214 protein-coding genes, 3 tRNA genes, 3 pseudogenes and 1 riboswitch (2 of these 221 running past the window's edge) are annotated in these 223,423 nt (G+C 68.4%); of the genes and pseudogenes, 102 read left to right on the top strand and 118 right to left on the bottom strand.

What is annotated here, in order from left to right; all coding sequences use genetic code 11:
• Positions 1-208, top strand: partial view of a methylated-DNA--[protein]-cysteine S-methyltransferase gene (locus tag ACFPJ1_RS07140; RefSeq protein WP_380102238.1) — the 3' end only. It extends 359 nt beyond the left edge of the window; only the last 208 of its 567 coding nucleotides appear in the window; the start codon falls outside the window, past its left edge; its stop codon occupies positions 206-208.
• A gap of 210 nt (positions 209-418) precedes the next feature.
• On the opposite strand, the gene ACFPJ1_RS07135 is transcribed toward ACFPJ1_RS07140, so the two are convergent.
• The 6 genes from ACFPJ1_RS07135 to ACFPJ1_RS07110 all read right to left on the bottom strand — a co-directional run bounded on the left by ACFPJ1_RS07135 (position 419) and on the right by ACFPJ1_RS07110 (position 6,603).
• Positions 419-1,099 (bottom strand): class I SAM-dependent methyltransferase, encoded by a 681-nt coding sequence (locus tag ACFPJ1_RS07135; RefSeq protein ID WP_380102236.1) that lies wholly within the window; start codon positions 1,097-1,099, stop codon positions 419-421.
• Positions 1,100-1,163: 64 nt separating this feature from the next.
• On the bottom strand, positions 1,164-2,492 hold the full coding sequence (locus ACFPJ1_RS07130; RefSeq protein WP_380102235.1) for a purine-cytosine permease family protein: 1,329 nt from the start codon (positions 2,490-2,492) through the stop codon (positions 1,164-1,166).
• Positions 2,487-2,614: riboswitch (TPP riboswitch) on the bottom strand. Its footprint overlaps the gene before it by 6 nt.
• Before the next feature lie 20 nt (positions 2,615-2,634).
• The gene (locus ACFPJ1_RS07125) at positions 2,635-3,297 is read right to left on the bottom strand and encodes an alpha/beta fold hydrolase (protein ID WP_380102234.1); all 663 of its coding nucleotides are present in this window, start codon (positions 3,295-3,297) and stop codon (positions 2,635-2,637) included.
• Positions 3,294-4,187: a hypothetical protein gene (locus ACFPJ1_RS07120; protein WP_380102233.1), complete on the bottom strand. Its 894-nt coding sequence runs from the start codon at positions 4,185-4,187 to the stop codon at positions 3,294-3,296. Before ACFPJ1_RS07120 ends, ACFPJ1_RS07125 begins: the two co-directional genes overlap by 4 nt.
• A 59-nt stretch (positions 4,188-4,246) precedes the next feature.
• Positions 4,247-5,104 (bottom strand): DUF3152 domain-containing protein, encoded by an 858-nt coding sequence (locus ACFPJ1_RS07115; protein ID WP_380102232.1) that lies wholly within the window; start codon positions 5,102-5,104, stop codon positions 4,247-4,249.
• A gap of 305 nt (positions 5,105-5,409) precedes the next feature.
• The gene (locus ACFPJ1_RS07110; protein ID WP_380102231.1) at positions 5,410-6,603 is read right to left on the bottom strand and encodes an ATP-binding protein; all 1,194 of its coding nucleotides are present in this window, start codon (positions 6,601-6,603) and stop codon (positions 5,410-5,412) included.
• 301 nt (positions 6,604-6,904) lie between these two features.
• Here ACFPJ1_RS07110 and ACFPJ1_RS07105 point away from each other — a divergent pair, with 301 nt between their 5' ends.
• Positions 6,905-7,936, top strand: coding sequence for a GTP pyrophosphokinase (locus ACFPJ1_RS07105; RefSeq protein WP_380102229.1), 1,032 nt, complete (start codon positions 6,905-6,907; stop codon positions 7,934-7,936).
• 34 nt (positions 7,937-7,970) lie between these two features.
• On the opposite strand, the gene ACFPJ1_RS07100 is transcribed toward ACFPJ1_RS07105, so the two are convergent.
• A complete protein-coding gene (locus tag ACFPJ1_RS07100; RefSeq protein WP_380102227.1) occupies positions 7,971-9,407 on the bottom strand; it encodes an MFS transporter in 1,437 nt (478 codons plus the stop codon).
• Positions 9,408-9,577: 170 nt separating this feature from the next.
• On the opposite strand from ACFPJ1_RS07100, the gene ACFPJ1_RS07095 reads away from it, so the two are divergent.
• The 3 genes from ACFPJ1_RS07095 (at position 9,578) to ACFPJ1_RS07085 (ending at position 15,011) form a co-directional block, all read left to right on the top strand.
• Positions 9,578-11,341: an ABC transporter transmembrane domain-containing protein gene (locus tag ACFPJ1_RS07095; RefSeq protein ID WP_380102225.1), complete on the top strand. Its 1,764-nt coding sequence runs from the start codon at positions 9,578-9,580 to the stop codon at positions 11,339-11,341.
• Complete coding sequence (locus tag ACFPJ1_RS07090; protein WP_380102224.1) at positions 11,338-13,116, top strand: ABC transporter ATP-binding protein; 1,779 nt, start codon at positions 11,338-11,340, stop codon at positions 13,114-13,116. Before ACFPJ1_RS07095 ends, ACFPJ1_RS07090 begins: the two co-directional genes overlap by 4 nt.
• 92 nt (positions 13,117-13,208) lie before the next feature.
• Positions 13,209-15,011 (top strand): S9 family peptidase, encoded by a 1,803-nt coding sequence (locus tag ACFPJ1_RS07085; protein WP_380102222.1) that lies wholly within the window; start codon positions 13,209-13,211, stop codon positions 15,009-15,011.
• Here ACFPJ1_RS07085 and ACFPJ1_RS07080 read toward each other — a convergent pair.
• Positions 15,004-15,921 carry a S66 peptidase family protein gene (locus ACFPJ1_RS07080; protein WP_380102221.1) on the bottom strand — a complete coding sequence of 306 codons (918 nt, stop codon included), beginning with the start codon at positions 15,919-15,921 and terminating at the stop codon, positions 15,004-15,006. The two genes, ACFPJ1_RS07085 and ACFPJ1_RS07080, sit on opposite strands and share 8 nt — an antisense overlap.
• Before the next feature lie 79 nt (positions 15,922-16,000).
• Between ACFPJ1_RS07080 and ACFPJ1_RS07075 the strand changes: the two genes are divergently transcribed.
• Positions 16,001-16,285 carry an antibiotic biosynthesis monooxygenase family protein gene (locus ACFPJ1_RS07075; protein ID WP_380102220.1) on the top strand — a complete coding sequence of 95 codons (285 nt, stop codon included), beginning with the start codon at positions 16,001-16,003 and terminating at the stop codon, positions 16,283-16,285.
• 12 nt (positions 16,286-16,297) lie between these two features.
• On the opposite strand, the gene ACFPJ1_RS07070 is transcribed toward ACFPJ1_RS07075, so the two are convergent.
• From ACFPJ1_RS07070 to ACFPJ1_RS07055, 4 genes are all read right to left on the bottom strand, one after another.
• Positions 16,298-16,819: a GrpB family protein gene (locus ACFPJ1_RS07070; RefSeq protein WP_380102219.1), complete on the bottom strand. Its 522-nt coding sequence runs from the start codon at positions 16,817-16,819 to the stop codon at positions 16,298-16,300.
• A 108-nt stretch (positions 16,820-16,927) separates the two neighbouring features.
• Complete coding sequence (locus ACFPJ1_RS07065; RefSeq protein ID WP_380102218.1) at positions 16,928-20,449, bottom strand: phosphodiester glycosidase family protein; 3,522 nt, start codon at positions 20,447-20,449, stop codon at positions 16,928-16,930.
• A gap of 148 nt (positions 20,450-20,597) precedes the next feature.
• Positions 20,598-20,921 (bottom strand): rhodanese-like domain-containing protein, encoded by a 324-nt coding sequence (locus ACFPJ1_RS07060; RefSeq protein ID WP_241995325.1) that lies wholly within the window; start codon positions 20,919-20,921, stop codon positions 20,598-20,600.
• Between the two features lie 198 nt (positions 20,922-21,119).
• Complete coding sequence (locus tag ACFPJ1_RS07055) at positions 21,120-21,977, bottom strand: DNA-formamidopyrimidine glycosylase family protein (protein WP_380102217.1); 858 nt, start codon at positions 21,975-21,977, stop codon at positions 21,120-21,122.
• A 78-nt stretch (positions 21,978-22,055) separates the two neighbouring features.
• Between ACFPJ1_RS07055 and ACFPJ1_RS07050 the strand changes: the two genes are divergently transcribed.
• Positions 22,056-22,592, top strand: coding sequence for a CbrC family protein (locus tag ACFPJ1_RS07050; protein WP_380102216.1), 537 nt, complete (start codon positions 22,056-22,058; stop codon positions 22,590-22,592).
• Positions 22,593-22,704: 112 nt separating this feature from the next.
• A complete protein-coding gene (locus ACFPJ1_RS07045; RefSeq protein ID WP_380102215.1) occupies positions 22,705-22,848 on the top strand; it encodes a hypothetical protein in 144 nt (47 codons plus the stop codon).
• Between the two features lie 58 nt (positions 22,849-22,906).
• Here the strand turns inward: ACFPJ1_RS07045 and ACFPJ1_RS07040 are convergent, their stop codons facing one another.
• The 3 genes from ACFPJ1_RS07040 to ACFPJ1_RS07030 all read right to left on the bottom strand — a co-directional run bounded on the left by ACFPJ1_RS07040 (position 22,907) and on the right by ACFPJ1_RS07030 (position 25,028).
• Positions 22,907-23,734, bottom strand: coding sequence for a class I SAM-dependent methyltransferase (locus ACFPJ1_RS07040; protein WP_380102214.1), 828 nt, complete (start codon positions 23,732-23,734; stop codon positions 22,907-22,909).
• Between the two features lie 131 nt (positions 23,735-23,865).
• Entirely contained in the window at positions 23,866-24,501 is a 636-nt protein-coding gene (locus ACFPJ1_RS07035; protein ID WP_380102213.1) for a hypothetical protein, read from the bottom strand.
• Positions 24,498-25,028 carry an RNA polymerase sigma factor gene (locus ACFPJ1_RS07030; protein ID WP_380102212.1) on the bottom strand — a complete coding sequence of 177 codons (531 nt, stop codon included), beginning with the start codon at positions 25,026-25,028 and terminating at the stop codon, positions 24,498-24,500. Before ACFPJ1_RS07030 ends, ACFPJ1_RS07035 begins: the two co-directional genes overlap by 4 nt.
• 142 nt (positions 25,029-25,170) lie before the next feature.
• Between ACFPJ1_RS07030 and ACFPJ1_RS07025 the strand changes: the two genes are divergently transcribed.
• Together ACFPJ1_RS07025 and ACFPJ1_RS07020 are read left to right on the top strand one after the other, a co-directional pair.
• A complete protein-coding gene (locus ACFPJ1_RS07025) occupies positions 25,171-25,716 on the top strand; it encodes a hypothetical protein (RefSeq protein ID WP_380102211.1) in 546 nt (181 codons plus the stop codon).
• Positions 25,713-26,222, top strand: coding sequence for a hypothetical protein (locus ACFPJ1_RS07020; RefSeq protein ID WP_380102209.1), 510 nt, complete (start codon positions 25,713-25,715; stop codon positions 26,220-26,222). The genes ACFPJ1_RS07025 and ACFPJ1_RS07020 overlap by 4 nt, the downstream gene beginning before the upstream one ends.
• Before the next feature lie 48 nt (positions 26,223-26,270).
• On the opposite strand, the gene ACFPJ1_RS07015 is transcribed toward ACFPJ1_RS07020, so the two are convergent.
• Complete coding sequence (locus ACFPJ1_RS07015; protein ID WP_380102208.1) at positions 26,271-26,540, bottom strand: hypothetical protein; 270 nt, start codon at positions 26,538-26,540, stop codon at positions 26,271-26,273.
• Between the two features lie 83 nt (positions 26,541-26,623).
• Here ACFPJ1_RS07015 and ACFPJ1_RS07010 point away from each other — a divergent pair, with 83 nt between their 5' ends.
• Positions 26,624-27,577, top strand: a complete 954-nt coding sequence (locus tag ACFPJ1_RS07010; protein ID WP_380102206.1) for a helix-turn-helix domain-containing protein — start codon at positions 26,624-26,626, stop codon at positions 27,575-27,577.
• A complete protein-coding gene (locus ACFPJ1_RS07005; protein WP_380102205.1) occupies positions 27,577-28,095 on the top strand; it encodes a GNAT family N-acetyltransferase in 519 nt (172 codons plus the stop codon). The genes ACFPJ1_RS07010 and ACFPJ1_RS07005 overlap by 1 nt, the downstream gene beginning before the upstream one ends.
• 745 nt (positions 28,096-28,840) lie before the next feature.
• Here ACFPJ1_RS07005 and ACFPJ1_RS07000 read toward each other — a convergent pair.
• From ACFPJ1_RS07000 to ACFPJ1_RS06975, 6 genes are all read right to left on the bottom strand, one after another.
• On the bottom strand, positions 28,841-29,665 hold the full coding sequence (locus ACFPJ1_RS07000; RefSeq protein ID WP_380102204.1) for an ABC transporter permease: 825 nt from the start codon (positions 29,663-29,665) through the stop codon (positions 28,841-28,843).
• Positions 29,665-30,675 (bottom strand): ATP-binding cassette domain-containing protein, encoded by a 1,011-nt coding sequence (locus tag ACFPJ1_RS06995; RefSeq protein ID WP_380102203.1) that lies wholly within the window; start codon positions 30,673-30,675, stop codon positions 29,665-29,667. Before ACFPJ1_RS06995 ends, ACFPJ1_RS07000 begins: the two co-directional genes overlap by 1 nt.
• A gap of 151 nt (positions 30,676-30,826) precedes the next feature.
• Complete coding sequence (locus tag ACFPJ1_RS06990) at positions 30,827-31,558, bottom strand: PadR family transcriptional regulator (RefSeq protein ID WP_380102202.1); 732 nt, start codon at positions 31,556-31,558, stop codon at positions 30,827-30,829.
• Positions 31,559-31,652: 94 nt separating this feature from the next.
• Positions 31,653-32,165, bottom strand: coding sequence for a GNAT family N-acetyltransferase (locus ACFPJ1_RS06985; RefSeq protein WP_380102201.1), 513 nt, complete (start codon positions 32,163-32,165; stop codon positions 31,653-31,655).
• A gap of 61 nt (positions 32,166-32,226) precedes the next feature.
• Entirely contained in the window at positions 32,227-33,318 is a 1,092-nt protein-coding gene (locus ACFPJ1_RS06980; protein ID WP_380102199.1) for an adenosine deaminase, read from the bottom strand.
• Positions 33,319-33,782: 464 nt separating this feature from the next.
• Entirely contained in the window at positions 33,783-34,244 is a 462-nt protein-coding gene (locus ACFPJ1_RS06975) for a nitroreductase family deazaflavin-dependent oxidoreductase (RefSeq protein WP_380102198.1), read from the bottom strand.
• 122 nt (positions 34,245-34,366) lie between these two features.
• Between ACFPJ1_RS06975 and ACFPJ1_RS06970 the strand changes: the two genes are divergently transcribed.
• Positions 34,367-35,068, top strand: a complete 702-nt coding sequence (locus ACFPJ1_RS06970) for a TetR/AcrR family transcriptional regulator (protein WP_380102197.1) — start codon at positions 34,367-34,369, stop codon at positions 35,066-35,068.
• Positions 35,069-35,078: 10 nt separating this feature from the next.
• Here the strand turns inward: ACFPJ1_RS06970 and aat are convergent, their stop codons facing one another.
• Complete coding sequence (gene aat / locus ACFPJ1_RS06965; protein WP_380102196.1) at positions 35,079-35,744, bottom strand: leucyl/phenylalanyl-tRNA--protein transferase; 666 nt, start codon at positions 35,742-35,744, stop codon at positions 35,079-35,081.
• Between the two features lie 224 nt (positions 35,745-35,968).
• Between aat and ACFPJ1_RS06960 the strand changes: the two genes are divergently transcribed.
• Genes ACFPJ1_RS06960 through ACFPJ1_RS06950 form a run of 3 tightly spaced genes read left to right on the top strand, consistent with a single transcriptional unit; the run spans position 35,969 to position 37,919 of the window.
• Positions 35,969-36,664: an EcsC family protein gene (locus tag ACFPJ1_RS06960; RefSeq protein ID WP_380102195.1), complete on the top strand. Its 696-nt coding sequence runs from the start codon at positions 35,969-35,971 to the stop codon at positions 36,662-36,664.
• Positions 36,665-37,051, top strand: coding sequence for a VOC family protein (locus tag ACFPJ1_RS06955; protein ID WP_380102194.1), 387 nt, complete (start codon positions 36,665-36,667; stop codon positions 37,049-37,051).
• Between the two features lie 31 nt (positions 37,052-37,082).
• Positions 37,083-37,919 carry a helix-turn-helix transcriptional regulator gene (locus tag ACFPJ1_RS06950; RefSeq protein ID WP_380102193.1) on the top strand — a complete coding sequence of 279 codons (837 nt, stop codon included), beginning with the start codon at positions 37,083-37,085 and terminating at the stop codon, positions 37,917-37,919.
• A 179-nt stretch (positions 37,920-38,098) separates the two neighbouring features.
• On the opposite strand, the gene ACFPJ1_RS06945 is transcribed toward ACFPJ1_RS06950, so the two are convergent.
• Positions 38,099-39,742 (bottom strand): 13E12 repeat family protein, encoded by a 1,644-nt coding sequence (locus ACFPJ1_RS06945; protein WP_380102191.1) that lies wholly within the window; start codon positions 39,740-39,742, stop codon positions 38,099-38,101.
• 142 nt (positions 39,743-39,884) lie between these two features.
• On the bottom strand, positions 39,885-40,811 hold the full coding sequence (locus ACFPJ1_RS06940) for a hydroxymethylglutaryl-CoA lyase (RefSeq protein ID WP_380102189.1): 927 nt from the start codon (positions 40,809-40,811) through the stop codon (positions 39,885-39,887).
• A 95-nt stretch (positions 40,812-40,906) separates the two neighbouring features.
• Between ACFPJ1_RS06940 and ACFPJ1_RS06935 the strand changes: the two genes are divergently transcribed.
• Positions 40,907-41,551 carry a GNAT family N-acetyltransferase gene (locus ACFPJ1_RS06935; protein ID WP_380102188.1) on the top strand — a complete coding sequence of 215 codons (645 nt, stop codon included), beginning with the start codon at positions 40,907-40,909 and terminating at the stop codon, positions 41,549-41,551.
• Positions 41,552-41,675: 124 nt separating this feature from the next.
• Here the strand turns inward: ACFPJ1_RS06935 and ACFPJ1_RS06930 are convergent, their stop codons facing one another.
• The 3 genes from ACFPJ1_RS06930 to ACFPJ1_RS06920 all read right to left on the bottom strand — a co-directional run bounded on the left by ACFPJ1_RS06930 (position 41,676) and on the right by ACFPJ1_RS06920 (position 44,662).
• Positions 41,676-42,461 carry a metallophosphoesterase family protein gene (locus ACFPJ1_RS06930; protein ID WP_380102186.1) on the bottom strand — a complete coding sequence of 262 codons (786 nt, stop codon included), beginning with the start codon at positions 42,459-42,461 and terminating at the stop codon, positions 41,676-41,678.
• Positions 42,462-42,581: 120 nt separating this feature from the next.
• Positions 42,582-43,850, bottom strand: a complete 1,269-nt coding sequence (locus ACFPJ1_RS06925; protein ID WP_380102184.1) for a type IV secretion system protein — start codon at positions 43,848-43,850, stop codon at positions 42,582-42,584.
• Positions 43,850-44,662: a DUF8175 domain-containg protein gene (locus ACFPJ1_RS06920; RefSeq protein WP_380102182.1), complete on the bottom strand. Its 813-nt coding sequence runs from the start codon at positions 44,660-44,662 to the stop codon at positions 43,850-43,852. Before ACFPJ1_RS06920 ends, ACFPJ1_RS06925 begins: the two co-directional genes overlap by 1 nt.
• Positions 44,663-44,848: 186 nt before the next feature.
• Here ACFPJ1_RS06920 and ACFPJ1_RS06915 point away from each other — a divergent pair, with 186 nt between their 5' ends.
• On the top strand, positions 44,849-45,391 hold the full coding sequence (locus tag ACFPJ1_RS06915) for a MarR family winged helix-turn-helix transcriptional regulator (protein WP_380102179.1): 543 nt from the start codon (positions 44,849-44,851) through the stop codon (positions 45,389-45,391).
• Between the two features lie 137 nt (positions 45,392-45,528).
• Positions 45,529-47,049 carry a molybdopterin-dependent oxidoreductase gene (locus ACFPJ1_RS06910; protein ID WP_380102177.1) on the top strand — a complete coding sequence of 507 codons (1,521 nt, stop codon included), beginning with the start codon at positions 45,529-45,531 and terminating at the stop codon, positions 47,047-47,049.
• A gap of 4 nt (positions 47,050-47,053) precedes the next feature.
• Here the strand turns inward: ACFPJ1_RS06910 and ACFPJ1_RS06905 are convergent, their stop codons facing one another.
• Entirely contained in the window at positions 47,054-47,560 is a 507-nt protein-coding gene (locus ACFPJ1_RS06905) for a TetR/AcrR family transcriptional regulator (protein ID WP_380102175.1), read from the bottom strand.
• A gap of 161 nt (positions 47,561-47,721) precedes the next feature.
• Here ACFPJ1_RS06905 and ACFPJ1_RS06900 point away from each other — a divergent pair, with 161 nt between their 5' ends.
• Positions 47,722-48,132 (top strand): hypothetical protein, encoded by a 411-nt coding sequence (locus ACFPJ1_RS06900; RefSeq protein ID WP_380102173.1) that lies wholly within the window; start codon positions 47,722-47,724, stop codon positions 48,130-48,132.
• Between the two features lie 349 nt (positions 48,133-48,481).
• Here ACFPJ1_RS06900 and ACFPJ1_RS06895 read toward each other — a convergent pair whose 3' ends face one another.
• The 3 genes from ACFPJ1_RS06895 to ACFPJ1_RS06885 are packed head-to-tail and all read right to left on the bottom strand — an operon-like array spanning position 48,482 to position 51,413.
• Positions 48,482-49,738, bottom strand: coding sequence for a neutral/alkaline non-lysosomal ceramidase N-terminal domain-containing protein (locus tag ACFPJ1_RS06895; protein WP_380102171.1), 1,257 nt, complete (start codon positions 49,736-49,738; stop codon positions 48,482-48,484).
• 42 nt (positions 49,739-49,780) lie between these two features.
• The gene (locus tag ACFPJ1_RS06890) at positions 49,781-50,491 is read right to left on the bottom strand and encodes an N-acetylmannosamine-6-phosphate 2-epimerase (protein WP_380102169.1); all 711 of its coding nucleotides are present in this window, start codon (positions 50,489-50,491) and stop codon (positions 49,781-49,783) included.
• Positions 50,484-51,413 (bottom strand): N-acetylglucosamine kinase, encoded by a 930-nt coding sequence (locus tag ACFPJ1_RS06885; protein WP_380102167.1) that lies wholly within the window; start codon positions 51,411-51,413, stop codon positions 50,484-50,486. The genes ACFPJ1_RS06890 and ACFPJ1_RS06885 overlap by 8 nt, the downstream gene beginning before the upstream one ends.
• A 168-nt stretch (positions 51,414-51,581) precedes the next feature.
• Between ACFPJ1_RS06885 and ACFPJ1_RS06880 the strand changes: the two genes are divergently transcribed.
• The 3 genes from ACFPJ1_RS06880 (at position 51,582) to ACFPJ1_RS06870 (ending at position 53,591) form a co-directional block, all read left to right on the top strand.
• Positions 51,582-52,412 (top strand): LLM class flavin-dependent oxidoreductase, encoded by an 831-nt coding sequence (locus tag ACFPJ1_RS06880; RefSeq protein WP_380102165.1) that lies wholly within the window; start codon positions 51,582-51,584, stop codon positions 52,410-52,412.
• 53 nt (positions 52,413-52,465) lie between these two features.
• Entirely contained in the window at positions 52,466-52,915 is a 450-nt protein-coding gene (locus tag ACFPJ1_RS06875) for an SRPBCC family protein (protein WP_380102163.1), read from the top strand.
• A 223-nt stretch (positions 52,916-53,138) separates the two neighbouring features.
• A complete protein-coding gene (locus tag ACFPJ1_RS06870) occupies positions 53,139-53,591 on the top strand; it encodes a MarR family winged helix-turn-helix transcriptional regulator (RefSeq protein WP_380102161.1) in 453 nt (150 codons plus the stop codon).
• Positions 53,592-53,610: 19 nt separating this feature from the next.
• On the opposite strand, the gene ACFPJ1_RS06865 is transcribed toward ACFPJ1_RS06870, so the two are convergent.
• Positions 53,611-54,351 (bottom strand): GntR family transcriptional regulator, encoded by a 741-nt coding sequence (locus ACFPJ1_RS06865; protein WP_380102159.1) that lies wholly within the window; start codon positions 54,349-54,351, stop codon positions 53,611-53,613.
• Between the two features lie 110 nt (positions 54,352-54,461).
• Between ACFPJ1_RS06865 and ACFPJ1_RS06860 the strand changes: the two genes are divergently transcribed.
• The 10 genes from ACFPJ1_RS06860 to ACFPJ1_RS06815 all read left to right on the top strand — a co-directional run bounded on the left by ACFPJ1_RS06860 (position 54,462) and on the right by ACFPJ1_RS06815 (position 67,363).
• Positions 54,462-55,613, top strand: coding sequence for an FAD-dependent monooxygenase (locus ACFPJ1_RS06860; protein ID WP_380102157.1), 1,152 nt, complete (start codon positions 54,462-54,464; stop codon positions 55,611-55,613).
• 116 nt (positions 55,614-55,729) lie between these two features.
• A complete protein-coding gene (locus tag ACFPJ1_RS06855; RefSeq protein ID WP_380102155.1) occupies positions 55,730-56,518 on the top strand; it encodes a TIGR03084 family metal-binding protein in 789 nt (262 codons plus the stop codon).
• A 22-nt stretch (positions 56,519-56,540) separates the two neighbouring features.
• The gene (locus ACFPJ1_RS06850; protein ID WP_380102153.1) at positions 56,541-58,406 is read left to right on the top strand and encodes an acyclic terpene utilization AtuA family protein; all 1,866 of its coding nucleotides are present in this window, start codon (positions 56,541-56,543) and stop codon (positions 58,404-58,406) included.
• Complete coding sequence (locus ACFPJ1_RS06845; protein ID WP_380102151.1) at positions 58,403-59,536, top strand: acyl-CoA dehydrogenase family protein; 1,134 nt, start codon at positions 58,403-58,405, stop codon at positions 59,534-59,536. The genes ACFPJ1_RS06850 and ACFPJ1_RS06845 overlap by 4 nt, the downstream gene beginning before the upstream one ends.
• The gene (locus ACFPJ1_RS06840; RefSeq protein ID WP_380102149.1) at positions 59,533-61,164 is read left to right on the top strand and encodes an acyl-CoA carboxylase subunit beta; all 1,632 of its coding nucleotides are present in this window, start codon (positions 59,533-59,535) and stop codon (positions 61,162-61,164) included. Before ACFPJ1_RS06845 ends, ACFPJ1_RS06840 begins: the two co-directional genes overlap by 4 nt.
• A 5-nt stretch (positions 61,165-61,169) precedes the next feature.
• The gene (locus tag ACFPJ1_RS06835) at positions 61,170-63,149 is read left to right on the top strand and encodes an acetyl/propionyl/methylcrotonyl-CoA carboxylase subunit alpha (RefSeq protein ID WP_380102147.1); all 1,980 of its coding nucleotides are present in this window, start codon (positions 61,170-61,172) and stop codon (positions 63,147-63,149) included.
• The gene (locus ACFPJ1_RS06830) at positions 63,146-64,303 is read left to right on the top strand and encodes an acyl-CoA dehydrogenase family protein (RefSeq protein ID WP_380102145.1); all 1,158 of its coding nucleotides are present in this window, start codon (positions 63,146-63,148) and stop codon (positions 64,301-64,303) included. The genes ACFPJ1_RS06835 and ACFPJ1_RS06830 overlap by 4 nt, the downstream gene beginning before the upstream one ends.
• A 48-nt stretch (positions 64,304-64,351) precedes the next feature.
• The gene (locus ACFPJ1_RS06825) at positions 64,352-65,917 is read left to right on the top strand and encodes an AMP-binding protein (protein ID WP_380102143.1); all 1,566 of its coding nucleotides are present in this window, start codon (positions 64,352-64,354) and stop codon (positions 65,915-65,917) included.
• Positions 65,910-66,758, top strand: coding sequence for an SDR family oxidoreductase (locus tag ACFPJ1_RS06820; protein WP_380102141.1), 849 nt, complete (start codon positions 65,910-65,912; stop codon positions 66,756-66,758). Before ACFPJ1_RS06825 ends, ACFPJ1_RS06820 begins: the two co-directional genes overlap by 8 nt.
• Positions 66,755-67,363, top strand: a complete 609-nt coding sequence (locus tag ACFPJ1_RS06815) for a TetR/AcrR family transcriptional regulator (RefSeq protein WP_380102139.1) — start codon at positions 66,755-66,757, stop codon at positions 67,361-67,363. The genes ACFPJ1_RS06820 and ACFPJ1_RS06815 overlap by 4 nt, the downstream gene beginning before the upstream one ends.
• On the opposite strand, the gene ACFPJ1_RS06810 is transcribed toward ACFPJ1_RS06815, so the two are convergent.
• Entirely contained in the window at positions 67,350-69,641 is a 2,292-nt protein-coding gene (locus tag ACFPJ1_RS06810) for an NACHT domain-containing protein (protein ID WP_380102137.1), read from the bottom strand. The genes ACFPJ1_RS06815 and ACFPJ1_RS06810 overlap by 14 nt on opposite strands.
• Positions 69,642-69,810: 169 nt before the next feature.
• On the opposite strand from ACFPJ1_RS06810, the gene ACFPJ1_RS06805 reads away from it, so the two are divergent.
• Positions 69,811-71,259 carry an MDR family MFS transporter gene (locus ACFPJ1_RS06805; RefSeq protein ID WP_380102135.1) on the top strand — a complete coding sequence of 483 codons (1,449 nt, stop codon included), beginning with the start codon at positions 69,811-69,813 and terminating at the stop codon, positions 71,257-71,259.
• Positions 71,260-71,320: 61 nt separating this feature from the next.
• Here ACFPJ1_RS06805 and ACFPJ1_RS06800 read toward each other — a convergent pair whose 3' ends face one another.
• On the bottom strand, positions 71,321-72,196 hold the full coding sequence (locus ACFPJ1_RS06800) for a proline dehydrogenase family protein (protein WP_380102133.1): 876 nt from the start codon (positions 72,194-72,196) through the stop codon (positions 71,321-71,323).
• A gap of 55 nt (positions 72,197-72,251) precedes the next feature.
• On the opposite strand from ACFPJ1_RS06800, the gene ACFPJ1_RS06795 reads away from it, so the two are divergent.
• On the top strand, positions 72,252-73,292 hold the full coding sequence (locus ACFPJ1_RS06795; protein ID WP_380102131.1) for a GNAT family N-acetyltransferase: 1,041 nt from the start codon (positions 72,252-72,254) through the stop codon (positions 73,290-73,292).
• A 345-nt stretch (positions 73,293-73,637) separates the two neighbouring features.
• Here ACFPJ1_RS06795 and ACFPJ1_RS06790 read toward each other — a convergent pair whose 3' ends face one another.
• On the bottom strand, positions 73,638-73,817 hold the full coding sequence (locus ACFPJ1_RS06790) for a hypothetical protein (protein ID WP_132190026.1): 180 nt from the start codon (positions 73,815-73,817) through the stop codon (positions 73,638-73,640).
• A gap of 230 nt (positions 73,818-74,047) precedes the next feature.
• Between ACFPJ1_RS06790 and ACFPJ1_RS06785 the strand changes: the two genes are divergently transcribed.
• The 4 genes from ACFPJ1_RS06785 (at position 74,048) to ACFPJ1_RS06770 (ending at position 78,116) form a co-directional block, all read left to right on the top strand.
• Positions 74,048-75,343, top strand: a complete 1,296-nt coding sequence (locus ACFPJ1_RS06785) for an XRE family transcriptional regulator (RefSeq protein ID WP_380102128.1) — start codon at positions 74,048-74,050, stop codon at positions 75,341-75,343.
• Between the two features lie 8 nt (positions 75,344-75,351).
• A complete protein-coding gene (locus ACFPJ1_RS06780; protein WP_380102126.1) occupies positions 75,352-75,885 on the top strand; it encodes a GNAT family N-acetyltransferase in 534 nt (177 codons plus the stop codon).
• A gap of 52 nt (positions 75,886-75,937) precedes the next feature.
• Positions 75,938-76,837 carry an oxygenase MpaB family protein gene (locus ACFPJ1_RS06775; RefSeq protein ID WP_380102124.1) on the top strand — a complete coding sequence of 300 codons (900 nt, stop codon included), beginning with the start codon at positions 75,938-75,940 and terminating at the stop codon, positions 76,835-76,837.
• Between the two features lie 124 nt (positions 76,838-76,961).
• On the top strand, positions 76,962-78,116 hold the full coding sequence (locus ACFPJ1_RS06770) for an ROK family transcriptional regulator (RefSeq protein ID WP_380102122.1): 1,155 nt from the start codon (positions 76,962-76,964) through the stop codon (positions 78,114-78,116).
• A 150-nt stretch (positions 78,117-78,266) separates the two neighbouring features.
• Here the strand turns inward: ACFPJ1_RS06770 and ACFPJ1_RS06765 are convergent, their stop codons facing one another.
• A complete protein-coding gene (locus ACFPJ1_RS06765) occupies positions 78,267-78,863 on the bottom strand; it encodes a ParA family protein (protein ID WP_380102119.1) in 597 nt (198 codons plus the stop codon).
• 145 nt (positions 78,864-79,008) lie between these two features.
• Positions 79,009-80,001 (bottom strand): GlxA family transcriptional regulator, encoded by a 993-nt coding sequence (locus ACFPJ1_RS06760; protein ID WP_380102117.1) that lies wholly within the window; start codon positions 79,999-80,001, stop codon positions 79,009-79,011.
• Between the two features lie 117 nt (positions 80,002-80,118).
• Between ACFPJ1_RS06760 and ACFPJ1_RS06755 the strand changes: the two genes are divergently transcribed.
• Entirely contained in the window at positions 80,119-80,757 is a 639-nt protein-coding gene (locus tag ACFPJ1_RS06755) for an HD domain-containing protein (RefSeq protein WP_380102115.1), read from the top strand.
• A 71-nt stretch (positions 80,758-80,828) separates the two neighbouring features.
• Here ACFPJ1_RS06755 and ACFPJ1_RS06750 read toward each other — a convergent pair whose 3' ends face one another.
• The 5 genes from ACFPJ1_RS06750 to ACFPJ1_RS06730 all read right to left on the bottom strand — a co-directional run bounded on the left by ACFPJ1_RS06750 (position 80,829) and on the right by ACFPJ1_RS06730 (position 86,358).
• Positions 80,829-81,788 (bottom strand): ABC transporter substrate-binding protein, encoded by a 960-nt coding sequence (locus ACFPJ1_RS06750; protein WP_380102113.1) that lies wholly within the window; start codon positions 81,786-81,788, stop codon positions 80,829-80,831.
• Complete coding sequence (locus ACFPJ1_RS06745; protein WP_380102111.1) at positions 81,785-83,746, bottom strand: ABC transporter permease subunit; 1,962 nt, start codon at positions 83,744-83,746, stop codon at positions 81,785-81,787. The genes ACFPJ1_RS06750 and ACFPJ1_RS06745 overlap by 4 nt, the downstream gene beginning before the upstream one ends.
• Positions 83,746-84,801 carry a quaternary amine ABC transporter ATP-binding protein gene (locus ACFPJ1_RS06740; protein WP_380102109.1) on the bottom strand — a complete coding sequence of 352 codons (1,056 nt, stop codon included), beginning with the start codon at positions 84,799-84,801 and terminating at the stop codon, positions 83,746-83,748. Before ACFPJ1_RS06740 ends, ACFPJ1_RS06745 begins: the two co-directional genes overlap by 1 nt.
• Positions 84,802-84,954: 153 nt before the next feature.
• The gene (locus tag ACFPJ1_RS06735) at positions 84,955-85,413 is read right to left on the bottom strand and encodes a group II truncated hemoglobin (RefSeq protein ID WP_380102107.1); all 459 of its coding nucleotides are present in this window, start codon (positions 85,411-85,413) and stop codon (positions 84,955-84,957) included.
• Positions 85,414-85,449: 36 nt separating this feature from the next.
• On the bottom strand, positions 85,450-86,358 hold the full coding sequence (locus ACFPJ1_RS06730; protein ID WP_380102105.1) for an aminoglycoside phosphotransferase family protein: 909 nt from the start codon (positions 86,356-86,358) through the stop codon (positions 85,450-85,452).
• 47 nt (positions 86,359-86,405) lie between these two features.
• On the opposite strand from ACFPJ1_RS06730, the gene ACFPJ1_RS06725 reads away from it, so the two are divergent.
• Positions 86,406-87,188: a hypothetical protein gene (locus tag ACFPJ1_RS06725; RefSeq protein ID WP_380102103.1), complete on the top strand. Its 783-nt coding sequence runs from the start codon at positions 86,406-86,408 to the stop codon at positions 87,186-87,188.
• A gap of 3 nt (positions 87,189-87,191) precedes the next feature.
• Here ACFPJ1_RS06725 and ACFPJ1_RS06720 read toward each other — a convergent pair whose 3' ends face one another.
• The 3 genes from ACFPJ1_RS06720 to ACFPJ1_RS06710 form a co-directional block, all read right to left on the bottom strand.
• Positions 87,192-87,851, bottom strand: a complete 660-nt coding sequence (locus tag ACFPJ1_RS06720; RefSeq protein WP_380102101.1) for an NADPH-dependent F420 reductase — start codon at positions 87,849-87,851, stop codon at positions 87,192-87,194.
• Between the two features lie 57 nt (positions 87,852-87,908).
• Complete coding sequence (locus ACFPJ1_RS06715) at positions 87,909-88,463, bottom strand: class I SAM-dependent methyltransferase (protein ID WP_380102099.1); 555 nt, start codon at positions 88,461-88,463, stop codon at positions 87,909-87,911.
• Positions 88,464-88,553: 90 nt separating this feature from the next.
• Entirely contained in the window at positions 88,554-89,405 is an 852-nt protein-coding gene (locus tag ACFPJ1_RS06710) for a siderophore-interacting protein (protein ID WP_380102097.1), read from the bottom strand.
• Positions 89,406-89,586: 181 nt separating this feature from the next.
• Here ACFPJ1_RS06710 and ACFPJ1_RS06705 point away from each other — a divergent pair, with 181 nt between their 5' ends.
• Together ACFPJ1_RS06705 and ACFPJ1_RS06700 are read left to right on the top strand one after the other, a co-directional pair.
• Positions 89,587-90,948, top strand: coding sequence for an ATP-binding protein (locus ACFPJ1_RS06705; RefSeq protein WP_380102095.1), 1,362 nt, complete (start codon positions 89,587-89,589; stop codon positions 90,946-90,948).
• 140 nt (positions 90,949-91,088) lie between these two features.
• Entirely contained in the window at positions 91,089-91,445 is a 357-nt protein-coding gene (locus ACFPJ1_RS06700; protein ID WP_380102093.1) for a VOC family protein, read from the top strand.
• A 42-nt stretch (positions 91,446-91,487) separates the two neighbouring features.
• Here ACFPJ1_RS06700 and ACFPJ1_RS06695 read toward each other — a convergent pair whose 3' ends face one another.
• The 6 genes from ACFPJ1_RS06695 to ACFPJ1_RS06670 are packed head-to-tail and all read right to left on the bottom strand — an operon-like array spanning position 91,488 to position 94,229.
• Positions 91,488-92,198, bottom strand: a complete 711-nt coding sequence (locus tag ACFPJ1_RS06695; RefSeq protein WP_380102091.1) for a cation diffusion facilitator family transporter — start codon at positions 92,196-92,198, stop codon at positions 91,488-91,490.
• On the bottom strand, positions 92,198-92,539 hold the full coding sequence (locus ACFPJ1_RS06690) for an ArsR/SmtB family transcription factor (protein ID WP_417498487.1): 342 nt from the start codon (positions 92,537-92,539) through the stop codon (positions 92,198-92,200). Before ACFPJ1_RS06690 ends, ACFPJ1_RS06695 begins: the two co-directional genes overlap by 1 nt.
• 12 nt (positions 92,540-92,551) lie before the next feature.
• The gene (locus ACFPJ1_RS06685; protein WP_380102087.1) at positions 92,552-92,692 is read right to left on the bottom strand and encodes a hypothetical protein; all 141 of its coding nucleotides are present in this window, start codon (positions 92,690-92,692) and stop codon (positions 92,552-92,554) included.
• Positions 92,689-92,961, bottom strand: a complete 273-nt coding sequence (locus ACFPJ1_RS06680) for a type II toxin-antitoxin system Phd/YefM family antitoxin (protein ID WP_380102085.1) — start codon at positions 92,959-92,961, stop codon at positions 92,689-92,691. The genes ACFPJ1_RS06685 and ACFPJ1_RS06680 overlap by 4 nt, the downstream gene beginning before the upstream one ends.
• A 29-nt stretch (positions 92,962-92,990) precedes the next feature.
• Entirely contained in the window at positions 92,991-93,416 is a 426-nt protein-coding gene (locus ACFPJ1_RS06675) for a VOC family protein (RefSeq protein ID WP_380102083.1), read from the bottom strand.
• A gap of 9 nt (positions 93,417-93,425) precedes the next feature.
• Positions 93,426-94,229 carry a class I SAM-dependent methyltransferase gene (locus tag ACFPJ1_RS06670; protein ID WP_380102081.1) on the bottom strand — a complete coding sequence of 268 codons (804 nt, stop codon included), beginning with the start codon at positions 94,227-94,229 and terminating at the stop codon, positions 93,426-93,428.
• 112 nt (positions 94,230-94,341) lie between these two features.
• Between ACFPJ1_RS06670 and ACFPJ1_RS06665 the strand changes: the two genes are divergently transcribed.
• On the top strand, positions 94,342-95,577 hold the full coding sequence (locus tag ACFPJ1_RS06665; protein WP_380102079.1) for a tetratricopeptide repeat protein: 1,236 nt from the start codon (positions 94,342-94,344) through the stop codon (positions 95,575-95,577).
• A 17-nt stretch (positions 95,578-95,594) separates the two neighbouring features.
• A complete protein-coding gene (locus ACFPJ1_RS06660; protein WP_380102077.1) occupies positions 95,595-95,753 on the top strand; it encodes a response regulator transcription factor in 159 nt (52 codons plus the stop codon).
• Positions 95,754-95,757: 4 nt separating this feature from the next.
• On the opposite strand, the gene ACFPJ1_RS06655 is transcribed toward ACFPJ1_RS06660, so the two are convergent.
• The 7 genes from ACFPJ1_RS06655 to ACFPJ1_RS06625 form a co-directional block, all read right to left on the bottom strand.
• A complete protein-coding gene (locus ACFPJ1_RS06655; RefSeq protein ID WP_380102075.1) occupies positions 95,758-96,906 on the bottom strand; it encodes an endonuclease in 1,149 nt (382 codons plus the stop codon).
• A gap of 134 nt (positions 96,907-97,040) precedes the next feature.
• Positions 97,041-97,727, bottom strand: coding sequence for a hypothetical protein (locus ACFPJ1_RS06650; RefSeq protein ID WP_380102072.1), 687 nt, complete (start codon positions 97,725-97,727; stop codon positions 97,041-97,043).
• Positions 97,724-98,221 (bottom strand): sigma-70 family RNA polymerase sigma factor, encoded by a 498-nt coding sequence (locus ACFPJ1_RS06645; protein WP_380102070.1) that lies wholly within the window; start codon positions 98,219-98,221, stop codon positions 97,724-97,726. Before ACFPJ1_RS06645 ends, ACFPJ1_RS06650 begins: the two co-directional genes overlap by 4 nt.
• A 450-nt stretch (positions 98,222-98,671) precedes the next feature.
• A complete protein-coding gene (locus ACFPJ1_RS06640; RefSeq protein WP_380102068.1) occupies positions 98,672-99,586 on the bottom strand; it encodes an ornithine cyclodeaminase family protein in 915 nt (304 codons plus the stop codon).
• Positions 99,583-100,710 (bottom strand): aminotransferase class I/II-fold pyridoxal phosphate-dependent enzyme, encoded by a 1,128-nt coding sequence (locus tag ACFPJ1_RS06635; protein ID WP_380102066.1) that lies wholly within the window; start codon positions 100,708-100,710, stop codon positions 99,583-99,585. The genes ACFPJ1_RS06640 and ACFPJ1_RS06635 overlap by 4 nt, the downstream gene beginning before the upstream one ends.
• Positions 100,694-101,329, bottom strand: a complete 636-nt coding sequence (locus ACFPJ1_RS06630; protein WP_380102064.1) for a helix-turn-helix transcriptional regulator — start codon at positions 101,327-101,329, stop codon at positions 100,694-100,696. Before ACFPJ1_RS06630 ends, ACFPJ1_RS06635 begins: the two co-directional genes overlap by 17 nt.
• A 58-nt stretch (positions 101,330-101,387) precedes the next feature.
• Positions 101,388-102,188, bottom strand: coding sequence for a PrsW family intramembrane metalloprotease (locus ACFPJ1_RS06625; protein WP_380102062.1), 801 nt, complete (start codon positions 102,186-102,188; stop codon positions 101,388-101,390).
• Between the two features lie 351 nt (positions 102,189-102,539).
• Here ACFPJ1_RS06625 and ACFPJ1_RS06620 point away from each other — a divergent pair, with 351 nt between their 5' ends.
• Entirely contained in the window at positions 102,540-106,253 is a 3,714-nt protein-coding gene (locus ACFPJ1_RS06620; protein WP_380102060.1) for a S8 family serine peptidase, read from the top strand.
• A 55-nt stretch (positions 106,254-106,308) separates the two neighbouring features.
• On the opposite strand, the gene ACFPJ1_RS06615 is transcribed toward ACFPJ1_RS06620, so the two are convergent.
• From ACFPJ1_RS06615 to ACFPJ1_RS06595, 5 genes are all read right to left on the bottom strand, one after another.
• Positions 106,309-107,286, bottom strand: a complete 978-nt coding sequence (locus ACFPJ1_RS06615) for a helix-turn-helix domain-containing protein (protein WP_380102058.1) — start codon at positions 107,284-107,286, stop codon at positions 106,309-106,311.
• A gap of 309 nt (positions 107,287-107,595) precedes the next feature.
• Positions 107,596-109,107, bottom strand: a complete 1,512-nt coding sequence (locus ACFPJ1_RS06610) for a hypothetical protein (protein ID WP_380102056.1) — start codon at positions 109,105-109,107, stop codon at positions 107,596-107,598.
• Between the two features lie 330 nt (positions 109,108-109,437).
• Positions 109,438-110,190 carry an ABC transporter ATP-binding protein gene (locus ACFPJ1_RS06605; protein WP_380102054.1) on the bottom strand — a complete coding sequence of 251 codons (753 nt, stop codon included), beginning with the start codon at positions 110,188-110,190 and terminating at the stop codon, positions 109,438-109,440.
• A 1-nt stretch (position 110,191) separates the two neighbouring features.
• Positions 110,192-110,788 carry a TetR/AcrR family transcriptional regulator gene (locus ACFPJ1_RS06600; RefSeq protein WP_380102052.1) on the bottom strand — a complete coding sequence of 199 codons (597 nt, stop codon included), beginning with the start codon at positions 110,786-110,788 and terminating at the stop codon, positions 110,192-110,194.
• Between the two features lie 326 nt (positions 110,789-111,114).
• Positions 111,115-111,555, bottom strand: a complete 441-nt coding sequence (locus ACFPJ1_RS06595; RefSeq protein ID WP_380102050.1) for an SRPBCC domain-containing protein — start codon at positions 111,553-111,555, stop codon at positions 111,115-111,117.
• A gap of 112 nt (positions 111,556-111,667) precedes the next feature.
• Between ACFPJ1_RS06595 and ACFPJ1_RS06590 the strand changes: the two genes are divergently transcribed.
• Complete coding sequence (locus ACFPJ1_RS06590) at positions 111,668-112,165, top strand: hypothetical protein (protein WP_380102047.1); 498 nt, start codon at positions 111,668-111,670, stop codon at positions 112,163-112,165.
• A gap of 155 nt (positions 112,166-112,320) precedes the next feature.
• On the opposite strand, the gene ACFPJ1_RS06585 is transcribed toward ACFPJ1_RS06590, so the two are convergent.
• A tRNA-Leu gene (locus ACFPJ1_RS06585) sits at positions 112,321-112,404 on the bottom strand.
• Positions 112,405-112,640: 236 nt separating this feature from the next.
• On the opposite strand from ACFPJ1_RS06585, the gene ACFPJ1_RS06580 reads away from it, so the two are divergent.
• The 6 genes from ACFPJ1_RS06580 to pknB all read left to right on the top strand — a co-directional run bounded on the left by ACFPJ1_RS06580 (position 112,641) and on the right by pknB (position 120,255).
• Positions 112,641-113,453 (top strand): FhaA domain-containing protein, encoded by an 813-nt coding sequence (locus ACFPJ1_RS06580; protein WP_380102045.1) that lies wholly within the window; start codon positions 112,641-112,643, stop codon positions 113,451-113,453.
• 10 nt (positions 113,454-113,463) lie between these two features.
• Positions 113,464-113,949: an FHA domain-containing protein FhaB/FipA gene (locus ACFPJ1_RS06575; RefSeq protein WP_380102043.1), complete on the top strand. Its 486-nt coding sequence runs from the start codon at positions 113,464-113,466 to the stop codon at positions 113,947-113,949.
• A 10-nt stretch (positions 113,950-113,959) separates the two neighbouring features.
• Entirely contained in the window at positions 113,960-115,357 is a 1,398-nt protein-coding gene (locus tag ACFPJ1_RS06570; protein ID WP_380102040.1) for a PP2C family protein-serine/threonine phosphatase, read from the top strand.
• Positions 115,354-116,757 (top strand): FtsW/RodA/SpoVE family cell cycle protein, encoded by a 1,404-nt coding sequence (locus ACFPJ1_RS06565; protein ID WP_380102038.1) that lies wholly within the window; start codon positions 115,354-115,356, stop codon positions 116,755-116,757. Before ACFPJ1_RS06570 ends, ACFPJ1_RS06565 begins: the two co-directional genes overlap by 4 nt.
• Entirely contained in the window at positions 116,754-118,205 is a 1,452-nt protein-coding gene (locus ACFPJ1_RS06560) for a peptidoglycan D,D-transpeptidase FtsI family protein (RefSeq protein WP_380102036.1), read from the top strand. Before ACFPJ1_RS06565 ends, ACFPJ1_RS06560 begins: the two co-directional genes overlap by 4 nt.
• Positions 118,206-118,368: 163 nt before the next feature.
• A complete protein-coding gene (gene pknB / locus ACFPJ1_RS06555) occupies positions 118,369-120,255 on the top strand; it encodes a Stk1 family PASTA domain-containing Ser/Thr kinase (RefSeq protein ID WP_380102034.1) in 1,887 nt (628 codons plus the stop codon).
• Positions 120,256-120,324: 69 nt separating this feature from the next.
• Here the strand turns inward: pknB and ACFPJ1_RS06550 are convergent, their stop codons facing one another.
• Complete coding sequence (locus ACFPJ1_RS06550; protein ID WP_380102032.1) at positions 120,325-120,942, bottom strand: aminodeoxychorismate/anthranilate synthase component II; 618 nt, start codon at positions 120,940-120,942, stop codon at positions 120,325-120,327.
• Positions 120,943-120,976: 34 nt separating this feature from the next.
• Positions 120,977-121,747, bottom strand: coding sequence for a DUF881 domain-containing protein (locus ACFPJ1_RS06545; RefSeq protein ID WP_380102030.1), 771 nt, complete (start codon positions 121,745-121,747; stop codon positions 120,977-120,979).
• A 106-nt stretch (positions 121,748-121,853) separates the two neighbouring features.
• Here ACFPJ1_RS06545 and ACFPJ1_RS06540 point away from each other — a divergent pair, with 106 nt between their 5' ends.
• Entirely contained in the window at positions 121,854-122,120 is a 267-nt protein-coding gene (locus tag ACFPJ1_RS06540; protein ID WP_132189989.1) for a cell division protein CrgA, read from the top strand.
• Positions 122,121-122,412: 292 nt separating this feature from the next.
• Positions 122,413-123,021, top strand: a complete 609-nt coding sequence (locus ACFPJ1_RS06535) for a hypothetical protein (RefSeq protein WP_380102027.1) — start codon at positions 122,413-122,415, stop codon at positions 123,019-123,021.
• Here the strand turns inward: ACFPJ1_RS06535 and ACFPJ1_RS06530 are convergent.
• Complete coding sequence (locus ACFPJ1_RS06530; RefSeq protein WP_380102025.1) at positions 122,990-123,907, bottom strand: alpha/beta hydrolase; 918 nt, start codon at positions 123,905-123,907, stop codon at positions 122,990-122,992. The genes ACFPJ1_RS06535 and ACFPJ1_RS06530 overlap by 32 nt on opposite strands.
• A gap of 95 nt (positions 123,908-124,002) precedes the next feature.
• Here ACFPJ1_RS06530 and ACFPJ1_RS06525 point away from each other — a divergent pair, with 95 nt between their 5' ends.
• The 3 genes from ACFPJ1_RS06525 to ACFPJ1_RS06515 all read left to right on the top strand — a co-directional run bounded on the left by ACFPJ1_RS06525 (position 124,003) and on the right by ACFPJ1_RS06515 (position 126,449).
• Positions 124,003-124,536, top strand: coding sequence for an EXLDI protein (locus tag ACFPJ1_RS06525; RefSeq protein ID WP_380102023.1), 534 nt, complete (start codon positions 124,003-124,005; stop codon positions 124,534-124,536).
• Positions 124,537-124,692: 156 nt separating this feature from the next.
• Complete coding sequence (locus tag ACFPJ1_RS06520; RefSeq protein ID WP_380102021.1) at positions 124,693-125,661, top strand: ATP-binding cassette domain-containing protein; 969 nt, start codon at positions 124,693-124,695, stop codon at positions 125,659-125,661.
• Positions 125,658-126,449, top strand: coding sequence for an ABC transporter permease (locus ACFPJ1_RS06515; RefSeq protein ID WP_380102019.1), 792 nt, complete (start codon positions 125,658-125,660; stop codon positions 126,447-126,449). Before ACFPJ1_RS06520 ends, ACFPJ1_RS06515 begins: the two co-directional genes overlap by 4 nt.
• Here the strand turns inward: ACFPJ1_RS06515 and ACFPJ1_RS06510 are convergent.
• Positions 126,446-127,153: a pyridoxamine 5'-phosphate oxidase family protein gene (locus ACFPJ1_RS06510; RefSeq protein ID WP_380102017.1), complete on the bottom strand. Its 708-nt coding sequence runs from the start codon at positions 127,151-127,153 to the stop codon at positions 126,446-126,448. The two genes, ACFPJ1_RS06515 and ACFPJ1_RS06510, sit on opposite strands and share 4 nt — an antisense overlap.
• Positions 127,154-127,220: 67 nt before the next feature.
• On the opposite strand from ACFPJ1_RS06510, the gene pdxR reads away from it, so the two are divergent.
• Positions 127,221-128,582, top strand: a complete 1,362-nt coding sequence (gene pdxR, locus ACFPJ1_RS06505) for a MocR-like pyridoxine biosynthesis transcription factor PdxR (protein ID WP_380102015.1) — start codon at positions 127,221-127,223, stop codon at positions 128,580-128,582.
• Position 128,583: 1 nt separating this feature from the next.
• On the opposite strand, the gene ACFPJ1_RS06500 is transcribed toward pdxR, so the two are convergent.
• From ACFPJ1_RS06500 to arfA, 6 genes are all read right to left on the bottom strand, one after another.
• Positions 128,584-129,486, bottom strand: a complete 903-nt coding sequence (locus ACFPJ1_RS06500; RefSeq protein ID WP_380102013.1) for a glycoside hydrolase family 43 protein — start codon at positions 129,484-129,486, stop codon at positions 128,584-128,586.
• Between the two features lie 83 nt (positions 129,487-129,569).
• Positions 129,570-131,810 (bottom strand): family 43 glycosylhydrolase, encoded by a 2,241-nt coding sequence (locus ACFPJ1_RS06495; RefSeq protein ID WP_380102011.1) that lies wholly within the window; start codon positions 131,808-131,810, stop codon positions 129,570-129,572.
• Positions 131,811-131,836: 26 nt separating this feature from the next.
• Entirely contained in the window at positions 131,837-132,664 is an 828-nt protein-coding gene (locus tag ACFPJ1_RS06490) for a carbohydrate ABC transporter permease (RefSeq protein WP_380102008.1), read from the bottom strand.
• Positions 132,661-133,542, bottom strand: coding sequence for a carbohydrate ABC transporter permease (locus ACFPJ1_RS06485; protein WP_380102006.1), 882 nt, complete (start codon positions 133,540-133,542; stop codon positions 132,661-132,663). Before ACFPJ1_RS06485 ends, ACFPJ1_RS06490 begins: the two co-directional genes overlap by 4 nt.
• A gap of 59 nt (positions 133,543-133,601) precedes the next feature.
• Positions 133,602-134,930, bottom strand: coding sequence for an ABC transporter substrate-binding protein (locus ACFPJ1_RS06480; RefSeq protein ID WP_380102003.1), 1,329 nt, complete (start codon positions 134,928-134,930; stop codon positions 133,602-133,604).
• Positions 134,927-136,429, bottom strand: a complete 1,503-nt coding sequence (arfA, locus tag ACFPJ1_RS06475; RefSeq protein WP_380102001.1) for an arabinosylfuranosidase ArfA — start codon at positions 136,427-136,429, stop codon at positions 134,927-134,929. The genes ACFPJ1_RS06480 and arfA overlap by 4 nt, the downstream gene beginning before the upstream one ends.
• A 173-nt stretch (positions 136,430-136,602) precedes the next feature.
• Here arfA and ACFPJ1_RS06470 point away from each other — a divergent pair, with 173 nt between their 5' ends.
• On the top strand, positions 136,603-137,604 hold the full coding sequence (locus ACFPJ1_RS06470) for a LacI family DNA-binding transcriptional regulator (RefSeq protein WP_380101999.1): 1,002 nt from the start codon (positions 136,603-136,605) through the stop codon (positions 137,602-137,604).
• A gap of 9 nt (positions 137,605-137,613) precedes the next feature.
• On the opposite strand, the gene ACFPJ1_RS06465 is transcribed toward ACFPJ1_RS06470, so the two are convergent.
• Positions 137,614-138,765, bottom strand: a complete 1,152-nt coding sequence (locus tag ACFPJ1_RS06465) for an FAD-dependent oxidoreductase (RefSeq protein WP_380101997.1) — start codon at positions 138,763-138,765, stop codon at positions 137,614-137,616.
• Between the two features lie 107 nt (positions 138,766-138,872).
• Here ACFPJ1_RS06465 and ACFPJ1_RS06460 point away from each other — a divergent pair, with 107 nt between their 5' ends.
• Positions 138,873-139,484: a TetR/AcrR family transcriptional regulator gene (locus tag ACFPJ1_RS06460; RefSeq protein ID WP_380101995.1), complete on the top strand. Its 612-nt coding sequence runs from the start codon at positions 138,873-138,875 to the stop codon at positions 139,482-139,484.
• A 58-nt stretch (positions 139,485-139,542) separates the two neighbouring features.
• Here ACFPJ1_RS06460 and ACFPJ1_RS06455 read toward each other — a convergent pair whose 3' ends face one another.
• Positions 139,543-140,304, bottom strand: coding sequence for a rhomboid family intramembrane serine protease (locus ACFPJ1_RS06455; RefSeq protein WP_380101993.1), 762 nt, complete (start codon positions 140,302-140,304; stop codon positions 139,543-139,545).
• A 46-nt stretch (positions 140,305-140,350) separates the two neighbouring features.
• Positions 140,351-140,893, bottom strand: coding sequence for a peptidylprolyl isomerase (locus ACFPJ1_RS06450; protein ID WP_380101991.1), 543 nt, complete (start codon positions 140,891-140,893; stop codon positions 140,351-140,353).
• A 242-nt stretch (positions 140,894-141,135) separates the two neighbouring features.
• On the opposite strand from ACFPJ1_RS06450, the gene ACFPJ1_RS06445 reads away from it, so the two are divergent.
• Positions 141,136-141,972 carry a hypothetical protein gene (locus ACFPJ1_RS06445; protein WP_380101989.1) on the top strand — a complete coding sequence of 279 codons (837 nt, stop codon included), beginning with the start codon at positions 141,136-141,138 and terminating at the stop codon, positions 141,970-141,972.
• A 149-nt stretch (positions 141,973-142,121) separates the two neighbouring features.
• On the opposite strand, the gene ACFPJ1_RS06440 is transcribed toward ACFPJ1_RS06445, so the two are convergent.
• Both ACFPJ1_RS06440 and ACFPJ1_RS06435 read right to left on the bottom strand, forming a co-directional pair.
• Complete coding sequence (locus ACFPJ1_RS06440; protein WP_380101987.1) at positions 142,122-142,442, bottom strand: hypothetical protein; 321 nt, start codon at positions 142,440-142,442, stop codon at positions 142,122-142,124.
• A 344-nt stretch (positions 142,443-142,786) separates the two neighbouring features.
• Positions 142,787-143,266 (bottom strand): methylated-DNA--[protein]-cysteine S-methyltransferase, encoded by a 480-nt coding sequence (locus tag ACFPJ1_RS06435; RefSeq protein ID WP_380101985.1) that lies wholly within the window; start codon positions 143,264-143,266, stop codon positions 142,787-142,789.
• A gap of 238 nt (positions 143,267-143,504) precedes the next feature.
• Between ACFPJ1_RS06435 and ACFPJ1_RS06430 the strand changes: the two genes are divergently transcribed.
• Together ACFPJ1_RS06430 and ACFPJ1_RS06425 are read left to right on the top strand one after the other, a co-directional pair.
• The gene (locus tag ACFPJ1_RS06430) at positions 143,505-144,281 is read left to right on the top strand and encodes a DUF4328 domain-containing protein (protein ID WP_380101983.1); all 777 of its coding nucleotides are present in this window, start codon (positions 143,505-143,507) and stop codon (positions 144,279-144,281) included.
• A gap of 226 nt (positions 144,282-144,507) precedes the next feature.
• Positions 144,508-146,592, top strand: coding sequence for a DUF4328 domain-containing protein (locus tag ACFPJ1_RS06425; protein ID WP_380101981.1), 2,085 nt, complete (start codon positions 144,508-144,510; stop codon positions 146,590-146,592).
• 34 nt (positions 146,593-146,626) lie between these two features.
• On the opposite strand, the gene ACFPJ1_RS06420 is transcribed toward ACFPJ1_RS06425, so the two are convergent.
• Positions 146,627-147,598 carry a hydroxyacid dehydrogenase gene (locus tag ACFPJ1_RS06420; protein WP_380101979.1) on the bottom strand — a complete coding sequence of 324 codons (972 nt, stop codon included), beginning with the start codon at positions 147,596-147,598 and terminating at the stop codon, positions 146,627-146,629.
• Between the two features lie 153 nt (positions 147,599-147,751).
• Here ACFPJ1_RS06420 and ACFPJ1_RS06415 point away from each other — a divergent pair, with 153 nt between their 5' ends.
• Genes ACFPJ1_RS06415 through ACFPJ1_RS06380 form a run of 8 tightly spaced genes read left to right on the top strand, consistent with a single transcriptional unit; the run spans position 147,752 to position 155,309 of the window.
• Positions 147,752-148,513 (top strand): extracellular solute-binding protein, encoded by a 762-nt coding sequence (locus ACFPJ1_RS06415; protein ID WP_380101977.1) that lies wholly within the window; start codon positions 147,752-147,754, stop codon positions 148,511-148,513.
• Complete coding sequence (locus ACFPJ1_RS06410; protein ID WP_380101975.1) at positions 148,507-149,037, top strand: extracellular solute-binding protein; 531 nt, start codon at positions 148,507-148,509, stop codon at positions 149,035-149,037. The genes ACFPJ1_RS06415 and ACFPJ1_RS06410 overlap by 7 nt, the downstream gene beginning before the upstream one ends.
• Positions 149,034-149,969: a carbohydrate ABC transporter permease gene (locus ACFPJ1_RS06405; protein WP_380101973.1), complete on the top strand. Its 936-nt coding sequence runs from the start codon at positions 149,034-149,036 to the stop codon at positions 149,967-149,969. Before ACFPJ1_RS06410 ends, ACFPJ1_RS06405 begins: the two co-directional genes overlap by 4 nt.
• On the top strand, positions 149,966-150,883 hold the full coding sequence (locus ACFPJ1_RS06400) for a carbohydrate ABC transporter permease (RefSeq protein ID WP_380101971.1): 918 nt from the start codon (positions 149,966-149,968) through the stop codon (positions 150,881-150,883). The genes ACFPJ1_RS06405 and ACFPJ1_RS06400 overlap by 4 nt, the downstream gene beginning before the upstream one ends.
• Positions 150,880-151,671, top strand: coding sequence for a sugar phosphate isomerase/epimerase family protein (locus tag ACFPJ1_RS06395; protein WP_380101969.1), 792 nt, complete (start codon positions 150,880-150,882; stop codon positions 151,669-151,671). The genes ACFPJ1_RS06400 and ACFPJ1_RS06395 overlap by 4 nt, the downstream gene beginning before the upstream one ends.
• 3 nt (positions 151,672-151,674) lie before the next feature.
• Positions 151,675-153,645 carry a DUF2264 domain-containing protein gene (locus tag ACFPJ1_RS06390; RefSeq protein WP_380101967.1) on the top strand — a complete coding sequence of 657 codons (1,971 nt, stop codon included), beginning with the start codon at positions 151,675-151,677 and terminating at the stop codon, positions 153,643-153,645.
• Positions 153,646-153,654: 9 nt separating this feature from the next.
• Positions 153,655-154,731 (top strand): LacI family DNA-binding transcriptional regulator, encoded by a 1,077-nt coding sequence (locus ACFPJ1_RS06385; RefSeq protein ID WP_380101965.1) that lies wholly within the window; start codon positions 153,655-153,657, stop codon positions 154,729-154,731.
• Positions 154,728-155,309: a cysteine hydrolase family protein gene (locus ACFPJ1_RS06380; protein ID WP_380101963.1), complete on the top strand. Its 582-nt coding sequence runs from the start codon at positions 154,728-154,730 to the stop codon at positions 155,307-155,309. The genes ACFPJ1_RS06385 and ACFPJ1_RS06380 overlap by 4 nt, the downstream gene beginning before the upstream one ends.
• Here the strand turns inward: ACFPJ1_RS06380 and ACFPJ1_RS06375 are convergent.
• Positions 155,272-155,592: pseudogene (locus ACFPJ1_RS06375) on the bottom strand (PPOX class F420-dependent oxidoreductase); the annotation flags it as partial. The gene ACFPJ1_RS06380 and the pseudogene ACFPJ1_RS06375 overlap by 38 nt on opposite strands.
• A 208-nt stretch (positions 155,593-155,800) precedes the next feature.
• Here ACFPJ1_RS06375 and ACFPJ1_RS06370 point away from each other — a divergent pair.
• From ACFPJ1_RS06370 to ACFPJ1_RS06360, 3 genes are all read left to right on the top strand, one after another.
• Positions 155,801-156,394, top strand: coding sequence for a TetR/AcrR family transcriptional regulator (locus ACFPJ1_RS06370; protein WP_380101961.1), 594 nt, complete (start codon positions 155,801-155,803; stop codon positions 156,392-156,394).
• Complete coding sequence (locus tag ACFPJ1_RS06365; RefSeq protein WP_380101959.1) at positions 156,394-157,329, top strand: aldo/keto reductase; 936 nt, start codon at positions 156,394-156,396, stop codon at positions 157,327-157,329. Before ACFPJ1_RS06370 ends, ACFPJ1_RS06365 begins: the two co-directional genes overlap by 1 nt.
• Before the next feature lie 216 nt (positions 157,330-157,545).
• Complete coding sequence (locus ACFPJ1_RS06360) at positions 157,546-157,740, top strand: hypothetical protein (RefSeq protein ID WP_380101956.1); 195 nt, start codon at positions 157,546-157,548, stop codon at positions 157,738-157,740.
• A 10-nt stretch (positions 157,741-157,750) separates the two neighbouring features.
• Here ACFPJ1_RS06360 and ACFPJ1_RS06355 read toward each other — a convergent pair whose 3' ends face one another.
• Both ACFPJ1_RS06355 and ACFPJ1_RS06350 read right to left on the bottom strand, forming a co-directional pair.
• Positions 157,751-158,785 (bottom strand): S-adenosylmethionine:tRNA ribosyltransferase-isomerase, encoded by a 1,035-nt coding sequence (locus tag ACFPJ1_RS06355; protein WP_380101954.1) that lies wholly within the window; start codon positions 158,783-158,785, stop codon positions 157,751-157,753.
• The gene (locus ACFPJ1_RS06350) at positions 158,782-159,501 is read right to left on the bottom strand and encodes an SDR family NAD(P)-dependent oxidoreductase (RefSeq protein WP_380101952.1); all 720 of its coding nucleotides are present in this window, start codon (positions 159,499-159,501) and stop codon (positions 158,782-158,784) included. Before ACFPJ1_RS06350 ends, ACFPJ1_RS06355 begins: the two co-directional genes overlap by 4 nt.
• 104 nt (positions 159,502-159,605) lie before the next feature.
• On the opposite strand from ACFPJ1_RS06350, the gene ACFPJ1_RS06345 reads away from it, so the two are divergent.
• Entirely contained in the window at positions 159,606-160,403 is a 798-nt protein-coding gene (locus ACFPJ1_RS06345) for an alpha/beta hydrolase (protein ID WP_380101950.1), read from the top strand.
• 105 nt (positions 160,404-160,508) lie between these two features.
• Here ACFPJ1_RS06345 and ACFPJ1_RS06340 read toward each other — a convergent pair whose 3' ends face one another.
• The 4 genes from ACFPJ1_RS06340 to ACFPJ1_RS06325 all read right to left on the bottom strand — a co-directional run bounded on the left by ACFPJ1_RS06340 (position 160,509) and on the right by ACFPJ1_RS06325 (position 166,958).
• Positions 160,509-163,154, bottom strand: a complete 2,646-nt coding sequence (locus tag ACFPJ1_RS06340) for a hypothetical protein (protein ID WP_380101948.1) — start codon at positions 163,152-163,154, stop codon at positions 160,509-160,511.
• Positions 163,147-164,700, bottom strand: coding sequence for a hypothetical protein (locus ACFPJ1_RS06335; protein WP_380101946.1), 1,554 nt, complete (start codon positions 164,698-164,700; stop codon positions 163,147-163,149). Before ACFPJ1_RS06335 ends, ACFPJ1_RS06340 begins: the two co-directional genes overlap by 8 nt.
• A 71-nt stretch (positions 164,701-164,771) precedes the next feature.
• Entirely contained in the window at positions 164,772-165,179 is a 408-nt protein-coding gene (locus tag ACFPJ1_RS06330) for a discoidin domain-containing protein (protein ID WP_380101944.1), read from the bottom strand.
• Between the two features lie 195 nt (positions 165,180-165,374).
• The gene (locus ACFPJ1_RS06325) at positions 165,375-166,958 is read right to left on the bottom strand and encodes an FAD-binding oxidoreductase (RefSeq protein WP_380101942.1); all 1,584 of its coding nucleotides are present in this window, start codon (positions 166,956-166,958) and stop codon (positions 165,375-165,377) included.
• Between the two features lie 118 nt (positions 166,959-167,076).
• Between ACFPJ1_RS06325 and ACFPJ1_RS06320 the strand changes: the two genes are divergently transcribed.
• The 3 genes from ACFPJ1_RS06320 to ACFPJ1_RS06310 all read left to right on the top strand — a co-directional run bounded on the left by ACFPJ1_RS06320 (position 167,077) and on the right by ACFPJ1_RS06310 (position 170,504).
• Positions 167,077-167,799 (top strand): TetR/AcrR family transcriptional regulator, encoded by a 723-nt coding sequence (locus tag ACFPJ1_RS06320; protein WP_380102375.1) that lies wholly within the window; start codon positions 167,077-167,079, stop codon positions 167,797-167,799.
• A complete protein-coding gene (locus ACFPJ1_RS06315) occupies positions 167,796-169,337 on the top strand; it encodes a glycerol-3-phosphate dehydrogenase/oxidase (protein ID WP_380101940.1) in 1,542 nt (513 codons plus the stop codon). Before ACFPJ1_RS06320 ends, ACFPJ1_RS06315 begins: the two co-directional genes overlap by 4 nt.
• 108 nt (positions 169,338-169,445) lie before the next feature.
• Positions 169,446-170,504 carry a DUF4328 domain-containing protein gene (locus ACFPJ1_RS06310; RefSeq protein ID WP_380101938.1) on the top strand — a complete coding sequence of 353 codons (1,059 nt, stop codon included), beginning with the start codon at positions 169,446-169,448 and terminating at the stop codon, positions 170,502-170,504.
• Here ACFPJ1_RS06310 and ACFPJ1_RS06305 read toward each other — a convergent pair.
• Positions 170,478-171,191: a protein phosphatase 2C domain-containing protein gene (locus ACFPJ1_RS06305; RefSeq protein WP_380101936.1), complete on the bottom strand. Its 714-nt coding sequence runs from the start codon at positions 171,189-171,191 to the stop codon at positions 170,478-170,480. The two genes, ACFPJ1_RS06310 and ACFPJ1_RS06305, sit on opposite strands and share 27 nt — an antisense overlap.
• Positions 171,192-171,401: 210 nt before the next feature.
• The gene (locus tag ACFPJ1_RS06300) at positions 171,402-171,560 is read right to left on the bottom strand and encodes a hypothetical protein (protein WP_380101934.1); all 159 of its coding nucleotides are present in this window, start codon (positions 171,558-171,560) and stop codon (positions 171,402-171,404) included.
• Between the two features lie 119 nt (positions 171,561-171,679).
• Between ACFPJ1_RS06300 and ACFPJ1_RS06295 the strand changes: the two genes are divergently transcribed.
• Entirely contained in the window at positions 171,680-172,291 is a 612-nt protein-coding gene (locus tag ACFPJ1_RS06295) for a pentapeptide repeat-containing protein (RefSeq protein ID WP_380101932.1), read from the top strand.
• 87 nt (positions 172,292-172,378) lie between these two features.
• On the opposite strand, the gene ACFPJ1_RS06290 is transcribed toward ACFPJ1_RS06295, so the two are convergent.
• The gene (locus ACFPJ1_RS06290) at positions 172,379-172,729 is read right to left on the bottom strand and encodes a VanZ family protein (protein ID WP_380101930.1); all 351 of its coding nucleotides are present in this window, start codon (positions 172,727-172,729) and stop codon (positions 172,379-172,381) included.
• Positions 172,730-172,961: 232 nt separating this feature from the next.
• Between ACFPJ1_RS06290 and ACFPJ1_RS06285 the strand changes: the two genes are divergently transcribed.
• Entirely contained in the window at positions 172,962-173,360 is a 399-nt protein-coding gene (locus ACFPJ1_RS06285) for a GNAT family N-acetyltransferase (RefSeq protein WP_380101928.1), read from the top strand.
• Between the two features lie 94 nt (positions 173,361-173,454).
• Here ACFPJ1_RS06285 and ACFPJ1_RS06280 read toward each other — a convergent pair whose 3' ends face one another.
• Positions 173,455-173,928, bottom strand: a complete 474-nt coding sequence (locus ACFPJ1_RS06280) for a carboxymuconolactone decarboxylase family protein (RefSeq protein ID WP_380101926.1) — start codon at positions 173,926-173,928, stop codon at positions 173,455-173,457.
• 182 nt (positions 173,929-174,110) lie between these two features.
• Between ACFPJ1_RS06280 and ACFPJ1_RS06275 the strand changes: the two genes are divergently transcribed.
• From ACFPJ1_RS06275 to ACFPJ1_RS06265, 3 genes are all read left to right on the top strand, one after another.
• Positions 174,111-175,046: a PrsW family intramembrane metalloprotease gene (locus tag ACFPJ1_RS06275; protein ID WP_380101924.1), complete on the top strand. Its 936-nt coding sequence runs from the start codon at positions 174,111-174,113 to the stop codon at positions 175,044-175,046.
• A gap of 162 nt (positions 175,047-175,208) precedes the next feature.
• Positions 175,209-175,481, top strand: coding sequence for a hypothetical protein (locus tag ACFPJ1_RS06270; RefSeq protein WP_380101921.1), 273 nt, complete (start codon positions 175,209-175,211; stop codon positions 175,479-175,481).
• A gap of 463 nt (positions 175,482-175,944) precedes the next feature.
• Complete coding sequence (locus ACFPJ1_RS06265; protein WP_380101919.1) at positions 175,945-176,136, top strand: hypothetical protein; 192 nt, start codon at positions 175,945-175,947, stop codon at positions 176,134-176,136.
• Positions 176,137-176,449: 313 nt separating this feature from the next.
• On the opposite strand, the gene ACFPJ1_RS06260 is transcribed toward ACFPJ1_RS06265, so the two are convergent.
• The 7 genes from ACFPJ1_RS06260 to gyrB form a co-directional block, all read right to left on the bottom strand.
• Positions 176,450-176,854, bottom strand: coding sequence for a hypothetical protein (locus ACFPJ1_RS06260; protein ID WP_380101917.1), 405 nt, complete (start codon positions 176,852-176,854; stop codon positions 176,450-176,452).
• An 806-nt stretch (positions 176,855-177,660) separates the two neighbouring features.
• A tRNA-Ala gene (locus tag ACFPJ1_RS06255) sits at positions 177,661-177,733 on the bottom strand.
• Between the two features lie 10 nt (positions 177,734-177,743).
• Positions 177,744-177,875: a DLW-39 family protein gene (locus ACFPJ1_RS06250; protein WP_241995359.1), complete on the bottom strand. Its 132-nt coding sequence runs from the start codon at positions 177,873-177,875 to the stop codon at positions 177,744-177,746.
• 32 nt (positions 177,876-177,907) lie between these two features.
• Positions 177,908-177,981 (bottom strand) — tRNA-Ile (locus ACFPJ1_RS06245).
• 105 nt (positions 177,982-178,086) lie between these two features.
• Complete coding sequence (locus ACFPJ1_RS06240; protein WP_380101915.1) at positions 178,087-179,232, bottom strand: DUF3566 domain-containing protein; 1,146 nt, start codon at positions 179,230-179,232, stop codon at positions 178,087-178,089.
• Complete coding sequence (gene gyrA, locus ACFPJ1_RS06235; protein ID WP_380102374.1) at positions 179,232-181,814, bottom strand: DNA gyrase subunit A; 2,583 nt, start codon at positions 181,812-181,814, stop codon at positions 179,232-179,234. The genes ACFPJ1_RS06240 and gyrA overlap by 1 nt, the downstream gene beginning before the upstream one ends.
• 171 nt (positions 181,815-181,985) lie before the next feature.
• Positions 181,986-184,061, bottom strand: a complete 2,076-nt coding sequence (gene gyrB, locus ACFPJ1_RS06230; protein ID WP_380101913.1) for a DNA topoisomerase (ATP-hydrolyzing) subunit B — start codon at positions 184,059-184,061, stop codon at positions 181,986-181,988.
• A gap of 280 nt (positions 184,062-184,341) precedes the next feature.
• Between gyrB and ACFPJ1_RS06225 the strand changes: the two genes are divergently transcribed.
• Genes ACFPJ1_RS06225 through ACFPJ1_RS06215 form a run of 3 tightly spaced genes read left to right on the top strand, consistent with a single transcriptional unit; the run spans position 184,342 to position 186,106 of the window.
• Complete coding sequence (locus tag ACFPJ1_RS06225; protein WP_380101911.1) at positions 184,342-184,968, top strand: hypothetical protein; 627 nt, start codon at positions 184,342-184,344, stop codon at positions 184,966-184,968.
• Positions 184,965-185,549: a DUF4352 domain-containing protein gene (locus tag ACFPJ1_RS06220; protein WP_380101909.1), complete on the top strand. Its 585-nt coding sequence runs from the start codon at positions 184,965-184,967 to the stop codon at positions 185,547-185,549. Before ACFPJ1_RS06225 ends, ACFPJ1_RS06220 begins: the two co-directional genes overlap by 4 nt.
• Positions 185,549-186,106 (top strand): hypothetical protein, encoded by a 558-nt coding sequence (locus tag ACFPJ1_RS06215; protein WP_380101907.1) that lies wholly within the window; start codon positions 185,549-185,551, stop codon positions 186,104-186,106. The genes ACFPJ1_RS06220 and ACFPJ1_RS06215 overlap by 1 nt, the downstream gene beginning before the upstream one ends.
• Positions 186,107-186,142: 36 nt before the next feature.
• Here the strand turns inward: ACFPJ1_RS06215 and ACFPJ1_RS06210 are convergent, their stop codons facing one another.
• The 6 genes from ACFPJ1_RS06210 to dnaA all read right to left on the bottom strand — a co-directional run bounded on the left by ACFPJ1_RS06210 (position 186,143) and on the right by dnaA (position 193,567).
• A complete protein-coding gene (locus ACFPJ1_RS06210) occupies positions 186,143-187,489 on the bottom strand; it encodes a hypothetical protein (protein WP_380101905.1) in 1,347 nt (448 codons plus the stop codon).
• A 55-nt stretch (positions 187,490-187,544) separates the two neighbouring features.
• On the bottom strand, positions 187,545-188,240 hold the full coding sequence (locus ACFPJ1_RS06205) for a DciA family protein (protein WP_380101903.1): 696 nt from the start codon (positions 188,238-188,240) through the stop codon (positions 187,545-187,547).
• Positions 188,233-189,375 (bottom strand): DNA replication/repair protein RecF, encoded by a 1,143-nt coding sequence (gene recF, locus ACFPJ1_RS06200; protein ID WP_380101901.1) that lies wholly within the window; start codon positions 189,373-189,375, stop codon positions 188,233-188,235. Before recF ends, ACFPJ1_RS06205 begins: the two co-directional genes overlap by 8 nt.
• 1 nt (position 189,376) lies before the next feature.
• Positions 189,377-190,294 carry a phosphogluconate dehydrogenase (NAD(+)-dependent, decarboxylating) gene (gene gnd / locus ACFPJ1_RS06195; RefSeq protein ID WP_380101899.1) on the bottom strand — a complete coding sequence of 306 codons (918 nt, stop codon included), beginning with the start codon at positions 190,292-190,294 and terminating at the stop codon, positions 189,377-189,379.
• Positions 190,295-190,329: 35 nt separating this feature from the next.
• Complete coding sequence (gene dnaN, locus ACFPJ1_RS06190; protein ID WP_380101897.1) at positions 190,330-191,475, bottom strand: DNA polymerase III subunit beta; 1,146 nt, start codon at positions 191,473-191,475, stop codon at positions 190,330-190,332.
• 511 nt (positions 191,476-191,986) lie between these two features.
• Complete coding sequence (gene dnaA, locus ACFPJ1_RS06185) at positions 191,987-193,567, bottom strand: chromosomal replication initiator protein DnaA (RefSeq protein ID WP_380102373.1); 1,581 nt, start codon at positions 193,565-193,567, stop codon at positions 191,987-191,989.
• Between the two features lie 678 nt (positions 193,568-194,245).
• Between dnaA and rpmH the strand changes: the two genes are divergently transcribed.
• From rpmH to ACFPJ1_RS06140, 9 genes and pseudogenes are all read left to right on the top strand, one after another.
• Positions 194,246-194,383, top strand: a complete 138-nt coding sequence (gene rpmH, locus ACFPJ1_RS06180; RefSeq protein WP_077018336.1) for a 50S ribosomal protein L34 — start codon at positions 194,246-194,248, stop codon at positions 194,381-194,383.
• A gap of 29 nt (positions 194,384-194,412) precedes the next feature.
• Entirely contained in the window at positions 194,413-194,757 is a 345-nt protein-coding gene (gene rnpA / locus ACFPJ1_RS06175; RefSeq protein ID WP_380101896.1) for a ribonuclease P protein component, read from the top strand.
• Positions 194,754-195,065 carry a membrane protein insertion efficiency factor YidD gene (gene yidD / locus ACFPJ1_RS06170; RefSeq protein ID WP_132292984.1) on the top strand — a complete coding sequence of 104 codons (312 nt, stop codon included), beginning with the start codon at positions 194,754-194,756 and terminating at the stop codon, positions 195,063-195,065. Before rnpA ends, yidD begins: the two co-directional genes overlap by 4 nt.
• Before the next feature lie 66 nt (positions 195,066-195,131).
• Positions 195,132-196,055 (top strand): annotated as a pseudogene (yidC, locus tag ACFPJ1_RS06165) (membrane protein insertase YidC); the annotation flags it as partial.
• A gap of 333 nt (positions 196,056-196,388) precedes the next feature.
• Entirely contained in the window at positions 196,389-196,916 is a 528-nt protein-coding gene (locus ACFPJ1_RS06160; RefSeq protein WP_465261064.1) for a Jag family protein, read from the top strand.
• A 52-nt stretch (positions 196,917-196,968) separates the two neighbouring features.
• On the top strand, positions 196,969-197,604 hold the full coding sequence (gene rsmG, locus ACFPJ1_RS06155) for a 16S rRNA (guanine(527)-N(7))-methyltransferase RsmG (RefSeq protein WP_380101894.1): 636 nt from the start codon (positions 196,969-196,971) through the stop codon (positions 197,602-197,604).
• 758 nt (positions 197,605-198,362) lie between these two features.
• Positions 198,363-199,298, top strand: a complete 936-nt coding sequence (locus tag ACFPJ1_RS06150) for a ParA family protein (protein WP_380101892.1) — start codon at positions 198,363-198,365, stop codon at positions 199,296-199,298.
• A 440-nt stretch (positions 199,299-199,738) separates the two neighbouring features.
• Entirely contained in the window at positions 199,739-200,692 is a 954-nt protein-coding gene (locus ACFPJ1_RS06145) for a ParB/RepB/Spo0J family partition protein (RefSeq protein ID WP_380101890.1), read from the top strand.
• Positions 200,693-203,419: 2,727 nt separating this feature from the next.
• A pseudogene (locus tag ACFPJ1_RS06140) lies at positions 203,420-203,518 on the top strand (IS21-like element ISAau2 family helper ATPase IstB); the annotation flags it as partial.
• An 890-nt stretch (positions 203,519-204,408) separates the two neighbouring features.
• On the opposite strand, the gene ACFPJ1_RS06135 reads toward ACFPJ1_RS06140, so the two are convergent.
• The 4 genes from ACFPJ1_RS06135 to ACFPJ1_RS06120 form a co-directional block, all read right to left on the bottom strand.
• The gene (locus ACFPJ1_RS06135) at positions 204,409-204,777 is read right to left on the bottom strand and encodes a DUF3817 domain-containing protein (protein WP_380101889.1); all 369 of its coding nucleotides are present in this window, start codon (positions 204,775-204,777) and stop codon (positions 204,409-204,411) included.
• On the bottom strand, positions 204,774-205,595 hold the full coding sequence (locus ACFPJ1_RS06130) for an SURF1 family protein (protein WP_380101888.1): 822 nt from the start codon (positions 205,593-205,595) through the stop codon (positions 204,774-204,776). The genes ACFPJ1_RS06135 and ACFPJ1_RS06130 overlap by 4 nt, the downstream gene beginning before the upstream one ends.
• A gap of 35 nt (positions 205,596-205,630) precedes the next feature.
• Positions 205,631-206,578, bottom strand: a complete 948-nt coding sequence (locus ACFPJ1_RS06125; protein ID WP_380101886.1) for a D-alanine--D-alanine ligase family protein — start codon at positions 206,576-206,578, stop codon at positions 205,631-205,633.
• A gap of 120 nt (positions 206,579-206,698) precedes the next feature.
• A complete protein-coding gene (locus tag ACFPJ1_RS06120) occupies positions 206,699-208,009 on the bottom strand; it encodes an aminotransferase-like domain-containing protein (RefSeq protein ID WP_380101885.1) in 1,311 nt (436 codons plus the stop codon).
• Between the two features lie 232 nt (positions 208,010-208,241).
• Here ACFPJ1_RS06120 and ACFPJ1_RS06115 point away from each other — a divergent pair, with 232 nt between their 5' ends.
• From ACFPJ1_RS06115 to ACFPJ1_RS06100, 4 genes are all read left to right on the top strand, one after another.
• On the top strand, positions 208,242-208,418 hold the full coding sequence (locus ACFPJ1_RS06115) for a hypothetical protein (RefSeq protein ID WP_380101884.1): 177 nt from the start codon (positions 208,242-208,244) through the stop codon (positions 208,416-208,418).
• A 105-nt stretch (positions 208,419-208,523) separates the two neighbouring features.
• Positions 208,524-209,180 (top strand): GNAT family N-acetyltransferase, encoded by a 657-nt coding sequence (locus ACFPJ1_RS06110; RefSeq protein WP_380101883.1) that lies wholly within the window; start codon positions 208,524-208,526, stop codon positions 209,178-209,180.
• A gap of 19 nt (positions 209,181-209,199) precedes the next feature.
• The gene (locus ACFPJ1_RS06105) at positions 209,200-209,577 is read left to right on the top strand and encodes a DUF2784 domain-containing protein (protein ID WP_380101882.1); all 378 of its coding nucleotides are present in this window, start codon (positions 209,200-209,202) and stop codon (positions 209,575-209,577) included.
• A gap of 69 nt (positions 209,578-209,646) precedes the next feature.
• Positions 209,647-210,324 carry a permease prefix domain 1-containing protein gene (locus ACFPJ1_RS06100; RefSeq protein WP_380101881.1) on the top strand — a complete coding sequence of 226 codons (678 nt, stop codon included), beginning with the start codon at positions 209,647-209,649 and terminating at the stop codon, positions 210,322-210,324.
• Between the two features lie 22 nt (positions 210,325-210,346).
• On the opposite strand, the gene ACFPJ1_RS06095 is transcribed toward ACFPJ1_RS06100, so the two are convergent.
• Positions 210,347-210,673 carry a PadR family transcriptional regulator gene (locus ACFPJ1_RS06095; protein WP_380101880.1) on the bottom strand — a complete coding sequence of 109 codons (327 nt, stop codon included), beginning with the start codon at positions 210,671-210,673 and terminating at the stop codon, positions 210,347-210,349.
• 86 nt (positions 210,674-210,759) lie between these two features.
• On the opposite strand from ACFPJ1_RS06095, the gene ACFPJ1_RS06090 reads away from it, so the two are divergent.
• The gene (locus ACFPJ1_RS06090; RefSeq protein ID WP_380101879.1) at positions 210,760-212,946 is read left to right on the top strand and encodes an MMPL family transporter; all 2,187 of its coding nucleotides are present in this window, start codon (positions 210,760-210,762) and stop codon (positions 212,944-212,946) included.
• Here ACFPJ1_RS06090 and ACFPJ1_RS06085 read toward each other — a convergent pair.
• The 8 genes from ACFPJ1_RS06085 to ACFPJ1_RS06050 form a co-directional block, all read right to left on the bottom strand.
• Positions 212,936-214,078, bottom strand: a complete 1,143-nt coding sequence (locus ACFPJ1_RS06085) for an N-acetylmuramoyl-L-alanine amidase (protein WP_380101878.1) — start codon at positions 214,076-214,078, stop codon at positions 212,936-212,938. The two genes, ACFPJ1_RS06090 and ACFPJ1_RS06085, sit on opposite strands and share 11 nt — an antisense overlap.
• A 53-nt stretch (positions 214,079-214,131) precedes the next feature.
• Positions 214,132-214,449: a thioredoxin gene (gene trxA / locus ACFPJ1_RS06080; RefSeq protein ID WP_199234715.1), complete on the bottom strand. Its 318-nt coding sequence runs from the start codon at positions 214,447-214,449 to the stop codon at positions 214,132-214,134.
• Positions 214,450-214,493: 44 nt separating this feature from the next.
• Positions 214,494-215,480 (bottom strand): thioredoxin-disulfide reductase, encoded by a 987-nt coding sequence (trxB, locus tag ACFPJ1_RS06075; protein WP_380101877.1) that lies wholly within the window; start codon positions 215,478-215,480, stop codon positions 214,494-214,496.
• A gap of 121 nt (positions 215,481-215,601) precedes the next feature.
• Positions 215,602-216,363, bottom strand: coding sequence for an anti-sigma factor family protein (locus tag ACFPJ1_RS06070; protein ID WP_380101876.1), 762 nt, complete (start codon positions 216,361-216,363; stop codon positions 215,602-215,604).
• Between the two features lie 112 nt (positions 216,364-216,475).
• Positions 216,476-217,159 (bottom strand): RNA polymerase sigma factor SigM, encoded by a 684-nt coding sequence (sigM, locus tag ACFPJ1_RS06065; protein ID WP_380101875.1) that lies wholly within the window; start codon positions 217,157-217,159, stop codon positions 216,476-216,478.
• Positions 217,156-218,829, bottom strand: coding sequence for a protein kinase family protein (locus ACFPJ1_RS06060; RefSeq protein ID WP_380101873.1), 1,674 nt, complete (start codon positions 218,827-218,829; stop codon positions 217,156-217,158). Before ACFPJ1_RS06060 ends, sigM begins: the two co-directional genes overlap by 4 nt.
• A 158-nt stretch (positions 218,830-218,987) precedes the next feature.
• Positions 218,988-220,643 (bottom strand): murein biosynthesis integral membrane protein MurJ, encoded by a 1,656-nt coding sequence (gene murJ / locus ACFPJ1_RS06055; protein WP_380101871.1) that lies wholly within the window; start codon positions 220,641-220,643, stop codon positions 218,988-218,990.
• The gene (locus ACFPJ1_RS06050; RefSeq protein WP_380101870.1) at positions 220,636-223,068 is read right to left on the bottom strand and encodes a hypothetical protein; all 2,433 of its coding nucleotides are present in this window, start codon (positions 223,066-223,068) and stop codon (positions 220,636-220,638) included. The genes murJ and ACFPJ1_RS06050 overlap by 8 nt, the downstream gene beginning before the upstream one ends.
• A gap of 24 nt (positions 223,069-223,092) precedes the next feature.
• Between ACFPJ1_RS06050 and ACFPJ1_RS06045 the strand changes: the two genes are divergently transcribed.
• Positions 223,093-223,423 carry the beginning of a CCA tRNA nucleotidyltransferase gene (locus ACFPJ1_RS06045; RefSeq protein WP_380101869.1) on the top strand. It continues 1,130 nt past the right edge of the window, so the window shows 331 of its 1,461 coding nt (coding positions 1-331); its start codon is at positions 223,093-223,095; the stop codon falls past the right edge of the window.

Below are 223,423 nucleotides of genomic sequence, written 5' to 3'. Positions count from 1 at the left end.
CTACGGCCGTACTACGACGTACGGGCGACTGGCAGGTGAGATCGACCGGCCGAAGGCGGCCCGCGCGGTCGGTACCGCGCTGGGCGCGAACCCACTGTGCGTCGTACTGCCCTGCCACCGGGTGATCGGGGCGAGCGGGGCACTCACCGGGTACGCGGGTGGACTCGACGCGAAACGCTTTCTGCTGAATCTTGAATCGAAAAGCTGAGTTTTCCGCTGGTCGCAGTCGAGCATTTACACTGAAGCCAAGAAGGAGCAGGTCCCCATTGTGGAGTGGGGACCTGCTTCTTGTTTTCTCCTTGCCAGCAAGGGAGATCCGGCGCCGGCGAATAGCGCGACTCACCAATGGTGAGCGAATTGCGGCGAATCGTTTCCAGGGAAATCTGGTCAGCCGCGGTAGCGCACGTAGTACAAGCAATCAATCCCCAGCAGGGACACGAATCTCGAGGATCAGCCGGCGACGGCCGCCCCACTGTCGTTTGTAGACCTTGTAGTCCTTGATGCCCGCCGCGGTACAGAGACGCCCGTAGCTGGCTTCGTCGTGGATGAAGTGGACGCTGCTGGTGCCGAACTGCTCGGTGGTGACGATCCGGTGCTCCGGCCCCTGCCGCAGCCCGTTCGCGATCTCGGAGGCCGTCGCGGGACCCCAGATCGGACCCTCGATCACCGCCAGACCGCCCGGCTTCAGGACCCGGGAGATCTCCCAGATCGTCGACATCTGCTCGTCCTCGGAGAACAACTCGTGGAACGCCGTCCACAGGCAGATCACCGCGTCGAACGAGTCCGACTTGTACGGCAGATCCGTCATCGAGCCGATCGCCCAGTCGATCGACAGTTCTTCCTCGAGCGCCTTCGCGCGGCCGGCCTCGACCAGGTTCGGGGAGATGTCGAGCGCACGCACGACCTTGCCCGCGCGCCGCAGCGGCAGGCTGATCCTGCCGTACCCACAGCACAGGTCGAGCACGGACTCCCGGCCTTCCAGGAGTTCCTCGACGGCCTCGACGGTGGCGGCGTCACGTTCAGGCGTGGTGCGACTGGCGAGCCCCTCGACCCCGAGTTCTTCGTACTCGGCCCGGCTGCGCAGTGCAGAATTCAGCATTGCGCAAGTATCCCGGCCGCGAGGTGTCACTGTCAGTACCGGGTGCCAGACAACTGCGAAGGCGTTATCTGGCGCGCGACTTACCCAGGCGGCCGAAGAGAATTGCCGCCAGCATCGAAATGACGATCGACGTGTACGTCGCGCCGAGCCAGCCGGGGACGGGTTGACCGTTGAACAAGCGCTGCTGGAGATCCAGCCAGAACGGCGACCAGCCCTCGACCGTGCCGGGATTCACCAACTGGTAGGCGACGAACCCACAGACCCAGGCCAGCGTGGGCGGCCAACGGAACCGGGCGGTGTCGGAAACATCCCAGCGCATCTTGCTGACGAGGAAGAAGTCCGCGATCGCGGCCGCGAACAGCGGGATGAACACAGAACCGATCAGGTAGAGGAACTGCGTGTAGTTGCCCAGGTCAACCAGCAGTGCGAGCCCGGTAGCGAGCACGCCGATCACCAAGGAGATCCAGCGGCGGTCCACGTGACCGATCAGGTTGTGCGCGGCCATGGTGGTCGAGTAGACGTTCGCGTAGGCCTCGTCGACCTCGTCCACCAGCAGCACGAACAGCGCGATCGCGCCCGCGGGCAAGGTGACCAGTGCGGTGATGACATCGGTGCTGTTGGTCTGCAGGGTCGCGACCGCCAGCACGCCGAGTGCGTAGTACAGGATCGCGGCGAGGCCGTAGCCGAGGGCGGAACCGGCGAAGGCGGCCTTGTTCGTCCGCGAGTGCCGGGTGTAGTCGGCGGCCAGCGGGGCGAATGAGACGACCCCGGCGGCGGCCAGGTCGACGGCCGGCCAGAAGCCGAACACGCTGTCCTGCGGTATGTCGTGGACTGGCTTGCTGAGCACCGCGACGAACAAGTAGACCGACGCGATCAGCACCAGCCAGACCATGAACTTCCGGAGCAGCTTGACGCTGCCCAGCGGCCGCACGGCCATCGCAGTGGCGATCACACCGGCGATGATCACGAACAGCCAGCGCCAGCGCTCACTCGTCACCGCCACGGCCGCCTGGGAGATGACGATGATCTCCATCGTGGCCCAGCCGATGTTCTGCGCGATGTTGAGCACGGTCGGCGCCACCGAGCCGCGGCGGCCGAACAACCCCCGCAGGCTGGCCATCGCCGGCGCACCCGTCTGCGAGCCGAACACGGCCGCGCCGCCGAGCACCAGCGCGCCGATCCCGCAGCCGACGACGACCGCGAGCAGACCCTTCACCAGCGAGCCCGTGTACGCCGCGACGAGGGCTCCGGTGACCGGGCCGAACAAGGAGATCCCGAAGTTGCCCCAGAGGGTGAACTGGTCGAGGAAGCCGAGCGTGCGCGGTGCGTCCGTGGTGAGGACGAGCGGCGCCTCGGTGTCGGTACTGGTCGTGCGTGCAGCAGTCGTGGTCATGGCTGACCTGCTCCCTACGCCGGCATTACCCGGTCAGGTTCAGGCGGTCGGCGACCCGGCTGGTTCTCAGCTCGTCGCCCTCTCAGCCCGCTCTATCGGCGCGAGCTCCCGCGGAGGTGGTTACCGCATCAACGATACCGCGCTACCCGGCTTTGTATACACCCGTGTACCGGTGGATGAACGCCGCGAGCTCCGGGCCGTTCGTGAGCACGGGCATGTGTGACCCGGTCGGCAGCGTCCAAGACTCGCCGTGGGACAGCTCTGCTACCTCCTGGGTCCACCGCTGCGGGGCGATCCGGTCGTGCCTCGAGCGGACGACCAGTGTCGGTATCTGGACCCGGCGGACAGCCGCGGCGAGGTCGTAGTGCCGCGCGGCCTCCATGGCCCGGGCCATCGACGGGAAGCTCGTCCGGAAGTACTGCCGGCTCAGGGTTGGCACTAGCCGCAGGTCGTCCCAGACAGCCGAGCGGGCCCACCTGGCGGCCAGTGTCGGCCAGCCGGACGCCCGGAGGTCGCCGCTCGGCGCCACGAGCACCAGCGCTTTGGCGAGGCCCGGGTGGGCGAGGGCGGCCGCCACGACGATCTGGCAGCTCGCCGAGTGCCCGACCAGTACTGCGCGCTCCGGTAGCCGTTGCGCCAGCCGCTCGGCCAGTGCCTCGGTGTGGAGGTCGTCGCCACCGTGTGCCTTGCAGCCGTACCCGGGGAGCGTCACTACCTCGTATGGGGCCTCGACGTGCTGCAGGGTGGGCGCGTACGACTCCGGCCCGAGTCCGAGCCCGGGAACCAGGACGACCGGCGTCGTCATTCCCAGGGCGGATGGTCGGGAGCCGCCTTGACCACGGGGTTCGACACCTCCGGCTTGAGCTCGCGGTAGCCGAGGCCGAACCCGACGGCCAGGAGCAGCAGACCGGTACCGCCCCACCCGTACGCCGTGGGCAGCCGGTGCAGGGAGTCGTCGATGGCACCCATGCCGGTGGTGAGCACTATCACCATCCAGATCAGCAGCGGGATCAGCGACAACGCGACCAGGCCGAGTCCGCCGAGCTCGACGGGATCCGGTTGCTGTCCGGCCTTCCGGCGGCTCATCACGTCACGGAGCCACATCACGATGGCCGCGACGCCGACGACGAGGATGAGGAGTTGGCCGATCGTGTCGATGACGTCCGTGCGGAGCGGGTGGTTCAGGGACGAGCCCGGAGCCTGGGAGATCTCCCGCAGGGACACCCGCTGTACCGAGAGCACCAGGAGGCCGTAGACCGCCGCGATGATCGTGGCGAGTAGCAGAACTCGCGCTGCGCGGGGATCACGGGGCGCGGAGTCTCTGCCGTACGACGGGAGTTCGTGCTGCTGGGGGTGCGCCGCAGGGCCGTACGGGTGACCCGGGCGGTAGGTCGGCGGCTGGTTGTACGCGGACTGCGGGTCGCCGTACTGGCCCGGTGCGGGTGCTCCTGGTCCGCCCGGTGCTCCTGGTGCCCCGTACTGGCCGGGTTGGGGTTCGCCGTACGGGCCGGGTTGGCCCTGGTAGGCGCCGGGCTGGGGTGGGGCGACGTACGAGCCGGGCGGGGGCTGGTCGTGGTACGGGCTGGAGCCGTAGGTGTTGCCGCCGTACGGGGCCGGCTTGGCGTAGTGGTCCTGTTCGCCGGACTCGTCGGGGTCGTCGCCCCGGCCGTAGGTGGGGAACTGAGGTGACGACATCGCTGCTCCCTCGGCTCGATCGGACCTTCTCGAGCCTAGGTTCTCACGAGCGGGAGGTACTAGGTGGCCTTGATCGTGGGCCAGGCGTTCGGGAGGCAGCCGCCGAGGCCTTTGGTCTGCTGCATCATCACGGGCGCCGGCGTCTTCGCCTTGGCGCAGGTGGAGTGGCCGTGGCCGAGCGCATGGCCGACCTCGTGGTTGACGAGGTAGCTGCGGTAGAGGTCGACCTTGCCGGAGTACGCGGGGACGGCGTACATCCAGCGCTTGGCGTTGAGCACGACGCGGTCGTCCACGCGGCAGGAGACCTCGCCGCCGGTGTCGAGCGGCAGGCAGAGCTTGTCGGTCAGGGTCGGCGTGGCGACGATGATGCGGAGGTCGACGTCGGCCTTGTCGGTCCGCTCGAAGCTCACCGGGTGGATCGCCTGCCAGCCGCGCGCGTCCGTCAGCGTCTTGTGGATGGTCGCGGCGACGACCGCTCCGTTGAAGGACAGCCCTTCCTCGATCTCGACCCGGTACGTGAGCTTGTCCCGCTCACCGGTCGACTTCGCGAAGCCCGGGACCACCGCCAGCCGCCCGGTCGAGACGAGCACGTTCGGCTTGGACCCCTTGGGCTGCCGGGTCAAGGTAGGTGCCGGGCGCAACGGCGTGGTCAACGTTGCCGTCGGCGTCGGAGCAGGCGTCGGCGTCACCACCGGAGGCAGCGACGGCTCACTCGCCGCGACGTCGCCGCCACTGAACTGAGCGGCCAGACTGTTCTGCTTGGTGGCATCCGGATGCACCACCATCACGACCCCCAGCACAGCCAACGCGCTCACCGAGAACCACTGCGCCTTGTACGACTTCCGCCGGCTATGCCGCCCACCCCGGGAACGACGAGCACGCGCGCTGGCACGCTGCCCATTCCGCCCGGTGGTCATGACGATTCACCCTAGCGACTCCCTGGTAATTCCCGAAAGGCCCCTCCATCGCCGAACCCACCCATGTCTGTGTCAAGCCGTGGGGACGGGCGTGTCCCGGGCGAGTGGAGCGGCGTTCGAAGGCGGGCGCGCGTGCCCGGCAAGAGCTGAGGACGGGTTGCGGCGTACGGACCGACAGGTAGTACTGCGTTCTGTCTGCGCCGCAACCGCATTGCTGCGCGAGGAGGTTGACGTCGACACCGACATCTTCCTGTCGTTGGGTACGTCCGTGCCTAAGGCCGGCCAGCGACGGTGGAGGGCGTGGGTTAGGCGGTGCGGGTGCGGAGGAACTTGCCGAAGTGGGGGACTGTGAAGGCTACGGTGCCTCGTTCGGCGGAGAAGACGAGGCCTTTTTTGATGAGGCCGTCCCGGGCAGGGGAGAGGGACTGGGGTTTGCGGTTGAGGGTGCTGGCGACCTCGGCGGTGGGGACGGAGCCGTCGTCGACGCCGATGCCCAGTTCGGCCATGGCTCGCATGTATTCGCGTTCGGCGGGGGTGGCTCGTTCGTAGCGGGAGCCGAAGAAGCCGACAGTGAGTTCGGCGGAGGCTTCGGGGCCGGCGACTGCGACGTCCTTGATGGTGATGGGGCTGGCTGGGGCGTGGTCCCAGGTGGCATGGGCGAAGGCCTGGACGAAGTACGGGTAGCCGTCGGTCTGGGCGTAGAGCTCGTCGAGGGCTTCCTCGTCGTAGCGGACGTCCTCGGTCTCAGCGGGCACCATGAGAGCTCGGTCACACGCCTCGCGAGCCAGACGGTCCACCCGGATGTAGCGGAACAGGCGCTCGGAGTACGACTTGCTGGCGGACAGTACTGCGGGGAGGTGCGGCAGGCCGGCGCCGACGACGACAAGGGGTGCGCTCTGCTGGGAGATCTCGTGGCAGGCGGCGCAGAGGGCGGAGAGGTCATCCGCGCTGATGTCCTGCATCTCGTCGATGAACACGCCGACCCCGACGGACAGGTCGCCGGCGAGGTCCGCCGCGTCGGCGAAGAGTTCGATCAGGTCCATCTCGAGGTCGCCCGAGTCGGCGCGGCCCTTCGCGGCGACCACGTCGACGGGTGGGTGCCAGCGGATGCCCTTGCGGTCGTTCTGCGCAGTCCGGAGCGCGAAGGCCTTCAGTACTGCGCTGAACTGGTCGACGCGTTCCTCGTCGCGGTGCCGGTGGCCGAGTTCGCGCATCGCGGTGTGCAGCGCCTGGGCGATCGGCAGCCGGATGCTCTGGTCGGGCCGGGCCTCGATCTTGCCGGTGCCCCAAGCGCGCTTGATCGCCTGGCTCCGGAGGGTGTTCAGCAACACGGTCTTGCCGACGCCGCGGAGTCCCGAAAGCACCAGGCTCCGCTCCGGCCTGCCTGCGGCAACGCGCTCGAGGACCACCTCGAACTGCCGCACCTCGATGTCGCGACCAGCCAGCTCAGGCGGGCGCTGACCGGCGCCGGGCGCATAGGGATTCCGGATCGGATCCATGCATTTCACTCTATGAGCGTGTCTAGCGTTTTCCTTAGATTTAGCTAGCCAACCCCATCGCGTGTCGCTGCCCTATCAACTTCTTCCCTTGTCTACCCTTTTCGCTAGAAACCACTAGACAGTGTTAGCACTCGCTAGCAGCGGTCGGTCCGGTGGGGTTCAGGCATCGCGGGCCGGTTGCACTCGGCGGGGTTGGCTCCTGCGGACGGGGTTCGCCCACTGCCCGCCCGATGGGCGAACCCCGCGCCCGGGGGCGAAGTACTCCGACTCGGCGGGTAACTCCGCCCGCTAAAGTCTGCGCATGGGTGGGGTTGAGTTGCGGGAGTGGACGGTGCAGGCCGCGGGGCAGTATGAGCGGACGCATCAGCAGTACGTCGGGGGTGCCCGCAAGCTGGAAGCTCTGATCAACGAGTTGATCGGCGAGGAAGAAGGCATCAACTACCTGAGTGCGACGGCGCGGGCGAAGGAACCCGAGTCGTTCCTGGCGAAAGCGTCGAAACCGCACCCGGACGATCCCAGCAAGCCGAAGTACGACGATCCGCTGAACCAGATCACGGACCTCGTCGCCGCCCGGGTGATCACGTTCCTGGTGGAAGCGGTGGACCGGGTCTGCGAGGTGATCGAGTCGGAGTTCGAGATCGTCGAGCACACCGACATGGGCGCGCACACCCGGGCGCAGGGCGCGTTCGGCTATGCCAGCAAGCACTACCTGGTCCGGCTGAACGCGCACCGCCGCGAGCTTCCGGAGTACGCGGTGCTCAAGAACCTGACGATGGAGATCCAGGTCCGTACCGCGGTCCAGCACGCGTGGGCGGAGTTCGAGCACGACATCCGGTACAAGCTGGACATCCCGCCGGACCGCAAACCCGAATTCGACCGGCGGTTCCTGCTCGCAGCGGCGCTGATGGAACTCGCGGACAACGAGTTCGCCGAGATCGACAAGCTGTACCGCGAACTGGCCGCCGCCGAGCCCGACGCGGCCCCGATGGACCTGACCACGGCGACGCTGACCACCTACCTGACCAGGCGGTACCCCGACGCGCCGCACGCGAAGACGAACCACTACACCTGGATCCTCGGCATCCTCGCGCAACTGGGCGTCACCACCGAGGAGCAGTTGACCGAGCTGCTGCGGGGCATCGACAGCGCGGCCGTGCAGGCGGCGATGACGCACCGCTTCCCGGCCGGGACCGTCCGGCGGCTCGACGACGACCTGCTCGCAGCGCGCGGTTCGGCGTACGTGGAGCTCTTCCCGGAAGAGGAGCGCCGGCAGAAGATCCTCCGCGGCCGCCTCAAGGCCCTAGCCCGCGCCGGCCTCGTCGACCTCCCCTGACGACTACAAAGGTCGACGCCGCTAAGCACAGCGCTCAGGCAGAGACGGTCGCCCTATCGGCCTCCAGGTCGGCGGCCACAGCCTCAGCAGTACTGCGGGCCCAGCGCCCGGTGGTGATCAGCCCGAGCACCAGCACGAGTGCTCCGCAACCGGCGATGATGAACCACCCGAGCCGAGCGGCCGAGACGAACCCGGTCTCGAGTGGTCCAACGAGCTGGGTGGTCAGCACGGTCCCCACGATCGCGACACCCAGCGAAGCGCCGACCTGACGACTGGTCGAGGCGATCGCGGCCGCGACGCCCGCCTGGGAGCGAGGCATGCCCGACACCGCCGCGTTCGTGATCGGCGCGTTCAGCATGCCGAAGCCCAGACCGAAGATCAGGTAGCCGCCGAGCAGCACCGGGGTCGCCGTACTGTCGGTGAGCCGCGAGAGAACCAAACCACTGATGGCCAGCATCGTGCCGGCGACTACCAGGGGAAGCCGTGGTCCGCGATTGCCGACGAGCCAGCCGGACAACGGCGCGAAGATCACCGTCATCGCCGCCATCGGCAACGTCAGCAGCCCGGCGTGCAGCGCCGAAAAGCCCCGAACCTCCTGCAGATAAAGGGAATTCAGGAACAGGAAGCCCGACAGCGCGGCAAATCCGCAGACCGCGATCAGCGTCGCCCCGGAGAACGGCGCACTCCGGAAGAACCGCGGCTCGAGCAACGGCTGCTCCCGTCGCCGCTCGTACAGCACGAGGAAGACGAGCGAGAGCACGACCACCACGAAGCAACCGACGATCAGCGGCGAACCCCACCCAGCGGACCGGCCCTCGATGATCCCGTACGTCAGCCCGACCAGGAACAGCATCACCAGGATCTGCCCGACCGGGTCGATCCGCCGCGCGACGGCGGCCCGGGACTCCGGCACGAACAGCGCGGTGAGCACGAAGGCGACCAGCACCACCGGCACGTTGATCCAGAAGATGTACCGCCAGCCCGCGGTGTCGACCAGGGCGCCGCCGACGACCGGGCCGACCGACAAGCTCAGGCCGACCACGCCGCCCCAGACACCGATCGCCTGGGCGCGTTCGCGCGGGTCGGTGAAGGTGTTGGTGATGATCGACATCGCGACCGGGTTGAGCATCGAGCCGCCGATCGCCTGCAGCATCCGGAACACGATCAGCAGGTCGACGGTCGGCGCGATACCGCAGAGCAGCGAGCCGATCCCGAAGATCACCAGCCCGGCCTGGAAGGTCCGGCGGCGGCCGATCCGGTCCGCGGTGGAACCGGACAGCATCAGCAGGCTGGCAATCACCAGGGTGTAGGCGTCGATCGTCCACTGCAGCTTGGAGACCGAGGCGTCGAGGTCACTGCGGATGGCCGGCAGGGCCAGGTTCACGATGGTCGAGTCGAGCCCGACGATGAACAGGCTCAGGCAGCAGATGCCGAGCACCAGCAACCGCCGCCGCCGGCTCAACTCCCGCACCCCATCCGCCTCCAAATCACCTGTCGACAACCCGTTGAAGACTGTACTACCGGCTGCCCAGGCCACCGCTCGAAACTCGGTTGAGGGCCCTCACCAGGGAGCCTAGGCTTGATCCATTCGCCTGGTCAGGTGTTCAAAACCCCCCCTCCTATGTCTTCTTTTGGGACGTCATGTCGCTGCGCCTCATTCCGTTCGCCGACCCGGGTGTACCAGATACCCGGTCCGGCCTCCGACTCATTCTCTGGCTGGAGCACCAGCAACTGCGCGGGCAAGTCGTCGCGATCGGCTGGGGCCTGCTGTACTTCGGCGGCATCGCGGCCGCCCCGGTCGCGGTCGGTCTCGCCGTCCAGGCTGTGATCGACAAATCCTGGCCGAAGCTCCTGCTGGCCGGCCTCCTGCTGCTCGTGATGGGCGCGGCGAAGGCCGGTTCGGACGCGTTCTTCCACCGTGCCGTGGTGACCAACTGGATCAGTACCGCGTCCCGGATCCAGCAGCTCATCTCCCGCAAGGCCGCCGAGCTCGGTTCGATGCTGACCCGCCGGATAGCCGCGGGTGAGGTGGTCGCCGTGAGCAGCGGCGACGTCGAGAAGATCGGCTGGTTCGTCGAGGTCCTCGGGCGGTTCGCGGCTGCCCTGCTGACCTGCTTCGCAGTCGTCATCGGCCTGCTCTTCTACGAGCCCCTGCTCGGCCTGGTGGTGCTGATCGCGGTACCGATCCTGGCGTTCTCGATCGTGCCGCTGATGGGTCCGGCCGAGCGCCGGGCCGACGTCCAGCGCGCCAAGGGCGGCCGGGCCACCGAGCTCGCCGCGGACACCGTCGCCGGTCTGCGCGTACTGCGGGGCATCGGCGGCGAGCAGCTCTTCCTGGAGCGATACCGCTCGGCCTCGCAGGAGTTCCGGGCCAGCGCGGTCCGCAGCGCGAAGATGTGGTCGCTGATCGCGGCGATCCAGGTGCTGCTGTTCGGATTGTTCCTGGTGCTGATCGTCTGGCTCGGGGTCGGCCTCGTCACCCAAGGCCGGATCAGCGTCGGCGAGCTCGTCACGACGTACGGGTTCATCACCTTCATGCTGGTGCCGCTGCACACGTTCGAGGAGACGGCGAGCGCGTTCATCTTCTCGAAGGTGTCCGCCCGGCGCGCTGCTCGCGTGCTAGCGCTGCAGCGGATGGACGACGCGAAGGGGACGTCAGAGGCACAGGTGCCGACCGGCGACCTGGTCGACCCGCTCTCCGGCCTGGAGGTACCGGCCGGCTCCTTCACGGCAGTGGTCTGCGGCAACCCCGACGCGGGTGGCCTGCTGGCGAACCGCCTGGGCGGGCACAGCCCCGAGGCAGAGGCCGACGACCCGTCTGTACTGCTGGGCGGGATCGCGCTGGACGACCTGCCGCTGGACTCCGCCCGCACGGCCGTTCTCGTGCAGGACAAGGACCCGGTACTCCTGTCGGGCACGGTGCGCGACCTGTTCGACGTACCGGCCAGTGGAGCCGTCCCGGTCGAGGCAGCACTCGAGGCTGCCCAGTGCGCAGACATCCTGGACGTACTGCGCCAGACCCTGCCCGCGGGTGTCACCGATGCCACGCAGGCGGTTCTGACCGAGCGTGGCCGCTCCCTGTCCGGCGGACAGCGCCAGCGGGTGGCTCTTGCCCGTTCGCTGTACGTCGACCCGGCGGTGCTGGTGCTCGACGAGCCCACCAGCGCGGTGGACGCCCACACCGAGGCGCGGATCGCCGACAGCCTGCGGCTCCTGCGGTCCGGGCGGACCACTGTGGTGTTCACATCCAGCCCGTTGGTGCTGGACCGCGCCCAGCAGGTCGTGTTCGTGCCGGACGGCCGGGTGGATGCCGTCGGCACCCATCACGACCTGCTGCACACCAACCCCCGCTACCGCGCGGTGGTCACCCGTGAAGAAGAAGCAACCCTCGAGGAGTCGGCGTGAAGCGCCCGGAGTACGACCCGGCAGCCCCGCAAGAGGCGGCTCGCCTGCCGGTCGCCGGGACCGCCACTGTGCGGGCCTATCTGAAGACGCTGTTCAAGCGGCACCGTCGCGCCTTCGGCTGGCTGACTCTGGTCAACGCGATAGCGGCCCTGAGCGGCATGGTCGGGCCCTGGCTGCTCGGCAACGTCGTGGAGAAGCTGTCGCTCGGGGAGACGGACGTCGACCTTCCCTACGTCGTGCTCGGCTTCCTCTGTGCTCTCGTGGTGCAGACGGTGTTCGTCCGGCTCACCCGCCTTCGCGGCGCGGTGATGGGCGAGGAAATGCTTGCCGACCTGCGGGAGGACTTCCTGGTCCGCGCCGTCGCGCTGCCGCCGGGTGTACTGGAGCGCGCCGGCACAGGTGACCTGCTGTCCCGGATCACCACCGACGTGGACCGGCTCTCGCACGCCATGCGGGACGCCGTACCGCAGTTGACCATCGCGGTGATCTGGGCCGCGCTGCTGATCGGCGCATTGATCGTCACAGCGCCGGAGTTGGCCGTCGCGATCGTGATCGCCGCGCCGATCCTGATCATCGGCGGCCGCTGGTACTTCCGCCGCGCGCCCTCGGCGTACCGGTCCGAGGCCGCGGGCTATGCGGCGGTGGCTTCGGCGCTGGCCGAGACCGTCGACGCCGGCCGGACCGTCGAGGCGCACCGCCTCGGCAACCGCCGGATCAAGCTCGGTGACACCCGGATCGGCCAATGGGTCGCCTGGGAGCGGTACACGCTCTACCTGCGGATGGTCCTGTTCCCGGTCATCAACATGACCCACACGGTCTCCCTGGCCGCGGTGCTGGTGATCGGCGGCGGTCTCGCGATCGAGGGCTGGATCACCGTGGGCGCGCTCACCACCGGCGCCCTCTACATCCAGATGCTGGTCGAGCCGGTCAACATGATGATCCGCTGGTACGACGAACTGCAGGTGGCCCAGGTCTCCCTGGCCCGGCTCGTCGGCGTGCGGGAGATCGAGGCCGAAGCGGCCGGCAAGCAGGACGAGCCGGAAGGGCGGACCGTACTCGCGGACGAGGTGCGCTTCGGGTACCTCGAAGGCCGCGACGTGCTCCACGGCGTCACCTTGACGGTGGAGCCGGGAGCCAGGGTCGCGCTCGTAGGCCCTTCTGGAGCGGGGAAATCGACGCTCGGCCGGCTGCTGGCGGGCATCTACTCGCCGAGGGTGGGCGACATCACCCTGGGCGGTGCCGCCCTGGACAAGATGTCGGCCGAGCAGGTGCGCAGCCACGTGGCGCTGGTGAACCAGGAGCACCACGTGTTCGTCGGCAGCGTCCGCGACAACCTGCGGCTGGCTCGGCCGGCAGCAGCGGACGCGGAGCTGTGGACGGCTCTTCGTGCGGTCGACGCGCATGCTTGGGTGGCCGGGTTCGAGCACGGCCTCGACACTGAGGTCGGCTCGGGCGGGGTCTCGCTGACCCCTGCGCAGGCCCAGCAGGTTGCCCTGGCCCGGCTGGTCCTGGCCGACCCGCACACGCTGGTCCTCGACGAGGCGACCTCGCTGATGGACCCGCGAGCGGCTCGTCACCTGGAGAGGTCCCTGGCCGGCGTGCTGGAGGGCAGGACGGTCGTGGCGATCGCGCACCGGCTGCACACCGCGCACGACGCGGACGTGATCGCCGTGGTCGAGGACGGCCGCATCGTCGAGCTCGGCGGCCACGACGAGCTGGTGGATGCCGAGGGCCCCTACGCGGCGCTCTGGCACTCCTGGCACGGCGAGCGCTAGAAGAGCCCGCTAGACGAACAGTAGGAGAAGAAGGGAGGGGCAGCCTTGGCCGCCCCTCCCTTGCTTTGTTCCCGCATGTGAGACTGAGCGCCGTGCTGAAAACGCTGCTCTCACTGCCGACCGTGATGGCCTTCGACGTCGACAGCGAAGGGCGGTTGCTCGTCGGGTACGACGGGAGCGGGATCCGGCAGATCCACGAGGTCGAGCCGGACGGGCAGTGGCGGGCGTTGACGGCGCTCGACGACACCGTCCGGGCGGCGCGGTTCGTCCCGGACAGCAGCAAGGTGGTCGTCGAGCACGACAGCGGCGGTGACGAACGCGGCCAGCTGTCGATCCTAAACCTGGAAGACCGCAGCGGGCCCGACGGTCTGCCCGGACTGACCCCGCTGGTGCACGACCCGGAGTACTTCCACCACTTGGCGGACGCGACGCCGACCCGGATCCTCTTCCTCACCAACCGGCGAAACAACGTCGACTTCGACCTGATCGCACGGGACCTGGAGACCGGTGCCGAGACCGTGCTGTACGACGGCGGCGGCTACGTGGCCTCGGTGCACGCGTCGCCGGACGAGCGCCTAGTGGTGATCATTCTCGCCGGCGGCCCGGGGAACTCCACCCAACTGCTGCTGGTCGACGTGACCACCCGCGCGGTCACGGAGCTCACGGCGTACGACGCTCCGAACTATCAGGACGGGCCTTCCTGGCTGCCGGACTCATCCGCCTTCGTCGTCGCGAGCGATGCCGGGCGGGACCGGATGGCGCTGCGGCGGTACGACCTCGGCACGGCGACCTGGACGGATCTCCTGGTCGACGACGAGCACGATCTGGCCGGCTGGGTCTGCCCGGACGGCGAGCACCTGCTGATCGGGACCACCGACGACGGTGGGGTATCGATGGCCCTGCACAAACTGGCGGATGCCTCACTGGTCGCGCCGCTCGACCTGCCCACCGGTGGTTGCGCCGCCCGCTTGATGATGGCGCCGGATCCGTTGTGGTCACCGGACGGCACCTTCGCGCTGCTCAACCACAGCTCGCCTGTCGAACCACTGTCGGTGTTCCGCTACCACCGGGAGACCGGCGAGGTCGTCGCGATCCACGTGCCCGACATGCCCGTACTGCCGGAGGGTCTGGCGCATCCAGAGAGCCACCGGGTCACCTCGTTCGACGACGAGCGGGTGCCGGTCTTCGTGTACCGCCCGGCCGACGGGGGTGACGGGTCAGCCGTGGTGCTAGTGCACGGAGGTCCCGAGGGGGCGTCCTTGCGGATCTGGAATCCCCTCATCCCGGCGCTCGCGGCCCAGGGCCACACGGTCGTCGTACCGAACGTGCGTGGCTCGGCTGCCTTCGGCAAGCGTTGGTACTCCCTGGACGACAAGCACCTGCGGCTCGACTCGGTGAAGGACCTCGGCGCGATCCACAAGTGGTTGCCGTCCATCGGCGTCGACCCCGGCCGTACTGCGCTCTGGGGCGGCTCGTACGGCGGGTACATGGTGCTCGCCGGTCTCGCTTTCCAGTCGGACCTCTGGGCGGCAGGTGTCGACATCGTCGGGATCGCCTCGCTGGTGACGTTCCTGGAGAACACCTCGGAGTACCGGAAGGTGGCCAGGGAACGCGAGTACGGCGTACTGGCCGAGGACCGGGACTTCCTCGAGCAGGCCAGTCCGCTCAACCGGGTGGACGACATCCGCGCGCCGTTGTTCGTCATCCACGGTGCGAACGACCCGCGGGTGCCGTTGTCCGAGGCCGAGCAGATCGCCAAGGCGCTCGAGAAGCGGGGTGTGCCGTGTCAGCTGCTGGTCTACCCGGACGAAGGCCACGGGCTCGCGAAGCGGGTGAACCGCCTCGACGCCTACCCGCAGGCCTTCGCGTTCCTTCGCGTACACCTGGCTAACTGAGCGGTTCCAGCAGTGGGGTGAGGGTGGCGTCGTTCGCGTCCAGGCGGACCGGCAGGCCGAGCGGGATCGCCAGGTTGAGGTCCTCGTGCCCGATCGCGGCACCCTCGACCATCGGCAGGCCGAGCGGTTCGAGCCGCTCGCGGACGACGTGCGCCACCAGGCCCTGGTCGTCCGACTCGCTGAAGTCGCCGATCACCAACCCGGTGACCTGGTCGAACCACCCGGCCCTGAGCAGTTGGGTGAGCAGCCGATCAACCCGGTATCCGTCCTCGCTCACGTCCTCCATCACGACGATGCCGTCCGGCTGGGCGAAGGTCGGAGTACCGAGGCTGGCGGCCAGGAGCGCGAGGTTGCCACCGAGCAAGCGGCCTTCCGCAGTACCGGGGATGACGGTCCGCGCGCCGGCGGGGTCGAGCAGGTCCTTGACCGAGCCCGGCTCGAACAGCAGGTCCCGGAGCCGGTCGTGGGATGCGGGCACTTGCAGCTGACCGACAGACGCGGCCATCGGGCTGTGGATCGTGACGAGGCCGCGAGCGTTGAAGACCTCGTGCAGCGCGGTGAGGTCGCTGAACCCGACGAGGATCTTGTCGATCGGCGCGAGCTCGTCCAGGTCGAGGTGCTGCAGGGTCCGCTGTACGCCGTACCCGCCACGACCGGCGAACACCGCCTTGTACTGCGGATCCAGCCAGGCGGCCCGGAAGTCGGCGGCCCGGGCTTTGTCGTCACCAGCCAGGTACGGCAGCTCGTCGTGCTTCGCCAGCGCGGACGGCATCAGCTCGACCTCGAGCCCCCACGCCCGCAAGTACTCCGACCCGTCCGCCAACCGCTCAGCCGACAACGGCCCAGCCGGCGCCACCACAGCCACCCGATCCCCGCGCTCGAGCCGCCGCGGTCTCCTCACCTCAGTCATGCCGCAGACGCTACTTCACCCGTCCCACCAGCCGGGCTGGCGGAGTACGCGGTACGGATGGCGTGAAAGAGTGGCCGGCATGGTGCTCGAGGTTGCGTTGATCGATGTCACGGCCGGTCGGGAAGACGCCTTCGCGGCGGCGTACCAGGAGGCTCGGCAGCAGATCGAGCAGGCTGAGGGCAGCCGCAGCATCCGGATGACCCGGGGCATCGAGACGCCGACGAGGTTCGTGCTGATGGTCGAGTGGGACTCGGTCGAGGCGCACAACGCGTTCCGCGCGAGTGACGCCTTCGGTGTCTGGCGCGGCCTGATCGGCCCTCACTTCGCCAACCCGCCGCACGTCGAGCACTTCACCGACATCTGATCTCTGCCAGGCTCAGCGGTCTTCGAGCTGCTGCAGAACTCGCTTGATGAACGGGGCCTTGCCTGCGCGGTAGGCCGGGCGATCCTCGTCATCCGCAGCGGCCAGTTCGCGTTTGATCCGGGCGTATTCGTCCCGGTCGGCAGGCGTGGTCCGTAGGTGATCGCGGAAGGCGAGCCAGGTCTGCCAGCCCGCGGAGTTCTCCTCGACGATGTGCAGGTGGTGTGACCGCCGCTCGATGATCGGGAAGCACAGCGACCATTTACGCGCTTCGGCATCCCCTGGTTCCGGGGCTGTGATCCAGCCGAGTGCGGCCAACTCGTCGAACGCGGCCGGGACTTTGTCGTAGTCGGCGACCACCGCCGCCATGTCGATGATCGCCTTCGCCGGCAGACCCGGTACCGCAGTACTGCCGATGTGCTCAATAGGGCGGACCAGCCAGTCGCGCAGTACCGGCTCCACCAGGTCGCGCTGCTTCTCGAACGACATTGGCCAGCGGGCGTCGTACTCGACGATTGCGATCCGGTCCAGGCGCATGACGCCTATGGTCGCGGACCGCCGGCACTCACCAAACCCCGACCCGGGAGGGCGGGCACGCTCGGCGGCTTGGCGGCCGAGGGTTGGTGAGTGCCGGCGGTTCGCTGCTTACCAGTCGACCTTCACGGTGGCGCTCTTGCTGACGCCGTTGACCGTCACGCCGAGCTGCACCGAGCCCGGGCGGATGCCCGTCAGCTGGCCCGTCGCCGGGTCATAGGCCGCGACCGCCCAGAACGGCGCGGTGCGGGCCGGACCGATGTGCAGCAGGCTCGAGCCCCACCAGTCCGCCGACACAGGGAACGACACCGGCACCCGCCGGTACTCCTGTACGACGGTCGCCGCGGCCGAGGCACTCGTACCCCGGCGGAGCGAGGTGGGCGCCGCGAGCTCGAGCGAGTCGACGTGCGGCCGGAGCTCGACCTGGAACCACGACCGCTCGGGAGCGGACCAGTGCCGCTCGCCGGCGGCGGCCTCGCGCGCCGACGGGTCGATCCCGACCAGCGCCCAGCCGGTGAACCCGCCGGCGTCAGGTGCGGCGGCCGGGCCCTTGCCCGAGTTGCCCGTCAGCGGCAGCAGGACGCCGTCGGTACGAGTCGCCGCGAAGGTGCCCGCGTGAGCTGCCATGTACGCCGCACCCTTGCCCGTGGACGCGCGGAAGTCCGCGAGCCACCGGACCAGCAGGTCGGCCTCCTTGCGATCACCGAGCTGCGAGTTCTGCGTCGGCGACGGATCGTCGATCGGGTGGTGCGCCATCACCACGACGTTGCGGATCTTCGGGTTCCGCGCCGCGTCGTCCAGCTGCTTGCGCAGGTCGAGGATCTGGTCGAAGCCACCCGCCCGGAGCGACCCGAGCGACGAGTCCCGCAGGACGAACCGGGTGCCCTTGTGGTCGAAGGTGCTGGTCGGCTCGCCGAAGACCTTCTTCCACTCGGACAGGTCACCCGGCCCGTAGCTCTCGTGGTTGCCCGGCACGTAGTGCACCGGCACCTTGCCGGCGACCTCCTCGTCGATGATCTTCTTCGCCAGTGCGATGTCGTTGGCGAAGCCGCGGTCGACGAAGTCGCCGTTGATCACCAGGAACTCGGGCTCCTGCGCCAGCGCCTCGCGGATCGTCCGCCGCGCCTGCTTCACGAAGTCGGACTCGGGGTCGTCGGCGGTGAACTGCGCGTCCGACATCACCGCGAACTTCCACCGGCCACCACCCGTGGCGGTGCCATCCGTCACCACCATCGGGTCGACCACCTTGGCCGGCGGCGTCACCGTTACCGGCGGCGCGCCCCGCACGGTCAGGTCGTCGATGACGATGCGGCCGGAGTACTGCCGAGTCGGCACCGTCTCCACCACGTAGATCCGCCAGAACCTCAACGGCATCGTGAGCCCCGGCGGGATGTCCGCCTCGACGTACTTCCAGCCGGTCCAGTCCACCGCCGACGCGAGGTTCAGTGTCTGCGCAGCACCACCGGCGGCGTCGTACGCGTTGGCCCGCAGCCAGGCGCCCTTGCCATCGCCATACACCCAGGCGCCGAGCTTCTGCGGCTGACCGGGCAGCGTCTGCTGCGGAGTCTGCGACAGGTACGCCGCCCGGGTGGCGGTGCTCCCCGTCAGCGAGTAGTCCAGCGCGATCGCCTGCCCGCCGTCGTGCCCCTCCGCGGCCGACCGGGATGCCGTCGCGGCACCCACCGGTACTGCGTTCGCCTGCCAGCGGGTGGTGTCGTCGACTTCGTCGACCACCTCGCTGCTCAAGCCGGCGGTGACACTGAGCTGGGTGGTGAGGTCTCCCACCTTCGCGGTGACCACGGTGGACACCGCGTCCGTGCCGATCGCGCTCACGTCGAACCCATTGCCCTTGGCAACAACCTTGACGAGCGCCGGGTCGAAGGTGAGCTTGACGTCCCGCGGTTCCACCCAGGTGGAGAAGCCGTCGGCGTCGAACCCGTTGACCGTGAAGAAGCCCTTCGCCGTTGCGTCGGGCAACGACACCTGCTTGCTCGAGGGCGCCAGCCGAACCGGCGTACCGAGCACCGTCATCGGGAAGCGGCCGCGTGCGGATCCCTTGGCAGCCGTCACGATGACGTCACCCGCGCGGCGACCGGTGACGATCCCCTGGCTGGTGACCTTGGCGTTGCTGCCGACCGACCAGTTCGGCGTACCGGGGGCCGGGGCGTACGTCTCGTCGTGGCCGCGAGCGGCGAGGACGCGGCTGAGGCCGGTGAAGACCCGCGAGCTGCGGGTGATGTCGGTGTCGGCGAGTTCGGTCGCGGTGCCGGTGGCCTCGATCCGGAAGCCCTTAAGATTGCCGGATCCCTTGACCGGAAGGAGTCCCAGGCCGTTCGGGGTCAGCCGCTCTGAACCGTCGGAGGGCTTGTTCACAACCTCCGGGGTGGCTTCGCCAGGCGAGCGCTTCAGCATCGTCGAGGAGCCGCCGCCGTCCAGGTTGAGCACGTCATCGGAGCCCAGGTCCAGCATCAGCCGGGCCAGCTCCTTCTCGGTCAGGCCGCGGGAGTCGACCATCCGGCCGTCCACCGTGAGCAGCACCATCCGGCGGCCGTCGGCGGAGAAGCCGATCGCGGTCCGCGGGTGCAGGGCGGTGTCGTCGACGTTCAGGACCTGGCCGTCGCGGGCCAGCTGGATGTTGCCACTGAGACCGACGGCGACATCCGCCGCGTCGGCACGCGGGCCGTACTTCACCTCGACCCTCTCGCCCGGCTCGAACGCCGTGAGCGCGGTCGCTCCGGCCTCGCGGCCGATCAGCGCGAGCTCGTTCGCGGCCAGCGGGGTGGTCGCGGGCGTGGTCGCCGAGGAGACCACGACACCGTCGCGGAGGATAACCTCGCGAACCGTCGGCAGGCCGTCGACCGTGCGGGTCCGGGCCGCCTCACCCCACTGCGGGGTGTAGAGACCGATGCCACCGCTGTTGACCGAGGGCGAGTTCAGGTTGGTCAGGTCGACCTTGCTCGCGTCGTCGTCGGTCGCAGTGCCCTCGAGGAACACCTGGGCGATCCGGCCGAGGCCGTTCTTGTCGATGACCGCAGTGTCGTTGTGGCCGGCGGCCGGGCCGTTGACGAACCGGCCGGCGCCACCGTCGGCGTCCCGCTCGATCCCGATACCCAGCGGTGCGCCGGTGTCGTTGATGTCGAAGAAGTCGCCGTTCACGCCGGCGATCGCACCCTTGCGCGCGACCTGCTGGCTGAGCACCTCGCGGCCGGAGACAGTACCGGGGTTCAGGTAGTCGACGGTCACACCACCCGCGTCGAGGTCCGCGACCAGGATGTCGCCGCGTAACCAGCCGCGGGCGTCGAGCCGGTCGAAGCTGGTGTAGCTCACGCCAGGCGCGACCGGGGTGTCCTCCCGCCTGGTGATGATTCCTTCGCCGGGCGGGGCGATGGCGACGTCGGGGATATCCGAGGCCGCGGACGAGCCGCGATGGGCCTCGACCGCCGTGGTCTGCCGGAGCTGGTCGGGCGAGGGCTGGGCGGCCGCGGCAGGGTTCACCGCGGCGGTAGCCAGCAGGCCGCCGAGCACGAGGCTCACTGCCGCTGTCCGGCGGCGCGGCTTGGTCCCTGTGGCTGGCGTACGGGCTGGCGTCTCGGGTGGTTCCGGGCGGAAGGCGGGCGGGGCAGGCGTGGACACGGGGCCTCCTGGGCTGGGCGGACGCGGCCATCCGACGCCGTGGGACCTACCGCCGTGTGAGGCGCAGGTGTACGCCGGTCAACCGACCGGTGACAAAGTAACGTCCCCAGCGACCAACCGGAAGCTTTCTGTCATGAACCCGCCGGGATCAGTCGACGGCGACGGGGCGGCCCGCGACCTGCCAGGCGTGCATGCCGCCGTCCAGGTTGATCGCGTCGCGCCCCTCAGAGGCGAGGTACTGGGTCGCCATCGACGACCGGCCGCCGACCGCGCACACGCAGAGCACCTTCTGCCCGAGCGGTACTTCGCCGACCCGTTCCTGCAACTGGCCGAGCGGGATGTGGACGGCGCTCTCGATGTGACCACGAGCCCACTCGTCGGGTTCGCGCACGTCGAGCACGAACGCCTCGCCCAGCAGGTCGTCATCGACATCGGCAACCACGACGGCAGGAATCTCCGGAGTCTGGAACATGCCTCAGATCATCGCAGCCCCACCCAATTTCCGCTCTCGGGGCCGGGTGGAATGCGGCTGCCCGAGTGCTGGATCGAGCGTTGACAGTCGCGGGCCCGGACGCAGAAGGTCGAGGCAGGACTCGCCGGCCGGAGAGGCTCGTGACGAACTTCGGGCGTACTGCGGGGCGTCGCTCGGCCTCTCTGTCACACCGGCTGACTACTTGAGCAGCTTGGAGAGGCGGCGGTCGGCGAGTGGCTTGCCGCCTGTCTGGCAGGTCGCGCAGTACTGCAGGGACGAGTCCGCGAAGCTCACCTCGCGGACGATGTCGCCGCAGACCGGGCACTTCAGACCCTTGCGGCCGTGCACCCGCATCCCACTCTTCTTCTCCGACTTCAGATCCTGTACCTCGAGGCCGGACGACCTGGTGACCGCGTCGCGGAGCGTCTCCTGCATCGCGTCGTACAACTGCTGGAGCTCGTCGGGGGTCAGGTTCGAGGCCGGCTTGAAAGGGCTCATCTTCGCGACGTGCAGGATCTCGTCGGAGTACGCGTTCCCGATGCCGGCGATCACCGACTGGTTCCGAAGTACGCCCTTCAGCTGGACCCGGCCCTCCCGCTTCAGGATGTCGCCGAAGTCCTCGAGGGACAGGCTGAACGGATCAGGCCCGAGCCGCGCGATCCCGGGAACCTCCGCGGGGTCGCGCACGACGTACACGGCGAGCTTCTTCTGCGTGCCCGCCTCGGTCAGGTCGAACCCTGACCCGTCGTCCAGCACCACCCGCAGCGCGATCGGCCCCTTGCCCGGTCGGACCAGCCCGGTTGACTGCTCCTCCCGCCACCGCAACCATCCGGCCCGCGCCAGGTGGATCACCAGGTGGATCCCCTGCGCCGAGATGTCCAGGAACTTCCCGTGCCGCTGCACGTCGTCGATCAGCAACCCCACCAGCGACGAGATCGGCGGGTCATACGTCTTCAGCGCGCTGATCGCGGTGATGTCCGCGCGCACGAAAGCCCGCTCAACGGCACGCTCCCGCAGGAACCCCGCCAACGACTCAACCTCCGGCAGCTCAGGCACCCACCCATTGTGCCCACAACCCGAGGACATGCCCCGGAATAGTTGCGATCCGTCACTGTCTGCAGCAGGCTCAGCCGCGTGAGCGAGCTGCCGACGTTCCGCTACCACCCGGCCCCGCTGGCGACCGGCGAGATAATCCCGAGCGAGAACAGCTGCCGCTGTTGCGGCGAGCAGCGGGGCTACTTGTACGGCGGTCCGGTCTACTGCGTTGAACCGGTGCGGGGGGAGATCTGCCCCTGGTGCGTGGCTGACGGATCCGCGGCGGCGCGGTACGACGCACACTTCACCGACACCATTCGCGCGCCCACCGAAGTACCGGAACCGGTCCTCACCGAACTTCTCACCAGGACTCCGGGGTTCACGGCCTGGCAGCAGCACTACTGGCTCTACCACTGCGCCGACGCCGCAGCGTTCCTCGGCCGCGTCGGTTATCCAGAGTTGGAAGCCGTGCCGGAGGCACTGGAGATGGTGTTGCACGAGAACGACGAGTTCCACTGGTCTGCCGAGCAGAGCGAACGCTACGTCCGTTCGCTGGATCCGGACGGCGACGCGACCGGGTACCTCTTCCGCTGCCTGCACTGCGGACGCCACCTGGCCTACACCGACATGTCCTGAACCGGTCCAGGGTCTCGGGCCGCCGGGCACTGGGGCACGGACAGGGGGATCACCTATGGGGAATGGTTGTGGGTACCGCTACCTTCGTAGGAAGTAGAGAAGGAGGCCCCCGATGGGTTTCGTGAAGACACTGGTCAAGGGCGCTGTCGTCGCCAAGCTGGTGCAGGTCTTGCAGCGCGAAATGAGCAAGCCGGAGAACCAGCGCAAGGCCAAGGAGATGTTCCAGAAGGTCCAGCAGCGCCGGAACGCGCACTAAGCCTCCACACTCGGCCGCACCCGCGTACGTCGTACGGGGTGCGGCTTGTGCTGGGTGGTCAGCGGCGGCGGGCCTGGAGGGTGTAGCTGGCAGGCAGGCGCTCGGGGTGCTCGGTGAGGCGCCACTCGCCTGATTCGGGGTCCAGGGTCATGTAGCCCGGGAGTGCTTCCCAGGGGACGCTGTCATGCTCCTCGAACGCGGTGATTTCCATGCCCGCGTTCATCAGCGCGTTCATGATCTCCGCGATGCCGTGGTTCCACTCGTGCGTGACGTTGTGCTGGAACTCGACGTCTGTCGCGACATACGTGCCGCCCTCGTCCCAGACCATCGGTTCCTCGGTCTCGAAGTACGGATAACCGAGGGTGATCAGACCCGGATGCTTCGAGCCTTCCAGCGCCCAGAGCATCGGATGACCCTCGCGGATGAAGAGGCGGCCGCCCGGCTTGAGCAGCCCGGCGACCGTGTTCGCCCAGCGCTCGATGCTCGGCAGCCAGCCGATTGCCCCGATCCCCGTGAACACCAGGTCGTACGACGCGGCGCCCAGCACCTCGACGGCGTCGTACACGTCTGCCTGGTGGAAGTCGACCTCGAGCCCGAGCCGGTCGGCGAATCCCTGCGCCTGCTCGATCGCCGGCGTCGAGAAGTCCAGCCCGCTCATCCGTGCTCCCAGCCGCGCGAGCGAGACCGTGTCCGTGCCGATGTGGCACTGCAGGTGGACACCGCGCAGTCCGGAGATGTCCCCGAGTCGCGGTACGTCGAAGCGCACCACACCGCTGAGGAAAGCCGGGTCTTCCACGAACCGCTCGAGCATGTAGTCGGGCGACGCGGCATGCGCCGGAACCCGCTCGTCCCAGCTCGCCCGATTCAGCACGCGATAGTCATCCACGAAGCGACTCTGACACACACCGGCCAACACTGCGCGCGGATTTCCTCGAGCTGTGGATCAGGACTTTCGCCCGGAGCATCTACCTTTTCAACGCCAGAGGGTCACCCTCCGATCCGACCGAAGATCACCGGCTAGTGGCCCGAGAGTTTGCGGTTGAGGGAGAACAGACGGCCGAGGACCGGCATCAGGACAATGTTGAGGCCGTGCAGCACCCCGATGATCAGCAGGATGCCGCCGAGTCGGGCGGCTTCGAACGTCACTTGAGCCGGCAGTACGCGCAGTCCCCAGGTCGGCCGCGGCTCGAAGTTGACGGTGAACAGGATGTACGCCGTGAAGATCAGGTAGTACACGATGTCGGTCAGCACGATGTAGCTCTTGCCGGTCTGCGGGTTGTCGTGGAAGACGTCCGCCGCATAGGCCCGGCCGAAGCGTTTGATGAACGGCCCGAGCCAGAGCGCGAGTCCGATCAGCAGGCCCGTGGTGATCAGCTCGAGAACCCACCAGTCCATCAGCAGATGTCCGTTCTTCGTCGGAGTGAGTAACAATACGATTGCTGTGAGCAACAAAAGACCGGCGACCGCCGCCAGTACCCCGCGCCGGTTCCGCCGCCGACGGATCCGGTCGTCCGCGATGCTTCCGAGCACCCGGTCGAACAGATCAGGCGAGGTACTGCGGGGTTGTCCCGGCCCGAGTGCCTCGAGCAGTCGGCGCTCCACCGGTGTCGGGTCGCTGGACGGCAGGTCGCCGGCGGGCGGATGTGTTGTCATCGGGGTTCCTCCAGTTCCGCCTTGAGCGACCTCAGGCCGCGTTGCAAGTGGGTCTTCACCGAGTTCGGGGACAGACCGAGGGTCGCCGCGATCTCCGCGACGGGCAGCTCGACGTAGTACCGCAGGACGACGCAGTCGCGTTGCCGCCGCGGCAGACCGCGCAACGCCTCGATCACCTCGCGGCGGCTCTCCCCATCGGCCACGTGGTCCTCGGCGGAGCGGTCGTCCACCTCGGCGGGTGGCCGGTGCCGCAGGGAGACCAGACCACGCCGGTTGTGGTCGCGGGCCAGGTTGATCACGATCGAGCGCAGGTACGCCGCGGCCCGGTCCGGGTCGTTGATCCGGTGCTGGTTGCGGGCCAGCCGCAGGAATGCTTCCTGCACCAGGTCCTCAGCGGCCGTTCGGTCGTCGACGAACCACCGGGCGAGCTGGACCAGCCGTGCGCCCTCGGCCTGGAACAGCGCGACGACCAGCGCGTCGGCGTCCCGCCGTACGCCGGCGCCGGACAGTTCCGCAGCAGCATCCATAGCCCCCATCACCTTGACGGACGAGCGAAATTGCCAGCCGGGTGACAGCGCCGAGATCTTCTTTTCCCTGTCACCCAGGCAGCGTCCAGGCCCGTCTGTTGCAGTGATCCTTGCACCCAGCATGGACCCGATTGGGGGAGTCATGACAGGAACGAAGCTTGCCGCCGCGGGAACAGCGATCCTCTTGAGCACGGCCATCTTCGCGCCGGCCACAGCCGACGCCCATACCGACCGTGGCGCAACCCAAGTGGTGAGTGCTCACGGCAATCTCCGCGATCTCCAGCTCGGTGCGGCCGGACCCTTCGACCACGCCAGAGCCACGCTCGTGATGGTCCAGCACCGCGGCCGCAGTCTGGTGGTCTTCCAGGTCCGCGGAATCGACCGATCGGTGGCCGGCCGGGACTTCGGCGCTCACCTTCACGTGGGGCCTTGTGTGACCGGCGACGGCGCCGCGGCCGGGCCGCACTACAACGCGGACGCTGTGGCCGGGAACATCCCACCGCGGGTCGATGCGACCACGGAGGTATGGCTCGACTTCACGGCAACCCGGGCCGGGACCGGGTTTGCGCTCACCCAGGTGGCGTTCGCGCCGCTGCCGGGCCGGCGGGCGATCGTGATCCACCAGGAACCCACTGATCCGCAGGGCGCCGCCGGTCCACGGCTCGCCTGTCTGCCGGTGGAATGGTGAGCATCCCGCGGGCTACCGGCGCAGGCTTCGCGCTCGGGCTGATGTGGGGAACTGCTGCTCGGGTGTGGATGCGGCTGATCTCCACCGATCCCGAGTTCAGCTGGAGCGGGACGGGCATGATCCTCGGCTCGACTGCCGTCTGCGGTGCGGCGCTCGGATTCCTGTACGGCGCCCGCCGGGCCGGTCGGTCCCGCTGGTGGCGGCTGCTCGGACTGTGCTGGTTGTTCGTCTTCGCAGGCCCGGGGATGGTCTTCCTGCCCGCGTTCCTGTTGGGCGGACTGCTTCATCTCCGGCAGATCTGGTGGAAGGTGATCGGTGCCGCGGCGGTCGCCTGCGGAGTACTCCTGCTGTGGATTCTCAATCAGCAGGAGCCGGCATCGGTCAACCCCGCAACGATGTACGGCGGTTTCCTCCTGCTGTCGGTGGCTCTGACTGCGGGGGCAGCCGAGCTCTACCTTCCCCGCCCAGCACGCCACCGAGAGCCTGCGGAAGCGCTCGCAAAGTAGCCGAAGGCCGGCGGAAGGTGGTTCTTCCGCCGGCTTCAAAGGGGTGGATCAGGCCGCGTGGCGGCCGTGGTGCTGGAGGATACGGGCCCGGCGGATGGTGACGACGCTGCCGGAAGTGGTTGCGGGCTTGTGGGAGAAGGGCTCGGCTGCGCCACCAAGGGCGAGCAGGTCGAGCTTGGACCTGGCGAGATCGCGATCGTCGGCAACCCAGGCGCCTTCGGGCCCGTGTCCGAGCCCGGTTGCGTGCTTCCTGTTGCTGCTTTCGAGGGCCGCGATCACGACCAGCGCGAGTACTGCGAGGACGATGATTCCGGTCATGGCAGTAACTATGCTACAAACTAGATCCCGCCACAATTGGCACTATTGACATCCTTCCACAAATTCCTGCCATACTGGTTCGCATGTTGCGGAAGATCGCTGTCGTCCTGATGGAGGACGTCGCCGTGTTCGAGTTCGGGGTGCTGTCGGAGGTGTTCGGCATCGACCGGACCGACGACGGTGTGCCGCCGTTCGACTTCAAGGTGTGTTCGACCCGCCCGGGTGAGCCGCTGCGAACCAGCAGCCACTCCGCGGTGATCGCGCCGTACGGGCTGGAGGAACTGGAGGACGCCGACCTGGTCGCGCTGCCGGCCACCACCTGGCGCGGCGAGTACGACGAACGCATCCTCTCGGCGCTCCGCAAGGCCTCCGAGCGCGGCGCGATCCTGCTGACGGTCTGCTCGGGCGCCTTCGTACTGGGTGCCGCCGGGCTCCTCGACGGGCGCTCTTGCGCGACCCACTGGCGCTACGCGGACAAGTTCCGCGAGCAGTTCCCCTTGGCCCGGCTGGACGCGGACGTGCTCTTCGTCGACGACGGCAACATCATCACCAGCGCCGGCACCGCCGCGGGCATCGACGCCTGCCTGCACCTCGTACGCCGGGAACTCGGCAGCGCCGTGGCGACGCGGATCGCCCGCCGGATGGTGGTTCCGCCGCAGCGCGACGGCGGCCAGCGGCAGTACGTCGAGGTGCCCGTGCCCGAGTCGTCCGGCGAGAGCCTGCAGCCGGTGCTCGACTGGATGGTCGGCAACCTCACCGTCGAGCACACCGTCCCGGACCTCGCCCGGCGCGCGCGGATGTCGGACCGCACCTTCGCCCGCCGCTTCGTCGCCGAGACAGGCACGACCCCGTTGAAGTGGGTGACCACCCAGCGAGTCCTGCACGCCAGAACCCTGCTGGAGCAGACGAGACTCGGCATCGAACAGATCGCCTCCGAGGCCGGCTTCGGCACCGCGGCCCTGCTCCGCCACCACTTCCGCCGAGTAGTCGGCGTCCCACCCCAGGACTACCGCCGAACCTTCCAAACCACCAGCTGATGGGATCTGAGGACTACCGCGAACTGATGGGATCCAAGGACAAAAGCTTGGCGGCCGAGCCTTCCGCGCCACCCGAGCTCCAGGCCGCCGGGCGTGACGACCTCAGCTACCGGTTCGCAGTACCGGCCGACGCGGATGCTGTGATGACCTTCTGGGCGACAGCGGCCGAAGACTCACACCGCCCACCGGACTCGCCAGAAGCCGTCCTGCGCCTGATCGCGCGGGACCCGTCGGCGTTGATCCTCGCTGTCGACGACGGGGCGATCGTCGGCTCGATCATCGTCGGCTGGGACGGCTGGCGCTGCCACCTCTACCGCCTGGCTGTCGCGCCCACCCACCGCCGCCGCGGCATCGCCCGAACCCTCGTCTCCCTCGCCGAGACCCGGTTCACCACCTACGGCGGCACCCGAGCCGACGCCATGGTTCTCGACGACAACACCGACGCCCACCCGACCTGGAGCGCCGCCGGCTACACCCCGCAACCCAACTGGACCCGCTGGGTGAAATCGTTAGCCTGACGCGACAGCTTTCTGGGTTTTGGGAAGCCCTGACTTCCCTTCTATTGTTGGCCGATCATGGCTTCCCATGCCTACGTCGACGAGTCTTCCCGGAGTGGCTATCTGCTCTGTGCGGTGGTGATCCTGCCTGCCGACGTGACCGCGATCCGCCGTACTCTGCGCACCCTTTGCAAGCCGGGTCAGCGCAGAGTGCACATGAAGCACGAGAGTGACGGGCGTCGGCGGGAAATCCTGAGCGCCGTCTCACAGCTCGAATGCCCAGACGCTCGTCTACCGTGCTGCGCTCAACGGACGGTCGGAGCGCCGGGCGCGGGACGAGTGCTTCAGGACGATGGTGCCGGACCTGCTGGAGAAGTTCGCTGTGGGCCGGATGGTTGTCGAGTCCTGCGGCCAGGATCATCAGGACAACCAGGTGATCCGTGAGGCATTGAGCGGCCGCCCGGCCGAACAGCGGTTGACCTATCTTCACTCGGCTCCGGCGAGTGAACCGCTGCTGTGGTTGCCGGACATCATGGCGTGGTCGGGAGGGGTGGGGACTGGAAGCGGCGCTGTGGGCGAGGACTGCTCGACGTCCGTGATGTCGGCCCGTAGACACGCGAAACCCGGGCGACCGACCGTCCGGACGGCTCCCGGGTTCACTTCCCTCGGCTATTGCCTGGGCTGTGCCAAGCGTACACATCCTTGACCACGATCTGCTACCTCGATGGGCCCTCCCGGAGTACGACGGGAGGGCCCGGGTCGGCTTTCAGACCGAGCGTTGGTAGGTGCGGAAGGCTCGGGTGGAGAGGTAGCCGACTATGAGGGTGAAGGCGGCGAGGTAGAGGCCGTGGCGGGTTACTGAGGACCAGTCCGGGTCGGCTGAGAGGGCTTCGCGGGCGGCTACGGCGGCCCAGTCGACGGGGTTGTAGCGGGCTGCGACCTGAACCCAGTGGGGGGCCAGTTCCAGGTCCAGCATGATCGAGGACAGGAACGTGAGCGGCAGCGAGACGAACTGGAAGATCCCGATCAGGGCCTCCTGCTGGCGGGTCAGCAGGGCGACCGCGTTCGAGAGCGACCCGAACGCCGTGCCGACGAGCATCGACGCCACGATCGTGACCAGGTAGCCGACTGCGCCCCCGTCGTACCGGGCGCCGGCGGCGATGCCGATCGCGAACACAATGACGGTCTGGATCACCGTGGTGGTCCCGTTGCTGATCAGCTGGCCCGCCATCAGCGCGCCCCGGCGGACCGGTGAGGTCAGCATCCGGTCCATCACGCCGCGCTCCATGTCGGCGATGAAGGTGGTACCGGCCCAGCCGCTCGTCATCAACGCCGTCATCATGACGATGCCCGGCGTCAGGAACGCGATGTACGACGAGTCGCCGAAGCCCGGGAGAGCCACCACGCCCTTGAACAGCTGGCCGAACAGCAACAACCAGATGGCAGGTTGCACCAACGTGAAGGCGATCAGAGCAGGCGACCTGTACTGCGCCCGCAACCAGCGCCCGGTGATGTAGCCCGTGTGACTGACCAACCCACCCCGGCGGGCGGTTCCGGCAGTCCTTGCGGGGTTCGCGGTGATCGTGGCCATCAGGCGGCCCTCCCCTCATCCTGTCCGGCTGTGTTCTCGGCCGCCCGGAACGAGCGACCCGTGTACTGCAGGTAGACGTCGTCCAGCGACGGCCGCGAAACCGTCACCGCGGTGACCGGAATCGCCTTCTCCTCAAGGGCTCCCAGTACTGCGGGCACCGCCGTGGCGCCGCGATCCACCCGGGCCCGCAAGGTGTTGCCGTCGACAACGATCTCCCCGATGCCGGGAAGTCGCGCGAGCATCCGGCGAACGTTGCCGTCGACATCGGAATCGACGAGTTCCACCTGGACGGAATCACCGCGGAGTTCGGCTTTCAGCGCCTCGGGCGTGCCCTCGGCGACGACCTTGCCGTGGTCGACGATGGCCAGCTGGTCGGCGAGGCGGTCCGCCTCTTCCAGGTAGTGCGTGGTCAGCAGCACGGTGAGACCTTCGGTCCCGGAGAGCCGCTCGACCTCATTCCACAGATCCGCGCGAGCCTCTGGATCGAGCCCGGTGGTCGGTTCGTCCAGGAAGAGCACCCGCGGCCGGTGGACCAGGCCGAGGGCGACGTCCAGCTTGCGCTGCATTCCACCCGAGTAGGTGCGGACCTGGCGACCGCCCGCCTCGGTCAGGTCGAACCGCTCGAGCAGTTCGGCGGACCGACGTACAGCCTCTTGTCGCGACAGGCCGTAGATCCGGCCGCCCAGTACGAGGTTCTCGACGCCGGTCGCCATCGGGTCGGAGCTGGACTTCTGCGGTACGTATCCGATCGCTAGGCGGACGTCGTTCTGCTGTCGGACCACGTCGAACCCGGCGACCCGCGCTGTACCGGAATCCGCCCGGGACAAGGTGGTCAGGATCTTGACGGTGGTGGACTTGCCGGCGCCGTTCGGACCGAGCAGACCGAGTACGACGCCCTCCGGTACGGCGAAGGTGAGTCCGTCGAGGGCCCGCAGCGGCGGCTTCTTCCGCCCGGCAGGGTAGGTCTTGACCAGGTCGGACGCCTCGAGGGCATGACTGGTTGATGGCATGGTGATGTGACTCCTCTTGATGGGTGAGGAGTCGATCCACGGCGGCCTGGCTATCCTGATGGTTGCGCCTTGGGTGCCAGGTCCTCAGGGACCGACTCGAGGAACTGCGGCCCTTGACCCGGGTGTTGCCGCACCCTGGTCGGGGGCCGTCCTACTTTGGTTCTGGCGTTGATTCTGACTTTGGTTCTGGCGGGCCTTCTGGAGGCATTGCCTGCATCCAGGTGAACTCCTCCCCGAAGTACTTGAGCGGATCCTTGAAGAGGTCGGCCGGCTTGATCCCTTGGGCCTCCACCAGTTCGTAGCCCTTGCGCCAGAACGTGCTGCCTTCGAGCTCCTCCGAGCGGATCTCTTTCGCCAGTTGGCGAACGAAGTCGGCCTGCGTCTTCAGCAACGCCAGCCGGAGCTCGGACTCGACCCAGAAGACACGGGGGAACTTGATCGCCTCCATCGAGGCGTGCGCCGCCTCGACCTCCGCGATCTCCGCCTCGAGCGCGACGATCCGCTGGTCCAGCAACTCGACTACCCGGCCCGGCGGGAAGGCCGGCAGGTACGCGAGCCCGGCCTCCAGTTGGCTGAACTCCTTCTCCGGTGTGCCGAGCAGCTCGGTCAGCCAGTCCTGGAATTCCAGCCGGCCGGCTTCGGTGATGTCGTACACGGTCCGCTCCGGGCGATTGCCGTCGCGCAGGGTCTCGACCGCCTCGATGAAGCCGTGCTTCTCGAGCGCCGCCACGACCGAGTAGAGCGAGCCGTAGTTGAGCTTGATGCTCATGTCCTTGCCACGGGTCTTCAACATCGTGGAGATCTCGTACGGGTGCATCGGCCGCTCGCTGAGACTGCCCAGCACGGCGAACGCCAGCGGGTTCGCCACCTTGCGCTTGACCACCGCAGCCCACCTCCTCGATCTCGATTACTCGAAATCGAGTATTAGCTCCCGTGTATCCGATGTCAAGTATTCAGGACGAACCTGTGCGACTCGGTCAGACAGGGCGCTCGAAGAGAAGTTCCAGGCCGTCTTCCTCGTCCCATTGCTCGCCGGCCTCCAGGAAGCCGAAGCCGGCGATGGTGGCGAGCGAGGCAGCGTTCGTGGGACTGATCGACGCCCGCACGGTGTGTACTTCAGGCTTACTTGCGGCCAGTTCCAGCAAGGCGGTGACGATCGCCCGCGCGTAGCCCTGCCGCCGGTACTGCGGGTCGACGGTGTAGCCGATCTCCACCATCCCGGCCGCGTCCGGTGGTCCGTGGAACCCGGCGTAGCCCACGACGCCCGGTTCGGAGAGCACGAGCTTGGCGAGCCAGCCGATGCTGGAGGGATCCGCGGCCATCTGGTCGACGCGGTACTGCCAGAGCCACTTGGCGGCATCCGTCAGGAAGGCGTCGCCGAGCTCGTACCCGGTCTCCGCCCGCGCGGCCGCGAGATCGTCGGCGAGCAACGCGCGCATCGCAGTACTGGTCAGCTCGACGAAGCGGACCGATTTCGTGGAGGTAGTCATCCCCGCCATCATCCGGCCGGGGACCCCGCCCGGCGACCGATTATCGGGCCAGTACCTCGGCTTAACGGGCCAGGGCTTCGGCGTACCACGGTTTGATGGTGTTCTCGATGATGGCGAGGCGTTCGTCGAAGGGGAGGAACGCCGACTTCATCGCGTTGATCGCGAACCAGCGGAAGTCGCTCAGGCCGTAGTCGAACGCCTCGGCGAGCAAGGCCAGCTCACGGCTCATCGACGTACCGCTCATCAACCGGTTGTCCGTGTTCACCGTGACGCGGAACTTCAGTTGGGCGAGCAGGCCGATCGGGTGCTGCGCGATCGAGTCGGCCGCGCCGGTCTGCAGGTTGCTGCTCGGGCACATCTCCAGCGGGATCCGCGCGTCCCGCACGTACGCCGCGAGCCGGCCGAGCTCGACCTTTCCTTCCAGGTCCTGGAGATCGACGGACTCGTCGTACGTGATGTCGTCAATGATCCGCACGCCGTGGCCGAGGCGGTCAGCGCCGCACCACTGGATCGCCTGCCAGATGGACGGGAGTCCGAACGCCTCGCCGGCGTGGATGGTGAAGTGGGCGTTCTCGCGCTGGAGGTACTCGAAGGCGTCGAGGTGGCGGGTAGGCGGGTAACCGGCCTCGGCGCCGGCGATGTCGAAGCCGACGACACCCACGTCGCGGTAGGCGACAGCCAGCTCGGCGATCTCCATCGACCGGGCGCGGTGCCGCATCGCGGTCAGCAACTGCCTCGCGACGATCGGGCGCTCGGCGTTCGCCATCCCGTGCTCGAAACCCTCGCGAACCGCGTCCACCACCTGCTCGAGAGTCAGTCCGCGGGTGAGGTGCTGCTCGGGCGCGTACCGGATCTCCGCGTAGACGACGCCGTCCGCGGCCAGATCCTGCACGCACTCACTGGCCACCCGGGTGATCGCCTCGGCGTTCTGCATCACCGCGACGGTGTGGTCGAACGTCTCCAGATACCGCTCGAGCGACCCGGAATCCGCCGACTCCACAAACCACAGCGCCAACTCACCGGCATCCTGCCGCGGCAACCGGTGCCCGATCTCCCCCGCCAGCTCCACGATCGTCCCCGGCCGCAACCCACCATCCAGATGATCGTGCAACAAAACCTTGGGCGCCGCCGTCAACTCCTCCGGACTAATCATCCAGCCATCCTGCCAGCACCAAGCATTTGTGCAACGCACCGTTGCACGATTGCCATGCCCCCTCCGCCGAGGCTTCAAATGAGCACGGCTTGAGCGACTCCACAGAGAAGCCTGAACTGACCGTTCTCTCGCCGACTCGGTGGCGAAGTCGACCTTGATCAGGCCGCCCGCTCCGCCGGTCCGGTGATCTGCGACCTCGCGAAGGAATTCTGCAAGCGCCGCTTGCAGAAATGCCGCACTGATTCGGGGCTGGTGTTCCGAGCTCGCGCCTCTTGAGGCGTCCAGCCTGACGTGGAGCTAGGTACCGAGCCGCGCTCGGGGACTTTGCTGCGCAGTGGCTCGATCACCTGGCGCCTGTATCCGGTGGGGACATGCGGGACCACCCTGTTTGGAGCCGCGACGGAGGAGCGGCGACTCCACGGGCGGGCGGGAGCGGCGACGGAGGAGCGGTGAGGGCGGAGTACTCAGATCGCGTGGATTTTGAAGACGGGGAAGCCGGGGGCTACGTGGAGGAGGGCTTCGGTGGGGGAGTCGGCGCGGACGTCGTCGCCGAAGAAGGCGCCTACTTCCCAGGCCCACTTCTTGAGGTAGGCGCGGAGGATCTCGGGCTTGTCGGGGTCGGCCAGTTCCTCGGCGCGGAAGTTCTCGGTGCGGCGGCCGATGGTGAGGCGGCCCTCGGTGTTCACGCGGAGGTTGCGGACCCACTGGGTGTGGCCGCGCGGGGCGACGAGGTAGCGCTGGCCGTCAACGGTCAGCACGTTGACCGGGGTACTGCGCCACTCGCCGCTCTTGCGACCGCGGACCGACAGCAGCCGGCTGCCCATCAGGCTGATGCCGACCTTCGCCAGCCGGCCGACGGTCTTGTTCAGCAGTGCTCCACTGCGTCCGCCGACGGTGACCAGTCGCTTGTCGTTGTACTCCTGCATCAGGATCGCCTCCCAGTTTGCGAGAGCGGTGCTCTCTGTTGTGACCAGTGAACACCGGCACGCACAACATGTCAAGAGCACTGCTCTCGATTTAGTCCGGTGCTCATGGCAGACTGACCGCCATGAACGCAGGACGAACCGCCCGCGACCGTGCCCGGGCCGAGCTGACGCGGGAGATCAAGGACGCCGCCCGCCGCCAACTGGCCGCCGAGGGGGCCGAGCGGCTCTCACTCCGGGCCGTCTCCCGCGAGCTCGGCATGGTCTCGTCTGCCCTGTACCGGTACTTCCCCAGCCGCGACGACCTGCTCACCGCGCTGATCATCGACGCGTACGACGCGCTCGGGGCGAAGGCGGAAGCCGCGGCCAAGGACCAGGACGATCCGCGTACGGCGTGGCTCGCGGTCTGCCGTGCGGTCCGGGAATGGGCGGTCGCGCATCCGCACGAGTACGCGTTGATCTACGGCTCGCCCGTCGCCGGGTACAAGGCGCCCGAGAGCACGATCCAGCCGGCCGGACGGGTCGCGGTCGTGCTGCTCGGGATACTCACCCGCGCCCAGGACACCGGAGCACTGGTTGCTCCTGCTGAGGCGCCGGAACCGCTGGGGTTGCTCGCGGAGCAGCTCGGCGTGTTCAAGGAGATGGCGCCCGGAGTACCGCCGAAGGTGCTGGTGCGGACGGTGATCGCGTGGACGCAGCTGTTCGGGATGATCAGCTTCGAGCTGTTCGGTCAGCTGGTCGGCACGATGGATCCTGCGGACGAGTTCTTCCAGCAAGCCACGGGCCAGCTCGCCGACTTCATCGGACTCGCCCAGGAGCTCGACTGAAGGCAGGAGCTCAGCTGAAGGCGTCCGGGAGCGGGAGGGTGAGGGCGCGTTCGACCCGGCGGATGTACTGCTCGCGGGGGATCGCGACGGCGCCGAGGGTGGCCAGGTGGTCCGTCACCCACTGGATGTCGAGCACCCGGTCGGCGGCGTACTTGTCGTTGAGCAGTTCCACCAGCCCGGCGACGGCCGCCTTCGACCCGTCGGTCTTGTGGTGGAACATCGACTCCCCGGCGAACAACCCGCCGATCGCCACGCCGTACAGGCCGCCCGCGAGCTCGTCGCCGTCCCAGGCCTCGACCGAGTGGACCCAGCCCATCCGGTGCAGCCGGGTGTACGACGCGATGATGTCCGCGTCGATCCACGAACCCGGCCGGCTGGGATCGGCGCAGGCGCGAATCACCTGGTCGAAGGCGGTGTTGACCCGGATCTCGAAGCGCTGCCGGGCCCGGCGCAGCGACCGCGACGGCGCGTACCCGTCGATCTCGATCACGCCGCGGTCGACCGGCGACCACCAGAGCAGCGGTCCATGGCTGTCAGGCATCGGGAACAGCCCTCGCCTGTACGCCGCGAGCACCGTGCCTGGCTCGAGGTCAGCCCCAGCCGCGACAACATCGCTGGGACCGGCGACCGCGACCGGCGGGAAGTCCCACACGGAGGCAGGTGGTTCGACAGGCACCCCACCATCCTGACCTACGCCCCGAACAACCAAACGCCGGGCAGCCCGTCGCTGCTTCCGCTGGACGGTGGTCTCGGCCGAGCTTGTCGGCCCAGCTTCTCGGCACGGTGGGGGACTGGCCGGGGTTTCTCCCGAGTGGCGCGCGCTGGGCAGCCACGTAGAGTTGAAGTGCCGCACCCGCCGCCGGAACCCCGGGGCGGGTGCCCGAGTTGTGAAGGAGTGCTGTGGCCGGAGTAGCCAGGTTCGTCGCCAGCAGTCTCGCGCCAGCCGCGCAGCGGTTCGCCCCGCAGGCCGCGGCGGGTGTGCTCCGTCAGGTCCTCGAGATCGCGATCGACGGCTATCAGCGGTTCCCGGGCGCGGAGAAGGTCGCCGAGCGCCAACTGTCCAAGAACGGCAACGACGCGCAACTCGCGATCGACGCCGTGATCGACCAGCACATCCGATTGGCCGGGGTGCAGGGCTTCGTCACCAGCATCGGCGGACTCGTCACGCTGCCGGTCGCGCTGCCCGCGAACCTGACCGGCCTCGCCGTCGTGCAGGCCCGGATGATCGCCGCGGTCGCGCACCTGCGCGGTTACGACCTCGACGATCCACGAGTCCGGACTGCGGTGATCACCTGCATGCTGGGCGAGGAAGGTGTCGACGACCGGCTGAAGAAGTCGAGCCTGCCGACGTCACCGCTGGCGATCGCGACCGCGCCGGTGTTCGACCCGGAGCTCGACCGGCTCGTCTCCGGCGAGGTCGTCGGCGAACTGATCGCCCGGATCTCCGGCAAGCGGATGGGCCTGATGGTGACCCGGCGAGTCCCGCTGCTCGGCGGTGCGGTTGCGGCCGGCGTGGACGGCTGGTCGACGTACCGGGTCGGTCAGTACGCCGACAAGAGCCTGGTGCGGCGGATCCCGCGGCCGATCGAGCAGTAGATGGTCGCGCCGTTCTGGGGGCCGACGCTGGACTGTCCGGAGCCTCGCGGGCTGGCCGAGTTCTACCAGCGGGTCTGCGGTGGCGAGATCACCGTCGACAGCGAGACGTTCGTGGAGCTGCGGTGCGACGGGTTCAGCCTCGGGTTCCAGCGGGATCTGAACTACCGCGAGCCGACCTGGCCCGAGCCCCGCGTACCGCAGCAGTGCCACCTCGACTTCAAGACGGCCGACCTGGACGCCGAAGAGGCCCAGGTGCTCGCGGCCGGCGCCACGAAGACCGCAGTACAGCCTGCGCCGTCGGTTTTCCGCGTGTTCCTCGATCCGGCCGGGCATCCGTTCTGCCTGACCACCTGGGGTACGCCGGCCGGGCCCACGGAATCCCGGTGAAACTGTCGGTGGTGCGTGTCAGCATGGCTGGATGAGTACGCGAAGGGCTGAGCTCGGGGAGTTCCTCAAGGCGCGCCGCGCCCAGGTGACCCCCGAGGCTGTCGGCCTGCCGCCGGGCGGACGACGCCGTACTCCGGGCCTGCGGCGCGAGGAGCTCGCCCAGCTCGCCGGGGTCGGGGTGACCTGGTACACCTGGCTCGAGCAGGGCCGCCCGATCAACGTGAGCGGCCAGGTGCTCGACGCCGTCGCGGCAACGCTGCGGCTGAGTGAACCCGAGCGGGCGCACCTCTATCGTCTGGCCGAGGCGACAACGGTGCGGCCGAAGCCCCGCGAGTGCGCGAACGAGCTGGTGCTGACCGAGATCCTGGATGCGCTCGATCCCCTGCCGGCGGTGATCACGAACACCCGCTTCGACATCATCCAGCCGAACCAGGCGTTCAGCGATCTCTTCCACGACTGGCACACGCTGCCCTGCGTCCACAAGAACCTGCTCTGGTGCCTCGTCACCGAGCCCCTCGCGCGGGAGCAGTTGCTGAACTACGAGGACGAGGTCCCGTACCTCGTCGCCCGGCTCAGATCGGCGTATGGGGAACACATCGGCGATCCCGACTGGGAGACCGACCTCGCCCGGCTCCGCAAGCTGAGTCCCGAGTTCGACGAGCTGTGGTCGAAGCACGAGGTGGCCGAATGCAGCCCGCGCCCCCGCCACGTCGTCCACCCGATCGCCGGCGAGCTCCACTTCACCGTCACCGAGCTCTCGGTGCCGGCCCACCCCGACCTGGTTCTCTTCGTGGAGACTCCCGCCGACGAGCTCACTCGCGAGCGGCTGCCGCTGACGCGCCGGGAACCAGTAGTGGCCGAGGCGTGACCCAACTGCTCAGCAGCATGAGCTTCTCCGCCGATGGCGATCGCGTCGCGGCGCTGTAGATGATCAACGAGAGGTCTTGATCCGCGGGTGGCACGAGCGACTCGTAGTTGATCGAGAAGCTGGACTTCCGCGTGCTGCAGGAGTGGCCGTACGGCGATCCCGGCGCCGGGCCAGGTAGGTCATGCGTCGTCGGTTACTGGGTGGGTGCCGGTGTGGTCGACGCGGAACTTGAAGCCGTGCTTGGTGGTCCATTGCAGGGCTCCGTCGTGGAGGCGGTGGACTGTCCAGTGGCCGTGGGTTTTGACCCGGTGGCTGTAGCGCCGTAGCGGGGTGAGGTTGGTGGTGCTGGTTTGGCGTGGTGGTCGGTTGGCGTTGAAGTTGTAGGGCTGGATGTGGTCGAGGTCGGTGCTGTTGGTGGTTTCGGCGGTGCCGTAGGGGAATTGTTCGACGGGGTGGGTGAGTTTGATGTGTTCGCGGATGCGGCGGGGGATTTCGTAGGCGTCGACGCTGATCTTCTTGTTGAGGTCGATGACGGGCTTGACCACGATCTGGTCGTGGCCGAGGAGTTCTTCCAGGCGGGTGGCCAGGACGGGGCCGAAGCGTTCGACGCGGGTGATGCCGCCGCCGGCGAACAGGGTCTGGTCGGTGATGTGCACGTAGAGCGTCGTCCGGGCCGGCTTGCGCCCGCTGCCGCTGCCGGTGTCCCTGCCGTTGCCTCGGGTGTGGTTGCTGTAGGCGCCTTGTTTGATGGCGGCTAGTTTCTGGGCGAGCTCGCGGCGTGCGGCAGCATCCATCCCCGCGCCGGGTGCTTCGCCCGAGCCGGTGTGGTCCCGGTGATTGTTGCTGCTGCCGGTGCTGTGGGCAGGCGCTGAAGGTGGTTCGGAGAGTAGGTCGAAGGTCGGCTCGCTGGGATGTGGCCCATCACGGTCTGCTTCATCGTCCGGACCCGGCTCGCCATGCAGCCCGTCCTCGCGCTGAGCGTTCTCGAACTGGTCACCCTCACGTCGGTCGTCCCATGCCTTGGGTGCCGGGACAGGCGCAACTGGTGTTCGGGTGGGAGTGTTGGTGAGGTGGTGGGTGACGGCGAGGAGTTCGCGGGCTAGGTCTGGGTCGGCGAGGATGCCGATGGCTTTGGCGCGGCGTTGGTCGAGGGGGTCGGTGTCGCCGAGGTCGGCGAGGGCGTCAGCGACCTGGGCGAGGGTGGTGTTGAGGCGGATGATGTCGCCGGTGGCGGCCTTGACGTACAACGTGGTGGTGCCGTGTTCGTCGGTGCGGCCGGGCCAGACGCCGCGTTCCTTGGCCTTGGCCTCGGCGGCGGCTTGGGCGGCTTCGGGGTCGGCTCGCCACAGGGCGGCGCGGACGATGTTGGCGATCCGGTGCGGGGTGACGGTGTCGACGATGTCGGCGAGTTCGGCGTCGACGATCGCGGCGGCCTGTTCGGACAGGTTGAGGCAGGCGGTGGCGATGGTGCAGGCTTTCCAAGCGGTAGCGTGCTCGGAGCGGACCTGGGCCCAGATCCGGGGGAGCCGGTGGCGCAGCGCGAGGGCCTGGCCGAAGAACGCGGCCGCGGAGCCGGTCGAGCGGCCGATCACGGCGCCGAACTCGGCGACGGCGAACTCGGCCACCGCCGGGCAGCCCGGCCCGCCGTACACGACGCCGCGTTCTCCACCAGGGACGCTCTGGTGTCCGGGCAGGGTGGCCGGGTCAGGATGAAGGTCGGCGAAGTGCAGGGCCAGTTCGAGCAGCTCGACATCGGTGCGGTTGCGTTGCGCGTGGAGTTGTGCGGCCGAGGTGAGCGTCTCGGCCGCACTGAGCTCAGTCACACCGCAGGCGAACATGTGTTCGATACTACTGTGACTGAGAGATGCTGCGCAAACCGCTAGAGTGCCGGATCACCTTATCCACAAGGGGAAACGTCACATCATTCGAACGTGCCGAGGCTGGTAGTTCAGCTCGAACCCAATGTCAGCCGGCGAGGGCTTGGACTACTCGGCTGGCGGAGGGTTTGCCTAGTTGGGTGGACATCCAGGCGCTGGTGGTGACCAGCTTCTCGAGGTCGACGCCGGTCTGGATCCCGAGGCCGTCGAGCTGCCAGACGAGGTCCTCGGTGGCGAGGTTGCCAGTCGCGCTCTCGGCGTACGGGCAGCCGCCGAGCCCGCCCGCGGAGCTGTCGACAGTGGTGACGCCTTCGCGGAGCGCGGTGAGGGTGTTGGCGAGCGCCTGGCCGTAGGTGTCATGGAAGTGCACTGCCAGCTTGTCCACACCCACGCCAGCGGCGGTGAAGGCGTGGATCAGCGCGATCACCTGCCCCGGGGTCGCGACGCCGATCGTGTCGCCGAGGGAGAGTTCGTGGCAGCCGAGCTCGACCAGGCGCGCGCCGACCTTGACCACCTGGTCGATCGGTACGTCGCCCTCCCACGGGTCGCCGTAACACATCGAGACGTAACCGCGGACCGTCAATCCCTGCGCCAACGCCCGCTCTACCGTCGGGGCGAACATGGCGAACTGGTCGTCCACGGTCGAGTTCAGGTTCTTCGCCGCGAAGGTCTCGGTCGCGCTCGCGAAGATCGCGATCTCACTGACCCCGGCCTCGAGGGCACGGTCCAGACCGCGTTCGTTCGGGACGAGGACCGGGGCGCGAACGCCCACGGGGAGATCCAGCATGCTCAGCAGTTCGGCGGCGTCAGCGAGCTGCGGCACCCACTTCGGGTGCACGAAGCTGGTGGTCTCGACGGTCGTCAGCCCGGCGTCGACCAGCCTGCGGATGAACTCCGCCTTCACTGTCACGTCGACGATCGCGTCCTCGTTCTGCAGCCCGTCCCGGGGTCCGACCTCGTAGATCGTCACCCGCTCGGGCAGCCCCTCGGCCCCGACCCGCTCCGGCTTCCGCATGTCTGCCTCCCTGTCCACTTGCCTCGTGGCGGGACCGCTTCGTGGGCGGATCCGCCGTCTGAGCCCGCGAGGGTTCTCCTCCACAATGGCTCGTGATGACAACTCTGGCTGACATTCTGCGCGGCATCGAACGCGGCGTCTTCCCCGCCCCGGACCTGAGCGTCACGGTCGTCCCGGCGCCGTCCGACCGGGAGAGCTGCGTCGTCGCGTTCACCGGCCACATCGTGGTCGCCGCCGACGTCGACCCCGCCTGGGTCGCCGAACGCATTCCGCCCGGAGATCTCTCGGCGCCCCTCAACCCGCCCTTCCTGTCAGCACTCGAGCAACTGACCGGCCGCCGGGTGAACGCGATCGACGCGATGCTGCTCGCGCCTGCGCTGGTCGATCCCGTCGAGCGGGCTGCCGCGGTCGATGGGCTCACGGAACTGACGGACCATGAGCACCCGCGGGTCGAGCGAGCCTGGCGGTACCGCGACGACGTGCACGTGTACGCCGATTCGTACGGCGGGCTGGTCCTCACCGGAGTCGGCCTGGCCGGTCGCCTCGAGTGCGCCCTGGAGGTCCCGGAAGGCGAACGCGGCAAGGGCCACGGCCGTCGCCTCGCCCGAGCAGCCCGCGCCCTCCTCCCACCGGCCGCCCATATCTGGGCCCAGGTAACCCCCGGCAACGCCGCGTCCACCCGAACCTTCCTAGCCGCCGGCTACCAACCCATAGGCTCAGAAGCCCTCCTCGTCCGCTAACCCAGCAAGTCGTCCGCAACCCCGGCACAACGTCCGCTGGCCGCGCACCACCGACGAACAGCCCGCCGCCCCACACAGCCGGGCGCGTAGTACCGCGGCGACGGCTGGCTGCAGTACGCGCGGCTTAGTGGGGTGGGCGGTGGTAGGTAGGTGGGATGTTGGAGTAGAAGTCGCCTCGGTAGATGCCGTGGAGGATTTCGTTTTCGTAGCCGTCGAGGTCGGGCATGCCGAGGTCGCGGGCGATCTCCAGCTCCGCGGCGGCGTCGTACGGGACGCGGACGAACTGGATCGAGAACGGGGCCGGGTCGGGGGTGTCGGGGACACCTTCGAGGATGACGTAGACCGGGGTGGGGTCGCTCATGCTGTTGCCGACACTGCCAGTGTTGAACAGGGTGCGGCCGCCGAGGTCGACCTCGTAGAAGGCGTCGTGGGTGTCGCCGTAGCCGACCACGTTCGGGATCGGGCCGTCGCCGGTGGCCTCAGTGTTCTCGAACATGCCGAGGAACTCCCGCTCGTCGTGATCGAACCGGACCCGCCGGTGCACGGTCGTCTCCGACGCGTGGAAGAGGCGGATCTGCCGGCCGCTCAGCACGAAGTCGTGGCAGAACGGGAGAGCGCGCAACCAGGTCCACTGGTCCTCGCGGAGTTCCTTCTTCCACCAGCGCAGGGCCTCGTTGTCGAACTCGCGGTCGGGGTTGGGCAGGAAGTCGTCCCAGTTGCCGAGGATGTTCACCTCGCAGAGTTGTTGGCACCGATCCACCACTTCACTGCCCCGCGGGCCCTTGCCCACGTAGTCGCCGAGATTGAAGATCCGCTCGATCCCCCTCGCCTCGATATCCGCGAGCACGGCCTCCAGCGCGGTCAGATTCCCATGTACATCCGAGATCAACGCAATCCGCTCCAGCCCCATGAACTCATCCTCACATCGCCCCCAGGTCAGCCCGCACGGATAGTTGGTGGGGCTGGGCGGTCTCGGGGGTGGTGGCTGCAGGTCGGCGTGTGCGGGACAGGTGTTGTCGGGTGGGGTTGGCTACTTGCTGCCCTTTGGGCCTGTTGGTTCGGGGGTGCGAGTGGTTGAGGAGGAGTTCTTGCGGGAGCCGCCCCAGCCTCGGCCGCCTGAGGTGCTGGAGGCGCTGCTTGAGGAACCGCCGCCGGATTCGCCGGCTGAGTGGGATGCTGCGGCGGCTAGGGCTCCGCCGGCCTTTTTGGCGCCGGTTACTGCTGCGCCGGCTGCGGCTAGGCCGCCGCTTGCCGCTACGCCGATTGCGCCGGAGGCGCTCTTGCTGCCGCCACCACCGCCACCGCCGCCGCCTGAGGAGGACGAGCGGCCACCGAAGGCGGAGCGGCCGATGGAGACGGCGCCGGAGGCTGCGCCGCCTGGGTCTGCTACTCCGCTGCCCATGCCTGAGCTGCCGCCGGAGACGGCGGCTGTCAGGGGTACGGCGAATCGCAGGAGGGCGGGTAGGGCGAAGACGGCGAGGAGCATCATCATCAGGCCGGTCAGCGCTTGGACCAGGCCGTTGCCCGACTGGTTCGTCATGCCGGCCTGGTTCATCTTCATCGCCGCGGCGTAGACGAACGCGGCCGCGGGTTTGTAGGCGATGAAGGCCAACGCCCAGCCGCAGTACTTCTTGAACCAGGCCTTGCCGACCTCGGTGTTCGTCGCTGCCGCCGCGATCGGGAAGGTCCCGGCCAGCAGGACGAGCATCGCCGAGCGGATCAGCATGAGCACGACCTGGATCACGGCCGCGAAGAACACCGCGACCCCGAGGAACATCGCCGCCAACAGCGGAAGCTGGTTGGTCGCGGCCTGCGTTCCACCCTTCACCACCATCGCGCCCAGGGCCAGGTGGAACTGCTGGTTCTTCGGAGTCGCGCTCTGCACCACCTCCATCGCGAACTCGTCGGACAAGGCGACCAGCAGTTGCAGGAAGGCTGTCCCGGCAGTGGCGACCAGGACGAACAACATCGTTGCCTTGAGCAACTCTCGGAGTGGTTCGCCGCGCTGTTCCCAGGCCATCCGCAGGCCCGCCGCCAGGATGGCGAAGGTGAAGATCGCGCCCGACACCGCGAGAGCGTGGCCGTGGAGGAATTCGATCGACCCGCTGGCGGCAGTGCCGGTGTCCGAATGCTGCGGGTCCAGGGTCGGGCTGTCGATCTTCATCCAGAACGTGGCGACCGCCTGCAGGCCGGCCGATGCCAGCTCACCGATCTTGGTGGCCAGCGCGTCGAACTGCCCGCTGACGATCGACTGGAAGCCTTCCTTGATCGAGCAGCCGATCTCGAACTTGCCGCACATCAGATACCACTCCAGGCCACGAAACCGTCCAGGTCACGGCGCTGGGCGAAGGGCGCGCCGACCGGTTCGCCGGCCGGTGGAGGCACTACTCGCCAGTCGCCGTCGTACCAGGCGAGGGTGAGGGTCGCGCTGACGAACGCCGTCTCGACCGGCATCGCGAGCATCACCGTCGCGCGATCGCGGCCGGCGTCGAGCACCCGGTAGCCGACGGGCTGAGCCGAGTCTGAACTGTCGCTCACCGGCTCGGACCGCAGTTCCTTGACCAAGGCGTCGGTGTTGGGCCCCGGGAGCATCAGCTTGCCGGCCGTCGCGACCGCCTTGCGTTGGTCGGCCATCGCACCGATCGCGTTGTACGCCGCGAAGACCGCGCCGGTCGGCGAGTGCGCGAAGCACCGGCGGAAACCGTCGGCATCAACCTTGGCGGGTCCGTAAGCGGCCGAGCGCGGGACCACCACCCGGCGAGTGACCTCCCAGCCGTCGACAGCAGGTGCCGAGGCCGGGATCGCCTGGTCGCCGTCGGGCAGCCCGCACCTGCTCGCAGTACCGGCTGCGGGCGCACCAGTGGTGCCGCCCTCCGAAGGACCGCCGAGCGTCGCCGCTCCGCCAGGCGTGGCTGGTCCCGCAGGTGTCGCTGGTCCAGAAGCAAGAGGGGCGGCCGAGGCTGGCAACGATGCCGGGGTGGGTGTGGAGGAGGCGTCTGATGTGAGGCCCGTGATGATGAGCAGACTGCCGCAGGCCAGAATGGCTCCGATCACGATGCACGCGGCGACGAACCCCCGGCCGAAGGGTGACTGGTCCTCGTTCTCGCTCATCGGATCCCTGCTTTCCCCGCTGGTTTCGCTGACGGGGAAAGCCTGGCAAAGATCGGCCGACCGCCGCGGAAGTTATCCACAGGCAGGCCGGAGTCACGCTCAATCTGCCATCGATCGCGTCTCGACCTGTAGCCGAAAGATCACCCCGTGTAGCGAAGTGACCGGGTCAGCTAATAGAGTCCGCGCATGACCATCGCGCCTTCGCTTTGCTCGCCCCTAGCGCTCGCCGATGCAGAACCCACTCATGTCGCCGAACCCTGGGAAAGCGACGTGATCAGCGCGTACGGCCTGCTGCGTGAAGCAGCGGCCGAACTCGATCACCTGATGCGCCATTCCCTCAAGCGCAGTGGTCTGCAAATGGCAATGTTCGAACTGTTGCTGCGGCTTGCCCGCAGCCACGGGGAGAAGCAGCGTCTCACCTCACTCGCCCGGGAGTTGACCGTCACCACCGGCGGCATCACCCGGCTGGTCGACCGTGCGGAGAACCTCGGCCTGGTGCGCCGGGAGCCTTGTCCCGACGACGCCCGCGGGTCGTTCGCGGTTCTCACGGAGGAGGGCAAGCGGCGGTTGCGCGAAGCGCTGCCGGACCACCTCCTGGAGATCGACAGCCTGTGGATGTCCCAGTTGGCCGACGAGCGGGAACTTGTGCTCGGCCGGCTCCGCCGGGTCCGGGACAACGCCCGTCGCTGGCCCAACGGCCGGCCCAGCCTCGGCCCCATCACCCGCTGACCGGCCCGACCACGGGCCGATCGGAGCTGCCGTCCTGCCCCAGCGCCGAGGCATGACCTGAAAAATACCTGTTACCTGGTACTAACGGTTGCGGTGCCCGGCTGGTGTCGGGCACCCGACCGAGCAATTGTTGAGAGGTGAACGAACCTCGGCCCCGGCGCCTGCCCCTCATCCGCGCAGCGATCGGTGGCATCCTCGCCGCACTCGCGGGACTCGCGGCGGGTAGCGTGGCCGCCGCGCTCCTCGGTACACAGCAGACGCCGGTGGTCGCGATCGGCTCGGCTTTCATCGACCGGGTCCCGCCGTGGCTGAAGGACCTCGCGATCTCCCTCTTCGGGACGCACGACAAGACCGCCCTGAAGACCGGCATCCTGATCGTCCTCCTCGCGCTGGCCGCTGTCGGTGGCATTCTCGCCGTACGCCGGTACTGGGCGGGCGCGATCATCGTGATCGTCCTGGCCGGGGTGGCCGTGATCGCCGCGGCGACGCGTCCCGACGCCGGGCAGACCGGGTTCGTCCCCTCGTTCGTCGCGGGGATCGTCGCCCTTCTCGTCCTGAAGTTGTTCTCCAACCGGCTCGCTGATCTCGGCGGCCCCGAGGAGGACGGCGTCAGCCGGCGCGGGTTCCTCCAGCTCACGGCAGGTGTCGCCCTCGGCACCGTCGCGGTGGGCGCCCTCGGCAGGCTCGTCGGTGGGCGCCGCACCGCCGTGACGGATGCCCGGTCGGCCCTCTCCCTGCCGAAGCCGCCCAGCCTGGCGCCGCCGGCCGGAGTACAGGCTGCCGGCGCGACGCCGTGGGCTACGCCGAACGACGAGTTCTACCGGATCGACACCGCGTTGTCCGTACCGCTGATCCAGCCGAAGGACTGGAAGCTGCGGATCCACGGCATGGTCGAGCGCGAGATCGAGCTGAACTTCGACGACCTACTGAAGCGCCAGGTCATCCACAAGTGGGTCACGCTGGCCTGTGTGAGCAACGAGGTCGGCGGCGACCTGATCGGCAACGCGCTCTGGTCCGGAGTACTGCTGAAGGACCTGCTCACCGAGGCCGGGCCCTCGAAGGACGCGGACGCGATCAAGTCCACCTCGAAGGACGGCTTCACCGCCGGTACTCCGCTGAGCACGCTGCTGGACAATCGTCAGTCCATGCTCGCGTTCGCGATGAACGGGCAGCCGTTGCCCTTGGAGCACGGGTTCCCGGTGCGGATCGTCGTACCGGGCCTGTACGGGTACGTGTCGGCGACGAAGTGGCTGGTGGATATCGAGGTGACCCGGTTCGACCAGTTCCAGGGGTACTGGACGCCCCGCGGGTGGGACGAGCTCGGGCCGATCAAGCTGTCGTCGCGGATCGACGTACCGCGGTCGAAGGCGTCGGGTGGTCAGGTCACCGTCGCCGGGGTCGCGTGGGACCAGCACGTCGGGGTGTCCAAGGTCGAGGTCCGCGTTGATGGGGGCCCTTGGCAACAAGCGACCCTCGCCACGGACGCGTCGATCGACACCTGGCGGCAGTGGCACTGGAGCTGGAACGCGCAGCGCGGCAACCACGTCCTGCAGGTCCGCGCGTTCGACGCCAAGGGCAACCCGCAGATCGAGGCGCAGGCTCCGCCCGCCCCGAACGGCTCCACCGGCCTGCACACGGTCAACATCAAGGTGGGCTGACGCTTTAGCTGCTGACGGTCTCCAGGATCATCGGCAGGAAGGTGTGCTCGAGCGAGCCGGCCGGGACCTTCGCCGGCTCCAGCAGGTACTGCGAGCGCGCGCCCTCGTGCAGCGCCATCACCAGGCGGACGAACTGCTCGGGGGGCACGGACAGCCGTAGGTTGCTCGCGGCGGTGATCTCCTCGACGAGCCGGGTCAGTTGCTCGCGGAACATCGCGCGCTGTTCGTTGAGCGCCCTCGCCGCGTCCGCGTTCCGCAACGCGTCCAGCGTGAACTCCGTCGAGATCAGGTGCCACTGCCGCTGGTCGGGCGCCGCGTCGTCCAGCAACCCCAGTACTGCGTCGAGCAGCGATCCAGGCTGATTCGCAAGATCGGGCAGCAGCGCGCCGATCTGCTCCAGCAGGCGATCCGTGGTCGCCTGGAACATGGCCAGCACGAGTTCGTCCTTGGACCCGAAGTTCGAGTAGAAGGCGCCGCGGGTGAACCCGGCCCGCTCGCAGATGTCCTCCACCGACGCGCCGTGAAAACACGCTCGGCGAACACCTCGAGGGCACCTTCCAGCAGCCAACCCGAACTCGCTTTCTGAGCATCACCCGGGCGTGTGGGCTCCTCGCCGCCACCCCCGCGAGATCGAGAGCTGCTGTGGTGGGGTGGTGGTGCTTACTGTGAAGCATGAGCGGGGACGTGGTTGCTTCGAAGGCGGCCAACTTTTTGGTCGAGGATGCTGCGCTTCGGGATGGGGTGGGGACAGTCTTCGACGTGGCCGGGGTGTCGCAGAAGCCTGTTGATCTGGTGCTTGCCGGGTTCAGGAAGTACTACGGCGGGCTGTGGGTGGGCGGGCGGATCAAGGTGACGGCGAGCGCCATCTCGATCGCACCCAACCTGATGAACCGGGCCGCCCACCACGGACTGACCTCGATCGACGTGCGCCTGACGGACCTCGAGTCAGTCGAGGTGCTGCCGGGGTTCGTCACGAAGATCATTGCGCTCCGTACGCCGGAGCACGTGGTCAAGGTCCGCTGCTACGGTGCGCCCGCCCTAGCCCGGCAGATCCGCGAACTGGCCGCACGGGCAACCGGTTAGTCCGGATCAGGTCCTGAGGTGCCAGGCGGTGGGGGTGGTGACTTGGGACGGGCCGCGAGAGTGATCGTGGAGGGTCCAGCGGTTGGCTTTGAAGCGGAGGATCTCGAGGTTGAAGCCGGTGTGGTGGTTGTAGATCCGGGTGATGACGTCGTTGTGGTGGTTCCAAGTGGGGGAACCTTTGGGGGCGGCGTCGCGGAGGGCGGTTCGACGGCGACTGTGCGTGGGTCGCCGGGCCAACGGGGCAACGTTGTCCAGCCACGGGAGAGGCGGTTCAGGTCGAGGCTGAGGAAATCGCTGCCCTCGGAGACGTAGACGGTGCTGCCGATCCAGGCCTGGCGTGTGCGAAGAGTTAGCGGGTCACTCCGAGGAGCGCGGAGGCCGTGCCGAGCAGGATGTTCGTCGTGGGCTGGTCGAAGAAGGTGATGAGCGCCTCATAGGTACTGCGCTTGGCTGCGTCCGGGTCGACGACGTACCCGTAGTAGCCGTCGGTGTAGCCGATCACCCGCGTGACCGGGTGCGGGCTGTCCGACTGGAGGCAGGCGCCGTGGATGGCGAAGAGTTCGACCGGAAGGTGCACCCAGGCCACGTCGCCCAGGACAACCACGCTGACGGGTAGGTCGAGGTACTCGGGAAGTTCCGCCGCTGACATCAAGGCCTGGCCGCGAGCACCGTCGAGGCGGGTCTGCGCGATCCGGACCGCCGGTTCGTCGAGGCCGCCGTGGATCCCCGCCGCGGCGGTGGCCACCATTGCGGCCGCTTCCGCCGGCGCGGGAAGATCCCGCACCTTCAACCTGGCCGTCGTACGCCGGATGGTCGGGGCGACGGCGGGCAGGTCGAGACCTGGTTCAGCCAGGGCATCGGCGACGCGGGTGGCGAGGAGCCCGCCCAGGCGATCGACCTCTTGCGCACCACGGCCCTGACGGGTGAAGCGGGGGCTCACGTCGCCGGCTGCGCCCTGCAAGAACCCCACGACCACGGAATCCGCGCCCAGAGCCACCCGAGCCGCGCCCGGCCAGTCCGCGGACCAGCGCAGGTTCTCCGGGCCGTAGGTGGTCGGATGGCAGGCGAAGTCGAGCAGCACCGCGGCCAGCGAACCATCGAGCGAGTGCAACGCCAGAACCCCGGCCGTGTTGTCGTGCGGGCCGTTCTTGCGGTGCCGGTTGGTCCCGACACCGACGACCTCCACCGACCGCCACGACGCACGGACCGGCTGCCTCTGTAGCGAGGCCGAGGCGACCGCCGCGACAAGCGGTTCGTACAGCGACGGCTCCCGCGACGCTGGGATCACCGGGTGGATCTGCCCGGCCCACCCGGACGGGCCCGAGTGGGTGTGGGAGGCGCAGACGACGACGGATTCCGGCGGGATTCCCGCAGCCGATGCGGCTGCCGCGGACAACTCTGCGACCAGGGTGGAGCCCACCGCGATCGCGTCCAGACTCAACCACAGCACGCCCGGCGAGTCCGCGGTACTGAGCCAGATCATGGTGGCCCGCAACGGATCCGCAGTACCGGTGGCCATGTCCGCGCGAGCGGCGTACCCATCCAGGCGGTGTCCTGGCGGTGGGGTGACATCGAGGGAGGCCGCGCCCAGCAGTAGCTCGCTCACGTCAACGCTCCAGCAGTCTGTCCGCCGAGGCGGGTGGTGCGCTCATCTGGTCCCCTCGGAAGAGTTTGCTCCTGAGTACCGCGGAATCGATCCGACCAAACGCGCGGTGGTTTCCATCGGATTGGTGATCGCCGTGCCCACGACGACGGCATAGGCGCCTGCTGCGAACGCGGCGCGGACGTCCTCGGGGGTGCGGATCCGGCCCTCGGCTACGACCGGGCAGTCCACCTCGGCGACCAACCGCCGGATCAACTCAATGTCCGGCTCATCCGGTACGGCGTCAGCGGTGTAGCCGGAGAGCGTGGTCGCGACGAGGTCGGCACCGGCCGCGCGGGCCGCCTGTCCTGCCTCGACGCTGTCGCAGTCAGCGAGCACGGGCACGCCGAGTTCGTCGTGGATGCGCTTGATCTGCAGCTCCAACGGGATCCCGTCCGGGCGCGGGCGGAGCGTGGCGTCGAGTGCGATGAGGTCGGCGCCGGCCTCGACGATCCCGACGGCCGACTCGTACGTCGGCGTGATGAACACTCCCGCGGGGTCGCCGACCTTGTTGAGGCCGATGATCGGCAGGTCCGTGACAGCCCTGATCGCCGCCACGTCGGCAGCGCCGTTCGCACGAATCGCACCGGCGCCACCCGCCACGGCAGCGCGGGCCATCAGGGTCATCGGCCCCGGCGCGTTGAACGGATTGCCGGGACCTGCCTGGCAGGACACCACCAGGCAGCCACAGTCGAGGATCGCGGAGCGGTCAGGCATGGTGGGTCACGATCAGCTCGGCATACGGACCCGGCGGACCGCTCGCCAACCGCTGCGCTCCGTCCAGTGAGTTGCCCTCAGCAACTATGAGCTCAGCCCTGCCCGGCAACTTGGCGCGCAGCGGACCCGTCAACTGATCGCCCGCACCGTCGAACAGCCCGCCGACGCACGCGACCGGCACCGGTCCCGCGCCAGCCAACGACCCGACCGCCGCACCGATCGTCTCTGCGAGCTCACTGGCAGCCCGTACGACGATGTCTTGCGCGACCGGGTCCTCCTCGGCGGCGCGACGCAGTACCTCCGGGGCGAAGCGGGCGACGTCATCCACGAGCGTCGGCGACGGGTAGAGCTCGATCGGGTCCAGGTCGGTGTCGGCCAAGGTCGTCGCCGGGCCGCGGCCGTCCCTGGCGCGCTGCACCGCGACCAGCCCGGCCCGGCCGATCGCGAAGGCGCTGCCGGCATCTCCGAAGAGGTAGCCGTGGCCGTCGATCTTGTACCAGGAGCCGTCCCGGTCGATCCCCAGGCAGACCACGCCAGTACCGGCGGCGAGCACGACGCCGTACCGGTCGGGGAGAGCACCGGCGTGGGCGGTGACCATGTCCTGGGTGAGCCTGACCTCCGTGGCCCGCAGAGTCTCGGCGATGCTCTTGGCCAGGATCTCGGCTGTCGGCAGATCCTTCGGGAATCCGGTCAGGCCGAGCGCGGCGACTTCCACCGGTCCGGTGACGCCTGCCTGTTCGGCGGCTGAACGGACGGCGTCGACAGTGGCCTGGATGCTGTTGGCGCTGTGCGTGTAGCCGGGGCCGCTGCCGGTCCTGCCGTCCGGGATAACGCGCACCCTGAGCGCCGACTGCCCACCGTCGAAGGCGAGGCGGATCGGCGCGCGCGCTGCGGGGTCCGCCGAGGGTGGGTGAGCGGTCATGGACGGTGGACCTCTGCCTTCTTGCCAGTACTGATTGGCCTACTCTCGCTCCCCGGACCTCTGCGGGTAAAGCAATCCGAGTAGACCACTTGGTCCCCGTTGTGTGCTCTCTCGATCTTCCCGTGGCAGGCTGACGTCGGACGGTTTCCGATCGTGAGGGCGGGCGGCATGCGGTTCGGGCTCAAGGTGAATCCGGCGGGGTGGGACGACGCGTCGCAGTGGGCCGGTACCGCGGAGGCGGCCGGGTTCGACGGACTGTGGACCGGCGACAACCTGCGGAACCCGCGGGATCCGGCGATCCCGGTGCACGACGGGCCGACCATCATCGCCGGTTGGGCGGCCACGACCACGCGGATCCGGGTCGGGCTGCTGATCGCGAACATGGTGTTCCGGCAGCCGACCGTGCTCGCGAAGCAGGCCACCACGCTGGACCACGTGTCCCGCGGGCGGTTCGACCTCGGGATCGGCTCGGGCGTCTGGCCGACCGACCACGGGATGGCCGGGACCGAGGTGTGGACGGCTCGCGAACGGACGGACCGGCTGGCCGAGTTCGTCGCCGTGGTGGATCGGCTGCTGTCGGGTGACGTGAGCGATCACGCCGGGCCGTACTACCCGTACACGCTGGCCGCGATGACACCAGGCACCGTGCAGGAGCGGTTGCCGCTGATCGTCGCCGCCAACGCGCCTCGCGCACTCGCAGTGGTCGCGGCGCACGGCGACGGCTGGGTGACGTTCCCCGGTGCTGCCGCGGAGGCGGACTTCTACGAGGCATCCATACGGCGTGCCGAGGTGCTCGACTCGCTGCTCGAAGGACGGGAGATCCGCCGGATCCTGCTCGCGTACGGCGAGATCGATCCCTGGGCCTCGGTGGACGGGTTCGCCCGGCTGGTCGACCGCTACCGCGGCATCGGCTTCAACGAACTCGTGCTCTACGCACCGAAGGACCACGAACGCGCCGTCTTCGACAAAGTGGTCGCCCGGCTCGACTCCTACCGGTAGTCGCTCGCCTGCTCCGCTGCTTGGCGGTCTAGCCTCGGTGCGAGGAGGCGAGGATGGCTGTCGACGTGCTGACCGAGATCGTGATCGCGCGACCGGTCGAGGTGGTCGCTCGGTACGTCAGCGATCCGTCCAACGCGCCGGAGTGGTATGCGAACATCGAGTCGGTCGAGTGGCAGACCCCGCCGCCGGTGGCGCTCGGCTCACGGATGGACTTCCTCGCTCATTTCCTGGGGCGACGGTTGGCCTACACCTACGAGATCGTCGAGTTGGAGCCGTTGCAGCGACTGGTGATGCGGACCGCGCAAGGACCGTTCCCGATGGAGACCAGCTACGAGTGGTCCACCGAGGGTGCCGACTCGACCCGGATGAGTCTGCGCAACCGTGGCGAGCCATCCGGTTTCGCAGGTTTGGCCGCGCCCGTGATGGCCGCCGCCATGCGTCGCGCCAACCAGAAGGACCTCGACCGCCTGCGCGAGATTCTCGAGTCGAACTCGCCGCGTTAGCCGGTCGCTCGGGTGCTCAGGATCAGGTCAACGAGGTCGTCCGCCTTCAAACCTCGAGGGACGGCCCACGCCCTGGTGACCCCACGTGCAGGAGCAGCAGGGCCACCTCGCTGGTCGGATCACCCTCGCCGCGGGCGGCAGCGCCGTACAGGCTGGCGTGGATCGGCGGAAGCGCTAGCGTGGGATGGTCAGATTTGGTGACTATTGGCTGTGGAGGTGGCGGGTGGGGAGTCGGGTACGGCGGAGCCAGGAGGACCCGGATCTGGGGGTGTTGGCCGGGCGGTTGTTGTTCGCGGTGCAGGGGGAGTTGTTCGGGGCGCTGGCGGAGCTGGGGTTCGACGATCTGCATCCGCGGCACGGGGCGGTGCTCGCGTACCTGGAGGTCGACGGCATCCGGGCGACCGACTTGGCGCGGCTGTCGGGGCAGCACAAGCAGGTGATCGGGACGATGATCGACGAGCTCGAGACGCTCGGCTATGTCGAGCGTCGGCCGGATCCGGCGGACCGGCGGGCGAAACTGGTCTGCCCGACGGAGCGAGGGCTGGCTCAGATGACCGCGGCCGACAAGGTGATGGCGGCGATGCAGGAGCGGCACGCGCGGCGACTGGGCCGGGAGAAGTACGCCGAGTTCAAGACCACTTTCATCGACGTAGTCGAGCACCAGCGCCGAGGCTAGGAACACTTCGGCGCACGGGTTAGTACCCCTTAGGCCTGGTCTGCGGCGGTGGAGGCATGCGGAGCTCGGCGGTGAAGGCATAGCGGTCACCGCGGTAGACCCCCGACGTGTACTCGAAGACGCGCTCCCGGCGGTCGAAGCTGACGCCGTTGAGGCCGAGGCACGGCTGCGTGGTGGGGATGTCGAGCCAGCCGGCAGTCCTCACATCCGGCATCACCGGCTCGAGCTTCGACGTACCGCTGACCAGTTCGATGCCGTAGCGGCTGGTGAGGAGTTCGTAGAGGGAGCCGTTCAGGTCGGCCGCCTCGATACCGGGCACGTAGCTGTCGGGCAGCGTGGTCCGCTCGACCACCATCGGCAGGTCGTCGGCCAGCCGGAGCCGGGTGAACGTGAGCACCGGATCGCCGACCGGGATCCGCAGTCGCCGGGCGACCGAGCCCTCGGCCTTCTGCCGGCGGAACTCGAGCATCTTGCTGCCGGGCTGCATGCCCCGCCGGCGGATGTCCTCGGAGAAGCCCATCATGCCGAGCCACTTCGCCACCTTCGGGCGGGTGGTGTAGGTGCCGCTGCCGTGCCGGCGGACGAGCAGTTCCTCGATCACCAGTTCGTCCACCGCCCGGCGCAGCGTCATCCGCGCGACGTTCCACCTGGCCGACAATTCGCGCTCGGGCGGCAGGGCGGCGCCCTCGGGCAGGGTGTCGATCAAGGTGAGCAGCAGCGCCCGGATCTCGGCGGCCTTCCCCGGCAGCGAACTGTGCATCCGTCCTGCCTAACACCCGCACGGGTCCACCGGAACCCCTTCCAACTGCACAGACAGGCAATCTCGACCCCTGAGCGTTCTGCCCAGTAGTGAGAAGTAGGGTCCGGAGGATGAGCACCGGGACAGCGCCTTCCACGGCAATCATCGTCGGCGCGGGGATCGGCGGACTGACAGCAGCGGTCGCGCTGCGCCGGATCGGCTGGTCCGTGACCGTGCTGGAACGCGCGCCGATCATCGCCGAGGTAGGTGCCGGCCTGACGCTCTGGCCGAACGCGATCCGTGCCCTCGGCGTACTCGGGCTGGCCGAGGCTGTCGAAGCCCGCGCGGTACCGACCGTCTCCCGCGGCAACCTCCGTACGCCGAGCGGCCGGTGGCTGCGGCACAACCACCCGGACGATGTAGGTGTTCTCGCAGTACACCGGGCTGAGCTGCACGACGTACTGCGGCGTGCGCTGCCGGAGAGTGCCCTGCATACCGACGCCGAGGTGGTATCGATTGCACCCGACGGCAAAGTGATGTGCCGGTGCGCAGGCGAGGAGAGCGAACTGAGCGCCGACCTGGTGATCGCCGCGGACGGCGTGAACAGCGTGTGCCGACGGACTTTGTGGTCGGGCAACCCCGTGTTCCAGGGGCGATCGGTGTGGCGTGGGGTGACGCCGAGTGGTTCGGTCTGGCCGGTCCGGGAGTGCCTGACGCTCGGGCACGGCCAGCAGGTCGGGTTGCTGCCACTGCCGGATGAACGCGTCTACTGGTTCGTCACGCTCAACGCGGACGAGCCGAACAAGGAGTACGCCGATGAGCCGGGCGAGGTGCTCCGCCGGGTCGGTGGCTGGCACGACCCGATTCCCGCGCTGATCCAGGCGACGCCGCCGGATCACGTGCTGCACAACGACATCGTCGACATCGACCCGCTCGACACCTTCGTCAAAGACCGCGTGGTCCTCCTGGGCGACTCCGCCCACGCCATGTCCCCGGACCTGGGCCAGGGCGCCTGCCAAGCCATCGAAGACGCCGTGGTCCTCGCCGCAGCTCTCAACTCCTTCACGGCTGATGACCTGCCGGCGGCGTTGGCGCAGTACGACGCTGAGCGCCGGGCGCGGGTCCAGCCGATGGCTGCGGAGGCGAGGGAGTCGGTCAAGCGGAACTCGAACCCGAGCCGGGTCGCGCACCTCGGCCTCGCGATCGCCGCGCGTCTGATCCCGCCCGCTGCCTGGCGCAAAGCCACCGCCCGCTGGTCCGACTGGAACCCACCCAAGCTCTAGGAGACTCCTGCCGCAAGGAGGGTCCCGGTGAGTGGCGCAGCTCAAAAACAAGCACCCTTGATTCTTTTTCGGGACGGTGGGAGGCTCGGGGCACGATCCGAGGTAGGGAGTCGCGTGTGCAACTGGACGAGGTGCTTGCTGATCTGGGGGCCGAGAGCGTCGAGCTGGACCTGCTCGTCGGCGGCTTGAGCGCGGACGCCTGGGCGACTCCGACGCCGGCCGAGGGCTGGACCATCGCTCATCAGATCGCGCATCTGGCCTGGACCGACGAGGCGGCGCGGATGGCCGCGGCCGAGCCCGAGGAGTTCCAGGCCACGCTGCAGCAGGCGCTGAAGAACCCCAGCGGCTACGTGGATGAAGGTGCTGCCGAGACGGCCTCGCTGCCGCCCGGGGACCTGCTGACCTACTGGCGAGAGACTCGCGGCGAACTGGCGGGCGCGCTGCGGGCGGTGCCGAGCGGCGCGAAGGTGGCCTGGTTCGGCCCGCCGATGAGCCCGACCTCGATGGCGACCGCGCGACTGATGGAGACCTGGGCCCACGGGCTGGACGTCGCCGATGCCCTCGGGGTGCATCGCCAGCCGTCCGCGCGACTGCGGCACGTCGCGCACCTCGCGGTCCGGACCCGCGATTTCGCCTACCTGCTGAATGACCGCAAACCGCCCGAAGCTCCGTTCCACGTGGAACTTCGCGGACCGGACAGCGAGCTCTGGACGTGGGGCCCCGCGGACGCCGAGCAGCGCGTCACCGGTTCGGCGCTCGACTTCTGCCTGCTGGCGACGCAGCGCCGGCACCGCGACGACCTCGACGTGCAGGCGTCCGGCGAGCAGGCGGACGAGTGGCTCGGCATCATCCAGGCCTTCGCCGGTCTCCCGGGCAAGGGCCGCGAGCGAGGGCAGTTCGCATGACCCGCGGCGCGGGCGTCTCGGCATGACCACCCCGGAAGACATCAAGGCCAGCACCCCCGCGAGCACGCCCGACGTCCCGGAGGAGGGCGAACAGGCGAGCACGAACGCGGACGCGGACGCGCCCGAGAGTGCAGGGGACGGCACGCCGGACTACACGCCCGAGGGCATCCGGAAGCCGATTCGGATCGGGAACGCTTCAGGGTTCTACGGCGATCGGTTCAGTGCGTTCCAGGAGATGCTGACCGGCGGGCCGCTCGACGTGCTCACCGGGGACTACCTGGCCGAGCTGACCATGCTCATCCTCGGCAGGGACCGGCTGAAGGATCCATCGCTCGGCTACGCGAAGACCTTCCTCAAACAACTCGAGTCCGGCCTCGGTGAAGCCCTCGATCGCGGCGTCAAGGTGGTCAGCAACGCGGGCGGCCTCAACCCGGCGGGCCTCGCCGGGGCTATCCAGGAACTCGCCGACAGACTCGGCCTGCACCCGAAGATCGCGTACGTCGAAGGCGACGACCTCCTCCCCCGAGCCAAGGAACTCGACCTCGGCCGGCCCCTCACCGCGAACGCCTACCTCGGCGCCTGGGGGATCGCCGAAGCACTCCAGGCCGGCGCCGACATCGTCGTGACCGGACGAGTCACCGACGCCTCCGTGATCGTCGGACCCGCCGCGGCCCACCACGGTTGGAAGCGGACGCAGTACGACGAACTCGCGGGAGCGGTCGTCGCCGGGCACGTGATCGAGTGCGGCTGTCAGGCGACCGGCGGCAACTACGCGTTCTTCAACGAGATCCGCGACCTTGGCCACCTAGGCTTTCCGATCGCCGAGATCCACGCCGACGGCAGCAGCGTGATCACCAAGCACGACGGCACCGGTGGCGCCGTCACCCTCGACACGGTCAAGGCGCAGCTTCTCTACGAGATCACCGGCGCCCGGTACGCCGGTCCGGACGTCACCACGCGGATGGATTCGGTCGAGCTGAGCGAGGTCGGACCTGACCGAGTCCGGATCTTCGGGGTCGAGGGCGAGCCACCTCCCCCGACGTACAAGGTGTCTCTCAATGCGGTGGGCGGGTTCCGCAACGAGGTGGACTTCGTGCTCACGGGGCTCGATCTGGAGGCGAAGGCCGAGCTGGTCCGGCGGCAGCTCGAGCGAGGGCTGCGCAGGAGGCCGGCCGAGCTCAAGTGGTCGCTGAACTGGACGGAGCAGCCGAACGCGGAGACCGAGGAGCAGGCGAGTGTGCTGCTCAAGTGCACGGTGAAGGACCCCGATCCGAAGGTGGCCGGCCGCGCCTTCTCCAGCGCGGCGGTCGAGCTGGCACTGGCGAGCTACCCGGGCTTCCACGTCACGGCTCCGCCCGGTGACGCAGCGCCGTACGGGGTGTTCACGGCGGGGTATGTCGACGCCGACGAGGTCGAACACCTGGTGGTGTTGCCCGATGGCAGCCGCAAGGTGATCGAGCCGTCGGCCGAGACGCAGGAGTTGGAGACCGCCGAGGACGGGCCCTTGCCGATGCCGTTGCCGCAGTTGGTGGCTGCGGGGCGTCCTGCGCGGTCGTTTACCCGTGAGGTGCCGCTGGGCCGGGTCGCCGGAGCGCGGAGTGGGGACAAGGGCGGCGACGCGAACGTCGGCGTGTGGGTGCGGAGCGAGACCGCCTGGCGGTGGTTCGCGCACACCTTGACGGTCGAGAAGTTCCGCGAGTTGCTGCCGGAGACCCAGGATCTCCCTGTCACCCGGCACGTCCTGCCGAACCTGTGGGCGCTGAACTTCGTGGTCGGCGGCCTGCTCGGCGAAGGGGTCGCGTCGCAGGCGCGGTTCGACCCGCAGGCGAAGGCGGTCGGCGAATGGTTGCGGTCGCGGTACATCGACGTACCGGAGGTGCTGCTGTGAGCGACGAGCAGAAGGCACTGCGGGAGACGGTTCGGCGGTTCATGGCCGCGGAGGTGTTGCCCAACCTCGACCAGTGGGAGCGGGACGGCGAGCTGCCGCGCGAGCTCCACAAGAAGGCAGGTCAGCTCGGTCTGCTCGGAGTCGCCTTCCCCGAGGCGGTCGGTGGTGGCGGCGGTTCCCTGGCCGACGCGATCGCCGTCGTCGAGGAGCTGCACTACGCGGGCGGCTCCGGCGGACTCGTCGCCTCGCTGCTGACCTGCGGGATCGCGCTGCCACATATCATTGCTGCCGGCAACCAAGGACAGATCGAGCGCTGGGTCCGACCGACCCTCGACGGCTCGCTGATCGGCTCCCTGGCGATCACCGAACCGGACGGCGGTTCCGATGTCGCCTCCCTCCGTACGACGGCCCGCCGCGACGGGGACCACTTCATCGTCAACGGCGCCAAGACCTACATCACCTCGGGCAGTCGCGCGGACTTCGTCACGACCGCGGTCCGCACAGGCGGGCCCGGCGCGCACGGCATCTCCCTGCTGGTCATCGAGCGCGGCACTCCTGGCTTCGGGGTATCCCGCAAGCTCGAGAAGATGGGCTGGCTCTGCTCGGACACCGCCGAGTTGTCGTTTACGGATGTGCGGGTGCCAGGCGCGAACCTCGTGGGCGAGCCGGGCTCGGGATTCGTCCAGCTGGCGATCAACTTCGTCGCGGAGCGCCTGACCCTCGCAGTACAGGCGTATGCCGGGGCGCAGCGCGCGTTGGACCTCACGGTGGAGTGGTGCCGGGCGCGGGAGACCTTCGGGCGGCCGCTGATCTCGCGGCAGACGGTGCAGCACACCCTGACCGAGATGGCGCGGCGGATCGACGTCGCCCGGGTCTACGTGCACCACGTCGTCGAGAAAGCCGAGCAGGGCGAAGACGTGATCGCCGAGGTGTGCTTCGCGAAGAACACCGCGGTCGAGGCGGGCGCCTGGGTGTGTGACCAGGCGCTGCAACTGCACGGCGGCCTCGGGTACCTGCGCGAGGCCGAGGTGGAACGGCAGTACCGCGACCAGAAGATCCTCGCGATCGGCGGCGGCACCACCGAGATCATGACGAACTTGGCAGCCAGACGACTGGGGTTCACCGCATGAGCAACTCCGTTACGTCCGAAGAAGCGCGGACACGTCTCCGCAGCTCTTCGGACGCAAGGACTCAAGAGAATCGGGCGGCGATGCTGGAGAAGCTTGCCGCGCTGGAGGCCGAGCACCAGAAGGCGTTGGCGGGTGGCGGGGAGAAGTACGTTGCGCGCCACCACAAGCGCGGCAAGCTGCTGGCTCGCGAGCGGATCGAGTTGTTGCTGGATCCGGACACCGCGTTCCTCGAGTTGTCGCCGCTCGCGGGCTGGGGCAGCGACTTCACCGTCGGCGCGAGCCTGGTCACCGGGATCGGTGTGGTGGAGGGCGTCGAGTGCCTGATCACCGCGAACGACCCGACCGTCAAGGGCGGCGCGAGCAACCCCTGGACACTGAAGAAGGCCTTGCGCTCGGACGAGATCGCTCGCGCCAACAGGTTGCCGGTGATCAGCCTGGTCGAGTCCGGTGGTGCGGATCTCCCGACGCAGAAGGAGATCTTCATCCCGGGCGGCGCGATGTTCCGCAACCTGACCCGGTTGTCCGCGGAGGGCATCCCGACGATCGCGCTGGTGTTCGGCAACTCCACCGCCGGCGGTGCGTACATCCCGGGCATGAGCGACTACGTCGTGATGGTCGATGGCGGCGCGAAGGTGTTCCTGGCCGGCCCGCCGCTGGTGAAGATGGCGACCGGCGAGGATGCGGACGACGAGTCCCTCGGCGGCGCCTCCATGCACGCCCGCGTCTCGGGGCTGGCGGACTACTTCGCCATGGACGAGCCGGACGCGATCCGCCTGGGCCGGCAGATCGTGTCGCGGCTGAACTGGAAGAAGCTCGGCCCGCCGCCGGCAGCGCAGTACGAGGAGCCCTTGTACGACGGGGATGAGCTGCTGGGGATCGTGCCGGGTGACCTGAAGATCCCGTTCGACCCGCGGGACGTGGTGGCCCGGGTGGTGGACGGGTCGGTGTTCGACGAGTTCAAGCCGCTCTACGGGTCGTCGCTCGCGACCGGGTGGGCCTCGGTGCACGGGTATCCGGTAGGCATCCTCGCCAACGCGCGTGGCGTGCTGTTCAGCGAGGAGTCGCAGAAGGCCGCGCAGTTCATCCAGCTCGCGAACCGCGCCTCGGTGCCGTTGATCTTCCTGCACAACACGACGGGGTACATGGTCGGCCAGGAGTACGAACAGGGCGGGATCATCAAGCACGGCGCGCAGATGATCAACGCGGTCTCGAACTCCCGCGTCCCGCACATCTCGATCCTGATGGGCGCTTCCTACGGCGCGGGGCACTACGGCATGTGCGGGCGGGCGTTCGATCCGCGCTTCCTCTTCGCCTGGCCGTCCGCGAAGTCCGCGGTGATGGGCCCGCAGCAGCTCGCCGGGGTGCTCTCGATCGTCGCGCGCGCCGCCGCGGCCGCGAAGAACCAGCCGTACGACGAGGACGGTGATGCCGCCATGCGGGCCTACGTGGAAGGCCAGATCGAGGCGGAGTCGCTGCCGATGTTCCTGTCCGGCCGGCTCTACGACGACGGGGTGATCGACCCGCGCGACACCCGCACAGTGCTCGGCCTTTGCCTGTCCGCCATTCACTCGGCCCCGGTCGAGGGAACCCGCTTCGACGGCGCCAACTTCGGCGTCTTCCGGACGTGATGGCGATGTTCACTTCGGTGCTGGTGGCGAATCGTGGCGAGATCGCGCGGCGGGTGTTCCGCACAGCGCGCGAGCTCGGAGTGTCGACTGTCGCGGTGCACTCGACTGCCGACGCCTCGATGCCGTACGTCGGGGAGGCTGACGCGGCGGTCCACCTGCCAGGCAACGCGCCGAGTGAGACCTACCTGCGGACGGAGTTGCTGATCGAGGCGGCCCGTCGAGCCGGGGCGGACGCGGTGCATCCGGGGTACGGGTTCCTGTCGGAGAACGCGACCTTCGCGCGGGCTGTCGAGGACGCTGGGCTGGCGTGGATCGGGCCGCCGCCGCGGGCGATCGAGTCGATGGGCTCGAAGATCGAGGCAAAGAAGCTGATGGACGCGGCGGGAGTTCCCGTGTTGCCGCGACTCTCCGCGGACGACGTGACCGAGGCGGAACTCCCGGTGCTGGTGAAAGCGTCGGCGGGCGGCGGCGGGCGCGGGATGCGCGTCGTGCGCCACCTGGAGGACCTGCGGTCGGAGATCGCCGCCGCCGAAGCGGAGGCGCTGTCGGCCTTCGGAGACGGGACGGTGTTCTGCGAGCCGTATCTGGCGACCGGGCGGCACATCGAGGTCCAGATCCTGGCGGACCACCACGGCACGGTCTGGGCGGTCGGCGAGCGCGAGTGCTCGATCCAGCGGCGCCATCAGAAGGTAGTCGAGGAGGCGCCTTCGCCTTTGGTGGAACGGCTTCCGTCGATGCGGGCTAAGCTCTTCGAGGCGGCGCGGACGGCTGCCGAGGCGATCGGGTACGTCGGTGCCGGCACCGTAGAGTTCCTCGCGGACGACAGCGGGCGGTTCTACTTCCTGGAGATGAACACGCGCCTCCAGGTCGAGCATCCCGTCACCGAGTCGACGACCGGCCTCGACCTGGTCGCGCTGCAGTTCTCCATCGCGGCTGGTGAAGCTCTGCCGCCGGAGCCACCCGCCGCTGTCGGTCACTCGATCGAGGTCCGCCTGTACGCCGAGGATCCCGCGCGCAACTGGCAACCACAGACCGGCACGTTGCACCGCTTCCGCCTGGGTGACGCCGCCGAGTTCGGGCCGGGCGGACCGCGATCAGGTCTGCCGTGGTTGCGGGTCGATTCCGGAGTGGTCAGCGGCACCGAGGTCTCCCCGTACTACGACGCGATGCTGGCGAAGGTGATCGTCTGGGGCGCCACCCGCGCCGAGGCAGCCGCCAGGCTCGCGGCGGAACTGGCGAAGGCGCAGATCCACGGCGTTCGGACAAACCGCGACCTCCTGGTCCGAACCCTCCGCCACTCCGCCTTTCTCGCAGGCGACACCGACACAGCATTCTTCGACCGGCATGGGTTGGAGGAGTTGTCGCGTCCTCTGGCCGAGCCCGCTGTGGAGGAGCTGTGTGCGCTGGCGGCGGCACTCGCCGACGCGGCGGCGCGGCGAAGTACTGCGAAGGTGCAGAAGGGGTTGCCCAGTGGGTGGCGGAACCTGGCGTCGCAGGCTCAGCGGAAGAGCTTCCGGGCCGGCGAGTCGACGTATGAGGTGGCTTACCAGCTGACCCGGGACGGGCTGTTTGTCGAGGGCGGCGTTCAGCTGGTTGAGGCAACTCCCGAGCGGGTGGTGCTCGAGGTGGGCGGGGTGCGGCGGGGGTTTGACGTTGCGGTCTACCCAGGACTGGTGTGTGTTGACTCCGGGTTGGGGTCGGTGGCGCTGAAGCCCGTCGAGAGGTTCGCGGATCCGTCGACGCAGGTGGCAGCCGGATCGTTGCTGGCGCCGATGCCGGGGACCGTGATCCGGGTCGCGGTGAAGGTGGGCGACAAGGTCGAGCAGGGACAACCATTGCTGTGGCTGGAGGCGATGAAGATGGAGCACACCATCTCCGCGCCGGCCGACGGCATCCTGGCCGAGCTCGCGGTCGGTACAGGGCAACAGGTCGAGGTCGGCGCCGTGCTGGCCGTCGTGCAAGCAGCCGAAGGAGAAGACGTATGAGCTTCGTCGAGACCGAGGAACGCCGGGCGCTGCGAACCGCGGTGAGCGAGCTGGGCAAGAAGTACGGGTACGCCTACTTCAACGAACGCGCGCGCTCCGGCGGGCAGACCACCGAGCTCTGGCAGGAGGCAGGCAAGCTCGGCTATCTCGGCGTGAACCTGCCCGAGAAGTACGGCGGCGGAGGCGGCGGGATGGCCGACCTGTCGATCGTGCTGGAGGAACTCGGCGCGGCCGGGTGCCCGCTGCTGATGATGGTCGTGTCACCGGCGATCTGCGGCACGGTGATCGCGCGGTTCGGCACGGACGGGCAGCAAGCGCGGTGGTTGCCGACCTTGGCCGACGGCTCCACCACGATGGCGTTCGCGATCACCGAGCCCGACGCCGGGTCCAACTCGCACGGGATCACCACCACGGCCCGCCGTACGGACGGCGGCTGGTCGTTGTCGGGACGGAAGGTCTACATCTCCGGGCTCGATGTGGCCAAGGCGGTGCTGGTGGTCGGGCGCACCGAGGACGCGAAGACGGGGCGGCTGAAGCCCGCGCTGTTCATCGTGCCGACCGATGCTCCGGGCGTCGAGTTCCGGAAGATCGAGATGGACCTGATCAGCCCGGACAAGCAGTTCGCGCTCTTCCTCGACGACGTGCAGCTGCCGGCGGAGGCGCTGGTCGGGTCGGAGGACGCGGGCCTGGTGCAACTGTTCGCCGGGCTCAACCCGGAGCGGATCATGGCGTCCGCCTTCGCGATCGGCATCGGCCGGCACGCGCTCGGCAAGGCCGTTGCCTACGTCAAGGAACGCCAGGTCTGGAAGACCCCGATCGGCGCCCACCAAGGGATCGCGCACCCACTGGCCCAGTGCAAGATCGAGCTGGAGCTGGCCCGATTGATGATGCAGAAGGCCGCCGCCCTGTACGACGCGGGCGACGACCTGGGCGCCGGTGAAGCCGCGAACATGGCCAAGTACGCCGCCGGCGAGGCGACCGTCCGGGTCACCGACCAGGCGGTCCAGTCACTCGGCGGCAACGGCCTGACGGTCGAGTACGGCGTCGCCTCGCTCGTCGCAGCGGCCCGCGCCACCAGGATCGCGCCGGTCAGCCGGGAGATGATCCTCAATTTCGTCGCGCAGCACAGCTTGGGTCTACCGAAGTCCTACTGATATCCGCCACAGTCATCCTCCTAGCCGACGAGTCGAGAGGACCCGCCCATGGTCATCCACAGTGAGTTCGCACCGGTCGAGATCCTCGACGTTCCGATCCACGACGCGGTGCTCGGCCGTGCCCAGGAGTACGGCGACCGGCCGGCGCTGGTGGACGGCGTCACCGGCCAGGAGATCACCTACTCCCAGTTGGACGGGATGAGCCGGCGGATAGCCGCCGGGTTCGCCGAGATGGGCATCAAGCACGGCGACACCATCGCGCTCTACAGCCCGAACACGATCATCTACCCGGCGGTGTTCTACGGCGCCACCCGCGCCGGCGCCACGGTGACGACGGTCAACGCGCTCTACAACGCGGCTGAGCTGAACAAGCAGTTGATCGACTCGAAGGCGCGGCTGCTCGTCACCATCTCGCTGTTCCTGCCGGTCGCCACCGCCGCCATCGAGGGCACCGTGGTCGAGGAGATCCTGGTCTGCGACACGGCCGAGGGATACCGCTCGGTGATGGAGCTACTGGCGTCCACCGCGCCGGAACCCGTGGTGAACATCGACCCCGCCAACGACGTCGCAGTACTGCCCTATTCGAGCGGGACCACGGGCGCGGCCAAGGGTGTGATGCTGACTCACCGGAACATCGCGACGAACATCTCGCAGGCCGAGCCGACGATCGCCGTCGGGGAGAACGAGCGGATCATCGCGATCCTGCCGTTCTTCCACATCTACGGGCTGACCGTGCTGATGAATCTGCCGCTGCGGCTCGGCGCGACCGTCGTGGTGCTGCCGAAGTTCGACCTGCAGCAGTTCCTCACGGTGCTCGACCAGCAGAAGATCACCCGGGCCTTCGTCGCGCCACCGATCGTGCTCGCACTGGCGAAGCACCCGGCGGTCGACGGCGTCGACCTGTCCGCGCTGAAGTACGTGACGTCTGCGGCGGCTCCGCTCGACGGCGACCTGGCCGAGGCCTGCGCGAAGCGGCTGGGGTTGCACGCGGTCCTGCAGGCCTACGGGATGACCGAGCTCTCGCCGGGCACCCACGCAGTACCGCAGGACGCGATCGACCCGCCGGCCGGTGCCGTGGGCAAGCTCTTCCCGTCGACCGAGATGCGGCTGGTCGGCGCGGACGGCGAGGACGTGCCCGAGAGCGAGGCGGGGGAGATCTGGATCCGCGGACCGCAGGTGATGAAGGGGTACCTCGGCCGGCCCGCGGAGACCGACGCCACCATCGACCCGGACGGTTGGCTGCACACCGGCGACATCGGCCGGATGGACGACCGCGGCTACCTGTACGTCGTGGACCGGGTGAAGGAGCTGATCAAGTACCACGGGTACCAGGTGCCGCCGGCCGAGCTGGAGGCCGTGCTGCTGACAGACGACCGGATCGCCGATGCCGCCGTGATCGGCGTCCAGGCCGACGGGAACGAGGTACCGAAGGCGTTCGTGGTGCCGATGCCGGGGGCCGAGCTGACCGAGGACGACGTGATGGCGTACGTCGCGGAGCGGGTCGCGCCGTACAAGAAGGTCCGGCAGGTGGAGTTCATCGACGCCGTCCCGAAGGCGGCCTCGGGCAAGATCCTGCGGCGTGAGCTACGAGCACGGGAGGCCGCGCGTGAGTGACCCGGGAGCCGGGGAGTCCTCCGGCCTCGCCGGACGGACGATGCTGATGTCCGGCGGCAGTCGTGGGATCGGCCTGGCGATCGCGCTGCGGGCCGCCCGCGACGGGGCGAACGTGGCCCTGCTGGCGAAGACCGCCGAGCCCCATCCGCGACTGCCGGGCACCATCTACGCGGCCGCCGCCGAGATCGTCGTGGCCGGTGGGCAGGCATTGCCGATCGTGGGCGACGTGCGCTCCGACGAGTCCGTCGCCGAGGCGGTACGGCGGACCGTGGAGGAGTTCGGCGGGATCGACATCGTGGTGAACAACGCGTCCGCGATCGACCTGTCGCCGGCGGCGGACATCTCGATGAAGCGGTACGACCTGATGCAGGACATCAACGCGCGCGGCACGTTCCTGCTGTCGAAGCTGTGCATCCCGTGGCTGCGGAGGTCGCCGGCCGCGCACATCCTGACGCTGTCGCCGCCGCTGAACCTGGATCCACGCTGGGCCGGCGGGCACCTGGCGTACACGATGGCGAAGTACGGGATGAGCCTGACCACTCTCGGGCTCGCGGAGGAGCTCAGGGCCGACGGGATCTCGGTGAATTCACTGTGGCCGCGGACGATGATCGCGACCGCCGCGGTGCAGAACCTCCTCGGCGGCGCAGAGGCGACCGCCCGGTCCCGGACGCCGGAGATCGTGGCGGACGCGGCGTACGTCGTACTGACCGGGCGGCGGACCGGGGAGTTCCTGATCGACGACGAGGTGCTTGCCGAGGCCGGGATCACCGACTTCTCGCAGTACCGGCTGGCCGCGAGTGAAGCGGACCTGGCGCCGGACCTCTTCCTGGAGTCGTCGTGAGCGAGGCGCTCCGCGAGCCGCAGCAGGATCGGAGCCGAGCGACTCGGCAGAAGCTCCTGGAGGCCTCGCTCGAGTCGCTCGCGGAGGTCGGGTACACGGGGACCACCGTCGCGGTGGTCGCCGCCCGCGCGGGAGTCTCCCGGGGCGCCGCCCAGCACCACTTCCCGACCCGAGCAGACTTGTTCGCGGCGGCCGTGGAGTACATGACCGAGGTGCGGCTGGCGGAGATCCGTGAACAGGCAGCCGGGTTGCCCAGTGGCGACGGGCGGACCGAGGCGATCGTCGGGATGCTGGCGGATGTCTATACCGGTCCCCTGTTCCGGGCGGCGCTGCATCTGTGGGTGGCTGCGTCCACCGAGGAGCCGCTGCGACAGCAGATCGTCAGGCTGGAAGCGCACGTCGGACGGCAGGCGCACCGGGCGCTGCTGGAGGTGCTCGAGGTCGACGAGCGCACGCCGGGGGTGCGCGAGACCGTGCAGGGCGTGCTCGACATGGCCCGCGGACTCGGCCTGGCAGACCTGCTCACGGATGACGCTCCGCGCCGGCGAGGCATCGTCCGGCAGTGGGCCACCATCCTGGACCAGGCGCTGGCTACAGGTCGCTAGTGACAGGCCGGCTCGTGCGAGCGCCCCGAGCGGCGATGCGCTGGTCAACCTTCGCTGCGAGAGCGTCTGGGTCGCAGTCGGCCAGATGGTCGCGCACGAGCAGGTGGATGAACGCGTACTCGCCTCGCCCGGTCCTGGCCAGTAAATAGCGATCTGCCGCATAGCGGAGGAAGGCGCGGCGTCGCCACGGCAGGTAGCCGCTCCACCGGAGCAGGAAGCCGTGCAGCAGCCGGGAGAGACCACCAGCGAACAGTGGAGCCCGCCGGCGCCAGGCCTTGGCCGCAACAGCCCCGACCAGTACTCCGAGGGCCGCCTCGGGCTCGGCCGATCCGACGCTCGCTCCTAGCGCCACGGCCACCAGGAGGGCGACCAGTACGCCGCCTGTCACCCAGGGATCCATCAGCCACTGGGCTCGCGGCCCCTCCTGGGACTCGTCCTTGCTGTGCGGATAGACCAGGTGATCCATCGGCAGCGCCTTGACCAGACGGATGCCCTGGGCAACTATCAGGCCGATCGCGAGACCGGCCACGAAAGCCGCGGGCGAGTCGGCCCAGATGTAGCCGATCCAGCCGGCCACGATCACAACGGCCAGCCGGACGCCGAGCAGCACCTTGCGCCAGATGCCGCCGGAGAGGACGTACTCCAGCGCGTAGGAGGCTCCGATCGCTGCCGCAGCGAGGGCAAGACCGAGCCAGGGCGGCAGGATCGAGACAACGCCGGCGCCCAGCAGGATCGAGCCGAGCCCGGCGACCACGCCCATGCACAGCATTACCGCCATCAGCAGGAGGCGCGGCTGCTTGGCTCTGTCCTGGAGAACCCACCAGGTCCGTGGCCGGACGTGCACGAGCAGCAGCCCGTACGCGCCCACCGCCAGCCCCGCCGGTACGCCGTACAGGGCTGTCGTGGCGAGGGTGGCGCCGCCCGTCAGGCCGGCGAAGAGGGCGGGGAGGCAGACCATGTGGGCCAGGTAGCCCACGGCGGGCAGGACCAGGCCGTACCAGCCGTTCGGTGTCAGCCGGTTGGGCACCTCGATCCGGTCACCTGATCGGGTCCTGGTCCACCAGGCGAGGCACCAGAGCGATCGGATGACGGCATGCGACTCGTACTGGCGACTGGCCGGGCGGTAGCGGGCCAGCACCTCGGAGATGAAGGTGTCGAACAGTTCGCGCCGGTGGTCGGCCACTCCGCCGGCTGCGATGTCGCGAGCGTCCCGGCCCTGGTAGGCGAGCGCCATGACGTTCAGCATCAGCGGCGAGTTGACCAGGTCCCACAGGTCTTCGTCCCGCTCGATGGCGGCCCGCGCACCGGCCAGCTCGGTCCCGCCGGACGCGAAGTAGTCGAGCACCTGGTGGCGGCTCAGCGGGCGGATGTGCACAGCGCCGTACAGCCTGAGGCGGTGATGGAGGTTCTCGTAGTCCTGGCTGCGGCAGGTGACGGCCAGTTGGCCGATCAGGTAGCGGCGGCCCAGTTCGGCCAGTACTGGCGCGAGCTTGTCGCGGTGGGCGCCGGCTACCTCGTCAAGGCCGTCCAGGAGGAGGGCGAGGCGTCCCTTGCGCAGCCAGACCCGGCCAACCGCGGCAGGGATCTGGTAGCGGTCGTTCAGCTCTTCGAGCAGCCAGCGGACGAACCCGGCGAGCAAGGCGCTGTCACCCGGGTCGTCATCGGCATACCGCCCGGTCGAACCGGTCCAGCCGGCCAGCCCGACCAGTACCGGGATGGGGCTGTCCGGGTCACTGTAGGCCTGCGCGGCCAGCGATCGTGCCAGCTCCAGCAGCAGCGTGGTCTTGCCGGAGCCCGGTGCGCCGAGGATCAGCATCGAGTCCTGCAGATCGTCGAATGCCGCGACGATGTCGGCATCCTCGCGGACTTCCGTGACGCTGCTGCCGAGCGGCTGGACGAGCAGGTCGTACGGCCGGATCACCGCCTCCGGCTGGACCTCGAGCGCGAGGGCGAGCCTGGTCCGCGAGGCCAGCGACCCCGCGAACCGGTCGGCCAGGTAGCGATCGACCCGGGCCAGGGCATTCGGGCGGTTCCGCGGCTGGTCCGCGGATCTGGCCGAGTGGCCGACCGTACGGCGGCTGCGGTACTCGATCAGGCCGGTCACGACCGCGACCAGCCAGAGCACGCCGATCACCGGCCAGGTCCAGTCGGCGTACGGCGCGAGGAAGTCCGGGGCGGTGCCGCCGGTGCCCACGTTGATCGCGATCGGGAGCAGCACCAGAGTCAGCGACAGCGTGAGGACGAGCAGGGCGATGCGGAGCAGCCCACGGATCCTCACCCACGGAGAGTATCGAGCCGGCGGTCCCCGCGTAGCCGCTCTCCGCGTTTCACCTGCCATCCATCGAGCCGGTGCCGCGACGTCAGCAGTGTTCCGTCTGGCAGTCCTGTCCAATTGGCGGTCCCGGGCTCGGGCAAACGTTGTCCCGTCACGTAGGTTTCCCTTTGTCATGACTACTGAGCGGATCGACCGGGCGAGTGTGGGGTTGCGGTCGGAGCGGGGACCGATCCTGCTCGCGGTGATGCTGAGCGTCGGGCTGGTGGCGATCGACGCGACCATCCTGGCGACCGCGGTGCCGTCCATCGTGGCGGACCTCGGCGGGTTCACCCAGTTCCCGTGGCTGTTCTCGATCTACCTGCTCGCCCAGGCGGTCTCGGTACCGATCTACGGCAAGCTCGCGGACCTGCGCGGCCGCAAACCGCTGATGCTGTTCGGGGTCGCGCTGTTCGTGCTCGGCTCGGTGCTCTGCGGGTTCGCCTGGAGCATGTCGGCGCTGATCGCGTTCCGGCTGGTCCAAGGGCTCGGCGCCGGCGCGATCCAGCCGATCGCGATGACGATCGTGGGCGACATCTACTCGGTCGCCGAACGCGCCAGGGTGCAGGGCTACATCGCCAGCGTCTGGGGGATCGCCTCGTTCGTCGGGCCGACGCTGGGTGGCGTCTTCTCGGACTTCATCTCCTGGCGCTGGATCTTCTTCGTGAACGTGCCGCTCGGCCTGGCCGCCTGGTGGGTGCTGTTCCGGCGGTTCCACGAGGACGTCAAGGTGACCACCCGGCACAAGATCGACTACGCGGGCACGATCCTGCTCGCCGTCGGTGGTTCGTTGCTGCTGCTCGGCCTGCTCGAGGGCGGCGTGATGTGGTCGTGGGATTCCCCGACCAGCATCGCGATCCTGGCCCTCGCGGTACTCCTGCTGGTCGCCTTCGGTTTCGTCGAGCGCCGTGCGGCCGAGCCCGTCCTGCCCCTTTGGGTGCTGGGACACCGGGTGCTGAACTCGGCGAACTCGTCGGCGTTGCTGATCGGCGTACTGATGATCGGACTGTCGACGTACGTGCCGCTGTATGCGCAGGGGGTGCTCGGGACGTCCGCGCTGGTGGCGGGGTTCGCGCTCGCGGCGATGACGCTCGGCTGGCCGATCGCGGCGTCCTTCGCGGGGCGGATCTACCTGCGGCTCGGGTTCCGCACGACGATGCTGCTCGGCGCGGTGATCGTGGTGATCGGCGCCGCGCTCCTGCTGACGGTGCGCCCGGACAGCTCGGTGCTCTACCTCGCATTCGCCTGCTTCGTGATCGGCCTCGGGCTCGGCTTCTCCGCCTCACCGGGCGTGGTCGCCGCCCAGTCGTCCGTGGACTGGCGCAGCCGCGGTGTGGTGACAGGCGCGAACATGTTCGCCCGGTCCGTCGGCAGCGCGGTCGGCGTCGCCATGTTCGGAGCCGTCGCGAACGGCGTCGTCGCGTCCCGCCTCGGCGACAGCCACGACGACCTGGAGAACCTCCCGAGCAACATCCTCGCCCCCGCCATCCACGACGTGTACTACGGCGCCGCCGCCGCAGCCGTCCTCCTCGTAGTAGCCGTCACCTTCATGCCCAACCGCGTAGCCGAACAACCTCGCGGTTAGCCCCGGTTGTCCGAGTCGACACCTGGCGAGCGCCGTCGAGAACCTCAGGTGGAGTCGCTCGTCAGGCGCCGCGGGATTCGGCAACGCGGCGGAGCCAGTAGCGGAACCAGTCCGGGCCGTACGGGACGTAGACGCGGGTGGGGATCTCCCGGATCTTGAGCTCGTCGAGCACCTCGGGGCGGACGCCAAGGAGTTGCTCGACATGGACCGGGCCGAGCGCCAGCAGGACTGCCTCACGCAGGCGGCCGTCATGCGTCGCCAGGGACCACGGTGCGCCCGTGGCCGCCAGCTGGTGAGCCAGTCGGAGGTACGCGATGTCTGTCGGCTCGCCGTACGGGTGCACGCCTGCCGGTTCGACGTACGCGCCCTTGACCAGCCGGACATGGACGCCGGCCTCCGTGAGGGCGTCGACGTCATCCGGCGTACGCAGGAGGTTGGCCTGCACTGTGGCCCCGAGCCGATCCGCCAGGCCGCGGCCCGCGACGTCGAGGACGCAGCGTCGTACTTTGTCGGTCCGGCCGGTGTCCTCCGCACCCACCTGGACCCTCCGCCCTGACGGCAGCGCTTGGACCATTCTCGCGAGCAGATCCGCGCAGCCGCTCGGGTCGACGTCGAGTGCCAGGTGAGACAGGTCGACTGACAGCCAGACGTCGGCGGGCGGCGGCGGGATCAGCCCGGCCAGCTCGACGTACGCGTCTGCCACGCCGGCGGCGTCCGCCGGATCGGTGGAGAGTTCGCCGAACAGATCGAGACTGACTCCGTGCCCTTTCGCGAGCTGGGCTGCCGTGACTTCGAGCGCCTCCTCGCGGCTGCGGCCGGCGACGTACCGCGAGGCGGCGCGGTAGGCGTTCGCCTCACCGCCGGGCACGCCCTTCACAAGTTGCTCGAGTCGTTCACTGGTCGCCAACTTGAAGAGGACCGCCCGGTCAGCACGCATACCGACGAGTCTGCCAGGCCGGCCGGACAGCGCCGGGCGGCTAGGTTGGGATGTCATGCGGGCTGTGGATTGTGTCGGGGTGTTGGTGCAGGACGAGGCGCATCGGGTCTACCTGCAGCGGCGGACTGTGGAGCGGCGGTTGTTGCCGGGGATCTGGGACATCGTCGGTGGGCATCTCGAGGACGGGGAGACGCCGGAGGAGGCGTTGCGGCGGGAGCTCGAGGAGGAGACCGGGTGGAAGCTCGGGGAGATCCTCGCCCTGGTCGCCGACTGGGAGTGGGAGTACGAGGGGCGAGTACGACGTGAGGTCGACTACCTGGTGACGGTCGAGGGGGATCTGCGGCGACCGCGGCTCGAGGAGGGCAAGCACGATGCCGGCGCCTGGGTCGGGCCGGACGAGCTCGAACTGCTGATGGAGAACCGGACCGACGGTGACCGGCGGCTGCGCGACGTCGTGGCGCTGGCGGTCCGGACCCGATTCACCGAACGGCTGCGGCTCGAACCGGTCACCGGTCCTGGAGAGGTCCTGACCGGACATGCAGCGGACCTCGAGCGCCTCATGAGCGATCCGTGGGTGGCCGAGTGGTACGCCGAGACCTGGTCGGCCGAGGAGTCCGTACTGCGCTCCGCCGCGATGCAGGCCGCCTGGGAACGAGACGGCGTGAGCAAGTGGATGGCCTCTGAGAGTGCAACTGGTTCCCTGGTCGGTCGTGGTGGGTTGTCCCGTCTGGAGCCCGACGCCGAGGTGACCTCGTCGATCGGGGCGCTGCTCGACTCCTCGCTCGGGAAGCCCGCGGGTGACGCATGGCGCGTGGACCGGCTCGAGCTCGGGTGGGCGCTGGTGGGCGAGGCTCGCGGGCGGGGATACGCCACAGAGATCGGGCGGGCCGGGCTGAAGTTCGCCTTCGAGACGCTCGGGGCGGCTGCGGTGATCGCCTTCACCGAGCGGCACAACACCGCCTCGCGGGCGGTGATGGAGCGCCTCAGGATGACGTTCGCCGGTGAGATCACGGCCGAAGGTCTGGTGGAAGGCCTCGAAGGCGTCCAGCCCGAGGCGCCGTTCGCCGTCTATCTAGCGCTCCGCAGAAGCACCTAGACGCAGGAATGGCTCCGCTGTATGACCGCCCAGGCGCGGCGGTCACACAGCGGAGTCGGCCACCTCGGAGTGTGGCTCGTGGTGAGGTGTCACGAGCCACTAGCCCCGCCCGGCCCGAGGTGTCGGCCAGGAGGTGGGCTTGGAACGGCTGGGCGGCGGCGATACAGGGACTCAACCGCCGGCCCAGCCGGGCCGGTGGGCGGTGCGGTCCGGAGCTGAGGAGTGCTCCGGACCGCACCTCTGGTTTCGTCCGGGACTGAGGAGTGTCCCGGACCTTCATTCGCCGCTCCTGGACGTGAGGAGACCCCAGGAGCGGCCACCGAATCTGAGGAGGATCCGGTGAGCTCAGATGTTGTCTGTGTCCGGCTGCGGGCCGAGGATGTCGTTCGTGACCCGGAGACCGGCGAACCGCCTCCGCATTGCCTGCTCGTACCGCGCCGCCAGCGGTGCTTCCGCGACGTACTGCGCGATGACGTGCTCGCCGAACCAGACCCGCACTCTGCGGCGGTGCTGCCTCGACGTCATTTCTGCAACAGTCACTGCTTGCTCACCCCGTAACCATCGGACCTTGCAACCAGTTGGACTTACTGGTTGTCATGGCAGTAATGGTGCATGGACCGACCGTGACCGCTCTAGGACCTGGACCGGACCTTTGCCGGACCTCTTCAGGACCTCTGGCGGACATCTTGAGGACTGCACCTTGTCGTGGGGCATGAGTCGAGACACCGTCTTACCTGACGTGAACGGGAGGAACGATGGCGGGTAGGTATACGCCAAGAACGGTTCTTGCGCACCTGATCCAGCGCCGGAACCAGACCTACTCCGAGATCGTCGCCGAGTTCGTCGAGCTGGGTGGAACCATCACCGAGCGGCACCTGCGGCGCCTCGCATCGGGCGAGCGCGCGGGAACCACTCCACAGACCCGGCGCACCCTGCAACGTATGTTCGGCAAGCCGGTCGAGGAACTCCTCGCCCCGTACGTCCCCGAGCAGGCCGGCCAGGTGGTGCCGGTGTCTGCCGGGGGTGGACGGATCACGACAGGTAATGAGATGGAGGTTCTCGACATGGCTGCCAGCCGTGCGCGGGCGTTCGCCCTCGCGGCCCAGACCGGTCTCGGTAGCGAGGCTATGGAACAGGTGTACGACGATGTGAGACACGTTGCGAAGGCGTACCCGCAGCGCCCGCTCCCGGAGATCCTCGGCCGGCTGGTCGAGACCCAGGATCTTGTCTTCGCACTGCTGGAGAGCCGGCAGCGTCCGGAACACCTGCGGCAGCTGTACTTCCTCGGCGGCGTGACCGGTGGTCTGCTCGCCAAGGCGTCCCACGACCTCGGCAACCCGCACGCCGCCATGACCCAGGCCAGGACGGCCTTCCTCTGCGCCGACAACGCCGACCACCACGGGCTGCGCGCCTGGGTCCGCGGACTGCAGTCGCTGGTGTCCTACTGGGCGGGCAACCCGCACGACTCGGTCCGCTACGCCCAGCTCGGCGCGGGGTACGCGGAGCAGGCCAACAGCACCACCGGCGTCTGGCTCCCGGTCAGCGAGGCCCGTGCCTGGGCCGCGCTGGGCAACGCCGACGCCGCCCGGGCAGCGCTGGAGCGCGCCGAGAACGCCTGGGCCTCGGTGCAGAACGACGACCTGGACGACATGGGCGGCCTGTGCACCTTCGGCCGCAACCGGCAGCTGTACTACGCGGCCGACGCGCTCGCATGGCTGCCGGGCGAGGTCGAGACAGCCGAGCGGTACTCCAGCCAGGCTGTCGACGCGTACACCGATCAATCGCACCCCGAGTGGGCCTTCGGCGACGCCGCCGGCAGCCACGCCGCCATGGCCATCACCCGGATCGCGACCGGTGAGCTCGACGGCGCGGCGGACGCGATCGCGCCGGTCCTCGGCCTGCCCACGGAGCGCCGGATCAACGGTGTCGTGCACTCGGCCCGCCGGGTCCACCAGGCACTGCGGCAGTCGGGTCGCGCGGACGATGCCCGCGACCTCCAGGAGGAGATCGAGATGTTCACCCGGACGCCCATGCAGACCTTCCCGCGGTAGCAGGCGGGATGGATCCGCTCACCGGCGATGGCACCAGACTGCGCGAGTTCCGGCTCGACGATCTGGACGACTACCTGGCCATCGTCGGTGACGACCGGGTGACCAACTGGCTGTCCTTCGACAGCCGCGACCGCGACACCGCGCAGAAGGCTCTCGCCGCCGCGGTGGAGCGGTCCCAGCAAGACGATCGGCCGGACTACATGCTCGCCGTCACCCGCCTGGACGACGACCGGCTGATCGGCTTCGCCCGGCTCGGGCCCACCGGAGTGGAAGCGGCCCACCTCGGCTACGCGATCGCCGCGGACCACTGGGGCCACGGCTACGCCACCGACGCCTCCCGGACGCTGGTGAGGTTCGCCTTCGAGAACCTCGACCTGCACCGGGTCAGCGCCGCGATCGGTCCGGAGAATCTGGCCTCGGTCGCCGTGGTGAAGCGCCTCGGCTTCAGCTATGAGGGCCGCATCCGCCACCACGTCTTCACCAACGGCGCCTGGCGCGACTCCCTGCTCTACTCGATCCTCGCCGACGAGTACCGCGGCTAGTTCATCCGGCGCACAGTGACCGTCGGGTTGGAGTGGTGGGGAGACTGGAGCTATGACCACTACCGCGCGCCCGGCCGACGGAGTGCTCGACCCGCTGAGGGACGGCCTTGCCCGGATGATCATGACGAAGGTCGCGGGCCCGGACCCTCAGGCGGAGCGGGACCGGGTCCACAACACCCCGGGACCTAGGTGGTTCGAGCCCGACCGCCCGATCCGGCGGGTGCATGGCGACGCCTCGATGTTCGCCGGTGGGCTGCGGGCGCTGCTGCTGCAATCGCTCCACCCGTTGGCGATGGCGGCGGTCTCGGCTCATTCCGGCTATCGGGGCGACCCGTGGGGACGGCTGCAGCGGACCAGCTACTTCTTGGCGATCACGACGTACGGCGCTGCCTCGCAGGCGGAGGAGGCGGTTGCTCGGGTGAAGGCGGTGCACGAGCGCGTACGCGGTACCAGCCCGGACGGTGTTCGCTACCAGGCGTCGGACCCGCATCTGCTGCGGTGGGTGCACGTGGCCGAGGTGGACAGCTTCCTTGCCGCCCACCAGCGGTACGGCGCGGCGCCGCTCGACGCCTCCGAGAGAGACGCGTACGTCGAGGACACCGCGCGGGTGGCTCGTGCTCTCGGTGTGGTGGATCCGCCAACGACTGAGGAACAACTGCGGCAGGTGCTGGCGGAGTATCGGCCGGAACTGCGGGGCACTGCCGAGGCTCGGCAGGCGGCTCGCTTCATCCTGGTGCATCCACCTGTGCCGTGGGCGGCGCGTCCGGCGTACGGGGTGTTGACGGCAGCGGCGGTCGGGCTGCTGCCGAGGTGGACCCGGTGGCCGCTGCGGCTGCCGTATCTGCCGCTGGCCGAGAGCACTGTGGTCCGAGCGGCCGGGGACGGGCTGACCCGCACGATCCGGTGGGCGCTGACGTCTCCGACCCTGGGGAAAGTCGACATATCGTCCTGACGGCGCTGATTTTGGCCTGGCGGGTGCGCCCGGAGCGCTGAAACTACCGCCTCACCGGTAGTTTGTTCTCGTGCCGTCGCGCCCGAATCGCCCGCTGCCACTCGCTACACCGGCGGGGGTCGAGGTGCTGACCAGAATCCTGACCCAGGGTCCGATCCCGCGGGTCGAGATCGCCCGGCGGACCGGGTTGTCGCAGGCCGCCGTCACCAAGGCCGTCGCCCCGCTGATCGAGGCGGGATTCGTCACCGACCAGCTGTCGCCTTCGGCGGTGGACGAAGCCGTGGAGATCCGGGCCGAGCTGGGTATCGGCCGACCGGTCAGCCCGCTGACGGTGGTTGCCGAGAGCATCTCGGTGATCGGGCTGAAGGTGACGCCGACGGACCTGATCGGGGTGATCACGGACTTCCGCGCCGGCATCCAGGCGACCCGGCACCAGCCGCTGCCCGACACCTCCGCCGAGACGGTGATCCAGCAGCTCGCGGTGCTGGCGAAAGAGATGATGGACTCGATCAGTGAGCCTGCGGGGCCGCTGATCGGGATCGGGGTGGCTGTCTCAGGTGATGTCGACTCGCGGCATGGCGTCGTGCGGGACTCACCGTTCATGGGGTGGCGGGATGTGCCGGTCGCCGCGTTGCTGAGCGAAGAGCTGGGCGTGCCGGTGCTGGTGGAGAACGACGTACGGGCTCTGACGATCGCCGAGCACTGGTTCGGGGTGGGGGTGAATGCCGACTCGTTCGCGGTGGTGACGATCGGGTCGGGGGTCGGCTGCGGGCTCTACATCAACGGCGAGGTCGTGTCAGGCGCGCACGGGGTCTCGGGCGAGCTCGGGCACCTGCCGCTCGCGCCGGGTGACCTCGTCTGCACTTGCGGACGACGTGGATGTGTCGAGACGGTCGCTTCGTCGGACGCGATCCTGGCGCGGGTCCGGGAGACCACGGGCAGGCCGGAGCTGGACCTGTCGGGCGCGATCCAGTTGGCGCACGGGGGAGACGAGCACGCGCAGGAGGCGTTCGACCGGGCCGGAGAGGTGATCGGGTCAGCCCTCGCCGCGATGGTCAACCTTGTCGGTCCGGAGCTTGTCGTCATCGCCGGTGAAGGCGTTGCCGACTACGACCTCTACGACCAGCGGATGCGCCAAGCCTTTGCCGCACATGCCTTCGGAGCCGCCGGCGACTGCCGCCTCATGCTCCGCTCCCACACCTTCGACAACTGGGCCCGCGGAGCCGCCGCCACAGTCATCCGTGCCTACGTCCGCTCCCAACCCCCCTTCCACCGCTAACCACCACACCGCAACAACTGCTGCGAGCTTGCTCGCGTGCCCAGCCAGGCAGTGCGGTCAGTGGTAGGCGACCGTTGGGCAGTCGATTGAAGGACTGTCTATTCAGGCTGGGTAGGCGAGCGAGCTCGCAGGTGTGGTTGAGGTGATGGGTTAGCTGCGGGCGGCGGCTAGGATTTTTCGCCAGACTTTTTTGTAGGACTCGAGGCCGTCGGCGGCGAGCGGGCCGGTGGGGCCGGCGGTGATGGAGACTCGTTCGGGGATGGTGCCCCAGACGGGGATGCCCTCGTCGGCGTACTGCTGCATCGCTTCCTGGTAGCTGCGGGTGTACGTGCGAGCCGAGCAGATCACCAAGCCGACCGGGACCTCCTTCGGAACCAGATCGAGCACCGCCTTCACCCGCGGGGTCTCGACGCCGCCGACGCGGGCGGGGATGATCACGATCCGGGCCCGCTCGAGAGCCTTGTTCAGCAGGCGCTCGTGCGACGGGGGCATGTCCACCACCCCGATGCCCTCCGGTGGAACCTTGTCGAGCGCCTTGGCCAGCAGTCGCTCCGTCGGCGCCTCGGCGATCTCGATCCTGGACAAGTGTTCGTCGTCGGAGTTCTCGATCCAGTCCGCCGCGCTCCCTTGCGGATCGGCGTCGACGAGGGTGGCTGTGCGACGGTTGGAAGATGCCAGCGCGGCCAAGTACACCGACGTGGTTGTCTTACCTACCCCGCCCTTCAGTGCAGCTGTCACGATGATCATGGAACCGACGCTACCCGGTTTTGTCCGAATTCCGGCGTGTCGTCGGCGTTGCTCGCCAGCTGCGTGATAGTTGCCGGGGGCTTCGAACAAGCTCAACGGCCCTTCAACCTGTCACAGACCACCCGCACGGGTCGCCAAGATCCGGTTACGAGGTGAGGGCCGCGTCCGACCGTTGGGCGGAGCGGAAACGCTGCTGGTAGGCGCGCGGTGAGACCCCGAGCCGCGCGATGAAGGTACGGCGGAGGGACTCGGAGTTTCCATAGCCGGCGCGTTCGGCGGCCTCGCTGATCGTGAGGCCACCCTCGAGCGCCGCCTTGGCCGTGTCGAAGCGGATGGCGTCGACATAACGAGCCGGCGTGGTCCCCAACTCCTCCCGGAAGAGCCTGGTCAGGTGGCGCGGGCTCACCGCTGCCAGCGCAGCGAGCTTGGCTACCGAGTGCTCCCCGGCCGGGTCGGCAGCCACCGCGTCGAAGACGGCTCGCAGTACCGGGGTGTGCGGGCGCGGGCCCTGCAGGGTCGGGGAGAACTGCGACTGGCCACCCGGGCGCTGCAGGAACACCACCAGCGACTGGGCTACCCGCCGAGCCAGGTCCTCGCCGTGGTCCTCCTCGAGCAGCGCCAGGGCCAGGTCGATCCCCGCGGTGACACCGGCGGAGGTGTACGTCTGCCGATCGCGGACGAAGATCGCATCCGGCTCGACGGCGATGTCCGAGTAGGCGGAGCCGAGCAGTTTCGTGTGCTGCCAGTGGGTGGTCGCCCGGCGGCCGCTGAGCAGACCGGCCTCGGCCAGGATGAACGCGCCGGTGCAGATCGAGCACACCCGAGTGGACCGCCCGGCAAGACCCCGTACTGCGCTCACGAGCGGCCCGGGGATCGGGTGCGTCGGCAACTGATCGCCGCCCATCACCAGCAACGTGTCGAAGCGCAGGTCCTCGCGGGCCGCGTCGACGTCGACCGCGATGCGCAGACCGGTCGACGAGATCACTTCGGTCCCACCCACCGAGCAGACGGACAGTTCGTACTCCGCGCCCATCCGGTTCGCCTCGCTGAACACCTCGCTCGGGCCGGCCACGTCCAGCAGCTTCACGCCGTCGAAGACGACCACACCGACCCGGTGCGGCCCGGTCCTCTTGACCACGGTGACCTCCTCGCAACACGTCCGGATCCGTGGGATTCAGGTCCGAACGAGCGGGGCGTGGGAGTACCCGCCGGAACCACGCTATAGGCAAGCAGACAACGACCTCTGGAGATGATCATGACCGAGACGATCGCGGGAATCACGATTCCCGACACCACACTCGTGCACGAGGCCACCGAGCTCGTCCGGGCGGCGGCCGGCCCGCTGCTGTTCGACCACTCGCGCCGCGTGTTCCTGTTCGGCAGCCTCAAGGGCGCGCACCGGGGCCTGCGAGCCGACCCCGAACTGCTGTACGTCGGGGCGATGTTCCACGACCTCGGGTTGACCGAGAAGTACCGGCGGACCAACCAGCGGTTCGAGGTGGACGGCGCAGACCTGGCCCGCGACTTCCTGCTCGCGCACGGCCGGTCCGAGGCCGACGCCCGGGCCGTCTGGCTGGGGATCGCCCTGCACACCACTCCGGGGATCGCGAACCACCTCGAGCCCGAGATCGCTCTGGTGTCCGCTGGCGTCGAGACCGACGTACTGGGTTTCGACCTGGACGAGATCACCGACGAGCAGATCGCGGCCGTCACCGCCGCGCATCAGCGGCCGAACTTCAAGGAGAACATCCTGCGGGCGTTCGCCGACGGGATGAAGGACCGGCCGGACACCACCTTCGGCACCATGAACGACGACGTGCTGGCGCACTTCGTCCCGGGCTTCGTCCGCGAGGACTTCGTCGAGATCATCCGCGGCTCGGCCTGGCCCGAGTAGAGCGCTGCCTGAAACACAGAGCCACGCCGGGCCAGTAGTACGAGCACGCCGTACTACTGGCCGGCTCGGGCTTACTTACCCAGCCAGGCGTCGACCTTCGACTGGTTGTCCTTGACCCACTTCTCGGCCGCCGCGTCCGGGGTCATCTTGTCCTCGGCGATGTACTTCGCGACCACGTTCTGGTCGTCGTTCGTCCAGCTGAACTTCTTCACCAGCTCGTACGCCGGGCTGCCGGAGTCCGCGAACTTCTTCGAGACGATCTTGTCCAGGTCGTACGCCGGGTAGTCGCAGGCCACCTTCGCCGGATCCGTGTCGCATCCCTCGGTCCACTTCGGCAGGTCGACCTTGACCAGCTTGAGCTCGTTGAAGAACCACTGCGGCTCGTAGAAGTACCCGATCACCGGCTTCTTGTTCTTTTCCGCGTCCCGGAACGCCTGGATCAGCGCGGTCTCGCTACCGGCGTACACGACCTTGTAGTCGAGCTTCAGGTTCTTCACCAGCGCCTCGTCGTTCGTGACGAAGGACGGGTCGCCGTCGAGCAACTGCCCCTTGCCGCCGGACTCGGAGGTCTTGAACTGCGCCGCGGCCTTGTTCAGGTTCTTCCAGTCCTTGAGCTCCGGCTGTGCCTCCGCTAGCCACGGCGGCAGGTACCAGCCGATCACGCCCTTGTTGCCCGACTGCCCGACCTCGACGGCCACCTTCTGGTCGGTGACGTACTTCTTCTTCAGGTCCTCGTGGCCCCAGTTCTCCAGCACCGCGTCGACCTCGCCGGTGCCGAAGCCCTGCCAGGAGATCTCCTCCTTGAGGTTCTTCTTCACCACCTTGCAGCCGAGATCGTTGGTCGCCACGTATGCGACCACCGCGGCGTTCGCCTCGTACCCGACCCACGGGCTGACGGCCAGGTTGAAGGTGCCGCACTCCTTGGCACCGTCCGCCGGCTTCGCCGCCTCGCCCACCTTCGCACCGCCACACGCGGTCAGGGCCAGGGCCACTGCCGTCAGTACGCCGGCAGAGCGGAGCTTGTTGGTCACCACAGGTTGTCTCCTCTGACTGTTCCTCTGAACTTGCGAGTACGCCGGGCCGCGGCCTGGGTGATCCGGTCGAGCATCACCCCGAGCAGCACGATCGCCAAGCCCGCGGCGAGTCCCTTGCCGTACAGCTCACTCTGCGCGAACCCTGCGGCCACGTCGTAGCCGAGGGCGCCCGCGCCGACCAGTCCGCCCACGACCACCATGGACAGCACGTAGATCAGACCCTGGTTCACCGCCAGTGTGATCGCCCGGCGGGCCACCGGGAGCTGGACCTTGCTGATCACCTGCCAGGTGCTCGAGCCGACCGAGTTCGCCGCCTCCACCGTCGCGACCGGCACCGCCCGGATGCCGTCGGCAACGATCTTGGTGGTGACCGGGACGGCGAACACCACGGCGGCCGCGATCGCGGTGAACCGGCTGGTGCCGAACAACGCCAGGAACGGCACCAGGTAGACGAAGGGCGGCATCGTCTGGCCCGCGTCGAGAGCGGGGCGCAGCCAGCTGTCCGCGCGGTGGTTCCGGCCGGTCCAGACGCCGAGCATGACGCCGACGGCAACCACCACCACCGTGGCGAGCAGGGTCGACGCGAGCGTGACCATGGCGTCGTGCCAGACGCCCGTCGCGACCAGCAGGCCCAGGCAGACCGCCGCGGGAACAGCTCCCTGCCAGCTCCCGAGCAGCGCGGCCAGGGTGACGACCACCGCGGCCACGAGCCACCAGGGCGACTCCGTCAGCAGAGCTTCCAGCGGGTTGAGAACCCCCTTGGTCACGGCGTCGCGCACGCCGTACGTGAAGCCGCCGAAGACGTCCTGGACCCAGTTCGTCACGTCCGTCGCGGCGACGGCGATCCGGGAGCCAAGGTTCGCGCCCGAGGGGAACTCGGCCGCCCATACGTAGGTCCGCGAGAACCAGATGGCCACCAGTACTGCGATGCCGCCCGCGCCGAGGAGCACCTTGCGACGGATGCTCGCCGTACGCCAGGGCCGGTCGCCGGCGGCGGTGGTCACCCGGTCGAGCACGATCGCGATGACGACGATCGCCAGGCCGGCGTTGAACGCCACGCCGACGTCGAGCGTCTGCAGCGCCTTCAGCACAGTCTGGCCGAGCCCCGGCGCGTCGATCAGCGCGGCGACCGTCACCATCGACAGCGCGGCCATGATCGTCTGGTTGATCCCGACCACGACCGTGCTCCGGGACATCGGCAGCAGGACCTTCAGCAGGGTCTGACCGTGGGTAGACCCGAGCGAGCGCGCAGCCTCGACGCTCTCCGACGGCACCGAGCGGATCGCGTGCGCGGTCAGCCGGACGACCGGCGGCGCGGCGTAGATCAGCGTCGCGATCGTGGCGGCTGCCGGGCCGATCGCGAAGAACAGCGTCAGCGGCGCGAGGTAGACGAACGTCGGCAGCGTCTGCATCAGATCGAGCACGGGCGTCGCGACCCGGAACGCGCGGTTCGAGAGGCCGGCCCAGATCCCGAGCGGGATGCCGATCAGCAATGCGAGGAGCACCGCCGCGAGAGTCAGCGACAGGGTGTCCATGGCCTCCTGCCACAGGCCCTGCAGTCCGACGAAGGTCAGCCCCGCCGCGGCCAGCAGAGCGACCTTCCAGTTGCCGAAGGCCCACGCGAGGTATGCCGCCAACGCGACGACCCCGAGCCAGCCGATCACCGGCACGGGCCGCCCGTACGACGGTTGCGCGATCACCGCCTGGAACAGGATGACGAGCTGGTCGACGGCGACCCGGATCGCGTCGAGGAACGCGTTGCCGCTGCCGAGGAAATCACGGTGGTCGGTCAGCCAGCGGTGCAGCCCGGTGGTCTCCTGGCCGCCGAGGCCGAGCGTGTGCACACCTCTGAGCAGGAACCACGCGGCCACCCAGGCCACCAGCAGGACGCCGACGATCACCCCGCGTCGCGGGCGGCGTACCCGAATCTCGACCGAGCCGGTGATGGATGCCATCAGGCGTCCGCGACGACAGCGAGGATCTCCTCGTCACCGATCACGCCGAGCAGTTGCCCGTCCGAGACGACCTTGACCGGCCGGTCGGACTCGAGCACCAGCCTGGTCGCCTCCCGAACCAGTACGTCGGGCCCGAGCTCCGGGCCGTCGAGCTGCTCGTCCGGCCGGGGCTGCCGGATGATCCAGCGCAGAGTGAGCACGTCGGCCCGCGGTACGTCGCGGACGAACTCGCGGACGTAGTCGTCGGCGGGAGCCCCGACGAGCTCGTCGCCGGTGCCGAGCTGGACCGCCTCGCCGTCGCGCATCAGCAGGATCCGGTCGCCCAGCTTGAGCGCCTCGGACAGGTCGTGAGTGATGAACACCATGGTCTTGCCGACCTCGCGGTGCAGCCGGACCACCTCGGTCTGCATCTCCCGGCGGATCAGCGGGTCGAGCGCGGAGAACGGCTCGTCGAAGAGCAGCACGTCCGGGTCGTTGGCGAGTGCCCGGGCCAGCCCGACGCGTTGCTGCATGCCGCCGGACAGTTGCTCGGGGTAGAACTGCTCGTGGCCGCTCAGCCCGACCAGGTCGATGACCTCCTGGGCCCGGCGGCGCCGGTCCGGCTTGCTCTCGCCGCGGACCTCCAGCCCGTAGGACACGTTGTCGATCACCTTGCGGTGCGGCAGCAGGCCGAAGTGCTGGAACACCATCGAGAACTTGCTCCGGCGCAGCGTGCGGAGCCGCTTCTCGTCGGCGGCCCGCAGGTCCTCACCCTCGAAGAACAGCCCTCCGGCGGTCGGCTCGATCAGCCGCGTCAGGCACCGGACCAGGGTGGACTTGCCGGACCCGGACAGGCCCATCACGACGAAGACCTCGCCCGGCGCGACGTCGAAGCTCAGGTCGCGGACGGCCGCCGTACAGCCGGTCCGCTGCAGCAGCTCAGCCCGCCCCAGCCGGGCCAGATCTGCCCGGTGTGGAACCCGCCCGGCCTTCGGCCCGAACACCTTCCACAACCCTTGGACCGACAGCAGCGCCTCACTGTCCTCAATGTCGGGGTACTCGAGCTGAGCGGTCACTGTGGTTCACCCTCGCATCCCGGCCACCGGGGTAGTCATGAACCCCCGACAATATCCAACCCCCACTCCCCGCCTCCCCCCGACGGCTACCTGACACCACAACCTTTACCCGCTCTTACCACCCCAGAAGCCACCTGGTGGTTGCGGTTCGGGTCAGCCGAGGTACGGGGGCGCCTCGCCCCAGCCCCAGTGCGGGACGGGTGCCTCTGGCGGTGGGGTGGCGCCGACCTGGGAGTTGGCGAGGGCGATCCGCGTGCCCCACTCGACGTACGCCACGAAGGCTGAGCGAAATTCGGGGTCGTCGGGCAACCCGGCCGGGTCGGCGGACTGGCCGATCAACGCGGCCCAGCGTGACCTCTGCTCCTCGGTCAGGCCCAACCCCAGGTGATGGGACAGCATCGCCGGATACCCGCCCAGCTCGTCCGTGTACCGCGACGGGCCGCCGAAGACCTCGCCCAGCCACAGCGCCACGTGCTCGCGATGCTTGTCGCTCATGTGCGCGAACACCGGCGCCAGCACCGGGTCCTCCAGCACCTTGTCGTAGAACACCTCGGTGAGCCGCCGGAACGCCTCAGCCCCACCAGCCCACTCGTACACCGTCGGCGTCGTCATCTGCCCCTCCTCCTGACCGTTGATGTAATCATGTAATCAGGAGCGAGGGTCTTCAAGAGCCGCCGCGATCGCGATCTGCGCAGGATCCATCGCGTGCTCCCCACCCTCGAGCTCCCAGAGCACGTTCTGCAGGATCCGCCCGAGCGTCCAGCCGACCGCCCGCTCACGATCCAGGCCGACCACCTCGACCATCAGGTCGAACCGTCGCCGGATCGCCCGCGGCAGATCACCCGTCGCCACCAGGTCGTCCCACCGGTTGTTCAGCGCCTGGTACAGCTCGAAGCACGGATCACCCGCCAGCGGTTTCGGATCGATCGCCAGCCACGGGTGCCGCCTCGACGCCATCACGTTGTCGTAGTGGAGATCCCAGTGCAGCAACCGATCACCCGACTCCGGAACCAACTCGGCCACCCGCGCGGCGCACCGGCGTACCAGGGTTTGCTCGGCAGGATCGGCGAGCCGCGGGATCAGACCGGGTGCGTCCGCAACCATCTGTCCCGCGATGTCCTCGAGCCGTCGCAGCCCCGGCGGCGCCTGTACTGCGCGCAGCCGCGCGAGGAGTTCCGCCAGGATCCGGGTGGCCTCGGTGTCGTCGGGGAGATCGCTGAGCGAGCGCGGCTCCAACCGTTCGAGCAGGATCGTCGCGTCCGGAGCATCGTCCAAGACCCGTACCGCGTAGTCCTCGCCCCAGGTCCGTAGGCCGAGCGCCTCGTCGGCGTTCTCCTCGTTGACCGGCTGCAACTTGAGCATCGCGGGAGTTCCGTCGGTCCGCATGACGGGCAGTACGACCGAGGCGGCTCCGTGCAACGGCTCACCGTCGAGGCGCAACTTCCACCGCTCGAGATACCCCGCGGCGAGGTCGGGCACAGCCTCCAGCCAAGGCAGTTCCTCAGCGAGCGTCACGAACAACGGAGCCGGTACGGCGAACAGCGGGTGACTGGTCATCGTTCAGAACATTAGGGGTCGACCGGCGGATGTGCTTGGGTTTTCCCGTGAGCTCAGTGGAAGGTGATCCGGCCGAGTCGTTCGGCGACGTGGAGCGACGCAGCCGGCGGGCGCAGAGGGTCGTCGCGCTGGTCTATCTGGGCATCCCGCTGGTCTTCCTCGGGCTGGTGCTGTGGATCAGTTCCAGCGCGGACCCCTTCAACTGGCAGATCGCGCTGGTTCCGCTCGCGCTGCTGGTGATCGGCTGGTTCCTGCGGCAGCGACACCGGTACAAGCCGGGTCGCTGGGCCACCGCCGGGTTGTGGATGGGCGGGATCACCGGGCTCTTCACGGCGTTCGCCACGATCGTGCTCGACACCAACTGGCTGGCGACGTTGTTCCTCCCGGCGGCGATCGTCGGCGCGATTCTCGGGGTCGCTGTTGGGCGCTACGGGCAGCGGACGCTGATGCACCCCGCGGTGCCGGAGCTCGCCGAGTCGCCGTACGAGCTGACCTTTCGGGTGCGCGGGCTGACCCGGCTGCGGTTGGTGATCCGGCGTACGGATCTCGTCCTGGTGGAGCGGGTGCCGATCAGGACGGCCGAAGGGGACAGCCCTGCTGAGAAGGCTCGGACCTATCCGCTCACGGCCGTTACCGGGACCTATGAAGTCTCGTTGTCGGGCGCCGAGCGGCTCAAGTTCCCCGAGCCGCTTCGGCTGGCACCGGCCGGCACCCCGGGCCCGGCGTTGATCCTCCAGGCCAAAGGCGCCGACTGGGTGCTGCCCCAGAACGAAGCCGCTGCGATCGCCGAAATCCTCGACCGCCGCATCGCCGCCGCCCGCGCGCTCTGACGGCTAGCCGCGGAGTTCTGCTGGGCGGATCGGGCTGGCTTCGGCTAGGCCTTTGCGGACGCCATCGGCGTCGAGGTCGGTGCCGTAGACGGGCGTTCCGGGCTGCTGGCGCCAGGACTCGGCGAGGCTGCCGGCGTCGATCGGGTCGAAGCCGAGCCCGTCGACGAGCCGCAGTACCTTCGCCTTGGCCTCTTCGTTGTCACCGGCAACCGGTAGGGCGATCCGCCCCGGCTCGCCGGCCGCGACGCCGAGATCCAGCAGACGCTGGAAGTTGATGTTGTTGAAGGCCTTGTTCACCGGCTGACCGAGCTGCTCGGCCACCCAACCGCTCTCGGTCCGGCCCTCGTCCTCGATCCCCGCGATCCGCCCGTCGCGCTGCGGGTAGTAGTTGTTCGTGTCGATCACCGCGAATCCCTCGGCGGCGTTGTCGAACAGGTCCTTCGGCAGTGCGGGGACCGCCTTCTCCGGAATCGTCACGATCACGATCTCGGCGCCCTTGGTAACGTCCCCGACCTGGGCCGGAGTCGCTCCCGTCTCGGCCTGCAGGTCGAGCAGCGTCTCCGGACCCCGCGAGTTCGCCACGGAGACCTCGTGCCCGAGGGCCGTCAGGCGCCGGGTGAGGGTGCCGCCGATGAGACCTGAACCGATGATGCCGATCTTCACTTTTGCTCCTGGTAGTGAGTAGCTGATACTCAGCTATAACGCCGAAACGGCCCTCGATCATCCACCACGCTCGTCCTTCCAGCGCATCGCCAGGGCGAAACCGAGGTCGTCGTACTCGGCGCCGGGGAAGACCGTGCCGTAGATCTCACGGAACTGCGCGCGGGACAGATAGCGGTCGCTCAGCAGGTGCTCGAGCCACGGCTTGCTGTGCCAGAAACGCAGTTCGAACCACGCGTCCCGCAGCCCGACCCGCCTGATCTCGGCAGGGAAGCCGCGGACCCGGTGCAGCATCGTGTGGCTGTAGACCAGGTCGAACCCCTCGTCGTCCACCTCGAACAGATCCGCGACCCGGTACTCGAGGTTCGGCCGGGACCGCCGCTCGCGGGCGATCGCGATCATCGGCTCGCTGAGGTCGACCCCGAGCACTTGGCCGAAGTCGTCGGCCAGCCGTTCCGCCGCGTGCCCGGACCCGCAGCCGACGTCGATCGCCCGCTCACCCTTCACCCCGAGCCCGGTCACCCACGCGCTGTTCTGCCCGGGCAACAGGCTCACGAACCGGTCGTACTCCGCCGCGAACCGGTCGAACGAGGTCGGATCAGCCAGATCAGTCATGCCCGTACGACGACGCCCGCCCGCGACTGGTTCGCAGTACCGGGAGATCGGCCGCAGACCGGGCGGCGTCGAACCCGGGCTCCGGTGAGGTCAGTTACCGGCGGCTGCGCGTTCCTTGCGGGCGGTCTCGGCCTTCTCGGCCTGCCAGCCGTCTTCGGTCTTGCCGAGGCGCCAGTAGCCGGACAGGGAGACGCGGTCGCGCGCGAGGCCGCGGTCGGCGAACAGGTGCTTGCGCAGCCGCAGTACGAAGCCTGCTTCGCCGTGGACGAAGACCTGCACGTCACCGGGTGGGAACTCCAGGGACTCGACCGCCTCGACCAGATCGTCACCCCGGTTGCCATGGTTGCCATCATTGTTGCTAGCGGCACCGGATCGGTGGAACCAGGTGAACTCGACTTCGCCGGAGCCGCTGAACTTCTGCTCCTCGGTCTCGTCCTCGACCTCGACGAACACCTTCGCCATCGCGCCCGGCGGGAGCACCTCGATCGCGGCGCCGATCGCCGGCAGCGCGCTCTCGTCGCCGACCAGCAGGTGCCAGGCCGCGTCCTCGTCCGGCCGGTAGGCGCCACCCGGACCGTTGAACCAGAGCTTGTCGCCGGCCTTCGCCGCGGCCGCCCACGGTCCGGCGATGCCCTCGTCGCCGTGGTGGACGAAGTCGATCGTCAGTTCGTGGCTCGCCTCGTCCCACGAGCGCACCGTGTACGTCCGCATAGTCGGCCACTGCTCGGACGGGAACTGCTCGCGGACCACACCCATGTCCAGCGGCTCCGGGTACTCCACTCCCGGCTGCGGGAAGAGCAGTTTCACGTAGTGGTCGCTGGTGCCGTTGTCGACGAAGTCGTCACAGCTCAGCACCACCCGGATCATGTGCGGGGTGATCCGCTCGGTCCGGCGGACGACCGCCAGTTTCGCGCGGCGGTTACGGGGTGCTGGGTTGCTCACGCGACCACGGTCCTCTCGAACATCAGGCGGAGAATGTTAGGCATACCTAAGTAGGCTAACCGACCTCCCCAACGCCCGGTACGACGGTTCGCGGTGCGGCGGTACGGCGGTTCAACTGGGGCTGAGGGGTTGTTCATCTGCTGGTCTCCTGGTTGCCGGGTGGACCACTGAGGGTGAAGGGATGAGCCAGGTTTTCGGGACGGCCAGGCGTCCGGCGTACATGGTGACCCGGACCGACCAGCAGGGGCGGCCGATCTCGCTGGACCGGCGGCCACCCGAGGGGAACTCGGTCCTGTTCACCGGCACCCCGGGGATGGGCAAGAGCCTCGAGCTGGATCGCGCCCAGCAGTACGCGCAGCAGAACGGCTGGACCTGCATCCGGGTGGACGCGTCGCCGCGGGAGCCGCTGGAGAACCGGTTCGTCCGTGCCGTCAGCGAGGACCTCGGTGGGCTTCGCAAGCGGCACGGGTTCTTCGCCCTGCGCAAGCTGAAAAGGACCCTGCGCGACCTGACCCAGCGCAACCGGACTCAGCAGAACGGGGCGGAACTGCGGTTCGGCGTCGCACCGGTACAGGCGGTGGTGAAGAAGCAGTGGGAGGCGCCGGGCCGAGACGGTGTCGGCAGCACCCTCAACCAGCTCGCGGACAACCTGGGCGAGCTTGCGGCGAAGAAGCGGCAGCCGGTGATGCTGATGGTCGACAACCTCGACGTGGCGTCCGAGCGGGACCTTGCCGCGCTGACGGAGCTCTCTGCCCACCTCGAGCGCAGCGGTCAGCCGGTCTACCTGATCGGCGCCGGTGGTGAGATGGCCGCAACCAGGTTGATGGCCGCATCCGGCGGAATGTCGGGCGTCGGTACTGGTGTCGCCAGTCGGTTCGACCTGCGCGAGTGCACGCCACTTGCTGATGACGAACTGCGGCCGGCCGTGACCGAGCCGCTGCGGCGTGCGGGGATTCCCTACCAGCCCGAGGCTGTGGACAACCTGTTGAAGGCTGCGAACGGCAACCCGAGCCGGTTGCGGGATCTGGCCGACAGCGCGGTGCGGTTGGCGCAGCCGCCGTACGGGATCACGGCCGATGTGGCGAAGCACGCGACCGCGCAGGTGAACGACCGGTCGCGGGTCTTCTACCAGGCCGCGTGGAACAACTGCTCCGACGCGGAGAAGGACCTGCTGGCGAAGGTCGCGGTACGGGGCCCGCGTGGGCTGGCGATGCCGAGCGAGACGCAGGCAGCCGGTCCCGGCAGGTGGCAGGAGGTGGACAACGCGCGGCAGGGATTGGTTGCCCGCGGCATGCTTCGCGAGAGCGGCCAGCGGGTGAACCTGGCTGACCCAGGCTTGCAGGAATGGGTGGAGACCCGCGTTGGCCAGTCTGCCGCTCACGCCGGCGTCGCCCTTCCCGGCACGCCCGCTCCGGCCATCAACCAACCGCCGGCACCCGGCGCCGCAGTACCCACTGTCGCTCAGGGCACCGGCCGCCACCGTCAGACCAACACCACGGCCACCCGCCAGGTCGGCAACACGACCTTCACCGTCAACACCTAGTACCGCGTCCGGCTTGGATCTGGTGGTCCGACGGGTGACCAGAGATCGATCAGGAATCAAGAAGCACGGGTGGCGGAGTCGGGACTAGCGTGACTGGCACGGGCACAAAGTCCGACCAGACAACGACTTCAGGAGTGACCATGACCGGCTCTTCCACCCAGGGAATCAAGACCGTGCTGCATCCCGTCTCCGACCTGGCCAAAGCCAAGGAGGTGTACGCCGCGCTGCTCGGTGTGCAGCCGACAGCCGACTCGGACTACTACGTCGGCTTCGAGGCCGAGGGCCAGCACATCGGGCTGGTGCCGAACGGCGGACCGCAGAACATGACCTCACCGATCGCCTACTGGCACGTGGCGGACATCGAGGCGAAGCTGGCCGAGGTGACCGCCGCGGGTGCCACCGTGAAGGAGACCCCGCACGACGTCGGCGGCGGCCGCCTGGTGGCCACCTTCACCGACCTCGACGGCAACGTCCTCGGACTGGTCCAGGACCGCTGAGTGCCGCCCCCCGCCGGCACCCTTCAGCGTCGTCGCGCCCGGCTAGCAGCAGCCGTCTTCGCACTTCGCTGAGCCCGTGCCTGCGGGGGCACAGCAGCCTCTGCCTTGCCACGCCTGGATTCCTTCGCGCAGGGCGACGATCGCGATGATCAACCCGGCGACCGGATCAGCCCAGAACCAGCCGAGGGTCGCGTTCAGGACGAGCCCGACCAGCAGCACGGCCGACAGGTAGGTACACAGCAACGTCTGGGTCCCGTCAGCAACCACAGCGTTGGATCCCAGCGCTCTCCCGGTACGCCGCTGGGCGGTTGAGAGCAGCGGCATCACCACCAGCGAGGCGATCGCCAGCCCGATCCCGACCGACGAGCTGTCGGGCTCGGTCCTGGATGCCAGTGACCGCACGGACTCCACCGCCACATACGCGGCGAGCCCGAAGAAGGACAACGCGATCAACCGCAGTGCGCGCCGCTCCCGGGTCTCCGGCAAGGGGTGCCGGAACTGCCACAGAATGATCAGCCCACTGGCTACCTCGACCACCGAGTCGAGACCGAACCCCACCAACGCCACCGACCCGGACACGGTCCCGGCCGTGATCGCGACAACCGCCTCGACCACGTTGTAGCTGACACTCGCCCCCGCCAACCACCGAGCCCGCCGCCCCAACGCCACCCGCTCAGCACTGGGCTTCGAGGGCGCGGTAACCAGAGGCAGCAACCGCGGCTCGGTTGGCTGGTCAGTCGACGGATCGGTCATTAGCAGTCGCCCTCCGCGTCAGGCCGACAGCAGGCGGGGTCCACCGCCAGAACCACATTCAGCAGTTCGCTCAACGCCGTCCCCAGACTCGGATCAGCCAACTCGTACCGCGTCCGCCGTCCCTCGGGCTCCGCCACCACCAGGCCGCACCCTCGCAGGCAGGCCAGGTGATTGGACAACGACTGCCGGCTGACCCCGATCCGCTCAGCCAGCTCCGCCGGATAACTGGGCCCTTCATGCAGCACCAACATCACCTGCGTCCGCGTCGGATCAGACAGCGCATGCCCGACCCGAGCCAGCACCTCACCCCGACTGATCGTGTCCACGCCGCGACAGTACATCAACCCCTGTATTCACCGGAAGCTGTACCAACCGCCCAGCTGCAACCGGGAACCAGCCCGAATCTCCTGCGAGCAGACGCCACCGACGGTGCCGTCGTTGACCTCGGCAGTCGCAACCCCGACCACGAAGGCGGACGTGTCGTCGCAGATCACCTGCGCTGCTCATCGATCAGATCGCTGACCGGCCCGGCCGTCTTGATCGGCGTCGGGGCGGGTCGCTTGCGACGCTTCGCCGGCGTCACTCTCCCCTCGGCGATCAGACGCTCCATGGCGGTCGGAACTCCGACTGGCACGAGCTGCGCGATCGGCTTGCCGTCGTCCGTGATGGTGATGGTCCGGCCGCCACGGACCTCGGCCAGATGGCGGGTGAGGTCGTCCCGGAGTTCACGGGTGTCGACGTCCATCGAACCTCCTGTGGTCACTTGTCCTCCCTTGACGGTGGACGGGGCAGTCAGATGGCGAAGACGTCGGCGTCGTTGGCGAAGGCTTTGAATTCGAGGGCGTTGCCGGCCGGGTCGTGCAGGAACATCGTCCATTGCTCGCCGGTCTGGCCCTCGAAGCGGAGGTAGGGGTCGATGACGAACGGAGTACCGGCGGTGCGGAAGCGGTCGGCGAGGGCGTGGAAGTCGGGGATCTCGAGGATCAGGCCGAAGTGCGGGACGGGGACGTCGTGGCCGTCGACCGGGTTGTGGATCGCCTGCTGGCGCGCTGGGGAGAGGTGGGTCACGAACTGGTGGCCACGCAGGTTCCAGTCGATCCAGGTGTCGGAACTGCGGCCACGTTCACAGCCGACCACGGAACCGTAGAACTCCGCGGCGGCGGCGAGATCGTCGACCGGCATGGCGAGGTGGAAGCGCGGGATGGAAGGCGTCGTCATGCCTTCAACCTATTTGGTCGCGATCACCAGTCGGCACTCGAACGGGAACAACACCTCGCCGGTGCCGGTCAGATACGCGGCCAATGCGGTTCGGCAGTCCGCGACGATCGCATCCCTGACGCCTGGCTCCAAGCGTCCGCCGAGCGGCGTGCTGTCCAGCTCGACGCCGATCAGCTGCTCGATCGAGTCGTAGCGGAATCCTCCGACCGGGCGATCGGTCGCCGTCACCGCCAACCCGGCGTCGGCGAAGTACCTGCTCAGACGGTCGAGATCGCCGAGCGCGAAGTAGCTGGTCACCAGGCGGCGGGCCTCGTCCCCCGCGTGCCGGCTCACCACGTCCACGAACAACGCGTACGGCGGGTTGGTGGCGAGCGCGCCCGGTACCAGAACCCCGACGGTTCCCCCGGGACGGACCACCCGGCGCATCTCCCGCACTGCGGCGGCCGGCTCCGGGAAGAACATCATCGCCATCTGACTCACCACGACATCGAACGACTCCGAGTCGAACGGCAGCTCCCCGGCGTCGCCTTGTTGCCAGTTCAGCTCGGGCGCAACTCTCCGGGCCACAGCCAGCATCGCCTCGTTGAGATCGACGCCGGTCACCTTCCCACCGGGCACCACGCGTCCAGCCGCGGCACGCGCGACGACGCCAGTCCCGCAGCCCACGTCGAGCACCTGCTGCCCTGTCGTGACGCCCGCACCGTCCAGCAGGTACCGCGCCCATTGGGCGAAGAAGCGCGGTACGAACTGCTCCTCGTACGCCTCGGCCAGTTCCGCGGTCAGCTGGAAGGTCTCCTGCTCTGTTCTGTTCATCGTCGGGACTCCTCACGGTGACGGCTCCCTCCGAGACTGCCATCGAACGACTCCCCGGGCATCGGGTGAATGCCCCATACCGAGGGGCGCTCACGGGCGTGACAATGACGAGATGGAAGCCGACGAGCTGGTCGCCACAGGGCAGGCCGCACTCGCGGCGGGCCGATGGGCGGACGCACAGCTCGCGTTCGAGGCGGCGCTCGAGGCTGCGCCCGGGAACGGCGTGGCGCTGGACGGTCTCGGCGAGGTGCTGTGGTGGCTGGGCGACCCGAGTCGCAGCCGGCAGTGCCGGGAGTCGGCTTACGCCGTGTTCCGCAGTACGGGCGACAGGGAGCACGCCTTGAACGCCGCGCTCGGTATCGCGGTGACCTACGAGGCGAACTTCGGCAACTCCGCAGCAGCTGGCGGCTGGGTCTCGCGGGCCGAAAGACTGCTCAGTGGCGCGGACGACCCCTACGCAGGCTGGACCTCGGCGATCCGGGCTTATGTGACCGGCGACGCCGAGCAAGCAGCCGCGTCGTACCGAGAAGCGCTCTCGACCGCGCGGCGGATCGGCGACATCGATCTCGAGCTGTGCTCGCTGTCCGGCCTCGGCGAGAAACTCGTGCTGCTCGGCGAGGTGGAGCGGGGGCTGGCTCTGCTCGACGAAGCGATGGCCGGAGCGCTCGGCGGCGAGTGCACCCGGCTGGACGTGGTCGCCTACATCAGTTGCGACATGCTTGTCGCCTGTGACGTCGCCGCCGATATCGATCGGGCGCGGCAGTGGTGTCAGGTCGCCGATCGTTTCATCGCGCGCTACGGCTGCCCCTTCCTGTCCACTCGGTGCCGGGTGGTCTATGCGAGCGTCCTGGTGTCGGCCGGGCAGTGGGATGAGGGCGAGCAGGAACTGCTCCGTGCCATCGCGATGAGCCAGGGTGCCGGACCTGCGCTGGCGACCGAGGCAGTGGCGCGGTTGGCCGAGCTGAGGGTGCGACAGGGCCGTACCGAGGCAGCTGCGCGGCTGCTCGGCGGCCGGGAGAACGACCTGCGCAGCTGCCTCGCGGTAGCAGCGCTCCGGCTCGCCCGGGGCGACGGGCCAGGCGCCACGACAGCAGTCCGCAGGTGGCTGGCCGAGACAGCCACTCAACAGCTCTCCTCCGCGTCCGCGCTGGCGCTGTCGGTGCGTACTCACCTGGCCAGCAATGACATCGACGCTGCGGAGGCGGCGGCAGCGACACTGACCGAACTGGCGGAGCACCGCCGCCTCCCGTACGTCGAGGCGCTGTCCCGGCCGCCGACGCCACCGCCGCACTGCTCCGCTCACTCGGCAGGACGCCGCCGCCGGGTCAGCGCGGTGCAGGCGAGCTGACCCGGCGGGAGCGTCAGGTGCTTCGGCTGATCGGACTCGGCCTCAGCAACCCCGAGATCGGGGCGCGGCTGCACATCAGTCGGAAGACCGCGGAGCACCACGTCAGCCATGTGCTGGCGAAGCTCGGCGCGCGCAACCGGGCCGAGGCGGTCGCGCGCGCCGTGCCGATCGATTGAGTGGCTACGGCCAGATCGAGGAGACCCACTCGGGGTGGTCGATGAACGGGTTCCGGTTGTGCTGCCAGGTGTCGAAGATGACCTGGTTGCGGCGCTTCTCGAAGGCGTCCGGCGGGTCGCCCGCGCTCCAGGCCTTCAGCACCGAGAGCTTGCCGATGTACGGCGCAGTGCCGTTGTTGACCGAGTTGTTCGGCTCCAGGTTCGCGAACCCGTCGCCGCCCTCGTACCGCACGGCCATGTAGAAGATCATCCGCGCGACATCACCGCGTACCGCCGCCCGCGGGGCGAACGAGTCCCCGTCCGCGGTGCAGCCCGGGCACTCGGTGACCGTCGAACCGCCGTTGTCGAAGTCGAGGTTGCCGCGGGCACCGTTCACCGAGACGTCCTCGGGCCGCAGGTGGTGCACGTCGGTGCCCGGACCGGTCGCGGTGCCGAAGTCGCCGTGGGACTTCGCCCAGACGTGCTCGCGGTTCCAGTCGTTCACGCCGCCGCCGTTGGTGCTCTTGCTCTGCGAGCGACCGGAGTACAGCAGGATCACGTTGTTCGCGTTGGACGGGTCCTGGTCGGTGTCCTTCAGCGCGTTCCAGACCTGGTCGTAGGTCAGCTTGGTCTGGTTCGAGATGATCGTGTGCAGCGCGGACTTCAGCGCCGGCCCGGTCTTGCCGATCGCGTTCGCGTAGTAGTCGCCCGGGTCCGGCGGATCACCCGGATCGCCCGGATCCGACCCGCCGCCGCCGCCGAAGGCAGTCGGGGACTTCAGCCCCGCATGCGGCGTGAAGTACGGCGTGAGCGTGCCGGTCACGCTGATCTTGGTGCCGAGCAGTCCCGGGTTCGACTGCAACCCGTACTGCGCCCGGAAGGTGGCCGTGACCTGCACGTAGAGCATGGCCGATGTGCTCGTCTGCGAACTCGAGTCGGCCAGCGCGATCGCGGTGTCGCCGGTGAAGTTGCTCCGGATCACCGTGTTCGCGGCGGTCGGCTGCCCGACCACGAATCCCTCGACGGTGGCGACGGATCCGTCCTGCCGCGACAGCGCGGTACTGACGGTGATGGTGGCGGTGGTCGCCGCGGCGGAGGGTCTAATCCCGAAGGCGAGCAACGCCAGCAGGACACCGAGAACCACGGCCGGACGGGATGCGCGAAGAGCGGGCACGGCGATCTCCCAGGGGCGGTTGGGAACCAATGCGTCGCAGGTCAGTCTGCCCGTCTTCAGCCCGAATGGAAGGTCAGCCCCTCCAAAGGTTGTCCGACGATCCGGCAAACCCTGGGCGACAGATCACCCAGCCCTCACTTCAGCTCGAGCTGGGCCGTGGGCAGGACCTCTTTCAGCGTCCCGCCCTGAGGCTTGCTGTCGGCGGGAAGGTCTCGGTAGATCAGGTATGAGCCCACCGGCAACCGGGCGCCGGGCATCCGGTCGCAACTCCGGATGTCGATCCGGGCGTGGAAGGTGTGGGATTGCTCCGGTTTCAGGACCACCGGCTTCCCGCTCACCGTCAGCACCGCGTGTCCGACCACCCTGTTCTTCTGGACAACGGCGAAGAGGCTCGTGGGTGAAGCGTTGATCAGCGGCTTCGGGAGGTGGCTGGTGAACTCAGACTCCACGGTCCCGGTCCAGCCGTCGGCGCTCCTGGCCATGGTCTTCTGTGTCACCTTCTCCCCTCGGGTGCCGATGGAGGAGGGCGCCGGAATGGTCACCCCACACTTGTACGGCGGGAGAGGACTTTCCCTGATAGCCGACTGGGTGCCTCCGCCGCGGTTCGCCACGGTGCTCTCGGTGCCGGCGCCTGGCAGTACTGCATGAGCGCTGACTGCGATCGCGGCCGCGCCTGCGAAGCCGGCGACACCGACGGTCGCGGTACGCCGACGACGGCGGCGCCGGATCCGGGGTACCAGGGCATGCTCGTCGAGCTCGACGGTGTCGGTGCCCTTGGTGGCCACGGACTGGAGGAGCTGTTTCAAGTCGTCGGAGGTCATCTCATCGTCTCCTCGGGGATGGCGAGCTGAGTGGCGAGTCGGGTCCGGGCGTCGGCCAGGTGTCGTTTCACCGTGCCTTCGGCGCAGTCGAGCTGGTCTGCGATCTCGAGAACGGAGAGGTCCTCGTAGTACCGGAGGACGACGCAGGCGCGCTGCTTGGGCGACAGAGTGGACAAGGCCTGTCGGACCTCGTCCGCGAGTGCTTGGTCCTCGTCGTGGTGCGCAACCGGATCCACCAGCAGGTGGCGTCTGGCGTTCCACAGCTGCGCGCGGCGGCGGCCGTCGACGTACTGGTTGAGCATCGCGCGCCGAACGTAGCCCTCGAGCTGTTCGACGTCGCCTCTCACCCGCAGCCGGCTGAACACCCGCAGCAGCGCGTCCTGCACGAGGTCGGCGGCCGCGGCTGACTCTCCGGTCAGGAGATAGGCATACGCACGTAGCGAGGCGCCGCGGACTGCCAGCAGTTCCTTGAACGCGCGCTCCCAGTCAGCCATCAACACCGTCCTGTTCGGTTCCCTGTCAGCTATCAAGACGAACAGGGGCGGCGCGGCGTTGGGGTGTGGCGAGAGAATTGAGTCGGTGGGGCGGCGAGCGCTTGGCGCCGGTGCCGCCCCACCTGGGTGTACGGGCCCCCATCAACTCGTGACAGTCGCCACGAACTGCTCGCCCATCCACCAGTGAGGCGCTACTGGCGGGCAGCACCTCACCGACTGGTGGGAGAAGGACGCTACGTCCCCCTCCAGGTCTGGCGTGGTGCGGACGCCGTTACGGACCGTACTGAGTCCGGAACCGATTGTCCATGGATTGCGAGGGCCGTCTCACCCTACTGACGGGTCACTGTTTCAGCAGCTGATCGTATCCGCGTGATAGGCGAGCAGGTACGCCGTACCGAGGATCGTCGACCAGTACGGCGAAGAGGTAAGAGGTTGCTGAGGTGAGCTGGTCTAGGCGCTGGTAGTCGACAGGGCCTGCACGACCGCCGAGGCGACCGCGGCGTCGGTGACTCCGAGGCCGGTGAGATCCGCGATCGTTCGGCGATCGCCACGGTCGCCGAGGCCGTCCCGCAGCACCCCGCCGATCGAGATGTCCGCGTCCGCCGCGATCACCCCGGCCCGTACCGCGTTGCCGAAGTCGCCGTGGTCCAGACACTGCTCGTGATCGTCGGTGGCGACGAGAGCACCGGCGAACACATCGGTCGGCAGCTCGCCCTTGCCAGGCATGTCGGTGCCGATCCCGGTCACGTGCACGGCGCCCGAGAAAAGGGCCGAGGGCAACGGAACGGTGGACGAGGTGGTCGCGATGACGCAGGGCGCGCCTCCCAGTGAGTCCGGGCGGGCGTCGAATCCCTCGGCCGCCAGGGCCGCGCAGAGCTTCTCCACCGCCTCGGGGCGACGGCCCCAGACGCGAACGCGAGACAGCGGGCGCAGCAGGTTCAGCCAGATCACCTGCAGCAGTGCTTGTTCGCCGGTCCCGAGCACGGCGATCTCGTCGATGCCGGGTGGCGTCATCGCGTCGGTGATCAGCGCGCCGGCGGCAGCGGTCCGCCAAGCCGTCAGCTTGCCCTCGTCGGCGAGCACGGCGGCCGGAGTACCGGTGGTCGCGTCGACGACGAGCATCAGGCCGCTGTTGACCGAGGCGAAAGTGCTGGCGATCTTCACCGTGAAATGCGGTGATCCGCTGAGGTAGCCGGCCTTCACGTGGCAGTCCCCGTCGTGGTCCGGGAACTTCAGCACCATCGGCGGCGGCACCGCGGTACGGCCCTCGGTGTGCGCGATCAACGACTCCCGGACGGCGTCGAAGACCACGTCGTGCGACGCGGCCGCGCCGATCCGGGGCAGGTCGATCACAGGCAAGCTCATCGCTTCTCCAACCAGGTGGTCCAGTGGTCCAAGGCTTCGGCCGGTCCGTACCGCCCGACGCCGACGCGGAACCGGTCCGTCGGCGTCTCGGTGAGCTCGGAGCTGTAGATGCTCGACGGCAGCAACAGCACGCCGGCCTGGTCGACGAGGTCCGCGCACATCGCCTCGACACCGTCCGGGCCGAGGTACCGCGGGAAGCAGACGCAACCGCCCTGCGGGCGCTGCCACTCGAACAGCTCCGGGAACCGCGCGAAGAACTCGTCGAAGACCGGCAGGTTCGCGGCGACGATGCCGCGGTTGCGCTCCAGCAGGTGATCCCTGGCCCGCAGGCCGATCAGCGCGAGGATCTCGCTGGGCGCGGAGTTGCAGATCGAGGTGTAGTGCTTGGCCCGCTCCAGCCGGTCGAGCACCGAGCGATCCCGGCAGGCGATCCAGCCGATCCGCAACCCTGGCAGGCCGTACGCCTTCGACATGACGTTGAGCGACAACGCCCGGGGAGACAGGTCTGCGGCCTGGGGCAGGGACGGCCGGTCGAGCTCGAGCCCGCGGTAGACCTCGTCGCTGAAAAGCGTGATCCCGCGGTCGTCGCACAGCCGCACCAGCGACTGCCAGGTGTCGAGGTCCGGTACGGCGCCGGTCGGGTTGTTGGGGAAGTTCACCGAGACCACGCGGGTGTTGGGCCGCAGCGCCTTCTCCACCGCGTCCACGTCCAGCGCCCAGTCGTCCTCGGCCCGCAACACGACCCCGGTGACCTCGCAGATCGAGAGGGGGATCGTCTCGGCTGCCTGGTAGTTCGGCGTCAGCACGACCGCATGATCACCGGGCTCCAGCAATACCTGCATCGCGAGCAGGATCGCCTCCTCGGCGCCCGCGAAGCACAACACGTCCTCCGGTACGACGACGTCGTACGTGCGGGCGATCTCTTCCCGGAGCGCGGGCAAACCGCGGGTCTCGGTGTAGCCCAGCGCCAGGGACTCCCACCGCTCGCGGCCGTCGTCGTCGGCCAGCGCGAGCAGTTCGGACACCGGCATCGACTGCGCGTCGGAGGCTGTGAGGTGGAAGCGGGCGCTGAACTCCCAGCGCGAGAAGTAGGTCTCCAGCCGGAAGTCAGGGAGTATCGGCATCGGTGATCAGGTCCTTCCGTGCCTCGCCGAGCAGTTGGTAGAGGGCCGAGCGGGAGATCCGCAGCGCCCGGGCCACCACGGGGACGGACCGCCGCTGACTGAGCACGCCCGCGGAGTCCAGCCGGGCGAGCACATCAAGCCGGTCGATCCTGGTCAGCCGCTCCACCGCGACGCCGCGCTCGCGGACGAAGTCGGCGACGATGTCGTTCAGGGTCTCGCTCCAGTCGTGCTCGAAGAGCACTCGCGGCTGGCCGGTGACCGGAGCGGCGAACGCGGCCAGGATCCGGCTCGCATCCTCGAACGCGGTCCGGTCGACGTTCACACAGAGCACCACCTCGGCCTTGCCGCTCTCGTCGCGGATCACGGCGCTCACGCTGGACAGCCGCCGGCCGTCGGGCAGCGATTTCGGGTAGGGGCCGTAGACGTCCTGACCGGTGGCGGTCAACTCGTTCAACTCACCGAGCAGCGACGGATCGCCGACCGAACGTTCCGAGAGCGGGTTCCAGATGCCGACAATCTCGTCCGTCGCCGGGTCGTGCAGGACGACCTCAGCGTGCGGCGACAGCAACCGGGCGATCGCGTCGCACACCGGTCCGAGCCGATGTCCTGACTCCTCCATGCCGTGGACAGTACATCCACCATGGACAATCAGTCCACACTCGTCCGGGAGACAGGGCTCAGGACGGCAGTGCCGCAGGGGTAGCGGCCGCGTCGATCGCCTGGGATCTCTTCAGGCCGAAGAGCAGCAGGCCGATGCTGATCGCGCCGACGATGGCGTAGGTGACCTTGCCGCCGATGCCGTCCCAGGTGGTGTGCAGCGCGACCGCGACGGCGTACAGGCCGAGGAAACCGAGGAATCGCCTGCCGGTCGGCTCGACCGCGAAGCGCCACAGTCCCCAGCAGGTCAGACCGGTCCACGCCGCGTGCCCGGCCGGTGCGAGGAGTCCGCGGATGAAGAGCGTCTCCTCGGCCGCTCCGACGCTGCCGTCCGACTGCAGCAGCGCGACGAACGCGTAGCCCATCGTCTCCAGCACTGCGAACCCCGTGCCGACCGCGACCCCGATGACGATCCCGCCGCCGATCGAGTGGCGGTACCGGTGCCCGAAGAACACCAGCAGGATCACCGGGACGATCAGTTTCGCCGCCTCCTCGATCAACCCGACGCCGAGCATCGGCAACGCGCCCAGCCGGCGCATCGCGTCGTACTCGAGCAGGCCCGCCACCACCACGCCGATGACTCCGCCGAACAACAGCGAGATGCCGAGGGTCGGGCCGTCGATCAGCCAGCGGCCCGAGCGGCCGGCCGCGAAGGTGACGAAAGTCAGCGGCACCACCATGGCGCCGAGCAGGATCAACGTCGGGAAGAGGTTCGGATTGCCGGTTTCGGTGAGCACGGCCAGAACCAGGAGATAGAGCCCCGCGCCGATGACGAACGTGCCCACCCAAGCCCATCTGCGCACCACCTGCTGTGCCGTCATAGTCCGATTCTGGTCCTGCTTTCCCCGCCCGACCAGAACTCGGGCGCGTGTCCCTGTCGACGCATCAGGTCAGGGCCGGCCGCTGCTCAACGACCGCAACTGGGTGGTCGTCTCGCAGTCCCCCGCGGGCGGCTCCACCGCCGCTCTGGAAACCAAGATCCTGCTCCGCTCGAAGAAGATCGGCGAGTAGCCACTGCCGTACCGGTGGCTGTCGCTCTGATGACATCGCGGTGGCGCGGTTGCGACATGTCGCAGGGACGGCAGTGCTGGACAGGGCACAGAGCGTGCACGCACCTGCACACTCCTCGGAAAGAGGTGCCTGCCCCTAGCCTCTCGAAGGAGACCAGACCCATGTCCTCCCCGGTGAAACGAGCCGCCATCCTCGCGGCTGTCCTAGCCCTCGGAAGTACCACCGCCATCTCGGCGACCGCTGCCCCACCGGGCGCCGCGCCGCCTCCCGGGACCACCTCGCCGGCGTCCGGCGTACCGGGCAAGTCCGCCAAGGTCACCCTGATCACGGGTGACGTGGTCGAGGTGACCGACGCCGGCGCCGGCAAGAAGGCGGCCAGCGTGCAGCCCGGCCCGGGACGCGAGCGGATCGCGTTCCACACGATCGAGGTGGACGGCGGGCTGCGGGTGCTGCCCAGCGACGCTGTGCCGTACATCTCGACCGGCGTCCTCGACGCCGACCTGTTCGACGTGAACGAGTTGATCGCCGACGGTTTCGGTGACTCGTCGGCCACCAGCCTGCCGCTGATCGTCCGGTACTCCGACCCGGCGGCCGGCTTCCGCGCCCCGGCGCTGACCGGTACGACGACCACCCGGCAGCTCGACTCGATCGGTGCCGCGGCGGTCAGTGCCGGCAAGAGCGAGTTGCCCGCCCTGTGGAAGTCCCTCGGGCCGGACCAGAACGCCCGCGCGCTCAACCGCGGAATCGCCAAGATCTGGCTCGACGGCAAGGTGCGCCCGGTGCTCGACAAGAGCGTGCCGCAGATCGGCGCACCCGCCGCCTGGCAGGCCGGGTACGAAGGCACCGGCGTGGAGGTGGCCGTCCTGGACACCGGGATCGACGCCTCGCACCCGGACCTGCAGGGCAAGGTGAAGCAGTCCGAGGACTTCTCCGGCAGCCCGAGCGGAATCGTGGACCACTTCGGCCACGGCACCCACGTCGCGGCGACCATCGCGGGCACCGGCGCCGGCGCGAACGGCACCCGCAAGGGCGTCGCGCCGAAGGCCGACCTGCTCATCGGCAAGGTGCTCGGTGACGACGGCTTCGGCTACGAGTCCTCGATCATCGCCGGGATGGAGTGGGCCGCGGCCGAAGGTGCGCGCGTGGTCAACATGAGCCTCGGTGGCGGCCCCACCGACGGCAGCGACCCGCTCAGCCAGGCGGTCGACCGGATCACCGCCGACAGCGGCACGCTCTTCGTCGTGTCCGCAGGCAACGACGGTGCCGACGAGTCGATCGGCACCCCCGGTACGGCGCCGTCCGCGCTCACCGTCGGTGCGATCGATCGCAACGACGCGCTGGCCGACTTCTCCAGCCGTGGACCCCGCCTCGGCGACGCGGGCCTGAAGCCGGAGATCACCGCACCTGGCGTCGACATCGTCGCCGCACGCGCGGCTGGTACGGCGATGGGCCAGCCGATCGACAACCTCTACACAGCCGCCTCCGGTACTTCGATGGCCGCGCCGCACGTGGCCGGCGCAGCGGCACTGGTGGCGCAGGCGCACCCGGACTGGAAGGCCGACCGGATCAAGAACGCGCTGGCCAGCACGGCCAAAACCAACGCCGACCTGAGCGTCTACGCGCAGGGTGGCGGCCGGGTCGACCTGAGCCGGGCCGTCGCGCAGAAGGTCTACGCGTCCGCAACTGCGGACTTCGGCCTGCAGACCACCACCGGCGCCTCGGCCAAGACCATCACCTACAAGAACGACACCGCCTCGCCCGTGACGCTGCAACTCGCGGTCGACGTGGACAACCTCGACATGCGCAAGCCGGAGACGGACGCGCTCACCGTGCCGAGCACCGTCACCGTGCCCGCGGGTGGCAGCACCGACGTACAGGTGGCTCTCGACGCGGCCAAGCTGGAGCGCGGACTGCACAGCGGCTGGATCGTTGCCACCGGCCCCGATGGGGTCGTCACGCACACCGCCGTCGGCGCGCTGCGGCAGGGACCGAAGCACTCCGTCCGGCTGCGCGCGATCGGACTCGACGGCCGGCCCACCGGCGCACCGGTCGTCTCCCTGTACGGCGACAACTCCCGGTCGGACCAGCTCGCCTGGATCCCGGACGGCGAGACCTACACCGCGGAGGTCGAGGAAGGCACGTACCTGCTGCACTCACTGGTCGAGAACTACGACCCGCAGGACGAGAAGGTCAGCCTGTTCACCGACCCGAACATCAAGGTGGACAAGGACATCGAGGTGGTGATCGACGCTCGCAAGGCGGCCCCGATCACGATCGAGACGCCCAAGCCGGCCGAGCAGCAGGCCATCCTGAGCTACTACGTGCACCGTGAGTACGGCAACGGCCGCAGCATCAGCCACGGCGTGATGCACTTCAGCACGGTCAAGCAGGTGCTCGTCACCGGGACCAAGCCGGTGACCGACGGCAGCTTCGAGTTCTCCTCGCGCTGGCAGTTGGTCGCGCCCCTGGTACAGGCCACCGTCGCCGGGGTCTCCGGACCGCTGGACATCAACCTGCTGCACCAGTCGCCGTCGTTCGACGGCAAGAAGCGGTTCCCGCTGGTCGACGCCGGCAACGGCGCTCCGGCGGATCTCCGTGGGGTGCGCGGCGCCATCGCCCTGATGAAGTCCGACGAGGACGGCACCGGAGCGGGCAGTGAGCAGGAGCAGATCGCCGCGGCCGCCAAGGCCGGTGCGGCCGGCGTCATCATCGTCCGGCCGGCGACCTGGTCGGCGTGGACCGTCTGGGTTCCGACCGGTGACCGCGAACCCATCCCCGCGATGGTCACCACCACCAGGGACGGCGAGAAGCTGATCGCCCGGGCCAAGCAGCCCCGCGCCACGATCGACCTCATCCTCACCACCTCGAGCCCTTACCTGTACGACGTGCAGCAGGTCTCGAGCGGGTCGATCCCCAGCAAGATCAACTACAAGGTGACCACCGCGAACAGCGCCCGGGTGAATACCTCCTACTCCGACAACGGCGGCTTCAACTGGGCCAAGGAGCAGCGGTTCGGCTGGCGTCCGTGGCAGGAGTACTCCTGGAACGACTCGCAGCGCTTCGTCGAGACTCCGAAGGTCCGCGAGGAGTGGGTGACGTCGGGCGACTCGCTCTGGCAGCACCGGGTACACCACCTCTACACCTGGGACACGATGAACCCGCTGAACGGCGGGCTGACCACGCTGCCGCGGAGCTACAAGGCCGGAGTCTCCACCGAGACCTGGTTCGGCCCGGTGGTCCGCCCGGCCGCCGCGCCTGGCGTGGTGTCCACCCGGACGGGTGACAGGTTGTCCCTGCGGATCCCGGCCTTCGTGGATGCCGCCGGGCACTACACGGTCGGCGAGACCACCTCGGCCTCGGCGGTGCTCTCGCGGAACGGCCAGCAGGTCGCGGAACTGCCCGACGCCTGGGAGGACGTGGTCACCGACGGCGGCGACGCGGCGTACAAGCTGGACCTCTCGACGGCACGCGTCGACACCGAAGGCGAGTGGAACTGGGGGACCAGCACCCGTACGGTCTGGGACTTCCGTTCCAAGACCGCCGCCACCGACAAGGCTGTGGCGTTGCCGCTGCTGCAGGTGGACTACGACGTGCCGGTGGACCTGACCGGGCGGGTGGCCGCTCGGCCGCACTTGATCGGGTTCAACGTCCACCAGCAGGCCGGGGTGGCCGCACCGCGGTCCACCTCACTGCAGGCCGAGGTGTCCTTCGACGAGGGCAAGAGCTGGCTCAAGGTCATCACCGTCGGTGCCCTCGGGCACTACGTTGCGGTGGTGCCGGCCGGCAAGGGTTCCGTATCGCTGCGAGTTGCCGTCGCCGACAACGCCGGGAACAAGCTCAGCCAAACAGTGATCCGGGCCTATGGCCTGAAGTAGTACTCCAGTAGTTCGCTCTGGCCGGTCCGAGAATCCTCGGGCCGGCCTGAGCTCATTAGAGCCACTTGCGCTTGGCAGCCTGGAAGGCGAGGCCGGTGCGGGTATCGACGCCGGCGAGGGACATCATGCGGTCGAGGCGTCGCTGGACGGTGCGGCGGCTGATGCCCAGCTGGGAGGCGACGGACTTGTCTGGCACGCCGGCGACGACCAGGGACAGCAGGAAGCGCTCGGAGTCGTCCAAGCCCTCCGGGTCCGCCGCCTCGTCGGACTGAAGCTTCACCGGGGTCGCCTGCTCCCAGTGGGTCTCGAACAGCGACAGCAGCGCGTCCAGCAACTGGCCGCGGCCGATGATCGCGGCTGTCGGTTCGCCGATGCCCGCTTCGTCGTCGCGGACCAGCGGGCAGACGGCAGTGGCCCGGTCCACGATCGCGAGGCGCACCGGGAGCGTCGGCAGCGTCCTGGCCTCTTCGCCCCAGCTGATCCCCTCGGCGATCGTGTCGAGCTCGCCGGGCGTCTCGAGCAGAGCCCGCTCGTAGATGGCCCGGTACCGTACGCCGCGGCTGAGTGCGCCGTACTCCTCGGTGTTCTCCGCTCCTTGCATCGCGAGCGGATTGGCCCGGCAGAACCAGAGGATCTCTTCGCGGGCGGACTCCTGCAGATCGCGGAGCCGGTCCCGCAGCGCGGCCGCGCCGACGATCACCTCAACCAGGTGGTGCGCGTCCCGGCGGCTGGCGCTGGCGCGGAACTCCTCGCTCAGCGAGGCCACGGTCTTCCGGGCCGACTCGAGGGACTCCTGCCGCCGGAGCAGCGTCGTACCGAGGGCGACATCGGGAGGCAGCGGCCGGAACATCGGCTCGTCGCCCGGCATCACCGCGACCAGACCCTTGGCCTGCAGCCGCTGGAGGATCTCGTCCGCCTCCTGGTGCGACAGCTCCGCGACCTCGGCGAGGTCCGGCAGCCGGGCGACTGAGAGTCCGACCAGCAGTCGATAGGCCCGTTCTTCCCGGGCATCCAGCACCGATTCGTCCTGCATCGTGGCAACCTCCCGCGCTCGAGGCTCCACCTAACCAGGCTCCCTGACGCGGTGGCGAGCATTTTGTCCATCTTCTGGCCTAAGTCCCGCACCCCTTTCCCGGGGTGGGGAAACCCCACTCTGACAGCGGCACAGCTGGGCCACCCGACCGCCTGGCACTCCTGGCACCGAAGTGCCATCACGAAGTTGCGATGGCACCGTCACTACCCGTACGCGCCACCACTGAAAGAGACACTGATGAACTGGACCGACTACGCGGGCATCGCCGGCCTGCTTGCCGCCTCACCGGAGGCGGGTGGCTGGTTGGCTTCAGGGCGCCTGTGTTTCTGGCTGTAGGTGGGGGTCGGTCTCGGGGCGGAGTTTGCTTGCCTGCCAGTAGGTCCAGCCGCCATAGGCGTACATGCCGAGGCCCAGCAGCGCCATGCCGATGATCACCGGCCATTGCCAGGGAAGTTCCACGTAAAGCGCCAGGAACCAAGCCTTCGCGTCGACGTCGTTGAGCAGGAAGATCGCCGGTACTACGGCCTGCGGGAACAGCGGGATCGCCCCGAAGCCCAGGCAGAACCCGGCCAGGTAACGCCTCCACCGCGGCAGCAGGGCCATCTTGCTGGAAAGGGACGACTTGTCGCCGTGCTCCGTGGTGGTCCGGCCGTGCCGCAGGAGCGTGAGCAACTCGGGACCACGCTGCTCCAGTCGACCGGCCGCCAGCCGTCCGAAGTACCACCAAGCCAGTACTCCGGAGGCGAGGCCGACCGGAACTCCCCACCAGGACCAGGCGAGTGCTGCGGCGAGTGCGGGTGCGGCGGTGAGTGAGACGAGCACCAGCATCACGTAGACGAGGCCCATGGTCTCGCCCTCGTTCTCACCTGAGTTCATGGGATTACCGGAGCGCTTGTGGGCGTCGGTGGTCGGCACGGCCGCGTAGACCGACGCGAGCACGATCAGCCCGGCAGCACCGCCCAGGAGTGCGGGCAGGATGCTGAGCACCAGCGGCCAGACTCCAGCCTCGGACCACCAGGTGAGCAGCAGGGTGATCACCAGAGCCGGCGGGCCGAACACGAGCAGGAAGGCCCGCTGCCGTGCGCGGATATCGAGTTGCGCCGAGCGCGGCGTCATCAGGGTCGACCAGAAGGCGGTGCCGTCAGCGCCGTACAGGTTGGAGAACATCGCGCCGCCCATCACCACAGCGGCCGCGCCGGCCCACGGCAGCATGCCCTTCCAGCCGACGGCCAGAGGCATCAGGCAGAAGAACAACCCGTAGGCGATCGCGAACACGGCCCGGTGTCCGTAGAGCAGGTCGCGGGCCCACGTGCGCAACTCCTTCGCCGCTGCGGCGCCGCGAGCGTCGGGGGCAGTCAGTTGCCGGCGCACTCGAACCCCTACGCGGGTGGCTGTGGTACGCCGGACGAGCAGCGCCGACCAGGCGACGAACATGGCCGCGCAGAGCACGACGAGCCCGGCCACGGCCAGCAGTACGCGCAACCAGTCACCACTGCCGGCGGCCTCGACAGCGACCAAACCCCAACCAGACGGTGCGATCCGGGCGCCGCGAGCAATAGTGCCCTGCACGTCGGTACTGATGAACGCGGCGATCAGCGCCCACCCCTGCGCGGTGAAGGCGAGGATGAAGGCGTTCACGAGAGCGGCGAGCACCGCACCCGAGCGGACCTGCAGCAGGACGGCATAGACGGCCACGGCGAGCCGGGAGGCCAATACGAAGGACAGCACCTGCAGGAGCACCGCAGGCACAGAGATCAGCAGCGCGCCGACTGACAGTTGGCCGCCGACCACCACCAGACACAGCAGCGCCACGAGACTCACCAGTGGAGCCACACCTGCCAGCGCTGCGGCGATCAGTCCGCCGGACAACGCGCGGGGGGGGCAACGGCAGCATGGTGAAGTACTCGGGCCTGAGCGTCTCGTCCCCGCCACCCGCGAACAGCGGCCCGACAACCCAGCCGAGCATCCAGACGGCCACAGCCACCGCGACGAGATCGGTGTTGCCCAGCGTCGCTACCCAGATGGTCCCGGCGGCGAGTACCAGACCGAGGAACGCGCCAGTGCCGATCCAGGCGACCCGGTTCGAGTCGCGCAACGCATGCCGCAGCGCGGCCAGCCGCATCCTGACCAGCGTGTGCGAAGTGGCGTAGGTCAGGCCGACAGCCATGCCAGCCCCTCCGCACCCCGCGTCGACGCGCCCACCAGGGACACGAACGCGTCCTCCAGACTGCCACCCGCCTGTACTTCGGAAACGGTGCCGGCGGCAACCACCTTGCCGCCCGAGACGACGGCCACCCGGTCGCACAACTGCTCGACCAGCGCCATCACGTGGCTCGACATCACCACCGAACCACCACCGGCGATGAACCTGTTCAGGATCGTCCGGATGGTCGCCGCCGAGACCGGATCGACCGCCTCGAAGGGTTCGTCGAGCACCAGCAGCCGCGGCGCGTGCAGCAGGGCGACCGCCAGCCCGAGCTTCTTCCGCATCCCGGTGGAGTAGCCGATCACCTGCTTGTCGTCCTCGTGGTCGAGCTCCAGTACTTCGAGGAGCTCCGACGTACGGGTGTCGACCTCGGCAGCAGGGAGTCCGCGGAGCAGGCCGAGGTACGTGAGAACCTCGCGGCCGGTCAGGCGCTCGGGCATGCCGAGGCCGTCCGGCAGTACCCCGACCAGCGCCTTCGCCTGGACCGGCTCGGCCCAGACATCGACACCGAAGATCTTCGCCGTGCCCGAGTCGGGGCGGAGCAGCCCGACCGCCATCGAGAGCGAGGTGGTCTTGCCGGCGCCGTTGGGGCCGAGCATGCCGAAGAACGAGCCCTGTGGCACGGACAGGCTCAAGTCGTCGACCGCCTTCTCCTCGCCGAAGGTCTTGCCGAGCCCGATCAGTTCCAGTGCTTCCATCTCAGACGGATTCCTTCCGGGTGGCTCGTTCGAAGAGGTCGGCGAGCTCCTCGCCGTACGCGGTCAGGTCGAGGTCGGGGCTGCGGTCCGCGGAGAGCATCGGCGGTACGGCGTCGATCGCGGCGCGGATCGAGATCGCCATCACCCGGGTGTCGAAGTCACCGAACTCCCCGGTCTGCCGGCCCCAGTGCAGCACCTTCTCCACATCGACGACCGCCTGCGCGCCCTGGGTGGCGTACACCTCGCTGTCGTTCCGGACGATCTCGAGCAGCGCGCGCAGTTGGTTGGGGTGCTGCCGCATGAACTCGAGGTTGCTCGTGATGAGCATCCGCAGGCCGAGAGCCGCGGTCGGCTGTGCCACGATCCGCGGCTCCATCATCGCGACCGCCGTCCGCACGACCTGGCCGACGACGGCCGAGATCAGCCCGGCCTTGTTCCCGAAGTGGTACGAGATCACCCCGACGCTCACCCCGGCCCGCTCCGCGATCCGCGTCATCGACGCCTTCGCGATGCCCACCTCGGCGATCACGTCCACGGCACAGTCGGCCAACTGCTCGCGCCTGGCCGCCTCGATGAACGACGCACCGTCTGAACGCATGTTCAGAAATTAACAGGCACCTTCAGAGTGCGTCACGGGTTTCCCGGAGCGGACAGATGGGACCGCTGCAGCCGCCCGGTCCGCACCAGCCGGCGAAGATCCGCCCGGGTGTCGTGCATCAGCTGCCGGTGGAAGTAGTTGACGTACTCAGCAACAGCCAGCCCATATAGAACAGCCCCGGCACCCCCGCCTTGGACCTCGTCACCCCCGCATCACTGCCGCACCACCCGGGTCGCAGTACGGCTTAGACGCAGGTTCTTCCGTGCGTCGTTCGTCACTTCAGGTTGTGCGATGGCAATGCGAATCTCCGTCATCGCCCAACGGTCTCAGGACCCTCCGACAGATTCGGCCAGCGCCACGAAGCGCGGCAGGATGAGTCCCCAGTCCCTGAACTTCTCCCGGTCCTTCTCGTTGCCCTCGTTCCATCCGCCGTGCTCGAAGTGGAAGTGGCACCCGTCCGCGGTCGGGGTGAACGTCACGCTGATCTCACTCGGGTACTCCGGCGTCTGGGCCAGCGTGGTCGAGTACGCGAGCCGCTCCGACGGTTCCCACACCGTCACCTGCCCGATCACGAAGTCACCCAGCCCCTGGTGCGACAGGACCACCTGGCCTCCCACGCCCGACTCGATCGTCAGCTTCTGGAAGGTCCCCGCATCCGGCGTGTAGTCCGGAAGCCACCAGGTCCCGTGCGACCCGACGTACGTGTTGAAAGCCCGCTCCACCCCGCAGCGCAGGTCATAGTCCCGCACTATCGCCTCGAAACTCATGCCCGTCATCCTGGGGCCGCCACCTCCAACTCGCAACGTCTCACCCGGGGCCGGGCGAACGGCACATCGGACGGAGACAAGGAATGTCGGCGGACGGCGGCAGGATGCGTGCATGGGCTGGTTCGACACGGTTTACGACCCCGTACTTCGCGAGTGCTACGCCGAAGTTCGCGACCTGGCCGAGTGGTGCCCGTGGATGCCCTTCGAGGACGCCATCCGTTCGGCGCCCCGGGAACCGGGGGTGTACCTGTTGCGCGAACCCATGACCGGCGTCATCCGGTACGTCGGGATGGCGGGCGAGCGGGCCGGCAGCGGTCGCCCGCAAGGGTTGTACGGACGGCTGACGGTGTACCGGAGCGGCAAGGGCGCCGTCAGCGGATTCGGAGAGGCCGCCCTCGACCGGGCGCTGGCCGACCCCGAGTGGATCGAGCAACAACTCCGCGACCTGCGTCAGAACGGTCCGAAGCGCGCCCAGGACTGGGCCCGAGACGCCGTGGTGCGACTCGGCCTGGAGGTCAGCTGGTCCGTCACCCCGGACCGCGACGACGCCCGCTACCTGGAGACCCAGATCCTCACCCGGCTACAAACCCGCGGCCTCTGGACCCGCTGACCGCGAGCGCCGGCTGTGCGCCGGAAAGAGGACGCCCGGTACTGCGGCACCGGGCTGAGCGGACCTGAGGCGAGCGCCACATTTGGTGGCTGAGGGCACGTAAGAAGGACATGAAAAACTCCCGGCCAGTAACTGACCGGGAGTTCGAGACGCTGTGCGCGAGGGGGGAGTTGAACCCCCACGCCCTTTCGGGCACACGGACCTGAACCGTGCGCGTCTGCCTATTCCGCCACCCGCGCGCTGGTCACTTCCGGAGCCCTCACGAGCACCATCGGCGACCGAGGAGAAACATTAGCACGGCCTGCGGCAGACTCTGACATTGCGGGTTCGGCCGAACTCCCCGATACGATCGATCGTCGTACCAGTGTGTCCACCACCCACCGGTGGACACGGATGTCCGGCGAGCCTCTCGGCAGCGCCGGACGGCAAGCACGATCGTTGGGTCCACCCGACGACCGACCGTGGAGGAGGACGCGTGCGACCGCTGCAGCGCTTCGAGCGACGCCTGGAGGGCATCGTGAGCGGTGTCTTCGCGCGCGCGTTCAAGGGTGACGTGGAGCCGATCGAGCTGGCCGCGGCCCTCAAGCGTGAGATCGACAACACCGCGCGGATCCTGTCCAGGGACCGGCGGCTGGTGCCGAACCACTTCACCATCGAGCTCGGCCCGGGGGACTTCGAGCGGCTGAACGCCTACGGCCGCACGCTGAACCACGAACTGGCCAACGAGTTGCGTGACCACGCCGACATCCAGCGCTACACCTTCTCCGGACCGATCGAGATCGAGTTGACCCAGCAAGACGACCTGCCGACCGGGAAGTTCCGCGTCGTCAGCGCCACTGTCGGCAACCAGCCGCCCCAGCCGCGGCAGCCGGCCCCGATCCTGCCCGACGAAGGTGCGACCGTGCTGCAGAGCGCTCCGGTGCAACCGCCCCCCGGCCCACCGCCCGTACGCCGCGGCCACCCGCAGGTGATGCTCGAGGTGAACGGCCGGCGCCGTCCGATCAACCCGCCCGGCGTGGTGCTCGGCCGGGGAACGGACGCGGACATCCAGATCAACGATCCGGGGGTCTCCCGGCGGCATGCGGAGATCCGGTTGATGCCAGAAGGACCGGGAGGTGTCAGGGTGGTGCTGGTCGACCTGGGCTCCACCAACGGCACGCTCGTGAACGGGCGCCGGGCGGCCGAGGCCGAACTGACCGACGGATCGACCGTGAGGATCGGGAACACCACCATGACGCTGCGCCTTGCGGACGAGCCGATCGCCCAGCCGCCGAGCAGCGGGTGGTGACTGGCCTTCCATGTCGGAACTGACGCTGACCCTGATCAAACTGGGGTTCCTGGCCCTGTTGTGGATGTTCGTACTGGCCGTCCTGTCCGTGATCAGGTCCGACCTGTTCGGCGCCAAGGTGGACGCCCGGGTGGCGGCCGCGCCCGCGGCCCAGCCCAACGGCCGTACCCCGAAGCCGGTGAAGCCCAGCAAGAAGAAGAAGGGTCAGCCGGGCTCGGTGACGATCGCCGACGGTCCTCAGGCCGGTGTCGGCGCGACCCTGGGCGAGCAGCCCGTCGTGATCGGCCGTGGCTCGGACTGCCAGATCCGGTTGGACGACGACTACTCCTCCACCCGGCACGCGCGGGTGTTCCCGTCCGAGGGCGAGTGGTGGGTCGAGGACCTCGGCTCCACCAACGGCACGTACCTGGACGGCCAGCGGGTGACCCGCCCGGTGCCTGCCGAGATCGGCGGTTCCATCCGGATCGGTCGCACGACGCTGAACATCGCGAAGTAGGGCGCCGTCCATGACCTTGTCGCTCGACTACGCAGCACTGTCCGACGTCGGACGGGTGCGCCGCAACAACGAGGACTCCGCGTACGCCGGTCCGTACCTGCTGCTGCTCGCCGACGGCATGGGTGGAGCCGCCGCGGGTGAGGTGGCCAGCGCCGCCGCCGTCCAGGTGATCCGCCGGCTGGACAAGCCCGGCATCACCGGCGCGGACATGATGGAGGCGCTCGCGGGCGCCGTGCACCGCGCGAACGAGCGGCTCTCCGAACTGGTCGAGGAGGACCCTGAGCGCGAGGGTATGGGGTCCACCGTGACCGCCCTGCTGTTCGACGGGCAGGAGCTGGGCCTCGCGCATCTCGGCGACTCCCGCGCCTACCGGATGCGGGACGGCCAGCTCCAGCAGCTGAGCCATGACCACACGTTCGTCCAGTCGCTGGTGGACGAGGGCCGGATCTCCAAGGAAGAGGCCTTCACCCATCCGCACCGCAACCTGATCCTCCGGGTGCTCGACGGCCGGCCGGACTCCGATCCGGACCTGGAGATGCTCGACGTCCGGGCCGGCGACCGGCTGATGCTTTGCAGCGACGGCCTGCCCGACTACGTGAGCGACAAGGTGATCGCCACCTCGATGGCGGAGGGTACGCCGGACTCCGTCGTGGTCGACCTGATCACGCACGCGCTCGAGGCGGGGTCGAACGACAACGTCACCTGCGTCGTCGCGGACGTGATCGAGACCGAGCCGACGAGTGGCACGCAGCCCCAACTGGTCGGAGCTGCTGCCGAGCTGGCCCAAGGTGGGACCGGCCCGGCCACGTCGACCCTGCGCGCGCAGGGCGGTGGCGAGGCGGCCGGCGGCGCCGCGGGTGACTTCGATCCCGAGGAGCTCCGCTACGCCCCGCGTGCCCCCAAGAGGTTCCTCTGGCTGCGGCGACTCGCAGTACTGGCCGTTCTGCTGGGGCTTGTCATCGGTGGCGGCTGGTTCGCCTACAGCTGGACGCAGAAGCAGTACTACGTGGGCACCGACGGCGACTACGTGGCGATCTTCAAGGGTGTGGACGAGCAGATCCCCGGGCTCACTCTGTCGAGCATGTACGAGAAGCAGACCCTGCAGGTGGACAAGCTGCCGACGTACAGCCGTGAGCAGGTGGAGGGCACCATCCAGGCCGACGACCTGAGCGCCGCGCGGTCGATCGTCAGCGAGCTGCAGCGGACCGCCGAGGAGTGCGCGACCAAGCCGACCCCGAAGCCGCCGACGACGACCCCGAAGCCGAGCACTCCGCCGGCCACCACCGGGCGGCCGGTCTCGACCCCGCCCAAGTCCCCGGTCACCACCCCGGCGTCGACCGCGCCGTCGACGTCTCCGTCCTCGCCGAACGGAACTGTCAACCCGGACGACTGCGACGGCGTCAGATGAGTATCGCGTCGACCTCCGTCATCCAGATCATCCCGCGCTCCCGGCGCGGGGTGGAGCTGATGCTGCTCATCATCGCGATCGGCGTCTCGGTCGGGGCCTACGTCAACATCGGCATCACCGTGCAGGACAAGGTGCCGGCCAGCACCGGGTACTACGCGGCCGGCATCGGCCTGCTCGCCTTCATCGCGCACATGGCCCTGCGCTACCGCGCTCCGTACGCCGATCCGGTGATCCTGCCGTGCGCGGTGCTCCTCAACGGCCTGGGTGTGGCCATGATCCACCGGGTCGACCTCGGTCTGGCGATCGCGGCCGAGGCGCGGGGAGCCACCCCGCGAGCGCCGGCCGCCCCGCAGCAGATCACCTGGACCGCCGTCGGCATCGTCTTGTTCCTGGTGGTCATCCTGGTGATCCGGGACCACCGCCGCCTGCAGGCCCTGACCTATACCGCCGGCCTGGCCGGTCTGGTGCTGCTGATCCTGCCGCTGGTGCCGGGCCTCGGCGCGGATATCAACGGCGCGAAGATCTGGGTCCGCCTGCTCGGCATGTCCTTCCAGCCCGGTGAGTTCGCGAAACTCTGCCTGGTCGTTTTCTTCGCGGGCTACCTGGTGGTGAAGCGCGACGTGCTGACGCTGGCCGGTCACCGCTTCCTCGGCCTGGACCTGCCGCGCGCCCGGGACCTCGGCCCGATCCTGATCGCCTGGGGCGTCAGCCTCGGCGTGCTGGTCTTCGAGAAGGACCTCGGATCGTCGCTGCTGTTCTTCGGCCTGTTCCTCTTCCTGCTGTACGTCGCGACCGAGCGCGCCGGGTGGCTGCTGATCGGTTTCCTGCTCTTCGCCGGCGGCGCCTGGTTCGCTTACGCCACCTTCGGCCACGTGCACAAGCGGGTGGAGGACTGGCTGAACCCGTTCAACGAGGCTGGCGTCGGCCAGGTCGCGAATGCGCTGATGGGCCAGGCCTGGGGCGGTGTCCTCGGTCGCGGCCTCGGTCAGGGACGGCCGGAACTGCTCGGCTTCTACGGCCAGAGCGACTTCATCATCTCCTCGTTCGGCGAGGAACTGGGCCTGACCGGGCTGATCGCGATCATCCTGGTCTACACGCTGCTGGTGGAGCGGGGTCTGCGGACCGCGCTCGGCTGCCGGGACATCTTCGGCAAGCTGCTCGCCACCGGTCTGGCGATGTCGTTCGCGCTGCAGGTGTTCGTGATCGTCGGCGGAGTCACCGGGCTGATCCCGCTGACCGGTCTGGCCACGCCGTTCATGGCCCTGGGTGGTACGTCGCTGGTCGCCAACTGGGCGATCGTCGCGCTGCTGCTGCGGATCAGTGACCAGGCCCGGCGGCCGCAGACCCCCGCGGCGCCGGTCTCCGACGAAACGATCGCCATGGCGGTGCAGAAGCAGTGAACTCAGCTATCCGACGACTGGCCGTGGCCGCGATCATCCTGATGCTCGCGCTGATGGCCAACTCGACCTACCTGCAGGCCTTCCGGGCCGGCGAACTGAACGGACGCAACGACAACCGCCGCGTCCGCGACGACCAGTTCTCGGTGAACCGCGGCCCGATCCTGATCGGCAGCACCCCGATCGCGCAGAGCAAGCCGTCGAACGACCGGTTCGAGTTCCAGCGCTCCTACCCGTCGGGCCCGGTCTTCGCTCCGGTCACGGGGTACTACTCCTATCTTTACGGCCGGTCCGCCATCGAGCTCACCCAGAACAGCCAGCTGAACGGCTCTGACCCGTCGATGGTGTTCCGCCGGGTGGTCGACGTGGTCACCGACCGGCGCCAGCAAGGAGCCAGCGTCTCCCTGACGCTGAACGCGGCGGCCCAGCAGGCGGCGTACAAGGGGCTGGCCGGCAAGAAGGGCGCGGTGGTCGCGATCGAGCCGAAGACCGGCAAGGTGCTCGCGCTCGTCTCCCGGCCCTCCTACGACCCAAACGAGCTCGCCAGCCACGACCTGACCAAGGTCAGCGCGGCCTGGAAGCGGCTCAACGAGGACCCCGACAAGCCGATGTCGAACCGGGCGATCAAGGAGCTCTACCCGCCGGGCTCGACCTTCAAGCTGGTCACCTCGGCTGCCGCGCTGTCGAGCGGCAAGTACACCCCTGAGACCAAGGTCCACTCGCCGGCCGAGCTGCCGCTCCCGCAGACCACGGTGCCGCTGGTCAACGAGAACGGCCGCAACTGCGGCGGCAGCGACAACGCGACGCTCACAGTGGCGCTGCGGAACTCGTGCAACACCGCCTTCGGCACGATCGGCCTCGACCTCGGTCCGGACGCGCTCCGCGAGCAGGCGGAGAAGTTCGGCTTCGGCGAGCGGCAACTGCCCGAGCTGGGCGCGGTCGCCAGCCAGTTCCCGACCGACCCGAACCAGCCGCAGACCGCGCAGTCCGCGATCGGCCAGTTCGACGTCCGGGCCACCCCGCTGCAGATGGCGATGGTGGCGGCCGGGATCGCCAACCAGGGCGACGTGATGAAGCCGTACCTGGTGCAGAGCGTCCGGACCGCCGACCTCAAGACGGTGTCCGAGACCAAGCCGGAGTCGCTGCACCAGGCGATCACGCCGGAGGTCGCGAGCCAGCTGACCGCGATGATGGTCGACGTGGTGGAGAACGGCACCGGCAAGCCCGGCCGGATCAACGGCGTCCAGGTGGCCGGCAAGACCGGTACCGCGCAGACCTCCAAGGAGAAGCCGCCGTTCGCGTGGTTCACCTCCTTCGCGCCGGCCAACGACCCGAAGGTCGCCGTCGCGGTGATGATCGAGGACGCGAACGTGGCCCGCGACGATATCTCCGGCGGCGCGCTGGCCGCGCCGATCGCGAAGAGCGTGATGGAGGCGGTGCTGGGCCAGTGACGGTGCCGACGATCGGGCCGAGGATTGGGCCGAGGATGACGATGGGACGTCACCGGGTGACAGAGTGTCGACCCGACGAGCGCCCACGGATGGCCACCGCTACCGTGGGCGAATTGAGTATGTTTTGGCCGAGTTGGATCCGCGCAGGTTGGAAGGCAGAGGAATGACATCGCAGGCACGTCTCGTCGGCGGGCGCTACGAAGAGGGCGAACCGCTGGGCCGAGGGGGCATGGCCGATGTCCGCAAGGGCGTCGACAACCGACTGGGCCGCACGGTTGCGATCAAGCGACTGCGGGTCGACCTGGCCAGCGACTCGACCTTCCAGGCCAGGTTCCGGCGTGAGGCGCAGTCGGCCGCGTCCCTGAACCACCCGACCATCGTGTCGGTCTACGACACCGGCGAGGAGCCGGACCCGAACGGCTCCGGCGTCACCATCCCCTACATCGTGATGGAGTACGTCGCCGGCAAGACCCTGCGCGACCTGATCCGCGAGGGCCGCAAGATCATGCCCGAGCGGGCCCTGGAGATCACCTCCGGCGTGCTCGAGGCGCTCGACTACAGCCACCGGGCCGGCATCGTGCACCGCGACATCAAGCCCGGCAACGTGATGCTGACCCCGCAGGGCCAGGTCAAGGTGATGGACTTCGGCATCGCCCGGGCCGTCGCGGACACCTCGTCCACGATGACCCAGACGGCGGCCGTGATCGGCACCGCGCAGTACCTCTCGCCCGAGCAGGCCCGCGGCGAGACCGTGGACGCGCGGTCCGACCTGTACTCGACCGGGTGCCTGCTGTACGAACTGCTCGTCGGGAGGCCGCCGTTCGTCGGCGAGTCGCCGGTGTCGGTGGCCTACCAGCACGTCCGGGAGGAGCCGGCCCCGCCGTCCTCGTTCGATCCGGACATCCCGCCGGAGGTCGACGCGGTCGTGCTGAAGGCGCTGACCAAGAACCGCGAGCACCGGTACCAGAGCGCTTCCGAGATGCGCCAGGACATCCACCGGGTGCTGGCCGGACAGCAGGTGACCGCGCCGATGGCGGCCGTCGCCGAGACCCGCGCGATCCCGGCCACCGCGCTCGCCCCCGCCACTCAGGCGTACGGGCAGGGCCAGGGCGGCGACATGCTGCCCCCCGACGACGGGGGCGACGACGCCCAGGACGCTCGCGCCCGGCGGAACCGTGGCCTCGCGTACTTCCTGCTCGGCCTGGCGATCGTTGCGGTAGCGGTCGGCGCGTACGCGCTGATCACCAACATGGGCAAAGACAACGCGAACAACCAGCCGCAGCAGGTCGCCGTGGCCAGGGTCATCGGCGTCTCGCTGCCCACGGCGACCCAGACCCTGGCCGACCAGGGGCTGAAGATCTCCGCCACCTCAGCTGCCAGCAGCAGCGTGGGCAAGGGCCTGATCATCACCCAGAACCCGACCGCGGCGACGATGGTCGACAAGGACACCACGGTGGCCGTGGTGGTCTCGGCCGGACCGAACACCTTCCCGGTGCCGGACGTGATCGGCAAGTCGGAGTCGGAGGCCCGGACGCTGATCGAGGATTCGCCGGGCAAGTTCGAAGTGGCGAGCAAGACGGTCGAGCAGGCCAACGAGGCCAAGGCCGGCACGGTGCTCGCGGTCAGCCCGGACCCGGGCGGTCAGTACGCGCCGGGCACCAAGTTCACCCTGACGCTCTCGACCGGCAAGGTGCAGGTCGAGGTGCCGAACGTCACGACGGTTCCGCAGGACGACGCGACCAAGACCCTGAAGGACCTCGGGCTGACGGTCGGCTACAAGCAGCAGGAAGACCCGAACGCGGTCGAGGAGACGGTGCTCGCGCAGAGCATCAAGCCGGGTACGAAGGTCGACAAGGGCACCCTGATCACCCTGACGATCGCGCTCAAGCCCGACGAACCGAGCACCCCGCCGAGCACCCCGCCGACCTCCACTCCGACGGACCCGAACACGCCCCCGATCACGATCGGTGGCGGTGGATCCGGCGGCGAAGGCGGCGGCCAGGGCAGCGGCAACCCGAACGGAAGCCGAAGTGGAAGCGGCCAGCCCTGACCTTCGGGACAGACCATCAAGAGAAAGGCCGCGGGATGTCCCGCGGCTTTTCTCTTTGTCCTGCTGTGACTAGCTGACGACCGGGGCCATGCCGGCGGAGCGGGCGACCGCGTCCGAGTCGCCGCAGATCTCGAGCCAGTTCGCCAGCATCCGATGACCGCCCTCGGTGAGCACGGACTCCGGGTGGAACTGGACGCCCTCGACCGGGAGGTCGCGGTGCCGCGCGGCCATGATCACGCCGGCCTCGGTCCGGGCGGTCACCTGCAGCACGTCCGGCACGCTGTCCTCGGCGATCGCGAGCGAGTGGTACCGGGTCGCGGTGAACGGCGACGGCAGCCCGGCGAGCACCCCGGCGCCCTCGTGGAAGACCTGGCTGGTCTTGCCGTGCAGGAGTTCGTCCGCGCGGCCGACCACTCCGCCGTACGCGACGCCGATCGCCTGCAACCCCAGGCAGACGCCGAAGATCGGGACCTCGCCACCCTTCTCCTTGACGATGTCGACGCACGCCCCGGCCTCCTCCGGCGTACCGGGACCAGGGGAGAGCAGCACCCCGTCGTACTGCGAGACGTCGTCCGGGGTGACCTCATCGTTGCGCAGCACGATGGTCTCGGCCTGGAGTTGCTGGAGGTACTGCACCAGGTTGTAGACGAAGGAGTCGTAGTTGTCGACGACAAGGATCCGCGGCATGCGGTCCATTGTCACAGAGCGGGACACGCCCTGGTCAGCGACCGCTGCTGGACGGACTCGCGCTCGGCGTCTTCTCGAACCCGGGCACGGTCGCGCTCTGCAGGTCGAGGGTGCCCTCGTAGGCCGGCATCGCGATCGAGGACTCGTTCTTCACCTCGTAGCCGAGTTGGAACTTGACCACGTAGTCCTGCAGGTTGTCGATGTACTGCGAGTCGTCGAGGGCCTGCTGCAACTTCCGCCGGTCCCCGATCGCGGTGATCTTGTACGGCGGCAGGTACGGCACGCCGTGCAGCACCACGGAGTTGCCGACGCACTTGATCCCGGTCGTGGAGATCACCCGGTGGTTCTGGATCGACAGGGCGTCCGCGCCGCCGGCCCAGAGCGCGTTCACCACGGCCTGGATGTCCTGCTGGTGGATCACCAGCCAGTCGGCGTCGACGTCCGGGTTGTCCTTGACCACCTCGGGCGGGGCGTCCTTCAGAGTGACGGTGAGCCCCGGGCCGGTGACCGGCGTCGTACCGACCTGCTCGGACAGGTCCTTGAGCTGGTTGGCCAACTGCGGCTCGATCGAGCCCTGCTGGGTCTGCAGCTTCTCGATGTCCTGGGTCAATGCGGCGTGCTGGCGGGTCAGCAGGGCGCTGCGTCTGCTCTGCTCCTCGACCAGGCCCGCAAGCGTAGTGTTACGACTGGGCCTCAGGTCAGTACCCCGAGCGTTGGTCGCACTGGTCGCGAAGAGAAGCCCGGCGCACAACAGTGCCACCGGCGCACCCGCGCGCCAGAGCGAAAAACGCCTCAGCCTGCTCACCCGTGATCCCCTTGTTCTGGCCTGCACTACGCTAACCGAGGCCAGAGCCAGCTTACGTGTCCACTGAAGAAGCCACTGAAAAGTGTCCGTTACGAGGAGTCGAGTCGTGCCCGAGTCGAGCAGTCGCAACAAGAAGAAGTCTTCATCTGACAAGGTGAAGGTGGAGAAGACTCCGAAGAAGCCGCGCACCACCAGCCGCGTGTGGGTGGCGCCGCTGATGCTGGGCTGCTGGCTGCTCGGACTCGCCTGGCTGGTCGTCTTCTACGTCGCCGGCCAGGACATCCCGGTGATGCGCGACCTGAACAACTGGAACCTGCTGATCGGCATGGGCCTGATCGCCGCCGGTTTCGTCGTCTCCACCCAGTGGATCTGACCCTCCGGTTCCGCTGACCCTCGGACCTTCGCCGGCGATCGGGCGCAACCGGCGCAGGTCCGTGGTGAATTACAGGCGTGTGGTTATCCACATGGGTATCCCCAGCTGTGCACGGTTTTCGGGGGAGTTGTCCCCAGGATGTCCCAGGGTTTTGAACGGTTGGCCGCGATGATCGGCCAAATCTGTGGATAAAGAAGGTTTGATCACCGCTTTATCCACAGCTGGGGAGTACTGCGAGGCGTAACGTCGGCAGGGCCGGATCCCCGGCAACGGAGACGGGGAGGGTCTCACGATGTTCGTTCAGGTCATTCAGGGGCAGGTAGCAGATGCCGAGCAGGCGCATGCCGCGCTCGATCGGTGGGTCGACGAGCTGGCGCCCAACGCGGCCGGCTGGCTTGGCACCACAGCAGGTGTCACCGACGACGGCCAGCTGATCGTGCTGGCCCGCTTCGAGTCGGAAGCGGCGGCCCGGCGCAACAGCGAACAGCCGGACCAGGACAAGTGGTGGGGCGAGATGTCGTCGCAACTGAGCGGCGCGGCCACCTTCCACGACAGCGACGACGTGGTCACCGATGTCGTCGGCGAGCCGGACTCGGCCGGCTTCGTCCAGGTGATGCAGGGCCAGGGCAACAATCCGGACCGGGCCCGTGAGCTGATGAACACCGACCAGGACAAGTGGGCGGCCTTCCGGCCGGACATCGTCGGCACGATGGCCGCGATGTACGGGGACGGCGAGTACACGATGGCGATGTACTTCACCTCCGAGGCCGAGGCCCGGGTGGGCGAGCAGAAGGAACCACCGCCGGAGCTGAAGGCGCAGATGGACGAGCTCAACGCGATGTCCACCGGCATGCCGACCTTCTACGACCTCAAGCACCCCTGGCTCTACTCACCCCGCTGAAGAGGGTGGTCAAGCGGGCTGCGAAGTCCGCGGGGAACTCGTGGGTGAGGCCGGGGACGCGCTCGATGCTGAGTCCGAACTCCGACAGCCGCTCGCCGGCCTCGTCCACAACCTCCAGCAGCTCATCGTCAGTGCCGATCACGATGCTCGCCGGCGACAACGGACCCTGAGCTTCCGCCGGCAGTTCCCGCAACGCCGGAGCCAGTACTACGACGCCTGCCGCGGGCTCGGGTCGTCCCGTCAGAGCCCAGTCCAGCGCCACCCGCCCACCGGCCGAGAACCCGGCAGCGATCAACGGCAGCCCGCGGAGTTCCTCGGGAAGCTGCTCCAGCGCCCGACCCAGATCCCGCTCGGCAGCTTCCTTGTCAGGCCAGGTCCGGTACATCGGCGACATCAGCCGCGACGACTCCACCCCCACGAGCGCGAAGCCGAGCTCGAGCACCCCGGCCCAGTCCCTCATCGCATGCGAAGCCCGCTGCCCGGCTCCGTGCAGGGCCACCACCACTCCCCGTACGCCGCCGCCGTCCCGCGGGCGGGCGACCAGAGGTGGGTCTTCGACGGTGATCCGACGGTCGCGGGAGAGCGCGACCAGTTTCTGGAAGCCGGGGAGAGCCTGGAGGTCGGCCAGGTCGTCGTCCTCGGTGAGGATCGACTCCTCCCACCAGGCGCCGGCGTCACTCGCCTCCTGGAGGACCCCGAGCGCCTCGGCCGCTTCGCCGATCGACCCGAGCAGGCAGGCCCGGAGGTGGGCCAGCTCGGCCGACCACGGGCCGAGCTCGGGATCCACGTCCGCCATCAGATCGAGAGCCAGCGGCTGCAGGCCCTCCTCGTACAGGGCGGAAACACGGTCGATCAGGCGGTCGTAGCGTGCCTCGGGAGTGTCCATCCGACGATCCTGGCAGGCTTGGTCGAGGTTCGTCGCAAATATATGTAGACATCTACGTAGTCGCCTACGTATAGTTCTACGTAGGAGGAGAGACCATGCCGAACAAGACGATCTACGTTTCCGACGACGACCTGGCGCTGTACAAGCGGGCCCAGGAACTCGCCGGCAACCTGTCCCAAGCGATCTCCATGGCGCTGCGGCGGTATGTGGAGATGGAGGAAGGCCGGCTCGAGGGCTTCGAGGAGATCACCGTCCGGGTCGGGCGCGGAACGGGCCGCCAGCAGCGGTTCTCCGGCGTCCTGATCGCCGAGGGCGGCCGCTCGAACAAGAACGGTTACGAAGCCTTCAAGGTCTACCGCAGCCGGACCGGGAAGTTCGTCCTGCATGCCGACCGGCGCCAGCAGTACAGCAGTGTCACCACCGTCGACGGTGAGGAGCAGAACTTCACCGGCTGGCGGAGCTGGATCGGCAGCCTTGCCACCAACCAGACCTGGAGCATGGCGCAGGGCGAAGCCACCCTGCACATCGTCGAGACGGTCGAGGAACTGCGCGAGCTGATCCCGGCCGACCTCTACGCGATGGTCGAGGAGGCGGCTGACCAGCCCGCCGTGGAGGACCTCGACATCTGACCTTCCGCCACCCACCAACTGAACACCGCTGATCCCACCAACGGCGGCTCGCAGCCCGAGCCCGGCCGGCTGGATCGGCACGCCCTGAATCTCCTCCTCCAAGTCCCTTAGGCCACCTGGGTCAGGTTCACCCTGCCCGAAAACAAGCGAGGAACCATGAACAGCTCAATCCCGGCGATCGACGTCCGCGGGCTGCACAAGTCCTACGGCGACAAGCTCGTGCTCGACGGCATCGACCTGAACGTTGCCGAAGGCACCATCTTTGCCCTGCTCGGCCCGAACGGCGCCGGCAAGACCACGGCCGTCCAGATCCTGTCCACCCTGATCACCGCCGACGCCGGCGAGATCCGGGTCGCCGGGCACGATCTGCACAGCGACCCCGAAGCGGTCCGCGCCGCGATCGGCGTCACCGGCCAGTTCTCCGCGGTCGACGGTCTGCTGACCGGCGAGGAGAACCTGATCATGATGGCCGACCTGTACCACCTCGGCCGCGGCGAGGGACGCCGCCGGGCCGCCGAACTGCTGGAGCAGTTCGACCTGGTCGAGGCCGGCAAGATGCTGGCCATGACGTACTCCGGCGGGATGAAGCGCCGGCTCGACCTCGCGATGACGCTGGTCGGGAGCCCGCGGATCATCTTCCTGGACGAGCCGACGACCGGGCTCGACCCGCGCAGCCGGCACCGCATGTGGCAGCTCATCCGTGAGCTGGTCGCCGGTGGCGTCACGGTCCTGCTGACCACGCAGTACCTGGACGAAGCGGACCAGCTCGCCGACCAGATCGCCGTACTGGACCACGGCAAGCTGGTTGCCCAGGGGACGCCGGAGCAGCTGAAGCGGCTGGCACCGGGTGGACACATCCGGCTCCGGTTCAACGCGCCGGAGGAGTTCGCGCTGGCCGCCCAGGTGCTGCCGTCGGCCGCCCGCGACGACGAGGCCCTGGTCCTCCAGGTGCCGAACGACGGCAGCGTGCACTCGCTGCAGGCCCTGCTGGCCCGGATCGACGACGCCTCCCTCGAAGTGGACGAACTGACCGTCCACACCCCTGACCTCGACGACGTGTTCTTCGCCGTCACCGGTCAGCCGATCGCCAACGAGAACACCGACGAGAAAGTGACGAGCAAATGAGCACCGTTTCCTACCCGATGTCCGACACCGCCACGATGCTGCGCCGCAACCTGCGGCACGCCCAGCGCTACCCCGGCCTGTCGCTCGGCGCCCTGGGGATGCCGGTCATCATGCTGTTGCTGTTCGGCGTCGTCTTCGGCGACACCTTCTCAGCCGGTATCGGCGGGGAGAGCGGCTTCGACTACATCGACTTCCTCACCCCGGGCATCCTGCTGATGTCCATCGCGTCCGGGACGATGTCGCCCGCGGTCGGTGCGGCGATGGACGTGAGCGAGGGCATCGTCGCCAGGTTCCGGACGATGGCGATCTTCCGGCCGGCCGTTCTGACCGGGCACGTGCTGGGCAACGTGATCGTGACGACCGTCAGCCTGGCCCTGGTGGTCGGCTTCGCCATCCTGCTCGGGTTCCGCCCGAACGCGTCGCTTGGGGACTGGCTGCTGGCGAGCGGGTTGCTGATCGCACTGACCTTCGCCCTCACCTGGTTCGCGATCGCCCTCGGCTTGAAGAGCAAGACCGCGGAGGGGGCGAGCAACATCGTCCTGCCGATCAGCCTCCTGCTGCCCTTCCTGAGCACCACCTTCATCCCGCTGGAGGCGATGCCGAGCGGCATCCGCTGGTTCGTCGAGTACCAGCCGTTCACCATCATCATCGACACCCTGCGCCACCTGCTGCTGGGCATGCCGATGGACAGCGGCAACGGCTGGCTCGCCATCGCCTGGTGCGTGGCCATCGCGCTGGTCGGCTACGTCTGGGCCCAGAAGAGCTACAACAAGGGAACTGCAGCCTAAGAAGTTGCACCGAGCAGGTTCGCCCTGGTCCGGACGTGGGCCGGGACCAGCAGATCGCAATCGTCGTTGGTGACAGGTTCGCCGGCCACGACGCGGAGCGGGATCACACCAGTCCAGTAGGGCAGGTCGAGATCCTGCTCCTCGTCGTTGGCGGCACCGGCTCGCGTCTTCACCGAGGCCTCGGTGAGCGACAGCGCCAGCACTGACGTCTTGGCCAGTTCCTTCCGGTTCGGCGGCCGAACCGCGCTGGACCTTCCGGGCACCAGGTGGTCGACGATGCGGTTCAGGCCGTGCAACTTCTCCTCCGGGTCGGTGACGAGGCGCGGTACTCCGAAGATGACCGCGGACCGGTAGTTCACCGAGTGGTGGAAGGCCGACCGGGCGAGCACCAGCCCGTCGGTGTGCGTGATGGTGACGCAGATCGTCTGCTCCGGCGCCGCGACCACGCTCCGCGCGGCCACCGAACCATGCAGGTAGAGCGTGCCGTCCGGCCCCGCGTCCAGATCCACCCCGTACGCCGTCGGCAGCACCAGGGGGTATCCGTCGACGATCACGCCGAGGTGGCAGAACATCCCGTCGGTCAGGACTTCGGTCAGCGCCGCGCGGTCGGAGGCGGCGCGCTCTTTCGACCGGCGCAGCGAGGACCGGTCCGTCGGCTGGAGCGGCGTGGCGGTGACGGGGGCTGTCGCGGCGAAGGTGGTCATGGATTCAGCGTGGCGACTCAATGGCATGCTGGCACGGTCCATTCACCGACGAATCAGGTAGTCCACTTTGGACAGCTCGCTGCCACTGGTCGTCAGCCGCGACGGCGCCGGCCCGCTCCACCTGCAGTTGGCCGAGCAGTTCCGCGCGGCCATCCGGGATGGGCGGCTCCAAGCCGGGCACCGGCTGCCGTCCACCCGCGACCTGGCGAAAGAGTTGTCGGTGTCGCGCTCGGTGGCGCAGTCGGCGTACGACCAATTGCATGCTGAGGGCTGGATCGCGGGGAAGACCGGCTCGGGCACCTACGTCGCGGACGTAGTACCGCTGCAGCCGGCTCAGCGGGTGGCGCGACCACCGCAGCCGGAGGCAGAGGGACTGCTGACGTTGCGGCCGGGCATCCCGTTCATCGGGGCCGAGGCTGATCCGGGGTGGCGGCGGGCCTGGCGTGAGGTGTCGACGCAGGTCCCGGCGCGGGGGTACGACCATCCGGCCGGGCTCCCCGCCCTGCGAGCGGCTTTGGCCGAGCACGTGGGACGCGTACGTGGGATCGCGTGCGGACCGGAGAACCTGCTGATCACCAACGGCACCACGCATGGGTTGCGGCTGCTCCTGGCGGTAACCCGTACCGTGGGCGACCGGATCGCGATCGAGGATCCGGGCTACCTGAACGCCGTGACGGCGGCCCGCGATCATCTACTCGGGGTTGTGGACATCCCTGTGGATGAAGACGGTCTGCGGGTCACCGAGCTTGGCCCGAACCTTGCCGCTGTCTACGTCACGCCGTCGCACCAGTATCCGCTCGGCGGCCGGCTACCCGTTGCCCGACGCAACGAACTGATCCGGTGGGCGCGCCGCACCGGGGCGACCCTGATCGAGGACGACTACGACAGCGAGTTCCGGTACGACGTCGCGCCACTGCCCGCGCTCGCCCAGCTCGACCTCGACCGGGTGGTCCATCTCGGCACGCTCTCGAAGATGCTGAGCCCGTCGCTCCGGCTGGGCTGGCTCGTCGCCTCGTCCTCGGTGGTCGACCGGCTCGCCGACCATCGCGCCGAGTCGGGGGACTGGCCGGGCTGGCCGATGCAGACCGCCCTGCTCGCCATGCTCCGCGACGGCTACCTGGACCAGGTCGTCCGCCGCTCCCGCCGCCTGTACGCCGAGCGCCGCAACCACACCTGCTCGGTACTGGCGCCGTACGGGCAGATCGTCGGGCAGGACGCCGGGCTCCACATCACGCTGGTGCTGCCCGACTCCACAGACGACCAGGCGGTCGCGGCGAAGGCCCGGGCGGCTGGGGTCGTCGTTGCCCCGCTGTCGGAGTACCGCCGGTCGATCGCCGGTCCGCCGGGCCTGGTTATCGGCTACGCCACCCCGTCCACCGAGGATCTCGACCGTGCGCTGCGGATCCTCGCCGGCGTACTCGACAGCTGACTCAAGGCTTCGCCGGGTTGTCCCGCAGGGGCGGCTGGACCTTGGGGGTGTCGCCGTCCCAGGTGAGCTCGGACAGCCACATCGTGCGACCTGGTGGATCGACGCCGACCAGCGCGGGATCCCAGGCGTGGTACACGAACCAGTACCGGTCGTCCTTGACCAGCACCATGTTGTGGCCGGGCCCCGCGGCGTCGGCCGAGGTGGTCAGCATCGGGTCGCCGGTCTTCGTGCAAGGACCGGCGGGAGTCTCGCAGAGCGCGTGGCCGACGGCGTAGGTGTCCTTGTCGTAGGCATTCGCCGAGTAGAAGAGGTGGAACTTCCCCTCGCGCTCGACCAGGTACGGCGCCTCGACCAGGTTGCCCTCCCACGGCAGCGTCTGCTTGATCAGCCGGGTGGTCTCGCCGACCAACGAGAGCCCGTCGGGCGACAGTCGCGAGACGTAGATCCAGGTGTCGACGCCGATCGCGTTGCCGTCGTTCTTCCAGTAGAGCCAGCGCTGTCCGCTCGAGTCCTGGAACGGGCTCGCGTCGATCGAACCACCCTCAGCTGCCTGACAGATCAGGGGTTTGCTCGACTTGTCGACAAAGGGACCTTGTGGCTTCGAGGCGACGGCGACCCCCACACACTGCCGGTGCGACTCGTTGTCATCGGTCGTGTAGTACATGACGTACCGATCAGGGCCATGTACTGCGACCTCAGGCGCCCACACCTTGCCCGCCGTGGTCCAGTCGGGCAGCGACGGCAACGCGTCACCCACCTGGTCCCACGACACCAGATCCGTCGATCGCAGCGTCTGGATGTTGCCGAGCGGCCCGTTCGTGGCGAAGGCGTAGTAGCCGTCGTCCACCGCGATCACCTGGGGGTCGGCGAAGTTGCTGTCATAGACGGGGTTCGTGAAACCCATGGTTGCTCCTTCAGCGGCGCCGCCGGAGTCGCCACAGCCACCGAGAACGATCAGCAGCAGTAGCAACCCCGGCCAGCGCATCATCACTTGGTCGCGTAGAACCGCAGGTAGTCGAACGTAGCCACCGGCGGCGGGTTGGACCCGGTCTGGTCGCCGTGCGCGTAGAGCCCGAGCTTGGGAGTCACCCCGGCCGGCAGCACCCAGGACGCGCCCCAGGTCCACTTCTTGCCGTCGATGCTCGTCCCGGCTCGGTACACGTGCTCACCGGCCGCGTTGCGGTTGTAGGCGAGCCGCATCCACATCGTCGGCGCCGGTCGCCCGATCGCCGCACCGCCGTAACTGGTCGCTCCGTCAGACGACCGCGCCACCAGTTCCCGGCCGAACTCGGTCTGCCGGGTCCGCCAGATCGCGACGTCACCCAACCGGGCGAAGTCGTCGTCGTTCAGATACGCGATCATCCCCGCCTGCTGGTAGTTGCGGATGTCGTTCTCGCCGAGATCGAGGTGCAGCTTGGTCTCTGCGATCCACTTGTCGCCGGTGGGGACCTGGTGAAAGAGCAATCCGGCGTTGTTGCCGGACCCCACCAGGTCGGTGTTCTGCAGCGGCCACGACAACTTGCCGTCCGCAACAACCGCGTTGGCGTCGGGGCGTACCCAGGACCACCCGGCGTCGAGCCCGCCGGCGGAGAACTCGTCACCTGCCAGGAGCTTGCCCGCTTCCGGTACGACGGCCTCACGGCGTACGGGGTCTGCCACAGAGCGCACGGTGAGGTTGTCCAACTCGGCAGAGCCCAGCCAGCTCACCGGCGCCGATCGCACCTTCAACCCCAGTACTGCGAGTCGCGCCTCGGCGTAGACGTCACCGAGCCCGGCATCGTTCACGCGAGCGGTGACGGTGGTCCCGGCGACCTGCACGCTGAGGTTGTTCCACTGCGAGCGGTCGAAGTCGGCAGGCAGGGCCGCGGTGGCAGTACGCCCACCAGCCACGATCGTGATCTTGCTGCCGCTGACAGTGGCGACCACTGCGCCGCCACCGAGAACAGCGGTGAAGCTGTTCCCCAGTCTCACGTTCGCCTCGACCCGGACCGAGCCGCCGGGCGCGGCCTGCTTGGTCGTCGCCGCGCCTCGGATTGAAGCAGTAGGACCACCAAGCGAGTCACCAGCCAGCCTGGTCGCGCCCCGGAGGCCTCCGGCGGGATCGGTCGAGTTGATCCCGGCCGTTGAACCGGTAGTCGGCGCGGGCTGCGGGCTGTCGGACGGGCCGAGCCCGGCGCGGGTCCGCGGCCAACCGTCGATCCAGTCGATCCGGTCGATCAGCATCGGCCGCCGGTTGATCCCGAACGGGTCGGTCAGCCAGGGCGTCCCGCGGTCGATCGCGTGGTAGACGATGTGGTCCTGTCCGGCGGCGTCGGTGATGAACGCGTGGTGGCCCGGACCGATCCACTTGTTGCCGTTCTGGGTGATCACCGTGGTGCCGCCGACGCGGGACTCGTTCAGGTCCGCGCCGTCCTTGTCCAGGAACGGCCCGCGCGGCGACTTCGACCGGCCGGCGAAGACGGAGTACCCGGTGGTCGGGCCCGCGCAGCAGTTCATCGACGAGCCCATCAGGTAGTACCAGCCGTCACGGTAGACGACGTACGAGCCCTCGTAGCGGTCGCCGATCGTCACCTGGGTCGGGGTGCCGACCGAGTGCAGGCCGTCCGGCGAGAGTTCGGTGACGGAGATGCCGCCGTAGAAGCCGCCGGTGTAGAGGTAGCGCTTGCCGTCGGCGGCGGTGAGCATGGCCGGGTCGATCGTGCCGAAGTAGCCGCCGTTGCCGTCGGGCTTCGGTGCGACCACCGGACCGTCGGTCGCGGTCCACGGGCCGGCCGGGGTGGGTGCTGTCGCCACACCGATCGCGGGATCGCCGCCAGGGTTCGCGGCGGTGTCGGTGACGGTGAAGTACATGACGTACCGGCCGCCGAAGTACCGGATGTCGGGAGCCCAGAAGAACGAGCCCGGTGCGGCCCACGACGGCTTGGTGCTGTCGTCGAAGACCGTACCGAGGTACTCCCAGGAGCCGAAGTCCTTGGTCCGGGCCATGTGCATCAGCCCGAACGGCCCATTGGCGACGAGCGGGTCGGAGGTGGCGTAGGCGTACCAGTAGCCGTCGCGGCCCTGGATGATCGCCGGGTCCGCGAACGTGTCGGCGAACGAGGACGAGATCGCGTTCTGGGTCGTGACGGGTTGCGGCTCCGGCGGCGTGGCGGCAGCGGCCGTAGTACCGGCTGCCACCGTCGCCACGGCGACTGCCGCGGCCAGTAGTCGCTGGCGGTTTCGAGGCACGGGCGGGTTCCTCTCAGAAGGTTGGGTCAGCCTTTGATGCCGCTGTTCGCGACACCTTCGATCACATAGCGCTGGACGAAGATGTAGAGGATCAGGACCGGCACGGACGCGACGGTCGCGCCGGTCATGATCACCGGGTAGTCGGTCGTGTAAGCGCCCTGCAGCAACTTCAGTCCGGGCTGCAGAGTGAGCCGTTCGGGGGAGAAGAGCACGTAGAGCGGCCAGATGAAGTCGTTCCAGTTCGCCAGGAACGACAGCACCGTGAGGGTCGCGAGCGCGGGCTTGGCGTTCGGCAGGATGATCCGGGTGAACACGGTCCACGCGTTCGCGCCGTCGATCATCGCCACCTCCTCCAGCTCCCGCGGCAGCGCCAGGAAGAACTGCCGCATGAAGAACACCCCGAAGGCGCCGGCCGCGCCCGGGACGACGAGCGCCCAGAGGGTGTCGAGCCAGGACAGCTGATCCATCAGCAGGTAGTTCGGCATCAGGAACACGAACCCCGGCACGAACAGCGTCAGCAGGATCACCCCGAAGATCGCCTTCTTGAACCGGAACTCCATCCGGGCCAGCGCGTAGCCGGCCATCGACGCCACCAGTACGACGAGCCCCGCGTGCAGGCTGGCGGCGACCAGCGAGTTGAAGAACCACCGGAGCACCGGGTTCTGCCCGCCGGTGGTCAGCACCTCGCCGTACGCGCGGCCGGTCGGGCTCTCCGGCACCAGCGTCGGCGGCGCCTGCTGGGACTCACCGATCGACTTGAACGAGGTGATCACCATCCACAGCAGCGGCGCGACGAAGACCACCGTCAGCACGATCACCAGGATCCAGAAACCCACCGACGGCCGGCGCTTCATGATTTCCGCTCCCTCAGCAGCGCGAAGTTGATCAGCGACACGATCGCCAGGCAGGCGGCCAGCACGTAGCTCATCGCCGTCGCCTGACCCATCCGGAACTGCGACAGCCCGGTGTCCACGATCACCATCAGCGCGGTCCGGGTGCTGTCGCCCGGCCCGCCCTGGGTGACCAGTACCGACTGGCCGAACATGTTGGCGCTGGCCAGCACCGTGATGGTCACCACGAAGGTGAAGACGGGCCGCAGCCCCGGCATCGTGACGTGCCGGAACTGCTGCCAGGTGTTCGCCCCGTCGAGCGCGGCCGCCTCGTACTGGTCGACCGGGATGTCCTGCAGCCCGGCTAGGTAGATCACCGCGTTGAAGCCGATCGTCCACCACACCGTCATGCCGACCAGCGACACGAACGCCCATGGCTGGTCGTTCGTCCAGCCGATCTCCGCGACCCCGAAGACGCCGAGGAAGGCGTTCAGGATGCCGAAACTGGTGTCCAGGATGTAGCGGAACATCAGCCCGACCACCGCAACCCCGAGCACGTACGGCGCGAAGTACACGGCGCGGAAGAACGTCCGGCCCGGGAACTTCCGGTTCAGCAGCACAGCCAGACCGAGCGGCAACGTCACCAGGAACGGCACCGACGCGATCGTGAAGATGGCCGTCGCCCGCATCCCGTGCCAGAACGGCTCGGCGGTGGTCGACAACGGGTCGAACAGGTCCTTGTAGTTCTGCAGCCCCACGAACGGCTTGCCAGGCAACTGGAAGTCCCAGTCGTGCAGGCTCATCCACAGGCCGAAGATGGCCGGCCCGACCACGAACAGCAGGAACAGCACCAGGTACGGCGCGAGGAACAGGTAGGGCGTGGCCCATCCGTATCCCCGCACCGCGCCGCTCCGCCGTCTCGCGCTGGAGCGGGGAGCGGCGACGGCTTCCACCGCCACGGTCAGGCCCCGTACTTCTTGCGGTTGGCCTCCAGGATCTTGTCCGCCCGGGCGGACGCGTCGGACAGCGCCTTGGCGGGCTCGACCTTCAACAGCACGGCCTCGTTGACGGCCTTGTTCAGCTCGGCCAGCGCGTCACCGATGCCGGGCACCGGCGGCGGGAAGTGCAGGTCGTCGATCTGGGTGGCCAGCGCGGCCTGCTCCGGCAGCGCCTTGAACTCGGCGGACTCCCGGACCTGCTTGCGGGCCGGCACCTGACCGCCCTTGGCCCACTCCAGCGACTTCTGGCTGACGTAGTTCACGAACACCCGGGCCGCGGTCGACTTGTTCTGGTCCGGCGTCTTCAGCTTCGGCAACACGAACTGGTGCGAGCCGGCCCAGGCGGCCTTGGTGCCGCCGATGTTGGGCAGCGGGGCCACGCCCCACTCCAGGCCCTTCTTCTCCTTGAACGTGTTGATGTTCCAGATGCCGTTCCAGACGAAGGCGTTCTTGCCGTTCATCACGGCGATGTTGTCCGCGTCCTGGGCGACGTTCTTCGGGCTGTGCCCGTTCTTCACCAGGTCGCTGAACCAGGACAGCGCCTTGACGCCGCCCTCCTCGTGCCAGGTCGCCTTGGAGGAGTCCGAGTTGAACAGTTCGCCGCCGAACTGCCAGAGCAGCGCCTGCACGCTGAGCACGCCCGTGAACGGGAACGGCGTCGCCCAGTGGCCCTGAATGCCCTTGCTCTTGAAAGCGTCCAGTGCGGCGGCGTACTCGTCGGCGTTCGTCGGGGGCTTCGCCGGGTCGAGGCCGGCCTTCGTCATCACTGCCTTGTTGTAGAAGAAGCCCAGCGGGTGCACGTCCAGCGGGATGCCGTACCGCTTGCCGTTGTACTCGCCGGCCTTCCAGACGACGTCGGAGAAGTCCTCCTGCTTGAGCTCGAGCGCCTTCGCCACATCGTCCAGCGGCTCGATCACGTTGCGCGCGGCGTTGGTGGCGAGCGAGTCGACGTGCATGATCGCGACCGCGGGACCGCGTCCGCTGCTCACCGCGGTGGGCAGCTTGGTGTAGTAGTCGGCCCACTGCATCACGGTCATCTTGACCTTGATGTTCGGGTTCTCGGAGTTGAACTGGTCGACGATCTTGCGCATGTACGGGCCGTCACCGCCGGTGAAGCCGTTCCAGAAGTCGAGCTCGACGTTCGGACCGTCGTAGCCCTTCGCGCCGCCGTCGCCGGTCGCGGGCGCCGCGCCCGGCTTGCCGGCCGAGCCCTCGCCGCAACCGACCAGGACGCCTGCCGCGCCGAGTGCGCCGATCCCGCCCAGCACTAGTCGCCGGTTGATGGTGTTCACCGTGTACCTCCAGGAGAGAGCCTGATCATGTGCCACGAAGCAGGGGGCAACGTGGCCGTGCAGATGTCGTTGGTGACCTCGGTGCCGTCGATCCCGCGAGGGACCACCCGGTCGGGGTCTTCGGCGGTGTTCACCGCACTCCGGTCGTCGTCGTACAGCGCGACGTGCTCGATCACCTGGAGACCCGGCTGCACGGGAACCTCCAGGTCGACCTTGTCGGTCTCGCTCCGGTTGACCACGAAGATCACCACCTCGCCGGTGCTCTCCTCGTACGTCGCTGTGCTCCAGAGCGCGGGGATCCGCCCATAGGCCGGGGTGTCCACCTCGGGCCCGGCGATCTCGGTCCGCAGTACGGTCGAGCCGGCGTGCTTCGCGGTGAGCGCGAACGGGTGGAAGATCGTCTGCCGCCAGGCGGAGCCGCCGGGGTCGGTGCGGATCGGGCCGATCACGTTCACCAGTTGCGCCAGGCAGGCGATCTTCACCCGGTCGGCGTGCCGGAGCAGAGTGATCAGCAGGCTGCCGACCACCACCGCGTCGTCGACGGTGTAGGTGTCCTCGATCAGCGGGCTCACCTCGCGGATGTCGAGGCCGAGCTCACCGGGGAAGCGCTGCTGGTACCAGACGTTCCACTCGTCGAACGACAAGGTGATCTCCTTGTCGCTGCGCTTGATCGCCTTGACGTGGTCCGCGGTGGCGACCACCGAGCTGATGAAGCGGTCCATCTCCTCGGCGGCCGCGAGGAAGCTGGCCTGGTCGCCGCCGATCGGCTCGTAGTACGCGTGCAGCGAGATGTGGTCGACCAGGTCGTAGGTGCGCTCGAGGACGGTGCGCTCCCAGTCGCCGAAGGTCGGCATGTGCCGGTTGCTCGAGCCGCAGGCGACGAACTCGATGCCCGGGTCGACCCGGCGCATCGCATTCGCGGTCTCCTCGGCGAGCCGGGCGTACTCCTCGGCGGTCTTGTGGCCGATCTGCCAGGGACCGTCCATCTCGTTGCCCAGGCACCACACCTTGATCGCGTGCGGCTCGGTCGAGCCGTTGGCCACGCGGCGGTCGGGCAGTTCGGTGCCGCCCGGGACATTGCAGTACTCGAGCAGCTCGACGGCCTCCCGGATGCCACGGGTGCCCAGGTTGACCGCCCAGATCGGCTCGACACCGGCCTTGCGGGACCAGGCGACGAACTCGTCGGTGCCGAACTGGTTGGGCTCGATCGCACGCCAGGCGAGGTCGAGCTTGCGGGGCCGGTCCTCCTTCGGGCCGACGCCGTCCTCCCAGTCGTAGTTCGAGACGAAGTTGCCGCCGGGGTAGCGGACCGCGGTGACTCCCAGTTCCCGGACCAGGTCGAGCACGTCCTGGCGGAAGCCGTCCGGGTCGGCCGACGCGTGCCCCGGCTCGTAGATGCCGGTGTAGACGCAGCGGCCCATGTGCTCGACGAAGGAGCCGAACAGGCGCCGGTCCAACGCACCGACCACGAAGGCGGGATCGACCGCGAGACGTGCCACTGAGATCCTCCAGGAGATCTTTACAACGATTAACCCGGATTTCTACAACGATTGACATCGCTTGTAAAGGGGTGACCATTGACCCAGGTGGTCTTGTCGCCGTGCTGTGACCGAGCCACCCACCGGGATCGGCATGACACACTCGGCGACAGAACGGGTGGAGGGGAGTTCGGATGGCGACCAGACTGAGCGACGTGGCGGCGCGGGCCGGCGTCTCGGTGAAGACGGTGTCCAACGTCATCAACGACTACCCGCACATCACCTCGCAGACCCGGGCCAAGGTCGAAGCGGCGATCGCTGCGCTCGACTACACGCCGAACGTCAGCGCCCGCTCACTGCGCAAGGGCCGCTCCGACTTCATCGCGCTGGCCATCCCGGAGATGGCCTCGCCGTACTTCGCGGAGCTGGGCGCGGCGATCAGCCGGGCCGCCAAACGGCGCGGCATCACCGTGCTGATCGACCAGACCGAGGGGGAGGCCGCGGCCGAGAAGCTCGTCCTGGACGGCATGCGCGGCCAGTTGATCGACGGCATCATCTTCTCGCCGATCACCACCGCGCCCGCGAAGATCGGCCTGGCCGACACGGCGAAACCCCTGGTCCTGCTGGGCGAACGGCACGCGGGCGGTCACTTCGACCACGTCGCGGTCGACTCGGTGCAGGCCTCGTTCGACGCGACCACGCACCTGATCTCGATCGGCCGGCGCCGGATCGCCGCGATCGGTGTCGGCGGCGGTGCCGGTACGGGAACCGTACGGCGCAAGGGATATCGCAAGGCGCTGAAGGCCGCGGGACTCGAGCATGACCCCGCGCTGGAGCTGGCCGGTACGGGGTATCACCGCGACGACGGCGCCGCCTCGATGCGTGAGTTGCTGGCGTTGCCGGAGCCACCCGACGCCGTGTTCTGCTTCAACGATCTGCTCGCGCTCGGTGCGCTGCGGACTCTCGCGGACGCGAGGTTGTCCGTGCCGGGCGATGTCGCGGTGGTGGGCTTCGACGACATCGAGGACGGCCGGTACCACTCGCCGTCGCTGACAACGATCTCGCCGGACAAGGAGTGGCTCGCGGAGAACGCGGTCGGCGTACTGCTGGACCGGATCGCCGGAAATGGTGAGGCCGACCGCCGCGACCTCACCGTCCCCTACACCTTGCAGATCAGGGAATCCACCAGCGGCTAGCGAGGTCCCTCAGCGGTGGATGGCCGAGAGCTGCTTCGAGAGACCGCGACGGAACGCCGGCAGGTGCGACAGCAGGTGGAGGCCGATGTTGCGGATCCGCCGGATGCCCGCGGGGGCAGTGGCCAGCCGGGTCAGCCGGTGGGCGAAGGAGACCACCCGGACGGCCTCGGCGCGGCTGACGGTCGCGTACTCGTCGAGCAGCTTCTCGTCACCATTCTTGAGCGCCTCGGAGAGGGCGTCTCCGAGTGCGACCGCATCGCGCAGGCCGAGGTTCATGCCCTGGCCGCCCGCCGGGCTGTGTGTATGGGCCGCGTCGCCGGCCAGCACGATCCGCCGGTCCCGGTAGCGATCGGCGACCCGCTCGTGGATCCGGAATCGCGATCCCCAGACCACTTCGGTCACCGCCGCGCGCTTGCTCTGCGGACCGCGGACATCGAGGAGCTGCTGGGCGTACGCGAGGTCCGGGTGTTCCGGCGCCTCCTCGACCTCCGCGACGAGCCGGAAGGAGCCGTCGGGCAGCGGGGCGACGACGAGCATGCCGGGAGCGGAGAAGTACAGCAGCACCTGGTCTGTCGGCAGACCACTGTCCACTCGGACGTCGACCAACGTGAAGTTCAGCGCGAGAGCGTCCTTGTGGTCGTACCCGAGGCCGGCCAGATCGCGGATCTTGCTGTTCATCCCGTCGGCGGCCACGACGTACTGCGCCTTGATGGTGTCACCGCTGTCGAGAGTGACCTCGGCTCCGTCGGCAGTCTGGGTCACCCCGACAGCGGAGTACGGACGGTGCACCGAGCCGCCGAGCTCCTCGAGGCGTTCGAGGAGCACCTGCTCGGTCAGGTACTGCGGGAGCATTAACACGTAGCGGTAGTTGGTCGGCAGTTGGTCGAACCGCACGGGAACCAAGGTGCGGTCGCCGTCGCGGATGTCGAACCGCTCGGCATGGATGCCGAGCTCGGTGAGCCGCTGGGCGACGCCAACCTGCTCGAGCATCTCCAACGTCCGCGGATGGATGACGCACGCCCGCGAGGTGTTCGCTCCAGCCGCCAGCCGGTCGACCACCACGACCTCGTGCCCGCGACCCACCAGCGAGGCTGCCACCGTCAGCCCCACCGGCCCGGCCCCTACGACGACGACCTCGGCCCGTTCCGGAATCCCACTCATCAGAATCTCCTTCCTGCGAGGTCAACACGTGTTGGCCAACGCTTGTTGACTTCGACTGTAAGTCGCCCCGCTGGCCAAGTCAACACCTGTTGACCTACGGTGGGGGCATGACCGAGACAGCAGCGGAGCCCGCCGGGGGGCGGCGTTCGGACCGGACCCGGGCGGCGATCCTGACGGCGGCCCGGGAGCGGTTCGCGGCCGACGGGTACGAGCGCGCGACGATCCGGGCGATCGCGGCGGACGCGGCGATCGACCCGGCGATGGTGATGCGCTACTTCGGCAACAAGGAGAAGCTCTTCGCCGCGGCCGCTGAGTTCGACCTGCGGCTGCCTGATCTCAGTGCGCTGCCCCGCGAGGAGCTCGGCGCGGCGCTGACCAGCCATTTCCTGGACCGCTGGGAGGGCGACGAATCCCTGAAGGCACTACTCCGGGCCAGCGTCACCAACGAGGTGGCCGCCGACCGGATGCGCGAACTCTTCGCCGCCCAACTAGGCCCGACGATCGCAAAACTGTCCACCTCGACCGCGTCGGCCGCCGATGCGGACAGAGCGAGCTCGGTCGACGTGGCGACGAGGGCCGGGCTGGTCGCGACCCAGGCACTCGGCTTCGCGCTCTGCCGGTACGTCCTGGCTCTACCGCCCGTCGCGAACCTCTCCCGCGAAGAAGCAGTCGCCTGGCTCGGCCCCACGATCACCCGCTACCTGACCGGCACCCCGTAGTACAAGACGAGTGCGGCCCGATGTCCCCGTTTTCCGGAGGGTTCCCCGATGGCGTGGGTCAGGTGCGGGCTTTGCTGCGGCGGCGCTTGGTGTCCTGGAGGAAGATCCAGGCGACGGCCGCGCCGGTGACGAAGCCGCCGAGGTGACCTTCCCAGGAGATGTTCGGGATGGTGAACGAGATCACCGCGGTGATCGCCACGTAGGCGATGATCCAGGTGACGTCGAGACCGCGCGCCCGGCTGATCACCAGCAGCGCGCCGACCAGGCCGAGCACCGCGCCGGACGCGCCGAGCGTGGCGCTGAAGGGCGAGCCGAGGAGCCAGACCGCGACGCTGCCGCCGACCGCGGACAGCAGGTAGAGCACGGTGAACCGGAGCCGGCCGAGCATCTGCTCGAGCGGCGGACCGACCACGTAGAGCATGAAGAGGTTCGAGAAGATGTGGAAGATCTGCACGTGGGTGTAGGCCGACGTGAGCAGCCGCCACGGCTCGGTGTCCACCAGTGCCGGGACCAGCACGAGGTCGTTGACGACCTGAGGGCCGCTGGTCCGCACGACGATGAACACCAGCACGTTCAGGGCGAGCATGGTGAAGGTGACGATCGGTGTGCTCCCGCGCGCCACGCCGCCCAGCGACGTACGGGTGCGGGGGATCGACTTCACGCCCTCGTTGAAACAGGACGGGCACTGGAAGCCGACGGACGCATCGTTCATACAAGCCGGGCAGATGGGCTTGTCGCAACGCTGGCAGCGAACGCCGGCCGGCCGATCCGGATGCCGGTAGCAGACGGTCTCGGTCACGCCGTGGCTCTCTCCAGTCATGAAAGGGTACGGGCCGGCCGCCTCGGCGGCCGGCCCGCGAAGTGGATCAGACGGTCTTGCGCTCGATCTTGACGCTGTTGATCACGATCGGCTCGATCGGCCGGTCGCCCGGCGCGGTCTTGGCGGTCGCGATCGCGTCGACGACCTTCTTCGACTCCTCGTCGGCGACCTCGCCGAAGATGGTGTGCTTGCGGTTCAGGTGCGGCGTCGGGACCACGGTGACGAAGAACTGCGACCCGTTGGTGCCCCGGCCGAACTGGATGCCCGCGTTCGCCATCGCCAGCAGGTACGGGCGGTCGAACTGCAGTTCCGGGTGGATCTCGTCGTCGAAGGCGTAGCCCGGCGAACCGGTACCGGTGCCGAGCGGGCAGCCGCCCTGGATCATGAAGCCGTCGATCACCCGGTGGAAGCCGAGGCCGTCGTAGAAGCGCGCCGTGCTGGGCTGACCGGTGGTCGGGTCGGTCCACTCCTTGGTGCCCTCGGCCAGGCCGACGAAGTTCTGCACGGTCTTCGGCGCTTGATCGGGGAACAGCTTGATGACGACATCACCCTTCGTCGTCTCCAGCGTCGCGAACAGTTCTTCGGCCACGAGATACTCCTCATCGGTTACGGCTTACGGCATCGATCCTGTCACGGGCCTCAAGGAGAGCCGTCATCGACCGGCCCGGCCGACAGCAAAGGGTGATCTCAGGGTCGGTCGCCGCCGTTTATCGGCTGGGTACGTCGTACGATGCAGAGACAGCCGGATTTGTCCAGAGCCGTACCAGATCGTCCATGCCGCCGATGGGCTCAAGAGTCGCCCATCGACGCGGGCGGTACCGAGGAGGAACCGTGGGTTCGTCGAAGTCCAAAGGCCGGGTCGAGACCGCGAAGGATCGGGTCCGGCCGTATGCCGAGTCGGCAACGCAGAAGGTCGGACCAATGGCCGGCCAGGTGCGCGACCACCTGGGGCCGGCAGTGGGCACCGCACGGGAGAAGGTGTCGCCGTACGCGGAGAAGGCCGTCGAGCGCGGCGCCGCCGTCGCCCAGACCGCGGTCGAGAAGGCGCAGCCGGTGATCGACGACGCGCTGAGCAAGGTCGGTCCCGCCACCGAGCACGCCGCCGAGAAGGCGCGTGAGCGGCTCAACGACGACCTGGTGCCGAAGGTGACCGCCGCGCTGGCCGCGCTGGCAGCCGCTGCCGAGCCGGTCATCGAGGAGAGCTCGCGCCGGGGCAAGGCCACCAAGGCCGCACTCAAGGGCGAGATCGACGTACCGAAGAAGGGCCACAAGTTCCGCAACTTCGTGCTCTTCCTCGGCTTCGGGGCGTTGGCCGCCGCGGCCGTCAAGAAGCTGCTGACCCCGCCGGAGCCGGCCTGGCAGTCGACCCCGACCAGCGGCCGCGACTACAGCTCGGCCCCAGCCGGTACGACGTCGCGCCCCGCCGCCGAGAAGCCGGCCGGAGCCACGACCGAGACACCGTCGAAGCCGGAGGCCAAGGACGAGACCGTTTCGTCCAACGGCAAGACCGAGGACGCGAAGCCGGAGGACGCGGAGCCCGAGGACGCGAAGCCCGAGGCCAAGGAAGACGACACGACCAAGTCCTCGTCTGACGGCACCGCGAAGAAGGCCACCTCGACCCAGCGCCGGTCCACCAGCTCCACCAACTCCAAGCCCACCGACTCCTGATCCCGGGCTGACGGTCTGACCGGCAGTCCCGCAAGACCCGCAACGGCGAAGGCCGCGACCCCATCCAGGGTTCGCGGCCTCCGTCATTCACCGCTGCATCGGCAGGCGTCGGCAGCCGCGGCATCACGCGGGCGCCGCAGCTGGAGTCGTCAGGCTTCTGGGGAGTCGGGGGTGTCCTTCTCCGGACGGGTGTTGGGGATTCGGCCCGCGGAGAGAAGTTGGGTGGCGTAGCGGTGGGTGATGCAGGGGTAAGTGCCGCCGCACTCGCGGCAGACGGCGTCGTTGCGGTGCAGCCAGGGCAGCACACCGAAACGCTTGATCCAGGTCAGCGGCTCACGGTCGGGCGCGTGCGCCTGCAGGGCCGAGCGGGCCGCGCTCTGGATCTCCGGTGCCGACCATTCCTCGGCACTCTTGTCCATCAACTCGCTCAGGTCCGGGTTCGGCACTGAGCTGGACGGGGGCTGGGTCATCTCGTTCGTCTCCGAGCAGGGGTCGGGGCGGTACGGGGTTCAGCGCGGCTACGGCAGCGGCGGACGGATCGCTGTTGCCGGACCACCTGGCGGGGCTGCGGAGACGAACCCTTGGAAGCTGGCGGCGCTGATCGAGGAGTCGGATGGGGCGGTCGGGTCGGATGGCGCGGTTATCGATCAAACATGTGATCAGAACGTGTCAGCGTGATCGCACACCGCGACATTAGCGCTCGGAAGGCGCACTCCCGCCACCCGGGTCCCCTCGCCCCCAAACCTTCATCCACCCCTTACCAACCGGCCCTGGAGATGGATCTCTCGAGGGCGTTCCGAGGCTGGTGGCGCGGTCAGAGCCAGGCGGTTTCCAGGGTGATCCTGGCTTCCAGTTCCAGCAGGTGGCGTTTGGTGGGGATGCCGCCGCCGAAGCCGACCATCTTGCCGCCGGCGCCGACGACGCGGTGGCAGGGCACGATCACCGCGATCGGGTTGTGGTTGCACGCCACCCCGACCGCCCGGGCCGCTCCCGGATCGCCGACCGCCTTCGCCACCTCGCCGTACGTCTGCATCTCGCCGTAGGGGATCCGGCGCAGCTGGGCCCAGACCGCGCGCTCGAACTCCGACCCGCCGCGCACCGACAGCGGCAGGTCGAACTCGGTGAGCTCACCGGCGAAGTACGCCTTCAACTGCTCCTGGGCAGCCGCCAGCAGGTCGTCCCGCTCGACCTGCGGGCCGACGTCGACCGCGCCGAAGTGCAGGCGGCAGAGACCCTCGTCGTCGACGGCGAGGGACAGGTCACCGACGGACGAATCGATCACAGACCAGCGCATGGATCGATTGTCCGCCCTGGCACCGACACTTTCCGCACCGCGAACCACCTCTCCGCCTCCACGGACCGTGCCGGGCGCGGCAGAATGGGGTCGGGCGCAGGACACCCGCCACGACGGGCACGCAAGGTCCTCGCCCGATCACGCCGGGTTGTGCTATTTGTGATTCCCCCCGCCTTACAACGGTGGATTTTGTCCGGTCGCTCATCCCTGGCACCGGGCCTGGTAACGAGGGGTGTACGTGACCGGTCATCAGTCAGGCGGTTCCCACCGGATGCCGAGCCGGCCACCCCAGCCGCCGCTGGACCGCTGGTTCAGTTCCGAGCAGGCGATGGGCCTGGCCGCCTCGATCCTGATCGGCCTGGTCACGGTGATGGGCTGGGCCACGGCCTGGTCCGACTGGCACTCGTACGCCGCGCTCAAGACGTACGAGGAGACCCGGAACGAGCGGCTGCTCGACCAGGCCGACCTGATCTCCGGCTCGCTCGGCATCGTCGCGGCGCTCGCGCTCCTCGCCGCCGCGGTGGTCTTCATCGTCTGGCTGTGGCGGGTCCGCTGGAACGCGGAGATGTTCTGCAAGGGCGAGCACCGCTTCACTCGGGGGTGGGTGCTCGGCAGCTGGATCTGCCCGGTGGTGAACCTCTGGTACCCGAAGTGGGTGGTGGACGACATCGTCGCCGCCAGTGACTCCCGGACGCCACCGTTGACACCAGTGCTGCGAGTCATTCCCGGCACCCGGCTGGTCTGGGCGTGGTGGCTGACCTGGGTGGTCGGGCTGGTGCTCGACAACATCGCCCAGCGCAGCGTGCTGGACGGGGTACCCCGACTCTCCGAACTCCGGACGAACGCTGTGATGTCCAGCATTTCCGCCCTCAGCACGACGGCCGCGGCCGTACTCGCAGTGATCCTCGTCCAGCGGATCAACGACCTGCAGATCCGCCGGCCGTGGATCCCGTGGTGGGCCGGCGACCCCGCTCAGCACCCGCTGAACGGACCGTGGCAACCTCCTGCGCGGTAAACCAAACCGTCACGGACCGTCGAGTCCGTCGTTACAAGTGGTGATGGGCGTACGAAAAGACCGCGTTAAGTCGATACCCTCCGTGCTGGCATCGACTCCACACGAGTACTTACTTCGTGGTATCAATGTGGCTCGGTCACGCGGGGGCAGGATTCGATCGAAACGCCGAACAGACGGAGTTCCAGCAACGCGAGGGACGCACGACGTGAGCCACCCGCAACGAGCAGTGCTTTCTGCTGTTGAAGAAAACGATGAGTGGCAGCCACACTCGCCTGAAGAATTTCAGGAGGTAGGCGCTGTCGGCCGGATCGCCATCGGCCTCCTCGGAGCCTCGACCCTCACGCATCTGCTCTGTACCTGGTCGGACTGGAACACCTACGGCGTCGTCCACACGTACCTGACCGGTGGACCGAACGTCGACGACGCGGATCTGAATCGCGCCGACAGCATCGCCCGGATCACCTCGATCCCGAACGTCATCATCTCCGTCGCCGCCGCCGTGGTCTTCGTGATCTGGCTGTGGCGGGCCCGGGTCAACTCCGAGGTCTTCTGCCAGGCCGACCACCGCCGCAGCCACGGCTGGGTGCTGGCCAGCTGGTTCTGCCCGGGGCCGAACCTCTGGTATCCCAAGCAGATAGTCGACGACGTCTGGCTGGCCAGCGATCCGAAGACTCCCGTCTACGCCGACGACCTCCGCCGGCTCAGGAAGCCCGTCCTCACGAACGTGTGGTGGGTGGCCTGGGTCGGCGCTCTCGTGTTCGACGTGGTGATCCGCCGGGCGCTGATGTGGATGGAGGCGACCGTCGGGTCGCTCCGCGGCATCGCCCTGGCCGGTACCGCGTCCCTCGTGCTGACCGCGATCTCCGCGGTCGGCGCGACGCTGGTGATCCGCAAGATCACCACCATGCAGACCACCCGCGAGTGGATCCCGTGGTGGGACCAGCGCGAGCCGAGGATCGCCGCGGTGCCGAGCTACCACGTCAGCCGGGTGATGGCCGACGACGACACCTCGGAGCAGCAGGTCATCTCCGAGCCGATCGCGGCGCCGCCCGTACGGGAGCGTCAGCTTCAACTCGCCGGCGGCTCGTCGTTCGGTGGGCCGGTGAACCCGCCGGCTGAAGAGGCGCCGAAGTGGAGCCCGTTCGCTCCGGTCGTGGAGACCTGGCAGGACACGCAGGACGCCGGCCCGGCGACACAGCGGTTCAGCCCGGTCGAGAGCTGGCGCGAGGACACCGGCCAGGTCGAGGAGGCGACTCCCTCCTACCGGCAGTCGGCCGCCGGCCTCGAGACCCCGAGCTGGTCGACCCCGGCCAACCCGTACACCCCGGCGAACGACGACCTGCTGTCCGCGCCGCTGCCGAGCTGGCAGGCCGAGACCGTCGCACCGCCGCCGCCTGTCCAGCCCGACCCGTACGCCTACCAGCCCGCAGCCCGTACCGCTGACCCGTACCAGCCCGCGGCCCGCACGGCCGAGCCGTCGGAGCCGTCCTGGGCCAGCTCGTACTCCGAGTCCTACTCGTCGTCCTACAGCAACTCCTCGGACTACTTGTCCTCCGCCGAGCCGGTCGCACCGGCCCCGCAGCCCGCACCCGAGCCTGAGCCCGCACCCGTTGCGCGCGCCGGTCGCAGGGCCGCTCGGGTCGCGGTGGACAGCCCGTCCGCGGTCCAGGCCGCGGTGCCGAGTTCCGCGAGCTACTACGAGCAGGCGCCGGCCATCTCCGAGCCGGACGACTTCCTGACCCCGTCGAAGCCGCTCCCGCCGGTCCCGTCGTTCGGCCCCGAGCCGTCCTACACGCCGGAGCCCACCTACGCCCCGGAGCCGACGTACCCCGCGTACGACGCCCCGGCGGTCCCGTCGACCTACGAGTCGTCGTACACCTCGGACTACTCGACGTCGTACCAGTACTCCGAGCCGGAGACGCCGCAGGCGCCCGAGTCGACGTACACCCCGGAGAGCAACTACAGCCCGTCCTCGTACGAGTCGTACTCCTCGGAGCCTTCGACATACGACAACTACAGCTCGACGTACGACTCCTCGTACTCGTCGCAGCAGAGCTCGTACACCGAGTCGGACTACAACAGCGAGAGCTACGACACGTCGTACAGCCCGAACTACACGCAGGAGTCCTACAGCACCGACTACTCCACCCCGGAGTACGGCACCAGCTACTCGGACCAGCCGGCCACGGACTACCAGCAGAACTCGCCGTACTCCTACGAGGCTCCGGCCCAGCCGGCCGCCCCGGAGCCGGAGAAGGACGAGTCCGAGATCACGGCACCCCGGACCCACCCCCGCCGTCGCTGGGTCTGACCCAGGCCGGCTAACCAGCAGGCCCGTCGAGACGTCAGGCCATCAGGTCGTACGTCGAGGGGTAGACCTCGTGCTGCAGGTCCAGCCCCGCGCAGTACCGGCGGATCTCCGTGACCACTATCGAGCCCTGGGTACGCCGCGAGTGCCAGGTCTGCGCGCCGAGGTGCGGGGTGAGCAGCACGTTCGGGAGCTGCCACCACTCCGAGTCGGCCGGTAGCGGCTCGGAGTCGAACACGTCCATCGCCGCGCTCAACCGCCCGGTGCGCAGTTCGGCCAGCAGCGCCTCGGTGTCGACCAGCGCGGACCGGGCGGTGTTGACGAGTACGCCGCCGTCCGGGATCAGCGCAAGCTCGTCCGCGCCCATCATGTGCCGGGTCTCCGCGGTGACAGGCGCGTGCAGAGCGACGACGGTCGACCGGGCCAGCAGTACCTCGAGCGGCACGAGCCGAGCGCCGAGCTCTTTGGCTTCGCTCTCGTCCAGATAGGGGTCGTGCAGCAGAACCTCGGAGCCGGCCGCGACCACCAACTTCAGGTAGGCCCGCCCGACACGGCTCGCACCGATCACGCCCACGGTCGTCTCCGCCAGGGTCAGCCCGAGGCCGAAGCCGGCACCGGCCCAGTCGCGCCGGCCGGTCATCACTCGGTCGACCCGATCGAGATCCCGCAGCCGCGAGATCGTCATGTACACGGCAAGCTCTGCGACCGCTTGAGCCATCCCGGCCGACGCCTGGCTGACCCGCAACCCGCGCTCGAGCAGGCCGGGCGGGACCAGTCCGCGGATCGTCCCCGCGCTGTGGACGACGAGTTTCAGCCGCTCGCCGGGATCGGCGGGCAACGGCCGCGACCCCCAACCGGTGATCAGCACGTCCGCCGCCAACCGCTCGTCCGGACCAGGCGGACCGGACGGACGCACCACCCGCGCCAGTGGCGCCAGGCGCCGCTCGAGCTCGGAGCCGAAGAGCTCGGTCTCCAGGACGGGCGGCAGATCGACGAAGACAGCGATCATGGACGGACCTTCCAGTAGTAACAGCTGATCGTGTTTCTAGCTCGTTCCCATAGTGTTAGCCGGGTATTGCGAAACGATACTAGAAATGCCTACTGTAGCGGGAAGCGTTTACCGGCCCGCCGACGAGGCCGCGGACAGGAAGTGGTGAAGGGTATGCAGCGAGGACTCAAGGCCGCGGGGGCAGCGGTTCTGGCCGTCGCGATGGCGGCATTGGCCGGTTGTTCCAGCGGTGGCGGCGACTCGGCCCAGGAGGGCCAGGATCCGGCGACCGCGACCGGGACCCTGCGGGTGGTGGTGCCGAACTTCTCCGCGGACAACGAAGGTCAGGCGGTCTTCCAGGGCATCGTGGACATCTTCCACAAGACGTACCCGCAGATGAAGGTCGAGCCCGACTTCGTCCCGTACGACAACCTGAACCAGAAGATCTCCACCGCGCTGTCCGCCGGCAGCAACTACGACGTGGTCAGCGCCGGCATCGGCTGGGTCCAGCCGCTCGCCGACCTCGGCGCGATCCAGAGCCTGACCAAGCTGGGGGTGAAGACCGAGGACCTGGAGAAGACGGTCTACCCGGCGTTCGTCCCGCCGATGAAGTTCGACAACGACCTGTACGCCGTGCCGATCGTGGCGAATCCGCGGCTGCTCGCGTACAGCAAGAGCGCGTTCACCGAGGCCGGCCTCGACCCGGCGAAGCCGCCGCAGTCGCTGGCGGAACTGCGCGAGGACGCGAAGAAGCTGACCAAGCGCGACGCCAAGGGCCAGCTCACCCGGACCGGCTTCGACTTCTGGGCCCCGGCGAGCAACTACCGCCAGCAGTTCGTCGCCTTCATGGGCGCCAAGGGTGGCCAGATGTTCGACGCCGACGGCCAGCCGACCTTCGCGGCACGGACGCGCTCGAGCTGGTCCACCAGATGGTGAGCGTCGACAAGTCGTCCACCTACGGCTACCAGAACAGCGCGAAGACCGCCCTCGTCACCACCGGCGAGGCCGCAATGGGCTTCGCCAGCCCGTACGTCGACTGCGGCACCTCCGGCGAGGGCATCGGCGCCAAGTGCAAGGACCTCGTCTACTTCAACCTGAAGGACAGCAAGGAGGTCATGTACGTCGGTGGCCGGGTCGCGGCGGTCGGCGACGGCACGAAGTACCCGCAGGCTGCGCTGGCGTTCATCAAGGCGATGCAGGACCAGAAGTCGCAGGAGACGATCTCCAAGCTCGACGTCGGGGTGCCGATCAGCAGCGACGCGGGTGACTCCGCGTTCGTGAAGTCGAACCCGGCCGGCTCGTTCGCCTGGAAGAACCTGGACAAGGCGGTCTTCGAGTACGGCGGCGCCACCTTCCTCGACTTCCGGGCCAAGTTCGGCCCGTCGCTCGACGAGGTGATCCTGGGCAAGAAGTCCGCGGCCGACGCGCTGAAGGAACTCGACACCGTGGCGCGCAAGTGACCGCGCAAACCGTCGAGCGGCCGGCTCTGGTGACTCCGGAGCCGGCCCGGCCGAGGCGCAACGGAGTGGAGCGGGCGAAGGCCCGGGCGGGCTGGATCCTGCTCGCGCCGTCGCTGGTCCACTCAGTGATCTTCATCGCGATCCCCGGCCTGATGGCGATCTACCTGAGCTTCACCAACGCCCGGGTGGCCGGGCAGGGCGACTGGATCGGGATCAAGAACTACCTCGACCTGTTCCAGGACGCGGACTTCCTGAAGGCACTGAAGAACACGCTGCTCTACACGGTCGCGGTGGTCCCGGTCGCGATGGCGCTGTCCCTGGCCGTCGCGATCGGCCTGAACCAGAAGATCCCCGGCCGCGCGTTGTTCCGCACCCTCTTCTACATTCCGGTGGTCACCTCGACCGTCGCGGTCGCCGCGGTGTGGCTGTGGATCTACAACCCGGCCGCCGGGCTCGGGAACCAGGTGCTCTCCTTCTTCGGCGTCGCGCGCTCCGGCTGGCTGACCGATCCGTCCGTCGCGCTGCCAGCGCTGATGGTGGTAGGCATCTGGCAGGGCCTCGGCGCCAAGATGATCATCTACCTGGCCGCGCTGCAGAGCATCTCGCAGGATCTGCTCGAGGCGGCCAAACTCGACGGCGCCTCGAAGTGGCAGACCTTCTGGCATGTCACCTGGCCGGGTCTCGCGCCGGTGCACTTCTTCATTCTCGTCACCTCGATCGCCAGTTCGTTCCAGGTGTTCGACCTGATCTACGTGACCACCGGTGGCGGCCCGGCGAACGCCACCAACGTGCTCACCTTCGACATCTTCAGCAACGCGTTCGAGCGGCTGCACATCGGCTACGCCTCCGCCGAGACCGTGGTGATGCTGGTCTTCGTCGGCCTGCTGATCAGCGTCGGCCGCCTGAGCATGCGCAACCGGGAGGACCTGTGAGCACCGTCGCCGCACCCCGTACTCCAGCCCGCGCCACGGCCCGCCGTACCGGACCGGGACTGACCCCGGGCAGAGCCGCCCTGATGGTGGTGCTGGCCGTCGGCGGTTTCCTGATGGTGGTGCCGTTCCTGTGGATGATCCTGACGTCGTTCAAGACGCTCAACGAGGTCAACGGCTTCGCCTGGCTGCCGAACCACGTCGAGTGGATGAACTACGTCAACGCACTGAAGGCGGCGCCGTTCGCGACGTACTTCCGCAACAGCCTGATCGTCGTGGTCGGCCAGACCATCCCGGTCCTGCTGTTCTGTACGGCGGCCGGCTACGCGCTCGCGCAACTCCCGATCCGCGGCCGCAAGGGGATCCTGAACTACTTCATCCTGCTGCTGATCGTGCCGTTCCAGGTGCTCATCGTGCCGCTGTTCCTGGTGGTCCGGCGGATCCCGCTGGCCGGGGGCAACGACATCCTCGGCAACGGCGGCACCGGCTGGCTGAACACCTGGGCGGCGCTGATCGTGCCGTTCGTCTCAGCGCCGCTGTTCACCTTCCTGGCCCGGCAGTTCTTCGTCTCGCTGCCGGCCGAGCTGGCCGACGCGGCCCGGGTCGACGGCGTCTCCGAGATCGGGATCTTCTTCCGGATCATGGCGCCGCTGGCCGCGCCCGCGTTCGTCACGATCACGCTGTTCAACGTCGAGTCCGCCTGGAACGGCTTCATCTGGCCCCTGGTGGCGACCAGCTCGGAGAACCTGCGGCCGCTGCAGTTCGGCCTCGCGACCTTCGCGCAGGGCTCGAGCAGTGTGCAGTGGCCGTTCCTGATGGCGATGTCCGCACTCGCTACGCTGCCGATGATCTTGCTGTTCATCTTCGGCCAGCGGTACTTCATCGCGGGCATGGCTACCTCAGGGATCAAGGGATGACAAAACTCGCCTTCTCCACGCTGGGTTGCCCCGGCGCATCTCTCGACCACGTCCTGAAACTTGCTCAAGGCAACAATATCTCCGGCCTCGAGCTCCGCACCGCGGACGACGAGTTCACCCACACCGGTCTGACCACCCCGGAACGCCGCGACCTACGTTCCCGGATCGAGGACGCCGGACTGGAGATCCTCGCGATCAACAGTTACGTCAAGCTGTGTGCGGTCGAGGAGCAACCCCTCGAAGCGCACCTCGAACTCGCCGCCGACCTGGGCGCTCGCGGCGTCCGCGTCTTCCCAGGCGACGACCCCGGTACGGCGTCTGAGGCGGGTGATTCGCCCACGCCAGGCGAGATCCGCGCGCTCGACCAGGTCACGACTGCACCGCGGGAGGTCGCCATCCTGCTGGAGACCCACGACTCGCACTCGGCCGGCCGGAGGATGACCGCGCTGTGCGGGTTGCTCGACAGCGAGGTCCCGGGGCACAACGCCAGGGTCATCTGGGACAGCGCGCACACCTGGAGCCACGGTGAGACGCCGGCCGAGGCGCTCGACCTGCTGAAGCCGTGGATCGACTTCGTCCAGATCAAGGACGAGGACTCCGCCAAGGACTACAAGCCGGTGCCGATCGGTGCTGGTGACTACCCGATCGACCAACTACTGGTGGCGTTGCGGGGCACGGAGTACTGGCTTTCGTTGGAGTGGGAGCTCAAGTGGCACCCGCACCTGCCGCCGCTGGACGAGGCCCTGCCCGCCACCTGGAACTGGATCTCCGCCGCCGAAGAAAGGTAATCCATGCAACCCGTGCTGCCCCCGCTACAGGTTTCCGGACCGCTGGGCTCGTTACTCCCCGACGAGGACCGCGCTCTGAGCCCGTACACCGGGCTGACCCGCGACCACTGGGTCGCCGTCGCCGACCACCTGCTGCAGTCGGCCGACGCCTACCGGTCCCCGCAGGGCGCACGGATCAACTTCCCGGGCCGTCCGTCCCAGCAAGGGCCGGCGACCGACGGGCTCGAAGGCTTCGCCCGCACCTTCCTGCTGGCGGCCTTCCTGCACGCGGGTGGCTCGGACAAGAACGGCCACCTGCAGAGGTACGTCGACGGCCTGGTCGCGGGCACCCGCACGGTCGGTGCCGATGACGACGAGTCCTGGCCGGTGGTCGGGCACATCGGCCGGACCGGGCAGCCGCACGTCGAGGCGGCCGGCATCGCGCTCAGCCTGCACCTCACAAAGGACGACACCTGGGGACGACTCGCGCCCGACGAGCAGGACCGCCTGGCCGCCTGGTTCCGAGCGACGATCGAGCAGGAGCCATCGCCGAACAACTGGTACCTCTTCCCGGCCACGATCGCGAGCTTCCTCGAAGGAGTCGGCCGCGCGGACGAGCAGACCCAGTACGTGATCGAGCGGGCCCTCGGGCTGATCGAGGGCTGGTATCGCGGCGAGGGCTGGTACAGCGACGGCGCGGGCGACGCGTTCGACCACTACGTCGGCTGGGCGATGCACCTCTACCCGGTGCTGCACGCGCACCTCCGCGGCCTGACGGCGCTCGAGGAGAAGCTCGGGCCACGGCTGAAGGAGTTCCTGGAGACGTTCGGGAAGACCTTCGACCGCGACGGCTCACCGCTGTACTACGGCCGCAGCATGACCTACCGTACGGCGACCCTGGCGGCGGTGGCTCTCGGCGAAATGGCGAGCCAGACCCCTCTGAGCCCCGGCCAGTCGCGGCGCATCCTGTCCGCGGGACTGCGCTACTTCGTCGAACGCGGCTCGATCACGGAGCACGGCGTCCTCTCGCTCGGGTGGCACGGCGAGCACCTGCCGACCATCCAGCGGTACTCCGGCCCGGGTTCGCCGTACTGGGCGTCGAAGGGGTTCCTGGCGCTGATGCTGCCAGCGGATCATCCGGTCTGGACGGCGGCCGAAGAGGAGTTGCCCGCGGACAGCGCCGACTACGTGCGTGCGGTGGCGCCGGCGGGGCTGCTGATCCAGAACACGGCGGCTGATGGACTCGTGCGGGTCCACAACCACGGCAGCGACCACCTGAAGCCGGACGCCGCGGACGCGGGAGCGCCTGATCCGCTCTACTCGCGCTTCGGCTACTCGACCCGGACCGGGCCGACCTCGCTGCACGATCCGTCGGACAACGACCTGCAGGTGAAGATCCGCCGGGTCTGGAGTGCGCGGCGCCGGATCCACAACACCGCGGCGGGGGACAACTGGCTCGCGTCCTGGCACGCGCCGCGGTTCCCCCGGTTCTCGCCGTGGGAGGGGAGCGACACGGCCGACGGTGGACCGGTGCTGCCGTCGGCGCGGATCGACAGCATCACCGCGGTGCAGGGTGCGCTCGAGGTACGGATCCACCGGCTGGTCTGGGTTCCGCCCGCGCTGCCGGTGCGGTTGGCGGGCTGGGCGGTGGCGGGGTCACACCCGTCCGACTTCGAACAAGCCGTCGCCGGTACGACTGTCGGCGTACAGGCCGGGGGACTTCGGTCGAATGTGTCCGGCTTGCACGGTTGGGAATCGGCCGGCTCGGTGTCCGCGTCCTACGGGACCGCGTACGGCGAATGGGCGGTCGTGCCCGAGCTGCTCGGCACGACCTCGAAGGAGAACACCGTCTATGTGGCGAGTGCTTCGCTGAGCGGTGTCGAGGTGGAGGACACCGTCAGCGCGAGCGTGGACGGCGTGGTCGCGACGGTGACGTGGCCGGACGGGCGCGAGCAGGAGTTCGACCTCGACGCAATTTTCACCGGGATCAGGTAAGAAGGACTGATGGCTGAGATCGAGGGGGCACCGACGCGACGCGGGCCAACCCTGCGCGACGTCGCCCGGCGCGCCCAGGTCTCGGTCGCCACCGCCTCCCGCGCGCTGACCAGCGACTACCCGGTCGCCGAGCCGACGCGCGCGAAGGTGCTCCAGGCCGTCGAGGAACTTCAGTACGTCGTCACCTCCCGCGCGCCGAAGCGGTCCGCCCCGGCGACGTCGATCGCGATGATCGTCTCGGACGTGGTGTCGCCGCTGCGCAGCCTGGTCGCCACCGGCGTCGCCGAGGCCGCCGGTGATTACGGCCGGCTCAGCGCGGTCTACATCACCGGTGGTGACCTGCGCCGCGAGGAGGAGGTGTTCGCCCGGCTCGAGGAGCAGGACGACGTCGAGGCGGTGATCCTGGTCGGCGGTGTGGAGCTCACCGACGAGTACGAGCACCGCATGGAGAAGCACGCTCGCGCCTTGCACGCCAGGGGTTCCCAGCTGGTGCTCTGCGGCCGGCCTCCGCTCGCGCCCGGCGTACCGGCTCTGGTCGTCGAGTACGACAATCGCGGCGGGGCCTACGCGGTGACGAGCCACCTGCTGTCGATGGGACACCGGCGGATCCTGACGCTGACCGGACCTGAGCGATCGACGACGACGATCGGCCGGGTCGAGGGATACCGCAAAGCCCATGAGGACTTCGGTACTGCGATCGATCCCGCGCTGGTGATCGCCAACACGGCCGACCGCAGCGGCGGCTACCAGGGCTGCCTGCGCGCGTTGTCGGAGGGCCTGCGGTTCACCGCGATCTTCGCGCACAACGACGTGATGGCGTCGGGTGCTCTCGCCGCCCTGCGGGAGAAGGGCCTCAGCGTGCCCGACGACATCTCCCTGGTCGGCTACGACAACATCCCGGTCGCGCAGGAGCTCTCGCCACCGCTGACCACCGTCCACATGCCGCACGAAGAGATGGGCAAGGCGGCCGTTCGCCTCGCGGTGGAACGCCCGGCTCCCGGTTCCGGCCGGGAGCGCCAACTCCTGGGCACCCACATCGTCATCCGTACCTCAGTTCGCCCGCTCACCGGAGGAAGCCAAGCATGACCATGCCCCTCGACCCGACGCGGACCGCCTTACTGGTGATGGACTTCCAGACGGGCATCGTGAGCAATCTCGCTGACCCGGACGAACTGGTCCGGCGTACGGCGCAGGTCCTCCGGCGAGCGAGATCGGCCGGTGTGCGGATCGCGTACGTCCGGGTCGCGTTCGGCGCCCAGGACTACGACGCGGTCTCTCCGCTGAACAAGTCGTTCGCCGTGCTGGCCGGGTCGGGTCGCCTCGCCGACGGATCCGCGGAGGCTGCGATCATCCCTGAACTGGCCCCTGAGCCGGGCGACATCGTGGTCACCAAGACCCGGGTCGGCGCCTTCAGCACCACGAACCTGGCGAAGCTGCTCAACCCGCGCACCACCGACAACCTGATCCTCGCCGGCGTCTCCACCAGCGGCGTGGTGCTGTCGACCGTGCGCGACGCCGCGGACCGGGACTACCGCCTCTACGTGCTGGCCGACTGCTGTGCCGATCCCAACGCCGAAGTCCATCGGGTGCTGACCGAGCAGGTCTTCCCGCGTCAGACCGAGGTCATCACTGCCGCGACGCTGCCTGGTCTGCTCGGCCGCTGACCGTGTGAACCGTACGGCGGGGCGCGAAGTCGTCGTCGGAGTGGTCGGCAGCCCGGCCGTCGAGATGCCAACTCCAACTGGTCGTCGGGGTGATCCGGAGGTAGACGCTCGGGCCGAACATGCCGCTGCGTTCGACGACCTCGGCGGTGCCGTAGACCCGCACGAACCGCGGCGACCACGGATCGGTGGAGACCAGATCGTCGATGACGAGGGCGACCTGGTCGTGACCCGCCTGGACATTGAGCACCTTGCGGGTCTTCGCGGGGTCGACGCCGCCCACGTAGAAGTAGGCGCCGTCGTACTCGAAGCCGACCGGGACGACGTCCGGCTGGCCGTCGGGGGCCGACGGTGGCGATCCGCGCGAGCGGCTGGGACTTCAGGTACGCGAGTTCTGCTGCGGTGAAGGACATGACTTCCTCTGCGAGGTTAAAGTACAACGGGCGTTGTAATCAGTACAACGCCCGTTGTACCTTGAGCGCAAGGGGTGATCGATGGACAAGCGGCAGGCGGTGCTGACCGGCGCGCTTACGATCTTCGCGCGGGACGGCTACGCCCGGGCGAGCATCGACGTGATTGCAGCCGAGGCCGCCGTCTCCACCCGAACCATCTACAACCACTTCCAGGACAAGACCGGACTGTTCCGCGCGGTGATCCAGCACAGCGCCGCCCGGGTCGCCGCCGCGCAACTGGAGATCATCGACCGGCACCTGCGCAAGGTCACCGACCTCGAGGCCGACCTGGTCGACTTCGGCCTGGCCTGGCGGGCGCCGATGCCGGACTACGCCGAGCACTCGGCTCTCGTCCGGCAGGTCAACGCCGAAGCCGGACACATCCCGCAGGAGGCAATCCAGTCCTGGCAGGAGACCGGCCCCCTCGCCGTACGCCGCGCGCTGGCCGACCGGTTCGCCGCATTCGCCGCCGACGGGTTGCTCGAGGTGGACGACCCGCTCCGGGCGGCACTCCACTTCTCCCTGCTCATCTCGGGCGCCAACCCCTCCTACCGAGGAGAAACCTTGACCACCGACGAGATCACCGAGGCCGTCACCACCGGCGTGCACGCCTTCCTGCACGGGTACGGCCGCTGATGCGCTACCGGTTGTTCGGCCGCACCGGCCTGCGGGTCTCCGAGTTGTTCCTCGGCGCCATGCGGTTCGGCTCGGTGGACCAGGCCCGCCCGATCATCGACCTGTACGCCGGCTCCGGCGGCAACGTGATCGACACGGCCGACGCGTACGGCGGCAGCGAGGACATCGTCGGCGAGGTGCTCGCCGGGCGGCGCGACCGGTTCGTGCTCGCCTCGAAGTACTCGCTGCCCCGCGACCCCTCCGACATCAATGCCGCAGGCAACCATCGGAAGAACCTCCGGCTCGCCCTCGAGTCCAGCCTGCGCCGGCTGCGGACGGATCACCTGGACATCTACTGGGTGCACTTCTGGGACCGGCACACGCCGATCGAGGAGACCCTGCGCGCCCTCGACGACGCGGTCCGGTCCGGCAAGATCCTGTACGCCGGGATCTCCGACGCGCCGTCGTGGATCGTCGCCCGGGCGAACACCCTGGCCCAGTGGCACGACTGGACGGAGTTCGGCGGGCTGCAGGTGCCGTACAGCCTGCTGCAGCGGGACATCGAGCGGGAACTCCTGCCGATGGCCGAGGCGTTCGGCCTGACTGTGGCGGCCTGGGCTCCGCTCGCGCACGGGAGGCTGGGCCGATCCGCCGACACCGCCGCCGATGAACGCGAGCGCAAGGTGCTGGCCGCAGTACAGGAGGTGGCTCGGGAGTTGGGCGCGACGCCGGCTCAGGTGGCGCTTGCCTGGACTCGGGCGCACTCGCGCGCGGTTCACCCACTCGCCGGGGCGAGCTCACCTGCCCAGCTGGCCGACAACCTCGCCGCGCTCGAGCTGGAACTGCCCGGCGAGGCCGTCGGACGGCTGGAGTCCGCGACTGACTTCGAGCTCGGTTTCCCGAGGGATTTCCTCACCGACGACTTCCTCGGACCCCATCAGCTGGATGGCCGTTGAAAACCGAATCAATTCGGGCCTAGGCCACAATTTTGCTTCGGTCTGGTCCGGGGACATGACGTTGGGTACCTGTGGATCGTCTTAACGGATGGAAGTCCCAACGGGGGACCTCTTGCAGGTAAGGACATTCACGATGACCAGAGCTCTGACTTCGATGGTGGTGCGGATTCATCCACAGGCCGTCGGCGGCCGCCGACCGGATCGGTGGTGGCAGCGGTGAGCCCGCGGGCGGTCGACAAGCGGGCCCGGCCCGGAAACGAGGGTGGACCACCGCTGATCGGACCGCCGGCCGACTTCAGCGCAGTGACCTCGCTGGGTGAGCCGGCGGCCCCCGAGGTCGCCATCCCTGAGGTTGTGAGTTCTGAGGCGATTGCTGAACAGCAGCCGGCGGCCGAGAACGAGAAGGTCTGACCGGCTGCGGTCAGCTCCGCAACATCAGGCAGCTGTCACCGAACTCGTGCCACAGGTAACCACGTCGGAGGGCGGCGTCGTAGGCGTGCTGTACGACGTCGCCCCCGACCACCGACTCCAGCAGGAGAAGGTGGGAAGCCTCCGGCGCGTGCATGCCCGTGATCAGCCCGTCCACGACGGCAGCGGGATGATCCGGCCCCAGCACCAGGTCCGTCCAGCCACCTGCGGCTGCGACTGATCCGTCGGGCCGTGCGGCCGACTCGATCGCCCGCACCGCCGTGGTCCCGACAGCGATCACCCGGCCGCCGTTGGCCTTCACCCAGTTCACCAGGCGCGCGGTGTGCTCCGGTACGTCGTACCGCTCGGGCAGGGGCGGTTCGTAGCTCTCCAGCGACGACACCCCGCAGTGCAGCAGGATCGGCGCGATCAGTACTCCGGACGCGGCCAGCTGACTCACCAGCTCGAAGCTGAACGGCCTTCCAGCGCTGGGCATCTCCGCCGAACCCGGCTGGTTCGCGAACACCGTCTGATAGAGGGCGAGCGGCCACTGGCGGTCGACGTACTTGTAGGTGATCGCGCGACCGTGGCGCCCCAGGTAGGCGACCACGTCAGCAGCAGGCGGCTTCGCACGCCAGAGCCTGGTGCTCCCGGGGTCGTACGGCTCCAGCAAAGTCAGCGTGCCCTCGGGGAGCTCCACCTGGTCGCCAGCGCTGCCACCGAACATCGGCAACCCGCCGCTGCGCAGCTCGACCACCCAGGTGCCGTCGTCGAGCGCTGTGGAGAAGTGGACGACCACCGGAGCTACTCCCGCGCCGGTGATCCACGAACCGTCGACCGCCGCCGGCAGCGTGCCAGAGGTGTTCGCCAGCAACAGGTCTCCCGGCCGCAGGTACTCCCCGAGCCGGTCGAACCGGGTATGCGTGACGGTCGACCCCTCCGCGACCAGCAGCCTCACCCGGTCCCGGGCCAGCCCTCGCGCTTCCGGCGGCTCGGCCGCGTTCAGCTCGTCGGGCAAGGTGAATCTGGTGTGGGGATGGACTCTCACGAGGTCACCGCCGGGGCGAACTCCGCCGCCCGGTAGCGACCACTGGCCGGCCGGCTGTCGAGCAGCTGCAGGAAGGCCGGTACTACGGTGGCCGGCTCCGGGCGGTCCGAGATGTCCTCGCCCGGGAAGGCCGCCTGGTGCATCGCCGTCCGCAGGTCACCCGGGTCGACCGCGTAGACGGCCAGCGCGGGGTGTTCTTGCGCCAGTACTGCGCTCGCGTGGTCCAGGGCAGCCTTGGCCGAGCCGTAGCCACCCCAACCCTCGTACGCCTCCACCGCGGCGTCGGAGCTGATGTTGAGCACGATGCCGGAGTTCGCGGTCAGCGCCGGCACCAGCGCCTGGGTCAGGGCGATCGGCGCTATCACGTCGACCTCGTAAACGCGCCGGAGTTGGTCGAGTTCGGCGGCGGCCAACGGTTGCAGGGGGCTCGGGCCGAGGTAGCTGGCGTTGTTCACCAGCAGATCGAGGCGGCCGAGCTCACCCACGGCGTCGACCAGGTCGGCCCGGTGGTCGGGGTCGGTGACGTCACCGGCGAGCGGTACGACGTCAGTGCGGCCGGCCAGTGCGTCGGCCGCGTCCTTCAGTGCGTCGGCGCCCCGGGCGTCGATGATCAGCGCCCAGCCACGGTCGGCCAGACCGTGCGCGAGGGCGAGGCCGAGACCGGCGGAGGCGCCGGTGACGAGGGCAACGGGACGGGTCAGAGAATCAGGAGTCATGTCCGTCACTCTCATACCTCAAGAGAGCTTGAGGTCAAGAGATCGGCGAATCCATTGCTTCGGCCAGGACCGCCTGCGAGCATGAGGCGACCCGAGGAGCACGTATGACTGAAGGCACTCCCGCAACCATCGTCCTGATCCACGGTCTCTGGCTGTCCTCGCTGTCCTGGCAGCACTGGATCACTCGTTTCACCGAGCGTGGCGAGACCGTCATCGCTCCCGAATGGCCGCGGATGAACGCGGACCTGGAGACCCTGCGCCGGGACCCGTCGGTGATGAACGGCCTCGGACTGACCGAGATCGTGGACAGCTACGACCGCAAGGTCCGCGAGCTCGACACGCCACCAATCCTGATGGGCCATTCGTTCGGTGGCGCGATCGTCCAGTTGCTGCTCGACCGGGGACTCGGCGCGGCCGGGGTGGCGATCGACCCGGCGCCGATCAAGGGAGTACTCCGGCTGCCGCTGTCGGCACTCAAGGCGTCGGCCCCGGCGCTGACGAACCCCCTGAACCGCAACAAGACCGTCGGCCTGACCAAGGAGCAGTGGCACTACGCCTTCACGAACACGCTGAGCAAGGCGGACTCGGACGCTCTCTACGACGAGTACCACGTGCCGTCGACCGCGCGCCCGCTCTTCCAGGCGGCGACCGCGAACTTCAACCCGAACGCGGTCACCAAGGTGAACTTCAAGAACGACACCCGGGCCCCGCTCCTGATCATCGCCGGCGGCGCGGACCACACCGTGCCACCGGCGATGACCAAGGAGAACTACCAGCGCTACAAGAGCAACGCGGCCACCGACTACCACGAGTTCCCCGGCCGCCCCCACTTCACCGGCGGCGTACCGGGCTGGGAAGAGGTGGCCGACTACGCCCTGGACTGGGCGCTCAAGCACAGCTAGAAGCCGACAGTCCACACCCGCCCGTGTGGACCCTAGGTGATCCAGCAGAGAGCTGATCAGACCCGGTGACCTTGTAAGGAGTCGATCCGCCCGATCGCATTGACGTCATCCCACCGTTGGTAGCGCCGACTGCGGTTCTATTCCCAGCGCAGCAAGCACCTCGAGGTCGACTGCATCTGGCTTGGTCCATGGTGGGGTGCTGAGGCGCAGTGGTAGGGCCAGCTCCGGCTCAGTAAGAACACTGAGCGGGTTGAGTAGCCCCGAGGTCTTGTATGTCTTGTAGGTCGTCGGACGCTTGCCTCCTTCGACGATAGTGATCCGACCAGCTATGCGTACGACGAGCACCCAGGGCCCCTTGTCGCTGTTCACGCCGACGGCGAGCTCCGAAAAGGCTGTGGCATGGGACAGCACCTCTGCGGCCGTGCGCGACGGGTTACTTGTGTTGCCGCTCAAGACGAGCTTTCGTTCGTTGGACCACTGAGCTTCCAACCCCGGCAAGAGACGTTCGAGGACGCGCAGGACGGCTCTGTCGGGGCCCGACGAGATCGCTTCGCCGACCTCGAACATCACATCATCAGCCGAGCGCGCGACGAAGGTCGTGCCAGCGAGAAGATCGAGGTTGCTGGCGACCGATTCGTGATTGACCTTCTTGATGAGTGGAGCCAGTCTCTGAGCGATCAAGGAGAACCGCACCGCCTCAGATCCGCGCTCGTGCGCCGGGAGCGCCATCCGCAGTCGGAAGAGTCCAAGTGCGGCGACTGCCGCTGCCTGGCCGACGGCGGCATCAGGCCAGTCGTCCCGCGCCATGCATTCCAAGGCCGCGGCGAGCGGGTCGAACCACCCGGAGGGACCCACGGGGCAGTCCCAGATGAGCGCTGAGGATCCGGATATGGCCAGTTGCGTGACCGCGATCTGCTCCAGCGGTCCGAGTTGCGGCACCAGATCGACCAATGCCGCCACCCAGTTCCGCAGTCTGGAACGTTGGCGCGGCTCGAGTTCTGGCGCCGCCGCGACCTCAAGGTCAGTGTTGGTCAACTCTTCGGCGGTCTCGGCGGTCTCACCGTCTTCGAATGCCTCGGTGGTCTCCTCGAAACGGTCCTCCCATGCTGGCGCGACGTTGGGCAGAGAGCCGCCCACGGGCCTTGACGCCGACGCGCCGACTGCGAGCTGAAAGAGCGGCATACCCAGACGAGCAAGGGCATCCTCTGAGTAGGCCGCCCAGGTGTCCGCCTCGTCAAGAGTCCGCCAGGTCACGACCGCGGAAGGCTGGCCGGCGAGGGCCGCTGCGCTCCCAGGTACCGGCTGAGCCTGGCCATGGGTGAGCAGAAGCCTCGTCAGGGCGCTCTGCCACTGTGCCGCGGCGGCATCGGAGGCGAAGAGTTCTGGGATCGTCCAGTCGTGGTTCGGCCGCCCTGCGCCGGTCGGCCGCAGCCGGTTTACGATCCACTCCGGGTAGGCGAGGAACTGGAGTTGTTCGCCTGCGCGGACCCGTGTACCGGCCGAGAAGATGCCCGGGAAGACGGCCGATATATCACCGATCTTCACGATCCCGAGTTCGTGGAATTCGTCCGGAGAAGCCAGGAACGGGCTCACTTCGACGACGACGTCGTCAGTGGCCTCACTCGAAAGCACCACTTCGACGCCGCCGGCCACGACCCGGGCTTCCAGGAGTCGTACGCCTGCTGACGCCGGAAGCACGTCGTCACCATCGGGCCCAGCGGCAATGGTGTTGATCAAGGCGGGTACGTCGGCGACAGGCACAGTTGGATCCGGAAGGAGGGAACGATCGGTCACTGACAACACGGCGAGCTCGCAATTGCCGACCGGCGCCCGCCTTAGAAGCGCGGCGGCGGAGAGGTTGGGACTGCCGACAAGTGCCCAAACCGGCACAGCGTTCTGAGAGGCGGTCAGCACCTTCCCATGCCGATAGCGCGTTGATGTCGACTCGTCGCCCTCGAGCTGAACGAATCGCAACTCGCACTCACCAGATAGAGCGGACTGTTGGAGGGCGGCCGGCTTCATAACCGCCCGTCCTGGCTGTGCGAGGAGGGTGACTCGGCTCGGGTGATATTGCTGGATCAGGGCAGCAAGGGCGGCGCCCTGCAGGTCATGAAAGGGTGCGCTCAGCTCAAGCTCATCCACACGCTCCGCTGGTAGCTGGCTCAAAACGGTGCCGCGCACGGAGTCCACCAGTCGATGCCCAGTGTCGATGGCCTCGCCCGCATCGACAAGTGCGGCGAGTTGGTCTGCCGTTCGCGTGATTCCCTCGACCGCGAGTGGACTGATCTTTACTCGGCTGGGCAGGTTACGGAGGAAGGTGACGACCTCGGCAACGATCGTCGGCACGCCGTTGTCGCGGCTGGCTCGGATGGTCGTCAGGACCTCCTCGTTCGCGTGCCAACCGCCGAGAGTGAGATTGCCCGAGCCGATGCCGATCAAGGCTCGCTGGGGCCCGGCGAGGACAGTGAGCTTCGGATGGAATGCCCCTCCCATGGCGGCCAGGCCGAGCGCATATCCGTGGCCGGCCGAACGGACGTTTCGGGCATCGGGGGCGAACACTCTACTGTCGGCGACGACGGTGACCGCGGCACCCGCTGCACGAACCGGCCCGAGCAGCCGGGTCTCGAAGAAGCCGAGGTCGACGCTGAATGTCAGGAAGAGTGCCTCCCGGGTCTGGCGATCGCCGGTCCCTGCCTCCTCGAAGATCGGTCCGAGCAGGCTGGGCGTTCGGGGAAAGGTGGGCTCAGGCAAGGCGACCACCGTTCGGTCCGATGCTCAGTCTGCCGTTGGCGTCAGAGATGAACATCCCAGCCTGGCGCGCGAGCGATAGGTACTGTGGGATGCGCGTCGCCGGGACTGGTGCCGTCTCCTCGAAGATCTTGATGGCGATGCCGTCGCGAACGTGGAGCCGGGCGGGAAACCGCAGCACCTGATTGCGAGGGTCGTAGCGGGACTTCCATAGGGCGACGCGCTGGGAGCGATGGATGAGCACGTTCGCCAGATGATGGCCCAGATCGCGAATCGATCGAGTTGCGTACCTGTCGAGGACCTCGGCCACCCAGCCAGGACTCATTTCCTCCCAGACCCCCCGGGTCTGTTCCTGTGGTCCACGGAAGCCGCGGAGCTCGTGGCCGGACAAGTCGGCCAGCCGACCAGCCCCGAGCACGACTCGCGCGAGCCATTGCTCCAGTTCGGAGAGATGCCCAAGCTCGCGCTCCGCAGCCCGGGGTCGCCCAGCCTTGTCGAGCCGGTCGGGGAGAGCCGAACGGAACTCGGCGACGCTGCCGGCGGGAAGTCGGTCTGCGAACGCATCGACGAGTTCGGAGACAGGGCGGGTACCCCCGACCATCCGGTTGATGTCGCGCCAGATCAGCCGTCGCGCGTAGACCGACTCCTTGCGGAGCAGGGCTCCCTGCCACCGCGGCGGGGCAACCATACCGGCGAGCTTGGGATGCGTGCGGAGCTTCGGCTCGAACATCACGAGGTCTGCCAGACTATCGGCGTCCGAGACCTCGCCGACGGTGGATGCGACAGCCACCAAGCGCCCGAACTGCCACAGCAGACCACCTACGGTTGGGTTGTCCCGGGGCTTTCCGGGATCCCCCGAAAGCAGATGCCCCAGCCAGGCCCCGTCCTCTGAGACAGACGTGGTGCACAAGCAGGCCGGGGACAGCTGCCCCGCCTCGACATCGGTCACCTCCGATGCACTCCGGGCAACATCGACGAGGGGGCGCAGGACCGAACTGGCGGCGGCATGGTCGTACCACTCACCGGGTGCGAAGGACCCTGTCGCGAGTATTTTCAACGTGAGTTCAGAGCCTCGATACGGATTGGCAAATGCCCACTTCGCGTCCGAGTAGACGCGGGACGCCTCGCGGAGATTGACACCGGAAGGCGTGCGGGCACTCCTCAGGATGGCGTCGATGCCATGCGGAGATGGAGTGTGCTCCTTGTGGCCTGGTTCCGCGGCGTGCAGATGAGTGACATAAGCGAGCAATGCCTCACTGCGCCGCAGCAGATCGATGGTCGCCGGCTCATCAAGTTCCTCGTCGTTGGCAATCCTCGCGGCTAGCCCATGCAATGCGTAGTAGCGCGTCGCATTCGTAACGGTCGTGACCCCCGGAAGGTGATCGCCGACGAAGCTGTTGAGATGCCGCTCGACACGGATCGGGAACTGCCCGCGATTTGGCCGGAAGCTGCCGGTGTCAACCCAGCCTGTATCTGTGACCGTCATGGGAAGTTCTCCGTCGTCCACGGCCGGGCCACTCCACACCACGGCATCGCTGCTCATGGTCATGCATCAGGTCATCTGCGTAAAGGCCGGTGCAGAAGGCTTCCCATCCGCCCCAGCGATGCCGTCGGTCAGATCTAGCTGCTGTAGACCTCGTACTCGGACAGCTGACCCGCAGGCCATCCTGTGTTGGCTGTGAAGGTCAGCCGCACATAGCGAGTGTTCACCGCTGCCGGCAGCGTGATCGTCGCAGTGTTCCCCGACCCCGGATCGAAGGTGCGCCCCGCCGCAGCCGCCAACGTGCTGTACGACGAGCCGTTCGTGCTCCCGAGTACGGCGATGGTCTGCGTGCGGGTGCCCCAGGCAGAGCTCGGGGGGAGCTTCAGCACCAGCCGCTTCACCGCAAGGCTGTTGCCCAGGTCAACGGTCAGGGATTGCGGCCACGAGTTGTTCGCGCTTTCCCAGTAGCTGTTGGCGTTTCCGTCGACGGTGTTGCCGGGCACGTAGTTCTGCACGGAACTGGTCGCGGTGACCGGGCGACCCACGGCCGACGGCCGACGGCCAGAGCGGCCGTCAGTCGTCGCCCGGGGCGTGGGGGCGTGGACATGAACTTGCACCTTCCTCGGGGGCGGATGGAGGAGCAAAGGTTCGCCACACCTTAAGGAAGGGCTAACTCGACGCAATAGGTCGACTACCTAGCGCAAGTCATCAACAGCTGTGCATACCACTGTGGACGCAGGTCAGACCTCGGGGAGCAGGATCCCGGGATTGAGGATGCCGTTCGGGTCCAGCACGTGCTTGACGGCCTGCAGGGCCTCGACCGCGAGCGGGCCGATCTCGGCGACGTAGGCGTCGCGGTGGTCGGTGCCGACGGCGTGGTGGTGCGTGATCGTTCCGCCGGCCTCGGCGATCGCCTGGCTCGCGGCAGCCTTCGCCTGGCGCCACTGGGCTACAGCGTCGGCGGTCTGCGCGGAGATCACCGTGAAGTAGAGCGAGGCGCCGGTCTCGTAGACGTGGGACACGTGGCAGAGCACCAACGGAGGAGTGCCCTGCTCGGCCAACGCGTTGACCAGTGCCTCGGTGACCTTCGCCTTCAGCACCGGCAGGGTCGACCAGAACCCGGCAGTCTCGAGCGTCTCCACCAGTGCGCCCTCGTCGAGCAGGGGGTCGCGGAGATAGGGAGCGCGATAACGACCCAACCGCCAGGTCTCACCCGGGCCTTCGCCGAGGGATTCGCCGCCTGCGGCTGTGAGGACTTCGGCCACCTCGGCCCGACATACCGCAGTACGGGTGCCTTCGAAGCCGACGATGGCCAGTACGCCGCCGGTGCCGCCACCGAGGACATCCGGATCGGCGAGGTTGATCGCGGTCTCGGCCTCGTCGGACAACCGCAGCACGGTCGGGAGCGGGCCGTCCTGGGCGAGGCGGCGGATCGCGGTCAGCCCTTCGTCGAACGACGCGAACTTCCAGCCCTCGAAGAACCGCTCCGCTGGGCGGGGACGGATTCGGAGTACGACCGAGGTGATGATGCCGAGGGCGCCTTCGGAGCCGAGTACGAGTTGGCGGAGGTCCGGGCCGGCCGCGGACATCGGCGCGCGACCGAGTTCCACCGTGCCGCGCGGAGTCGCCAGGGTCAGCCCGACCACCATCTGGTCGAACCGCCCGTAGCCGGCAGAGGACTGACCGCTCGATCGGGTCGCGGCGTACCCGCCGATGCTCGCGCCTTCGTACGACTGGGGGAAGTGGCCGAGCGTGTACCCGTGCTCGGCGAGGAGCGCCTCCGCGGCCGGACCACGTACGCCGGCCTCGAGGGTCGCCGTGCGGGAGATCTCGTCGAGGCTGACGAGTCTGTTCAGGCGGCGCAGGTCTACGGCGATGAAGGTGGCACGCTGTGGGGCGAGTCCACCGACTACCGAGGTGCCGCCCGCGTAGGGGGAGATCGCGATCCGGTGCTCGTCGCACGCGGTGAGAAGCGCCTGCACTTCGTCGTGCGAGCCCGGGTAGACCACGGCGGCCGGCAGGTCCGAGGTGTCGCCCGCGCGGTGGCGGAGGAGATCGGGTGTGGAATAGCCGCGGGTGTGACTCCAGCGCGTCTCGAAGTCGGTCTTCACGTGCTCCGCGCCGAGGACCTTCTCCAGCGATTCCCGGGCGGCGACCTCGAGGTCCGCGGTACGCCCGACGGCGGGCTCAGACTCCTCCACCGGGCGGCGGACACCCAGGTGCTTGAGGGCTTCGACGGCGGCGGCGGGGAGTTCGACCGGGTGGGTCGGGTCGCCCCAGCGGCCGGGCGTGAGATGCACCACCGGCAGGTCGGACTCGGTCATTCAGGGCTCCCCAACGGTCGGCTTCGGCGGTACCGTCCGGAAGAGGTGAAACCCCCTGGTCTCCACCTCTCCCGGACGTTCCCCACACGCCGGAGTCGCTGATACACTCTGACGTGTGATGTCTCAGCGTAGCAGCGAAATCGCCGCCGGCTCCAGCGGCCCCGGTTCTCCCGACAGCAACTCGACGGGCAACAACTCCACGGGCTCGACTGGCAGCGGCTCCGCGGACACCGGCACCGGCGAAGCGGCTCCGGCCTCCACCCGGCCCACGCCGGCGAACGCGATCGGCGAGGAGCGGATCCTCGATGCGGCGTACGAGCTGCTGCTCGCGATCGGGATGCGGCGGATGACGATGGCCGACATCGCCCGGCACGCGGAGGTCTCCCGGGCGACGCTCTACCGCCGCTGGCCGAACGTGCAGGCCGTGGTCGCCGCGCTGATGACACGGGAGTGGACCACCGCGCTGGTCTCGGCCTTCCAGCCCGACTCCGTGGACGGACGCTCCCGGCTGGTCGAAGGGGTCGTCGAGGTGGTCGCGAAGACCCGGACCCACCCGCTGATGCGCAAGATCATCGAGCTCGACCCGGAGTTCCTCACGCCGTACCTGCTGGAGCGACGGGGTAGCAGCACGGTCGCGCACCTCGCGCTGGTCAAGGCGGGAATCGAGGCGGGCCAGGCGGACGGGTCGATCCGCACCGGCGACCCGGACTGGCTGTCCCGGCAGATCATCCTGGTCTCGCTGGCATCGGCGGTGTCGGGACCGGTGCTCGCCGAGCCGAAGGAATACCCACAGCTGGACGAGGAGCTGCGGGTGATGCTGACGAGGTACCTGACGCCATGATCGCGGTGGGCAACGCCAGCCTCAACGCGGCCCGGCGGACGCGCGAGCTGGACTGGCTCGAGACGACCGGCAAGGTCGACGTGCTGGTGATCGGCGGTGGCGTCACCGGGGTCGGGGTCGCCCTCGACGCGGCCGCGCGCGGGCTGACCGTTGCCCTGGTGGAGAAGCATGATCTGGCCTTCGGGACCAGCCGCTGGAGCTCGAAGCTGGTGCACGGCGGTCTGCGCTACTTGGCTTCGGGGCATGTCGCGATCGCGTACGAGAGCGCGGTCGAGCGCGGCATCCTGATGAAGACCACCGCGCCACATCTCGTCCACCCGGTCCCCCAGGTCGCGCCGTGGTTGCCGCAGGCAAGGATCGCGCAGGCGGCGATGCTGCGCGGTGCCTTCCTCGGCGGCGACGTGCTCCGCACCTTCGCGCGGACCAGTGACGACTACCTGCCGCACTCCCGCCGGATCAGCTCGGCCGAGATCCTCCGCTACGCCCCGACCCTGCGCCCCGAGGGACTGCGAGGCGGCTTCCTCACCTGGGACGGCCAGCTGTACGACGATGCGCGGCTGGTCGTCGCGATCGCCCGCACCGCCGCGTCGTACGGCGCGAGGGTGATCACGCGGTGCTCAGCCGAGCAGGTGACCGGCGCCGGCGCTGTGCTGGTGGATCAGTTGTCGGGCCGGCGGCTGAGTGTCGACGCCCGGATCGTCATCAACGCGGCCGGGATCTGGGCGGATCAGGTTGCCTCCGGCATCAAGCTGCGGCCCAGCCGGGGGACTCACCTGGTGCTGCCGCAGTCGGTCTTCGGCGGGCTGTCGGCCGTGCTGACGGTTCCGGTGCCGGGGGAGTTGCGCCGGGTGGTGATGGCGATTCCCGCGCCGGACGACCGGGTGTACGTGGGGCTGACCGACGAGGATGCGCCGGGCCCGGTGAGCGATGTACCGCACGCCACGGAGTCCGAGATCGACTTCTTGCTGAACACGATCAGCGCGGCCGTGCGCGTGCCGCTGACCAGGGACGATCTGCTCGGCACCTATGCGGGGTTGCGGCCGCTTCTCGACACTGGCCATCACCACGGCGGGTCCAAGACCGCCGACATCTCACGGCGGCATGCGGTGATCACGAGTCCCGAGGGTGTCGTGACGATCGTGGGCGGGAAGCTCACCACCTACCGCCGGATGGCGCAGGACGTCCTCGACACCGCTCTCGCGCAGTCGTCGGTCGAGGTCCGCCGGCCCTGTCTGACCCACCGCATCCCCCTCGTCGGCGCCGCCTCCCGAGGCCACCTGGCCGCCGTCCGGGCGCCGTCCCGCTTCGTCCAGCGGTATGGCATCGAGGCGCCTGACGTCATCGCGGGAGACCCGTCACTGCTGCTGCCGATCGCGCCCGGCCTGGCGACGACCCACGCCGAGCTCCGCTTCGCAGTACGCCACGAAGGCGCCATGACTGAAGACGACCTCCTCGACCGCCGTACCCGAATCGGCCTCTCCGCCACCGACAGGGCTCTCGCCCTCCCAGCAGCGCAAGAGGCCTTCGCGTCCGTCTGAGCTGCGCGCCTGGGATAGCTCGGACGGGCCGGTGTGCGCTGGGCTGTGGATAACTGGGGTGGGCGCTCCCAGGGCTGGGATAACTTGTCCCACGGGGAGGTGAGGAAGGTGAGTCAGCCTTATCCGGGGCCACAGGGGCCTTATCCGGGCTATCCGGCGGGTCAGTACCAGCCGTATCCGGCGGTGGTCGCGGCGCCGAAGTACCGGCCGTTGCGGCGGATAGCGCTCGTCAGCATCAGCCTGATGGGACTGACGGCGGTCGCTGCCGTGATCCAGGTCGTGCTGATGTGGAACTCGTACGACGACGTCAAGCGGTTCGTCTACGGGCTGGTCTCCGAGGACGAGTTCGACAGCGGCATCGAGTCGATCACCAACAGCGGGCCACTGCTGGATCTGGTCGGGTACCTGTTCGTCGGCACGGCAATCGCCTTCCTGATCTGGCTCTGGCAGGCCCGGGAAAATACCCAGCTGTTCCGGCCGGTCCAGCCGGGCGGGTTCGACTCGCACCGGCACACGCAGGGCTGGGTGATTGGCAGCTGGATCTGCCCGATCGTCCAGTGCTGGTATCCGCTGGAGGTGGTCGAGGACGTCGTCCGGGCGAGCGAACCACCAGCGCAACCGGGCGCGGCCAAGTCGGGTCAGATCCGCGCGCTGCTGTACGGCTGGTGGGGCGCGTGGGCCGGCTTCTGGGTGATCCTGGTCGCGGGCGCCGCGACGGTACTGATCAGCTTCATCGTCTGGATCGTGCAACTGGTCGATCGGGCAGATGCGGCCGGCGCGACGGGTGACTATGTGGACATCTACGACCTGCAGGACGACATGGTCCGGGTCGCCCTCGGGGTGAACATCGGGTTCACGGTCGCCACGGGTCTGCTGATCGCCGCCGCCGTCACCGTCTCGCTGCTCCTCCTCCGAGTCAGCACCTGGCAGGACATCCGAGGCGCCGAGCTCGGCCTACTCCACCCAGGCCAGCCTCCCGCCGCCCCGGTCGCCTACCCGCAGCCGCCGCAGTACGCGCCGCGCCCGACTTATCCCGGTCGGCCCGGCTTCGGCCCCGCTCCCCACTCTGGGAATCGCTCCTTCCCCTCCTACGGCAACCCGGGAGGGCAGCCACCGGCGGATGGGGGTCGGCCGCCCGGCTCAGGTAGCTGGAGTCCGCCGGGTTAGACGCCAGAGGACTGCGCTGGCGTCGTCGTGGCGTTTGCCGCGGAACGTGCCCTCGGCTGCTTTGGTGTCGTAAGCGCGGACCCTATCGATCAACTCCTGCGGGCCGGCCGTGTCGAGTACCTCGATCAGGTCTTCCCAGGTGTGCCCGTAGCGCTCCACGTAGCGCGATGCCCCGTCAGTGAGCATCGCGACCACCTCGACGTCCGCGCGGTCCGTAGTACCGGCGACTGCTTCGTACGCCGCCTTCGGCTCGGTGCTCGCCACCCAGAAACCACCAGGCTGGTTCCGCAGTCGCCGCACGGCCTCGTACGTGTACTCCGGCAGCAGGTCGATCCGGTTATCCGCCACTATCGCCACCCGCTGATCGGGCGATCGCAGTACCACCGGCGAATCCGCCAGCACCAGCTGGTCGACCTGGTCGGCGGAGGCTCGCACGATCGACACCGTCGACGAAGGGCTGTCCGGATTCGCCAGATCGCAACTGTCCACGTGCTCGGCCATCACCGCGGCGATCGCGTCAGCCAACAGGTCCGCCAGCGGGGCAGCGGATCCACCGAGCAGCGGCACCACCAATTGCCCGCCCAGCCGACCGACCAACCACGCCACCGAATGCCGGCACCCGGAGTCCAGCTCGGCCAGCGCAGTCGCCCCATCCAGCACCACCACGAACCCGGGCCCGCTCAACACCAGATCCTCGTTGACCGCCGGAGGGCGACGGTCGGGCGCCGGCTGACACGCTGAGCGAATCTCCACCCCACCATTCTCCTGGCGAGCAGAAGCCGTCATCTGGACGGGCAGGCGGTCCAGGTGTCGAGCAGCGACTGCTCCAACGGAATCCTGGGCGACCACCCGAGCTGTTTCTGCACCAAGGTCGTATCGGCCTGCTGCCACGACCACTCAGCTGAAGGTCTCTCGAACGTGCTGTGATCGACCACGGCAGCGGTCCGACCGACCGGCACCCGGGTGCTCGATGCCGCGGTCCGCGAGCAGCCGACAGATCGCGCTGCCGAGGAAGCCGCCGGCGCCGAAGACCATCACCCGCTCAGATCCGGTCACGCTGATCACTCTCCTGGGTTGGTCGTTCAGCCGAACCCTGCCGGCCGGCTGGATCCCGTCGGCCGGCTGAACTCTGTCGGTCCGAGGGGCCACACTGCAGATGACCCGAAAAGAGTGCCGTGGCTGACCGCAAACACGGACGACCCGCACCGAAGACCGAGACGACGATCCGGGACTGGGACGACGCAGATCCATCGGGCCAGACGTACACCCGCGTGCTGTTCATCGACTCCGACCTGACCGAGGTGGCGAACCAGGGCGGCGTCTTCGAGGAGTGCACCTTCCGCGGCGTGCGGTTCAACGCGTCCACCCACACCGACGCCGCGTTCGTGAACTGCACCTTCGTGCGGTGTTCGTTCTTCGACACCACGTTCACGCGGTGCAAGGTGATGGGCAGCATGTTCGACGACTGCTCCTACAACCTGATGAAGGTCATCGGCGGAGACTGGTCGTTCGTCGGTCTGCCCGGCGCGGACCTGCGTGGCGTCGAACTCACCGGCGTCAGACTGCGCGAGGCGGACCTGACCGGGCTCAGGGCGAGCAAGGCAACACTGCGGGACGTGGACCTGTCCGGCGCCTGGCTGCACCACGCCGACCTCTCCGGGGCCGACCTGCGCGGCTCGGACCTGTCCACCGTCGACCCGCTCACCGTGGAGCTGAAGAACGCCATCGTCGACCTGACCCAGGCGATGGTGATCACCACGTCGCTGGGCCTCGACGTCCGACCCTGACCACGACTCCACCTGTGGATATCTTCAGCACTATGACCGGTCATCCCCCGGTTCATCCACAACCTGTGGAAAACCATTCAGACCCCCTCATCGAGCTCTGGCCACCGGTCGGAGGCGGCACGAGCTCTTCGCCATCGCGGGTGCCAGCTCGGCCCGGCGATGCCTCGCCGGCGGTCTACGAACCGCCAGTACCGCGCTGTGCTCCACGACGTACATGGGCCTCGTCAGGGTGTGCGGCCCGCTGACAGAGCGCAGTACGAGTTGCACCGTGGCCGCCAAGCCGACGCCGGCGACCGCGCCTAGGGAGTTCGCGACCAGGTATTGCAGTTGGCAGGAGCGGCCGAGTTGGGGGATCAGTGCCTGGACGGCTTCCACAGCCGCGGACAGCCCGATGCCCGCGGGCGATCCTCTCGTGACAATCCGCGCGGTAATCGTCACGATCCGCAATCAGTCTTGGGTTTCAAACTCGATGCGCCAGGCAACAACCTCGTAGCCCCCGGCAACAATGCTTACGCTTGACCGGCAGTCCACGTACTGCGGACCCGGGCACCGAGGGGTTGGGGAAATGATTGTCACGTGTCTCGAGATGACAGCTCCAGAGCAACTGACTCCCGGGCGACCGGCACCAGCTCCGTTGGACGTGGAAGAGGTCGGTCCAGAGTTTGCGGCTTTGATTCGCGCGGTCTATGTCCGCATCTGGGAGCCACTGGGATCGGGCGGCCGGAGTATCTGGACAGACGAGCGCTGGGCGGACGAGCTGTCCCAGCCGGCAGTCCACACCTCGGTCGCTCGTGTTGGGGGAGCCGTCGCCGGCTTCGTGGAACTCGAGGCAGCCGCCAACGGCGACGTGGGCATCGTGATCTTCGGCCTGCTCCCCGAGTTCCAGTCCAAAGGCTACGGCGCCGCCTTCCTGACCCTCGCCACCAGGACCGCGTGGAACCTCAGCTCGCCATCCGGCCGACCAACCACCCGCGTCTGGCTGCAAACGTCCTCCACCGATCACCCGCACGCCCTGACGAACTACAAACACCGCGGCTTCCGGGTCTTCGAAACCACACCCCTGACCTGAGGCCCGCGATCGTGCGGCGACGGCGCCATCGCCGCACGGATCTGGCGGTCAACCTCGGGTGATGCGCCGGGCTTTCTGGTCCGGGCGCTGCCGGCTATCCGAACTGGCCGGGCTGGTAGTCGCCGGCGGGCTGCTGGATCATCACATTCACCCGGTTGAAGGCGTTGATGACGGCGATCACCGACACCAGCGCGGCGAGCTGCTCCTCGTCGTAGTGCTTGGCCGCATTCGCCCACGCCTCGTCCGTGACTCCGCCGGCCGCATCCGCGATGCGGGTGCCCTGCTCCGCCAGCTCCAGCGCAGCACGCTCAGCCTCGGTGAACACCGTGGCCTCCCGCCACGCCGCCACCAGGTTGAGGCGTAGCGCCGACTCACCGGCCGCGGCGGCGTCCTTGGTGTGCATGTCGGTGCAGAACCCGCACCCGTTGATCTGACTCGCGCGGAGCCTCACCAACTCCTGCGTCGCGGCGGGCAGCGTCGAGTCCGCGGTCGCCCGTCCCGCGGAGGCGACGTACTTGAGCACCTTGCCCGCGGTCGGGTCGTTGAAAAGGTTCAAACGAGCATCCATGCCGAACTCCTCTACCGTTCTGGTTGGCTACACAGATCCGACGAAACGGCCGCCCACGATGTCAGGCAGCACGAATGTGACCTACGTCCCCCGACCCTGACCGGCGACGCGGCCGTGGCGCGGACGCGATCTCACCCTCGGGGGACGATGTTCCGTGGCCGTTTGACTGTCAGAGTCCGGGCGTGGCCGATCAACCTGTGGAGATCCCCGTCGTCGCTGGGAAGCGCGCGTGGCTTTTGGTTCTCCTGGCCGGCGTGCTGGTCTGGGTGCTGGCGGCTGGAGTGACGGCGGTCACCGACGACGCCATCCTGATACCGACCCTGTTCCTGATCGGAAGCTTTCTGGTGCCGATCACGGTCGTGACGTTCGCGCTGGCTCGCCTGGACGACTGCAACTTGACCACCAGCGTGGTCCTCACGGGGTTTCTCGCGGCCGGGACGATCGGGGTCGTCGTATCCGCCGTGACGGAGATCTACCTGCTGCCCACCGGGGCTGGGCCGGTGGGCAACGCGCTCGGGTTCTTCGGCGTCGGCTTGATCGAGGAAGTCTCCAAGGGTGCGGTGCTGGTGGCGGTCGCCTGGCGGCTACGCGAGCGCACGGTGCACGGAGGGATGGTCCTGGGCGCCACTGTCGGCGCCGGCTTCGCCGCCTTCGAAAGCACGGGCTACGCCTTCTATGCGTACGTCCAGCACACCAATGACCACCCCGAGCTGAACATCCTGCAGACCGAGGTGTCGCGAGCCATGCTCGCCCCCTTCGGCCACCTCACCTGGACCGCGCTGCTCGGTGGAGCCCTTTTCGCCGCCGCTCGAGCCAACGGCGGGTTCCGCTTCACCATGCGGGTGGGTTGGACGCTCGCCGGCGTCGCCGCACTCCACGGAGCATGGGACGCGACGTACGGCTGGGCCATCTGGATCACCCAGGGACTCCTCGGAAACGGCTGGGTCGCGGACTGGCCGGACGCTAGCTATTGGGAGGAGGTTCCGACACCAAAGGAGCTCTGGGTCTTCCACGTGATGTACGACGCCGCCCTGGCACTCAACGGCCTCGTCGGAGTCCTCTGGATAGTCCGCAGCTGGCGCCGAGGCGCCGCATCACACCACACAGCCCGGCCCTGACCTCTCCGCCAGTCCCGCCAAATGGCGGTGAAGTTGTCGGTGAACGCGGACCGTGACCGTTGGTGCCGCCCGCTTCCGGTGCGACCATGGCGATGACCCGCGCTCGGGCGAGCTGCCTGTCCTAGGCGTCCTTTGAGGCGGACTGGAGGAAGCATGCGTTACATGGCGAATTCACGGATCGCAGAGGGTATGACGCCAGAGCACCTCACCAAGTTCTTCGACGAGAACAGCGTGTCGACGGAGGCCTGGGAGCTCGTGCGGCACCGAGTCGTCACCGAGTACGCGTTCAAGGTGGGTGACGTGCCTGGGATCGTGCTGTTCCTGGAGGTCAACTCCGCGGACGAGGCCTCCGACATCCTCAACGGACTGCCGGCAGTTCAGCGCGGCCTGTTGACGTTCGACCTTGACCCGCTCGGAAAGACCATGCGCTTCTGAGCATGCGGAGAAGGGGAAGTCCAAGTGAACGGCGCGCCACGGCCACGAAGACGAGTCCGTTCCATTGAGCACCTCCCGCGCCGGGCCGCCAACCCGGAGCGCTGATCGTACTCAGGGTCGGCGGTCGTTGCTGGCTGTTCAGGGCCCTCCGGGGACACCTCAGGGGCACGTCCTGGTGAAAGCCGAACGACCTCGATAGGAGCGCAGGCGCGGTATTGCGCTATGGGACAACGAGACTGAGCGTGGCAGCGTATAGGGAGAAGGCACTGGTTCCAGGATCGGGGGCGGCGACATGGGGCACGAAGGACGGCGGTCATGTCTTGCAGCATCGGTATTTGCCGGTGTGGCCGCTCTCACGCTCGCGGCGTGCGCCGCTCAGCCCAGCGGTCCCGGCACAGCCGGCGGCTTGCTGCCATCGTGTTACGGCCCGGGGCCAGATCACAATCTCACGCCGAGTCGGGTGGTGGAGGTGTATCAGAACGGCAACCTGGTGAGGCGCCACGCCTTCCGTAGCGACAAGGATTATCAGCACTACGAGTTCGAACTGGCACCGGGCAGTTACGACATCAAAGGCCCAGGGATTGCGCCGATCCCCGTTCGGGTGAAGTCAGGCGAATATGTAACCGCCGACCTGCCGATCCCCTTATGCCTCTGACTGGAACCGACGGATGAGAACTCACGACCTTCTCATTACGAGTCCGCTTCCGTGAGCGTCCGCACGCCGACGACACCCGCTCCTGAGCGCAAGTTGTGCCCAGTGGTCGAGGGTCGTTGACGGCTGTTCAGGGCCCCCTCCGCGGGCCTCTCGGGGGCCTCGCTGTCTGCGAGATTCAAAGTTGCCGCAGACCCGTCCACACCGGTCCGCACGAGGCATCCGCTTACCCCAACTTGAGCGCGATCCCGGCCCGCCGTGCGCCTGGTCGTCTACCCCGATCCACACCGTTTGTTAGCAAATCCGTTAGCAAGTCTCACCCCTGACCGGGAGCCCCTTCCAAAGCCTGCCGGGCGGCATGGTCCTCTTTGCGGACCATCTGTACTCCCCAGAGGGCACCCACTGGGACAAGTGCGATCAGGACCAAGGCGAGGAGACGCGTCGGCCAGTCAGGAACGATGACGACTGCCACCCAGGTCAGCACCGCCGCCGTCACCAGACCGGCTACCCCAACAACGACCACGTAGGCGATGAACCGCTGTTTGCTCCAGATTCTCGGCGGCGTTGGATGCTTCACGAGCCTGTACAGGAGGACGCCATTGATGACGGCGCCCAGCGCGGGTGAGAGTGCCGCCCTCGGACCATCGGTGACGAGGAGGCCCACAGTGCAGATTGCGAGTACGACCAGCACAACCCCGAGACCGATCCGTTGGCTCTTCACGGCCGAATGCTAGAGGGATCCACTGAGCTTGGATACCTACAACCAGCCCGCGTTGGCGCAGAATTGCTGCGCGCCTGCGCATCGGCCAACCGAGCGTCTTCTCGTCTGCCGTTCAGCCCACGCGTAGCGCGATCAGGAGACGCCAGAGGGGCACTCGCCGGTACGGCGCCTAAGGTTCACAGATCGTCGACGGACTGTGGAAAGTCTTCAGAGTGACTGGCGATGAAGGGACGGACGTAGTTGTCGATCAGGTCGTCCTGTCTCACGCGAGCCAGGTACGCGTCTTCAGAGTCATGCAAGGAGCGCACCTGATGCGGGGTCCAGGATTCCATTGCTGAAAGTCGCGACTCGGGAGTCCTCGAGAGCTCGATCGGGGAAGAGAGCGAACGCCTGTTCAAGGTGCACAGCCTGGGATGTGGCGCCGACCGCACGCAGAGCTGCCACTGCGTCATCGGACCGCTGGCCAAGCGCGATTCGATCCACCCTTCGATACCGTCGCCGCGAACGAGACCATCAAGTACCCATAACAGGGTCGCTGTGCGTTGCGCTACGGACAGCAACTCGTAACGCTCGTCAGAGCCGAGATCTTCGACGAGGTAGCCGGGCGCGTTGCTGACGAAGTCGTCGTCATCGCTAACGACGTGATGGCCTCAGCAATTGCACTGACATCGCCAGATCGACGCCGCTCGTGAGGACCAGGGCGACGACGAGGTGGAGGGCTGATGTGGCACGCTGACGGATCTGGCGGCCAACCTCGGTGAGGGAGGGAGCCAGGAATCAGGCTCTGACCAGCGGAAAAGAGGTTGTGGAGACGAGGGGACTCGAACCCCTAACCCCTGCCTTGCAAAGGCAGTGCTCTGCCAGTTGAGCTACGCCCCCGTGGGGGTGGTCAGCGGCCCGGGGTGACCGGGTCGACGGCCTCGGCCCAGAGGTCCTGCTCGGCGCGGGCCTGCTGGGTCTTCTTGTAAGCGAAGTATCCACCGATGCTGGCCAGCAGGACCAGCAGAACCTTCTTCAGCACCGGGACTCCTTGGATCGCCTGTCGATCGGGGGTGGGCCTAACTGGACTTGAACCAGTGACCTCTGCCTTATCAGGGCAGCGCTCTAACCGTCTGAGCTATAGGCCCGCATTGCGGGGTCGAACCCGGGAGAGATTACCGCACTGAACGCCTGTCTCCCAAACCGGTTCCGATCGGGCCGGGCCGCGGCCCGATCGAACCCGGTTCCAGCCGTCAGTCTTCGGACGCGAGCGTCACCTCGAGGCCGCCCAGCAGGGTGGCCGCGATGTTGTAGAGGAACGATCCGAGTGTCGCCAGCGCGGTGATGATCAGCACATCCGCGCAGGCCAGCAGGGTGGTGAATCCCATCACCTTGCCGGTGTTGATGTAGTTCTCGATCCGGAACGGCTCGGCCGCCGGGGTACCGAGGACCTCCGTCACCGTGTTGTTGATGTTGTCGAAGACGCCGGCCGCGCCGATCGCGGACCAGACGATGAACACCGCGACCCAGACGACGATGCCGAAGGCGATCGACAGCAGGAACGAGGTCTTCATCACCGACCACGGGTCCAGCCGCGACAGGCGCAGCCGGGCCTTGCGGGTCTGATGCCTCGTCGACGTCTTCACGCTCGGCGAGGTCGACCTGCCGGCTCCGGTGGTCGCCCTGGCGCTGACCGCCGCGCCGGCGCCCACACTGGGCGCCTCGACCTTCGCGTCCGTGTTGACCCCGAACCGGTTCGTCTTGGTTTCGGTGCCGCTCCGGGCCTTGGGGTCAGAGCCCGAGGTCGCCGCCTCCTTGAGCGCGCCGGCCTTGTCGATGACCGCCTGCTTGGCCGCGTTCACCCGGTCCCCGAAGGACTCGCCGGTGGACGCCTTACCGGTCTGCCCGTACGACGGGGTCGCGGGCTGGCCGCCGCCCCCAGGCTGACCCGTGGGAGCCGGGAACCGCGGCTCCGGACGACCCGGAGTACTCGGGGTCGCCAGCGGTGGCCGCTGCGCCGAAGGAGCCTGGGAAGACCCGTGGGACGACGGCGGAACCACTGGCGGGGCCTGCTTCACGACCGGCCGGACCGGTGGCTGCTGCGGCGGCCGCGACGGCTTGGCCACGCTCGCCGGCCCCGGCTGGTTCGCCGGAGCACCCGAACGGGGCTGGCGGATCTCGCTGGGCTGCCCGTTCGGAGTACTGGGTCTTGGCTGGCCGTTGCCGGGGGTGCCGTTGCCGTTGGCGGAACTCTTGCCGTTTGCGCTGGGCGTACGACCGTTGGAGGTCGGTGTGGCCGTGGGGGTGGACTGGGACTTCCCGTTGCCGCCTTGCGGTGGCCGCTGGGATTTGCCGCTGTCCGCCCCGTCAGGCCATGTCGGCCTCGCGCGGTTGGTCATCAGGTGCCCTCCTGGCCGGCTTCGTCATCTTCGACGGTAGCCGCGCCGTCGACGTCCGTCGAATGCTGGTCATCATCCTGGACGCTCTGAGGGGCCTCTTCGGTTGGCAATCCGTCCACATCCTGGGCAGCAACCTCCCCGGCGCCCTCGACACCCTCGATCTCGACGGTGAGATCGGTGTTGCGGGCAATCGCGACCACAGCATCAGATTCCCCGACGCCCGCGAACTTAACCCCCATGGTGTCGCGGCCCTTGACCGGAACGCTGTCCACCCGGCTGCGCACGACCTGCCCGCTGGACTTGATCGCGAGCACCTGGTCGGAGTCGACGACGATCAGCGCGCCGACCAGCGAGCCGCGCTCGTCGTTCAGCTTGACCGCCTTGATGCCGAGACCGCCGCGACCCTGCTGGCGGTACTCCGAGACCCGGCTGCGCTTGGCGTAGCCGGCGTCCGTCACGGTGAAGACGTACTGCGCGTCCTCCTCCGAGCCGGCCCGGATCACGGCCATCGAGAGCAGCTCGTCGCCGTCGCGGAACTTCATCCCGGTGACACCGGAGGTGGCCCGGCCCATCGGGCGCAGTTGCTCGTCGTTCGCGGTGAAGCGGATCGACTGGCCCTTCTTGGAGACCAGCATCAGGTCGTCGTCGGCCGAGGCGAGCTCCGCACCGATCAGCTCGTCGTCCTCGTCGCGGAAGTTGACCGCGATGATGCCGCTCTGCCGGGCCGAGTCGTAGTCGGTCAGCGCCGTCTTCTTCACCAGACCACGCTTGGTGGCCAGCAACAGGTAGGGCTGCTGCTCGTAGTCGCGCAGCGTCAGGACCTGGGCGATCTCCTCGTCCGGCTGGAACGACAGCAGGCCCGCCACGTGCGAGCCCTTGGCGTCGCGTGCGGACTCGGGCAGCTGCCACACCTTGGCCCGGTAGACCCGGCCCTTGGTGGTGAAGAACAGCATCCAGTGGTGGTTCGTGGTGGCGAAGAAGTGCCCGATCTCGTCCTCGGCCCGCATGGTGGCGCCGCGAACACCCTTGCCGCCGCGGTTCTGCGTGCGGTACAGGTCGGTCTTGGTGCGCTTCGCGTAGCCGCCGCGGGTGATCGTGACGACCACGTCCTCGTCCGGGACCAGGTCCTGCACGGACAGGTCGCCGTCGGCCGCGATGATCTCGGTCCGCCGCTCGTCGCCGAACTTCTCGACGATCTCGGCCAGCTCGTCGCGGACGATGTTCCGCTGCCGCACCGGGTCGGCCAGGATGTCCTCGAGGTCGGCGATGACGGCCTCGAGCTCGTTCAGCCGGTCGATGATCTTCTGCCGCTCCAGGGCGGCCAGGCGGCGCAGCTGCATGTCCAGGATCGCCTGGGCCTGCACCTCGTCGATGTCCAGCAAGCTGATCAGGCCCTGGCGGGCCTCGTCGACGTCCGGGCTGCGCCGGATCAGCGCGATGACCTCGTCCAGCGCGTCGAGCGCCTTCACGTAGCCGCGGTAGATGTGGGCCTGCTTCTCGGCCTCGCGGAGGCGGTAGCGGGTCCGGCGCTGGATGACCTCGATCTGGTGGTCGATCCAGTGCGTGATGAACAGGTCCACGCTGAGCGTGCGCGGTACGCCGTCGACCAGCGCGAGCATGTTGCAGCCGAAGGTGTCCTGCAGCTGCGTGTGCTTGTAGAGGTTGTTCAGTACGACGCGGGGCTGGGCGTCCCGCTTCAGCACGATCACCAGGCGCTGACCGGTCCGGGACGACGTGTCGTCGCGGATGTCGGCGATGCCGTTCATCTTGCCGGTGTTGACCAGCTCGGCGATCTTCTGCGCCAGGTTGTCCGGGTTGACCATGTAGGGCAGCTCGCTGACGACCAGGCTGGTCCGGCCCTTGGCGTCCTCCTCGATGTCGACCACCGCGCGCATCGTGACCGAGCCACGACCGGTGCGGTAGGCGTCGTCGATGCCCTTGTAACCAACGATCAGGGCGCCGTTCGGGAAGTCCGGGCCCTTGATGTGCTCCATGCACGCCGCCAGGACCTCTTCCTGGCTGGCGTCCGGGTTCTCCAGGCACCAGTTCGCCGCGGCGGCGACCTCGCGCAGGTTGTGCGGCGGGATCTGCGTCGCCATCCCGACCGCGATCCCGGCCGAGCCGTTCACCAGCAGGTTCGGGAAGCGGCTGGGCAGGATCACCGGCTCCTGCGAGCGGCCGTCGTAGTTGGGGCGGAAGTCGACCGTGTCCTGGTCGATGTCGCGCACCATCTCCATCGCCAGCGGGGCCAGCCGGCACTCGGTGTATCGCATCGCGGCGGCCGGGTCGTTACCCGGCGAGCCGAAGTTGCCCTGGCCCTGGATCATCGGCGCGCGCATCACCCATGGCTGCGCCAGCCGCACCAGGGTGTCGTAGATCGCCGAGTCACCGTGCGGGTGGTACTGACCCATCACGTCACCGACGACGCGCGAGCACTTGGAGAAGCCCCGGTCCGGCCGGTAGCCGCCGTCGTACATCGCATAGAGGATGCGACGGTGCACCGGCTTGAGGCCGTCGCGCACCTCCGGCAGCGCGCGGCCGACGATGACGGCCATCGCGTAGTCGAGGTACGACTGCTGCATCTCCGTCTGCAGATCGAGGGGCTCGATCCGGTCGTGTCCCGGAGAAATGGGGGTCTCGGTCATCTGGTGCTCGTCCCGTTCGTGTCAGTACGTCGGTGAGGTCGGCGCTGCGAGGGGTCCGCCGGGCCCGGGCAACCGTGGGCTGCCCCGGCTCCAGGGGACGCGGCGGGCCTAGATATCAAGGAAGCGGACGTCCTTGGCGTTGCGCTGGATGAAGTTCCGGCGGGCCTCGATGTCGTCGCCCATCAGCGTCGCGAAGGTCTCGTCGGCGCGGGCGGCGTCGTCCAGGGTGATCTGCAGCAGCACCCGGTTGGCCGGGTCCATCGTGGTCTCCCACAGCTCCTGCGCGTTCATCTCACCCAGACCCTTGTACCGCTGGGTGCCGTTCTCCTTCGGCAACTTCTTGCCGGCCTCGGCGCCCGCCGCCATCAGGCCGTCCTTCTCGCGCTCGGTGTAGGCCAGCTCGTGCGGCGAGTTGCTCCACCGGATCTTGTACAGCGGCGGCTGTGCGGCGTACACGTGACCGCGCTCGATCAGCGGCCGCATGAAGCGGAACAGCAGGGTGAGCAGCAGCGTCCGGATGTGCTGGCCGTCGACGTCGGCGTCGGCCATGATCACGATCTTGTGGTACCGGAGCTTCTCCTCGTCGAAGTCCTCGTGGATCCCGGTGCCGAGGGCGGAGATGATCGCCTGGACCTCGTTGTTCTGCAGGACCTTGTCGATCCGGGCCTTCTCGACGTTCAGGATCTTGCCGCGGATCGGCAGGATGGCCTGGAACTTCGGATCGCGGCCACCCTTGGCGGAGCCACCGGCCGAGTCACCCTCGACGATGTAGACCTCGCACTCCTCCGGGTTCGTCGACTGGCAGTCGGACAGCTTGCCCGGCAGCCCGCCGCCACCCAGCAGGCCCTTGCGGTTGCGGGCCAGGTCGCGCGCCTTGCGGGCGGCGATCCGGGCACTCGCGGCCGCGGTGGCCTTGCGGATGATCTCGCGCCCCTCGGCCGGGTTCTGCTCGAACCAGGCACCGAGCCGGTCGTTCACGACCCGCTGGACGAAGCCCTTCACCTCGGTGTTGCCGAGCTTGGTCTTGGTCTGGCCCTCGAACTGCGGGTTGCCCAGCTTGACCGAGATGATCGCGGTCAGGCCCTCGCGCACGTCGTCGCCGGTGAGCCTGTCCTCCTTCTTCTTGATCATGCCCTGGTCCTCGCCGAACGAGTTGACCAGTGAGGTGAGCGCGGCCCGGAAGCCCTCTTCGTGGGTGCCGCCCTCATGCGTGTTGATCGTGTTCGCGAAGGTGTGCACCGACTCCTGGAACGAGCCGCTCCACTGCATCGCCACCTCGAGGCTGAGGCTGTCGTCGCCCTGGGCCGCCTCGAAGGCGATCACGTCGCGGTGCACCGTCTCGCGGATGCCGGTCAGGTACTTGACGTAGTCGACCAGGCCGTCGTCGTACTTGAAGGACTGCTCGACCGGCTCGCCGTCGGCGGTGTGGTCCGGGCGCTCGTCCCGGATCACCAACTCGAGGCCCTTATTCAGGAACGCGTACTCGCGGAAGCGGGTGGACAGCGTCTCGAAGGAGTAGACCGTCGTCTCGAAGACGTCCGGGCTGGGCCAGAAGGTGATCGTGGTGCCGTTCGAGTCCGACGTCCCGACCTCGGCCAGGTCCGCGTCGGGCACGCCGACGGTGAAGGACTGGGTGTAGGCCTTGCCGTTCGTCTTGACGTCCACCCGCAGGCGGCTGGACAGCGCGTTCACCACGGAGACGCCGACGCCGTGCAGGCCACCGGACACCTTGTAACCGCCGCCGCCGAACTTGCCGCCGGCGTGCAGCACGGTGAGCACGACCGTGACGGCCGGCTTGCCCTCGGACTCGACGATGCCGACCGGGATACCGCGGCCGTTGTCGACTACGCTCACACCGCCGTCGGCCAGCAGCGTGACCACGATCTTGTCGCAGTACCCGGCGAGCGCCTCGTCCACCGCGTTGTCGACCACCTCGTAGACCAGGTGGTGCAGACCGCGTTCACCGGTGGACCCGATGTACATGCCCGGCCGTTTCCGGACCGCGTCGAGGCCCTCGAGGACCTGGATCGCGCTCGCGTCGTACTCCGTCTCCACGATGCTGGAGGGGATCACGCTGAGTGGTACTTCGGTGCCGGTGCTGTCGGCGGACGGGGTTACATCGATCTCGGTCGGCTCGTCGGTCACCGGCTGTTGTCCTCCTCGGACCCCACGCGCGCGGGGCATTGATGCACAGTAGAAGCCGCCCCTACTGTGTTCATCAGCGGTGCGGCTTTCTCAACAGCTCCATCTTACCCGTCGACCGAAGCAGAACCTGCCATGAGGCGGCTCTAACTGTGGACAGGGCGTGTTTTCGGACTCGTGTCCATGTCCCCCCACGCGGGGAGGGGGCTCCGAAAGCGCTCACGGCGCTCAGTGGCTTCTGGCCGGATCACGGCTGACTGTCTGCCGGACGAGACTCGACGCACCCGGCCGACCGCCCCTCCCGCCCCTTAGGATCGCTGCCGTGGAAAGTCTCGACGACGTCATCGACGCCATGATCGCCGACCGGGTGATCCACCGGCACCGACGCAAATGGCTGATCGCCATCGCCCTGATCGTCGTCGTGGTCCTCGTCATCCTGTTCACCGGCGGCTGGAAGGAGAAGCAGGGCCGCAGGGTCGACACGGTCGACGCACCCACCACCTTCGAGGCCGGCCGGTACGAGTTCGGCGTCACCTCGGCGCAGATCATCCGGACGCCGAAGACGAAGTACGACCCGGCCAAGGCACGGGTGGAACTGTCGCTCGACGTGAAGAACATCGACGACGAGGAGCACAAGAGCAACTCGCTGTCGGGCAAGATGGTTCTTCTGGTGGTCGGCGGCGGCGAGGACCCGATCGAGTCGAACGGGGCGACCTGCCGCGGCGCCATCAACTGGGTCTTCGTCTACGGCCTGCCGGCGGAGTCCTGCACCACGAAGTTCGACGTACCGGCCGATTTCACCGGCGACAAGCTCGAGTTCGGCTTCCTGGCGGAGAGCTACGACTCCGACATCGGTTTGCTCGGCGCGTCCGAGGACCCGTACTGGCACAACGAGAAGGCCGCCATGGTGGTCCGGGTGCCCACGACGACCACGACGGAGACCAAGTGAAGCTGTATCGCACCAGCACGGTGCTCGTCGGCGTCCTCTTCGTGCTGCTCGGCGGACTGACCCGGCTGGCGACGCCGGAGCGGGTCTACGACTCGGAGAACCGGGAGGTCGTGCACGGCACCATCGGCGAGACGCTGAAGTACCGCGACTCGACCATCACCGTGCACCGGATGAAGGTCGCCAAGGCCTACGTCGACGACGACGACAAGCCGGTCGAGACCAACGGCGCCTTCGTCGCGGTCGAGTACGAGACGGTCCGCGGCACCGAGGACGTCGGCAGCAACGACGCCACCCTGACCACCGACGACGGTACGGAGTACCGGCCGGTCGCCGCCACGATCGTCAACGGCGCCGACTTCGCCGAGCCGGGTTTCGCCCGGTCCGGCAGTCTCGTGTTCGAGGTGAACACCGCTGACCTCAACGGGCTCACCCTCAACTTCGTCACGGTCCAGTTCTGGACGGTGCTGACCCAGGACGTCTCCGTCGACCTCGGGGTGCCCGACGAGAAGGTCGCCCAGCAACTCATCGACACCGCGGCGCCGGAGTACGTGATCCCCAAGTCCGTCACCCGGGTGGCCTGATGAATCCCTCGAACCGCCTGCTCCGGCTCACCGCGCAGATCTCCCTGCTGATCGCACTGCTGGGCGTCAGCGCCTTCCTGGTGCTCCGGGTTTATCTGGACGATGAGGAGAACGTCTACGACAACGGCGCCGTCACCGAGGTGGTGGGGCCCGGACCGGCCACGATCGGCCTGGTCGAGTGGAAGCTCGATTCGCTGCAGCCGTACACGAAACTGGTGGACGACAACAACAAGCCGATCGACCTCGACCAGCCGGCCGGTTCGGTGGTGATCGTCGCGACCGCGTCCCTCACGCCGAAGGACGGGCTGAAGATGGACTCCGACGGGTTCACCTGTGAGGCGAAACTGCGCGACGACCGGGGCAACCTGTGGAAGAGCCAGAGCGCCTACGGATTCCCGCTGCCGACGTACTGCGACGACGACGACCACCCGTTCACCCGGAACAAGGCGGGGAAGCTCGCGCAGGTCTACGTGGTGCCCGAGTCCGCCGTACCGCACCTGACCGGTCTCCAGGTCGAGAACCTCAAAGAGCGCCGGCGCATCCTGCTGACCCGCTGAGATCGCCAGGCCCAGGCAGCCGCTCTGCCGGCTGACTCAGACCGTGGCGGGTTCGGGTTCGCGTTCGTACTTCTTCTCGTCGGCGGTCGCGGCGGCCTCCGCTGCCTCTGCCCGGCGTTCCGCGCCGACCGAGATGCACAGGTCGAAAGCGGCGGCCAGCAAGGCGATCCGGAGCGTCTCGAACACGACGTCCCGGATCGCGGCCGCGATCTCGTGGTTCATCAGACCCCACTGCTGCCCGTGGACGCCGATCCCGCGCTGCAGCGCGACGAACGCCCAGTCGCTGCCGAGCAGCCAGAAGGTGTAGACCATGCAGACCACGCCGAGGAAGACCGGTCCGACCCGGACCAGCAGCCGGAAGGCGTTCAGTGCTGGGTAGAACTTCTCCCGCAGACCGCCCAGCAGCAGGTTCGGCGCCTGGTTGGTGAGCGCGACGATCCTGTTCTGCTTCGGCGCGTCCGGATCGACCCGATGCCCGAGGCGGCGCTCGAGCCGGGTGCCGCGGAACACCGCGCCGCTGGACAGCACCCGGTGTCCGAAGACGACGGTAGTGATCGCGAGCCAGGTCAGCGGTTCGGCGACACCGAGCTTGAACAGCGGCCAGAGGGACTCCCAGAAGAAGCCCCAGAGGAACTCGAGGCCAGCCGGGACCGGGATGTGGATACCGGCGAAGAACTCCTTCGCGCCGTCCCACCAGTCGACCGAGAGGTACCAGAAGTTCCGTTCCTTGAACCAGGACTTGAAGTCCGCGATCGCGAACGGCGTGACCACCACGGTCAGCAACAGGAAGAACGACTCGGCCCAGACCTGGGTGAACTTGGCCGGCCGGCTCGGCCAGCGGTCGTCGATGGCCTCGATCACCCGGCGAAGGACCAGCAGGATGACGATCGCCGGCAGGTAGGCGCGATAGGCCGTCCCACCGAGCTCGAAGAACTGGCCACCCGGCTGCAGACCACGCTGCACGAGGTTGCTGGTGGTCAACTCCTGGACCTGGTCATCGAGGAATCCCCAGGCCGACCAGACGGCGACCAGCGGCAGCAGGGTGATCGAGAGCAGTTCCAAGAGCCCGCGTTGCGTCGGGTCCGACGTCTCCTCGGCCTTGTTGGTGGCGGCGTCGCGCCAGCGGTACAGCGAGTTGGCGCAGGTCCGGATCATGCCGACAGTGGCGGCGATCTGGATCAGTACGCCGGCCGAGAAGACGCCGACGCCGAGGCTCGAGTGCTGGTGCTCCGACAGCCAGATGGCAGCACTGATCGAGGCCCGGAAGCCGATATAGCCGGCCAGGAACCAGGTCACCAGGGGCAACAGGTTCCGCCACCACAGCCGGAACGTGTCGCCGATCAGGTGGACCATCTCGCGGAAACCGTCAACGATCGTGCGCATCGGGCCGATCCTAGGGGATCGGGTGGGTCTCCAGGCCACCCCTCAATGGGGTCCGTCAGCCGTAGGTGTCACGAGGGCCGCGACCGCCACGCACGGTGCGGGGGCCCTTGCGCCAACTCGGCGTGTGCGGGCCTTGCACGTTGACCCTGGTGACAGTGCCGTCGCCGAGTTCGGCGTTCAGCCGGCGGACCAGATCGGGCGCCAGCATCTTCAGCTGCGTGGCCCACGCGGTCGAGTCGGTCCGCACGGTGAGCTCGGTGTCCTGGTAGCTCTCGGGCTTGCAGTGCGAGGCCATCTCGGGTCCGACGATCGACGGCCAGCGCGCCATCACGCCGTGCACCGCGACGTCGACCTCCCAGCCCTGCTCCCGCATCAGCCGGCCGAGGGTGTTCGTCAGCAGTTGGGGATCGCGCTCATCCGGTCGGGATCCGCTGACCTGCGTACCGGTGGCCCGCCGGCGACGGGTCCGCTTGACCGGTTTGATCGGGCCATTCGCCGCCATCCCCTTCAATCGACCGGCCAGCGACTTGGCCAGCTCGAGGCCCTGCTTGTCGTGCTCGGAGCCCTTCTCCGGCGTTTCGGGGGAGTCGTCGACCTCGCTCTCGAAGCCGCTCTCAGAGGAATTCCGGGGTTTCGGCTCGCTCCGGACGGGTTCGGCGCGCGGTTTCGGTTCGGGTCGATCGGGCAGAGGCTGGGCTCCGAACCCGCCGAGCAGGTCCGCGTCCGGACGGAGGTCCCCGTCCTCAGGCACGCCGGACCGTCCCGTCGGCGACATCGAACCGGGCCCCACTCAGCTCTGCCGGTACGTCGGCCCCGACCGCGGCGGTGACGAGCACCTGTTCCGCGGGCGAGACCAGTTCGGCCAGGCGATCGCGGCGCTGGGTGTCGAGCTCGGCGAACACGTCGTCCAGGATCAACACCGGCTCACCCCCGTCCGACCTGAGCAACTCGTACGACGCCAGCCGCAGCGCGAGCGCGAACGACCAGGACTCACCGTGACTCGCGTACCCCTTCGCAGGCAAGTCCCCGAGTCCGAGCACCATGTCGTCGCGGTGCGGCCCGACCAGCGACACCCCGCGATCGAGCTCGTCCGACCGCCGCTCGTGTACTGCGCTGAGGATCACCTCCGCGAGCTCTTCCCGCGAGGTCACCCCTGGCTCCAACGGCACCGACGACTTGTACTCGAGCCGGGCATCACCCTTGCCTCGGGCAACAGCGTCGTACGAGCCGGAGACCAGCGGGCGCAGGGATTCCAGCAGTTCGAGCCTGGTCGCGAGGAGTTCGGAGCCGGCTCGCGCGAGGTGCGAGTCCCACACCTCGAGGGTGCGGAGTGGTCCCTCGACGGCGCCGCCCGATCGGTTCTGCCGACGGGCGATCGAGGCACTCTTCAGCAGGGAGTTCCGCTGCTTGAGAATGCGGTCGTAGTCCTGCCGGACACCTGCCATCCGGGGTGTCCGCAGGGTGAGCAACTCGTCCAGGAACCGTCGCCGCTCGGACGGATCACCCTTCACCAGGGCGAGGTCCTCGGGCGCGAAGAGCACCGTACGGAGCAATCCGAGCACGTCCCGGGGCCGGGGAACCGGCGCGCGGTTCACCCGGGCCCGATTTGCCCTCCCAGGATTGATTTCCAGCTCGATCACCAGATCGCGTTCGTGGTCGGAACGGACCTCGGTGCGCACGATCGCCCGCGCGGCGCCGGCTCGAACCAGGGGAGCGTCGTTCGCCACCCGGTGCGAGCCGAGCGTCGCGGTGTAGTGGATCGCCTCGACCAGGTTGGTCTTGCCCTGACCGTTCGGTCCGACGAAGGCGGTCACACCCGGCGCGAGCTGGACCTCCGCCTGCTGGTACGACCGGAAATCGACCAGACCCAGGGCGGTGACATACACCTCAGTGCTTGATCGGCGGTGTCGCGTACGACGGGTCCTCGGCGCCCTTCACCGCGTGGCCGCCGAACTGGTTCCGCATCGCCGCGATCGCCTTCATCGCGGGGGAGTCGTCCTGCCGCGAGGCGAACCGCGCGAACAACGACGCGGCGATCGCCGGCACCGGTACGGCGTGGTCGATCGCGGCCTCGACGGTCCAGCGGCCCTCGCCGGAGTCCTCGGCGTAGCCGCGGATCTTGTCCAGGTGGGTGTCTTCCTTGAGCGCGTTCACCATCAGGTCGAGCAACCAGGACCGGATCACGGTGCCCTCGCGCCAGGAGTCGAACGTCTCCGGAACGTTCTCGACGATGTCCGCGGCCTCGAGCAGCTCGAAGCCCTCGGCGTATGCCTGCATGATCGCGTACTCGATGCCGTTGTGGACCATCTTGGCGAAGTGGCCGGCGCCGACCTTGCCGGCGTGCACGAAGCCGAACTCACCCTCGGGCTTGAGCGCCTCGAAGATGGGCATCACCGTCGCGACCGTGTCGGTGTCTCCACCACACATCAGCGCGTAGCCGTTCTCCAGACCCCAGACACCACCGGAGACACCGCAGTCGACGAACTTGATGCCCTTGGTGGCGAGCTGCCCGGCCCGGCGGATGTCGTCGGTCCAGCGGCTGTTGCCGCCGTCGATCACGATGTCGCCCTCGGACAGCAGCTCGGCGAGCTCGGTCAGTACCGGGTCGACGGCCTGCACCGGCACCATCACCCAGACCACCTTCGGCTGGTCCGGTGCCGTCAGCTTGCCGACCATGTCGGCGAGATCCGTCGCGTCGGAGATGCTCGCGTTGTGGTCGAAGCCGACCACGTTCAGGCCCGCGGCACGCATCCGCTCGCGCATGTTGCCGCCCATCTTGCCGAGACCGACAAGGCCGAGCTCCATCGTGAATCCCCTTGTTCTGTTGGCTTTCCCTGGGTTCAGCTGTTCAGGCGAACCGGCATCAGCACATACCGGAACTCGCTGATCGGGTCGCCTTCGAAGTCCTTCACGCCGGTCAGCTCGGCCGGCTTCGTCGCTTGGGTGAACGCCAGATGGGCGACCGATGTTCCAATCGCGTTCAGGCCGTCGAGCAGGTACGTCGGGTTGAAGCCGACGGTCACCGGTTCCCCGACGACCCGCGCTTCAATCGACTCCGACGCCTGCGCCTCGTCGCCGCTGCCGGCGTCGAGCGTCACGGTGTCCTCGGAGAAGGTCAGCCGGACGGGCGCGTTGCGCTCGGCCACCAGGGCGACACGCTTCACGGCCTCGACCAGGGTGGCGGTGTCGATCCGCACCCGGGTCGCGATCGCCGCGTCGGTCGGGATGATGCCGCGAACCTTCGGGAACTCGCCGTCGAGCAGGCGGGTGGTGGCGCGCCGGTTGCCGCCGGAGACCTGACCCTCGAAGCCGACGATGCCCTCACCGCTGCCAGGGGTGGCCAGAGAGACGACGATGTCGGTTCCGGTCATCGCTTTCGCGGTTTCCGACAGGACCCGGGCCGGGATAAGGGCTGCAGCAGAGGCATCTGGGCTTTGCGGGTTCCACTCGAGCTCACGGATCGCCAACCGGTACCGGTCGGTCGCGAGCAGCGAGATGGTGGATCCCTCGATCTCGACCCGTACGCCGGTCAGCACCGGAAGGGTGTCCTCCCGGCCCGCGGCGGTGACCACCTGGGCGACCGCTTGGGCGAAAACGTCGCTCCGGACGGTGCCACTGGCCGCCGGCAGATCGGGCAGAGCCGGATATTCCTCTGTGGGAAGCGTCTGGAGCGTGAAGCGCGAGGTGCCACAGGTGACTTGCGCCTTCGCGCCGTCCACAGCGATGTCCACGGGCTGGTTCGGGAGACTCTTCGAGATGTCGGCGACGAGCCGGCCGGAGATCAGGCACTTGCCGGTGTCCGCCACCTGGGCGGGCACGGTGACGCGCACGGAGGTCTCGTAGTCGAAGCCGGACAGGGTGATCTGCCCTTCCTCGGCCTCGATGAGAAGTCCCGCAAGGATCGGGACGCTGGGACGACTGGGCAAACTGCGCGCGGCCCAGGCCACCGACTCGGCCAGTACGTCGCGCTCGACGCGAAACTTCACCGCTGGGTGCCTCCTGATTCGGCTGTGTGCCAGGCAGATCCTGCCACGGACAGATGTGATGTGCGCCAACCGGGCTTGACGTGGCGGTTCGGGCGGGTCGCGACCCGAGCTTTTCGGGGCTCGTGAGGACAGCCTGACAGGTCGTGCAAGAGGGGCCGGCAGCAGGTACGAAATCGAGGTTTTCCCCAGGTTGGGCGCCCAGACCCTTTTGTGGACTGGGACTTCCTTACAGATTCCATAGGGTTCTTCGCACCGGTGGAAACTGTGGACAAGTGACGAGTTCGCAGGTCAGAGGCCGAAAGTGGCTGGGGACCGGGTGTGGATGAAATCGGGGCGTTCTCTGGACGGCTGGTGACGACGCTCGCGATCCACACAGCCAATCCACAGGCAAGGCGAGTGTGTCCACCGGGATACCCACAGTTATCCACAGGACTTTCCCCAGCCTGTGTGGTTCGTGTGACCGTGTCGTAGCGCTCGGCGTACAGGGCTTCGGGCACGGTCACACGGCACGTCATTGCTGCTTGGCCTGGTGCTTGATCCGGTTGGTCAGCTCGGTGACCTGGTTGAAGACGCTGCGCCGCTCCGACATCAACTGACGGATCTTCCGCTCGGCGTGCATCACGGTGGTGTGGTCCCGGCCGCCGAACTGCTGGCCGATCTTCGGCAGCGACAGATCGGTCAGCTCGCGGCACAGGTACATGGCGATCTGGCGCGCGGTCACCAGCACCCGGCTCCGGCTCGATCCGCACAGATCGTCGATCGACAGTCCGAAGTACGAGGCGGTCTGGCCCATGATCATGCTGGCCGTCACCTCGGGCTTGCTGCCTTCGGGGATCAGGTCCTTGAGCACGATCTCGGCGAGGGATAGATCGACCGGCTGCCGGTTCAGGCTGGCGAACGCGGTCACCCGGATCAACGCGCCCTCGAGCTCACGGATGTTCGTCTGCACCTTGCTGGCGATGAACTCCAGCACCTCAGGCGGCGCCGTCAGCCGCTCGGTGGCGGCCTTCTTCCGCAGGATCGCGATCCGGGTCTCGAGGTCGGGCGGCTGGATGTCGGTGATCAGGCCCCACTCGAACCGGTTCCGCAGCCGGTCCTCCAGCGCCTCCAGGCGTTTCGGCGCCCGGTCGGAGCTGATCACGATCTGCTTGTTCGCGTTGTGCAGCGTGTTGAACGTGTGGAAGAACTCTTCCTGGGTCTGGATCTTGCCTTCCAGGAACTGGATGTCGTCGATCAGCAGCACGTCGACGTCGCGGTACCGGCGCTGGAACTGCGCGGCCTTGTCGTCGCGGATCGCGTTGATGAAGTCGTTGGTGAACTCTTCGCTGGACACGTACCGGACCCGCGCGCCGGTGTAGAGACTGCGGACGTAGTGGCCGATCGCGTGCAGCAGGTGCGTCTTGCCCAGACCCGAGTCGCCGTAGATCAACTGCGGGTTGTACGCCTTGCCCGGCGCCTCGGCGACCGCGACCGCCGCGGCGTGCGCGAACCGGTTCGAGCTCCCGATGACGAAAGTCTCGAACGTGTATTTCGGGTTGAGGCGGGCCTCGCCCTGGGCCTCGGTCGCCGTCTGGCTCCGGGCGGACCCGTTCGGCGGCGGTGCGACCGAACCGAGCGGCTCGCTGGGCTGCTGGAGCCCCGGCTGGAGCGACTGCCCGTTGACCGGCTGTCCATGCATCGGCTGCCCGTGCATGGGTTGGCCGTGCATCGGCTGGGCCGGCTGCTGGAGTCCGGATTGCTGAAGGCCCGGCTGTTGGAGCGGTTGGTGCATCGGCTCATGCAGCGGCGAGTGGATCGCCGGCGCCGAGTCCTGTACTGCGGGCTGCGCCGCGGTCGGCTCGCGGACCTCGGGGTCGAGCGAGGGGTCGACGGTGACGGCGATCCGGATGTCGCGACCGAAGCTCTCGCTGAGGATGCGCTCCAGGTCGGGCCTCAGGCGCGTCTCCAACTGACCGCGGGTGAAGTCGTCCGGGACGGCGACGATCGCGGTGCTCTCGTGCAGGGTCACTGGCCGGGAGTTCGTCAGCCAGGCCCGCTGGTTCGGTGGTAGTCCCGCGAGAACCCGGGTCCAGGCCTCGTCCAGATCCTTCACTTCCGCCTTGCGTTCCGCACTGGCGGACTGGTCCTCGACCACGCGTTGCTCCCCGAATCCTTCGCTGCGGTGGCCGGCGCTCCCGGGGTCGCCCCCGGTACAACGCGACCTTGACCCGTCACCCGGCCACTACTCCGGCAGCCGGTCGGCCGCACGTCGCAGTTGCTGATCTCCTCAGCCGGTGTCCTCATTGTCCACACCGTTGTCCACAGTTGTGAACGAAGCGCGGAGCTACTTGGTTACCGATCTCGGGGTACGGGACCTCTGGTGTGAGGGGCTGACGCTAACAAGTGTGCGTACACCGCTTCAAGCCGTCATCCACAGGCTATGGGACCCAAAATGTGGGCGACCTCCGGCGTGTCGGGTAGACGCCGGAGCGTAGTCATGATGAGGCCGCGCCATCGCTGTCGCCGTCCGTAGCCATTCTGACCAGTGAGTGACGGGTCCCTGACTGCGCGTTCTGTCCACAGGCCTGTGGAAAAGTATGGGGATGACTGGTTTGACCTGTCCACAGGCCGCCACGTACCGTGGATCAGTCGGTGTTGAGCCGGCCGTTTCGTGCTGCGCTCCCTGCGGGACCATTGTGGATTCTCGAGCGGTGGGCAGGACCTGCACCAGGGACAGATCTATCAGTGGATTTGTCGACACATGTGATCTCGAGTAACCGGAGTCATTCCAGTGAGCAAGCGGACGTTCCAGCCGAACAACCGTCGTCGGCACAAGAAGCACGGCTTCCGTCTTCGGATGCGCACCCGCGCGGGCCGTGCGATCCTCGCCTCCCGTCGTAGCAAGGGTCGCCAGCGCCTGGCGGCCTGAGCCGTTGAGCTGGCGACGGTGACCACCTCGTGTTACCCGCGTCGAACCGGCTCCGCCGGTCCGACGAATTCCGCCGCGCTGTCCGGTCCGGACGGCGGGCTGGTCGGCGTGCCGTGGTGGTCCACCAGTTGCTGCGGGCCGGCCCTGCGGTCGAGCCCGCTCGTGTCGGATTCGTGGTGAACAAGGCGGTGGGTAATGCGGTTCTGCGGAACCGCGTCCACCGCCGTCTGCGTGCTGTGATGGCGGCGCAACTCCCGAACCTGCCGACCGGCAGCTTGACGGTGGTGCGCGCACTCCCCGCATCGGCCTCCTCGTCGTACGACGAGCTGGCCGATGACGTACAGGGCGCCCTGCGGCGTCTGGACACGCGATGAAGATCGCGCCCGTCAAGTACGGGATCATCGGTTTTCTGAAGTTGTACCGGAAGTTCGTCAGCCCGATGTACGGGCAGGTCTGCCGGTTCTACCCCAGTTGTTCTGCCTATGCTTTGGAAGCGGTCGAGCGGCACGGCGCGGTGCGCGGTAGCTGGCTGGCGGCGAGGAGACTCGCCCGCTGCCACCCGTGGAACCCCGGCGGCTACGACCCCGTTCCACCTACAGATGTCGACCAGCGCGGAGATTCCGACTCCGCCAACCAGCCCGGTCCGTCCGTCGACGCCGGGCCCGCGCAGCGAGGTGCTTGAGTGACTCTTCTGGCCATCCCCCAGCTCGCCCTGTGGGACGGGATCGTAGACGTTTTCAACGCGGTCATGACCCCGCTCTACTGGGCCGTGTCCGCGCTGCTCGTCGGGTGGCACTGGCTGTGGAGTCTGGTGCTCGACCCGAACGGCGGCTGGGCCTGGGCGCTGTCCATCGCCGGTCTGACCATCGTCATCCGGACCCTGCTGATCCCGCTTTTCGTCCGGCAGATCCGATCCAGCCGGAATATGCAGCTGCTGCAGCCGAAGATGAAGGAGCTGCAGAAGAAGTACGGCCATGACCGGGAGAAGCTCGGTCAGGAAATGATGAAGCTGTACAAGGAGACGGGCACCAACCCGTTCTCCTCGTGCCTGCCGCTGCTGCTCCAGTCGCCGATCTTCCTGGCCCTGTTCCGCGTGCTCGACTACGCGTCCAAGGGCAAGACACACAGCAGCATCATGGACCCGTACGTCGAGTCGCTGCAGCACGCGAAGATCTTCGGTGCGGAGATCTCGCAGACGTTCCTGCGGGCGAGCGGCCCGGGTGCGCTCAACGTCAAGATCGTCGCCGTCGTGCTGATCATCCTGATGACCTCCACGATGTTCATCACCCAGCTCCAGCTGATGCGCAAGAACATGCCGAAGGAGGCCCTCGAGGGCCAGGCGGCGCAGATGCAGAAGATCATGCTCTACGTCTTCCCGGTGTTCTTCCTGATCGGTGGCTTCAACTTCCCGATCGGTGTGCTCATCTACTGGTTCGTCTCGAACCTGTGGACGATGGGCCAGCAGTTCTACGTGATCCGGCGCAACCCGGCGCCCGGCACCCCGGCGTACGACGCGATGGAAGCGCGCAAGCGCGAGCACAACCTGCGCGCCGGTAAGCCTGCCGACGCGGGTCTGGCCGGGGCCGATGGTGAGGGCGAAGGCTCGGTTGCCACCGACCGCCGTCCGGCGAACCGGCAGCAGCCGAAGCGTCAGTCGCGCAGCACCCGGAAGACGGGTTCGCCCGCGTCCCCGTCGGGCGCCTCGGAAGACAGCGCGCCCGTGCAGGATGTGCCGAAGTCGTCGAGCAATGGCCAGCAGCAGCCCGCGAAGAAGGCTGCCGCGGCCAAGCAGACCTCGTCCGCCGGAAAGCGCCAGCCGGCCGCGAAGTCGCGGGCCGCTCGTCAGGCAGCCCAGAAGAAGGCCGCGCAGAAGAAGCCCGGCGGTGGCTCGTCCGGCCGCTCCTAGGACCGACGGCTGACCGGCAGACGCCGGCATCCCCTGATTTCTCTGCTCTGTACTACGTGGGTCCCCGTGGGGCGGATCTCGAACCGTGAAGGAGTGGCCGTGAGCGACGGCATGCAGAACACCGAGGCGGCGGAGAAGTCCGCTCCGGCGACGAACCAGGCGGCCGACCGCCTCAAGGCACTGGAGGCCGAGAGCGACATCGCGGCCGACTACCTGGAGGAGTTGCTGGACATCGCCGACCTGGACGGCGACATCGACATGGACATCGACGGCGACCGCGCCGCGGTGTCGATCGTCGGCGCCGACCTGAGCAACCTGGTCGGCGAGAACGGCAAGGTGCTCGAGGCGCTGCAGGAGCTGACCCGGCTGGCCGTCTACCGGGAAACCGGTGAGCGGTCGCGGCTGATGCTCGACGTGTCGAACTACCGCGCCAACCGGAAGGCCGAGCTCGAAGAGGTCGGTCGGAAGGCGGTCGACGAGGTGAAGGCGAGTGGCGCTTCGGTGCGGCTGGACCCGATGACGCCGTTCGAGCGCAAGGTCGTGCACGACGTCGTCGCGGCCGCCGGTCTGACCAGCGAGTCCGAGGGCGAGGAGCCGCGTCGCCGGGTCGTCGTCCAGCCCGCGTGATCGCCGTGTTCTGCTCGTGACGGAAGACGTTTCACGTGAAACCCCGCCGCTCGTGGAGGAACTCTTTCCACGAGCGGCGGACCGGCTTGCGGCGTACGCCGAACTGCTGGCCACAGAAGGAACACTGCGGGGCCTGATCGGTCCGCGCGAGGTGCCGCGGCTGTGGGACCGCCACCTGCTGAACTGTGCTGTGCTGGAGCGCTTGATCCCCGAGGAATCCACCGTCGCCGACATCGGCACCGGTGCCGGTCTGCCGGGGATCGTGCTCGCCCTTGTCCGTCCCGATCTCCAGGTCGCGCTCGTCGAGCCGTTGCTCCGGCGTACCACCTTCCTGCAGGAAGCCGTCGAGATGCTGGGCTGCACCAACGCCGAGGTCGTGCGCTCCCGCGCCGAGGATCTGCCCACCGCGTCGTACGACGTGGTCACCTCCCGAGCGGTCGCGCCGCTGGGAAAGCTGGCCGCCTGGTGCCTGCCGCTGGTGGTCGAGGGCGGCCTGATGCTGGCGATGAAAGGTGCCTCCGTCGAGGAGGAACTGGCCGGCTCCGAACGCGAATTGCAGGCCCTCGGCGCGGAGGAATGGCACGTCCACGAACTCGGTGTGGATGAACTGGCCCAGCCGACGACAGTCGTGAGTATTGTGGCCGGACGTGCTGCGCGGGGATCCCAGCACAGAAGACGCGGGAGGTGAGCGGGTTCGTGAGTCGTGCCCTCGGATGGCCTGAGAAGAGCACCGGTGAACCTCGGGTGTCACAAGGAATCGGCTGGCCGGCCGCAGACCAGGCCACCATCCACCAAGTCCCGCCAACCCCGGACTCTCCCGCCGAAGATCGGCCGCGTTCCACTACCTCAGCCTCAGCCTCAGAGGCGCCGAATTTCCCTTCCCCTGTCGCCCCGTCATCGCCCCCGGAAGCCGCGTCGCACAGCGATGGGGCCGCTCCGCTGACGGCGACTGCGCCACCGACTTCAGCGGCATCGCCCGGCACCAGTACCGCGGTCATCGACGACCAGCCCACCGCCGAGGTGGCGCCCGGACAGGTCGCCGAGGTAGCGCTTGAACAGACCACCGAGGTGGCTCCGGAGTCAGCCACCGGCCTTCAGTCGGAGCAGAGTGCCGGCCAGGAGCACCCGTCTCCGTTGCGCGCGGCTGCCTCGATCGGGCTCGACGCCGAGCCACGTTCTGCTTCACCAGAACCCGTTTCACGTGAAACCGAGACCGCTGAAGCTGAGGCACTCGCAGACGACGTTTCACGTGAAACCGCCACCGCCGAGGGATCGGACGAGGAGTACCCCGAATCCCCACGGCCTGTGGATGACTACCCCCTGGAAACGCCTCCTGACACGGGAATTCATCCACAGAAGCCTGTGGATGAACCTGGGGGCAAACCCGCCCCGACCCCCACGGACATCCTCTTCGGGCCAAGCACCGCACCTATTGGAATGGGCGCTATGACTGCCGCACAGATCGCCGCCCGGGCCACGTCGGACGAGCTTCAGCGAAGACTTCTCGAGACTCCGATCGCCGCCGCCACCGAACGGACCCTGCTGGTGAATGAAGGACGCACGATGGGCCGCGAGTTCCCGCTGCCCGCAGAAACCCGGGTCTTCGTCGTCGCCAACCAGAAGGGTGGCGTCGGCAAGACCACGACGACTGTCAACGTCGCCGCCGGCCTCGCGCTGTACGGCGCCCGGATCCTGGTGATCGACCTCGACCCTCAGGGCAACGCCTCGACAGCGTTGGGGATCGACCATCAGGAAGGCACACCCGGTGTCTACGAGGCGATCATCGAGGGCGAGCCGCTGAGCAAGCTGCTGGCTCCCTGCGCCGAGCACCCCGGCATCGTGGTCGTACCGGCCACCATCGACCTGGCCGGCGCCGAGATCGAACTCGTCAGCATCGTGGCGCGGGAGAGCCGCCTGAAGAAGGCACTCGACGCTCACCTGGCGGAGACCGAGGCCGCGGGCGAGAAGTACGACTACGTCTTCATCGACTGCCCGCCGTCGCTCGGTCTTCTCACCGTCAACGCGCTGACCGCGGCCCGCGAGGTTCTGGTTCCGATTCAGAGCGAGTACTACGCGCTCGAGGGTCTGTCCCAGCTCCTCCGCCACATCGACATGGTGAAGTCACACCTGAACCCGACGCTGGACGTCTCCGCGATCCTGCTCACCATGTACGACGCCCGCACCAAGCTGGCGGGCGAAGTCGCCGCCGAGGTCCGCGGCCACTTCCAGGACGCGGTACTCCGTACCGCCGTACCCCGCTCGGTCCGCATCTCCGAGGCCCCGAGCCACGGCCAGACCGTCCTGGCGTACGACCCGGCCTCGGCCGGCGCTCTCTCGTACCTCGAAGCCTCTCGCGAAATCGCCATGCGCAACAACGCCTGACGCAGTAGTCCCGAACGCTCGCCGCCCACGTTCCACCGGGCTGGCGAGCGTTCTTCTTTTGGAGATACGGATCCCGGACGCCCGTACGACACACGGTGTCAGGCTCCACGAACCTCGACCGGATGTCGTGCCATCGCGGCCGACCAGTTACCGTTGCGAGGTTGTCTTCGCCGTCACGGAGAATGGCGACTTGTCACCGTGGTGACTGGTCGACAGCTCAGGCGGCGAGTCGACTGGCGGCATCGCCGGCGATGAGCATTCCGGGGAGCCTGTGGAGCACCACCTCGCCGAGGTGGTGCTTCGTGCAAAGGTCCGCAGGAGTACCGCGGTGGCGCAGTACGGAGTAGGTCGAATACAGGCGGCGGGTCGTGAGGTCTGCCGGCTGGGAGCAGTGAACAGTTGTGGTCAGTACTAGGCAGTCGAACCTCGAGGGAGCGGCGATGAACACCCGACTCGGACGCGGACTTGGTGCGCTGATCCCCAGCACACCGGCTGCCGGGACCAGCACGACCCTGGGCAGCAAGTCCAGCTCCATCCCGGGCGCACCGCCCGCACCGGCGGCGCCGGAGCTGGCTGCGGTACCGGGCGCCGAGTTCGCGGAGATCGACGTCGACAAGATCACGCCGAACCCGAAGCAGCCGCGCAGCGTCTTCGATGAGGACGCGATGGAGGAGCTGGTCCACTCGGTGAAGGAGATCGGCCTGCTCCAGCCGATCGTGGTCCGCCGACTCAGCGACGACAAGTACGAGCTGGTGATGGGCGAACGCCGCTGGCGCGCGACCCAGCAGGCCGGCCTCGCGACCATCCCGGCGATCGTCCGCGACACCGCCGACGACGTGATGCTGCGCGACGCCCTGCTGGAGAACCTGCACCGCAGCCAGCTGAACCCACTCGAAGAAGCGGCTGCCTACCAGCAGATGCTCGACGACTTCGGCTGCACCCAGGAGGTCCTGGCCACCCGCATCGGCCGGTCCCGCCCGCAGATCTCCAACACCCTCCGCCTCCTGAAGCTCCCTGCCTCCGTGCAGCGCCGAGTCGCTGCAGGCGTGCTCTCAGCCGGCCACGCCCGCGCGCTCCTGGGCCTCCCCAGCGGCGACGCCATCGAGCGCCTCGCCCAGCGCATCGTTGCCGAAGGCCTCTCGGTCCGCACCGTCGAAGAGATCGTCGCCATGGGCGACATGTCCGCCGACGACCCCACCCCCGCCCGCCGCCGCAACAAGCCGGTAGCCCCGCGCCTCGTCGACCTGGCCGAGCGTCTCTCCGACCGCTTCGAAACCCGGGTCAAAGTAGACCTAGGCAAAACCAAGGGCAAGATCACCGTTGAGTTCGGCTCCCTGGACGACCTAGAACGAATCGTCACCTTGATGGACCCCATCAAGCCCCAACAGCCCTAACCGTCTGCGGCCCGGCAAACAGAGACCGTCCCCGGCAAACGAATCACCACCCGATCTCGAACGTAGCAACGGCGCCCTGGCACCGGCTGACTCTCCAGCCGAACCAGGGCGCCGTTCCACGTGAAACACCACCAGCAACAGCTCGTTCGGCACCCGCTGCGCTACCCGGAAACCCCTCCAAGCTGGCAGGGGCGCCCGACATGGATGCCTGCCAAGCCGACCCGACCCGACCCGAAGCAGGCCGCCGGCGACCAACTCCAAGCACCACCGTCTCAACCCCAACCTCGGACCGACGCACCCGCGCTCAAGGTACGAGACATACGCCACGAGGCTCGGGACCAAGGCCAGCACCCGGGCAGGCTCGCGCCCACCGCCAACCACTCAGACCGAGCCGGGCAGTGTGCCAGACGTCGCTCGTTTCACGTGAAACGCAGTGCGCGACCCAGCCGCACCCACGCATGACCCCGCGCCCACGCATCTACAAAGCCGCCACGTCACGGACACCATCCACGATCTCGGCACTGCGGATCCCCGATCGCCGCCACAGACCTCCGACCTGGCCCATCCGGGGAGTGCCCCATCGGCCCCGCCAAGCTGAGGCTCGACCTAGGTCGAGGCCCGTGCGGCCGGTCACCCATCCAGTATCCGCTAGCCCAACCGAACTACCGAACTCGTGCTGCCGTGTTCACGGAACTCCCGGGTCCCAGCGTGCAGGCGATGCCGCTAAGCCGGCCCGGCCATCACGTATCCAATGGTGTGGCCCCAGGTGTTCAGGCCAATGGTGTGGATGCAGGGACACGGTTCAGGGGTGCGGCAGGCTGCACGGAGGCAGGACGGGCAGGATCGCGGCGACAGTAGCGGGACGGGCGGATGGGGTAGGCAGTTGCGTGGATTGCAGAGCGCGGATTGGGTGGCACGATTGCGGGTGCGGAGGGCAACAGGTTGTGGTGGTCAGGCGCGGGGCGCGGAGGTCCGGTGCTCAGGCGCTGGTACACCCGTTCCGCCCGGGGACGCCAAGTCGTGGGTTGCGCGACGGGACGTCCGGCCTCCGCCATTCCCGGCCGAATGTCCCGCGATCCCGGCGTGCCCGACGGGATCTCCGACGCCCGACGCCCGACGCCCGACGCCCGATGTGCCCGATGTGCTCACGTGCCCGACCTGCCCGACGGGCCCTCGACGAGGGTCCCAGGTCCGGCTGAGGCGCACCCGGGCACGCGAGCTCCCTGCGCCCGGTCTGGTCCTCCGGGTCGTCGGGCGCTGCTGGCAGACGCCACGGCATCGCGGACCGCGCCGAAGGGTAGCCCAGCCATCCGATGGGGTGGTGCTGGCGAACCTGTGCCTGGCGAGCCCGCTGTCGTGACGGACCCTCGCCCTCGCCGACCGACTCCATCTACAGCTCTGGTCCTCCCGCCGCCGCGCCGGCCCCTGCGAGGAGTTCGGAGAACTTAGGACGGGGATGCAGCCACACCGACGAGGACTCGGCGGCGTGCCGCCCGAACAAGCCCCGTCCTCCTGGGCACGGCACGCTCGGCCCGGTCTGCTGTGGCCGAAGTCCTCGACCGGGGCGGCGGGTCGTGGACCTAAACGGACCAGGCCTGGATCCGAGCCGCCCGGGCGTGGTGGGAGGTGGAGCTACCAGCCACTCCGTCGGTGCCGCCATCCGCGGTGTGGTGTTGTGGCAGTGTGGATCGCGTCAGCCAGGCTTCGTCCGCTAGTTTGGGTCAGGTCTCCAACTCGGCCTCGGAGCCGCCCGGAGCCCTGGCCTACTGCGAGGTACCAGTGGCCGGACTGCGGCCTCCGAGGGTCTTTGGAGAGACGGGAGACCCGGCCAGATCCGGCGGTCCAGACCGGGGGCCGCCCACACTGCCGGCGGCCCACACCGACAGGCTTGCTCGCGCCTGGCGCCCCGACTCCTCCACAGTCGCTTCGACTGCGCGGTAGTCGTCCCGGCTTGGTCTCTGCCGGCCGTCGGCGTCGACCTGCTCAGGGTCGGCTGATCGTCGGTGGCGGCCGTTCGACCCGGGATGCAGCGAACGGACTTCGATGGAGTGGGCGGCTGGGATCGCGCCGGTCGCGGCTTGGGGTCCAATACGCATGTTTCACGTGGAACGCCGCGGTGGGGTCTTCGAGGGGTGACGATCCTCCTGTCGCAGTTCGCGCCGCCGTGCGGACCTGCCGGGAGGGCCGGGTGGTCGTTCCGCAACTCCGCCGAGGGTTCTGCCCGGGTGCGCTGCATTGGTCTGCCCGGCCGTGCGCGTGCTCACTCATTTGGTGGACTCGGTCGGTGAACCCGGACGGTCGAGGCCATCGCAGTTTCTGGCGAGCCCGTGGCCGTAGGGCTTGTTCTCGCAGCCGCGTGTCCGGCCGCTGGGGGAGTGGCCGTGTGTCGGCGTACGAGCCAGACGTCCGGCCGGCCTAGCGTGGTTGCAGCGGAACGGGGCGCGTTGGTGGTTCGGCGTTGCGTGATTGGAAGCGTGTGAGCGTTGCCGTTCCTGGGGCGGTTGGCGTTGACAGGTCGCGGTCCGCTTGCCGGCCAGCCACGCCCGCCCTACGACTGTCGGGCCACTCCTGCCTCCGGCTGCCGTGTGCGATAGCCAACCCAGGTTTCCGCTGCGGCCTCCAGGCCGCGGCGTCGAACGTTCCTGACCCCGTGCTTCCTCCGGGCACCCGTCCCTCCGGCCGCCGGGCCGCGCCTCCAGAGCTCGATGCCAGCGCCGGACTCTCGACCGACTCGTCCACCACGCCGACGTGATCGCCCTCAAAGGCGACTCCTACCGCCTCAAGAACCACGACCTCGGCCGAATCCCCACCCCGACCGAGGACTGACCATGACAACCAGCAAGGGGTCCACTTTCAACCGCCACAAGGCGTTCGTTTTCAGCCGTCGTTGACACCCCCGACTCCAGACCTGCAATTCCCGACTCTGCTGAGTTGCCGCTTCACTCGCGCCGCCGACCTCCGATCTGGTCCTCTGATGCCGGCTAGTCGTTGGCGCTCTGGGGCGCTTGATCGGCGGGCGCCATCTGAGGACGGCTGGGTGGGTTTGGGGGCGAGGGCTCTGTGGATCCGGATTGTTCTGTGAGCGGCGTTGTAAGCGATCTAGGCGAGGCGTGGCGGTGGCTGCCACTGCTTCAACTGCCGGGGTCTGGAGGTGCTCTCCAGGTCGTATCCGCGCCCGGGCTTTCAGAATCGGCGTGGTGGGATTTGTCGACAAAGTGATTTGGAGATGTGTCGGTGGGCGTTTCACGTGAAACATGGGTGGCGCGTGGTGGCTTTGAGGTCGTAGCGGGCGGGGGAGGTGGCTGGCGACGATCTCGGTGAAGGGGAGGTCCGGGACGCAGCAGATGGCGCCCCAGTTGAGGTAGATACGTCCAGGTCGACGACGTCCGCCGGGAGGTCGAAGATGTCGGCCTGGCCGGAGTCGGCTTCGATGCCGGCGGAAATTCTTGCGTTTGGCCACCTGGATCGCGACGTCCGAGATGTCGATGCGCGATCGCGCTGAGGTTGGCCCAGGAGAGGAATTCGTCGCCGCAGGATCTGAAGTCCTCGGCCGGCGGGACGGTGCGGTGGTGCTCCACCTCGCGCGGTTGGCCTCGGTGGTGGTGCGAATGGTGGCGTCCATGCGCAGCACCGTGGGTGAGGGGAACTGCCCCAATGACTGCAGTTGGGGGAGCAGTGGATCTACCTCACGGCAGCGAGACCCCGCGGCGGAAGGGTCAGGGCTGGGTGAGTTCGTGGGTTACCTTGCGCTCGGCGTAGAAGCTGAGGAAGGGGATGGTCCCGGCCAGGGCTACGAGGATCATGCGGCCGAGGCTCCAGCGGACCCGGCGGGCCAGGTCGAAGGCGCCGAGCAGGTACACGACGTAGAGGAAGCCGTGCAGGGGGCCGACGACGTTCATGGCGGCGGGGTTGTCGCCGAGGTACTTGAGCGGCATCGCCACGAAGAGCAGCACGAGCAGCATCACGCCGACGATGTAGGCGATGATGCGATAACGGGTGAGGGCGCCCCGGACGGCCGGCGTGATGGTCGTCCCTGCGGCGGACGTGCTTGCGGCGGACGTGGCGGGGTCTACGGGGGAGGTCACGCTGAAACGGTACCGCTTGGCTCCACGTCGTCCGCAGCCTGGTCGTCCTCGTCCGAGCGGTGCGCGTCGAGGACCATCCGGCCCCACATCCACAGCGTGAAGGCCGCGAAGATCCACCACTGGAAGGCATACGCGACGTTGCGGAGACCCGCGTGGTCGGTTGGCGGACTTGGCGGTGTAACACTCGCCGGCGCCTGCTCAGAGCCGGCAGCACTGTCGAGCGAGGTCTGCACGACGAAGGCGTCGTAGATGCGGTAGTCGACCAGGTGCACGATCGTCGGGATCCGCAGCGACTGCAGGACTCTTCCCTTCGCAGCATCACCGGACGCGTCCTGCGCCTCAGAGGCGGCGATGGCACCGCTCAATGAAACGGGTCCAGTAGGCGCCTTGGCGGCCGCGTCATCCACAGTCGCGACCCAGCCCCGCACGACCATCACAGCACCAGCCTCGGTGCCGGAAGAACCGAGCATCACGGGAGACACCACCCAGAAGCCGTCGCGGTCGCCGTTCCGCCGATCGGAGATGAACAGCTGATCCGCAGCCGGTCCCCACGTGCCTGCGACTGTGACCCGCCGGCCAACAGCCTTCGAGGGAAGTCCCTCGTTCACCGAGAACAACGACTCCAGCGGCACGGGCGCACCCTCAGCCCGCTTGGCAGTAGCAGCCGCGGTCTTCGACTGGTAGACGTCCAGCTGCCATACACCGAGCACAGACATGACCGCAGCGATCGCCGCGGCCAGCAGGAAGAGCCCAGTCCAGCGCGGAGTCAGAATCGTCCGCCACAAAGGTCGCGCCGGCGGCTGCGGGTCAGTAGCCACGGGATCGGTTGTCGGCGCGACAGACATTCAGAACCTCAACGAGCGGCGGCAGCGGCCAGCAGATCGCGGCACAGCACACCGAGCTCGATACCAGCAGCCTCAGCCGCGAGCGGCACCAAGGACGTCTCGGTCATCCCAGGTGCGACGTTCACCTCGAGGAACCACGGGACCCCATCGGCGTCGACAACCAGGTCCGACCGCGACAGATCCCGCAGCCCCAGCGCCTCGTGCGCCGTGACGGCCGCCTCCGCGCAAGCCTTGGCCACCGACTCCTCGAGCCGAGCCGGTACGACGAACTGGGTGGCTCCGGCGGTGTACCGGGCCTCGTAGTCGTAGAACCCCGAGTCCGGCCGGATCTCCACCGCAGGCAGCGCGCGTGGTCCGTCGCCGGTGTCCACGACGGTGACGGCGACCTCGGTGCCGTCCACATACCGCTCGATCAGGGCGACCGGGCCGTAGGCGTAGCAGTTGACCATCGCCGAAGGCAGTTCGTCGGCCGAGCGCACGATCGAGGCGCCGAGGGCAGAACCGCCACGAGCGGGCTTCACCACGAGCGGCAGCCCGATCTGGGCGATCACAGACTCCATCAGCGCGGCAGCCCCGAGCTCGCGGAAGGTGTCGTGGCCGAGCACGACCGAAGGCGGCGTGTTCAGACCGGCCGAGCCGACCATGGTGGCGGCCACCGGCTTGTCGAAGGCAGTCCGGCAGGCAGCCGCATCGGCGCCGACGTACGGCACGCCGTACAGGTCGAGGACCTGGCGGAGTGCGCCGTCCTCGCCGGTGACGCCGTGCAGGACAGGGAAGACCGCGTCGGGTGGATCGTTGCGGAGTCGTTCGACCAGGCTCGCGTCGACGTCGCGCTGCTCGACCTCGACGCCGACGCTGCGCAGCGCGTCGGCGACCCGGCGGCCGGAACGCAGCGATACGTCTCGCTCGTGCGACAGTCCGCCGGCCAGTACCAGCACTCGACCCAGATCACTCATAGAAACTTCCTGATCACTCGTGGGCGACTCCGGCGGGGCGCCGGTCCCGAGGCCCATTCGAACGGTACCGCTACTGTCCGGCCGACCGAGCCGGAGCCCGGTCCAACGGCTTCCGCGCCACTAGCTGAGCTCCGGGCCCGGGGCGTCGTAGTCGCGGCCGGCACCTGGCTTCAGCGGTCCGAAGGTCTGACGGAGCTCGAGCTCCTCGTTGATCACCGCGGCCAGCCGGGCGACACCTTCGGTGATCCGCTCCGGAGTCGGGTGACAGTACGACAAGCGCATGCACTGGGAGCCGAAACCGTCCGCAAAGAAGGCGGTTCCGGGCACATAGGCCACGCGGGCGGTGACCGCGCGGGGGAGCATCGCCTTCGCGTCGAGGCCCTCCGGCAGAGTCAGCCACACGTAGAACCCGCCACCAGGCCGGGTCCAGGTCGTTGCCGCAGGCATCTTCTCGGTCAGCGCCGCGAGCATCGCGTCCCGGCGCTCGCGGTACATCTCCTGGAACTGCTTCACCTGGCCGAGCCAGTCGTGGCGGCTCAGGTACGACGAGACTGCCAACTGGCTGAACACCGGCGGACACAGGGTGGCCGACTCCTGTGCCAGCACGAGTTTCTCCCGTACCGCGTGCGGCGCGACCGCCCAGCCGACCCGGAACCCCGGGGCGAACGTCTTCGAGAACGAGCCGAGGTAGATGACGCCTTCGCGGTTGTCCGCCCGCAGCGCGCGGTACGGGTCTCCCTCGAACCCGAGCAGGCCGTACGGGTTGTCCTCGAGTATCAGCAGGTCGGCCCGCGCGCAGATCTCGAGCACCTTGCGGCGACGCTCGGACGACAGCGAGACACCGGCCGGGTTGTGAAAGTTCGGGATCGTATAGAAGAACTTGATCTTCTTACCGGCCGCCCGGACCGCCGCGATCGCCTGCTCGAGCGCCTCCGGCTGCACCCCGTCGTCGTCCATCGCGACGTGTACAACCTCACACTGATAAGCACGGAAAACGCCCAGCGCACCGACGTACGAGGGTGCCTCGCAGATCACCACGTCGCCCGGATCGCAGAACACCCGGGTGACCAGATCGACCGCTTGCTGGCTACCGACCGTCACGACGACATCGTCCGGATGGGCGTCGATACCCTCCAGCCGCATCACGTCGCAGATCTGTTCGCGCAGCGTCGGATCGCCCTGGCCGGAGCCGTATTGCATCGCCATCGCGCCGTTATCGACCACCAGATCGCGTACGGCGCCGCCGACCACGTCGAGCGGAAGCCCTGCGATATTGGGCATTCCACCCGCCAGGGAGACCACCTCAGGCCTGCTGGCGACCGAGAAGAGCGCCCTGATCTCCGACGCGGTCATGCCCTTGGTCCGTGCTGCGTACCGGTCGACATAGTTGTCGAGACGGGTCTGCCGGACGTCGGGCAGGTCAGCAGTCACGGAGCGGCTCCAAAGCAAGGTGACGAGGGGCTAGCTTTCACCGGGGAAGGCATCAGGCTACGCCGAAGTAGCCGAGCGTGTTCGCATGCCCGGACTGCCGATCGGCGCAACCTCTCACTACCATGCCTTATAGGGGCACGTTCGACCATGCTGCCGACTGGCAGTTGAGACGGCCGGTGACAGGCCGGCGGCCCCGGCACGACCCGGAGTGCTGCGGAAGGCAGGGGACGCGATGAGCGTGGGCAAGGCGTTCGGGTGGACGCTCGGTGGACTACTCCTCGGCGTGCTCGCCGGGTTCGCGGGCGAGCTGTTCCGACGGCAACCCGCGGCAAAGATCCAGCAGCGGTACGTCGCTCCCGAGGCGGCGAAGACTCCTGGCGCGCGAACTCCGGCGCCGGCCGCTCGGTGAGCCGTCGATGCTCCGACAGCGGATGGCCCGGCAGCAGCGGGCCGAACAGCTAACGGCCCGGCGGCAGTTGGCCTGGCAGCAGATCTACAGGCAACGGATGCACTGATGACGCGACGGCTGGAACCGCTCACGCTCGCGAATCTCGACGAGCTACCGGTGCCATGCCGTTCTTGCGTCTTCTGGGAGCTCGACCCGGTCGCAGCGAGCCATGCGGGCCGCAACGGCGACACCGGCCTCGAGAAAGAGGCGTGGCTCTCCCAGTTGCTGCTCGATTGGGGTACTGCGGGGGTGGTGCTCACCATCGACGACGAGCCGGCCGGATTCGCGATCTACGCACCCGCGGCGTACCTCCCGAGGATCCAGGCGTTCCCGACCGCGCCGGTCAGCCCGGACGCCGTAGTACTGGCGACGGGGCGGATCCTGCCGCGGTACCTCGGGTTGGGCCTGGGCAAGATCCTCGTGCAGGCCGTCGCCAAGGACGTGCTGAAGCGGGGTTTCCGGGCGGTGGAGGCCTTCGGCGACTCCCGCTGGAACGGCCCGGGCTGTGTCTGGCCCACTGATTTCCTGCAGGCGGTCGGTTTCGGCGTAGTACGGGACCATCCTCGCAACCCGCGGCTGCGGCTCGACCTTCGCTCGACAGTCACCTGGCGCAGTGAGATGGAGGCGGCCGTGGAGCGTCTGATGGGCGCGATCAGGCCCGAACCGTCGCCGCCCAGGCCGGTCACCGTGCGGGACGCCGTCATCCGCGAATCCCACCGATAGCCCGGACGAGGAGAACGTGATGGTGTACCGCGTTCTCGCGGATCTGGTGATGGTGATCCATGGTGCCCTGCTGGTGTTCTTCGTCATCGGCGGGTTCCTGGCCTGGCGGTGGCCGCGGCTGATCTGGGCGGTTCTGTTCGTCGCGGTGTGGAACCTGGCCATCGTGATCCTGGACTTCGGCTGTCCGGTGACAGCGCTGGAGAAGTACCTCCGCCGCAAGGGTGGCGAGCAGCCGTACGCCAGCGGCTTCATCGAGCACTACCTGGACGGCAGGATCTGGCCAGAGGGTGCCACGCCGACCGCCGAGAAGATCGGCTTCGCCATTCTGGTGATCTCGTACGTCGGCTTCTTCGTGATCAGGCATCGCCGCAAGGCGCGCGTGACCGCCGCTCCCTGACGGACAACCAGGGGAGGTTCAGTGGAGACCCCGACGTGGCTGGGCCGGGTGGTCCCCATACTGGGAGGCGTGCCCCGCACCCGAGCCGCCGTCGCGGCGCCAACACCGGTCGAGAGCTATCTCGCCGAGCTGAGTCGTGCGCTCAGTGGACCGCGCCGCCGCAAGGCCGACCTGATGGCGGAGGCACACGACCACCTGGTGGACGCCACAGAGGCCTTCGAGGCCGACGGCCTGAGCAGGCTGGACGCCGAACGCGAGGCGGTACACGACTTCGGTGACCTCAGGGACGTCGTACCGGGTTACCGGGCGGAGCTCGGGATCGCCCAGGGACGGCGTACCGCGGTGATGCTCTGCCTTGTCCTGCTGGCTCAGCCGATCGTCTGGCAGGAGGGTGTCTGGGCGTGGACCCAGCATCCCGAGTCCGCGAACGCCTTCGTCGCCCTGATGAACCAGCTCGTGATGGTGGTCGGCATGCTCGCGATCGCCGGCGCCGTACTGGCCCTCGTCGCGACCGGTCTGGGGCTGCGCTACGCGGCGGTCCGGGACCGCGCGACCCGAGCCACGGCGATCTTCGCGCTGATCAGCTGCGTGCTGGTCGGCGGGATCTCGATCTGCCTGGGCGCCTCGAGCAACGAGCTCCACGGCTCCGCCCTCGGCGGCCTGTCGGTGGTCGGCGCCTTCGTACTGCTTCCGCTGAGCCTGGTCACCCGCTCGGCCCACCGCTGTCTCCGCCTGACTCTCGCCTGAGCCAACCGGCCCGCCTGGTGACTCAGGAGGTACGGGGCTTCAGCACGCCCTCGATGACCGTGCGGAAGGTCTCCCAGTCGCCCCTACCGGTCGCGAGCATCTTCTGTCCCGCGGACGTGAGCTGGTACGTACGGCGCTTGCGGCCGCCAACCGTGCTCCACTCGCTGGCCAGGTAGCCGGCGCGCTCCAGACGCCGCAGAGCCGGGTACAGCGTCCCGGTCGGCAGGTCGAGCTCGCCGCCGCTGCGCTCCAGCAACGCCTCCATGATCGCGTAGCCGTGCAGGGGCTCCTGCTCGACCACCGCCAGGATCATCGGGTCCAGGTGCCCCCGCAGCGCATCCGCCTTCACGTAGGCAGTCTACCCATAGAGGTGTTACCGTCGGCAGACGACATGTAGAGATGCTACATGTAGACGCGCGACTCTGGAGGGGACGGATGACCGACGACCGTGGAAGGGACCGCGGTGGGCTGCTGCATCGGGTGTCCGGGTGGGCGATGCGGCACGCGGGGCTGGCGGTGTTCCTGTGGGTATTGGTCCTCGTCGGGGTGACCGTGGGCTCGACCCTGGTCGGGAACGCCTACCGCGACGAGAACTCCCTGCCCGGCACGGACTCGCAACGCGTCCTAGACGTCTTCCGCGAGCACCAGCCGGGAGGCGAGACAGACTCGGTCCAGATCGTGCTGCACGACGGGCACGGCCTGACCCAGCCTGCCACCAAGAGCCAGATCACGAGGATGCTCGCCGAGGTCGGAAAGCTCCCGCACGTCGCCGCGATCGCGGATCCCTTCACCGCGAAAGGCTCTTTGTCGCCCGACGGCAGTACGGCGTACGCGACTGTCGATCTCGACGTGGCAGCTGTGGACATGCCGTCGGCGGACGTACGAACGATCATCGACAAGGCCCAGGAGATCGCCAAGGACAGTCTGCAGGTGGAGGTCGGCGGCGACCTGGCTCGCAGTGCATCCGAGAGCGCGGGCGGTGCGGCCGAAGGCGCAGGAGTCCTTGCGGCGTTGGTGATCCTGGTCTTCCTCTTCGGCTCGTTGCTGGCGGCAAGCCTGCCGCTGTTGACGGCGGTGTTCGCTGTCGGCAGCACACTCGGACTGCTGGTGCTCGCCTCCCACGTCTTCACGATTCCCAGCTATACAGCTCCCGTGATGATGCTCGTCGGCCTAGGCGTCGGCATCGACTACGCGCTGCTGATCTTCTCCCGCTTCCGCAGCGAACTCCTGAAGGGCGCGGACCGACCGAAGGCCGGCCGCATCGCCCTCGACACCGCGGGACGATCGGTACTCTTCGCCGGCTGCACGGTCGTGATCGCATTGCTCGGTCTACTGGCGCTCGGACTCGGTTCCCTGCAAGGCCTTGCGCTCGGTGTGACGGTCACCGTGCTGATGACGATGCTCGCCGCGGTGAGCCTGCTGCCGGCACTGCTGACCCTGTTCGGCAAGAGGATCGAGCGCAGCGTTCGCAAGCATGCGGCCAAGTCGCGCCACAATCCCGGTGACGGCTGGCGGAGGCTGGCGACCCGCGTCCAGCGCGGTCCGTGGGTGCCGCTCGTCCTCGGCACGCTTGCGCTCGTCGCACTTTGCTTGCCCGCACTGGACATGCGGCTCGGATTCGCCGACGCAGGGACGGACGACCCGGCCAAGACCAGCCGCAAGGCGTACGACCTGCTCGCGCAGGGATTCGGCCCCGGTTTCAACGGCCCGCTCATCATTGTCTCCGAGGGGGACCAGGCGGCCGCCGAGGCGCTGGGCCGCAAACTGGCGACAGATCCGGGCATCGCGGCCGTCACTCCGCCGCAATTGATGGCGGACGGCAAGGTCGCGACCGTGATGGCGTTCCCGAAATCCGCGCCCCAGGACCAGGCGACCAGCGACCTGGTGCACCGGCTGCGCGAGGAAACCCTTCCCCAGTTGGCGGCTGACACCAACGCGACCTATCTCGTCGGCGGCACCACTGCCGCGGCAGACGACTTCGCCGGCGCGGTGAGCAAGCGGCTGCCGATCTTCGTGCTCGTCGTGGTCGGCCTGTCCGCACTGCTGCTGATGACGGTGTTCCGGTCGATCCTGATCCCGCTCAAGGCGGCGGTGCTCAACCTGCTCAGCATCGGCGCATCGCTCGGGGTCATCACCCTGGTCTTCCAGCAAGGCTGGTTCGGCGCGCAGCAAGGGCCGATCGAAGCGTTCGTGCCGGTGATGATCTTCGCGATCGTGTTCGGCCTGTCGATGGACTACGAGGTCTTCCTGATCTCCCGGATCCACGAGGAGTGGGGGCGTACAGGTGATGCCAGGGAAGCGGTTCGGGAAGGTCTGGCCTACACCGGCAGCGTGATCACGGCTGCGGCGGCGATCATGATCGTGGTGTTCGGGGCGTTCCTGCTCAGCCCGGACCGGATGCTGAAGCAGTTCGGTCTCGGCCTGGCCGTCGCGGTGCTGCTCGACGCGCTGCTGATCCGCTGTGTGATCGTGCCCGCCGTACTGCGGCTGATGGGCACCCGGGCCTGGTGGTTGCCGCGCTGGCTCGACCGGATCCTCCCCACCATCGCCCTCGAACGCGAGGAGCCAGTGGAGGAGGAGCCGAACGAGGCGGAACTCGTCGGCTCGGAGGTCAGACGGTGAGTTGCCCGAAGCGGAGCATGCCGGTGGCGGCGTCCTGCTCCGGCGGCAGGTAGACGCGCTGGATCGCGACCACGATGGCCTCCGCGATCACGTCACGGAACGCCGGGTCGGCCAGCCGGGCGGAGTCGTGGGGGTTCGTCACGTAGCCGATCTCGAGCCGGACCGCGGGCATCTTCGTACGCCGCAGCAGGTCCCAGGTCTTCTGGTGGGTCCGGCAGTTCAGCAGGTCCGTGCGCGCCACGATCTCGCGCTGCACCAGGCCGGCGAACTGCTCGCCCACGCTGGAGGAGGCACCATGCAGATCGGTGCCGTAGTAGTACGTCGCGACGCCCTGCGCCTCCGGGTTCATCGACCCGTCGGTGTGCAGGGAGACGCAGAGGTTCGCGTCCGTCTCGTTCGCGAACGCCGCGCGGGCCAACTCGTCCGGCCCCTGGTCACGCCCCCGCGAAAGATAAGCCCGTACTCCGGTCGCGCCGAGGCGACCCTCGATCCGGGAGGCGAGGTCGTAGGCCACGTCGGACTCGCGCAGGCCGAATCCTTCCCAGCCGTAGTCGAACCCACCGTGGCCGGGGTCGATCACCACGGTCTTGCCGGACAGCCGCGGGCCGGCGGCTCGAACCGCCTCGTTGGCGCGCAGCGCGTCGGGCCGGCCACCGGTCGCCATCGGGCGGATCCGCTGCAGGGCCTTGAAGGTGGACGGGCCACAGGTGCCGTCCGCCGGCAGGCCCATGTTGCGCTGGAACTCGGTCACCGCGCGCTGGGTGTCCGCTCCGAAGATGCCGTCGACCCGGGCGACGGCGAAGCCCAGTTCCTGCAGTTTCGCCTGCAGGGCCTGGACGTCGTCGCCTGTGAGCGGGTGCGAGACGACGTACGTGAGCAGCCGGTCACCCAGCCGCCAGCGCGCGTCGTCGAGCGCCCGGTAAGTCTGCGGGCCGACGATCCCGTCGATCATCAGCCCACGTTGCTGCTGGAACCCCCGCACGGCGCGGGCGGTCGCTTCGTCGTAGACGTAGAGATCGCCCGGCTCCAGCAGGCCGAGCCGCTGGAGCTTCCCGATGATCTCGGCGACGGCCTCACCGCTGTCGCCGATTCGATACAGGCCGTGCGCGCCATCCAACAGATGATCGGGCATCAATGCTCCTTACCGTGCGGCGGAAACGTCCCTCGCGGGACGCCAAAACAGTCTCAGCCGGTGAAGTCGGCCAGTTCCTTCAGCAGCGCGGCCTTGGGCTTGGCGCCGACGATGGACTTGGCGAGCTCACCGTTCACGTAGACGTTGATGGTAGGGATACCGGTAACGCGGTAGTTGCTCGGGGTGACCGGGTTCTCGTCGACGTTCATCTTCAGGAAGGTGAGCTTGTCGCTGTGCTCACCCGCGAGCTCCTCCAGGATCGGGGAGACCTGACGACACGGCCCGCACCACTCGGCCCAGAAGTCGACCAGTACAGGCTTGTCGCTCTTCAGCACGGTGGTGTCGAACTCGGCGTCGGTGACGGCATTCATCTTCTCGCCCACGGGCGTATCTCCTTCAGGTGGTTTGTGTGAGGTCAGACAGAGACAGGCTCGGTGGCCGCAGCGGCCGCGGCGCCCGCCCCGTACTCCAGCGTCGCCAGGTAGCGCTCGGCGTCCAGAGCGGCGGAACACCCGGTCCCGGCGGCCGTGATGGCCTGACGGTAGGTGTGGTCGACCAGGTCGCCGGCAGCGAAGACGCCCGGCAGGTTGGTGTTGGTCGAGCCCTCCTGCACCAGCACGTAGCCATCCTCGTCCAGGTGCACCTGGCCCTTGATCAGCTCCGAGCGCGGGTCGTGACCGATCGCGATGAACAGCCCGGTCACCGGCAGCTCACGGGATTCACCGGTGACAGTGTCCTTCAGCGTGAGCCCGGTCAGCTTCTCCTCGCCGTGGATCGCGGCCACCTCGGAGTTCCAGGCGAACTCGATCTTGTCGTTCGCGAAGGCCCGCTCGGCCATGATCTTCGACGCGCGCAGCTCCTCGCGGCGGTGCACGATGGTCACCTTGTCCGCGAACCGGGTCAGGAAGGTCGCCTCCTCGATGGCGGTGTCGCCACCACCGACGACGGCGATCTCGTGCTGACGGAAGAAGAACCCGTCACACGTCGCACACCAGGACACACCGTGCCCGGACATCCGCTCCTCGTGCGGCAGCCCCAGCTTCCGGTAGCCCGAACCCATCGCCAGGATCACGGTGTGGGCGCGGTGCTGGGTGCCGGCGGAGTCGGTGACCACCTTGATATCGCCGGTCAGGTCGACCTCGACGATGTCGTCGGGGACCAGTTCGGCGCCGAACCGCTCGGCCTGGGTCCGCATCTCGTCCATCAGTGCCGGGCCCATGATGCCCTGCGCGAAGCCGGGGTAGTTCTCCACCTCGGTTGTGGTCATCAACGCACCACCCGCGGTGACGGAACCTTCGAAGACCAGCGGCGCCAGCTGGGCACGCGCGGCGTACACAGCGGCGGTGTATCCGGCCGGGCCGGAGCCGATGATGATGACGTTGCGGACTTCTGCCTCGCTCATGCAGGTGTTCCCCGGTCTCCTCGAGACGATCATTACGTCGTACTCAACGGATCCTAGAGGCCGACCATTCCCACGGTACCCATCGCCTGGGCCGAGCACACCGGGGGCTCACCGGCCGGAGTCAGCGATTGCGAAGCGTCACAGTGGTGTCGTAGAACGGAGTGGCAACGCCCCCGGATCCACTACAGCCCGTGACCACGGACAGCTGGATGTCCTGCGGGGAGCCGCCCGGCAGCCCGATCACCGTCGCCCGCTTGCCGTCGACCTTTGCCGGCTGGACAAGCCGGAGCTCCGAACCAGGCCGCCCGGCCGCGAAGACACGCGCGCACTCGATCTCGTCGCTGCTCCCGTGCAGGACCGGCCCGTTGGAATTCTCCAGCCACTTCTGCGCATTGGGACCGACCTGGTCGGTGGTCATCGACGGCACCTCGCCGGCCGGCAGCGTCGGGTTGATCCCGGCAGCACCCTCGTTGCTGTGGTCCGCCGTGCTGACGACAACACCCACGCCGACGGCGGCGATCACGATCACCCCGGCCGCTGCGAGCACCAGCTTCGGCAGATGGCGGCGCGGCTCCTCGCGGAGCTGGACCAGGGAGTGCACGCCGACGGTGGACGAACGCAGGACGGACTCGGAGACGATCACGGCGTCGAGATGCTCGGCGATGTCGGTCGGCATCGGGATGTCCGCGCGGCCCTCGTCGGCGAGGTCCTCGGTCAGTTGCAGCAGCGCGTCGTACGTCTGCTGACAGTCCGGACAGGCTTTCACGTGTTCACGAGCGCGATGCGCCTCAGGCGCGGGGAGCAGGTTCTCGATCAGGTCGGCGATGGTGTCCGTATCCAGGTGTTCCAGGTGCTCACTGGTCGGCAGACCGGAATCGGTCATCGGGAACTCGCCTCCTCACGGGAGGTCCGCAGAGTGGTCATCGGTGAAGTACTCCGGTAGGCGATCGCAACTAGGTCGCGGCTGAGCGACCTCGCTGAGACGGGATGCCCGGTCATTCGGTTCCCACGGATTCGGCGGCAGTTTTTTCCGGTACGTCGGAGCCGCCGCGGGTGGTCTGCCAGTGCCGGAGCAGGGGGAGCAGACGGGCGCGACCTCGAGCGCAGCGGCTCTTCACGGTGCCCGGCGCACAGCCGAGAATGGCGGCCGCCTCCTCGATCGAGTAGCCCTCCATGTCGACCAGTACGAGCGCGCTGCGCTGGTCGGAGTTGATCTGCTTCAGTGCGTTCAGGACGTCGAGCCGGCGCTCGCGGACCTCGGCCGGGTCGTCCTCGGCGGGGCCGGCCAGCTCGGAGGCGCGGTCCTCGTCCTCCGGCAGCGGGTCGGCCGCCCGGACCTGGCGACGGCGGATCCGGTCCAGGCAGGCGTTCACCACGATCCGGTGCAGCCAGGTGGTCACCTTGGCGTCGCCCCGGAACGTGTCGGCCCGGCGGAAGGCGGAGATGAACGCCTCCTGCAGCGCGTCGGCCGCCTCCTCGGGCTCGCCGAGGGTGCGGATCGCGACCGCCCACATCCGGTCCCGGTGCCGCTTGACCAGGATGCCGAACGTGTCCGGGTTGCCCGCCACGTGCAGCCGGAGCAGCTCGTGGTCGTCCATCGTGTCGTACCCGGGCGGCCGCGCGCCCAGCCCGTCGGCCGGGGGGCCGCCGGCGCCGATCCGGGTGATATCAGAGGTCATTGCTGGATCGAGACCTCCGAGATCTCCCCGCGGTAACCGCTGCCTTCCTTCGGAAGGCTGGTCAGCCAGACGAGCACGTACCGCGTCTCGGTCGGCGCCGCCAGCTTCAGCGCGGCAGGCCCTTCGGACGCGTCCTCCGCCGAGGCGACCGACTTCCAGCCGCTGACCGAGCTCGCCGACTTGCCCGGGTCGGTCTTCGGGACCATCAGCTCGAGGTTGGTCTTGTCACCGATCAGGTCGACCGTCACCTGGGACACTGTGGTGACCGCACCGAGGTCGTAGACGATGCCAACGCCCTTCTTGGTGCCGCCCAGGTCGGGACGCCGCTTGTACGACATCGTCGTCCAGGTGGTGTCCTGCTTGCCGTCGTAGGTGTTCTTGACGTCCTCGGGGTGCTCCTCGCCGTTGCCGTCCGGCGGCGGGTCGAAGTCCTTGGCGCCGACGATCTTCGCCGGCTCGTTCGTCGCCGCGGGCGGCCCGCTGGTCTGGGGGGCCGGGCTGTTGCCGCTGTCGGTCCCGGAGCCCTGGTCGTTGTTGATCGCGCCCTTCACGAGGAACTGCGCGATCCCGATCACTGACAACAGCGCGAGGATGGCGAGCAGGATCAGGATCCGGCCGCCCCAACTTCCGCGCTGCCGTGGCTCGGCGGCCGGCGGCTTGCGACGGCCGTTGCCGTTGTGGCTCGGCGGCGCCTGCCGGCGCACCGGGCGGGGCTCGGGTGCAGGTGTGTAGGCCGCCTGGGGCTGGGTCTGACCGTTGCCGTTGCCGTTGTAGGCGGCCGCCGGCGGATTCGGGTCCAGCGCGGGCGGCGTCTGCACGACCGGCGACACCTGGGTCGCGTCGTCGATGCTGCCGTTCTGCCGGGCGACGGCGACGGTCTCGTCCATCTGGTTCGGCGGCTCGTGCGAGCTGCCGATGACCCCGGACAGCGCGGCCGACAGTCCGGCGGCGCTGGTGATCGGCACGGCGTGGTGCCGCGGCGGATAACCGAGCAGGCGGTCGGAGATGTCGTCCAGCGAGCGGGGCACACCGGCGCGGACCTGGCGCGGGCTCAGCAGCCGGCCGTGCTCAACAGGCGCGGGCTGGAGTCCCCAGGCCGGAGCCGGGCCGGGCCACCTGCCGGTGAGGGAGGCGTACAGCAGTTCTCCGAGCGCGCGGACGTCCTGCTCCGGCGAACCGGGGCCGGTGGAGCGGAGGGCGGCTTCGGTGGCAAGGCCCACGACCTTGATGGCGCCGGCGTCCGTGACCACGACCGTGGAAGGGCTGATCGAGCCGTGCGATTGGCCGGTGCGGTGCAGGTTCTCCAGTGCCTCGGAGACCTCGCGGGCCAGCCAGCCGGCCTGTTGCCCGGTCAACGGTCCGGCAGTGAGCATCCGCTCGAGCGGGCGGCCGCCTGCCCATTCCCGCACGCAGTAGGTGACGCCTTCATGCACGTCGCAGTCGAGGACGCGGAGGAAGCGGGGATCCGCCGCGGCCGCCGCACGGCGGGCGGCGTCGAAGAGCAGGTTCGTCCGCGGGTCGCCGACCGGCAGGACATCCACGACCACGGCTCGGCTGAGCACCTCGTCCACTGCTCGCCAGACGCGCGCACCGTCGATCTCCGCGAGTAACTCGGCGATCCGGTAGCGGCCCGCGAGCAGGGCACCAGGACTGACGGTCTGGTTCGACACGGTGTCTCTCGCCCTCCTCGATGCACTGGTCGTCCTGCGTCTCCGCTCGGATCCGGTCGGCGAGGATCCGATTGCGAGCGGTTGGCGGTCCGATCGCAGCCCCCATGCTAGTGCCCTCGTCACATGAGAAGTGGTGCACGATCGCACAAGCGGGCTGATCAGGACCGGCGGCGCCTTCCCGGCAGCTTCGATGTGACCACGGACACCACGTCCGTGACCTCGTGAATCCGGAGTACCCGGGCCACCCCGACGTACACAGGGAGCATCACGATCGCGCCGATGGCCAGTTGGAGCAGCGCCGCGAGGGGGCCCTTCCAGTCGACGGCGGAGTTGAACAGCATCACCGCGCCCCGGCCGACGCCCGCCGCGAGCACCGCGGCGATGACCATGGCGAGCAGCGGCAGGCCGATGCCCGCGCCGTGGACCCGGGGCACCTTGCGGTCGAGCACCCGGCGGGACAGCAGTACGGCGACCAGATACGAGACCGAGAAGGCGGCACCGAGCATCACACCGCTGAACCGGAGGTGCTCCTGGTCCAGGATCACCCGTACGCCGATCAGCGCGGCCGCGATGTTGGTCGTGGCGATCGCGCACTGCAGGAAGAACGGGGTCCGGGTGTCCTCGAAGGCGTAGAAGGTGCGCAGCTGGAAGTACTGCACCGTGAACGGCACCAGCCCGAGCGCCAGCGCCATCAGCGTGTACGCCATCAGGTTCAGGTTGTTCTTGCCGGAGCCGTAGCCCGCGATCAGCGTCATGATCGGGTACGCGAACGCGATCATCGCGGCAGCCGCCGGTACCACGATCGCCAGCGTCTGGCGGATCGACCGGGCCGCCAGCCGGCCCACCTCGGTCACGTCGCCGTCCGCGGCGAGCGCCGACATCTGCGGCAGCGCGGCCGTCGCCAGGGAGACCGTGACGATGCCGTGGGGCACCAGGATCACCAGCATCGCCGTGCTGTACGCGAACAGACCCGCCTTGGCGCCGGGGTCGAGTGACGCGCTACCGGCGATGGCGAGCTTGGTGACCACGACGAGGGTCACCTGGTTGACCGCTACGAACAGCAGGGTCCAGATGCCAAGCCGTGCGGTGTGCCCGAGTCCCGTGCCGCGCAGACCGAACTTGGGCGCATACAAGTGCCCGCTGGCCCTCAGGTACGGCAGCAGCACCAGCAGTTGGACCGCGATCCCGAACGTGTGGCCGAGACCGAGCAGCAACTCCTCACCGTGGCTGTAGGTCGGCGGCGTGTCGCCGGTGCGGTAGATCAGCAGGAACACGACGATCGACGCGCAGGCGACGATGTTGTTCGCGATCGGCGCCCACATCATCGGGCCGAACCGGCGCCGCGCGTTCAGCACCTGGCCGACCAGCACGAACGCGCCGTAGAAGAAGATCTGCGGCAGGCAGAGCCGGACCAACACGATCATCGACTGACGCTCGGACGCTCGCGACGGGTCTTGGAGCTCCCTCGGCATATACAGCTCGGCGATGAACGGCGCCAGCAGCACGCAGCCGACAGTGACCACGGCGAGCACCACGAAGCCGAAGGTGAGCAGCCGGTTGGTGAAGTCTCGGCCGCCGTCGTCGTGGTTCTTGATCGCCCGCACCAGCTGTGGCACCAGCACCGTGTTGAAGACGCCACCGGCCAGCAAGATGTACAGGCTGTTCGGGATCGTGTTCGCGGCGGTGAAGATGTCGCTGCGCAGGGCGGTGCCGATGGCGGCCGCGAGCAGGGCGATCCTCACGAATCCGAGCAGGCGAGACAGCACCGTTCCGGCTGCCATCACCCCCGCGGAGCGCAGGGTGCGGTCAGCCATCCTTCGTTCCGACTCCTTCTTTCAGGCTGGTGTCGGCTTCGATGCCGCCCGGTAGTCCGTTGCCTGGGGCACCGTCACTCGTCCCACCGGCCTGTACTTCGGTGCCGCCGTTCGGGTTGATCCGCAGCGGCTGCGCGGGGTCCAGCGGGTTCGGCTCTGCCCCGGCCGGCTCCTCGTCGAGCTGCCGGTTCTGGACGGAGTCCGTGGGCTCGGCCGCAGCCAGGTCGTGGGGATCCAGCGGCGCCGGGTGCAGGGGATCCGCCTCGGCCCCGGCCGGCGTCGGGTTGCGCCGCTCGGAGCGGATCCGCCGGTAGATGCGGACGGCCGAAGTACCGAACAGCAGTGCGATCGCGGCGCCGACCAGGATCCAGCCGACACTGCCGTACTGCGCGGCCTGGATCACCAGCTCCTGCGACTTGCCGACCGGCAGTTGCTCCGCGGAGATCACCTGGGCGTTCGCGCGGATCAGGCCGTTCTGCTCGGCGCTCGCGGTGATCTGGAAGGTGCCCTTCTGCCCGGCCGGGAGTACCAGCGTCCGCAGCGGGGCGATCCGCAGGTCGGTCCGGTTCGCGGGCTTGACCGCGACCCCGACCCGGACGGACCAGTCGAGCTCGTTCACCACCGAGAGCGGGAAGGTGCCCTTGCTGCCGGAGAGGTTCACCTTGATCTCGCGGTGCTGGCCCCGGTCGACGGCGTTGTTGACCAGGTGCACCTTGCCGAGCCAGGTGTTCACCGAGCTCTGCTCGAAGGTGAGGAACCGCTGGGCCTCGTCGGGGTAGTCGCGCCAGCTGTAAGAGCTGACCCGGAGCAGCGCGCGCTGCAGATCGACGGGAGCCTGCTCGCGATCCGCGAGGAGCGAGACGAAGGTGGTCGTCGCGGTGTTGAGCTGCTTGATCTGGTCGAGCCGGCCGCTGGGCAGGCCGGGCGTCGACCGAGGCGTGCTCGGCGGCCTGGCGGGCTGCGCCTTGGCGGCCGTCACCTGGTCGATGGAGATCGGGGTGATCCACGGCAGCGAGAGGCCCTGCTGCACCAGCGCGGCGGTGGCGGAGCCCTTGGTTTCCCAGTCACGCGGTGGCAGCACCACCACAGTCGCAGTACCGGTCCCGGTTCCCGCCAGCAGGGAGGTCTCGGCGGCGAACCGCTGGCGCACCTGGAGCGGCTGGTCGGCGGAGGCCGGGTCCGGACCGCCCGCGGTCAGGCTGGAGTCCGCCACGACCGTGCGGACGGACTTCACCGGGCCCTCGGGTGTCGTGACGTTGTAGACGGGGGTCGGCAGCAGGCTGGGCCGGTCGGCTGTTGTCCAGGACGAACTGCTGACCAGATTCACGTCGTCGGGATTGGGTGCACCGGGGTAGCCGGTGGAGGCGGCGGCCAGGTTCCGGCTGCTCGCGGAGCCGTTCTCGAGCCAGAGCCCGCGGTCGAAGTTCGGGTAGTCGCCGCCCAGGCTGTACTTCTCGGTGGCGTCCCGCGACTGGCCGACCAGACTCTTGAGCGGATCCCCGGCGTCGATCAGGCTGCCCACGTCCGGATCGCCGTACGGGAGCATCACCACGGGGTTGCGGGCGCGGCTCGCCTCGAAGGCGTCGAGCCAGGTCTGGACGACCTTCTGCCCGGTCCCCGGTCTCGTCTGGTTGTTGCCGTCGACGACCTTGTAGTTGCCCTGCTTGATCCGGGCGGCCTCGTCGAGCATCGCGGGATCGACGAGCCAGGTGACCTTCTGCTTCTCGCCGAGCGCGAGCAGGCGGCCGAGCGCGCCGTTGGGAGCCATCGCCTCGGCCAGGGAGTCGTTCGCGAACTGATTGCCGCTCAGCAGGGTCGGCCGGTGCCGTAGCGGCACGACCATCGCGGCGTTCACCTTGTGCGGCAGCTCCGCGGGGTCGATCACCGGCATCAGGGTCCGCACCCGGCCGACGGTCAGCCGGTCGCTGTCCTCCTGGTCCGGGGTGGCGCGGATGACCACGCCGACCGTGTAGGCGCCCGGTCGCTTGCCGATGTTCCACTCCGACCAGGGCACGGTGAACTGGTAGTTCACCTTGGCGTTGGGCGCGAGCTCGCCCAGCTCCTGGAAGGTGGATTCGGTGTCGACCAACCGGCGGCAGCTGTTCTGCTCGGCGACCGGGACGTCGTCCTCGGCCGGCACCGCGGCCAGGTCGGCCCGGGTGGCCAGCCGCTTGCTGTCGATACAGGCGATTGCCTGCGGCGCCTTCAGGGTGACATCGCTGGTGTTGGTGACTTGGCCGCGGATCGTCACCGGGTCGCCCGGTACCACCGCCACCGGGTTGAACGCGTCGATCGTGACGGCAACCACCGGAGGGTCGGCGGCAGGCGCCGCGACCGCCGCCGTCACGGCGGAAACCGCCGCCGAGGCCACGATCAGCAGGCTCGCTCCCACGGCCGCCGGGAGCCTCAGTCGCCGTCTGAACACGCCGTCACCGTAACCTAGTTCCCCGTGTCTCCTACTCCCGACCGTTCTGCCTCCTCCGGATCGTTGTCCGCGGTACAGCGGCAAGCCGTCCAGTCGCTGCTGCAGATCGCGCCGGTGGTCGACGAGCTCGGCGCCCGCTTCGCCACCGCCGGTCATGAGATCGCCCTGGTCGGGGGTCCTGTCCGGGACATTCTGCTAGGCCGGGGGAGCAAAGACCTGGACTTCGCCACCTCGGCCCGCCCGGAGATGGTCGAGCGGTTGCTGGCCGGCTGGGCGGACCACGTCTGGGATATCGGCAAGGCTTTCGGCACCATCGGTTGTCGGAAGGGCGAGTGGGTCCTGGAGATCACCACCT

It is taken from the genome of Kribbella qitaiheensis (assembly GCF_042657745.1).
In the GTDB taxonomy this organism is placed as follows: domain Bacteria; phylum Actinomycetota; class Actinomycetes; order Propionibacteriales; family Kribbellaceae; genus Kribbella; species Kribbella qitaiheensis.
This window is presented reverse-complemented; position numbering and strand designations above follow the sequence as displayed.

What these genes read in the sequence shown, in the direction of transcription:
- ACFPJ1_RS07135 (WP_380102236.1), bottom strand. Translation starts at nt 1,099, where the DNA reads ATGCTGAATTCTGCACTGCGCAGCCGGGCCGAGTACGAAGAACTCGGG.
- ACFPJ1_RS07130 (WP_380102235.1), bottom strand. Translation starts at nt 2,492, where the DNA reads ATGACCACGACTGCTGCACGCACGACCAGTACCGACACCGAGGCGCCG.
- ACFPJ1_RS07125 (WP_380102234.1), bottom strand. Translation starts at nt 3,297, where the DNA reads ATGACGACGCCGGTCGTCCTGGTTCCCGGGCTCGGACTCGGGCCGGAG.
- ACFPJ1_RS07120 (WP_380102233.1), bottom strand. Translation starts at nt 4,187, where the DNA reads ATGTCGTCACCTCAGTTCCCCACCTACGGCCGGGGCGACGACCCCGAC.
- ACFPJ1_RS07115 (WP_380102232.1), bottom strand. Translation starts at nt 5,104, where the DNA reads ATGACCACCGGGCGGAATGGGCAGCGTGCCAGCGCGCGTGCTCGTCGT.
- ACFPJ1_RS07110 (WP_380102231.1), bottom strand. Translation starts at nt 6,603, where the DNA reads ATGGATCCGATCCGGAATCCCTATGCGCCCGGCGCCGGTCAGCGCCCG.
- ACFPJ1_RS07105 (WP_380102229.1), top strand. Translation starts at nt 6,905, where the DNA reads ATGGGTGGGGTTGAGTTGCGGGAGTGGACGGTGCAGGCCGCGGGGCAG.
- ACFPJ1_RS07095 (WP_380102225.1), top strand. Translation starts at nt 9,578, where the DNA reads ATGTCGCTGCGCCTCATTCCGTTCGCCGACCCGGGTGTACCAGATACC.
- ACFPJ1_RS07080 (WP_380102221.1), bottom strand. Translation starts at nt 15,921, where the DNA reads ATGACTGAGGTGAGGAGACCGCGGCGGCTCGAGCGCGGGGATCGGGTG.
- ACFPJ1_RS07075 (WP_380102220.1), top strand. Translation starts at nt 16,001, where the DNA reads ATGGTGCTCGAGGTTGCGTTGATCGATGTCACGGCCGGTCGGGAAGAC.
- ACFPJ1_RS07070 (WP_380102219.1), bottom strand. Translation starts at nt 16,819, where the DNA reads ATGCGCCTGGACCGGATCGCAATCGTCGAGTACGACGCCCGCTGGCCA.
- ACFPJ1_RS07060 (WP_241995325.1), bottom strand. Translation starts at nt 20,921, where the DNA reads ATGTTCCAGACTCCGGAGATTCCTGCCGTCGTGGTTGCCGATGTCGAT.
- ACFPJ1_RS07045 (WP_380102215.1), top strand. Translation starts at nt 22,705, where the DNA reads ATGGGTTTCGTGAAGACACTGGTCAAGGGCGCTGTCGTCGCCAAGCTG.
- ACFPJ1_RS07035 (WP_380102213.1), bottom strand. Translation starts at nt 24,501, where the DNA reads ATGACAACACATCCGCCCGCCGGCGACCTGCCGTCCAGCGACCCGACA.
- ACFPJ1_RS07030 (WP_380102212.1), bottom strand. Translation starts at nt 25,028, where the DNA reads ATGGATGCTGCTGCGGAACTGTCCGGCGCCGGCGTACGGCGGGACGCC.
- ACFPJ1_RS07025 (WP_380102211.1), top strand. Translation starts at nt 25,171, where the DNA reads ATGACAGGAACGAAGCTTGCCGCCGCGGGAACAGCGATCCTCTTGAGC.
- ACFPJ1_RS07015 (WP_380102208.1), bottom strand. Translation starts at nt 26,540, where the DNA reads ATGACCGGAATCATCGTCCTCGCAGTACTCGCGCTGGTCGTGATCGCG.
- ACFPJ1_RS07010 (WP_380102206.1), top strand. Translation starts at nt 26,624, where the DNA reads ATGTTGCGGAAGATCGCTGTCGTCCTGATGGAGGACGTCGCCGTGTTC.
- ACFPJ1_RS07005 (WP_380102205.1), top strand. Translation starts at nt 27,577, where the DNA reads ATGGGATCTGAGGACTACCGCGAACTGATGGGATCCAAGGACAAAAGC.
- ACFPJ1_RS07000 (WP_380102204.1), bottom strand. Translation starts at nt 29,665, where the DNA reads ATGGCCACGATCACCGCGAACCCCGCAAGGACTGCCGGAACCGCCCGC.
- ACFPJ1_RS06995 (WP_380102203.1), bottom strand. Translation starts at nt 30,675, where the DNA reads ATGCCATCAACCAGTCATGCCCTCGAGGCGTCCGACCTGGTCAAGACC.
- ACFPJ1_RS06985 (WP_380102201.1), bottom strand. Translation starts at nt 32,165, where the DNA reads ATGACTACCTCCACGAAATCGGTCCGCTTCGTCGAGCTGACCAGTACT.
- ACFPJ1_RS06980 (WP_380102199.1), bottom strand. Translation starts at nt 33,318, where the DNA reads ATGATTAGTCCGGAGGAGTTGACGGCGGCGCCCAAGGTTTTGTTGCAC.
- ACFPJ1_RS06975 (WP_380102198.1), bottom strand. Translation starts at nt 34,244, where the DNA reads ATGCAGGAGTACAACGACAAGCGACTGGTCACCGTCGGCGGACGCAGT.
- ACFPJ1_RS06970 (WP_380102197.1), top strand. Translation starts at nt 34,367, where the DNA reads ATGAACGCAGGACGAACCGCCCGCGACCGTGCCCGGGCCGAGCTGACG.
- ACFPJ1_RS06955 (WP_380102194.1), top strand. Translation starts at nt 36,665, where the DNA reads ATGGTCGCGCCGTTCTGGGGGCCGACGCTGGACTGTCCGGAGCCTCGC.
- ACFPJ1_RS06950 (WP_380102193.1), top strand. Translation starts at nt 37,083, where the DNA reads ATGAGTACGCGAAGGGCTGAGCTCGGGGAGTTCCTCAAGGCGCGCCGC.
- ACFPJ1_RS06940 (WP_380102189.1), bottom strand. Translation starts at nt 40,811, where the DNA reads ATGCGGAAGCCGGAGCGGGTCGGGGCCGAGGGGCTGCCCGAGCGGGTG.
- ACFPJ1_RS06935 (WP_380102188.1), top strand. Translation starts at nt 40,907, where the DNA reads ATGACAACTCTGGCTGACATTCTGCGCGGCATCGAACGCGGCGTCTTC.
- ACFPJ1_RS06930 (WP_380102186.1), bottom strand. Translation starts at nt 42,461, where the DNA reads ATGGGGCTGGAGCGGATTGCGTTGATCTCGGATGTACATGGGAATCTG.
- ACFPJ1_RS06925 (WP_380102184.1), bottom strand. Translation starts at nt 43,850, where the DNA reads ATGTGCGGCAAGTTCGAGATCGGCTGCTCGATCAAGGAAGGCTTCCAG.
- ACFPJ1_RS06920 (WP_380102182.1), bottom strand. Translation starts at nt 44,662, where the DNA reads ATGAGCGAGAACGAGGACCAGTCACCCTTCGGCCGGGGGTTCGTCGCC.
- ACFPJ1_RS06915 (WP_380102179.1), top strand. Translation starts at nt 44,849, where the DNA reads ATGACCATCGCGCCTTCGCTTTGCTCGCCCCTAGCGCTCGCCGATGCA.
- ACFPJ1_RS06900 (WP_380102173.1), top strand. Translation starts at nt 47,722, where the DNA reads ATGAGCGGGGACGTGGTTGCTTCGAAGGCGGCCAACTTTTTGGTCGAG.
- ACFPJ1_RS06890 (WP_380102169.1), bottom strand. Translation starts at nt 50,491, where the DNA reads ATGCCTGACCGCTCCGCGATCCTCGACTGTGGCTGCCTGGTGGTGTCC.
- ACFPJ1_RS06885 (WP_380102167.1), bottom strand. Translation starts at nt 51,413, where the DNA reads ATGACCGCTCACCCACCCTCGGCGGACCCCGCAGCGCGCGCGCCGATC.
- ACFPJ1_RS06880 (WP_380102165.1), top strand. Translation starts at nt 51,582, where the DNA reads ATGCGGTTCGGGCTCAAGGTGAATCCGGCGGGGTGGGACGACGCGTCG.
- ACFPJ1_RS06875 (WP_380102163.1), top strand. Translation starts at nt 52,466, where the DNA reads ATGGCTGTCGACGTGCTGACCGAGATCGTGATCGCGCGACCGGTCGAG.
- ACFPJ1_RS06865 (WP_380102159.1), bottom strand. Translation starts at nt 54,351, where the DNA reads ATGCACAGTTCGCTGCCGGGGAAGGCCGCCGAGATCCGGGCGCTGCTG.
- ACFPJ1_RS06860 (WP_380102157.1), top strand. Translation starts at nt 54,462, where the DNA reads ATGAGCACCGGGACAGCGCCTTCCACGGCAATCATCGTCGGCGCGGGG.
- ACFPJ1_RS06850 (WP_380102153.1), top strand. Translation starts at nt 56,541, where the DNA reads ATGACCACCCCGGAAGACATCAAGGCCAGCACCCCCGCGAGCACGCCC.
- ACFPJ1_RS06840 (WP_380102149.1), top strand. Translation starts at nt 59,533, where the DNA reads ATGAGCAACTCCGTTACGTCCGAAGAAGCGCGGACACGTCTCCGCAGC.
- ACFPJ1_RS06835 (WP_380102147.1), top strand. Translation starts at nt 61,170, where the DNA reads ATGTTCACTTCGGTGCTGGTGGCGAATCGTGGCGAGATCGCGCGGCGG.
- ACFPJ1_RS06830 (WP_380102145.1), top strand. Translation starts at nt 63,146, where the DNA reads ATGAGCTTCGTCGAGACCGAGGAACGCCGGGCGCTGCGAACCGCGGTG.
- ACFPJ1_RS06825 (WP_380102143.1), top strand. Translation starts at nt 64,352, where the DNA reads ATGGTCATCCACAGTGAGTTCGCACCGGTCGAGATCCTCGACGTTCCG.
- ACFPJ1_RS06805 (WP_380102135.1), top strand. Translation starts at nt 69,811, where the DNA reads ATGACTACTGAGCGGATCGACCGGGCGAGTGTGGGGTTGCGGTCGGAG.
- ACFPJ1_RS06800 (WP_380102133.1), bottom strand. Translation starts at nt 72,196, where the DNA reads ATGCGTGCTGACCGGGCGGTCCTCTTCAAGTTGGCGACCAGTGAACGA.
- ACFPJ1_RS06795 (WP_380102131.1), top strand. Translation starts at nt 72,252, where the DNA reads ATGCGGGCTGTGGATTGTGTCGGGGTGTTGGTGCAGGACGAGGCGCAT.
- ACFPJ1_RS06790 (WP_132190026.1), bottom strand. Translation starts at nt 73,817, where the DNA reads ATGACGTCGAGGCAGCACCGCCGCAGAGTGCGGGTCTGGTTCGGCGAG.
- ACFPJ1_RS06785 (WP_380102128.1), top strand. Translation starts at nt 74,048, where the DNA reads ATGGCGGGTAGGTATACGCCAAGAACGGTTCTTGCGCACCTGATCCAG.
- ACFPJ1_RS06780 (WP_380102126.1), top strand. Translation starts at nt 75,352, where the DNA reads ATGGATCCGCTCACCGGCGATGGCACCAGACTGCGCGAGTTCCGGCTC.
- ACFPJ1_RS06775 (WP_380102124.1), top strand. Translation starts at nt 75,938, where the DNA reads ATGACCACTACCGCGCGCCCGGCCGACGGAGTGCTCGACCCGCTGAGG.
- ACFPJ1_RS06765 (WP_380102119.1), bottom strand. Translation starts at nt 78,863, where the DNA reads ATGATCATCGTGACAGCTGCACTGAAGGGCGGGGTAGGTAAGACAACC.
- ACFPJ1_RS06755 (WP_380102115.1), top strand. Translation starts at nt 80,119, where the DNA reads ATGACCGAGACGATCGCGGGAATCACGATTCCCGACACCACACTCGTG.
- ACFPJ1_RS06745 (WP_380102111.1), bottom strand. Translation starts at nt 83,746, where the DNA reads ATGGCATCCATCACCGGCTCGGTCGAGATTCGGGTACGCCGCCCGCGA.
- ACFPJ1_RS06735 (WP_380102107.1), bottom strand. Translation starts at nt 85,413, where the DNA reads ATGACGACGCCGACGGTGTACGAGTGGGCTGGTGGGGCTGAGGCGTTC.
- ACFPJ1_RS06730 (WP_380102105.1), bottom strand. Translation starts at nt 86,358, where the DNA reads ATGACCAGTCACCCGCTGTTCGCCGTACCGGCTCCGTTGTTCGTGACG.
- ACFPJ1_RS06715 (WP_380102099.1), bottom strand. Translation starts at nt 88,463, where the DNA reads ATGACTGATCTGGCTGATCCGACCTCGTTCGACCGGTTCGCGGCGGAG.
- ACFPJ1_RS06705 (WP_380102095.1), top strand. Translation starts at nt 89,587, where the DNA reads ATGAGCCAGGTTTTCGGGACGGCCAGGCGTCCGGCGTACATGGTGACC.
- ACFPJ1_RS06700 (WP_380102093.1), top strand. Translation starts at nt 91,089, where the DNA reads ATGACCGGCTCTTCCACCCAGGGAATCAAGACCGTGCTGCATCCCGTC.
- ACFPJ1_RS06695 (WP_380102091.1), bottom strand. Translation starts at nt 92,198, where the DNA reads ATGACCGATCCGTCGACTGACCAGCCAACCGAGCCGCGGTTGCTGCCT.
- ACFPJ1_RS06690 (WP_417498487.1), bottom strand. Translation starts at nt 92,539, where the DNA reads ATGTACTGTCGCGGCGTGGACACGATCAGTCGGGGTGAGGTGCTGGCT.
- ACFPJ1_RS06675 (WP_380102083.1), bottom strand. Translation starts at nt 93,416, where the DNA reads ATGACGACGCCTTCCATCCCGCGCTTCCACCTCGCCATGCCGGTCGAC.
- ACFPJ1_RS06670 (WP_380102081.1), bottom strand. Translation starts at nt 94,229, where the DNA reads ATGAACAGAACAGAGCAGGAGACCTTCCAGCTGACCGCGGAACTGGCC.
- ACFPJ1_RS06665 (WP_380102079.1), top strand. Translation starts at nt 94,342, where the DNA reads ATGGAAGCCGACGAGCTGGTCGCCACAGGGCAGGCCGCACTCGCGGCG.
- ACFPJ1_RS06650 (WP_380102072.1), bottom strand. Translation starts at nt 97,727, where the DNA reads ATGACCTCCGACGACTTGAAACAGCTCCTCCAGTCCGTGGCCACCAAG.
- ACFPJ1_RS06645 (WP_380102070.1), bottom strand. Translation starts at nt 98,221, where the DNA reads ATGGCTGACTGGGAGCGCGCGTTCAAGGAACTGCTGGCAGTCCGCGGC.
- ACFPJ1_RS06640 (WP_380102068.1), bottom strand. Translation starts at nt 99,586, where the DNA reads ATGAGCTTGCCTGTGATCGACCTGCCCCGGATCGGCGCGGCCGCGTCG.
- ACFPJ1_RS06635 (WP_380102066.1), bottom strand. Translation starts at nt 100,710, where the DNA reads ATGCCGATACTCCCTGACTTCCGGCTGGAGACCTACTTCTCGCGCTGG.
- ACFPJ1_RS06630 (WP_380102064.1), bottom strand. Translation starts at nt 101,329, where the DNA reads ATGGAGGAGTCAGGACATCGGCTCGGACCGGTGTGCGACGCGATCGCC.
- ACFPJ1_RS06625 (WP_380102062.1), bottom strand. Translation starts at nt 102,188, where the DNA reads ATGACGGCACAGCAGGTGGTGCGCAGATGGGCTTGGGTGGGCACGTTC.
- ACFPJ1_RS06620 (WP_380102060.1), top strand. Translation starts at nt 102,540, where the DNA reads ATGTCCTCCCCGGTGAAACGAGCCGCCATCCTCGCGGCTGTCCTAGCC.
- ACFPJ1_RS06615 (WP_380102058.1), bottom strand. Translation starts at nt 107,286, where the DNA reads ATGCAGGACGAATCGGTGCTGGATGCCCGGGAAGAACGGGCCTATCGA.
- ACFPJ1_RS06605 (WP_380102054.1), bottom strand. Translation starts at nt 110,190, where the DNA reads ATGGAAGCACTGGAACTGATCGGGCTCGGCAAGACCTTCGGCGAGGAG.
- ACFPJ1_RS06600 (WP_380102052.1), bottom strand. Translation starts at nt 110,788, where the DNA reads ATGCGTTCAGACGGTGCGTCGTTCATCGAGGCGGCCAGGCGCGAGCAG.
- ACFPJ1_RS06595 (WP_380102050.1), bottom strand. Translation starts at nt 111,555, where the DNA reads ATGAGTTTCGAGGCGATAGTGCGGGACTATGACCTGCGCTGCGGGGTG.
- ACFPJ1_RS06590 (WP_380102047.1), top strand. Translation starts at nt 111,668, where the DNA reads ATGGGCTGGTTCGACACGGTTTACGACCCCGTACTTCGCGAGTGCTAC.
- ACFPJ1_RS06575 (WP_380102043.1), top strand. Translation starts at nt 113,464, where the DNA reads ATGTCGGAACTGACGCTGACCCTGATCAAACTGGGGTTCCTGGCCCTG.
- ACFPJ1_RS06570 (WP_380102040.1), top strand. Translation starts at nt 113,960, where the DNA reads ATGACCTTGTCGCTCGACTACGCAGCACTGTCCGACGTCGGACGGGTG.
- ACFPJ1_RS06565 (WP_380102038.1), top strand. Translation starts at nt 115,354, where the DNA reads ATGAGTATCGCGTCGACCTCCGTCATCCAGATCATCCCGCGCTCCCGG.
- pknB (WP_380102034.1), top strand. Translation starts at nt 118,369, where the DNA reads ATGACATCGCAGGCACGTCTCGTCGGCGGGCGCTACGAAGAGGGCGAA.
- ACFPJ1_RS06550 (WP_380102032.1), bottom strand. Translation starts at nt 120,942, where the DNA reads ATGCCGCGGATCCTTGTCGTCGACAACTACGACTCCTTCGTCTACAAC.
- ACFPJ1_RS06535 (WP_380102027.1), top strand. Translation starts at nt 122,413, where the DNA reads ATGTTCGTTCAGGTCATTCAGGGGCAGGTAGCAGATGCCGAGCAGGCG.
- ACFPJ1_RS06530 (WP_380102025.1), bottom strand. Translation starts at nt 123,907, where the DNA reads ATGGACACTCCCGAGGCACGCTACGACCGCCTGATCGACCGTGTTTCC.
- ACFPJ1_RS06525 (WP_380102023.1), top strand. Translation starts at nt 124,003, where the DNA reads ATGCCGAACAAGACGATCTACGTTTCCGACGACGACCTGGCGCTGTAC.
- ACFPJ1_RS06520 (WP_380102021.1), top strand. Translation starts at nt 124,693, where the DNA reads ATGAACAGCTCAATCCCGGCGATCGACGTCCGCGGGCTGCACAAGTCC.
- ACFPJ1_RS06515 (WP_380102019.1), top strand. Translation starts at nt 125,658, where the DNA reads ATGAGCACCGTTTCCTACCCGATGTCCGACACCGCCACGATGCTGCGC.
- ACFPJ1_RS06510 (WP_380102017.1), bottom strand. Translation starts at nt 127,153, where the DNA reads ATGACCACCTTCGCCGCGACAGCCCCCGTCACCGCCACGCCGCTCCAG.
- ACFPJ1_RS06500 (WP_380102013.1), bottom strand. Translation starts at nt 129,486, where the DNA reads ATGGGTTTCACGAACCCCGTCTATGACAGCAACTTCGCCGACCCCCAG.
- ACFPJ1_RS06490 (WP_380102008.1), bottom strand. Translation starts at nt 132,664, where the DNA reads ATGAAGCGCCGGCCGTCGGTGGGTTTCTGGATCCTGGTGATCGTGCTG.
- ACFPJ1_RS06470 (WP_380101999.1), top strand. Translation starts at nt 136,603, where the DNA reads ATGGCGACCAGACTGAGCGACGTGGCGGCGCGGGCCGGCGTCTCGGTG.
- ACFPJ1_RS06465 (WP_380101997.1), bottom strand. Translation starts at nt 138,765, where the DNA reads ATGAGTGGGATTCCGGAACGGGCCGAGGTCGTCGTCGTAGGGGCCGGG.
- ACFPJ1_RS06460 (WP_380101995.1), top strand. Translation starts at nt 138,873, where the DNA reads ATGACCGAGACAGCAGCGGAGCCCGCCGGGGGGCGGCGTTCGGACCGG.
- ACFPJ1_RS06455 (WP_380101993.1), bottom strand. Translation starts at nt 140,304, where the DNA reads ATGACTGGAGAGAGCCACGGCGTGACCGAGACCGTCTGCTACCGGCAT.
- ACFPJ1_RS06440 (WP_380101987.1), bottom strand. Translation starts at nt 142,442, where the DNA reads ATGACCCAGCCCCCGTCCAGCTCAGTGCCGAACCCGGACCTGAGCGAG.
- ACFPJ1_RS06435 (WP_380101985.1), bottom strand. Translation starts at nt 143,266, where the DNA reads ATGCGCTGGTCTGTGATCGATTCGTCCGTCGGTGACCTGTCCCTCGCC.
- ACFPJ1_RS06420 (WP_380101979.1), bottom strand. Translation starts at nt 147,598, where the DNA reads ATGATCGCTGTCTTCGTCGATCTGCCGCCCGTCCTGGAGACCGAGCTC.
- ACFPJ1_RS06415 (WP_380101977.1), top strand. Translation starts at nt 147,752, where the DNA reads ATGCAGCGAGGACTCAAGGCCGCGGGGGCAGCGGTTCTGGCCGTCGCG.
- ACFPJ1_RS06410 (WP_380101975.1), top strand. Translation starts at nt 148,507, where the DNA reads ATGGTGAGCGTCGACAAGTCGTCCACCTACGGCTACCAGAACAGCGCG.
- ACFPJ1_RS06395 (WP_380101969.1), top strand. Translation starts at nt 150,880, where the DNA reads ATGACAAAACTCGCCTTCTCCACGCTGGGTTGCCCCGGCGCATCTCTC.
- ACFPJ1_RS06390 (WP_380101967.1), top strand. Translation starts at nt 151,675, where the DNA reads ATGCAACCCGTGCTGCCCCCGCTACAGGTTTCCGGACCGCTGGGCTCG.
- ACFPJ1_RS06385 (WP_380101965.1), top strand. Translation starts at nt 153,655, where the DNA reads ATGGCTGAGATCGAGGGGGCACCGACGCGACGCGGGCCAACCCTGCGC.
- ACFPJ1_RS06380 (WP_380101963.1), top strand. Translation starts at nt 154,728, where the DNA reads ATGACCATGCCCCTCGACCCGACGCGGACCGCCTTACTGGTGATGGAC.
- ACFPJ1_RS06370 (WP_380101961.1), top strand. Translation starts at nt 155,801, where the DNA reads ATGGACAAGCGGCAGGCGGTGCTGACCGGCGCGCTTACGATCTTCGCG.
- ACFPJ1_RS06365 (WP_380101959.1), top strand. Translation starts at nt 156,394, where the DNA reads ATGCGCTACCGGTTGTTCGGCCGCACCGGCCTGCGGGTCTCCGAGTTG.
- ACFPJ1_RS06350 (WP_380101952.1), bottom strand. Translation starts at nt 159,501, where the DNA reads ATGACTCCTGATTCTCTGACCCGTCCCGTTGCCCTCGTCACCGGCGCC.
- ACFPJ1_RS06345 (WP_380101950.1), top strand. Translation starts at nt 159,606, where the DNA reads ATGACTGAAGGCACTCCCGCAACCATCGTCCTGATCCACGGTCTCTGG.
- ACFPJ1_RS06335 (WP_380101946.1), bottom strand. Translation starts at nt 164,700, where the DNA reads ATGACCATGAGCAGCGATGCCGTGGTGTGGAGTGGCCCGGCCGTGGAC.
- ACFPJ1_RS06325 (WP_380101942.1), bottom strand. Translation starts at nt 166,958, where the DNA reads ATGACCGAGTCCGACCTGCCGGTGGTGCATCTCACGCCCGGCCGCTGG.
- ACFPJ1_RS06320 (WP_380102375.1), top strand. Translation starts at nt 167,077, where the DNA reads ATGTCTCAGCGTAGCAGCGAAATCGCCGCCGGCTCCAGCGGCCCCGGT.
- ACFPJ1_RS06315 (WP_380101940.1), top strand. Translation starts at nt 167,796, where the DNA reads ATGATCGCGGTGGGCAACGCCAGCCTCAACGCGGCCCGGCGGACGCGC.
- ACFPJ1_RS06280 (WP_380101926.1), bottom strand. Translation starts at nt 173,928, where the DNA reads ATGGATGCTCGTTTGAACCTTTTCAACGACCCGACCGCGGGCAAGGTG.
- ACFPJ1_RS06270 (WP_380101921.1), top strand. Translation starts at nt 175,209, where the DNA reads ATGGCGAATTCACGGATCGCAGAGGGTATGACGCCAGAGCACCTCACC.
- ACFPJ1_RS06240 (WP_380101915.1), bottom strand. Translation starts at nt 179,232, where the DNA reads ATGACCAACCGCGCGAGGCCGACATGGCCTGACGGGGCGGACAGCGGC.
- gyrA (WP_380102374.1), bottom strand. Translation starts at nt 181,814, where the DNA reads ATGCAGCAGTCGTACCTCGACTACGCGATGGCCGTCATCGTCGGCCGC.
- gyrB (WP_380101913.1), bottom strand. Translation starts at nt 184,061, where the DNA reads ATGCCCCGCGCGCGTGGGGTCCGAGGAGGACAACAGCCGGTGACCGAC.
- ACFPJ1_RS06215 (WP_380101907.1), top strand. Translation starts at nt 185,549, where the DNA reads ATGAATCCCTCGAACCGCCTGCTCCGGCTCACCGCGCAGATCTCCCTG.
- ACFPJ1_RS06210 (WP_380101905.1), bottom strand. Translation starts at nt 187,489, where the DNA reads ATGCGCACGATCGTTGACGGTTTCCGCGAGATGGTCCACCTGATCGGC.
- gnd (WP_380101899.1), bottom strand. Translation starts at nt 190,294, where the DNA reads ATGGAGCTCGGCCTTGTCGGTCTCGGCAAGATGGGCGGCAACATGCGC.
- yidD (WP_132292984.1), top strand. Translation starts at nt 194,754, where the DNA reads ATGAAGATCGCGCCCGTCAAGTACGGGATCATCGGTTTTCTGAAGTTG.
- ACFPJ1_RS06150 (WP_380101892.1), top strand. Translation starts at nt 198,363, where the DNA reads ATGACTGCCGCACAGATCGCCGCCCGGGCCACGTCGGACGAGCTTCAG.
- ACFPJ1_RS06145 (WP_380101890.1), top strand. Translation starts at nt 199,739, where the DNA reads ATGAACACCCGACTCGGACGCGGACTTGGTGCGCTGATCCCCAGCACA.
- ACFPJ1_RS06125 (WP_380101886.1), bottom strand. Translation starts at nt 206,578, where the DNA reads ATGAGTGATCTGGGTCGAGTGCTGGTACTGGCCGGCGGACTGTCGCAC.
- ACFPJ1_RS06115 (WP_380101884.1), top strand. Translation starts at nt 208,242, where the DNA reads ATGAGCGTGGGCAAGGCGTTCGGGTGGACGCTCGGTGGACTACTCCTC.
- ACFPJ1_RS06110 (WP_380101883.1), top strand. Translation starts at nt 208,524, where the DNA reads ATGACGCGACGGCTGGAACCGCTCACGCTCGCGAATCTCGACGAGCTA.
- ACFPJ1_RS06105 (WP_380101882.1), top strand. Translation starts at nt 209,200, where the DNA reads ATGGTGTACCGCGTTCTCGCGGATCTGGTGATGGTGATCCATGGTGCC.
- ACFPJ1_RS06090 (WP_380101879.1), top strand. Translation starts at nt 210,760, where the DNA reads ATGACCGACGACCGTGGAAGGGACCGCGGTGGGCTGCTGCATCGGGTG.
- ACFPJ1_RS06085 (WP_380101878.1), bottom strand. Translation starts at nt 214,078, where the DNA reads ATGCCCGATCATCTGTTGGATGGCGCGCACGGCCTGTATCGAATCGGC.
- trxA (WP_199234715.1), bottom strand. Translation starts at nt 214,449, where the DNA reads ATGAATGCCGTCACCGACGCCGAGTTCGACACCACCGTGCTGAAGAGC.
- trxB (WP_380101877.1), bottom strand. Translation starts at nt 215,480, where the DNA reads ATGAGCGAGGCAGAAGTCCGCAACGTCATCATCATCGGCTCCGGCCCG.
- ACFPJ1_RS06070 (WP_380101876.1), bottom strand. Translation starts at nt 216,363, where the DNA reads ATGACCGATTCCGGTCTGCCGACCAGTGAGCACCTGGAACACCTGGAT.
- sigM (WP_380101875.1), bottom strand. Translation starts at nt 217,159, where the DNA reads ATGACCTCTGATATCACCCGGATCGGCGCCGGCGGCCCCCCGGCCGAC.
- murJ (WP_380101871.1), bottom strand. Translation starts at nt 220,643, where the DNA reads ATGGCTGACCGCACCCTGCGCTCCGCGGGGGTGATGGCAGCCGGAACG.